Annotated in this window: 218 protein-coding genes, 1 tRNA gene and 1 pseudogene (2 of these 220 only partly in view); 106 read left to right on the top strand and 114 right to left on the bottom strand. The window is 65.6% G+C overall.

Features of this window, described 5'->3' with window-relative positions; all coding sequences use genetic code 11:
* On the top strand, positions 1-231 hold the end of the coding sequence (locus C7450_RS01150; protein ID WP_110372553.1) for an IclR family transcriptional regulator. 582 nt of this gene lie to the left of the window's left edge; only the last 231 of its 813 coding nucleotides appear in the window; the start codon falls outside the window, past its left edge; the stop codon is at positions 229-231.
* A 49-nt stretch (positions 232-280) separates the two neighbouring features.
* On the top strand, positions 281-1,489 hold the full coding sequence (gene pcaF / locus C7450_RS01145) for a 3-oxoadipyl-CoA thiolase (protein WP_110372552.1): 1,209 nt from the start codon (positions 281-283) through the stop codon (positions 1,487-1,489).
* A 262-nt stretch (positions 1,490-1,751) separates the two neighbouring features.
* On the opposite strand, the gene C7450_RS01140 is transcribed toward pcaF (C7450_RS01145), so the two are convergent.
* Positions 1,752-2,945 (bottom strand): GNAT family N-acetyltransferase, encoded by a 1,194-nt coding sequence (locus C7450_RS01140; protein WP_170146994.1) that lies wholly within the window; start codon positions 2,943-2,945, stop codon positions 1,752-1,754.
* A 121-nt stretch (positions 2,946-3,066) separates the two neighbouring features.
* Here C7450_RS01140 and C7450_RS01135 point away from each other — a divergent pair, with 121 nt between their 5' ends.
* The 8 genes from C7450_RS01135 to C7450_RS01100 all read left to right on the top strand — a co-directional run bounded on the left by C7450_RS01135 (position 3,067) and on the right by C7450_RS01100 (position 11,039).
* The gene (locus C7450_RS01135) at positions 3,067-4,386 is read left to right on the top strand and encodes an NAD(P)/FAD-dependent oxidoreductase (protein WP_170146993.1); all 1,320 of its coding nucleotides are present in this window, start codon (positions 3,067-3,069) and stop codon (positions 4,384-4,386) included.
* 23 nt (positions 4,387-4,409) lie between these two features.
* Positions 4,410-5,927 (top strand): aldehyde dehydrogenase, encoded by a 1,518-nt coding sequence (locus tag C7450_RS01130; RefSeq protein WP_110372549.1) that lies wholly within the window; start codon positions 4,410-4,412, stop codon positions 5,925-5,927.
* A complete protein-coding gene (locus tag C7450_RS01125) occupies positions 5,927-6,397 on the top strand; it encodes a GNAT family N-acetyltransferase (RefSeq protein ID WP_110372548.1) in 471 nt (156 codons plus the stop codon). The genes C7450_RS01130 and C7450_RS01125 overlap by 1 nt, the downstream gene beginning before the upstream one ends.
* 27 nt (positions 6,398-6,424) lie before the next feature.
* Entirely contained in the window at positions 6,425-7,912 is a 1,488-nt protein-coding gene (gene argH, locus C7450_RS01120; protein ID WP_110372547.1) for an argininosuccinate lyase, read from the top strand.
* A 60-nt stretch (positions 7,913-7,972) separates the two neighbouring features.
* The gene (locus C7450_RS01115) at positions 7,973-8,830 is read left to right on the top strand and encodes a transporter substrate-binding domain-containing protein (RefSeq protein ID WP_110372546.1); all 858 of its coding nucleotides are present in this window, start codon (positions 7,973-7,975) and stop codon (positions 8,828-8,830) included.
* A gap of 96 nt (positions 8,831-8,926) precedes the next feature.
* On the top strand, positions 8,927-9,595 hold the full coding sequence (locus tag C7450_RS01110) for an amino acid ABC transporter permease (RefSeq protein ID WP_110372545.1): 669 nt from the start codon (positions 8,927-8,929) through the stop codon (positions 9,593-9,595).
* Positions 9,592-10,275, top strand: coding sequence for an amino acid ABC transporter permease (locus tag C7450_RS01105; protein WP_110372544.1), 684 nt, complete (start codon positions 9,592-9,594; stop codon positions 10,273-10,275). The genes C7450_RS01110 and C7450_RS01105 overlap by 4 nt, the downstream gene beginning before the upstream one ends.
* Before the next feature lie 14 nt (positions 10,276-10,289).
* A complete protein-coding gene (locus C7450_RS01100; RefSeq protein ID WP_110372543.1) occupies positions 10,290-11,039 on the top strand; it encodes an amino acid ABC transporter ATP-binding protein in 750 nt (249 codons plus the stop codon).
* 70 nt (positions 11,040-11,109) lie between these two features.
* Here the strand turns inward: C7450_RS01100 and C7450_RS01095 are convergent, their stop codons facing one another.
* Positions 11,110-11,973 carry a LysR family transcriptional regulator gene (locus C7450_RS01095; protein WP_110373196.1) on the bottom strand — a complete coding sequence of 288 codons (864 nt, stop codon included), beginning with the start codon at positions 11,971-11,973 and terminating at the stop codon, positions 11,110-11,112.
* A 203-nt stretch (positions 11,974-12,176) separates the two neighbouring features.
* On the opposite strand from C7450_RS01095, the gene C7450_RS01090 reads away from it, so the two are divergent.
* A complete protein-coding gene (locus C7450_RS01090) occupies positions 12,177-12,749 on the top strand; it encodes a DUF4865 family protein (protein ID WP_110372542.1) in 573 nt (190 codons plus the stop codon).
* Positions 12,750-12,754: 5 nt separating this feature from the next.
* Positions 12,755-13,573, top strand: coding sequence for an acetoacetate decarboxylase family protein (locus tag C7450_RS01085; protein ID WP_110372541.1), 819 nt, complete (start codon positions 12,755-12,757; stop codon positions 13,571-13,573).
* A gap of 47 nt (positions 13,574-13,620) precedes the next feature.
* Here the strand turns inward: C7450_RS01085 and C7450_RS01080 are convergent, their stop codons facing one another.
* From C7450_RS01080 to C7450_RS01030, 11 genes are all read right to left on the bottom strand, one after another.
* Positions 13,621-14,112 carry a RidA family protein gene (locus tag C7450_RS01080; protein WP_110372540.1) on the bottom strand — a complete coding sequence of 164 codons (492 nt, stop codon included), beginning with the start codon at positions 14,110-14,112 and terminating at the stop codon, positions 13,621-13,623.
* Positions 14,113-14,141: 29 nt separating this feature from the next.
* A complete protein-coding gene (locus C7450_RS01075) occupies positions 14,142-15,137 on the bottom strand; it encodes a threonine ammonia-lyase (protein WP_110372539.1) in 996 nt (331 codons plus the stop codon).
* Entirely contained in the window at positions 15,127-16,098 is a 972-nt protein-coding gene (locus C7450_RS01070) for a 3-hydroxyacyl-CoA dehydrogenase NAD-binding domain-containing protein (protein WP_110372538.1), read from the bottom strand. The genes C7450_RS01075 and C7450_RS01070 overlap by 11 nt, the downstream gene beginning before the upstream one ends.
* Before the next feature lie 3 nt (positions 16,099-16,101).
* Positions 16,102-17,175, bottom strand: a complete 1,074-nt coding sequence (locus tag C7450_RS01065; RefSeq protein ID WP_110372537.1) for an ABC transporter substrate-binding protein — start codon at positions 17,173-17,175, stop codon at positions 16,102-16,104.
* Positions 17,176-17,199: 24 nt separating this feature from the next.
* Complete coding sequence (locus C7450_RS01060; RefSeq protein ID WP_210206336.1) at positions 17,200-17,967, bottom strand: ABC transporter permease; 768 nt, start codon at positions 17,965-17,967, stop codon at positions 17,200-17,202.
* Positions 17,964-18,797: an ABC transporter ATP-binding protein gene (locus tag C7450_RS01055; protein WP_110372536.1), complete on the bottom strand. Its 834-nt coding sequence runs from the start codon at positions 18,795-18,797 to the stop codon at positions 17,964-17,966. The genes C7450_RS01060 and C7450_RS01055 overlap by 4 nt, the downstream gene beginning before the upstream one ends.
* 111 nt (positions 18,798-18,908) lie before the next feature.
* Positions 18,909-19,718: an alpha/beta hydrolase gene (locus C7450_RS01050; protein WP_245449419.1), complete on the bottom strand. Its 810-nt coding sequence runs from the start codon at positions 19,716-19,718 to the stop codon at positions 18,909-18,911.
* 66 nt (positions 19,719-19,784) lie between these two features.
* On the bottom strand, positions 19,785-21,293 hold the full coding sequence (locus tag C7450_RS01045; protein WP_110372535.1) for an amidase family protein: 1,509 nt from the start codon (positions 21,291-21,293) through the stop codon (positions 19,785-19,787).
* Between the two features lie 307 nt (positions 21,294-21,600).
* Entirely contained in the window at positions 21,601-22,527 is a 927-nt protein-coding gene (locus C7450_RS01040; RefSeq protein ID WP_110372534.1) for an alpha/beta fold hydrolase, read from the bottom strand.
* Positions 22,528-22,580: 53 nt separating this feature from the next.
* On the bottom strand, positions 22,581-23,240 hold the full coding sequence (locus C7450_RS01035) for a DUF2239 family protein (RefSeq protein WP_110372533.1): 660 nt from the start codon (positions 23,238-23,240) through the stop codon (positions 22,581-22,583).
* Between the two features lie 168 nt (positions 23,241-23,408).
* Positions 23,409-23,972 carry a TetR/AcrR family transcriptional regulator gene (locus C7450_RS01030; protein ID WP_110372532.1) on the bottom strand — a complete coding sequence of 188 codons (564 nt, stop codon included), beginning with the start codon at positions 23,970-23,972 and terminating at the stop codon, positions 23,409-23,411.
* A gap of 153 nt (positions 23,973-24,125) precedes the next feature.
* On the opposite strand from C7450_RS01030, the gene C7450_RS01025 reads away from it, so the two are divergent.
* The 10 genes from C7450_RS01025 (at position 24,126) to leuA (ending at position 36,323) form a co-directional block, all read left to right on the top strand.
* On the top strand, positions 24,126-24,542 hold the full coding sequence (locus tag C7450_RS01025) for a 4-oxalocrotonate tautomerase (RefSeq protein ID WP_110372531.1): 417 nt from the start codon (positions 24,126-24,128) through the stop codon (positions 24,540-24,542).
* Positions 24,543-24,647: 105 nt separating this feature from the next.
* Positions 24,648-25,055: a lactoylglutathione lyase gene (gloA, locus tag C7450_RS01020; protein WP_210206335.1), complete on the top strand. Its 408-nt coding sequence runs from the start codon at positions 24,648-24,650 to the stop codon at positions 25,053-25,055.
* A gap of 334 nt (positions 25,056-25,389) precedes the next feature.
* A complete protein-coding gene (locus tag C7450_RS01015; RefSeq protein WP_110372530.1) occupies positions 25,390-26,097 on the top strand; it encodes a GntR family transcriptional regulator in 708 nt (235 codons plus the stop codon).
* A gap of 164 nt (positions 26,098-26,261) precedes the next feature.
* Complete coding sequence (gene ilvD, locus C7450_RS01010) at positions 26,262-27,941, top strand: dihydroxy-acid dehydratase (RefSeq protein WP_110372529.1); 1,680 nt, start codon at positions 26,262-26,264, stop codon at positions 27,939-27,941.
* A gap of 187 nt (positions 27,942-28,128) precedes the next feature.
* Positions 28,129-28,833: a haloacid dehalogenase type II gene (locus C7450_RS01005; RefSeq protein WP_110372528.1), complete on the top strand. Its 705-nt coding sequence runs from the start codon at positions 28,129-28,131 to the stop codon at positions 28,831-28,833.
* 369 nt (positions 28,834-29,202) lie between these two features.
* Positions 29,203-30,408: an ABC transporter substrate-binding protein gene (locus C7450_RS01000; protein ID WP_342588476.1), complete on the top strand. Its 1,206-nt coding sequence runs from the start codon at positions 29,203-29,205 to the stop codon at positions 30,406-30,408.
* A gap of 76 nt (positions 30,409-30,484) precedes the next feature.
* Positions 30,485-31,357, top strand: coding sequence for a branched-chain amino acid ABC transporter permease (locus C7450_RS00995; protein ID WP_110372527.1), 873 nt, complete (start codon positions 30,485-30,487; stop codon positions 31,355-31,357).
* A gap of 4 nt (positions 31,358-31,361) precedes the next feature.
* Complete coding sequence (locus tag C7450_RS00990) at positions 31,362-33,266, top strand: branched-chain amino acid ABC transporter ATP-binding protein/permease (RefSeq protein WP_110372526.1); 1,905 nt, start codon at positions 31,362-31,364, stop codon at positions 33,264-33,266.
* A 13-nt stretch (positions 33,267-33,279) separates the two neighbouring features.
* Complete coding sequence (locus tag C7450_RS00985) at positions 33,280-34,008, top strand: ABC transporter ATP-binding protein (protein ID WP_110372525.1); 729 nt, start codon at positions 33,280-33,282, stop codon at positions 34,006-34,008.
* A 647-nt stretch (positions 34,009-34,655) separates the two neighbouring features.
* Positions 34,656-36,323, top strand: a complete 1,668-nt coding sequence (gene leuA / locus C7450_RS00980) for a 2-isopropylmalate synthase (RefSeq protein ID WP_110372524.1) — start codon at positions 34,656-34,658, stop codon at positions 36,321-36,323.
* A 113-nt stretch (positions 36,324-36,436) separates the two neighbouring features.
* On the opposite strand, the gene C7450_RS00975 is transcribed toward leuA, so the two are convergent.
* The 3 genes from C7450_RS00975 to C7450_RS00965 all read right to left on the bottom strand — a co-directional run bounded on the left by C7450_RS00975 (position 36,437) and on the right by C7450_RS00965 (position 39,575).
* Positions 36,437-37,258 (bottom strand): hypothetical protein, encoded by an 822-nt coding sequence (locus C7450_RS00975; RefSeq protein ID WP_210206334.1) that lies wholly within the window; start codon positions 37,256-37,258, stop codon positions 36,437-36,439.
* Between the two features lie 125 nt (positions 37,259-37,383).
* The gene (locus C7450_RS00970; protein WP_110372523.1) at positions 37,384-38,406 is read right to left on the bottom strand and encodes an asparaginase; all 1,023 of its coding nucleotides are present in this window, start codon (positions 38,404-38,406) and stop codon (positions 37,384-37,386) included.
* 65 nt (positions 38,407-38,471) lie between these two features.
* Positions 38,472-39,575 carry a CapA family protein gene (locus C7450_RS00965; RefSeq protein ID WP_170146992.1) on the bottom strand — a complete coding sequence of 368 codons (1,104 nt, stop codon included), beginning with the start codon at positions 39,573-39,575 and terminating at the stop codon, positions 38,472-38,474.
* 200 nt (positions 39,576-39,775) lie between these two features.
* On the opposite strand from C7450_RS00965, the gene C7450_RS00960 reads away from it, so the two are divergent.
* A complete protein-coding gene (locus tag C7450_RS00960) occupies positions 39,776-41,101 on the top strand; it encodes an MFS transporter (protein WP_110372521.1) in 1,326 nt (441 codons plus the stop codon).
* 98 nt (positions 41,102-41,199) lie between these two features.
* Positions 41,200-41,892: a GntR family transcriptional regulator gene (locus C7450_RS00955; RefSeq protein WP_170146991.1), complete on the top strand. Its 693-nt coding sequence runs from the start codon at positions 41,200-41,202 to the stop codon at positions 41,890-41,892.
* Positions 41,893-42,315: 423 nt separating this feature from the next.
* Here C7450_RS00955 and C7450_RS00950 read toward each other — a convergent pair whose 3' ends face one another.
* Entirely contained in the window at positions 42,316-42,834 is a 519-nt protein-coding gene (locus C7450_RS00950) for a hypothetical protein (protein WP_170146990.1), read from the bottom strand.
* A gap of 56 nt (positions 42,835-42,890) precedes the next feature.
* Positions 42,891-43,463: a cytochrome b gene (locus C7450_RS00945; protein WP_110372518.1), complete on the bottom strand. Its 573-nt coding sequence runs from the start codon at positions 43,461-43,463 to the stop codon at positions 42,891-42,893.
* 368 nt (positions 43,464-43,831) lie between these two features.
* Here C7450_RS00945 and C7450_RS00940 point away from each other — a divergent pair, with 368 nt between their 5' ends.
* Entirely contained in the window at positions 43,832-44,281 is a 450-nt protein-coding gene (locus tag C7450_RS00940) for an ester cyclase (RefSeq protein ID WP_110372517.1), read from the top strand.
* A gap of 291 nt (positions 44,282-44,572) precedes the next feature.
* Here the strand turns inward: C7450_RS00940 and C7450_RS00935 are convergent, their stop codons facing one another.
* Together C7450_RS00935 and C7450_RS00930 are read right to left on the bottom strand one after the other, a co-directional pair.
* Positions 44,573-46,012 (bottom strand): NAD-dependent succinate-semialdehyde dehydrogenase, encoded by a 1,440-nt coding sequence (locus C7450_RS00935; protein ID WP_110372516.1) that lies wholly within the window; start codon positions 46,010-46,012, stop codon positions 44,573-44,575.
* 96 nt (positions 46,013-46,108) lie between these two features.
* Entirely contained in the window at positions 46,109-47,257 is a 1,149-nt protein-coding gene (locus C7450_RS00930) for a M24 family metallopeptidase (RefSeq protein ID WP_267211405.1), read from the bottom strand.
* Positions 47,258-47,436: 179 nt separating this feature from the next.
* On the opposite strand from C7450_RS00930, the gene pdxR reads away from it, so the two are divergent.
* A complete protein-coding gene (pdxR, locus tag C7450_RS00925; RefSeq protein ID WP_110372514.1) occupies positions 47,437-48,918 on the top strand; it encodes a MocR-like pyridoxine biosynthesis transcription factor PdxR in 1,482 nt (493 codons plus the stop codon).
* Between the two features lie 53 nt (positions 48,919-48,971).
* Here pdxR and C7450_RS00920 read toward each other — a convergent pair whose 3' ends face one another.
* From C7450_RS00920 to C7450_RS00900, 5 genes are all read right to left on the bottom strand, one after another.
* Complete coding sequence (locus tag C7450_RS00920; RefSeq protein WP_110372513.1) at positions 48,972-49,748, bottom strand: amino acid ABC transporter ATP-binding protein; 777 nt, start codon at positions 49,746-49,748, stop codon at positions 48,972-48,974.
* A 12-nt stretch (positions 49,749-49,760) separates the two neighbouring features.
* The gene (locus C7450_RS00915; protein WP_110372512.1) at positions 49,761-50,426 is read right to left on the bottom strand and encodes an amino acid ABC transporter permease; all 666 of its coding nucleotides are present in this window, start codon (positions 50,424-50,426) and stop codon (positions 49,761-49,763) included.
* A gap of 6 nt (positions 50,427-50,432) precedes the next feature.
* On the bottom strand, positions 50,433-51,215 hold the full coding sequence (locus tag C7450_RS00910) for an amino acid ABC transporter permease (protein ID WP_170146988.1): 783 nt from the start codon (positions 51,213-51,215) through the stop codon (positions 50,433-50,435).
* 156 nt (positions 51,216-51,371) lie between these two features.
* The gene (locus C7450_RS00905; RefSeq protein WP_110372510.1) at positions 51,372-52,163 is read right to left on the bottom strand and encodes an ABC transporter substrate-binding protein; all 792 of its coding nucleotides are present in this window, start codon (positions 52,161-52,163) and stop codon (positions 51,372-51,374) included.
* Positions 52,164-52,360: 197 nt separating this feature from the next.
* Positions 52,361-53,641: a DSD1 family PLP-dependent enzyme gene (locus tag C7450_RS00900; RefSeq protein WP_245449418.1), complete on the bottom strand. Its 1,281-nt coding sequence runs from the start codon at positions 53,639-53,641 to the stop codon at positions 52,361-52,363.
* Positions 53,642-53,916: 275 nt separating this feature from the next.
* Here C7450_RS00900 and C7450_RS00890 point away from each other — a divergent pair, with 275 nt between their 5' ends.
* Positions 53,917-55,455, top strand: a complete 1,539-nt coding sequence (locus tag C7450_RS00890) for an alpha/beta fold hydrolase (RefSeq protein ID WP_170146987.1) — start codon at positions 53,917-53,919, stop codon at positions 55,453-55,455.
* Between the two features lie 553 nt (positions 55,456-56,008).
* Here C7450_RS00890 and C7450_RS00880 read toward each other — a convergent pair.
* On the bottom strand, positions 56,009-59,431 hold the full coding sequence (locus C7450_RS00880) for an indolepyruvate ferredoxin oxidoreductase family protein (protein WP_110373190.1): 3,423 nt from the start codon (positions 59,429-59,431) through the stop codon (positions 56,009-56,011).
* 177 nt (positions 59,432-59,608) lie between these two features.
* Between C7450_RS00880 and C7450_RS00875 the strand changes: the two genes are divergently transcribed.
* Positions 59,609-60,136 (top strand): Lrp/AsnC family transcriptional regulator, encoded by a 528-nt coding sequence (locus C7450_RS00875; RefSeq protein WP_110372506.1) that lies wholly within the window; start codon positions 59,609-59,611, stop codon positions 60,134-60,136.
* 196 nt (positions 60,137-60,332) lie between these two features.
* On the opposite strand, the gene C7450_RS00870 is transcribed toward C7450_RS00875, so the two are convergent.
* From C7450_RS00870 to C7450_RS00850, 5 genes are all read right to left on the bottom strand, one after another.
* On the bottom strand, positions 60,333-61,034 hold the full coding sequence (locus C7450_RS00870; RefSeq protein ID WP_110372505.1) for an ABC transporter ATP-binding protein: 702 nt from the start codon (positions 61,032-61,034) through the stop codon (positions 60,333-60,335).
* Entirely contained in the window at positions 61,021-61,815 is a 795-nt protein-coding gene (locus tag C7450_RS00865) for an ABC transporter ATP-binding protein (protein ID WP_110372504.1), read from the bottom strand. Before C7450_RS00865 ends, C7450_RS00870 begins: the two co-directional genes overlap by 14 nt.
* The gene (locus C7450_RS00860; protein ID WP_110372503.1) at positions 61,812-62,756 is read right to left on the bottom strand and encodes a branched-chain amino acid ABC transporter permease; all 945 of its coding nucleotides are present in this window, start codon (positions 62,754-62,756) and stop codon (positions 61,812-61,814) included. The genes C7450_RS00865 and C7450_RS00860 overlap by 4 nt, the downstream gene beginning before the upstream one ends.
* Complete coding sequence (locus C7450_RS00855; RefSeq protein ID WP_110372502.1) at positions 62,756-63,628, bottom strand: branched-chain amino acid ABC transporter permease; 873 nt, start codon at positions 63,626-63,628, stop codon at positions 62,756-62,758. The genes C7450_RS00860 and C7450_RS00855 overlap by 1 nt, the downstream gene beginning before the upstream one ends.
* A gap of 72 nt (positions 63,629-63,700) precedes the next feature.
* Positions 63,701-64,879, bottom strand: a complete 1,179-nt coding sequence (locus C7450_RS00850; protein WP_110373189.1) for an ABC transporter substrate-binding protein — start codon at positions 64,877-64,879, stop codon at positions 63,701-63,703.
* A 259-nt stretch (positions 64,880-65,138) separates the two neighbouring features.
* Here C7450_RS00850 and C7450_RS00845 point away from each other — a divergent pair, with 259 nt between their 5' ends.
* The 8 genes from C7450_RS00845 to C7450_RS00810 all read left to right on the top strand — a co-directional run bounded on the left by C7450_RS00845 (position 65,139) and on the right by C7450_RS00810 (position 71,633).
* Positions 65,139-65,858, top strand: a complete 720-nt coding sequence (locus tag C7450_RS00845; RefSeq protein WP_110372501.1) for a TetR/AcrR family transcriptional regulator — start codon at positions 65,139-65,141, stop codon at positions 65,856-65,858.
* Between the two features lie 136 nt (positions 65,859-65,994).
* On the top strand, positions 65,995-66,861 hold the full coding sequence (gene paaX / locus C7450_RS00840; RefSeq protein WP_110372500.1) for a phenylacetic acid degradation operon negative regulatory protein PaaX: 867 nt from the start codon (positions 65,995-65,997) through the stop codon (positions 66,859-66,861).
* A gap of 214 nt (positions 66,862-67,075) precedes the next feature.
* Positions 67,076-68,074 (top strand): 1,2-phenylacetyl-CoA epoxidase subunit PaaA, encoded by a 999-nt coding sequence (gene paaA, locus C7450_RS00835; RefSeq protein WP_110372499.1) that lies wholly within the window; start codon positions 67,076-67,078, stop codon positions 68,072-68,074.
* A 94-nt stretch (positions 68,075-68,168) separates the two neighbouring features.
* Positions 68,169-68,453, top strand: coding sequence for a 1,2-phenylacetyl-CoA epoxidase subunit PaaB (gene paaB / locus C7450_RS00830; protein ID WP_110372498.1), 285 nt, complete (start codon positions 68,169-68,171; stop codon positions 68,451-68,453).
* Positions 68,453-69,229 carry a 1,2-phenylacetyl-CoA epoxidase subunit PaaC gene (paaC, locus tag C7450_RS00825; RefSeq protein WP_110372497.1) on the top strand — a complete coding sequence of 259 codons (777 nt, stop codon included), beginning with the start codon at positions 68,453-68,455 and terminating at the stop codon, positions 69,227-69,229. Before paaB ends, paaC begins: the two co-directional genes overlap by 1 nt.
* Positions 69,230-69,238: 9 nt before the next feature.
* On the top strand, positions 69,239-69,763 hold the full coding sequence (gene paaD, locus C7450_RS00820; protein ID WP_110372496.1) for a 1,2-phenylacetyl-CoA epoxidase subunit PaaD: 525 nt from the start codon (positions 69,239-69,241) through the stop codon (positions 69,761-69,763).
* Positions 69,764-69,790: 27 nt separating this feature from the next.
* A complete protein-coding gene (paaE, locus tag C7450_RS00815; RefSeq protein WP_110372495.1) occupies positions 69,791-70,867 on the top strand; it encodes a 1,2-phenylacetyl-CoA epoxidase subunit PaaE in 1,077 nt (358 codons plus the stop codon).
* A gap of 10 nt (positions 70,868-70,877) precedes the next feature.
* Entirely contained in the window at positions 70,878-71,633 is a 756-nt protein-coding gene (locus C7450_RS00810) for a Phenylacetic acid catabolic protein (RefSeq protein ID WP_110372494.1), read from the top strand.
* Positions 71,634-71,723: 90 nt separating this feature from the next.
* Here C7450_RS00810 and paaK read toward each other — a convergent pair whose 3' ends face one another.
* The 3 genes from paaK to paaG are packed head-to-tail and all read right to left on the bottom strand — an operon-like array spanning position 71,724 to position 74,379.
* Complete coding sequence (gene paaK, locus C7450_RS00805; RefSeq protein WP_110373188.1) at positions 71,724-73,055, bottom strand: phenylacetate--CoA ligase PaaK; 1,332 nt, start codon at positions 73,053-73,055, stop codon at positions 71,724-71,726.
* Between the two features lie 35 nt (positions 73,056-73,090).
* Entirely contained in the window at positions 73,091-73,582 is a 492-nt protein-coding gene (gene paaI, locus C7450_RS00800; RefSeq protein ID WP_110372493.1) for a hydroxyphenylacetyl-CoA thioesterase PaaI, read from the bottom strand.
* Positions 73,579-74,379, bottom strand: coding sequence for a 2-(1,2-epoxy-1,2-dihydrophenyl)acetyl-CoA isomerase PaaG (gene paaG / locus C7450_RS00795; RefSeq protein ID WP_110372492.1), 801 nt, complete (start codon positions 74,377-74,379; stop codon positions 73,579-73,581). The genes paaI and paaG overlap by 4 nt, the downstream gene beginning before the upstream one ends.
* 124 nt (positions 74,380-74,503) lie before the next feature.
* Between paaG and paaN the strand changes: the two genes are divergently transcribed.
* The 4 genes from paaN to paaZ are packed head-to-tail and all read left to right on the top strand — an operon-like array spanning position 74,504 to position 79,771.
* Complete coding sequence (paaN, locus tag C7450_RS00790; protein WP_110372491.1) at positions 74,504-76,153, top strand: phenylacetic acid degradation protein PaaN; 1,650 nt, start codon at positions 74,504-74,506, stop codon at positions 76,151-76,153.
* A gap of 22 nt (positions 76,154-76,175) precedes the next feature.
* Positions 76,176-77,381: a 3-oxoadipyl-CoA thiolase gene (gene pcaF / locus C7450_RS00785; protein ID WP_110372490.1), complete on the top strand. Its 1,206-nt coding sequence runs from the start codon at positions 76,176-76,178 to the stop codon at positions 77,379-77,381.
* A 3-nt stretch (positions 77,382-77,384) separates the two neighbouring features.
* Positions 77,385-77,741 carry a 3-hydroxyacyl-CoA dehydrogenase NAD-binding domain-containing protein gene (locus C7450_RS00780; RefSeq protein ID WP_110372489.1) on the top strand — a complete coding sequence of 119 codons (357 nt, stop codon included), beginning with the start codon at positions 77,385-77,387 and terminating at the stop codon, positions 77,739-77,741.
* Positions 77,738-79,771: a phenylacetic acid degradation bifunctional protein PaaZ gene (gene paaZ, locus C7450_RS00775; protein WP_110372488.1), complete on the top strand. Its 2,034-nt coding sequence runs from the start codon at positions 77,738-77,740 to the stop codon at positions 79,769-79,771. The genes C7450_RS00780 and paaZ overlap by 4 nt, the downstream gene beginning before the upstream one ends.
* A gap of 156 nt (positions 79,772-79,927) precedes the next feature.
* Here the strand turns inward: paaZ and C7450_RS00770 are convergent, their stop codons facing one another.
* The 3 genes from C7450_RS00770 to C7450_RS00760 form a co-directional block, all read right to left on the bottom strand.
* On the bottom strand, positions 79,928-80,269 hold the full coding sequence (locus C7450_RS00770) for a hypothetical protein (RefSeq protein WP_210206332.1): 342 nt from the start codon (positions 80,267-80,269) through the stop codon (positions 79,928-79,930).
* 195 nt (positions 80,270-80,464) lie between these two features.
* Entirely contained in the window at positions 80,465-80,848 is a 384-nt protein-coding gene (locus tag C7450_RS00765) for a nuclear transport factor 2 family protein (RefSeq protein WP_110372487.1), read from the bottom strand.
* A gap of 16 nt (positions 80,849-80,864) precedes the next feature.
* The gene (locus tag C7450_RS00760) at positions 80,865-81,668 is read right to left on the bottom strand and encodes a FadR/GntR family transcriptional regulator (RefSeq protein ID WP_170146985.1); all 804 of its coding nucleotides are present in this window, start codon (positions 81,666-81,668) and stop codon (positions 80,865-80,867) included.
* A 118-nt stretch (positions 81,669-81,786) separates the two neighbouring features.
* On the opposite strand from C7450_RS00760, the gene C7450_RS00755 reads away from it, so the two are divergent.
* The 6 genes from C7450_RS00755 to C7450_RS00735 all read left to right on the top strand — a co-directional run bounded on the left by C7450_RS00755 (position 81,787) and on the right by C7450_RS00735 (position 87,321).
* On the top strand, positions 81,787-82,227 hold the full coding sequence (locus C7450_RS00755; protein WP_110372485.1) for a GlcG/HbpS family heme-binding protein: 441 nt from the start codon (positions 81,787-81,789) through the stop codon (positions 82,225-82,227).
* A 589-nt stretch (positions 82,228-82,816) separates the two neighbouring features.
* Positions 82,817-82,987 (top strand): hypothetical protein, encoded by a 171-nt coding sequence (locus C7450_RS33825; protein ID WP_170146984.1) that lies wholly within the window; start codon positions 82,817-82,819, stop codon positions 82,985-82,987.
* A 131-nt stretch (positions 82,988-83,118) separates the two neighbouring features.
* Positions 83,119-84,012 (top strand): HpcH/HpaI aldolase family protein, encoded by an 894-nt coding sequence (locus C7450_RS00750; protein WP_170146983.1) that lies wholly within the window; start codon positions 83,119-83,121, stop codon positions 84,010-84,012.
* Between the two features lie 26 nt (positions 84,013-84,038).
* On the top strand, positions 84,039-84,587 hold the full coding sequence (locus C7450_RS00745) for a cupin domain-containing protein (RefSeq protein WP_110372483.1): 549 nt from the start codon (positions 84,039-84,041) through the stop codon (positions 84,585-84,587).
* A 123-nt stretch (positions 84,588-84,710) separates the two neighbouring features.
* On the top strand, positions 84,711-85,694 hold the full coding sequence (locus tag C7450_RS00740; protein WP_110372482.1) for a SphA family protein: 984 nt from the start codon (positions 84,711-84,713) through the stop codon (positions 85,692-85,694).
* A 241-nt stretch (positions 85,695-85,935) separates the two neighbouring features.
* A complete protein-coding gene (locus C7450_RS00735; RefSeq protein WP_110372481.1) occupies positions 85,936-87,321 on the top strand; it encodes an MFS transporter in 1,386 nt (461 codons plus the stop codon).
* A gap of 327 nt (positions 87,322-87,648) precedes the next feature.
* Here the strand turns inward: C7450_RS00735 and C7450_RS00730 are convergent, their stop codons facing one another.
* Genes C7450_RS00730 through C7450_RS00715 form a run of 4 tightly spaced genes read right to left on the bottom strand, consistent with a single transcriptional unit; the run spans position 87,649 to position 91,453 of the window.
* Positions 87,649-88,485 (bottom strand): hydroxypyruvate isomerase family protein, encoded by an 837-nt coding sequence (locus C7450_RS00730; protein WP_110372480.1) that lies wholly within the window; start codon positions 88,483-88,485, stop codon positions 87,649-87,651.
* A gap of 26 nt (positions 88,486-88,511) precedes the next feature.
* On the bottom strand, positions 88,512-89,819 hold the full coding sequence (locus C7450_RS00725; protein WP_110372479.1) for a TRAP transporter large permease: 1,308 nt from the start codon (positions 89,817-89,819) through the stop codon (positions 88,512-88,514).
* A complete protein-coding gene (locus C7450_RS00720; RefSeq protein ID WP_110372478.1) occupies positions 89,819-90,358 on the bottom strand; it encodes a TRAP transporter small permease subunit in 540 nt (179 codons plus the stop codon). Before C7450_RS00720 ends, C7450_RS00725 begins: the two co-directional genes overlap by 1 nt.
* A 21-nt stretch (positions 90,359-90,379) precedes the next feature.
* Positions 90,380-91,453, bottom strand: a complete 1,074-nt coding sequence (locus tag C7450_RS00715) for a C4-dicarboxylate TRAP transporter substrate-binding protein (RefSeq protein ID WP_170146982.1) — start codon at positions 91,451-91,453, stop codon at positions 90,380-90,382.
* Between the two features lie 506 nt (positions 91,454-91,959).
* On the opposite strand from C7450_RS00715, the gene C7450_RS00710 reads away from it, so the two are divergent.
* Together C7450_RS00710 and C7450_RS00705 are read left to right on the top strand one after the other, a co-directional pair.
* Positions 91,960-92,790 carry an alpha/beta fold hydrolase gene (locus C7450_RS00710; protein WP_110372476.1) on the top strand — a complete coding sequence of 277 codons (831 nt, stop codon included), beginning with the start codon at positions 91,960-91,962 and terminating at the stop codon, positions 92,788-92,790.
* Between the two features lie 48 nt (positions 92,791-92,838).
* Positions 92,839-93,579 carry an SDR family NAD(P)-dependent oxidoreductase gene (locus C7450_RS00705; protein WP_110372475.1) on the top strand — a complete coding sequence of 247 codons (741 nt, stop codon included), beginning with the start codon at positions 92,839-92,841 and terminating at the stop codon, positions 93,577-93,579.
* 206 nt (positions 93,580-93,785) lie between these two features.
* On the opposite strand, the gene C7450_RS00700 is transcribed toward C7450_RS00705, so the two are convergent.
* The gene (locus C7450_RS00700; protein ID WP_170146981.1) at positions 93,786-94,481 is read right to left on the bottom strand and encodes a GntR family transcriptional regulator; all 696 of its coding nucleotides are present in this window, start codon (positions 94,479-94,481) and stop codon (positions 93,786-93,788) included.
* Positions 94,482-94,616: 135 nt separating this feature from the next.
* Here C7450_RS00700 and C7450_RS00695 point away from each other — a divergent pair, with 135 nt between their 5' ends.
* Complete coding sequence (locus C7450_RS00695; protein ID WP_110372473.1) at positions 94,617-96,152, top strand: aldehyde dehydrogenase; 1,536 nt, start codon at positions 94,617-94,619, stop codon at positions 96,150-96,152.
* Between the two features lie 147 nt (positions 96,153-96,299).
* Here C7450_RS00695 and C7450_RS00690 read toward each other — a convergent pair whose 3' ends face one another.
* A complete protein-coding gene (locus C7450_RS00690; RefSeq protein WP_110372472.1) occupies positions 96,300-97,199 on the bottom strand; it encodes a LysR substrate-binding domain-containing protein in 900 nt (299 codons plus the stop codon).
* Between the two features lie 110 nt (positions 97,200-97,309).
* Here C7450_RS00690 and C7450_RS00685 point away from each other — a divergent pair, with 110 nt between their 5' ends.
* Together C7450_RS00685 and C7450_RS00680 are read left to right on the top strand one after the other, a co-directional pair.
* A complete protein-coding gene (locus tag C7450_RS00685; protein ID WP_110372471.1) occupies positions 97,310-98,323 on the top strand; it encodes a zinc-dependent alcohol dehydrogenase family protein in 1,014 nt (337 codons plus the stop codon).
* Positions 98,324-98,328: 5 nt separating this feature from the next.
* On the top strand, positions 98,329-98,619 hold the full coding sequence (locus C7450_RS00680; RefSeq protein ID WP_110372470.1) for a YciI family protein: 291 nt from the start codon (positions 98,329-98,331) through the stop codon (positions 98,617-98,619).
* Positions 98,620-98,688: 69 nt separating this feature from the next.
* Here the strand turns inward: C7450_RS00680 and C7450_RS00675 are convergent, their stop codons facing one another.
* Entirely contained in the window at positions 98,689-99,384 is a 696-nt protein-coding gene (locus C7450_RS00675) for a helix-turn-helix domain-containing protein (protein ID WP_170146980.1), read from the bottom strand.
* Between the two features lie 310 nt (positions 99,385-99,694).
* Between C7450_RS00675 and C7450_RS00670 the strand changes: the two genes are divergently transcribed.
* From C7450_RS00670 to C7450_RS00660, 3 genes are all read left to right on the top strand, one after another.
* Positions 99,695-100,906, top strand: coding sequence for a CaiB/BaiF CoA transferase family protein (locus C7450_RS00670; protein WP_210206331.1), 1,212 nt, complete (start codon positions 99,695-99,697; stop codon positions 100,904-100,906).
* Positions 100,903-101,769: a hydroxymethylglutaryl-CoA lyase gene (locus C7450_RS00665; protein ID WP_110372468.1), complete on the top strand. Its 867-nt coding sequence runs from the start codon at positions 100,903-100,905 to the stop codon at positions 101,767-101,769. The genes C7450_RS00670 and C7450_RS00665 overlap by 4 nt, the downstream gene beginning before the upstream one ends.
* Positions 101,770-101,912: 143 nt before the next feature.
* The gene (locus C7450_RS00660) at positions 101,913-103,376 is read left to right on the top strand and encodes an aldehyde dehydrogenase (RefSeq protein ID WP_110373185.1); all 1,464 of its coding nucleotides are present in this window, start codon (positions 101,913-101,915) and stop codon (positions 103,374-103,376) included.
* 194 nt (positions 103,377-103,570) lie between these two features.
* Here C7450_RS00660 and C7450_RS00655 read toward each other — a convergent pair whose 3' ends face one another.
* Positions 103,571-103,783, bottom strand: coding sequence for a hypothetical protein (locus tag C7450_RS00655; RefSeq protein WP_110372467.1), 213 nt, complete (start codon positions 103,781-103,783; stop codon positions 103,571-103,573).
* Between the two features lie 183 nt (positions 103,784-103,966).
* Between C7450_RS00655 and C7450_RS00650 the strand changes: the two genes are divergently transcribed.
* The 5 genes and pseudogenes from C7450_RS00650 (at position 103,967) to C7450_RS00630 (ending at position 111,076) form a co-directional block, all read left to right on the top strand.
* Positions 103,967-106,054, top strand: coding sequence for a hydantoinase/oxoprolinase family protein (locus tag C7450_RS00650; protein WP_110372466.1), 2,088 nt, complete (start codon positions 103,967-103,969; stop codon positions 106,052-106,054).
* 293 nt (positions 106,055-106,347) lie between these two features.
* Positions 106,348-108,516 carry a hydantoinase B/oxoprolinase family protein gene (locus C7450_RS00645; RefSeq protein WP_110372465.1) on the top strand — a complete coding sequence of 723 codons (2,169 nt, stop codon included), beginning with the start codon at positions 106,348-106,350 and terminating at the stop codon, positions 108,514-108,516.
* 542 nt (positions 108,517-109,058) lie between these two features.
* A complete protein-coding gene (locus tag C7450_RS00640; protein WP_110372464.1) occupies positions 109,059-110,282 on the top strand; it encodes an iron-containing alcohol dehydrogenase in 1,224 nt (407 codons plus the stop codon).
* A gap of 140 nt (positions 110,283-110,422) precedes the next feature.
* A pseudogene (locus C7450_RS34400) lies at positions 110,423-110,566 on the top strand (helix-turn-helix domain-containing protein); the annotation flags it as partial.
* Between the two features lie 240 nt (positions 110,567-110,806).
* Positions 110,807-111,076, top strand: a complete 270-nt coding sequence (locus C7450_RS00630; protein WP_110372463.1) for a hypothetical protein — start codon at positions 110,807-110,809, stop codon at positions 111,074-111,076.
* A gap of 271 nt (positions 111,077-111,347) precedes the next feature.
* On the opposite strand, the gene C7450_RS00625 is transcribed toward C7450_RS00630, so the two are convergent.
* The gene (locus C7450_RS00625; RefSeq protein ID WP_110372462.1) at positions 111,348-111,971 is read right to left on the bottom strand and encodes a TetR/AcrR family transcriptional regulator; all 624 of its coding nucleotides are present in this window, start codon (positions 111,969-111,971) and stop codon (positions 111,348-111,350) included.
* Positions 111,972-112,065: 94 nt separating this feature from the next.
* Between C7450_RS00625 and C7450_RS00620 the strand changes: the two genes are divergently transcribed.
* The 14 genes from C7450_RS00620 to C7450_RS00555 all read left to right on the top strand — a co-directional run bounded on the left by C7450_RS00620 (position 112,066) and on the right by C7450_RS00555 (position 126,233).
* Positions 112,066-113,121, top strand: coding sequence for a sugar phosphate isomerase/epimerase family protein (locus C7450_RS00620; protein ID WP_110372461.1), 1,056 nt, complete (start codon positions 112,066-112,068; stop codon positions 113,119-113,121).
* Between the two features lie 23 nt (positions 113,122-113,144).
* The gene (locus C7450_RS00615) at positions 113,145-114,032 is read left to right on the top strand and encodes an alpha/beta fold hydrolase (RefSeq protein ID WP_110373183.1); all 888 of its coding nucleotides are present in this window, start codon (positions 113,145-113,147) and stop codon (positions 114,030-114,032) included.
* Complete coding sequence (locus C7450_RS00610) at positions 114,029-115,006, top strand: alpha/beta hydrolase (protein WP_110372460.1); 978 nt, start codon at positions 114,029-114,031, stop codon at positions 115,004-115,006. The genes C7450_RS00615 and C7450_RS00610 overlap by 4 nt, the downstream gene beginning before the upstream one ends.
* Before the next feature lie 121 nt (positions 115,007-115,127).
* Positions 115,128-115,940, top strand: coding sequence for a helix-turn-helix transcriptional regulator (locus C7450_RS00605; RefSeq protein ID WP_110372459.1), 813 nt, complete (start codon positions 115,128-115,130; stop codon positions 115,938-115,940).
* Positions 115,941-116,147: 207 nt separating this feature from the next.
* The gene (locus C7450_RS00600; protein ID WP_110372458.1) at positions 116,148-116,591 is read left to right on the top strand and encodes an SRPBCC family protein; all 444 of its coding nucleotides are present in this window, start codon (positions 116,148-116,150) and stop codon (positions 116,589-116,591) included.
* Positions 116,592-116,601: 10 nt separating this feature from the next.
* Complete coding sequence (locus C7450_RS00595; RefSeq protein ID WP_110372457.1) at positions 116,602-117,417, top strand: FAD binding domain-containing protein; 816 nt, start codon at positions 116,602-116,604, stop codon at positions 117,415-117,417.
* 45 nt (positions 117,418-117,462) lie between these two features.
* Positions 117,463-117,945, top strand: a complete 483-nt coding sequence (locus tag C7450_RS00590) for a (2Fe-2S)-binding protein (RefSeq protein WP_110372456.1) — start codon at positions 117,463-117,465, stop codon at positions 117,943-117,945.
* 11 nt (positions 117,946-117,956) lie between these two features.
* Positions 117,957-119,324, top strand: a complete 1,368-nt coding sequence (locus C7450_RS34990; RefSeq protein ID WP_110372455.1) for a xanthine dehydrogenase family protein molybdopterin-binding subunit — start codon at positions 117,957-117,959, stop codon at positions 119,322-119,324.
* Positions 119,325-119,327: 3 nt separating this feature from the next.
* Positions 119,328-120,350, top strand: coding sequence for a xanthine dehydrogenase family protein molybdopterin-binding subunit (locus tag C7450_RS34985; RefSeq protein ID WP_110372454.1), 1,023 nt, complete (start codon positions 119,328-119,330; stop codon positions 120,348-120,350).
* On the top strand, positions 120,347-121,243 hold the full coding sequence (locus C7450_RS00575; RefSeq protein ID WP_110372453.1) for an AAA family ATPase: 897 nt from the start codon (positions 120,347-120,349) through the stop codon (positions 121,241-121,243). The genes C7450_RS34985 and C7450_RS00575 overlap by 4 nt, the downstream gene beginning before the upstream one ends.
* A 38-nt stretch (positions 121,244-121,281) precedes the next feature.
* A complete protein-coding gene (locus C7450_RS00570) occupies positions 121,282-122,394 on the top strand; it encodes a vWA domain-containing protein (RefSeq protein ID WP_245449416.1) in 1,113 nt (370 codons plus the stop codon).
* A complete protein-coding gene (locus tag C7450_RS00565) occupies positions 122,382-123,266 on the top strand; it encodes an amidohydrolase family protein (RefSeq protein WP_110372451.1) in 885 nt (294 codons plus the stop codon). The genes C7450_RS00570 and C7450_RS00565 overlap by 13 nt, the downstream gene beginning before the upstream one ends.
* Positions 123,267-123,704: 438 nt before the next feature.
* On the top strand, positions 123,705-125,060 hold the full coding sequence (locus tag C7450_RS00560) for a tyrosine-type recombinase/integrase (RefSeq protein ID WP_238121390.1): 1,356 nt from the start codon (positions 123,705-123,707) through the stop codon (positions 125,058-125,060).
* Positions 125,061-125,087: 27 nt separating this feature from the next.
* Complete coding sequence (locus tag C7450_RS00555) at positions 125,088-126,233, top strand: hypothetical protein (RefSeq protein WP_110372450.1); 1,146 nt, start codon at positions 125,088-125,090, stop codon at positions 126,231-126,233.
* 48 nt (positions 126,234-126,281) lie between these two features.
* On the opposite strand, the gene C7450_RS00550 is transcribed toward C7450_RS00555, so the two are convergent.
* The 4 genes from C7450_RS00550 to C7450_RS00535 form a co-directional block, all read right to left on the bottom strand.
* Positions 126,282-127,331: a helix-turn-helix domain-containing protein gene (locus C7450_RS00550; protein ID WP_281064254.1), complete on the bottom strand. Its 1,050-nt coding sequence runs from the start codon at positions 127,329-127,331 to the stop codon at positions 126,282-126,284.
* A 21-nt stretch (positions 127,332-127,352) separates the two neighbouring features.
* Complete coding sequence (locus tag C7450_RS00545) at positions 127,353-127,994, bottom strand: hypothetical protein (RefSeq protein ID WP_110372448.1); 642 nt, start codon at positions 127,992-127,994, stop codon at positions 127,353-127,355.
* 278 nt (positions 127,995-128,272) lie between these two features.
* Positions 128,273-130,567 carry a heavy metal translocating P-type ATPase gene (locus C7450_RS00540; RefSeq protein WP_110372447.1) on the bottom strand — a complete coding sequence of 765 codons (2,295 nt, stop codon included), beginning with the start codon at positions 130,565-130,567 and terminating at the stop codon, positions 128,273-128,275.
* 167 nt (positions 130,568-130,734) lie between these two features.
* Positions 130,735-131,727, bottom strand: a complete 993-nt coding sequence (locus tag C7450_RS00535) for a chromate resistance protein ChrB domain-containing protein (RefSeq protein ID WP_210206329.1) — start codon at positions 131,725-131,727, stop codon at positions 130,735-130,737.
* A gap of 120 nt (positions 131,728-131,847) precedes the next feature.
* Between C7450_RS00535 and C7450_RS00530 the strand changes: the two genes are divergently transcribed.
* The 11 genes from C7450_RS00530 to C7450_RS00480 all read left to right on the top strand — a co-directional run bounded on the left by C7450_RS00530 (position 131,848) and on the right by C7450_RS00480 (position 142,666).
* Positions 131,848-132,294, top strand: a complete 447-nt coding sequence (locus C7450_RS00530) for a chromate resistance protein ChrB domain-containing protein (protein ID WP_110372446.1) — start codon at positions 131,848-131,850, stop codon at positions 132,292-132,294.
* Between the two features lie 16 nt (positions 132,295-132,310).
* Positions 132,311-133,540 (top strand): MFS transporter, encoded by a 1,230-nt coding sequence (locus C7450_RS00525; RefSeq protein ID WP_238121391.1) that lies wholly within the window; start codon positions 132,311-132,313, stop codon positions 133,538-133,540.
* Between the two features lie 96 nt (positions 133,541-133,636).
* Positions 133,637-133,963, top strand: a complete 327-nt coding sequence (locus C7450_RS00520; protein ID WP_110372445.1) for a PadR family transcriptional regulator — start codon at positions 133,637-133,639, stop codon at positions 133,961-133,963.
* Positions 133,964-134,001: 38 nt separating this feature from the next.
* Positions 134,002-135,255 (top strand): chromate efflux transporter, encoded by a 1,254-nt coding sequence (gene chrA / locus C7450_RS00515; RefSeq protein WP_110373179.1) that lies wholly within the window; start codon positions 134,002-134,004, stop codon positions 135,253-135,255.
* Positions 135,256-135,275: 20 nt separating this feature from the next.
* Positions 135,276-136,085 (top strand): sulfurtransferase, encoded by an 810-nt coding sequence (locus C7450_RS00510; RefSeq protein WP_110372444.1) that lies wholly within the window; start codon positions 135,276-135,278, stop codon positions 136,083-136,085.
* Between the two features lie 187 nt (positions 136,086-136,272).
* A complete protein-coding gene (locus C7450_RS00505) occupies positions 136,273-136,599 on the top strand; it encodes a hypothetical protein (protein WP_245449414.1) in 327 nt (108 codons plus the stop codon).
* Positions 136,600-136,736: 137 nt separating this feature from the next.
* The gene (locus C7450_RS00500; protein WP_110372442.1) at positions 136,737-138,635 is read left to right on the top strand and encodes a DUF3141 domain-containing protein; all 1,899 of its coding nucleotides are present in this window, start codon (positions 136,737-136,739) and stop codon (positions 138,633-138,635) included.
* Between the two features lie 2 nt (positions 138,636-138,637).
* Positions 138,638-139,246, top strand: coding sequence for a Spy/CpxP family protein refolding chaperone (locus C7450_RS00495; protein ID WP_110372441.1), 609 nt, complete (start codon positions 138,638-138,640; stop codon positions 139,244-139,246).
* 78 nt (positions 139,247-139,324) lie between these two features.
* Positions 139,325-139,618 carry a DUF2933 domain-containing protein gene (locus tag C7450_RS00490; RefSeq protein WP_110372440.1) on the top strand — a complete coding sequence of 98 codons (294 nt, stop codon included), beginning with the start codon at positions 139,325-139,327 and terminating at the stop codon, positions 139,616-139,618.
* Positions 139,615-140,289: a methyltransferase family protein gene (locus tag C7450_RS00485; RefSeq protein WP_110372439.1), complete on the top strand. Its 675-nt coding sequence runs from the start codon at positions 139,615-139,617 to the stop codon at positions 140,287-140,289. The genes C7450_RS00490 and C7450_RS00485 overlap by 4 nt, the downstream gene beginning before the upstream one ends.
* Positions 140,282-142,666 (top strand): heavy metal translocating P-type ATPase, encoded by a 2,385-nt coding sequence (locus tag C7450_RS00480; protein ID WP_110373178.1) that lies wholly within the window; start codon positions 140,282-140,284, stop codon positions 142,664-142,666. Before C7450_RS00485 ends, C7450_RS00480 begins: the two co-directional genes overlap by 8 nt.
* A 236-nt stretch (positions 142,667-142,902) precedes the next feature.
* Here the strand turns inward: C7450_RS00480 and C7450_RS00475 are convergent, their stop codons facing one another.
* The 13 genes from C7450_RS00475 to C7450_RS00415 all read right to left on the bottom strand — a co-directional run bounded on the left by C7450_RS00475 (position 142,903) and on the right by C7450_RS00415 (position 157,322).
* A complete protein-coding gene (locus C7450_RS00475) occupies positions 142,903-144,129 on the bottom strand; it encodes an MFS transporter (RefSeq protein WP_110372438.1) in 1,227 nt (408 codons plus the stop codon).
* Positions 144,129-145,691, bottom strand: a complete 1,563-nt coding sequence (locus C7450_RS00470) for a multicopper oxidase family protein (protein WP_238121395.1) — start codon at positions 145,689-145,691, stop codon at positions 144,129-144,131. The genes C7450_RS00475 and C7450_RS00470 overlap by 1 nt, the downstream gene beginning before the upstream one ends.
* A 62-nt stretch (positions 145,692-145,753) precedes the next feature.
* Complete coding sequence (locus C7450_RS00465) at positions 145,754-146,128, bottom strand: hypothetical protein (protein WP_238121396.1); 375 nt, start codon at positions 146,126-146,128, stop codon at positions 145,754-145,756.
* Positions 146,129-146,140: 12 nt separating this feature from the next.
* Positions 146,141-149,272: an efflux RND transporter permease subunit gene (locus C7450_RS00460; protein WP_110372436.1), complete on the bottom strand. Its 3,132-nt coding sequence runs from the start codon at positions 149,270-149,272 to the stop codon at positions 146,141-146,143.
* A gap of 9 nt (positions 149,273-149,281) precedes the next feature.
* Positions 149,282-150,934 (bottom strand): efflux RND transporter periplasmic adaptor subunit, encoded by a 1,653-nt coding sequence (locus tag C7450_RS00455; RefSeq protein WP_110372435.1) that lies wholly within the window; start codon positions 150,932-150,934, stop codon positions 149,282-149,284.
* Positions 150,935-151,012: 78 nt separating this feature from the next.
* Positions 151,013-152,347: an ATP-binding protein gene (locus C7450_RS00450; RefSeq protein ID WP_110372434.1), complete on the bottom strand. Its 1,335-nt coding sequence runs from the start codon at positions 152,345-152,347 to the stop codon at positions 151,013-151,015.
* Positions 152,344-153,057 (bottom strand): response regulator, encoded by a 714-nt coding sequence (locus C7450_RS00445; RefSeq protein ID WP_110372433.1) that lies wholly within the window; start codon positions 153,055-153,057, stop codon positions 152,344-152,346. Before C7450_RS00445 ends, C7450_RS00450 begins: the two co-directional genes overlap by 4 nt.
* A 103-nt stretch (positions 153,058-153,160) precedes the next feature.
* Positions 153,161-154,291 carry a nickel/cobalt efflux transporter gene (locus C7450_RS00440; RefSeq protein WP_110372432.1) on the bottom strand — a complete coding sequence of 377 codons (1,131 nt, stop codon included), beginning with the start codon at positions 154,289-154,291 and terminating at the stop codon, positions 153,161-153,163.
* Positions 154,292-154,303: 12 nt separating this feature from the next.
* Positions 154,304-154,582 (bottom strand): metal/formaldehyde-sensitive transcriptional repressor, encoded by a 279-nt coding sequence (locus tag C7450_RS00435; protein ID WP_012115376.1) that lies wholly within the window; start codon positions 154,580-154,582, stop codon positions 154,304-154,306.
* 310 nt (positions 154,583-154,892) lie between these two features.
* Complete coding sequence (locus tag C7450_RS00430; RefSeq protein WP_110372431.1) at positions 154,893-155,372, bottom strand: SRPBCC family protein; 480 nt, start codon at positions 155,370-155,372, stop codon at positions 154,893-154,895.
* A gap of 331 nt (positions 155,373-155,703) precedes the next feature.
* Positions 155,704-156,399, bottom strand: coding sequence for a VIT1/CCC1 transporter family protein (locus C7450_RS00425; protein WP_110372430.1), 696 nt, complete (start codon positions 156,397-156,399; stop codon positions 155,704-155,706).
* A gap of 265 nt (positions 156,400-156,664) precedes the next feature.
* The gene (nrtS, locus tag C7450_RS00420) at positions 156,665-157,051 is read right to left on the bottom strand and encodes a nitrate/nitrite transporter NrtS (protein WP_238121397.1); all 387 of its coding nucleotides are present in this window, start codon (positions 157,049-157,051) and stop codon (positions 156,665-156,667) included.
* Positions 157,035-157,322: a PepSY domain-containing protein gene (locus tag C7450_RS00415; RefSeq protein ID WP_238121398.1), complete on the bottom strand. Its 288-nt coding sequence runs from the start codon at positions 157,320-157,322 to the stop codon at positions 157,035-157,037. Before C7450_RS00415 ends, nrtS begins: the two co-directional genes overlap by 17 nt.
* Before the next feature lie 138 nt (positions 157,323-157,460).
* Between C7450_RS00415 and C7450_RS00410 the strand changes: the two genes are divergently transcribed.
* From C7450_RS00410 to C7450_RS00380, 7 genes are all read left to right on the top strand, one after another.
* Positions 157,461-158,132, top strand: coding sequence for a response regulator transcription factor (locus tag C7450_RS00410; protein ID WP_110372428.1), 672 nt, complete (start codon positions 157,461-157,463; stop codon positions 158,130-158,132).
* Positions 158,129-159,496 (top strand): ATP-binding protein, encoded by a 1,368-nt coding sequence (locus C7450_RS00405; RefSeq protein WP_110372427.1) that lies wholly within the window; start codon positions 158,129-158,131, stop codon positions 159,494-159,496. Before C7450_RS00410 ends, C7450_RS00405 begins: the two co-directional genes overlap by 4 nt.
* Before the next feature lie 93 nt (positions 159,497-159,589).
* Positions 159,590-159,949: a hypothetical protein gene (locus tag C7450_RS00400; protein WP_110372426.1), complete on the top strand. Its 360-nt coding sequence runs from the start codon at positions 159,590-159,592 to the stop codon at positions 159,947-159,949.
* A gap of 44 nt (positions 159,950-159,993) precedes the next feature.
* Positions 159,994-160,464: a DUF2271 domain-containing protein gene (locus C7450_RS00395; RefSeq protein WP_110372425.1), complete on the top strand. Its 471-nt coding sequence runs from the start codon at positions 159,994-159,996 to the stop codon at positions 160,462-160,464.
* Positions 160,465-160,482: 18 nt separating this feature from the next.
* Positions 160,483-162,669, top strand: coding sequence for a PepSY domain-containing protein (locus tag C7450_RS00390; protein WP_110372424.1), 2,187 nt, complete (start codon positions 160,483-160,485; stop codon positions 162,667-162,669).
* On the top strand, positions 162,650-163,606 hold the full coding sequence (locus tag C7450_RS00385) for an FAD:protein FMN transferase (protein ID WP_110372423.1): 957 nt from the start codon (positions 162,650-162,652) through the stop codon (positions 163,604-163,606). Before C7450_RS00390 ends, C7450_RS00385 begins: the two co-directional genes overlap by 20 nt.
* A 160-nt stretch (positions 163,607-163,766) precedes the next feature.
* Entirely contained in the window at positions 163,767-165,119 is a 1,353-nt protein-coding gene (locus tag C7450_RS00380; protein WP_110372422.1) for a ferredoxin reductase family protein, read from the top strand.
* 41 nt (positions 165,120-165,160) lie between these two features.
* On the opposite strand, the gene C7450_RS00375 is transcribed toward C7450_RS00380, so the two are convergent.
* The 6 genes from C7450_RS00375 to C7450_RS00350 form a co-directional block, all read right to left on the bottom strand.
* Positions 165,161-165,415: an ATP-binding protein gene (locus C7450_RS00375; RefSeq protein WP_210206328.1), complete on the bottom strand. Its 255-nt coding sequence runs from the start codon at positions 165,413-165,415 to the stop codon at positions 165,161-165,163.
* Positions 165,416-165,541: 126 nt separating this feature from the next.
* Positions 165,542-166,201: a heme-binding beta-barrel domain-containing protein gene (locus C7450_RS00370; protein WP_273546164.1), complete on the bottom strand. Its 660-nt coding sequence runs from the start codon at positions 166,199-166,201 to the stop codon at positions 165,542-165,544.
* Between the two features lie 124 nt (positions 166,202-166,325).
* Positions 166,326-167,690: a sensor histidine kinase gene (locus C7450_RS00365; protein WP_110372421.1), complete on the bottom strand. Its 1,365-nt coding sequence runs from the start codon at positions 167,688-167,690 to the stop codon at positions 166,326-166,328.
* Complete coding sequence (locus tag C7450_RS00360) at positions 167,687-168,397, bottom strand: response regulator transcription factor (protein ID WP_110372420.1); 711 nt, start codon at positions 168,395-168,397, stop codon at positions 167,687-167,689. The genes C7450_RS00365 and C7450_RS00360 overlap by 4 nt, the downstream gene beginning before the upstream one ends.
* Positions 168,372-168,986: a cytochrome b/b6 domain-containing protein gene (locus C7450_RS00355; protein ID WP_110372419.1), complete on the bottom strand. Its 615-nt coding sequence runs from the start codon at positions 168,984-168,986 to the stop codon at positions 168,372-168,374. Before C7450_RS00355 ends, C7450_RS00360 begins: the two co-directional genes overlap by 26 nt.
* 3 nt (positions 168,987-168,989) lie before the next feature.
* The gene (locus C7450_RS00350; protein ID WP_110373174.1) at positions 168,990-169,265 is read right to left on the bottom strand and encodes a PepSY domain-containing protein; all 276 of its coding nucleotides are present in this window, start codon (positions 169,263-169,265) and stop codon (positions 168,990-168,992) included.
* Between the two features lie 230 nt (positions 169,266-169,495).
* Here C7450_RS00350 and C7450_RS00345 point away from each other — a divergent pair, with 230 nt between their 5' ends.
* Together C7450_RS00345 and C7450_RS00340 are read left to right on the top strand one after the other, a co-directional pair.
* Positions 169,496-169,969 (top strand): rubrerythrin family protein, encoded by a 474-nt coding sequence (locus C7450_RS00345; protein WP_110372418.1) that lies wholly within the window; start codon positions 169,496-169,498, stop codon positions 169,967-169,969.
* Between the two features lie 250 nt (positions 169,970-170,219).
* Positions 170,220-171,107: a LysR family transcriptional regulator gene (locus C7450_RS00340; RefSeq protein WP_110372417.1), complete on the top strand. Its 888-nt coding sequence runs from the start codon at positions 170,220-170,222 to the stop codon at positions 171,105-171,107.
* Here C7450_RS00340 and C7450_RS00335 read toward each other — a convergent pair.
* The 26 genes from C7450_RS00335 to C7450_RS00215 form a co-directional block, all read right to left on the bottom strand.
* Positions 171,069-171,332 carry a DUF2274 domain-containing protein gene (locus tag C7450_RS00335; protein WP_110372416.1) on the bottom strand — a complete coding sequence of 88 codons (264 nt, stop codon included), beginning with the start codon at positions 171,330-171,332 and terminating at the stop codon, positions 171,069-171,071. The two genes, C7450_RS00340 and C7450_RS00335, sit on opposite strands and share 39 nt — an antisense overlap.
* Entirely contained in the window at positions 171,329-172,603 is a 1,275-nt protein-coding gene (locus C7450_RS00330; protein WP_110372415.1) for a TraB/TrbI/VirB10 family type IV secretion system protein, read from the bottom strand. The genes C7450_RS00335 and C7450_RS00330 overlap by 4 nt, the downstream gene beginning before the upstream one ends.
* Entirely contained in the window at positions 172,600-173,592 is a 993-nt protein-coding gene (gene trbG / locus C7450_RS00325) for a P-type conjugative transfer protein TrbG (RefSeq protein WP_110372414.1), read from the bottom strand. The genes C7450_RS00330 and trbG overlap by 4 nt, the downstream gene beginning before the upstream one ends.
* A gap of 14 nt (positions 173,593-173,606) precedes the next feature.
* Complete coding sequence (gene trbF, locus C7450_RS00320; protein ID WP_110372413.1) at positions 173,607-174,302, bottom strand: conjugal transfer protein TrbF; 696 nt, start codon at positions 174,300-174,302, stop codon at positions 173,607-173,609.
* Between the two features lie 3 nt (positions 174,303-174,305).
* Positions 174,306-175,655: a P-type conjugative transfer protein TrbL gene (trbL, locus tag C7450_RS00315; RefSeq protein ID WP_110373173.1), complete on the bottom strand. Its 1,350-nt coding sequence runs from the start codon at positions 175,653-175,655 to the stop codon at positions 174,306-174,308.
* 6 nt (positions 175,656-175,661) lie between these two features.
* The gene (locus C7450_RS00310; RefSeq protein ID WP_210206326.1) at positions 175,662-175,985 is read right to left on the bottom strand and encodes an EexN family lipoprotein; all 324 of its coding nucleotides are present in this window, start codon (positions 175,983-175,985) and stop codon (positions 175,662-175,664) included.
* Between the two features lie 10 nt (positions 175,986-175,995).
* On the bottom strand, positions 175,996-176,724 hold the full coding sequence (trbJ, locus tag C7450_RS00305) for a P-type conjugative transfer protein TrbJ (protein WP_110372412.1): 729 nt from the start codon (positions 176,722-176,724) through the stop codon (positions 175,996-175,998).
* Positions 176,721-179,153 carry a conjugal transfer protein TrbE gene (gene trbE, locus C7450_RS00300; RefSeq protein ID WP_110372411.1) on the bottom strand — a complete coding sequence of 811 codons (2,433 nt, stop codon included), beginning with the start codon at positions 179,151-179,153 and terminating at the stop codon, positions 176,721-176,723. The genes trbJ and trbE overlap by 4 nt, the downstream gene beginning before the upstream one ends.
* A gap of 4 nt (positions 179,154-179,157) precedes the next feature.
* On the bottom strand, positions 179,158-179,421 hold the full coding sequence (locus C7450_RS00295) for a VirB3 family type IV secretion system protein (RefSeq protein WP_110372410.1): 264 nt from the start codon (positions 179,419-179,421) through the stop codon (positions 179,158-179,160).
* Positions 179,421-179,693, bottom strand: a complete 273-nt coding sequence (locus C7450_RS00290) for a TrbC/VirB2 family type IV secretion system protein (RefSeq protein ID WP_183856974.1) — start codon at positions 179,691-179,693, stop codon at positions 179,421-179,423. Before C7450_RS00290 ends, C7450_RS00295 begins: the two co-directional genes overlap by 1 nt.
* 182 nt (positions 179,694-179,875) lie before the next feature.
* On the bottom strand, positions 179,876-180,844 hold the full coding sequence (trbB, locus tag C7450_RS00285; RefSeq protein WP_110373171.1) for a P-type conjugative transfer ATPase TrbB: 969 nt from the start codon (positions 180,842-180,844) through the stop codon (positions 179,876-179,878).
* On the bottom strand, positions 180,834-181,337 hold the full coding sequence (locus C7450_RS00280) for a CopG family transcriptional regulator (protein WP_110372409.1): 504 nt from the start codon (positions 181,335-181,337) through the stop codon (positions 180,834-180,836). The genes trbB and C7450_RS00280 overlap by 11 nt, the downstream gene beginning before the upstream one ends.
* Complete coding sequence (locus C7450_RS00275; protein WP_110372408.1) at positions 181,334-183,340, bottom strand: conjugal transfer protein TraG; 2,007 nt, start codon at positions 183,338-183,340, stop codon at positions 181,334-181,336. Before C7450_RS00275 ends, C7450_RS00280 begins: the two co-directional genes overlap by 4 nt.
* Positions 183,341-183,855: 515 nt before the next feature.
* Positions 183,856-184,530, bottom strand: coding sequence for a hypothetical protein (locus C7450_RS00270; protein ID WP_170146979.1), 675 nt, complete (start codon positions 184,528-184,530; stop codon positions 183,856-183,858).
* Between the two features lie 176 nt (positions 184,531-184,706).
* The gene (locus tag C7450_RS00265) at positions 184,707-186,440 is read right to left on the bottom strand and encodes a DUF3363 domain-containing protein (protein ID WP_425351124.1); all 1,734 of its coding nucleotides are present in this window, start codon (positions 186,438-186,440) and stop codon (positions 184,707-184,709) included.
* A gap of 453 nt (positions 186,441-186,893) precedes the next feature.
* A complete protein-coding gene (locus C7450_RS00260) occupies positions 186,894-187,601 on the bottom strand; it encodes a lytic transglycosylase domain-containing protein (RefSeq protein WP_210206325.1) in 708 nt (235 codons plus the stop codon).
* A 241-nt stretch (positions 187,602-187,842) separates the two neighbouring features.
* Entirely contained in the window at positions 187,843-188,172 is a 330-nt protein-coding gene (locus C7450_RS00255; RefSeq protein WP_110372405.1) for a DUF736 domain-containing protein, read from the bottom strand.
* A 33-nt stretch (positions 188,173-188,205) separates the two neighbouring features.
* Entirely contained in the window at positions 188,206-188,757 is a 552-nt protein-coding gene (locus C7450_RS00250; protein WP_110372404.1) for a S26 family signal peptidase, read from the bottom strand.
* Positions 188,754-189,224: a DUF2840 domain-containing protein gene (locus C7450_RS00245; protein WP_110372403.1), complete on the bottom strand. Its 471-nt coding sequence runs from the start codon at positions 189,222-189,224 to the stop codon at positions 188,754-188,756. The genes C7450_RS00250 and C7450_RS00245 overlap by 4 nt, the downstream gene beginning before the upstream one ends.
* A complete protein-coding gene (locus C7450_RS00240) occupies positions 189,221-189,496 on the bottom strand; it encodes a ribbon-helix-helix protein (protein WP_110372402.1) in 276 nt (91 codons plus the stop codon). The genes C7450_RS00245 and C7450_RS00240 overlap by 4 nt, the downstream gene beginning before the upstream one ends.
* Positions 189,493-190,128, bottom strand: coding sequence for a ParA family partition ATPase (parA, locus tag C7450_RS00235; RefSeq protein ID WP_110372401.1), 636 nt, complete (start codon positions 190,126-190,128; stop codon positions 189,493-189,495). The genes C7450_RS00240 and parA overlap by 4 nt, the downstream gene beginning before the upstream one ends.
* A 337-nt stretch (positions 190,129-190,465) precedes the next feature.
* Entirely contained in the window at positions 190,466-191,329 is an 864-nt protein-coding gene (locus tag C7450_RS00230) for a replication initiator protein A (protein ID WP_110372400.1), read from the bottom strand.
* A gap of 9 nt (positions 191,330-191,338) precedes the next feature.
* On the bottom strand, positions 191,339-191,569 hold the full coding sequence (locus C7450_RS00225; RefSeq protein WP_110372399.1) for a helix-turn-helix transcriptional regulator: 231 nt from the start codon (positions 191,567-191,569) through the stop codon (positions 191,339-191,341).
* A 115-nt stretch (positions 191,570-191,684) separates the two neighbouring features.
* Positions 191,685-192,326 carry a DUF2285 domain-containing protein gene (locus C7450_RS00220; protein ID WP_238123943.1) on the bottom strand — a complete coding sequence of 214 codons (642 nt, stop codon included), beginning with the start codon at positions 192,324-192,326 and terminating at the stop codon, positions 191,685-191,687.
* Positions 192,247-192,462, bottom strand: coding sequence for a transcriptional regulator domain-containing protein (locus tag C7450_RS34385; RefSeq protein ID WP_238123944.1), 216 nt, complete (start codon positions 192,460-192,462; stop codon positions 192,247-192,249). Before C7450_RS34385 ends, C7450_RS00220 begins: the two co-directional genes overlap by 80 nt.
* A gap of 315 nt (positions 192,463-192,777) precedes the next feature.
* A complete protein-coding gene (locus C7450_RS00215) occupies positions 192,778-193,974 on the bottom strand; it encodes a DUF932 domain-containing protein (RefSeq protein WP_110372398.1) in 1,197 nt (398 codons plus the stop codon).
* 443 nt (positions 193,975-194,417) lie between these two features.
* Between C7450_RS00215 and C7450_RS00210 the strand changes: the two genes are divergently transcribed.
* Both C7450_RS00210 and C7450_RS00205 read left to right on the top strand, forming a co-directional pair.
* Complete coding sequence (locus C7450_RS00210; RefSeq protein WP_110373169.1) at positions 194,418-194,663, top strand: type II toxin-antitoxin system Phd/YefM family antitoxin; 246 nt, start codon at positions 194,418-194,420, stop codon at positions 194,661-194,663.
* Positions 194,653-194,937: a type II toxin-antitoxin system RelE family toxin gene (locus tag C7450_RS00205; RefSeq protein ID WP_110372397.1), complete on the top strand. Its 285-nt coding sequence runs from the start codon at positions 194,653-194,655 to the stop codon at positions 194,935-194,937. The genes C7450_RS00210 and C7450_RS00205 overlap by 11 nt, the downstream gene beginning before the upstream one ends.
* Positions 194,938-195,055: 118 nt before the next feature.
* Here the strand turns inward: C7450_RS00205 and C7450_RS00200 are convergent, their stop codons facing one another.
* Positions 195,056-195,367, bottom strand: coding sequence for a DUF736 domain-containing protein (locus C7450_RS00200; protein ID WP_110372396.1), 312 nt, complete (start codon positions 195,365-195,367; stop codon positions 195,056-195,058).
* A gap of 847 nt (positions 195,368-196,214) precedes the next feature.
* Complete coding sequence (locus C7450_RS00195) at positions 196,215-196,409, bottom strand: helix-turn-helix domain-containing protein (RefSeq protein WP_337927153.1); 195 nt, start codon at positions 196,407-196,409, stop codon at positions 196,215-196,217.
* Positions 196,410-196,663: 254 nt separating this feature from the next.
* Here C7450_RS00195 and C7450_RS00190 point away from each other — a divergent pair, with 254 nt between their 5' ends.
* A complete protein-coding gene (locus tag C7450_RS00190) occupies positions 196,664-197,017 on the top strand; it encodes a PDDEXK family nuclease (RefSeq protein WP_110372394.1) in 354 nt (117 codons plus the stop codon).
* Positions 197,018-197,283: 266 nt separating this feature from the next.
* On the opposite strand, the gene C7450_RS00185 is transcribed toward C7450_RS00190, so the two are convergent.
* On the bottom strand, positions 197,284-199,416 hold the full coding sequence (locus C7450_RS00185) for a ParB/RepB/Spo0J family partition protein (RefSeq protein ID WP_110372393.1): 2,133 nt from the start codon (positions 199,414-199,416) through the stop codon (positions 197,284-197,286).
* A 334-nt stretch (positions 199,417-199,750) separates the two neighbouring features.
* On the opposite strand from C7450_RS00185, the gene C7450_RS00180 reads away from it, so the two are divergent.
* Positions 199,751-200,062, top strand: a complete 312-nt coding sequence (locus C7450_RS00180; protein WP_110372392.1) for a type II toxin-antitoxin system TacA family antitoxin — start codon at positions 199,751-199,753, stop codon at positions 200,060-200,062.
* A complete protein-coding gene (locus C7450_RS00175) occupies positions 200,062-200,619 on the top strand; it encodes a GNAT family N-acetyltransferase (protein ID WP_110372391.1) in 558 nt (185 codons plus the stop codon). The genes C7450_RS00180 and C7450_RS00175 overlap by 1 nt, the downstream gene beginning before the upstream one ends.
* A 73-nt stretch (positions 200,620-200,692) precedes the next feature.
* On the opposite strand, the gene C7450_RS00170 is transcribed toward C7450_RS00175, so the two are convergent.
* Positions 200,693-200,947 carry a hypothetical protein gene (locus C7450_RS00170; protein WP_110372390.1) on the bottom strand — a complete coding sequence of 85 codons (255 nt, stop codon included), beginning with the start codon at positions 200,945-200,947 and terminating at the stop codon, positions 200,693-200,695.
* A 95-nt stretch (positions 200,948-201,042) separates the two neighbouring features.
* On the opposite strand from C7450_RS00170, the gene istA reads away from it, so the two are divergent.
* Both istA and istB read left to right on the top strand, forming a co-directional pair.
* Positions 201,043-202,542: an IS21 family transposase gene (gene istA, locus C7450_RS00165; RefSeq protein ID WP_110373168.1), complete on the top strand. Its 1,500-nt coding sequence runs from the start codon at positions 201,043-201,045 to the stop codon at positions 202,540-202,542.
* A complete protein-coding gene (gene istB, locus C7450_RS00160) occupies positions 202,542-203,270 on the top strand; it encodes an IS21-like element helper ATPase IstB (RefSeq protein WP_110373167.1) in 729 nt (242 codons plus the stop codon). Before istA ends, istB begins: the two co-directional genes overlap by 1 nt.
* Here istB and C7450_RS00155 read toward each other — a convergent pair.
* From C7450_RS00155 to C7450_RS00130, 6 genes are all read right to left on the bottom strand, one after another.
* Positions 203,254-204,183 carry a hypothetical protein gene (locus tag C7450_RS00155; protein WP_110372389.1) on the bottom strand — a complete coding sequence of 310 codons (930 nt, stop codon included), beginning with the start codon at positions 204,181-204,183 and terminating at the stop codon, positions 203,254-203,256. The genes istB and C7450_RS00155 overlap by 17 nt on opposite strands.
* Complete coding sequence (locus C7450_RS00150; RefSeq protein ID WP_110372388.1) at positions 204,180-205,124, bottom strand: abortive infection family protein; 945 nt, start codon at positions 205,122-205,124, stop codon at positions 204,180-204,182. The genes C7450_RS00155 and C7450_RS00150 overlap by 4 nt, the downstream gene beginning before the upstream one ends.
* Positions 205,125-205,391: 267 nt before the next feature.
* The gene (locus tag C7450_RS00145) at positions 205,392-206,588 is read right to left on the bottom strand and encodes a hypothetical protein (protein ID WP_110372387.1); all 1,197 of its coding nucleotides are present in this window, start codon (positions 206,586-206,588) and stop codon (positions 205,392-205,394) included.
* Positions 206,581-207,588, bottom strand: coding sequence for a nucleoid-associated protein (locus tag C7450_RS00140; RefSeq protein ID WP_170146978.1), 1,008 nt, complete (start codon positions 207,586-207,588; stop codon positions 206,581-206,583). Before C7450_RS00140 ends, C7450_RS00145 begins: the two co-directional genes overlap by 8 nt.
* 647 nt (positions 207,589-208,235) lie before the next feature.
* Positions 208,236-208,310, bottom strand: a tRNA-Gly gene (locus C7450_RS00135).
* 145 nt (positions 208,311-208,455) lie between these two features.
* On the bottom strand, positions 208,456-209,286 hold the full coding sequence (locus tag C7450_RS00130) for an inositol monophosphatase family protein (protein ID WP_110372385.1): 831 nt from the start codon (positions 209,284-209,286) through the stop codon (positions 208,456-208,458).
* Positions 209,287-209,661: 375 nt separating this feature from the next.
* On the opposite strand from C7450_RS00130, the gene C7450_RS00125 reads away from it, so the two are divergent.
* The 4 genes from C7450_RS00125 to C7450_RS00110 all read left to right on the top strand — a co-directional run bounded on the left by C7450_RS00125 (position 209,662) and on the right by C7450_RS00110 (position 213,897).
* Positions 209,662-210,051, top strand: a complete 390-nt coding sequence (locus C7450_RS00125) for a RidA family protein (protein ID WP_281064253.1) — start codon at positions 209,662-209,664, stop codon at positions 210,049-210,051.
* Positions 210,052-210,634: 583 nt separating this feature from the next.
* Positions 210,635-211,819, top strand: coding sequence for a DegT/DnrJ/EryC1/StrS family aminotransferase (locus C7450_RS00120; protein ID WP_110372383.1), 1,185 nt, complete (start codon positions 210,635-210,637; stop codon positions 211,817-211,819).
* Positions 211,820-211,836: 17 nt separating this feature from the next.
* Complete coding sequence (locus C7450_RS00115) at positions 211,837-212,877, top strand: Gfo/Idh/MocA family protein (protein ID WP_110372382.1); 1,041 nt, start codon at positions 211,837-211,839, stop codon at positions 212,875-212,877.
* A 3-nt stretch (positions 212,878-212,880) separates the two neighbouring features.
* The gene (locus C7450_RS00110) at positions 212,881-213,897 is read left to right on the top strand and encodes a Gfo/Idh/MocA family protein (protein ID WP_110372381.1); all 1,017 of its coding nucleotides are present in this window, start codon (positions 212,881-212,883) and stop codon (positions 213,895-213,897) included.
* A 195-nt stretch (positions 213,898-214,092) separates the two neighbouring features.
* Here C7450_RS00110 and C7450_RS00105 read toward each other — a convergent pair whose 3' ends face one another.
* From C7450_RS00105 to C7450_RS00085, 5 genes are all read right to left on the bottom strand, one after another.
* Positions 214,093-215,331 (bottom strand): hypothetical protein, encoded by a 1,239-nt coding sequence (locus tag C7450_RS00105; protein ID WP_110372380.1) that lies wholly within the window; start codon positions 215,329-215,331, stop codon positions 214,093-214,095.
* A 12-nt stretch (positions 215,332-215,343) separates the two neighbouring features.
* Positions 215,344-216,210, bottom strand: a complete 867-nt coding sequence (locus C7450_RS00100) for a carbohydrate ABC transporter permease (protein WP_110372379.1) — start codon at positions 216,208-216,210, stop codon at positions 215,344-215,346.
* On the bottom strand, positions 216,207-217,112 hold the full coding sequence (locus C7450_RS00095) for a carbohydrate ABC transporter permease (RefSeq protein ID WP_245449413.1): 906 nt from the start codon (positions 217,110-217,112) through the stop codon (positions 216,207-216,209). Before C7450_RS00095 ends, C7450_RS00100 begins: the two co-directional genes overlap by 4 nt.
* Positions 217,113-217,211: 99 nt before the next feature.
* A complete protein-coding gene (locus tag C7450_RS00090) occupies positions 217,212-218,516 on the bottom strand; it encodes an extracellular solute-binding protein (protein ID WP_110372377.1) in 1,305 nt (434 codons plus the stop codon).
* Between the two features lie 96 nt (positions 218,517-218,612).
* The gene (locus C7450_RS00085) at positions 218,613-219,629 is read right to left on the bottom strand and encodes a LacI family DNA-binding transcriptional regulator (RefSeq protein WP_110372376.1); all 1,017 of its coding nucleotides are present in this window, start codon (positions 219,627-219,629) and stop codon (positions 218,613-218,615) included.
* A 359-nt stretch (positions 219,630-219,988) separates the two neighbouring features.
* Between C7450_RS00085 and C7450_RS00080 the strand changes: the two genes are divergently transcribed.
* On the top strand, positions 219,989-220,753 hold the full coding sequence (locus tag C7450_RS00080; protein WP_245449412.1) for a 6-phosphogluconolactonase: 765 nt from the start codon (positions 219,989-219,991) through the stop codon (positions 220,751-220,753).
* Between the two features lie 63 nt (positions 220,754-220,816).
* Here C7450_RS00080 and C7450_RS00075 read toward each other — a convergent pair whose 3' ends face one another.
* From C7450_RS00075 to C7450_RS00060, 4 genes are all read right to left on the bottom strand, one after another.
* Positions 220,817-221,623, bottom strand: a complete 807-nt coding sequence (locus C7450_RS00075) for a L,D-transpeptidase (protein WP_110372375.1) — start codon at positions 221,621-221,623, stop codon at positions 220,817-220,819.
* A gap of 431 nt (positions 221,624-222,054) precedes the next feature.
* Positions 222,055-222,315, bottom strand: a complete 261-nt coding sequence (locus C7450_RS00070) for a hypothetical protein (RefSeq protein WP_146227230.1) — start codon at positions 222,313-222,315, stop codon at positions 222,055-222,057.
* Positions 222,316-222,886: 571 nt separating this feature from the next.
* Positions 222,887-224,047, bottom strand: coding sequence for an N-acetylglucosamine-6-phosphate deacetylase (locus tag C7450_RS00065; protein ID WP_110373165.1), 1,161 nt, complete (start codon positions 224,045-224,047; stop codon positions 222,887-222,889).
* A 37-nt stretch (positions 224,048-224,084) separates the two neighbouring features.
* Positions 224,085-225,482: a dipeptidase gene (locus tag C7450_RS00060; protein WP_110372373.1), complete on the bottom strand. Its 1,398-nt coding sequence runs from the start codon at positions 225,480-225,482 to the stop codon at positions 224,085-224,087.
* A 360-nt stretch (positions 225,483-225,842) separates the two neighbouring features.
* Between C7450_RS00060 and mog the strand changes: the two genes are divergently transcribed.
* A protein-coding gene (mog, locus tag C7450_RS00055; RefSeq protein ID WP_170146977.1) for a molybdopterin adenylyltransferase crosses the window boundary here: on the top strand, positions 225,843-225,880 show its start. The gene runs 496 nt beyond the window's last position; the window shows 38 of its 534 coding nt (coding positions 1-38); it begins with the start codon at positions 225,843-225,845; its stop codon lies beyond the right edge, outside the window.

Below are 225,880 nucleotides of genomic sequence, written 5' to 3'. Positions count from 1 at the left end.
ACGCTCGCCGGTTACACCGCGCGCGGCTTCGTGCTTCTGATCGGCGACTGGCGGCCGGAGATCAATGCGGTCGGCGTGCCGCTCGTCCTCGGTAGCGGCGGCTCGCTGACCTTCGCGCTCAACTGCTGCGGACCGGCGGCCCTGCTCTCGCGGGACGATCTGATCGACCGGGTGGGGCCGCGGCTCATGGCCTCGGCACACGCCATCCGCAAAGCGATGAATATGGAATGAGGCCCGTTCCGGGCAGTTTCTGAGACCACGATCTAGCAGGGGATGGACAATGTCCGACGCGTTTATCTGCGACTATGTACGCACGCCCATCGGCCGCTTCGGCGGCTCGCTCTCCAGCGTTCGCGCTGATGATCTCGCCGCCATCCCGCTGAAGGCGCTGGTGGCGCGCAATCCCAGCGTCGATTGGGAAGAGGTCGACGATGTCATCCTCGGCTGCGCCAACCAGGCCGGCGAGGACAACCGCAACGTCGCACGCATGGCGCTGCTGCTTGCCGGACTGCCCTTGGCTGTGCCGGGAAGCACCGTGAACCGCCTCTGCGGTTCGGGCATGAACGCGGTGATCAATGCGGCGCGCGCCATCAAGGCCGGCGAAGCCGATCTCATGATTGCCGGCGGCGTCGAATCGATGTCGCGCGCCCCCTTCGTGATGCCGAAGGCCGAGACGGCCTTTTCGCGGCACGCGGAGATCCACGACACCACGATCGGCTGGCGCTTCATCAACCCGATCATGAAGGCGCAGTACGGCGTCGATTCCATGCCGGAAACCGGCGAGAACGTGGCGGCCGATTTTCACATCAGCCGGGCCGATCAGGATGCCTTCGCGGTGCGATCGCAGCAGCGCGCCGTGGCCGCCCAGGAGAACGGCCGGCTGGCCAGGGAAATCGTCCCCGTCTCCATTCCGCAGCGCAAGGGCGAGCCGGTGGTCGTTGCCAAGGATGAGCACCCGCGCGGCGACACGACCCTGGAGAAGCTCGCCAAGCTGCCGACCCCCTTCCGCAGGGAAGGCGGCACCGTCACGGCCGGCAATGCCTCGGGCGTGAACGACGGTGCGGCGGCGCTGATCATCGCCTCGGAGGCCGCCGTCAAGCGTTACGGCCTGAAGCCGCTGGTCCGTGTGCTCGGAGGGGCGGCGGCGGGTGTCGCTCCGCGCATCATGGGTATCGGCCCGGTGCCGGCGACCAACCGGCTCTGCGCACGCCTCGGCCTCTCGCCCAGTGATTTCGATGTCGTCGAGCTCAACGAGGCCTTCGCCAGCCAGGGCATCGCCGTCTTGCGCGAACTCGGCCTGAAGGAAGACGCCGACCATATCAATCCGAACGGCGGCGCGATCGCGCTCGGCCATCCGCTCGGCATGTCGGGCGCGCGCATCACCGGCACCGCGGCGCTGGAGCTGAACCTGCGTGGCGCCCGGCGGGCGCTCGCCACCATGTGCATCGGCGTCGGCCAGGGCATTGCCATCGCGCTCGAGGCAGTCTGAGGACTTGCGACTGAAGGGGGCGGTGAATTTGCCCGTCAATTTTCGAGCGGCGCCAAGTCCGCAACAGACGGACTTGCTCTAGGCTCGGCCCCGCCTTGCCAGACGCTGCCGGTCGCTTCGCACCCCGGCTCTTTGGCCGACCGGCAGCCCGTTGCTGGTCGCCCGCTTTTTGATGGCGTTCCGGCGCCCCGCTCATGCGCGGCGCCGGAATGGCGGCGGGATGCCCCGCCGAGGAATTCATCTGTGTCCGTGCTGCCTGCAGCTATTTGACGAAATGCTCGAGGATCGCGCTGTAAGGCGTGAAGCCGACGCGCAGCCAGAAAACCCGGCCACCGGGATTGTTCTCGATCGCCTCAAGGATAATGCGGTCTCCCGGACGAAAGCGCGCGGCGATCAACGCGTCGAACGCGGCCTGCCCCAGCCCGTCGCGCCGGTAGTGCCGCACAATGTAGAACTGGCGCAGAAACACCCGCTCCCCCTCGGGATCTGAGGGTTCAGGCTCGCGCCGGTGGGTCGCATAGCCGACCACCTCGCTGCCAATGAGAAAGAGATCGACGCTCCAGCCCTCCTTATCCACGAAACGGCTGAAGCGCTCCTCCATCTGCGCGATCGTCATCGGGTTGCGGTGGCCTTCGTCGTCAGCCAGTTCCCGGTTCATCCGCGCCAGGAGAGGAAAGTCGGCGCGCACATGGGGCCGAACGGTCACCTTGCCTGTGAACTTCGAGGGGCTCGCCTCACTTTTTGCATCGAGCGCCGCCGTCTTGGGCAGGCTGTCGCCGTGAGGCCCGAGATACTGCAGGACGATGTCACGCTCGTCCAGGATATGGGCCTTCAGGGCGGCCAGCAGCCGTTCGGTGCTGCGCGCGCGAACCGCATCGACGATGGCGGCATGGCCGCGCGCGGCGGCGCGGAGTTGCTCCGGATCAGGGTGGATCATGAGATGGACCAGGCGCAACTCGGTCGCGAGCCGCGTGAACGTCTCCGTGATGCGCTCGTTGTGTCCGGACCGGCACAAGGCGGCGTGAAAGGCGACGTCCGCTTCGATCATCCGCCCCGGCGCATTGGCCAAGGCGGCGGTTTCGGTTTCACGGAGCGCAGATTCGATGGCGGCAAGGTCACCGGCCTCGATCACCCGAACCGCCTCCTCGGCCGCCGTGCATTCGAGCACTGCCCGCAACGTGTAGATGTCGGCAACTTCCCGCTGGCTCAGCTTGCGCACGAAAGAGCCGCGGAACGGGTGTCCCGTCAGCAGTCCGGCCTCCTGGAGCCGACGTGAAGCCTCGCGCACCGGTCCTCGGCTGACGCCGAGGCGCTCCGCGATCTCTGCCTCACGGAGCTTGTCGCCGGGACGCAGCTCGCCATTGAGGATGATGTGGGAAATTTCCTCGGCCACGGTCTCGACCAGTGTCCGGCGTTTCACGGGCGAAGCGCTCTCCGCATCGGTAATGCTGTCCATCATGCCTCCTTGGGGCCGCTGTGACCATAGAGGCCGAGGGTCGTTTTTCAAGAAAATTTATTGTTGACAATATTATCTTTGAGCTGTTTGCTAGCGGCATTCTCAGAGCGGAGCGTGCCTGGTGGTTGACACGAGCGGCGACATTTTTGCCGGTGATTTCAAAGCGTCTCCCTATTGGTGGGATGCGGCCGCACCGCTGATCTGCACGCCGGATCTGCCGGAGGAAGCCGATCTTGTGATTGTCGGCGCCGGATTTTGTGGACTGGGGGCGGCGCGTCGGGCGCTGGAGCTCGGTGTGACACCGGTGGTGCTCGACGCCGGGCCAATCTCCGGCGGCGCGAGTTCCCGCAGCGGAGCCATGCTTTCGGGCGGTCAGAAATTCCTCATCAATGGTACGGCGGACCAGCTGGGTGCGGAGCTGCTCGGCGCGCTCACGGCGGCTCATGCCGAAGCCTTTGACTACGTGCAGCGCCTTGCGGGTTCAGGCTCGCTGGGCGAGGTGCTGCAGCGGTCGGGCCGTCTGTTCCTTGCGGCGGTGCCGAAGGACCTCGCCCGCTTCGCCGGTCATGCCCGCATCATGTCGGAGTTGGCCGGCGTGAGCGCCCGCGTGCTCGGCCCCGACGACGTCCGTCAGGAGATCGACACGCGCCACTATCATGGCGGTCTCCTGGTCGAGGCGTTCGGCGGTCTGCATCCCTCGAAATTTGCCGTGGCGCTCGCCCAGGATCTTCAGCAGCGCGGTGCCATCCTGCGATCGCACACGAAGGTTCGCGCCGCCCGCCGGGACGGCGACAGGTTTTTGGTGCGTACGAGCGCAGGCGATGTCCGGGCCCGCCATGTGCTGTTCGCCACCAATGCCTATACCGACGATGCGATGGCTTCCGTACGGCGGCGCCTGGCACCCGTCGGCTCCTACATGATCGCGACGGAGGCGATCGGGCGCGAAGCGGTGGACGCGCTGATGCCGGCGCGCCGGATGTATTCCGACAGCAAGCGCAATCTCTGGTACTTCCGCCCTTCGCCGGACGGGGAGCGCATCCTGTTCGGGGCGCGTCCGGGCCTCGTCCCCGGCAGTCCCGAGCGGGCGGCCCCTCTCTTGCATCGGTTTCTCACACGCGTATTCCCGAGCCTTGCCGAGGTCAGGATCAGCCACGCCTGGACCGGGGCGGTCGCCATGACGCGCAGTCATCTCCAGCACATCGGCCAGCGTGGCGGATGCTGGTTCGCGGTCGGCTGCAACGGAAGCGGCGTGGGTATCATGCCCTGGCTCGGTCATCTGGCCGTGGAACGGATGCTCGGCACGCGCACCACCCCAACGGTGTTCGAACGCCTGCCGTTCGGCTGGCTCCCCAACTTGGCCGGACGGCCCTGGTATGTGCCGGTTGCGGCGGGCGCCTTCGGCTTCATGGATTGGCTCGATCGCAGGCAGGCCGGCCTATGAACGACAGATCGTACGGAGAGACCATGACTTGCCAGCCCTCACCCCGGCATCACCCCGATTGGGCGGATGCCGCCCGCGCGGTGCGGATCGAGACCCGCGCCTTCATCGACGGCAGTTACACGGAGGCTTCCGACGGGGCGACGTTCGACTGCATCAATCCGGCCACCGGTGCGGTGCTCGGCCGCGTCGCCTCCTGCAGCGCTGCGGACGTGGACCGTGCCGTGGCCGCCGCCCGCCGCAGCTTCGATGCCGGAGACTGGTCCCGCTGCGATCCGGCGGTTCGCCGGCGGGCGCTGATCCGGCTCGCCGATCTCATCGAGGAGCACCGCGACACGCTGGCGATCCTCGAAACCCTGGACACCGGCAAGCTGATCCGCGATTCTGCCACGCTCGACATTCCCGGCTCCGCCGACGTGTTCCGCTTCTTCGGCGAGGCTTGCGACAAGCTTCTGGACGAGGCCGTACCGGTGGGACCGGGCGCATTGGCAATGATCACGCGCGAGCCGGTCGGCGTTGTCGGCGCCGTCGTGCCGTGGAACTTCCCGCTCAAGATGGCGGCCTGGAAATGCGCGCCGGCGCTGGCGGCGGGCAACAGTGTCCTCCTGAAACCGGCGGAGCAATCACCACTCACCGCCCTGCATCTCGCGGGACTTGCCGCCGAAGCCGGCATCCCACCCGGCGTTTTCAATGTCCTGCCAGGCTTCGGCCCTGACGCGGGCGGACCGATCGGCTTGCATCCGGACGTCGATTGCGTAGGATTCACGGGGTCGACCGAGGTCGGCAAACTGTTTCTCGGTTATGCCGGCCGCTCCAACATGAAGCGGGTCTGGCTGGAATGCGGCGGCAAGAGCGCCTTCATCGTCTGTCCCGATGCCGGTGACCTCAAGGCTGCGGCTGAGGCTGCCGCGGCCGGCATCTTCTTCAATCAGGGCGAGGTCTGCTCGGCCACCTCGCGCCTGTTCGTCCATGAGGACATCCAGGCCGATTTCACCGCGCTGCTGCTTGACGCGGCGCAGGCCTACGCGCCGGGCAATCCGCTCGACCTCGCCTCCGGCATGGGCGCCATGGTCAGCGAGGAGCAGACGGGGCGTGTGCTCTCCTATATCGAAACGGGCAAGGCCGAGGCCGACCTGTTGTGCGGGGGCAGCCGGGTGCTGGCGGAGACCGGCGGCAGCTTCATCGCGCCGACCATTTTCACGCATGTCGATCCGCGCGCGGTGATCGCCACCGAGGAGATATTCGGCCCCGTCCTGTCCGTGATCTCATTCCGCAATGAGGCTGATGTGGTTGGGCTGGCGAACGCCTCCATCTACGGCCTCGGCGCCTCGATCTGGACGCGCGACCTCGACCGGGCGGTGCGCATGTCCCGTGCGCTCCACGTGGGCAGCGTGAGCGTGAACGCGGTGGACCACGTGGACCTGCGGACGCCGTTCGGCGGGGTGAAGCAATCCGGCAACGGGCGTGACCTCTCGCTGCACGCCTTCGAGAAATATCTCGATCTCAAGACCACCTGGATCTCGATCAGGGAGACGGCAGCGTGATGCCGGCCCCTCCGATCCCCGTGCTGCGTGCCGCCACGCCCGCCGACCTGCCCGCGATCGCCCGCATGAATCGCGCGCTGATCGAGGACGAGGGCCATCGCAACCCCATGACCCTCGATCAGCTCGAGGACCGGGCGCGCGGCTTTCTCGCCAGTCCCGACTGGCATGTCGAGATGATCGAGCAGGATGGACGCGTCGCGGGCTATGCCACCTGGCGCTGGGAGGACGACATCGCCGAGCCGTCCGGCCAACGCATCTATCTGCGCCAGTTCTTCATCGCGCGCGAGGCGCGGGGCGGGGGGCTGGGGCGCCGCGCCTTCGCCCTCCTGACGCGCGAGCGTTTCCCGCCGGACGCACGCATTCTCCTGGAAGTGCTCCACAGCAATCCGAACGGCCAGGCGTTTTGGGCGCGCATGGGCTTTAGCCCCTACGCGATCCATCTGGAGCGACGTGCCGACCCGACTGTTTGAACCCGTCCGCAACAGGGGAAGAACCCGATGAGTGCTCATGTCGCTGATGCGACCCGGATTGGCCGCGCGAGCGGTGCCAAGGCGCCGGAATTCCAGGAATTGTATGATTTCGACGCGGCTGCGCTGACGCTGACCAGCGCTGTCTTTCCCTATGACAGCAAGATCCACCGCGCCCATGTGGTCATGCTCGCCGAGCAGGCGATCCTGACCCGTGACGAGGCAAGCCGCATCCTGCACGGGCTGGCCGCCGCAGACGAGCGCGCCAGCATCGATGCTTCTCTGCGAACCTACCTGCCCTATGAAGCCGCCCTCAAGGGCGAGATCGGCCCGGTCGCCGGCAAGATGCATATCGGCCGAAGCCGCAACGACCTCGCCAATGCCGGCAAGCGCATGTTCCTGCGCGACCAGCTGTTGCGGACCATCGAGGCGGTCATCGGCCTGCGTCACGCTGTGGTCGACAAGGCTGCCGGCCATCTCGACACGGTGATGGTGGTCTATACCCAGCGGAAGGAGGCGCAGCCGATCACGCTCGGCCACTATCTGATGGCGATCAGCGAGAATCTCGGCAAGAATCTCGACCGGTTTCGCGAACTTTATCCGCGCGTGAACCAGTGCCCGCTCGGCGCGGCGGCGACCGCGGGAACCGGCTGGCCGCTCGATCGCGACCGCACGGCGGACCTGCTCGGCTTCGACGGGCTTGTGGTCAACAGCATCGAAGGCGTCGCAGGCTGGGACCATGTGGCGGAGTTCGCCTTCGACAACGCGATCTTCCTGAGCGGGCTGAGCCGTCTGGCGTCGGAAATCCAGCTGTGGAGCAGCGACGAGTACCAGATGGCGGAGCTTGATGCGTCATTCGCGGGCACCAGCAGCATCATGCCCCAGAAGAAGAATCCGGATTCGCTGGAGCGCAGCCGCAAGGCCGCCTTTGCGGCCATGGGGCCGCTGGTGGGCATCCTCACCTCGCTCAACGGCATCGAATATCAATACAGCGCCGCGCGTGTCGAACTGGAGCCCCGCTCCATCGACGCCATGATTGCCGCCACCCACGCCATGACCGGTGTCGTGCGCACGCTGCACCCGAACAAGGAGCAGATGCTCCGCTACGCGGCCGAGAACTACGCCACCATGACCGACCTGACGGACATGTTGGTTCGCCGCGTGGGCATCGACTACCGCGAGGCGCATGAGATCGTGGCGCGGGTCGTGATGGCCGCCATTGACCAGGGCATCAAGGCCAACCGGATCGGGCTCGACCTGGTTCAGCAGGCAGCCATCGCCCAGACCGGTCAGCCGATCGCAGTCAGCGCCGACGATATCGCCGATGCGCTCGATCCGGTTCAGAACGTTGCCCGGCGCAAGGGTAAGGGCATGCCGGCTCCCGAATCCGTCCAGACCGCCATCGACGACGCACGGTTGGAGCTCCGCACCGATCACGCCTGGCTCGACAGTGCACGCCAACGCCTCGCCGCGGCTGACGCCGCGCTGGCGACCGCTGTGGAGGCCATACGCGCCTGAAGCCACCACGAAGACAGCGACGACGCGACCGACAGACGGCTCAATAAAGAGGGGACAGCCATGACAAAGACCAGTTTATTCTGCCTGGTGATCTGCGCAGCCGGAACGATGACGGGCGCAGCCTGGGGTCAGCAGATCGCCGTGCCGGCCAGCCTGAAGGAGAAGGGAGAACTGCGCATCGGCGTCAAATGCGACAGCCCGCCCTCGGGCTTCCTCGACGAAAAGGGCAATCCGGCCGGCATTGATGTCGACATCGGACGCCATATCGCCAACCGCGCCTTCGGCGATCCGAACAAGGCGGTATTTACCTGCGTAACCGCGGCGACGCGCGTGCAGATGCTCGCCTCCGGGAAGGTGGACGTGCTGTTCGCGACCATGGGCGTCACCGAGGAGCGCAAGCAGACGGTGGATTTCGCCACCTCCACCAATTGGGGGGGCTCCGGCATCCTCGTCAGGGCCGGCGAGGAGATCCAGAGCCTCGACCAGCTGAAGGGCAAGACCCTGCTCACCAACAAGGGCGCGTGGCAGATCGGCTTCCTCGAAAAGAACTACCCCGAGATCAAGCTGATCAAATACGACAACATCACAGACGCGATCCAGTCACTGCGGCAGGGGCGCGGGGACGGCGTCACCCAGGACGGCCATCTCCTTGTGGTCGCTGCCAGCAAAGATCCCCGCCTGAAGGTCACCGATGTGGCTTTCCAGATCGGCTGGTCAGCGCCCGCGGTCCGGCGGGGAGACACGGCACTGCGCGAGTTCATCAGCGCCATGGTGAGTGAGAGCAAGAAGGACGGCACCTATCGCGCTGCTGTCGAGCGCTATGCGGGCGCAGTCGAGCTTGAGGAGCGCATCCAGAGTTACACGACCCTGCCGCCCGATGGCTCATCAGACCAGAACAGCGTGCTGCCGCTGCCCTGATCCGGGCCATCCCCGTGGACGGCGTGCCCGCCGTCCACCGCGCGCCGCAGGCCGACGCGTCGGCTTGCGGCCATTCACTCGGACAGGTTCGTAATCATGAGTTCGCCATTCGACTGGAGCTATTTCTGGTCTATCGCCTTCCTGTTCCTGAAGGGACTGGAGATGACCCTGTTCCTGGCGGTCATCTGCAATGCACTTGCGGTCATCCTGGCTTATGTCTTCGCCGCTGCAGTCCATTTCCGCATCCGTGTCGTGCGGGAGATGATCCTGTTCTATGTGTCTGTCATTCGCAACACGCCGCTTCTGGTACAGATCTTCTTCTTTTATTTCGGCATGCCGGAAATCGGCGTCCGTACTGATCCCACGACCTCTGGAATCATTGTGCTGACGCTGTGGGCAAGCGCCTACCAGACCGCCAACCTGCGTGGCGGCATCGACAACGTGCCGCGCGCGCTGACGGAAGCCATGCGCGCGCTCGGCCTTCGGCCCATCGACGCTTTCGTCTTCATCGTGGTGCCGGTCGCCACGCGGGCCGTGGTGCCGGCGATGATGAACACGATGGTCTCAACCATCAAGAACTCCGCCCTTCTCAGTGCCATCGGCGTGCCCGAACTGACCTTCGTCGCCATGGACAATATCGCCGAGACCTATCGCGCCATAGAGAATTTCGTCGCTCTTCTGATCGGTTACCTCGCGATCGTCCTCGGTTTCTCGGCGATGATGACGAGCCTGGAGCGCTATCTCGGGCGGGGGTACCGGCGATGAACCTGTCGCTGATCACCCAGAACGGGCAATTCTTCTTTCATGCTGGCCTCATGGCGCTTTTCATCTTCGGTGCCAGCGTTCTGTTCACGACGCTTATCGCGATTATCTGCGGAACGCTTGCGACGTTACGCCCGGCCGCGATCCGGGTGCCGATTCGCCTCGTGATCGAGTTCTTTCGCGACGTGCCGCAGGTCGTGAGCGTGTTCTTCATCTTCTTCGGCGCACCTGTGTTCGGGTTGCAACTCGGTCCGCTGGCTGCGACGATCCTGGCGCTTTCGTTGTGGGGAGGCGCGAACGGGGCCGAGATCGTGCGCGGCGGAATCACCGCCGTGCCCCATCATCAGTTCGAGAGCGCGCGCTCGCTCGGGCTCAGCCCCTATGCGATCTTCACCGCGATCATCCTGCCGCAGGCCCTTTTGCCCATCATCCCCGCCTATGCGGGGCTGTGCAACATCCTCATGCATTCGACATCGCTCGCCGCGCTGGTCGGGGTGGTCGAGCTTCTGAAGAGCGCGCAAATCGTGATCGATCGCGCGGCTTACTATGAGGGTGGCGCGCCGGGGCTGACGGTCTACGGCTTCATCCTGTTCGTCTATTACATCGCCGGCCTGCTGATGTCGGCCGCAATCTCCTGGCTGGAAAAGCGCTTCGGCCAGTCACGCGCCGAGCAGCGCTTCTGAGGAAAGGGCACGTCATGGGACAGGAGCGGGCAGTCCACGTCATCCGCACGGTCGATCTCGTGAAATTCTACGGCAATGTGCAGGTGTTGAACGACATCGACTTCGTCATCGGGAAAGGCGAGCGCGTCGTGATCATGGGGTCCTCCGGCTCGGGGAAGAGCACCTTCATCCGCTGCCTGAACGGGCTGGAACCCATCCAGAGCGGGAACATCGTCTTCGATGGACAGGACATCGGCGGAAACACCGAACGGCAATGGCGGCTGGTGCGGCGGCGCATCGGCATGGTGTTCCAGAACTACGCGCTGTTTCCCCATATGAACGCGCTGCGCAATCTCACCTTCGCTCCGGTGCGCGAGCGGCTGATGACGCCGGACGCGGCGGAAGCGCGGGCGCTGGCCTTGCTGGCGCGCGTCGGGCTTGCGGACAAGGCCAAGTCCTATCCGGCGCAGCTCTCGGGGGGCCAGCAGCAACGCGTTGCGATCGTCCGCGCCATGATGATGGCGCCGGAGGTCATGCTGTTCGACGAGCCGACATCGGCCCTCGATCCCGAGACGGTGGGCGAGGTGCTGGCGATCATCCAGGACCTGACGTCGGAGGGACTAACCTCGATCATCGTCACGCACGAAATGGGATTTGCCCGGCAGTGCGCCGACAGGATCGTCTATATGGACCGCGGCCGGATCGTTGAAGAGGGCCACCCGGAAGCCTTCTTCACCCAGCCGCAGACCGATCGCGCCAGACGCTTCATTTCGACCCATAGATAGGTCCTGGTCCGTTCCAGCCCGCATGCATGCGGATAGCCTGTCTCGATCCGGGCAGCGGCGAAGCCGCCGATCAAACGGTGCCTCCACCCGCCGTCGAGCGGATCGCGGCACTGAGTGCGCGTAGCGCCGTCCGCGCGGTTCGGTCGGTGAGGTTGGAATAGAGCATCACCTCCCGCGAGGGCAGGTTCGGCAGACCGAGCTTTGCTCCCACATCAACCGTCGCCGCCGGCGCGACGCGCCGACCGAGCGCCGCGACCGCAAGGCCGGCGGAAACCGCCGCGCCGATCGTACCGATACCGCCGCCGACAAAAACTTCCGTCCAGGCTATGCCCGCGGCATCGAGTGCCGCCGTTGCCATGCTGCGGACGCTGCACGGCTCGGCCTGCGTCGCAAGACGCAGCGGCTCGCCGGGGTAATGGTCGAAGTCCGGCACCGCCATCCAGCCAAACCCTTCATTGAGGATCACCTCGCCGCCGCGGCGGTGGTTGTCGTGACGCAGCACGATGGCCGCGTCGAGATCGCCGCGCTCGAAATGCTCCAGGCTCTCCCGCGATGAGGCGACCCGCACTTCCAGCACCAGCGAGGAATCGACACCGCCCATGCGCTTCAGCAGCACCGGCAGCTCGTTGCCGACGATGTGATGGCTGATGCCGACGACGAGGCGGCGCTTCTCCGCCCCGAAGCATCCGAGCGCCATCTGGTGGGCTCCGATCAATGTCCGCGCATGGTCGAGGAAGGCGGCGCCATCGGACGACAGGCGGACGAGCCGCGGCGTCCGCTCCAGCAGGCGCCGTCCGAGGACGTCCTCCAGCCGCTTCACCTTCAGGCTCACCGCCGACTGCGCCGTATCGAGCGCCTCGGCCGCCCGCGTGAAGCTCTTGAGGTCCGCCGTCAGGACAAATGCCTGCACGGCTTCGATGTCGAGTACCTTCATGATCATTCATTCGAGAATGGAATGGCTGAAATTAGGTATCATGCCATTTCTATATGATCAACTGGCGCCTATGGTCCTCCGGTCAAACGCCGGGCGCCCGCACGAACGCCCAAGGGAACGCCCAAGGGAACGCCCAAGGGAACGCCCAAGGGCCATCGGTCGATGCGGGCTCCGGTCCATGCAAGGGACAAGGGACTTCGAGAATGATCCTCGCGCATTACGCTCATCGCCTGCCCGCCGCCTATGACGTCGGGCTGATCCGCGCGCGCGCCGCAGAGCGGGGCGTCCTCTGGGCGGACGTACCGGAACTCTATTTCAAGGGTTTCCTGCTGCGCGAGCGCGGCCGCTACGGGGCCATCGCCAACAATTATTCCTCGCTCTACCTGTGGCGACAGGACGAGGCCTTCCGCGACTTTCTCCTCACCGGGCGCTACCGGGTCGTGACCGACAGCTTCGGCCGGGCGGACATCGCCACCCGGTTCGTTCTGGATGCCCGCAGGGGCGAGGCAACCGAGGCCCGCTTCGTGTTCAAGCATGAGCTCGATATTCCGCTTGATGCCGATCTCGAAGCCGCCTTCGCCGCCGAGGTGGAGACCACCCGGCAGGCAGCCCTGCGGGCGGGCACGGTGGTCGCGGCGGTGGGCATTGATGCGCAGACCTGGCGCTTCACCCGTATCGTCGTGTCGGCGAACGCGCCGGGCGGAGAGGAGGAGGGCACGGCCTACGAGATCCTCCATCTCGCGCGCCCCCTGCTCGACAGCCTGCCGCAGGCCTGAGCCCGATGGCCTACCGCTTCGAGGCCGGGCGCATCTACCGGATGCCGACCCATTTCGGGCCGGCATTCGGCCCCCGGCAGATGCCAGACGGCATCGCGGCTGATCCCAGGTCGGGCCCCCGCCGGCATTCTGTCGCCGCGCGCTTCCTCACCGAGGCCGCGCGGCTCGATGCGCATCTCCCGGAAGGATTCGCCCTCCGGGGCGAGCCGGTCGTCACGGTGGAGTTCCACTATCTCACCGGGATCGACTGGCTGGCAGGGCGCGGCTACACGATGGTGCAGGTCAGTTGGCCAGCCTCTTTCTCCGGACGGGAGGACAAGGCCTCGGGCCGGTTCCTCGCCGTCATCTGGGAGAACCTCGCCGATCCGATCATCACCGGGCGGGACGAGATCGGGCACCCCAAGCTCTACGCCGACATCCCGCCCTCTCGCGCATGGGACGGCACTCATATTTGCTCGGCCGGCTGGATGGGGTTCCGCTTCCTCGATCTCGAGGTGTCCGGGCTGCGCGAGGTTCCTCTCGCTGCGCCTGCGCCGCCTGACGACATTCTGATGCTGAAATACGTTCCGCGCACCGGCGCTTGGGGGGAGGGCGAGCTGTGCCAGGTGACGCTGACCCCCGGCGACGATCCGCACCGGACCGTCGAGCATCGTCAGGCGGGAACAGGCCAGGTGCGGTTCCATCTCGCCGCATGGGCGGATCTTCCGACTATGCACCATGTGGTGAACGCGCTCGCCGGCCTGCCCGTCCTTGAGCCGCGCGGCGGCTCGGTGGTGCGCTCGCGCGGCGGGAAATCCTATCGCGACCAACGCATCCTGCGCTGATACGTCGGCATCGTCGCGCTTTGGTATGCGAGCACCCGTCGGCGGCCTCACGGGCCGGCGACGGGCCTCACCGAGGCGATCAGCTCGATCTCGACGGCCGCATTGCGCGGCAGCTTGGCGACGCCAACGGCCGAGCGCGCATGCCGGCCCCGCTCCAGCCCCAGCAGTTCGAACAGCAGCGTCGAGGCGCCATCCGCGACCGCGCTTTGGTCGACGAAGTCCGGTCCGCTCTGGACGAACACCGTCATCTTGAGGATGCGGTCGAGCCGGTCGAGGCCGCCGAGGCCGTCGCGCAGCGCGGCGAGGCCACGGACCAGGGCGAGCCGCGCGCCCTCCTGCGCCGCAGCCAGCGTGGTCTCCACCCCGACCAGCCCGACCGTACGCACCCCGGTCTCGTCGCGTGGCAACTGCCCGCTGACGAAGGCGAGCCCTTGGTGGACCACCACGGGTGTATAAGCGGCAGCCGGCGGTGCCGCTGCGGGAAGGACGATGCCGGCGGCGTCGAGCGCCGCCTGCCAATGGAACGGAACCTTGTCCATGCACGCACTCAAGGGGAACCTCCTGGATTTCAGGCCGCAGCGGACTGCCGAAAGGCTGCCTGAAAGATCGCCGGATCGACGTTTCCGCCTGAGGCGATGAGCAGCGTGTTACGGCCCGCCGTCTCAACCGACCCGGTAAGCACCGCGGCGAGCGCCGCCGCGCCCCCCGGCTCCAGCACCAGCTTCAGCTCCTGAGCGGCGAAGCGGACCGCTTCCAGCACCGCGTCATCGGAAACCGCGACGCCGCGCGCGCCGTGGGCGGCGAGGATCGGCAGCGTCAGGCGTCCCGGCGTCGGGACGAGGAGCGCATCGCAGATCGAGCCGGCGAGGCGCGGATTGCGCTCCCACGCGCCGCTCGCGAGCGAACGCGCCATGTCGTCGAAACCCGCCGGCTCCACCGTGACCACCCGCGCGGCCGGGGCCGCCTCTGCAAGGGCGATCGCCCAGCCCGCTGCGAGCCCGCCGCCGCTGCAGCACACCAGCGCCTGGTCGACGGCGGCACCCGCCGCCTCGGCGACCTGGGCCACGGCCTCCAGCGCGCCGGTGCCCTGACCGGCGATGACGAACGGATCGTCGAACGGCGAGACAAGGGTCAGTCCCTCCTCGGTCACCAGGGCGCGACCGATCTGCTCCCGGTCCTCCCGCTCGCGGTCATAGAGGATCACGCGCGCACCGCGCTGGCGCGCGCCATCGATTTTGATGCCTGGCGCATCCGCCGGCATGATGACCGTGGCCGGGACGCCGGCGAGGCGGGAAGCCTCGGCGATGGCCAGGGCATGGTTGCCCGACGAGAAGGCCACGACGCCCCGGCTGCGCTGGCCGGCATCGAGCGCGCGGATGCGGTTGGCCGCACCGCGGAACTTGAACGAGCCCGTCCGCTGCAGATTCTCCGCCTTGATGAACACCCGCCCGCGCGCCAGCGCGTCGAGCCTCGGACTGGTCAGGACCGGCGTGCGGACGATGTCGGCGCCGATGCGCGCCGCCGCCGCGCGAACCGCGGCGATGCCGATGGGATCAGCGGTCATGGCCGGCGCTCCCGTCTGCCGAGGCGGTCGCTCCCGCGGCAGGCACCTCGGCATCGAGCAAATCCGCGGCCGCCATCAGCGTCGTCTCATAGGCCTGAACGGCGGCGCGGGCGCTGTCCGGCGTCCAATCCCAGAAGCCACGGCCCGACTTGATGCCGCACCGCCCCTCCGCGACCAGTTGCTCAAGGGTTCGGCTCGGCGTGGTGCCGTTGTTAAGGCTCGGATAGATGGTGCGGGCGGCGGCGAGTTGGGTATCGAGGCCGGCGAATTCCTTCTGCAGCATCGGCCCCGCCGCCACATAGCGGAAACCGAAGCCGTAGCGCACGGCAGTGTCCACGTCCTCGGCCGAGCCCAGCCCCTCGTCGATCACCGCGAAAGCCTCGCGCATGAGCGCGTGCTGGATGCGGTTGGCGAGGAAGCCGGGCACGTCGCGGGCCACCCGGATCGGCTTGCGGCCGACGCCCGCCATGATGGCGTAGAGTTGCTCTGCCACGTCGGCCGCGGTCTTCTCGCCGCGCACCACCTCCACCGCCGGCACGAGATGAGCCGGCAGGAAGAAGTGCAGGCCGGCCATACGGTGTGCGGTCTGACAGTCGCCGGCGATGAGGCTGATGCGGAAGCCGGAGGTGTTGGTGGCGAGCGGCACGTGCGGCGGTACCAGTGCGTCCAGCTCGGCGAAGACCTGGCGCTTCAGCTCGAACACCTCCGGCACGGATTCGAGTCCGAACGTCACGCGCGACCAGTCGATGTCCTGCGCCGTGCGATGCAGGCGGAACCGCGCGGGCGCGAAGGGCGCTCCGATCTGCGCCAGCGAAGCCTGCACCCGCTCGCGCCGCCGTTCCCAGTTGGATTCCTCGCGCGTCGTCGCTTCGACGCTCCATCCGTTTGCCAGAAAGATCGCGGCCACGTCGCACCCCATGGCGCCGCACCCGATGATGGCCACTCGCTTGTCTTCTGACATTGTCTACTCCTTGCGTCCTGCCTCCCGGGCAGGCTCCTGATGGCGCGTCGAGGGAGCGGCGGCGAGGTTCACGATGGCGTTGGTGAAGACCTCGGCGACCGGCACGTCGAGACGCGCGCTGCGGACTTCGGCGAGAAAGTCGATATTCTTGACGATGCCCCCTGCATCCATGTCCAGCGACGTCGGAAGCGACCCCATGGCCTGCGTCCAGGCGGCATCGAGCACGGCCGGCTCGACGCCCGGGTAGAAGGGCCCGATCGCAGCGCGCGCGGCCTCGGGACGCGTGCGCATGGTCTCGATGGCGCGCCCGAGCGCCCGCACCAGCCGCACCGCTACGCCACGGTTGGCCGCGAGCCATTCCGGCCGCGCCGACAGAGCGGTAAAGAGGAAATCCCGGAGCGGTGGATATTCCCCTTTTGCGAAGTCGAGCAGCAGCGTGCCGCCGAACTTGACGACGCCAATGGTCGAGGTCGGCGCTGAGAGGCAATAGCCATCGACCCGCCCCTGGCCGAAGGCCGCGATCATGTTGCCGCCGCCGCCGATGGGGATGATGGTGAGGTCGCGGTCCGGATCGAGCCCGCCGTGGATCGCCACATGGCGAACGACGAGATCGGTGATGGAGCCCGCTCCCGCCACCGCGATCTTGAGGCCGCGCAGCGCCTCCGCCTTCTCGGCTGGCGTTCTGCGCTCGCTGAGGCGTGTCCTGCGGGCGGCCTCGGCGGAGAGCACGATGTCGCTGCCGCATTGCTTCAGCAGGGCCGCGAACAGCTGGGTCTTCTGCCCCTTCGCCCAGGCCTGCAGCGGCACCGCCGGCAGGCCCACATAGATGTCGCTCTCGCCGCCGATCACCGACGTGAGCGCAGCGGCCGCGCCCTTGCCGAAGATCGTCACCTCCACGTCCAGCCCCTCGTCTTGGACGTAGCCGAGCCCACGGGCCGCATAGATTGGGAGATAGAGGAAGCCCTCGCTGGGCTGGGCGATGGTGAGCCTTGCGGGCGCCTCGGCGCGGGCGCCGGAGGCTTGCACGGCGAGCGGCACCAGAGCGGCGAGCTTCGTGAATGTGCGGCGGTCGAGCATGGCATTCTCCTCCTCGGAGCTTGTTCAGATGGATATTTCCCGGGTGTCCTCTCCGGCCTTCCAGGGCATGAGGGCGCGCTCCGCGAAGCGGACAATGCCGTTGAAGATCAGGCTGAGGACGACGATGCCGATCAGCGCGGCGAACACTGCCGCCGTGTCGAATTGCGCCGCGGCGTCGGAGAGAACGTAGCCGATGCCCCGGTTGGCGGCGATGATCTCGCCCACGATGGCGCCGATGAGGGCATAGGGCACCGACAGCCGCAGTCCGGTGAACACCCAGGTCAGGGCCGACGGCACGATGACCTTGGCGATCAGCGCCCGCTCGCCCGCGCCCATCAGGCGGAGAATGGCGATCTGTTCGGGGCTCACGCTGCGCACGCCGGTGTAAGTATTGAGGAAGACGAGGAAGAAGACGGTGACGGCTGCCAGGATCACCTTCATGTCGATCCCGATGCCGAACCACAGGATGAACAGCGGCGCCAGCGCGACCTTGGGCAGGCTGTAGAAGGTGATGAGGAAGGGGTCGAGAATATCGGCCAAGACTTTCAGCCGGCCGAGCAGCAGGCCGACGCCGACGCCGAAGATGGCGCCGAAAAGGAAGCCCAGCGCCGCCTCGGTCGCGGTGATGGAGAGATTGTAGAAGAAGCTGCCGTTGGCGATCATCGTGAGAAAACTCGCCGCCACGAGCGACGGGCGCGAGATGAAGAAGCCGGCGTCAAAGGCGTTCGAGGCCACTTCCCAGATCGCGAGAAACGCCGCGAGGAACAGGATGCGATAGAGCGCGATGATCATGCGAAGGCTCCCGTCATACGCACCGCGGACGGTGCGTCCAGCGCCTGCGGCGCGGTGGTGGAAGGCTCTGCCAGGAGGTCCCACAATTCGGCGTACAGCGCCTGGTAGCGCGGATTGGTGCGCAGCCGGACGGGATCGCGCGGACGCGGCAGGTCGATGGGCACGATGCGCCGGATCGTCGTCGGCCGCGCGCCGAGCACGACGCAGCGGTCGGCGAGCGTGATGGCCTCGTCGAGATCGTGGGTGACGAACAGCACCGTCTTGCGGAGGCGGGCGCACAGGCGCAGCAGCTCGCCCTGCATGGTGAGCCGCAACTGGGCGTCGAGCGCGCTGAACGGTTCGTCCATCAGCAGCGTTGCAGGATCGGCGGCGAGCAGCCGTGCGAGTGCCGCGCGCTTGCGCATGCCGCCGGACACCTGGCTGGGATAATGCGCGCCGAAGCGTTCCAGGCCCACCAGCGTGAGCAGCTGCTCGATCCGAACGGCGCGCTCCGCCTTCGCGAGGCCCTTGATCTCCAGCGGGACCGCGATGTTTCCGGCGATGGTGCGCCAGGGCAGCAGGTGGTCCGCCTGCGTCATATAGCCGACGTCGAGGTTGACCCCTCGCACGGGCGCGCCGTCGTAGCTGACCGATCCGGAGGTCGGCTGCATCAGCCCCGCGCTCATGTTGAGGAGGGTGGACTTGCCGCAGCCGGAGGGTCCGAGCAGGGTGATGAACTCGCCGCGGGCGACGTCGAAGGTGACGCCGCCGACGATGGGCAGCGCGTTGGCGCCGCTTCCGAAGCTCTTGCGCACCTCCGAGAAGGCAAGGATGGTCCGTGCGTCATCCATTTTCTGTTCGCTCCCTGGAACGCGATTCCGCCTTCCGGCGGGAAGTGCCCGTCGGGGAAGGCATCTCTGGTTCTTGATGTCTTGAGTTCTTGGTTCTGGTCCCGCCGCGGCTCAGTGCGCGGCGATGTCGAGAAGGCGCGCCGTGAGCGCATCCGGCGCGCTCACCATGGCGTCGTGGCAGGCGGCGAGTTCCTCATAGTCGAATCCCTTGCGGTTCCTGGCCCAGTCGCGCGAGCTGTTCAGCGCCGCATAGGCTGGCGCCACGCAGCCGATGTAGGTCGCGGCAAGACCGTTGCCGATCGGCCCGTTGACGTTGAGCGGGCTCAAATAGGTGCTGAGCGGCTGTGGGGTCAGATGGCGCTCCAGCCATGCCGCGTCCGCCGCATCGGTGACGCCGAACGCCGCTGCCGCAGGCGCCGGCAGGCTCAGTCCGCCGCTCGATTCCTCCGCCGCCTTGATGCGCGCCGCGACGCCCTCGGCCGGCAGTGCATCGAACGGCTTGCGCCCCGGCTCCACGATCATCGCGTCGAGATAGACGAGGCGGCGGATGCGCTCCGGCATCCGGTCGGCGACGCCGCTCAGCGCGCAGCCGCCGAACGAGTGGCCGACCAGCACCACGTCACCAAGGTCCTCCATCTCAATCAGGTTGGCGACGTCGAGGGTGAAGGTATCGAGCGTGATGGCCCTGGACATCAGGTGCCTGCGCTCGCCCAGGCCAGTTTGCGTGGGGGTGAAGACCCTGTGTCCCGCCTGCGTGAGACGGTCTGCCACCCGCTGCCAGCACCAGCCGCCGTGCCATGCCCCATGGACGAGCACAAATGTCCGGCCGCCGGGGGCCCCAGCCGCCGCGGCGCTGTTCGCTCCAGCGAGCGCCATGCCCCCTGCGGCGGCGATGGTCTTGAGCGCATCTCTCCGCGTCATGCACATGTTTCCTTTTTCATTGTGGGTTGAGGGGGCCGGCGGCCCGCCGCGATGGCCCCCGGCGGATCAAAGCTTCGGCGCCGGTATGCGGCCCAGGGCAGGAGCCAGAGCGAGGCCTAGCGCGAGCAGGGCACGATCGCTTCCTCCGAGGCCGAGGACCTCGAGGCCCACCGGCAATCCGCCCCTCGTCAGCCCCGCTGGCACGACCAGGCTGGGAAAGCCCGTGCAGCTTCCGAGCGCCATGTTCCGCGCCACCGCGGCCGCGAGCGGCACGCGCGCCCCGCCGATCGTCACCTCGTCCTCGGCGCCGATGGGCGGAGGTGGGACCATGGTGGCGGGGAACAGCAGCGCCGCCGCCCCGGTGCGTGCGAACCAATCCGTCATCTGCGCGGTCATGGCGGCGCGCAGGGCCAGCGCCGCCTCGTGCTGCTCCAGCGACGGCCGGTTCGGCGGCAAGGCAAGGGCTTTGAACAGGGTCTTCACATTGTCGCTGACCGACGCGAACATCCCGTCGAACGAAACGCCCGCTTGGGAGCGCGCGAGGAACCCGGCGATGCTGGCCTGCGCCTCGAAGGAGATGATGGTCGCGGCCACGTCCGGAGAGCGCTCGACGATCTCCGGCAGCGGCGCCTCGACCACCACAGCCCCGGCATCGGTGAGCTTGCGCAGCGCCTCGGTGGCGAGGCGCTCCACCTCCGCATCGAGCCCCTCCCAGAAGAAACGGCGCGGGACGCCGATCCGGACACCCTTCAGGGACAGCGGATCGATCGGGCCCGCCTCGCCCGTCACTGCGGCGTCGAACAGCGCGAGGTCAGCGACCGTGCGGGCGACCGGCCCGACCTGATCGAAGATGGTTGTCAGGGGCATGATGCCCTCGTCCGGATAGCGGCCGTAGGTCGGACGCAGCCCGGTGAGCCCGCAGCATGCCGCCGGCAGCCGGATCGAGGCCCAGGTGTCCTCGGCGACGGCGAGCGGGGCGATCCGGGCAGCCACCGCGGCAGCCGATCCGCCGCTGCTGCCGCCGGGAATGCGGCTGAGGTCATAGGGATTGCGCACGGGGCCGAAGGTCCCGTTGTTGCTGGTCCAGCCGAAGGACAATTCGTGCAGGTTGGTCTTGCCCATGAGAATGCCGCCCTGGGCGGACAGAGCCTTCACAACGGCGGCGTCGGCAGCGGGCCTGAAGTCGCGCAGCGCGGCAGTGCCGTAGGAGGTCGGCAGGGTGCGGGTGTTGACGCTGTCCTTGACGGGGATGGGCAGTCCATGAAGTTGGCCGAGCTTTGCGCCTGCGGCACGCTTGCGGTCGGCGTCCCGCGCCGCCTCGCGCACAAGGTCGCCGTCGAGGACGCGGAAGGCGTTGAGCTGCGGCAGGGCAGCGGCACGCTCGAGGAGCGCCTGCGCATAAGCTTCGGCGGTGATGTCGCCACGCGTCATGGCTGCGACCGCCTCGGTCGCGGTGAGATCGGTCAATCCGCTGTGCGCTGCCGCTGGCGCCGCCCCCTTTATCGCCAGAATCGTGGCAGCGCCAACGGTCTGCGCCGACTGCTTCAAGAACGCGCGGCGGTCCACTCCACTCATCGACTTCCCCTCCCGGTCCACCAGGACGTGCTCGTCGTCTTGCACGTTCGGACCAGGGGAAGGTTAGCCTCCATCCTGTGGCGCTAGTATCAGGCAGAGGATATTTCAGAGATACGCATCGCGAATGATATCGCAGGTCGGACCGGATGGCGGCTGCAAGTATCGTCTTTTCCTGCATCCGCGGCAATGCCGGTTGTGCGCGCCGGACGACGGACGGCTCATCGCCGCGATAACCGACCGCGAGGAATGCGGATAAGGGGCAGGACCTCTCCGCGCGGCAGCGACGTCAACGGATCCCCGTGGCCGATCAGCCCCTTGACCGATCCGTCACGGCACGCGACGGCGTTGCCCTTTTCGCCACACGGTCGATGGCATCGGCGACCGTGCGATGCAGCGTGGCCGGCAGGTGGTGTCCCATGCCGTCGATCGGCATGAACGCGGCGCCCGGGATCGAGGTCGCGGTATCCGCGCCGCAGGCCGGAGGGATCAGCGGATCGTCCGTTCCATGGATGACGAGCGTCGGCACGCCGATGGTGGCGAGGCGCGCGCGGCGATCGCCGGCCACGGCCATGGCGGCGATCTGCCGTCCGGTGCCGCCCGGATCATAGGCGCGCCTGGCCTCCTCCAGAACGAGGTCGCGATGCGCCGTCTCGTCGACCGGATGGCCCGGGCCGGCGATGCGGCGCGTGAAGGCGAGGCTGTGCGCCAGAAATCCGACCTCGTCCGAGACAGGATCGGGCGCGGGGCGCATCATCAGGGCCATGACGTCCGGCTCCGCTTGGGGAAGGGCCGGATTGCCGGTGCCCGACATGATCGAGGTGAGGGACAGAACCCGTTCGGGATGCTCGCTCGCCATGATCTGCGCGATCATGCCGCCCATCGACAGGCCGACCACATGCGCCCGATCGATGGCGAGGGCATCGAGCAGGCCGACCGCATCGGCCGCCATGTCGGGAAGCGCATAGGGAACGTCAGGCTGTCGCCCGGCCATGAGCGCGGCGGCCAGCGCGCCGAAGTCCGGCGGGGCGCATCGGCTGAGATGCGTCGAGCATCCGGCGTCGCGATTGTCGAAGCGGATCACATAATAGCCGCGTGCCGCCAGATCCTCACAGAACGGAACGGCCCAGCGGATCATCTGAACGCCCAATCCGGCGATCAGCAGGATCGCCGGATCGCCCTCGTGGCCGAAACTGTCCCAGGCCAGATCGATGCCATTGGCTTTCGCGATGGTCATGGTCGCGCTCCTTCGGGGTCACGCCGGACATACGAACGCGGCGGGGCGCTCAGTCAAAGGCTCCGGCCGTCCGGCGCGCCGAACGCCAGGCGCAGGGCATGCGCGCGGATGTCGTGCGGCCAGTCGGCGATGCAGTGCTCCAGTCCCGGGCGATCGTTGGCGAAGAGCGCGCGTGTCGCCTCTTCATAGCCGGGCAGGTCGCCCGCGATCGCCTGCATGAAATGATAGGCGGCCTCCTGCGCGGCCCGTCGTGCCTGCCGCTCCCCGCCGTTGCGCCGGGCATCGTCGACCAGCCGTCGCAAGACGGCGGAGGCGCCGCCCGGCTGGCTGGCCAGCCATTCCCACTGCTTCGGCAGCAAGGTCACCTCGCGGGCGACGACCCCCAACCTGGGCCGCCCCCGGCCTCGCGCTTCGGGGCTCTCGTCCTTCGCGGCCTTGGCCTTCGTAGCCTCGGCCGGCTCGCTTGCGGGAGGTCGATGGCGCCCGGCGACCGCCTGTGGTGGCCGGGACAGTCTCTCGATGATCTCGGCCGTGCTGCCCCGCAGGTCGAGATCGACGACGCGGCCGGTCGCGTCGTCGAAGACGAGGACCGCGTTCGGCGAGCCGCTTTCAGTAGCTTCCTTGACGGCGAGAGCAACCTCGACCAGCGGGCCGGCGAGCAGCAATCGGTGGCCTTCGAAGGCCGTGCAGGGTTTTGACAGCAGGTCGGACATTGCGCGCACCGGAACGACGATGGCGAGTTATTATCCGGGTAAAAATAGCAAGTCAATATCACCCGGCCGAAAGAGCGTTTCAATCCGCGCAGGGCGCTGGTGCGAGCCCGTCCTCTCGGCTGGCCGCGCGAGCTCTCTGCCACCTTCTCTGCAAGACGGGCCGGGCTCCTAAACCTCCGCCGCGCTCCGCAGTGCTGAAATGATTTCATCGGCAAGGGCAGGGTCATTGACCGCGCGCGCCATGGAAATGCCGCCAGACAGAGTCGCGAGCAGGGCAATGGCTTTGGCCCGATCGCCCTGCGTGGATCCCGTGACCATGCCGGACGCCAGCCCCTCGATGGTGCGCCGCAGCTCGGCCTCATAGGCCATGCGCGTTTGCGGTTCGGCGCGCGCGACCTCATTGGTCAGGCTCTGCAACGCGCAGCTTTCGCCGAGATCGCAGGTCCGCCGCTCGCTCAGGTAGAATTCGACAAAGCGCGCCACCCAACCACCACCTTCGCGTCGGAAGTGATCAACTCCGTCGGCAAGCTCGGCCATGCCTCTGCTCACGGCGGCGCGGAACGCCTCCGCCTTCGACTTGAAGTGCGCGTAAAAGGCCCCCGAGGTCACGCCCGCCTCCTTGGCGAGGGCATCGATACCGAGACCACCAAAGCCATGGCGGCGAAATCCCTGACCGGCGCTGGCCAGGATTTTCGCGCGGCTTTCCTCTTTTTTTCCAACTGGATGAGCCATGTCGCGCACTCTCGACATAACGATCGTTATTTTTGAGATTGACAAAATAACGATCGTTATTAATCTTCAACATCACGATCGTTATATGGCGATCGCGGTGCGGCGGCAAGGGCTGCGGCATCGGTCCTCATTCAGGAAAGCCGGAGATTCGATATGCCCCTCACGCTCACCCTCACCGAAGGTGTCATCCCCGCAGGGCAGGAAAAGCTCGCCTTTGCGCGGCTATCTGAGGCCATGCTCAAATGGCACGGGCTCACCGGCAACAAGGTGATGACGCCCAATGTCGTCGGCTCGCTTCATGTCATGCCCAAGGGCACGACTTTCACCGGCACCAACGAGACGCCGGTCGCTTTCATCGAATGGAAGGTGCCCTCCTTTGCCTTCGCCGACCGCGCGGTTCAGCAAGGCTATTTCGCCGAGGCGACTGACATCATTCATGAAATGTCGGGCGGCCGGCAGCCGCGTGACAAGATTTTCATCAATGTCGTCCACGCGGTCGACGGCGCTTGGAACTTTGACGGCAAGGCCATGACCAACACCGAAATCGGCGCCGCTGTCGCGGCCGGCTGACACCCCGGTTCCCTGCGCCGCGCTTTGCCTCCTGGGCGCGGCGCCACGCGCCTCGACGGCACGCCTCGCGCCGGTCTCGCAAATCGATTTGGAAGGCCAGAGCTCATGATTTCACATGTACGCCTGCTCCACACCATGCTCCGCGTCCGCGATCTCGACGCAAGCCTTGACTTCTATGTCGGCAAGCTCGGCATGCGACTGTTGCGCCGACAAGATTTTCCGGACGGCCAATTCACCCTCGTCTTTGTCGGCTACGGGGATGAGGCCGATACCGCCGTGATCGAGCTCACCCAGAATTGGGATGGACGGGACTATGCGCTCGGTACAGCTTTCGGCCACATCGCCATCGGCGTCGCTGACATTTTCGCGTCGGCCGAGGATCTCGCTCGCCAAGGTGTCAAAATCCTGCGCCCGGCTGGCCCGCTTGAGGGCGGTGGAGGCGAGACGATCGCCTTTGCCGAAGATCCCGATGGCTACCGGATCGAACTGATCGAGCGGGAGTTCCGAGGATGAACCTTGCGCCTGTCATCGGTGTCTGGTCCGCAGTGATCCCCCGGCAACCGGTGCCAGATCGCCTCGTCCGTCCGCATCCGCGCGTCTGGTGATCGGAGATGGCCCTCGGTGAAGAATGGCCACGACGCCTGCGAGTCGATCGTCGGAATATTTGCCCGTATCGGCGGCAAGTGAACAGGGGTGGGTTGCCTCCCCTGACGGCGCCGCAACGGCGCTGCCAGGGCACGGACGACCCCGGGGGAGACGGCGAATCCTCCCCCATCTGTTGAATACCCCTTGCAACATAGCGCGACATCATGTCTTGTCTGACAATCGACAAATAGGTGATTTGGCTATGGCGAATGCAGGGCCGGTGAGGTCGGTGAAGAAGGTCAGCGCTGAGGTTCAGGCTGCCGATGTGCTGCGGGAGAGCATCGTCTCCGGGCGGCTCCCTCCCGGGATGAAGCTCACGGAGATCAAGCTATCCGAGCAGTTGGAGGTGTCGCGTGCGACGGTGCGCACCGCGCTCCACCAGATGGCCCAGGAGGGCCTCATCGTCCAGGTTCCTTACACCGGCTGGACGGTGATGACGCTGACCTCCCGGGACGCGTGGGAACTGTACACGCTTCGGTCGAGCCTCGAAGCGCTGGCGGCGCGGTTGGTCGTGGAGCGCGCCAGCCGCTCCACGGCTGAGTCAAGCATGGTGAAGGAGCGTCTCACCAAGAGCCTGAAGGCGCTGTCCGCCGCATGCGTCGGAGGCCGCAAAGCCGAGATTGCGGAGGCGGATTTTGCGCTCCACAAAGCCATCATCGCGTTGTCAGGTCATCGCCGCTTGGCGGAACAATATCTCAAGGTGGAGCAGCAGATCCGCATCTACATCGCTTCCAGCGATTCCCTGGTGCCACACCCGGAGCAGATCGTCGCGCAGCACCAGCCGCTCGTCGATGCGATCGTGCGCGGGGACGCGCGGATGGCGGCCGAGTTGTCTGTGACTCACAACACCGAGCAGGGCGAAATCCTCGTCGGATATCTGCGCGAGCAGGAGGCCCGCGAGAGCGCCTGAAAGCTGCGCCGGCCGGCGGCGGCGCGTGCCGCCGCAGGAAAATCAGCGCTTGTGAAAATTGTCGGTTGTTAGACAATCGAGAATGTGATTAGCTGCCTTCGTGAATGAAGGCCCGTACGCAAAAAAGGTGCTCGGGCTGGCCGGTGACCCGGAAAGGACCAACCATGACCGACCATGAAAGCAACAGCCGCAGCAAGCACCAGTTCCAGGGCGTCGAGAGGTCCCTGCAGCGGGCCTGGGCAAAGGGCGCAGGCCTGATCGACGAGGAATTCGCCCGCCCCATGATCGCGGTGGTGAATACCTACCAAGACTTCTCGCCGGAGAACGTCCATCTGCGCCAGGTCGCGGATGCGGTGAAGAGCGGGATCCGCATGGCGGGCGGAACGCCTTGCGAATTCAATACCTTCCACGTCACGGACTCAGAGACCTTCGCGTCCGTCGGCATGCGCTATGTGCTGCCGAGCCGCGACGTGGTCGCCGATATGATCGAGCTCATGGTGGAAGGTCATCGGCTCGACGGCATGGTGTTGATCGGCTCCGGCGACAAGGTCATGCCCGGCATGGTGATGGCTGCCGCGCGCCTCGACCTGCCGGCCATCATGCTCTATGGCGGCCCGACGCCGGTGGGGCGCTATCGCGGCCGTAAAGTCTTCCTGGAAACCGTCTATGACGGGGTCGGCGAGCACATTCGCGGAGAGCTGTCCTCCGCGGACCTGAAGGGGCTCGAGGACAACCATTTCCCCTTCGCCGGGGCTTGCGATACCGCCACTTCCGGCAATACGGCCGGCATCTATACTGAAGCGCTCGGCCTTGCGCTGCCCCATTCCGGCACGTTGCCTGCCGGCTCGAACTATCAACTGCGTGCGGCCAAGTATTCCGGCATGCGCATCATGGATCTGCTGCGTGATGACGTGCGTCCCTCGAAGATCCTCACCAAGGAGGCGTTCGAGAACGCCATGCGCGTGGGCATGGCGGTGGGCGGTTCCACCAACATGGTTCTCCACTTCATGGCCATGGCGAAGGAGGCCGGCGTCGCACTGAGCTTCGACACATGGGACGCGCTGTCACGCACGACTCCCACGCTGGTGAAGCTCGCGCCCTCCGGGCCCTGGGGGGTCACCGAGCTGAACGAAGCGGGTGGCGTGCCGGCCGTGATGAAGGCTCTCGGCGCCGGCATCAACCGCGGGGCGCTGAGCGTGTCCGGGAAGACCGCAGGCGAGATCGTGGACGAGGCGAGGATCGAGGATCCCGAGGTCATCCACACCGCGGCTGATCCCGTGGAGCCCGAAGGCTCGCTGTTCATCCTCAAGGGATCTCTCGCGCCCGAAGGTGCGGTGGTGAAGGCCTCGGGCGTAACCAAGGCCATGTGGGCCTGTACCCTCACCGCGCGGGTGTTCGATGAGGAGGAGGGCGCCATCGCTGCTCTGCGCTCCGGCTCCATCAAGCCCGGCACCTGCGTCGTCATCCGCAACGAGGGTACGAAGGGAGGCCCTGGCATGCGCGAGATGCTGGGCGCCACCTCGGCCCTCATGGGGGCTGGCCTGGGCGACAGTTGCGCTCTGGTGACGGACGGGCGCTTCTCCGGCGCCACCCACGGCCCAGCTATCGGCTACGTCACGCCGGAGGCAGCCCGCGGCGGCGTCATCGCGGTGGTGCGGGATGGCGATCCCATCTCGATCGACCTCGCGGCGCGGAGGCTCGACCTCGATGTGCCGGAGAAGGAGATCGGTGCCCGCTGGGAGGCCTATGTGGCGCCCGAGCCGCGCGTGAAGCGGGGCTATCTGAAGTTCTATTCCGAACATGTTGCGCCGGCTTCGGAAGGGGCGGTGATGCCGCGCTTCTAGAGCATTGTCGAGCGAACCGGACACCGGTTCGCGGGAAGACAATGCGTGGAAACAAAGATTGAGAGCATCGCCGGCGCACCGGAGTTCACCGGCGATGCTCGAACGCAGCGATAGGACGGGACCTCGGAACCCGTCCTGTCCAGCATGCTGTTCGATATTCAGCGCGATCAAAAAGGGAGTGACGAACATGAGGCCCGGCCCAAAACCGGAATGGTGGCTCACCTTCGACTGCTACGGTACCTTGATCCAGTGGGATGAAGGGCTTCTTGCGGCGGTAAAGACGATCCTCGCCAAGCAGAGTGGCACGCAGGTCGACGCGGCCGCCCTCATCCACACCTATGACAAGTACGAGCACGGGCTCGAGGCGGAAAGGCCCCACAAGAGCTTCCGCACGGTGGCCGGCGAGGCGCTGCGCCGCGCCATGGAAGAGCTCGGCCTTTCCTATCAACCGTCCGACATCGAGATCCTGACATCCTCCATTGCCCGCATGCCGCCGTTTCCGGAGGTGGTGGGCGCGCTGGAGGCGCTGAAGTCGCAAGGCTTCAGGCTCTGCATCATCTCCAACACCGACGATGACATCATCGCCGGCAACGTGGCCCAGCTCGGCGGACATATCGACCGGGTGATCACGGCGCAGCAGGCTGAAGCCTACAAGCCGACGCGCCAGATCTTCGAGCACGCCCACAAGGCCCTTGGCGTGACGAAGGACGACATCGTGCATATCTGCGCGAGCCCGCACCTCGATCTCGCCGCAGCACGGGACATGGGCTTCCGCTGCATCTGGATCGACCGCGGAACAGGCCGTAAGCCCCTGCCGGACTATGCGCCCGATGCCGTCTTTCCCACTCTGGATCGCGTCCCGCCTTATTTTCGGTCCCTGGGCTGGACCTGAAACGGTCTCACGCTCCGCTGAACCCTTGTTGCGGGCGCACGGGCTCCAAGACCAAAAGACAGAATTCTGAGAACAAGCGCCAAGTCAGACGCCATCGGTGAGCCGACAGTCGTCTAGTGGAGCGAATTTGACATTTGAGTCCCGCCTGACATCATGCTCCAAATCAAATGTCAAATTCAAAAGCTCCACTAGAACCAATAACTTGCTAGTGGTTTTCTTGACTCCGACATTTGCTCCGAGGGTGCTATCGGGCGGATGCAAATGTCGGAGTCGAACCACTAGGTGCACATCAGGTCCGGCGTCCGCAGAAGGCGCCTCGACAACCGGCCGGATCACGACCCGGCTCCATTTCCAGTAGGAGATCAATTCATGAAAGCCATGCGCATCCTCGCGCTTGGCGTCGCTGTGGTGTGCGCCGCGACGCCTGCGCTTCCTCCCGCCGCACGTGCCCAGGAAACCGTCCGCATCGGCCTCACGGGCCCCTTCACCGGAGGCTCAGCACCGCTCGGCGTATCCATCCGCGACGGCGTGAGGCTGGCCGCCGACGCCATCAACGCCCGGGGCGGACTCGGCGGCCGCAAGTTGGAGCTGATCGAGCGCGACGACGAATCGAAGCCCGAGCGCGGTATCCAGATCGCCCAGGAACTCACCACCAAGGAAGGGGTGATCGGGGTGGTCGGCATCGCGAACACGCCGGTCGCACTCGCCGCCTCGCGCCTCTACCAGGAGGCGAAGACGCCCATCATCATCCCCGTCGCCACGGGAAGCCAAGTCAGCCAGCAGTTCACGCCGCCGGCCTATGCGGAGAACTACATCTTCCGCATCGGCGCCTTCGACACCATCCAGTCGGCTATGATGGCGGAGGAGATGGTGCAGCGCCGCAAGATCACCAAGCTGGCCATCCTCGCGGACTCCACGAATTACGGCCAGCTTGGCAAGGACGATCTCGTCGCGGCTTTGGCGAAGCTCGGCGTCACCCCGGTGTTGGTGGAGAAGTTCAATGTCCGCGACGTGGACATGACGCCGCAATTGCTGAAGGCGCGGGCCGCGGGCGCGCAGGGCGTATTCGGCTATGCGCTCGGGCCGGATCTCGCGCAGATCGCCAACTCCATGGCCAAGATCGGCTGGAAGGTTCCCTATATCACCAGCTGGAACGCCTCGATGTCGAACTACATCGACAATGCGGGGGTGAACGGCGAAGGGGTCTACATGCCCCAGACGTTCATCCAGGATGCGGGTGTAAGCCCGCGCTGGGCCGCGTTCATCACAGCCTATCAGAAGGCATTCGGCGTGGAGCGGCTGCCCAATCCCTCCTCGGCGGCGCAATCCTATGATGCGATGCTGCTGCTGGCCGCGGCGGTGGCGCAGGCGGGACCCAATCCGAACGGAGCGCAGGTGAAGGCGGCGCTGGAGGACTTGAAGGCTCCGGTCGAGGGCGTCATCGCCACCTATGAGCGCCCCTTCTCCGCCGAGGATCACGAGGCGACGGTGCCGGAGCATGTCGTTTTCGGAACGGTGAAGGCGGGCCGCGTCGTCTTTGCCGACGAAGTCGACAGGGCGAGAGTGGGCAAATAGGCGTCCGCCGGCTCCTGCCGCCGCATCCTCCCCCCACCATGGAGCCGCCGCGTGAGGCGGCTCCGAAGGAGCGCACATGCTCGACGTCCTGCCTCAGGTGCTGGTCAGCGGAATCACGCTCGGCACCATCTACGGCCTGATCGCATTCGGTTACCAGCTCACCTACGTGACCTCCCGCACCGTGAATTTCGGCCAGGGCGAGGCCCTCGCCGTCGGCGCCCTCGTCGGCCTGTCGCTCACGCCCATGCTGGGATACTGGGCCATGCTGCCGGTGGTCATCGTGTTCGGCGGCCTCTACGGCCTCGTGGTGGAGCGGATCGCGGTGCGGCCAACCCTCGACAGCCCGTCGGAAGGCTGGATCCTCGCAACGATCGCCTTTGGCATCGTCGCGAAGAACGTCTCCGAGAACATCTGGGGCAAGGAGGACCTGCCGTTTCCTTCGCCCCTGCCTCCGCTGCCGATTGAAATCGGTGGCGCCTTCGTCATGCCGACGGAGCTTCTCATCGTGGGCGGCGCGCTGCTGCTCATGGTGGCGATCGAGCTATTCAACCGTTTCACCCTGCTCGGACGCGCCTTCGCCGCGACCGCCGACGAGCGCGAGGCGGCCGGGCTCGTGGGCATCGACACCGAAAAGGTGATCTCCGGCTCCTTCGCCTTGTCCTGCGCCACCGCGGCCTGTGCCGGGGTGCTGGTCGCGCCCGTCACGCTCACCGGGCCGGGAATGGGGCTGGTGCTTGCGCTCAAGGGGTTCTCGGCCGCCATCCTCGGCGGCCTCACCTCCGGCCTCGGCGCCGTGGTGGGCGGCCTTCTGATCGGCATCGCCGAGGCGCTCACCGCCTTCTACATCTCCACCGGCTACAAGGAGGTACCAGGCCTCCTCATCCTGCTCGCGGCGCTGACGCTGAAGCCCGAAGGGCTCTTCGGCCGCGTCCTTGCCAAGAAGGTCTGAGACCATGCGCGCCCTTCATCTCACCCTCGCGGTCTTCGCGCTCATGGCCTCGGTGCCGCTCCTGGCGCCCAACGCCTACTATCTGCACCTGGCCACCGTGGTCCTCGTGTTCGCCGTCGCGCTGCTGGGGCTCGACATCATCATCGGTCATGTGGGGGAGATATCCCTCGGCCATTTCGGGCTGTTCGCCATCGGAGCCTACACCGCCGGCCTTCTTTCCGTGGACGCGGGCGCGCCGCTTGCCGTCGCACTTATCGCGGCAGGGGCTGTCTCGGCGGGATTCGGCGCCGTTCTCGCCTTTCCGGCGCTGCGGACCCACGGACCTTACTTCGCCATGGTCACGCTGGCCTTCGCCAGCATCGTGCAGGTCGTGCTGAACGAGTGGACGGGGCTCACGCGGGGCGCCCGCGGTCTTGCCGTGCCGAAGCCGCCGTTGCTCGGGGCGACGCTTGATGCCGCCGGCTTTTATCTCGTGGTGTTCGTGGTGTTCGCCCTGGTCTGGATCCTGGTGGGCAATCTCGCCGCCTCGCGGTATGGCCGGTCGTTCCAGGCGCTGCAGGGCAGCACCATCGCGCTCGAGAGCCTCGGGGTTTCCGCCACCGCCTCCAAGATCCTGGCCTTCTGCCTGAGCGCGGCGGTGACCGGCGTAGCAGGAGGCCTTTATGCCTTTTCCGAGGAATATATCACGCCGCAGGCCTTCAACTTCGACCTCACGGTGGTTTTCCTCCTGGCCCTGATCGTCGGTGGACGGGCGAACCGGTGGGGAGCGCTGGTGGGGGCGGTGGTGGCCGTGTGGTTGCCCAACCTCCTCGGCGACATCGCCGCTTTCCGCGTCATGGCGGTGGCCGCCGCGGTCCTCATTCTCGGCGCCACGGCCAGATCGGTGGCGCGCGGAAGGCACGGATGGTCCGCATGGATTCCGGCGGCGGTGGCGGTCGCTGTCGCGGTCACCGCCTTCCAGCTGGAGACCATGACGGAGCAGCGTCTTTCCGTCTTCGGTCTGCTGCTCCTCGGGGCCATTGCTTATCTCCCGGAAGGCCTGGTCGGAACCCTCGCGGCCGTCTGGCGGCCGGAGCCGGATTCCACCTCAGGACCCCTGCCTGAGCGAGGCGCGGCCGCGGTCGCGGAGCCCGTCGACGGGACGCCGGTCACCGTCCGCGGGGTGACGGTCCGCTTCGGCGGCCTCAGGGCCATGAGTGACGTCTCCACCCGGATCGAGACCGCGTCCGTACACGGGCTGATCGGTCCCAACGGCGCCGGCAAGAGCACTTTTGTCAACACGCTCACGGGCCTTTATACGCCGTCGGCCGGTGATATCCGCATCGGCGACACGTCGATCGTCGGGGCGAGCCCGGCGCAGATCGCCCGGCTCGGGGTTGCCCGCACATTCCAGAACATCCAGTTGTTCGGCCACATGAGCGTCATCGAGAACGTGCTGGTCGGTCTTCATCTTGCCTATCGGTCCAACCTTGTCGACGCTCTCGTGCGCTCAAGGCGCTACCGATGTGAGGAGCGGGAGAACAGGGAGCGTGCGCAAGCGTTGCTCGCATTCGTCGGGCTCGCCGGCGCCGCGAACCAAGACGCCCGCAGCCTGCCCTACGGCCAGCAGCGGCTGCTGGAGATCGCCCGAGCGCTGGCAACCGAACCGAAGGTGCTTCTGCTGGACGAGCCGGCCGCCGGCCTCCTGCCGTCAGACATCGACGCCCTCATGGCCATCCTGCGCCGCGTGCGGGCAGGCGGCCGCACCCTGCTGCTGATCGAGCATCACATGGATATGGTGATGGCGCTCTGCGACCGCATCACGGTGCTCGACTTCGGCGAGAAGATCGCCGAGGGGAGCCCCGACGAGGTCACCTCCGACCCGAAGGTTGTCGAGGCCTATCTGGGCGCCACGGAAGCCGCAGCCTGAGGAATGACACGCGATGCTCACCATAGAGAAACTGTCGGCCGGTTATGGCCGCGCCGATGTGATCCATAACCTCGACATGAAGGTCCACCAGGGACAGCTGGTCTGCCTGATCGGCGGGAACGGCGCTGGTAAGACGACGACACTGCGCACGATCTCGGGCATGCTCCGGCCGAGCGGGGGACGCGTGCTTCTCGACGGCCACGACCTGCGCGGGCTGCCGTCGCACAGGGTGTCCGCCCTGGGCCTTGCCCATGTGCCCGAAGGCCGCAAGCTCTTCGGCAGCCTGTCGGTCATGGACAACCTGCGCCTTGGCGCCTTCGCCCGCAAGGACCGGGTCCGCGGCGCGCTGTCGTTTGACCTCGACTTCGTGCTTGAGGTCTTTCCGCTGCTTCGGGAGCGGCGCAGCCAGCAGGCCGGGACCCTCTCCGGGGGTGAGCAGCAGATGCTGGCTATCGCCCGCGCGCTGATGGCGCGTCCGCAGGTCATGGTGTTGGACGAGCCTTCACTCGGACTCGCGCCGAAACTCATCGCCGAGGTCTACGCCATCATCGCGCGCCTGCGGGCGGAAGGGCGCACGATGGTGATCGTTGAGCAGTTCGCCAACCTCGCGCTGGCGGTTGCCGACCACGCCTATGTGATGGCCAACGGATGCATCGTGCGGGAGGGGCCGGCCCGGCAGTTACGCGACGATGAGAGTGTCCGCAACGCTTACCTCGGCGGCCATCCCTTGGAATTGGCCTGAGAACGGTCCACGCCATCGGGATCGGTGACCCTGTTCCGTCGCCGTCCGCTCGGCGGCCGGCATGCCGTCGCGGAGCGCTTCGACGATCCCGTCTTGGCGCCGTAGGTGCGGCATATGGCCCGACGCGACCACGTTACCGCGTCCACCGCCGGGGGGGGGGGGCGCTGCACGGTCGGCCGCCCGAGCAAGTCCATCTGTTGCGGACTTGCTCCGCTCTAAAAAATAGATGAGCGAATTCACCGTCTTGAATGTCATTGACCGATTCTATTCAAGGCGGGTCTGGCTCTGACGCGACCGTGTGCTTGACAGCTGTCATTGAACCTGCTTCCATCCCGGCATCATGAGCGATACCGCATCTGTGATCCTTCGGCGACTTCTTCGCCCGGCCTCCTGAGAGGACCGGGTTCGTCGCCATTTGTGTTCATAGATCAGCGGGAAATCATCGCATGTCGTTCAGTGACCGGCTGGAGCCATTGGCCCGGCGCGCCCGTTCTGGAAATCAGCCCAGCGCAAAGCTTTTCAGTGTCGATCTGATCGCGATCTCGCGACTTATCGGCAGCCGTCGGGCCTGACGGCTGCCCGGCGGCTGCCCCCCTGGCCGTATTCATCCCCTCTCTTTGAATGCACCCAGCGGAGACGCATCCACCATGTTGCGCGATCCTTCCAGCAAATACGCCCGTTTCAACCATACCGATCTGCCTGACCGCACCTGGCCGTCGCGGGCCATCACCAGGGCGCCGCGCTGGCTGTCCACCGACCTGCGGGATGGCAACCAGGCCTTGGTCGATCCCATGGACATGGAGAAGAAGCGGCGCTTCCTCGACATGCTCCTGAAGATCGGCCTGAAGGAGATCGAGGTGGGCTTTCCCTCCGCCTCGCAGACGGAATTCGACTTCGTCCGCCATCTGGTCGAGGGCGACCTCATTCCCGATGACGTGTCCATCCAAGTGCTGACCCAGGCGCGGCGCGAATTAATCGAGCGCACGTTCGAGAGCCTGCGCGGGGCGCCGCGCGCCATCGTGCACCTGTACAATGCGATCTCCCCGGCCTGGCGCCGCATGGTCTTCGGCATGGACCGGGCCGGCGTCAAAGATATCGCCGTCAAGGGCGTCACACTCTTGCGCGAGCAGGCGGACAAATACCCGGAGACGCGCTGGACCTTTGAATATTCGCCCGAAACCTTCAGTACGGCGGAACCCGACTTCGCGTTGGAGGTCTGCGAAGCGGTGCTGGACGTGCTGCAACCGACGCCCGACCACCCCGTCATCCTGAACCTGCCGGCGACGGTGGAGGCTGCGGGTCCGCATATCTACGCCGACCAGATCGAGCGCTTCTGCCGCCAGATCAGCCGCCGCGACAGCGTCGTCATCAGCGTCCACCCCCATAACGACCGGGGCACCGGCGTCGCCGCCGCCGAGCTGGCCGTGCAGGCCGGTGCCGACCGGGTGGAAGGCTGCCTGTTCGGCAATGGCGAGCGCACGGGCAACGTCGACCTGGTGACCCTGGCGCTCAATTTGTACACCCAGGGCGTCGATCCGGGCCTGGATTTTTCCGACATCCAGTCCGTCGTTCAAACCGTCCAATACTGCAATCAGATCCCCGTGCACCCCCGCCATCCCTATGCCGGGGAACTGGTGTTCACCGCCTTTTCCGGCTCCCACCAGGACGCCATCAAGAAGGGCTTCGAGGCGCAGTCGGCCCGCAACGACATGCTCTGGGACGTCCCCTATCTGCCCATCGACCCGGCGGACCTCGGCTGCAGCTACGAGGCGGTGATCCGCGTCAACAGCCAGTCGGGCAAGGGCGGCGTCGCCTGGGTGCTGGAACAGGACAAGGGCCTGAAGCTGCCGCGCGCCATGCAGGTCGACTTCAGCCGCGTCATCCAGGGCCATGCCGACGCGACAAGCCGCGAGCTGACCGCCGCCGATATCTGGTCCATCTTCCAGGACACCTACCGGCTGGTAGGCCACCAGCGCTTCGCGCTGATCGACTATCGTGAGACAGGGTCTGCCGGCAGTCGTGATCGCATGTTCGTGGGCCGCATGAGTGTCGGCGGCGAGGAACGCTCGATCAGTGGCCGCGGCAATGGCCTGCTATCCGGCGTGCTGGACGCACTGAAGGCCGGCTGCGGCATCGACATGGACATCCTCGACTATCAGGAGCACGCCATCGGCCACGGCGGCGACGCGCGCGCCGCGGCCTATGCGCAATGCCGTACCGCCGATGGCCGCGTTGTCTTCGGCGTGGGGATCGACACCGACGTGGCCACTGCGTCGGTACGCGCGGTGCTGAGCGCGGCCAACGGCTTGGGCTGACACGCAAGCCCGGCCGGATCAGCTCGGGATGCGGGCGATCCGGCCGGGAGCGAACGTTGTCGTCGGGGCACCGACGCCTCCGGCGGCGGCGCGGCCAAAACGTCAGGCGGACGTCACGGCTTGACGAGCTTCGGCCGATCGGCGGTGAAATCGATCCATGGATTGGTGCCCAGCACATCGGCGCCGGCTACGCTGGGGTCGTCGTAGCGCATGACGAAATGCTGCGGGCCATGGGCGTGGGCGACCGTCAGGCCGGAGGGGGCGCTGAGGAAGGCGGCGTGCGGCACGAGGCCGGAATAGCTCAGCCGCAGGGCGTTCCCGCTGCCGTCCACGGGACCGACCGAGAGCTTCACGATCTCGCCGCTGGTCAGCCGGAAGAACCAGGTCCACGGGCCGCCGGAAACGACTGTCATCACCTCGTCGATGCCGAAGCCGTCGTCGGATGTGTTGACATGGAGCTTGGCGTATTTGGCCTGGACCGCGGGCAGGATGTCCGGGGGGATCGCCTTCATGTCGAAGATTTTGGGGTAGGGCGCGTCGCCGATTTCCGAGGTCGAGAGATATCCGCCGCGGTGCGCCTCCGGCTGACGTCCCGCAGCGCTGACCACCTCCAGGAGTTGCCCGCGGTGCATCGCGAAGAGCGCGCCGATGAGCTTGGTTTCATCATCGGATATGGCGCGGGTTCTGGACGCTTCGAGAACCGGGCGGGCATCGGGCGGAATGGGAATTGCGCCGATGTGGACGCCGATCTGCCGCAGGACCCGATTGACATTCTCGATCCCTGTCTCAGCGGGGCGGCCGTCGAGATGGGACAGCGTCACTGCGTTGTTGCCCTCGCTCGCGGGAGCGGTGTCGGCCACGACCACTGTCGCGGCGGTCGCCACCAAAGTCGCCATTGCCAGTTTGATGAACATATGCGTCGTCTCCTCATCCATGGTTGGTCCTCGCTTCCCGCGGGGATCTCGACGATGCTGCGCCCGCTCGACAGCGCCCGATGGGCGATCTCCGTCGCCTTGGCGGTGCTGCGGCCGAGATGAAGGGCGCAGATATGTGCGTCAGGTCACGATTGCGCCTCCCGCTGGGGCAGTGGGCTGCACCAGGCTCGGGCGTGGAACTGAGCTGCGACGCCGGCTTCCTCGCGCTCCGACATCAACAGCAGGGACAGCAGCAGCCGGGCTTTGAGGCCGCACAGATCGCCGGCGTGCAGGACGCCGGCGGCAAGCAGGTCCATCTCGGAGCCGGGATAGGCATAGGTGGCTCGCAGCACCGGCCCTTCCGGGCAGCGGCTCGCGAGCACCACCGGCATCTTCGCGGCCAGCTCGCGAACCGCCGGCATCAGCGCGGCAGAGACATGTCCGCCGCCCGCCCCCTCGATGACGAGGCCGCCATAACCGAGATCCGGCAGGCATTTCAGAACCCGATCGTCGGCGCCCATGGCGAAGCGGAACAGCGCCACCGGGCGCTCGCGGGCCGGGTCGACGGAATCGATCGGCGGCACGCGGGCGATGCCGCGGTCCCAGAAGCGCACCTCGTCCTCCACCACCGAGCCGAGCGCGGCCCGCCCCACGGAGCGAAAGGCCGAGAGGCTAACCGTATGGGTCTTGCGGACGAATCGTGCGGCGTGAATGTCCCCGTCGAACACGACGAGCGCCCCCTTGCCGCGGCTTAGCGCGTCCGCGGCGACGCGCACGGCGTCGCCGAGGTTGGCGGGACCGTCGGCGCCGGGTGCGTCGTTTCCGCGCATGGCACCCGTCACCACCACAGGCTGTGCCTCGGGAATGAGGCAGTCGAGGAGGAAGGCCGTCTCCTCCAGCGTGTCCGTGCCCTGGACGACGACGGCGCCGTCGCAGCCTTCGGCGAACCGCTGGCGCAGCGCGCGTGCCAGCTCCACGATCCGGGCGATGCCGAGGGAGGCGCTGGGCAGGCTCGCCAGCGGCCAGGTCTCGATCTCGGCAAGGGACGCGAGCGCCGGGGCCCGGCGTAGGAGATCGTCCGCGGTGAGCGTCGGCAGGAGACCAGGCGCCGCGCCTTTCGTCATGGTGATGGTTCCGCCGAGCGAAACCACCAGGATGTGCTTTTTCATGGGCGTGGCATTCGTCGGTGCGGGGGATTGCCGCGCGGCGGCGTCAGGACTTGGCCACATCGGCGTCAGGACTTGGCCGCATCGGCGTCAGCGGCGGCAAAGCGCGCCACCGCGCGCGGGCCGTCGATCTCGATATCGGTCCCCATGGTCCCCGAAAGGCGCCGGAACCGGTCGAGGATCGGCCGCGCCGCCTCTTCGCTCGTGATGAGATTGGGCATGCCCTGCGCGTCGCATGCGGTGGCGCGAAACTCGATCGACTCGACGCCCGCGGCTCCGAACGCGATCCGGCTCACCAGCGACCAGGGGTCAATCTGGGTGAAGATCTCCCGCTGGACCGGGGTCGCGTTGACCCAATCCTGCTGGGCGATGTGATTGCCAAGGCTGTAGAGGATCGGCCGGCCGCGGTAGGTCTCAAGACCCGCAGGGCTGTGGGGGTGATTGCCGAGGACCATGTCGGCACCCGCGTCGATGATCGCGTGGCCGAGCGGGCGCTGATACTCCGCCTGCGGATCGCCCCGGCCGTAGCCCCAATGGACGCTGGCGATGAGATGGTCGACGTCCGGGCGCAGCGCGCGGATGGCCTCCACGAGGCGCTCGACATCCTCCGGCCGAACGCGGCTGCGCATGGCAAGCGGAGCGCCGGGCTCGGTCGCGAGCAGGATGGGATGGAACTCCGCCCACTGGTCGACCCGGAGCGGGGCGATGCCCGGACGCGTCTCGGTCGCCGCATAGTCCGGGGGTAAAAGGCACGAGACCGCCAGGAAGCCGATCCGGCGGCCGGCGATGACCGTCACGTGCGGCGCCATGGCCTCCGCGACCGTGCGTCCGCCGCCCACGGGTGTGATGCCGGCCGTCCGCAGGTGGTCGAGGGTCTCGAGGAACGCCGCGGGACCGAAGTCGCAGGTATGGTTCGTGGCGACCGTCATGATGCCGAAGCCGGCCCGGCCGAGATCGCCGGCGATCGCGGGATCGGCGAGATAGGCGATCGGCGCATCACTCCGGTAGCCCTGGCGTGCGAACTGGACCTCGCAGGACCCCCAGACGAGGTCTGACCGGCTGAGATAGTCCAGCGTGTCCCCGTATTGCGGGTGGAGCGCGCCCCGTTCGTCGAAAAGCCTGTGCCGGACGACGATGTCGCCTGCGGCCGCCAGCACCAAATGATCACGCATCTTCACTTCCAGGTTTTTTTGATGTTTTAATGATGCTCGCATAAAAAGCCGCGTCAAGTGGGAAGTTGCGACGGAACATGGTTGCCAAGGCCCGCTTCGACACGGGGATGCGACACAAAGTTGACATTACAAAATTTTTTTGATGTTTCTATCGGCGGCGCAGGGATGCGTCCACAATCCAGAGACAAGGGGATCGGAGAATGAACATCGTCGACAGCGCCGCGGCCATACCGACACGCGCGGCGGACAATCTGGGCTCGATTTATCGGAAGATCGGCTTTCGGCTCATCCCGATCCTGATGCTGCTCTGGGTGATGGCGTGGATAGACCGCGTCAACGTGAGCTTCGCCAAGCTCCAGATGATGGACGAGCTGCGCTTCAGCGACGCCGTCTACGGCCTGGGCGCAGGCATCTTCTTCATCGGCTACCTCATCTTCGAGGTGCCGAGCAACCTTCTGCTCCAGAAGATCGGCGCCCGGCGCACCATCGCGCGGATTGCCATCGGCTGGGGTGCCACCTGTGCGCTGATGGCGCTCGTGACGACGCCGACGGCCTTCTATGCGCTGCGCTTCCTCCTCGGCGCCTTCGAGGCCGGCTTTTTCCCCGGCGTCATTCTTTACCTGACGCTCTGGTTTCCGAGCAACCGGAGAGCCAGGGTCTTCGGCATCTTCATGTCCTCGGCGGCGCTGTCGGGCGTTCTCGGCGGACCGCTCGCCGGGCTCATCATGAGCGCGCTCCACGCGCATGTCGGGCTGTCGGGTTGGCAGTGGCTGTTTATCCTCGAAGGCATTCCGACGATGCTGATCGGCGTCTTCTGCCTCTTCTACCTGACCGACAAGCTCAAGGATGCGCGCTGGCTTTCGCTCGAGGAGCGGGCGGCCGTCGCCGCCGACCTCGAACGCGACCACGCCGTCCTTGGCGACCGGGAGCATCATTTCGGCTCGGTTATCCGTGATCGCCGCCTGTGGGCGTTCACCGCCATCTATTTCTGCGTCATCGTCGCCAACGCCACGGTCGCCTTCTGGGGGCCTACCATCATTCGCAGCGCGGGCGTCGCCGACATCCAGACCATTGGATGGATCGTGTCCGGGGCCTCGCTGCTCGGATCGGCAGTCATGATCCTCAACGGCTTCATCGCCGACCGCACCGGCAGGCCGCTCATCCTGTGCATCCTCTCGCTCCTGGTCGCAAGCGTCGCGCTGGGCACCATTGCGACCTTCCTCCATACGTCGGCGGTGATCACGATCGTCGCCTTCGCCTTTGCGCTGGCGGGCGCCTACGGGACGATCCCCGTCTTCTGGCAGATGCCCAACCGGCTCTTCGCGGGCACCGCGGCTGCCGGCGGAATCGCCGTCATCAATTCCTTCGGCAACCTCGGCGGCTTCCTCGCGCCATACGGGCTGGGGCTCGCGGCGAGCGAAACCGGCGATGTGGCCGGCGGCCTGATCGCAGTCAGCCTCATCGTCGTCATCGCGGTTTTCGGTATTGTCGCTGCCCGGCGATTTTTCACGCCGGGCACCGTATGATACGGCGGAAACCAAGCCCGGCCATTTCGGTCGGGATTCGCCGTGGACGCCGGAACTCTGGCATCCGCGCCTCACCAGGATCAAGGTCGGATCGATCGATGAACGAGAGCAGGATTGGCGCCAAACTGTCCTTGGGAGAGCGTGTCTACGAGGATCTGCGCGTCGCCATCACGCTCGGCGAGATCCCGCAGGGCCAGGTCTTCAACGAGGCCGATCTCATCGCGCGCTACAACGTCAGCACCTCGCCGCTGCGCGAGGCGCTGACCCGGCTTCGGCAGGACGGGCTGGTCAAGGTCATCCCGCGGCGAGGCTATGCGGTTACCGAATTGACGCTGCGCGACTTCCACGAACTGGTGCAGATGCGCATGATCAACGAGGGCGCGGCGGCCGAACTGGCCGCCCCGAGGATCACCGATCGGCATGTCGCGGAGATGCAGCACCTGTCGTCCGCGCCGCTCGTGATCGGAGATGCCAAGAGCTACCGGAACTTCATGCAGGCCAACCAGGCCTTTCATGAATTGATCGCGTCAGTTGCCGACAACGCCCGGCTCTTGAAGGCGACCACGCAGACATTCGACGAAATCCAGCGGATATTGTTCACGGGCCTCAGCGCGGCCGAAGACGGCGATCTCAAGCACGATCACGACGACATCATCGCGGCCCTCGCAAGAAGAGATGGACCGGCGGCGCGCAAAGCGGCGATCGAGCATATCAAGCAGTCACGCAACAGGGTCGTGCAGAGGATGCTGCGGCGGGACAAGCCGCTGGAAGATCTTTGCCTCATGCCATGAGGCAGACGTCCTCGTCCCGAGACGGTCTCGGCCGTTTTCCGAGCGGCCGAAGATCTGGCAGGCCGGGACATGGGCCGCCACGCCTGAACGGATGACCGGGACGCCCGACGCTTTGTCCGGGTCCGCGTCGTGCAACCTGCAGGGGCCGCAGGTGTTTGCCTCGCGAATCGCGACACGGCACCACTGACCGGGAGGTGCATGCGGGCGATGAAAATCTTGAACCTGCAGCATCTTGACGCCGCAAAATCTTGGCACCGCAAAGTCTTAGTGCCGCCAAATCTTAGCGCCGCAAAGTCTTGGACCTGCAGAATCTTGGACCTGCAGAATTTTGGACCTGTAGAATTGTGGCACGACGCGAGCAACGCCCCGGGGGGGCGCTGCTCCTGATGTCGGGCCGGTTGGCCCGCCGAAGATCCTGCGTGCTCAGGGGTTCTGAGGGAACGCAATGGCCTGCAGGTTCGGATAGTCGATCTTGAGCTGTTTGCTCTTGCCTGTGACCTGCTGTGCAATAAAGGTGAATTTGTGCTTGCCCGCCGGGACGGGGAAGACGAGCGAGCCGGTGATTTCCTGACGGTCGTGCTCGTATTTCGAGACCTCTGTGACCGCCGGGGCTCCCACATTGATCCGCTTCACGGGCAAAGGCTTCTCATCGTCGGCCTGCAGGAAGGCGCGGATGGAGCAGGGACAGCCGTCGTCCGTCTCGCCTGCCTCGGCCTCGGCAGAAAACTGAACCAATACGTTCGACGGCGCGGAGACGTCTATTTCGACGCTGGCAATCGGTGTCCTTTCACTCTGGTCTATCTTGAACGACCTGTTGGAGTCCGGCATGTTATTGAAGGCGATGCTCGACGCGCTGGCGGCCGAGGCCCCCTGAGCCGCCAGGCTCGCAAACAGCACGCCGACGCATGCGGCGCTCCAACCCGTCAGGATCGTCCGGGTCATCGAATGAGAAGCGAAGTTCATTGTTTCCCTCTTGCGTAAATGTCGTGAATAAAGTCCTACTCGGCGCTTGATTTCGGCAGCATCCGCGCCACGACGCTGTCGTTCTTGATGTAATTGTGCCAAGCAGCCGCGCTCACGTGCAGGATCAGGATGGCGATCAAAGACATAGACAAGTAATAGTGGAGATTTCCGGTCAGGACGGCGGTCGGCTTGTCGGGTGGAAATGGAGCCGAAAGCGTCAGACCGAAGAAGTCGAAGCCGAGACCGAAGGCTCCTCTGTAGAGTTTCGTCAGAGGAATGGCGATCAACAGCATGTAGGTGACGGTCTTCGTCAGGGCGGCCAGGAGCCTCTGCCAGCGGGGTACCTGGAGCGGTGGTGGCGGTCCCGTCATCCGGCGGTATAACATCAGCAGTGTCAGCGGAACGATCAGTGTTCCAAAGGATCGATGCCAGAAATGCAATGAGTCGTAGGATTCGCTTGGGAATGGCGCATACGACAAGATAAAGCCGGCGATTATCAAGCCAATCGAGATTGCGCCGATACTCCAGTGCAGCGCAATGAGGGGCATGGAATAACGGAGGCCAGAGCCGGATCGTGACCGGCGGGTCGCAGGAATATTTTCGGCCATGGGGTATCTCTGGAATTTGTTCTTCTGGGAGAAAGATCGCGCCGATCCGATTTATTGTCAACAAAATAATATAGAATGTTGACGGTTCGCGTCATGAAGGGCGCGTGGTCCCCGCGCGGCGATGGCCGCACGTACATTTGCCAGGCTGGCGGCGCCACCGGCGCGCGGGATCGGGCGGCCGTATCGCTGCCGCGCGGATCACAGGCGCGCCCGACCTGCCTCACGCGGGTGCGATCCACCGCCGCGTCGACCGGGCGCTTCGATGCGGGAGCAAGAACCGGAGTTTGCGCGCTATCCCCGCAGGCTATGACAGCGCCAGGCCATCGCATCCATCCGACGGCCCGAAGCAACGACCAAGAGGCGTATCCATGAGCTTGCAAGAAGACAACAAGGCCATCGTCGGCCGCTGGTTCACCGATTTCTGGGGCAAGGCCTGTAATCTGAACGTAGTGGATGACATAGCCGCGCCGGACATGCTGCTGAAATACTCTCTGCATGAGCCCCGCAGGGGACGCGATGACATCAAGGCGTTCATGACCGATTTCCGCGCCGCCTTCCCTGACCTCAATTTCTGGGGCACGGCTGATCTCATCGCCGAGGGCGACTATGTGGTCGGCCAGTGGGACGGCGGGGGCACCCATACCGGTCCCGCGTTCGCGGATTTTCTCGCGGGCGGCCTGCCGGCCAATACGGGCCGGACCATGCGCTTTACCGGGATCACGGTTCTCAAGCTCAAGGGCGGCAAGATCATCGAGGAGATCGGACTAGACGACGGGGTTACCGCGCTGACGCAGCTCGGGCTGCTACGCGCTGTTTGATCGCGCCACGCCGGCGGCCCTTGCCTGCCCATCCTCTGGATGCCCTGCGCAGGAGCCGCCGGATCGCCCCTCATGGCAAATCCGACTTGAATGGAATCGCCTGATGCCATCCAAGTCGATGAATTTGCATATCAATTCATGAGCAAAGCAAATCCGCGACAGACGGACCTGCTCGACACGAAAATGGCGCTCCCCAGGACTGCTTCGGCGGAGCTGGGCGGCTCAAGCCGGAAAGCGAAGCCGCGGGCCGCCGCCCAGCCGTCCCCGGCGTGTCAAAGCATCGCGGCTCGCTCAGTCACGCAGCTCGGACACGAACTTCACGCGCAGAAAGGTCTCGAGCCCCTCAATACCGCCTTCGGAGCCATATCCGCTGCCGTTGACGCCCCCGAAGGGCGATTCCGGCGTCGATATACCTGCGTGATTAATGCCGACGAGACCAGCCTCCAGGCGCCGCGCCATCATGCTCGCCCTGGCTCCATTCCGCGTGAAGACATAGGCCGCCAGGCCGGGGTTCACCCGGTTGGCGCGCGCTATGACGTCCTCGCCGTCGTCGAAGCGAACCACCGGAGCGATCGGACCAAACGGCTCCTCGCGCATCACCGCCGCTTCGTCCGGCACGTCGACAAGGACGGTCGGCGCGAAGAAGAACCCGCGCCTCCCAAGCCTTTCACCGCCGGTGCAAAATGCGCCGCCCCGCGAAACGGCATCCTGGACGAGACGCTCCATCGCGTCGATCCGACGCGCGGCGATCAGCGGTCCCATCTCGGTGGTCTCGTCGAGCCCGCACCCAACGGAGATCGCCTGCGCCCGCGCCGCGAAGGCATCCAGGAAGCGATCGAAGACGGCCCGTTGGACAAAAAAACGGCTCGGGCAGACACAGACTTGCCCGGCGTTGCGAAATTTGAGGAAGGCGGCGAGCCGCGCTGCCGCATCGATATCCGCGTCGTCGAAGACGATGAAGGGCGCGTGGCCGCCGAGTTCCAGCGTGCAACGCTTCAGCGTCTCGGCCGCCAGTTTCTGCAGATGGATTCCGATCGGCACGCTCCCCGTGAAGGACACCTTTTGCGGAATCGGCGATCCGAGGAGATGCCGTGAGACCGCATCCGGCACGCCGAAGACGACGTTGAGGGCTCCCGCCGGCAAGCCGGCTTCCTCGAAGCACCGCGCGATCGCGATGCAGGTTCCGGGCGTCTCCTCGCTCGCCTTGATGATGATCGAGCATCCGGCGGCGAGGGCGCCGGCCACCTTGCGGATGACGTTGAGGCCAGGAAAGTTCCAGGCGACGAAGGCAGCCACCGGGCCGACGGGCTCCTTCATCACCATCTGGGTCGCGCCCGGAAACCGTGAGGGAATGATCCGACCGTAGGCGCGCTTGCCTTCCTCCGCATACCAGCGGGTGACGCCGATGACGAAGTCGACCTCCTGTCGCGCCTCGACGAGGGGCTTGCCCGCCTCCAGCGTGCAGATCCGGGCTATGGTCTCGCGGCGCTCGTCCATCAGCCGGGCGGCGCGCTCCATGACGACCTGGCGGGCGAGCGCCGACATCCCGCTCCACGCGGCGAATCCTCGCCGGCTCGCTTCAAGGGCCCGGTCGAGATCCGCGGCGCCAGCGAGTGGCAGCTCGGCCAGGACCTCCTCAGTTGCCGGGTCGACGACCGCTTGTCGCTCGCCCGAGCTGCCGGCCGTCCATTCACCGTCGATAAACATCCCCAGGTCTTCGTAATCGGACATAGTCGCTCTCCGATGCCGGAGACGATGCCCGGCGCATGGCTGCGAACACGGCTCCGCTGCATCCGGCGGACATAACCAGCTGCCGGCGGCGCCCTTTCAGAGCTCGACGAGCGTCCGCGGCGTCCTGCTGAGCACTTCCGGCTCGCCGTCGCCAATGATGACGGTCTCGCTGAAACCCGCCCCGTATCGCCCTATGATCCGAAGCATCAGTGGAAGATGAAATACCATGCCGGACAGCAACGGCCTGTCGTTCTTCTCGTTGATCACGTAGTGTGAGGTGTCCCGCCAGGATGGAGAAAAGCCAAGACCGACTGAATATCCGTAGTGATGGTGAAAGATGATCCTGTCGAGGATGGGATCGATCGCCTTGCGGCCGACTTCCGCGACCTGGGACGCGGGCGTGCCGGCGCGCAGGACCGGCAATATGGCGTCGAGGACGGCGTTCGAGGCGTCCGCGAGGGCCCCAAGGTCCGGGCTGGCCTTGCCGGCGACGGCGCACCGCATCACCGGCGCGGTGTATCGTGCAAAGCACCCCCCGAACTCGAGCCAGACCGGATCGCCGTCTCCGATCACTTCGCCACCGCGGTTGCTGTGCGGTACGCCCGTGCGCCAACCGACGCACACATAGGGGTCTGCTGACAACGGATGGCTGCCGGCCCGCACGGTCGCCCCGATGAGACTGGCCGCCACCTCGAAATCGGTCGCGCCCCGCCGAGCGGCGGTGAAGGCGGCCGTGACGCCGGCGTCCGTGAAGGTGGCGGCGCGGCGCAGGCATTCCTGTTCGGCGGCCGACTTCACCAGTCTGACCTCCTCGACGAGATTGCGCCGGCCGGTCGCGCCGAGCCCACTGATGAGCCGGGAGACGACATCGTGAGGCGCATAGGTCAAGCCGCTGTCGACGACGACCTGACCCGTCGCCAAACCACGCCGATCGAATTCGCGGACGACGAAGGGGAGGGGGTCGTCGCCCGGGCGCCAGGCTGCCGCCACCTCGGCACCGACGGCGCTGGCCTCAAAGCGAGCCCGTTCGAACTCCGGGATGACGAGCACGGGCGTGCCGGACCGTGGCACCGCCAGGAACATCATGTCTAGCGTTGATTGTGTGAAATACCCAACGAGATAGCAGACGTTTGAGGGATTTGTTGTAACAAAAACGTCGATATTTTCGACGTTCATCGCCTCCCGGAGCTTGCGAATTCTCTGCTCATATTCCGAGTCGTTGAAATATATCTCGCGAATTGTCATCGTCTCACCGTGCGGTATAGCCGCCGTAACCCGCATCACTTTTAGAGATATTCGCTGGATGCTTGCTGTCGGCCTCATCCTTTGGTGGACGTGATAGCACGTACTGGTCTATAAAGAAGGGCCAGAATTGGGAAAAGTCGGTCGGCCAGTGCATCGTCGTCCGTGGTGGAGAGATCGGGATGGCCCGCATCAAGAGGCTCATCGACCTGCCGAAGGTTCAACTCGATCGGTCGGACGCGACACCCCTCAATCGCCAGATCGAGCGACAGCTGCGAGAGCTGATCCTGTCGGGGGACCTGCGGCCCCAGATGCGTCTGCCGAGCACGCGGCAACTGGCCGATGGTCTTGGATGTTCGCGCGGGACCGTGGTCGGTGCCATTGAACAGTTGATCGCGGAAGGCTTCCTGAACTCGTCGTCGCGATCGGGAACCTTCGTCGTCGGGCCGCTCCTCCGCGATGCGGCCGATCGTCGTGGCGACAAGCATGCAGCGCGTCCGGTCAAGCCGGCGCGGCTGTCGCTTCTCGGTGAATTCCTGGCCGACGCCCAGCGCCCGACCTACCGGCCTGGCACGGCGTTTTCCACCGGGACTCCCGACGTCCGGGACTTCCCCTTCGCGATATGGTCTCGTCTGTGCCGAAGCGTTTGGCGACAACCGCCGCGCGATGTCGTCTACAATCAGGATCCAGCGGGATACCTGCCCCTGCGGAAGGCGATCGCCGCCTATCTTCATGATACGCGCGGCATGCGGTTCGAGCCGTCCAACGTCTTCATCACCTCCGGCTCGCAGCAGGGGCTCGATCTCGTCGCTCGGCTCCTGTTGAACGAGGGCGATCGCGTGTGGATGGAGGAGCCCGGTTTCATTGAGGCGCGCTACGCTCTGAGATCGGTTGGCGCCGGCGCGGTCGCCGTGCCGGTTGACAGCGAAGGCCTGTCGGTCGCCGACGGCCGTCGCCGCGCTCCCGACGCCAGGCTCGCTATCGTCACCCCGTCGCACCAGTATCCCATGGGAATGATCATGAGCTATGCGCGCCGCATTGAGCTCTTGGACTGGGCCCGCCAGGCCGACGCGTGGATATTGGAAGACGACTACGACAGCGAATCCCGTCATTCCGGCGCCCCGCTGCCGGCCTTGCAGGCGCTTGATGCCGATGAGACGGTCATCTACATGGGGACGTTCTCCAAGGCTCTGTTTTCAGCATTGAGAATTGGCTATCTCGTCCTTCCGCCAAGATTGATGGAGCGCTTTTGCCGCGCCCGCTACAATCTTGATCCGTTCACCAGCCTGATGGCGCAGCCCGTCTTGACCCGCTTCATCGAAGACGGGCATTTCGCCAGCTATATTCAGAAGACTCGACGCAAGCTCGCTGCGCGGCGAGAGAGTGTCGTATCGGCCGCCAGGGACTATTTCGGTGACGCCTTCGCGTTCCAGGGCGACAAGGCCGGGCTCTATGTCACGGCCGTCTTCTCGGGGCCGTTGCGCGGCCGGTCGGATGACGAGGCGGCCCGGAAAGCGCTCGCGGCCGGCGTCGTCGTGGCGCCGCTGAGCTCCTATTATCAGGGACCTGCGACCGCGCAGGGGCTCATCCTCGGCTTCGGCTCGGTCGACGAAAAGACGATACGTGCCGGCATGGCGACGCTGTCCTCAGTCATCGACCGATAGGGCGGCTGAGCGCTGGACCCCTGGGCGGGGCAGGCGGCCTCGGGATGGTCCCGTCAGAGCAGCTTCGAGAGAAAGGCCCGGAGCCTCTCGTTGGTCGGACAACCGAAGAATGGCTCCGGGGTCGCGTCGACCTGCAGCAACCCATCGGCAAAGAAGAGGATTCGGTCGGCGATCTCGCGCGCGAAACTCATCTCGTGAGTGACGATGATCATCGTCATTCCGGTCCGCGCCAATTCCCGGATCGCGTCCAGGACTTCCTTGATCATTTCCGGATCGAGCGCGGATGTCGGCTCGTCGAAGAGCATGGCCAGCGGCTCCATCGCCAGCGCTCTGGCGATCGCCACCCGCTGCTGCTGGCCTCCGGACAATTGGCCCGGATACTTGTCGACCTGATCGCGGATTCCGACGCGCTCCAGCAATCGCTCCGCCCGTTCGTTGGCCTCCTCCCGCGACAGGCCGCGCGCGGTGATCGGCGCGAGCGTGATGTTGTCGCGTACCGACATGTGCCCGAACAGGTTGAAGCTCTGGAACACCATGCCGACCTCGCGGCGGATCTCCCGGAGCACCTTCCGGTTCCCGGGCAACCGCAGGCCGTTGACGGTGATCGAGCCGCTTTGGATGCCCTCGAGCCCATTCAGCGTGCGCAGGAAGGTCGACTTTCCGCCGCCGGACGGTCCGACGATGCAGACCACCTCGCCGGAGCGAACCGACGTGGAAATCCCACGCAGGACCTCGAAGGATCCATAGCTCTTGTGAATGCTGTCGCAGGAGATCAGGGGGCGGTCTGAGCCCACCATGCCGCCGCTGGGAACCTCGCTCTGGCCCGTCATGAATGCCTCTGGTCAGTGTCCGATCTCGGCGCGCAACCTGCGCTCCTTATATCGCGCTATCATGCTGAGGGGGAAAATCATGATGAAATAGATGACAGCAACAACGGAAATCATCTCAACATATCGAAATGTCTCCGCAGCGATGAGGCTGGCCTCGTAGAATAGGTCTCCAACCGCAATTGTTGAAAGCAAGGCCGATACTTTTATCAGTTCGGTCAGGAAGCCCATCAGGGCGGGCGCCATCCGCCGCAGGGCGGGCGGAATGATGATCGCCGTCCAGATGTGAAGGGTCGGAATGCCTAGGGCCAGTCCCGCCTCGGTCTGGCCGCGCGGCACGGCGAGAATGCCCGCTCGGAATATCTCCGCGAGATAGGCGCCTGCGTACAGGGACATGGCGACAAGGCCGCAGATCGGGGCCGAAAGCCGGACATTCAGGAAGAGAGGGAGACATGAATAGACCCAGAATATCACGACAAGTTCTGGTACTGTCCGGAACAGATTCACATAGGCGTTGGCAAGAAGGCGTTGCTGGCGGTTGCCGTACAGCTTGCTCAGGCAGGCGACGGACCCGAGCACGGTGCCGATCCCCAGCGAAGCGCCGCAGACCCAGATCGTCGTGATCAACCCCTTCATGAGGAGCGGGATGCCGTTCTCGATGACGTGGAGATCGAAGTCCATGGTGTCCTACCCGTCTGCCCGCGCGAACCGCCTTTCGAGCAGCGCTGCGCCGAAGTTCAGGATGTTTCCGAACAGGAGATAGGCTGCCGCGGCGAAGGTGATCAGCTCGATCTGCTTGAAGGAATGGTTGCTCAGGCGAGCCGTCACCGTCATGAGCTCGTTCACCTGGATGACCGACAGGATGGCTGTCGCCTTGAAGAAGCTGATGGCGAGATTGGTGAGCGCGGGGACCATCGTGCGGATCGCCGGCGGTAGGATAACGCGCGTCCACCGCGTCCACGATGACAGCCCCAACGCGTAGGCGGCGTCCCATTGTCCGCGTGGGATCCCCTCGATACCCGCTCGCACGATCTCCGTGAAATAGGCGCTGGCCTGTAGCGAGATCGCGAGAAGGCCGCTCTGCAGCGCCGTCGTGCTGTGTCCGGTTACCAGCGGCAGTGCGAAGTGGATCCAGATCACCTGGACGAGGAGAGGCGTATTCCGCCACACTTCGACATAGGCGACGATCGTCCATCGCACGGGCGCGATACGAGTCTGGCTGACGACGGCGAGCACGATACCCATGGAGAGGCCGACGATCGCCGATATGGAGGCGATCAGGAAGGTCATCCCAAGTCCTGAAAGGAGAGCATATCGATATCGCCAGAGAACGCTGAAGTCGAGCGATCTGACGATCGACCAGTCGACAACGCGCCACAAGACGAGGCCCAAGAGGACGACGACCGCGAGCGAGACGATCGTCCCGCCCATGCCACCTCCGCGCGGCTCCTCGGTCATGGGTGTTTCCATGCGGGCTTCCTGGGCGCCGCCCTGATCATCGAGGATACTGGCTCCGCGGCGCGCTATCCTCAGTAGCGGTGCCGATGCCGCGGCCGAACGGGGCCGACCCGGCGCGTCGCGTCCGGTGCGCGCCAAGCCCGTCGTGTCGACGTCGCCGACCATCGCTCAGTGCGTCTCTTTCTTGGCATACCACTTTGCATAGAGCTTGCCCTTCGCTCCGGTCGCTTCCGCAATTTCGAGAAATACATTCAGGAACTGCTGGAACTGGTATTCCCCGGGCGCGACCGCCCAAGACGAGCCTTTCGGCAGAACCGGCTTGTCGTCGAGTTCACGGAGGTTCAACTGGTTGCCCTCGGCGAGAAAATTGCGGACCGTGATCGTATCGGTCATCGCGGCGTCCGCGCGCCCGGTCGCCACTTCGAAGAAGATGTTCGACAGCTTGTCCGTAACCAGCGAATGGACCGATGCGGCCGTATTGGCCTTCAGATAGCTCTCCTCGTTCGATCCAGCCGTCACGGCGACGGTGACGTTCGGGTTGTCGATATCCGCATAGGTCTTGATCGGGGAACCGCTGCGGGTGACGGCGCTGAGCGTGTTGACGTGATAGGGATTGATGAACAGCACGGCGGCAGCGCGCTTAGCACCGCGCGACAGTCCGGCCATGACGACGTCGCATTTTCCGGTCTGCAGGCTGACGATCACCGTACTCCAGGTCGAGTCGACATACTCCGTCTTCACGCCCAGTTCCTGCGCGACGAGTTCGCTCATGTCGACGTTGAAACCGACCCACTTCCCGGTCTGGGGATCCTTGTAGCTGCTCGGAACGGAGTCCGCGAAGCAAATTCGCATCACGCCGCGGTCTTGAATTTCCTTGATCTTTCCGTCTGCAGCGGCGGACGGATTGGCCATGAAGCCGACGCCGATGAGCAAAGCCGACGCGAGGAGGCGCCTGTACATGTCGAATTTCCTTCTCTGGTCTGTTGTTTTTGAGATCTAAAGTAATCCAAACTTGAATAGTATTCGATGCGTTCATCGAAGCCGGCGAATGGGCTCGTCACCTTCAAAGGGGGCAAGTCCGCAAAAGACGGCCTTCCACTAAGACCAGGACCCATCAATCCGGTTCCCATCATATGAACGGGTCCTGACCCCGGAAATCACGTAAGCGCTCCCCGCGCCGCGACCTCCCACACTTGCTCGACGACACCATCCCGCACGGCGACGATCCAGTCGTGCAGATTGACCGTGGGATCGCAATGCCCGGGAACAAGCGCGAGGCGCTCGCCGAGCATCAGGCTGGCGCCCTGGGTAAGCGCGATGGTCCCGTGCTCGTCGGACCCGAGATTATAGGACAAGTCGGGCCGCCCCACGATGAGCGGGGCGCCTGAATCGCTGGCCACAGCCTTCAGCCCGGCATCCGCCGAGGCGCGACCGACGCAGGCGGTGCTCATGACCGTCGTGTGGACGAACAGACTATGCTCGAATCCGGTGCCCCGCACGCCGCCTTCAAGCTCGTTCCGGCCGTAGTCGGCATCCATGAAGGCGTACGATCCGCACTGCAGTTCCGTCCATTCGGGCCGATCAATATCCTGAAACAGGGTGCCGGTGCCGCCGCCGGTCACGACGGGGCAGGCGATCCCCAAACGTCCGAGTTCGGCGATCGTGCGACGGACCAGCGCCGCCGCCTCGTTGATCGTGGCGCGACGCTCCTCTACCGTGCGTTTGTGCTGTGCTGAGCCATGATAGGCCTGCAATCCGCCGAAGACGAGATGGGGCGACTGCTCGACGACGGCGGCAAGTCCTGCGGCCGCGGCGGGATCGGAGAGGCCGGCCCGATGGCCGCCAACGTCGATCTCGACCAACACCCTGACTTGAGCACCCGCGGCGGCGCATGCGCTGCTCAGCGCGCGCGCCACGCTCGCGTCGTCGACGCAGACGCCGAGTGCCGTGCCGAGCGCGAGTTCCGCGACGCGCTCGAGCTTTGCCGGGGTGACGACTTCGTTGGTGATCAGGATGTCAGTGATGCCGGCGGCGGCCATGACCTCGGCTTCCGACACCTTCTGGCAGCAGACGCCGACAGCGCCACGCCGAATCTGATCGAATGCGACCCGCGGCGTCTTGTGCATCTTCGCGTGGGGGCGCAATCGCTTTCCCGCGCGTGAGACGATTCCGGCCATCTTGTCGAGGTTCCGCTCATAGGCGGCCAGATCCAACACCAGAGCCGGGGTATCGACCTCGCCGACGCGCATTCCCGGTGCGGCGGGTGCGCGAGCCTTCCACGAGAAAGGCTCGCGAAAGCGCGATCCCATGTCGGCGCGACCCGCCCGCTCGTCCCCCCGCCGATCCCCCAACGCCAGATCCTCCAACGCCAGATCCTCCAACGCCCGGTCCCCCAATGCCTGATCCGCTATATTTCCGTCCCCGAACGCCACTGACATGGCTCCCAATCCCAGCGCTGGCGTCCCACGGCCGCCGCGTTCCATCATCGAAGTGGCATGTTATCGGGATCATGGCCCAGCTTGGAGGGCCACAATCGAAATAACCTCATGTACCAGTTGCCGTCGGCCCCCGCGTGCGGATGGCTGAAGGCCGGAGCATGGGCGGCGACATCCTGGGCTGCTGAAAATGCGCCTTTCTGGCTCTTTGACCTATGCCAGAAATGGAAACGCTGATGATGGTCCGGCCGACCTGGCCGTCTTTCTTGGAGGCTGTCATGCAATGTCGAAGGCGCGTCGCCCAGGCGGCGCTCACCCTGCTGATGCTGAGCTCCCCGATCGCTGTGCCGATGGCGCAGGAGCTTGTCAATGAACTGCCTGATGGTGCGCGGCTGTATCGGTCGGCGTGTCCGTCGGACGACATCGCCGCGCTCGGTGGGCTCTGCTACCGCCTTGAGGTCGCGGAGAACCGCTCGAAAGCGGGGGGGCGATCGGTCAAGGTTCCGATTGTCGTCTTTCCCGGATCATCGCGTCAGGAGAGGCCGGATCCCGTGTTCTGGTTTCAGGGCGGGCCGAGCTACGGAATCACGGCGAGCTACAAGGGTATCCTCGGCTTCAAGGACGCCTTCGACGGTCGCGATATCGTCCTGACCGAGTTTCGTGGGGGACCGAAGGCCGAACCGGCCTTGCAGTGCCCCGACGAGAACTACGTCTACAGCGAGGTCGTCGCCAAGGGGCCAGGGACGGGCGACAAGGTCAAACTCTGGAGCGATTTCCTGTCGAAATGCTACAAGACCTTGCTTCAAGAGAACATAGATCCAAACCAGTATAATGACTACACGCAGGCGTTCGACACCGATGATGTTCGTAAATTACTGAAATACGATAAAATCAACGTCGGTGGAGGTTCCGCGGGCGGTGGCACGGCGATGGCATATCTGAAGTATTTCCCGGACCATGTCCGCGCAGTCGTCCTGGACAGCGCATGGTTGAACAGCCTGAAATACAGACCAATGCTCACCGAGTTGCAGGGGTGGCGGCTGACTTATGAAGATCTTGCCGACCGCTGCAAGCTCGACGCGGCCTGTGCGCGCGCCTTTCCGACCTTCGCCTTCGACCTGAACCGCGCGCGCGCCGCCCTGGACGCGCATCCGTGGACGTTCGTCATCACCGACCGGACGACCGGCAAGCCTCGGGAGATCGTCTTCGAGGGGATGGATCTTGAGTGGCTCGTCTATCACTTTCTCTTCGATGACAAATACAATCAACTGCCCGCGCTGTTCGATGACATTATCAAGGGCAGACCGGAGAGCTTGGCGAAGGCCGTCGATTTCCAGAAGATGTTCTCAAGCCCATATTACTTCCGTTCTCCGCCTGAGGTGCGGGCATTCGGACATTATTGGGCGTCGACATGCGGCAACGCCGGCGCTGCCAAACTGACGACCGACGATGCCTTGGCGATGATTGCCGCCGAGCCGGCCCTGCTGCTGTGGGAGCGTCCGCTGACCATGTGCGCCTGGTGGCCGGGGCAGGGCGACGTTCCCGCCAGTCTCGCAGCTCCGGTGGTGTCCGACAAGCCGGTCCTGTTGCTGACCGGTCAGGTCGATGCCTGCTGCTCGACCCGATGGGCCGATCATGCGATGCGCTACCTGTCCGCCGCGCAGTCCGTGGAGGCTCCATGGACCGGCCACGGTCCGCTCTCCTACGCGTCCCCATGCCTGCTGGCCATCACCCGGCAATATCTGCGTCAGCCGAATGGGCCAGTGGACAAACGGTGCCTGGCGGACTTCAAGCAGAAGGGCTGGCAGGTCCAATAGGGCAGCCCGCTTTTGCCAGGGGGGCGTCGGGCGCATGCGACGAGCCGGCGTCCCCGATATTCGGGGACTGCGCGCCGGAGAACGCGGCCTTGGATGCCTGGCTTGCAGATCATCGAAGAGCCCGGACGCAATCACTCATTGACCGGTTGCGGCAGGCGAAGCAGGCGGGTTTGCTTCCGGCGAGCTTCGACGAAGTGGCCATCGGCGATTGCGGCGCCACGCTGTCCTAGTGGAGCGAATTTGACATTTGAGTCCCGCCTGACATCAAGCTCCAGATCAAATGTCAAATTCAAAAGCTCCACTAGAACCAGTAACTTGCTAGTGGTTTTCTTGACTCCGACATTGGCTCCGAGGGTGCTATCGGGCGGATGCAAATGTCGACGACGAACCAATAGAGCAAGTCCGTCTGTTGCGGACTTGGCAACGATCGAAAATTAACGCGCAAATTCAACGGCTGAGATGGTATCGGACGATTCCATCTCAGACGGATTTGCTCTAGCGGCAACCACGCGCACGCCTGAGCAACGGTCGGCTGAACCTTGGCGCCGGGCGATCATCGCAGGATTGCGAGCCGGTCCTCCACATCCGCCCTGACCTTTCGGGCGGCGGCTTCTTTCACCGGCCCGTAGCCGCGGATGTCCATGGGCGCCCTCGCGATCGCCACGAGGTTGTTGAATTGCCCCGTGTCCAGCTTGGCGAGAAGGGTCTCGATCAGCGCCTCGTACCAGCCGATCAGCTCCCGTTCCATGCGCCGTTCCGCGCTGTAGCCGAAGACATCGAGCGCCGTTCCGCGCAGGTGCCGCATTCGGGCAAGGACGGCGAGTGCCGGGCGCAGCCACGGGCCGAAAGCGCGCTTGCGCGGGCGGCCGCGCGCGTCCCTGGCCGCGGGGAGGAAGGGCGGGGCAAGATTGTAGCTGACCTTGAACCCGTCCTCGAACGCCCGCCCGAGCTCGTCGCGGAACGCGGGGTCCGTCTGGAGCCGCGCCACCTCATATTCGTCCTTGTAGGCCATCAGCTTGAACAGGGAGCGGGCGACCGCCTCCGTCAGGTCCTGCGCGCCGTGCGCCGCCTCCGCCCGCCGCACGCGCTCGACCCGGGCGGCATAGCGCGCCGCATAGGCCGCATCCTGATAGGCGGTGAGAAATGCGACCCGGCGCGCGATCACCGCGTCGAGCGTCTCAGGCGTCTCGCCCGCCGCGGAAGCGTGATCCGAGCCTAAGACCGGCTCGGCCGCACGCAGACGGCCGAGCGCAAATGCGGCAAGGTTCTCGGCGACCGCCACGCCGTTGAGCGCGATGGCGCGGACGAGCGCCGCGTGCGAGACCGGCACCAGGCCCTGCTGCCAGGCAAGGCCGAGCATCACGACATTGGCATAGACGCTGTCGCCGAGGATGGACGAGGCGAGGGCGTTGGCGTCTACGGCCGTGAGAGCGTCGGCGCCGATCACCCCGGCGATGGCGGCAAGGCGCGCTGGGGCCGCGAAGTCGGCGTCGGGATGGCGCACCATGTCGCCGGTGGGCATCTGCGCCGTGTTCACCACCGCTTGCATGCCCCGCCTGTAGGTCGCGGATGCCTTGGGCGCGGAGCTGACCACGAGGTCGCAGCCGATGAGCGCATCGGCCGAGCCCTCGTCGATGCGGAGCTGCCTGATCTCGTCGGGCCGCGCTGCGATGCGGACATAGCTCAGCACCGGGCCGAACTTCTGGGCGAAGCCCATGAAGTCGAGCACCGACGCCCCCAGGCCTTCGAGATGCGCGGCCATGGTGATGAGGGCGCCCACCGTCACCACGCCGGTGCCGCCGACACCCGTCACCAGGAGATTGAAGGGCTGATCGAGGGGCGGCCGCGCCGGTACCGGCAGGGCGGCCGCGCGCAGGACGAGGTCGTCGGTTCCCGAGCCGCGCGGGCGCCGCCGCGTGCCCTCGATCGTGACGAAGCTCGGGCAGAAGCCGTCGAGGCAGGAAAAGTCCTTGTTGCAGCTCGATGGGTTGATCTTGCGCTTGCGTCCGAACGGCGTCTCCCGCGGCTCGACGCTCAGGCAGTTGGAGGCGACGGAGCAGTCGCCGCACCCCTCGCAGACGAGGGCGTTGATATGGACGTGCCGCGGCGGATCGGCCATCTGCCGCCGCTTCCGCCGCCGCCGCTTCTCGGTGGCGCAGGTCTGCTCGTAGATGAGGACGCTGACGCCGGAAATCTCCCGCAGTTCGCGCTGGACCGCGTCGAGGTCGGCCCGCGGGTGCAGCGTCACACCCTTCGGGAAGTCGGCGCGGCGGAATTTCGACGGCGCGTCCGAGACGAGGGCGATGCGTGACACGCCCTCCGCCCGCACGCCGTGGGCCACGGCATGGACGCTGACCGGGCCATCCACCGGCTGGCCCCCGGTCATGGCGACTGCGTCGTTGTAGAGGATCTTGAAGGTGATGTTGGCCTTGGCGGCGACGGCCTGGCGGATGGCCATGGAGCCGGAATGATAGAAGGTCCCTTCGCCGAGGTTCTGGAAGACGTGGCCGTTGCCCGTGAACTTCGACGCCGCGACCCAATTGACCCCCTCGCCCCCCATCTGGATGAGCGAGGAGGTGTTGCGGTCCATCCAGCTTGCCATGAAGTGGCAGCCGATGCCGGCCAGCGCCTTCGAGCCATCCGGAACCCGTGTCGAGGTGTTGTGGGGGCACCCGGAGCAAAAATAGGGCGTGCGGGTGACGCCGGGGACGGAAATGATGCGATCCCGCGCCGGAGCCAGTGCCGCCGCTCGTTCGGCCAGCCGCAGGTCGGGGAAGACCGCATCGAGACGCCGGGCGAGAATGTCCGCCAGGGCACGCGGCGCGAGTTCGCCGGTCCAGGGAACGAGCCGTTGTCCCGCCTCGTCGAACTTGCCCACCATGCGCGCCGGCTTGCGGCCGGGATGGTCGTAGAAATACTCCTTGAGCTGGCTTTCGACGATGCCGCGCTTCTCCTCCACCACCAGCACTTCCTGCTTGCCGGTGACGAAGGCCAGGGCATTGCGCCGGGCGAGCGGCCACACCATGCCCACCTTGTAGATGTCGATGCCCCGGGCCCGGCAGGCGGCCTCGTCGAGCCCCAGGAGGCGCAGCGCCTCCATCAGGTCGGGATAGGCCTTCCCCACGCAGACGATGCCATAGCGGGCGTCCGCGATGTCGTAGATGCGGCGGTCGATGGGGTTGGCCTCGGCGAAGGCGTACACCGCCTCCTTCTTCGCCAGCAGGCGCTCCTCGATCTGGGGGCCCGGCAGGTCGGGCCAGCGATAGTGCAGGCCGCCGGGAGGCGCCGCAAAGTCGGGGAGATGAAATGCCCGCTCCGGCTGCAGCGCCACCGAGACGCCGGATTCCACCACCTCGGAGATGGCCTTGAACCCCACCCACATGCCGGAGAAGCGGCTGAGGGCGTAGCCATAGGCGCCGAACTCCAGATATTCCCCCACACCCGCCGGGTGAAGCACCGGCATGAGCCAGCTCATGAAGGCCACATCGGACTGGTGCGGCATGGACGAGGACACGCAGCCATGGTCGTCGCCGGCGACCACGAGCACGCCGCCATGGGGAGAGGAGCCGTAGGCATTGCCATGTTTCAGCGCGTCGCCGGAGCGGTCGACGCCCGGTCCCTTGCCGTACCAGAGGCCGAACACGCCCTCGACCTGCCGGTCGGGGCTGCTCTCCACCTGCTGGGTGCCGAGGACCGCCGTCGCGGCGAGTTCCTCGTTCACCGCCGGCAGGAAGGTGATGCGGCTGGCCTCCAGCTCCTTCGCCACGCGCCAGAGCTCAAGATCGACGCCCCCGAGTGGAGAGCCCCGATAGCCCGAGACGAACCCGGCGGTCTGCAGGCCGGCCTCGCGGTCGCGCCGTGCCTGATCGAGGAGGATGCGCACAATGGCCTGTGTGCCGGTGAGGAAAATCCGGCCGCTGCGGCGGGCGTAGCGGTCGGCGAGTTCATAGGGGTCAAGGCGGGTGGCGTGGTGCATGGGTTCGGTCTTCGAGGACATCGCCCGCGGATGCCGACCGGGCTGGCGGCGCGCGCTGCAGATCGAAGACGAGGATAGGCCGGGCTGGGCGGCAGGAGATTTCAATCTACCGCGGAACCGGGCAAGCTATGATAGATAAAACCGTATCACCCAATTCAAGTGGAATATTTTGCCGCTATGGCTATAACGATCGAAAAGCGAGACGAGCGTCTTCTGGCTGCCCTGCAGAAGGATGGCCGCGCCACGAACCAGCAATTGGCGGAGGAGGCCGGCATGTCCACCTCGGCCTGCTGGCGTCGGGTCCAGGCCCTTGAGGAGTCCGGCGTGATCGTCGGCTATTCGGCGCTCGTCAATCGCGAGAAGGCCGGCTTTGCCATGGCGGCGATCCTCCATGTCTCGCTGGAGCGCCACGACACCAAATATGTGGAAGAGTTCGTCGCCCGCGTCACCGCCCGCGCCGAAGTTCTGGAGTGCTTCGCCACCACGGGGGATGCCGACTACCACCTGCGCGTCGTGGTGCGCGACATGAAGGCCTACAACGCCTTCCTCGACGATTTTATCTTCCGCCTGCCGGGCATTCGTCACGTCCGCTCCAATGTGATCCTCAAGGAGATCAAGAGCGGCATGGCTTTGCCGTTTTCGCCCGGCACGACGTCGGCGGGGCATGGCCCCGGCCCGCGGCGGAAAGGGAGCGCAGCCTCTTGACGCCGTCAGGTGACAGCGCGTGCGACTATGCTTTGAAAATTTTGCCTTTGAGAGCCTTACCGCGTGAATTGTTTCAATTTGTGCGGATCGTGCTTCAGGTCATGAGGCTCGGCGCGCAGATGTGCAGGTCGCCATTTGCACCGCCTTCCATGAGACCTGCCTCCGCCCGGCCGGCTTCGGTGCGGGTGGGTGCGGCTCACAATCCGAGATAGGCGGCGCGCACCATGGGGTCTTCCAGCAGCGCCGCTCCGCTGCCCTCCATGGCGATATGGCCGGTCTCCAGCACATAGCCGCGATCGGCGATGGCCAGCGCCGCGGAGGCGTTCTGCTCCACGAGAAGGGTGGTGATGCCTTCGGTCCGCAGGGAGGTCACGGCGGCGAGGATCTGGTCCACCAGCAGCGGCGCGAGGCCGAGGGAGGGTTCGTCCAGCAGCAGCAGCTTCGGCCCTGCCATCAGGGCGCGGCCGATGGCGAGCATCTGCTGCTGGCCGCCGGACAGGCTCATGGCCGGCGTCTTCCGCCGCTCGGCGAGCACCGGGAACAGCCCGTAGACGTGATCGAGTCGGGCCTGCCGCCGGGCATCCTGCCGTCGGTAGGCACCGAGCTTCAGATTGTCCTCGACATTCAGCGGGCCGAACACCTGCCGGCCCTCCGGCGATTGCGAGATGCCGCGCATCACCCGCAGATGCGGCTCCAGCCGCTCGATGGCCTCGCCCTCGAACAGGATGCGCCCGCCGCACACCGGCTGCACGCCGGAGATGGCGCGCAGGAGTGTGGTCTTGCCGGCGCCGTTGGAGCCCACCAGCGCGACGATCTCGCCGGCCTTTACCTCCAGCGATACCTCGCGCAGGGCCATGATGCGGCCGTAGGCGGAGGACAGGGCTTCAACCGTGAGCACGATCGGCCTCCCGCGATCCGATGTCCCCGAGATAGGCGGCGATGACCTGCGGATTCTCGCGCACCGCGCGCGGCGGCCCCTCCGCCAGCGGGCGGCCCTGGGCGAGGACCAGCACGCGGTCGGAAATCTTCATCACCAGCTTCATGTCGTGCTCGATCAGCACCACCGCGACGCCGCTCTTCGCCACGGCGGCGATCAGATTGTCGATGGCTTCGGTCTCCACCGCGTTGCAGCCGGCGGCCGGCTCGTCCAGCAGCAGGACCTTCGGATCGGCGGCAAGCGCGCGGGCGATCTCCAGGCGCTTCAGCGCGCCATAGGGCAGGGCGCCGGCCGGCGCCTCGGCGAGGTCGGCGAGGCCCACGCGCTCCAGCAGGGCCAGCGCCTTCGCCCGGGTGACGCGGTTCTGCCGGAACACCGAGGGCAGGCCGAGCAGGTCGGCGAGGAAGGAGGTGCGCTCGGACAAAGCGCAGCCCACCATCACATTCTCCACCGCGGTCATGCGGAAGAAGATCTGCAAATTCTGGAAGGTCCGCGCCATGCCGCTTCTGACCCGAAGGTGGGGCGGGACCGCTGTGATGTCGGCGCCGTCGAGCCGCACGGTTCCGCGCGAGGGGCGGTAGATGCCGGTGACGAGGTTGAACAGGGTGGTCTTGCCCGCGCCGTTCGGCCCGATGATGGAGAAGACCTCGCCGGTGGCCACCTTGAAGCTCACCTCGTCCACCGCCCGGACGCCGCCGAAGGCGATGCCGATGCCGCTGACGTCGAGAAGGGGCGTGCTCACGGCAGGCGCTCCTCGATCAGCGCGCGCAGCGACGGCACGATGCCCTGGGGCAGGAAGATCATGAACACCATGATGAGGAGGCCGAGCACCGCCTGCTCGTATTCCTGGAAGGCTGTGAGGGCCTGCGGCAGTACCACCAGGAACGCGGCTCCCAGCACCGTGCCGAATACCGAGCCGAGGCCGCCGATGATGACCATGGCGACGAGTTCCACCGAGTGGGAGAAGCTCGCGGCCTCGGGTGTGATGAGGCCGTTCATGGCCGCGAGCAGCCCGCCGGCCACCGCCGCATAGACCGCCGCCAGCACGAAGGCGGCGAGCTTCTTGGCGGAAACATCGATGCCGGCGCCGGTCGCCGCCACCTCGCTGTCGTGCAGCGCGCGCAGCGCCCGGCCGGTGGGGCTCGCGGCGATGTTGAGGGCGAGGAGGGCGCCGACGAGCAGCGCGCCGGCCGAGACCCAGTACCAGTTCAGCGCGCCCGTCACCCGCCAGCCGAACAGGGTGACGCGCGCCACGGACATGCCGTCCGGACCGCCGGTCAGCTCGGTCTCGCTGTGCAGGATCAGGGCGACGATGACGCCGAAGCCCAGCGTCGCGATGGCGAGGTAATAGCCCTTGAGCCTCAGGATGGGCCGCCCCACCAGCCAGGCGACGAGGCCCGACAGCACCGCGCCGAGCAAAAGGCACAGGAGCGGGTCGAGCCCGAGCCGGGCCGGACCGATCGCCACCGCATAGGCGCCGATGCCGAGGAAGCCGGCATGGCCGAGGCTCACCTGCCCCGCATAGCCCATGAGGATGGTGAGGCCAAGGGCGGCGAGGGAGAAGATCCACACCAGCGCCGCGACGCGCAGGTGGAAGGAGGTGGGGGCGATCATCGGCACCAGCGCCATCACGAGGGCGAGGGCGAGGAGCGGGGTGAGGCGCGAGCGCAGGATGGCCTTCATCACACGCGCTCCACGGCGCGGCTGCCGAACAGGCCGCGCGGCATGAACAGCAGGACGACGAGGATCATCAGGAACGCCACTGCATCCTTGTAGGTGGAGGAGAGATAGCCGGCCGCGAAGGTCTCGATGAGGCCGATGAGCAGCCCGCCGACGACGGCGCCCACGGGATTGCCCATGCCGCCCAGCATGGCGGCGGCGAAGCCCTTGAGGGTGAAGAGGGTGCCGATGTCGTAGCGGGTCAGGGTGATCGGCGTCGCCACCACGCCGGCGAGCGCGCCCATGGCCGCCGAGAGGCCGAAGGCGAGGGCGAGCACGAGGGCGACGTTGATGCCGACCAGCTTCGCCGCCAGCCGGTTGGCGGCGGTGGCGAGCACCGCCTTGCCCACCAGCGTGTGCTCCAGGAACAGATAGAGCGCGACCACGAGGGCAAGCGCGGTCCCCATCACCCACAGGCTCTGCGGCAGGATGGTGGCGCCGCCCACCGGGATGGGGGTGTCGCCGGAGAAGGCGGGCAGGGAGTGGAACTGCTTGTCGAAGAGGATCTGCGACACGCCCTTGATGAAGATGGACGCGCCGATGGTGATCATGATGAGCGTCACCGGCGAGGCCCCGCGCGCGGGCTCGATGGCGAGGCGGTGCAGCAGCAGGCCGACCAGCACGGCGGCGATGACCGCGATCAGTGCCGCCACCGGCAGCGCAAGGCCCGCCGCCATGAGGAAGACGGTGCCCATGCCGCCGATCATGACGAAATCGCCCTGGGCGAAGTTGATGACGTCGGAGGCGTTGTAGATCAGCGTGAAGCCGAGAGCGATGAGCGCATAGATGGCGCCCACCGTCAGGCCCGAGAAGGCGAGCTGGAGAAATTCGGACATGTCCTCACGCCGTCTGGGTGGCGGCGCCTCAGGGACGCCGCCACGGTGGGGATCGGGTGTCTTGCGGGGCGGTCAGCGGGCCGGGGCTTCCAGCGCCCAGTCGCCGTTGCGGATCACCAGCATGCGGAAGGAGTCCGTGCCGAGGCCGAGGTGGTCGGTGGGCGTGAAGGTGTAGATGCCGGTTACGCCCACATAGCCCTTGGTGGCCTCCAGCGCATCGCGGATCTTCTTCGGGTCCGCCGATTTGGCGCTCTCGATGGCGCGGGCGACGAGCTGGATGCCGTCATAGGCGTAGCCGCCGAAGGTGGAGACCGGCTGGCCGCTGGCCTTCTCGTAGGAGGTCTTGTACTCAGCCACCACCGGCTTCTGCGGGTCGTTGTCCGCCAGCTTGTCGTCGATGAGGATGGCAGGGGCCGGCAGGCGCACGCCCTCGGCGGCGGGGCCGGCCAGCTCGATGAAGCTCTTCGAGGCCACGCCGTGGCTCTGGTAGAGCGGCAGCTTGATGCCGAGCTGGGCGTAGTTGCGCGTCACGATGGCCGGGCCCTGGCCGAAGCCGGGGTTCAGCACCGCCTCGACGCCCGCGGTGTTCTTGATCTTGTTGAGCTGGGGCGTCATGTCCGAATCGGTGGCGCCGTAGCTCTCGTCGGCGAGAACGGTGATGCCGTACTGGCCGATCACCTTCAGGCACTGGTTGCGCATGGACTTGCCGAAGCCGTCCGTGCCCGAGATCATGCCGGTCTTGGTGATGCCGCGCGCCTTCATGTCCTCGAAGATCTTCTGGCAGGCGGTCTTGTCGGTGTGCGGCGTCTTGAAGACGAAGGCGCGCACCGGCTCGATGATCTCGATGCCGCCGGCGAGGGAGACGACGGGAATGCCGGCTTCCTCGAACACCGGGATCATGGCCATGGTGGCGCCGGTGGAGGTGCCGCCGACCATGGCGACCACCTTGTCGTCCTCCACGAGGCGGGTGGCGAAGGTGCGCGCCTTGTTAGCGTCGCCGCCGTCGTCATAGAGCACCAGTTCCACCGGCCGGCCGAGGAGGCCGCCCTTTTTGTTCAGCTCGTCCACATAGAGCTTGAGCGTCTTGGCTTCCGGATCGCCGAGGAAGGCGGCCGGGCCGGTGGCCGAGACCACCGAGCCGATCTTGATGGGATCGGCGGCAACGGCAGGGCCGGTGAGAGCCGGGCCGGCGACCGCGGTCGCGAGCATGACAGCAGCCGCGCGCAGTACCGGCCGCAGGCGTGCGGGCATATCCATGAAGCGTTCCTCCTAAGGGTCCATTTCGGGCCGAGGAGCGGGTTATCCCGCCTCCGTCCGCAGGCCATCTGGCCAACGGAACCTGAATCATATAATTAACCGATCGGATGGTCAATTGATTGCGTGCGGGTTGCCTTCCGTGGGATCATTCATCGACCGGGCGGACAATATTTGGTATCTGAGCCGCTTTCCCATTGGTGGCGGACGGTCACGGCAGCCCTGCCGGGGTTGGCGATCGAGATGGACAGGCAAGATGGCTCGCACGCGTTCACAGGATTACGAGGCCAAACGGGAGGCCATTCTCCACAACTCGGCGGAGCTGTTTGCCCAGTATGGCTATTCGGGTACCTCGATCACCATGATCGCCGACGCCTGTGGGGCCTCCAAGGCATTGCTTTACCATTACTATCCGGACAAAGAGGCGGTGCTCTTCGACATCCTGTCCTCCCATCTGGAGCAATTGATCGCCGGCGCCGAGAAGGCGGTCGCCGCGGCGCCGCCCGGCGGGCGCATCCATGCCATCGCCGCCTCGCTGCTCGAAGCCTACAAGGATGCGGACGCCGAGCATCAGGTGCAGATCGCCAACCTGAAGCTCCTCGCCAGCGAACGCCAGGAGGCCCTGCGCGCGCTGGAGCGCAAGCTCGTGGCGCTCCTCGCTGACGCCATCGCCGAGGAGGTGCCCGCGGTCGGGCGCGGGCCCATGCTGAAGCCCGTCACGATGTCGGCCTTCGGCATGCTCAACTGGCATTACCTGTGGTTTCGCGACGGCAAGGGGCTGAGCCGGGCGGATTATGCCCGCCTCGTCACCGGCCTCATCACGGCGGGAGCCGAAGAGGCGGTGCGAGGCCTCTCTGCGCCGGAGGCCAAAGCGGCAGAGACCAAGCCGGCGCAGCCCCGCTCGCCGGCGCGCCGCCGCCCGGCGCCCGCAGCCGCGGCACTCCGCGCGGCCAAGGCGCGGCGACCGGCGGAATAGAATCCGGCGCCAAAACGCTCTGGAGCAAGTCCGTCTGTTGCGGACTTGGCAACGCTTGAAAATTGACGAGCAAATTCACCGTGTTAGATGGTATCAGACGATTCCATCTCAGACGGATTTGCTCTAAGGAAGGGCCATGCCGCGCCGCGCCCTCGATCTCATCCTCGACCACGTTCGCGCAGAACCCTCGCGCACCTGGTCCATCATCGTGACCATCTATGGCGATGCCATCGTGCCGCGCGGCGGCTCGGTGTGGCTCGGCACGCTGCTCGCCTTCTTCCGCGGGCTCGATGTCGCCGACGGGGTGGTGCGCACCGCCATGTCGCGCCTGGCCGCCGACGGCTGGCTGACGCGCCAGCGGGTGAGCCGCAACAGCTTCTACCGCCTTGCCGACAAGGGCCGCGAGACCTTCGCCCGCGCCACCGAGCACATCTATCGCCATTGCCCGCCGGACTGGCATGGGCATTTCGACATGCTGTTGATCGAGACCGGCGCCCGCGAGGGGGCGCGTGCGATACTGGAGGCGGCGGGCTTCGGCATGCCGCTGCCCGGCGTGTTCGTGGCCCCGGCCGGGACCGCCGTGCCGGAGGAGGCGGCCGCCGCGCTGCGCCTCCATGTCTCCGGCAGCGTGGAGGAACAGCGCGCGCTCGCCGCCCGCGCCTGGCCGCTGGAGCAGACGGCGGAGGCCTATCGCCGCTTCATCGCCACCTTCGAGCCGCTCAGGGCGGAGCTTGCGGCCGGCGCGGGGCTGAGCGACCTCGAAGCCATCGTGGCCCGCGTGCTGCTCATCCACGAGTACCGGCGCATCGTGCTGCGCGATCCCATCCTGCCCCCGGCCATCCTTCCCGCCAATTGGCCGGGCCTCGCCGCCCGCGCGGTGTGCGCCGACATCTATAGCTGTCTGGTCGAGGCGTCCGAGCGCTGGCTGGACGAGAATGCCGTGGGCGAGGACGGCGCGCCGCTGCCGGCCGATCCGAAAGTCTTCAAGCGCTTCAAGGTCTAGACCGGCAGGGCCCGCATCGGAGCGGCGCGGGCCTATAAATGTTACAAAAAAAACTTGAAATCATTTTTTTTGTAATATATAAAGGCTTCCAAGGTGCCGGACTGTGGGCAACATGCTGCGCGACAGAACCGGCGGCGGCGGCCGGAGCGCCATTTCACCGGCCGCCCGAAGCCGCGCAGACGCCACATGTCAGGTCATACGGGGAGGACAAAGCATGTACGCACAGCTCGTGAAGTCCGAGGGCATGAAGTCCGCCGCCGAGCTTTCGCCGCAGGAGCGCGCCTTCCAGGACCGCATCGACCGCGGCGAAAAGATCGAGCCGAAGGAGTGGATGCCCGAGGGCTACCGCAAGACCCTGATCCGCCAGATCGGCCAGCACGCCCATTCCGAGATCGTCGGCCAGCTGCCCGAGGGCAACTGGATCACCCGCGCGCCCACGCTGGAGCGCAAGGCTATCCTGCTCGCCAAGGTGCAGGACGAGGCCGGCCACGGCCTCTATCTCTATTGCGCCGCCGAGACGCTCGGCGTCAGCCGCGACCAGCTGCTCGCCAAGCTGCACGACGGCAGCATGAAGTATTCGTCCATCTTCAACTATCCCACCCTCAACTGGGCCGACATCGGTGCGGTGGGCTGGCTGGTGGATGGCGCCGCCATCATGAACCAGGTGCAACTGCAGAAGACCTCCTACGGCCCCTACAGCCGCGCGATGATCCGCATCTGCAAGGAGGAGAGCTTCCACCAGCGCCAGGGCTACGACATCATGATGAAGATGGCGCAGGGCACGGCGGAGCAGAAGGCCATGGCGCAGGACGCCCTCGACCGCTTCTGGTATCCCGCGCTGATGATGTTCGGCCCCTCCGACAAGGATTCGGTGCATTCCACCCAGTCCATGGCGTGGAAGATCAAGATCAACACCAATGACGAGCTGCGGCAGAAGTTCGTGGACCAGACGGTGCCGCAGGCGGAATATCTCGGCCTCAAGATCCCCGACCCGAACCTGAAGTGGAACGAGGAGAAGAAGGGCTACGACTTCTCCGAGCCGGACTGGTCGGAATTCTTCGAGGTGATCGCCGGCAACGGCCCCTGCAACAAGGAACGGCTCGGCGCCCGGGTGAAGGCCTGGGAAGACGGCGCCTGGTTCCGCGACGGCCTCCTCGCCCATGCCGAGAAGGCGCAGGCGCGCCGCGCCGCCGCCCGGGTCGCTGCCGAATAGCCGCACCGCGGTGAAAGCCCGCGCGGGCTTTCCAGGAGCAAAAGCATATCTTCCGGATGGCCCCGCCCTCCGGCCCGTAACGGGAGGAACGACCATGTCCAGCGAATGGCCCTTGTGGGAAGTCTTCATCCGCGGCCAGCACGGCCTCAACCACCGCCATGTGGGCAGCCTGCACGCGCCCGACGCGGAGCTCGCCATCAAGAACGCGCGGGATGTCTATACCCGCCGCAACGAGGGTGTCTCCATCTGGGTGGTGAAGTCGGTGGACATCGCCGCCTCCAGCCCTTCGGACAAGGGGCCGCTGTTCGAGCCGTCCAATTCCAAGGTCTACCGGCACCCCACTTTCTTTGAAATCCCGGAAGAAGTGGGGCATATGTGATGGCCAGCGCCGGGATCGCGGTGGATCGCGCCGCCCTGTTCGAGTTCCTCACCCGCATGGGGGACAACACCCTCATCCTCGGCCATCGCGTGTCCGAGTGGTGCGGCCATGCCCCGGTGCTGGAGGAGGACATCGCCCTCGCCAATACCGCGCTCGACCTCATCGGCCAGACCCAGCTCTGGCTCGGCCTCGCCGGCGAGGTGGAGGGCAAGGGCCGCAACGCCGATGCACTCGCCTTCCTGCGCGACGCCGCAGCCTTCCGCAACTGTTTGCTGGTGGAGCGCCCCAACGGCGACTTCGGCCAGACGCTGACGCGGCAGTTCCTGTTCGATGCCTGGCACCATGTGATGCTGACGGCGCTGACCAGATCGGCGGACCCGCGCATCGCCGAGATCGCCGCCAAGGCGGTGAAGGAGGCGGCCTACCACCTGGAGCGCTCCAGCGACCTCGTGATCCGCCTCGGCGACGGCACCGACGAAAGCCACAAGCGGATGCAGCGCGCCCTCGACGACATCTGGTCCTACGTGGGCGAGCTCTTCATTGCCGACGACACCGACCGCGCCATGGTGGAGGCCGGCATCGCGCCCGATCCCGCGAGCCTCAGGCTGGAGTGGGACGCGATCGTCTCCGAGGTGCTGCGCGAGGCGACGCTGAAGGCGCCGACCTCGGCTTACGTCCACAAGGGCGGCCGGCGCGGTGTCCATACCGAGCATCTCGGCTACATCCTCGCCGACATGCAGTTCCTGCAGCGCGCCTATCCCGGCGCGACCTGGTAGGGGGCGCATATGGCGACCGCCACCCTGCCGTCCATCGATGAGGTCTGGCACTGGCTGGCGCAGGTGCCGGACCCGGAAATCCCCGTGCTCTCGCTGGTCGATCTCGGCATCGTCCGCGAGGTGGCATGGGAGGATGACACCCTCGTCGTCACCGTCACGCCCACGTATTCCGGCTGCCCGGCGACGGGCATCATCAATCTCGATATCGAGCGCGAACTGAACGCGCGCGGCGTCGCCAGGGTGCGGCTGGAGCGCCGGCTCTCGCCGCCCTGGACCACCGACTGGATGAGCGCGGAAGGGCGCGAGAAGCTTCGGGCCTACGGCATCGCCCCGCCCGTGGACGACACCGCCGCCGACGGCCGTTCGCGGGCGCTGGCGCGCCGGCTCGCCTCCGGCTCCAACCTGACGGTCGCCTGCCCGCGCTGCGGCTCGGCGCAGACTGAGAAGGTAAGCCAGTTCGGCTCCACCGCCTGCAAGGCCAGCTATCGCTGCCTCTCGTGCCTGGAGCCGTTCGACTACTTCAAGTGCATCTGAATATTAAAAAATCCCGAGGAGCGCCGCATGGCACGGTTTCATTCCCTGGAGGTGGTCGATGTGCGGCGCGAGACGCGCGATGCCGTCGTCGTCACCCTCAAGCCCCGCGCCGAGGACGCCGCGGCGTTTGATTTCACGCAGGGCCAGTATCTCACCTTCCGCCGCGACTTCGATGGCGAGGAACTGCGCCGCAGCTATTCCATCTGCGCCGGCAAGGACGAGGGCTGCCTGAAGGTCGGCATCAAGAAGGTGGAGGGCGGCGCCTTCTCCACCTGGGCCAATGAGAACCTTTCCTCCGGCGACATCCTCGAGGCCATGCCCCCCATGGGCAAGTTCTTCCTGCCGCTGGCGCCGGAGCTGGACCGCCACTATCTCGGCTTTGCCGGCGGCTCGGGCATCACGCCACTTCTGTCCATCATCAAGACGGTGCTCGCCCGCGAGCCGAAGAGCCGCTTCACCCTCGTCTATGCCAACCGGCAGATCAGCTCCATCATGTTCCGCGAGGAGCTGGAGGATTTGAAGAACCTCTATCTCGGGCGCCTCTCGGTGCTGCACGTGCTGGAGAGCGAGGCGCAGGAGATCGATCTGTTCACCGGCCGTATCGATGCCGAGAAGATGGAAGGTCTCTTCAAACACTGGATCGACGCGACATCGGTGGACACCGCCTTCATCTGCGGCCCCGAGCCGATGATGCTGGCCATCGCCGCCGCTTTGCGCGAACACGGCCTGAGCGACGCGCAGATCAAGTTCGAATTGTTCGCCTCCGGCCAGCCGGGCCGCGCGAAGGCCAAGGCGGTGTCCGCGAACGTCGCCGCCAACGGCGCCGGCACCACGGCGACGGTGACGCTGGATGGCGCGACCCGCAGCTTCCACATACCGCGCGAGGGCCAGAGCCTTCTCGACGCCGCGCTCGCCGCCAGCCTCGATGCGCCCTACGCCTGCAAGGCGGGCGTGTGCTCCACCTGCCGCGCCAAGGTGCTGGAGGGGGAGGTGGAGATGGCGGTCAATCATGCGCTGGAGGATTACGAGGTGCGCGCTGGCTACGTGCTCACCTGCCAGTGCTTCCCGCTCACCGAAAAACTCGTCGTCACCTACGACGAATGAGGGGGAAACCATGTCCGACGCGATCGCCATCGACGATTATCTGGCCCAGGGCGGGGTGCTGACCTCGCCCGACAATGTGCCGCCGCGCTATCGCGGCGAATTGCTGCGGCTGATGTCCTCCTTCGTGGACAGCCAGCTTGCGGGCTCGGCGGGCTTCGCCGCCTCCATCAATTTTGCGCCTGGCATCAAGGCGCGGATCGCGGCGAGCCGCATCACCCTGGAGAAGGCCGACCATGCCGAGCGGGTGCTCGCCCTGATGGGGGCCTTCGGCACCGATACCGGCCGCTATCAGGCGCAGCACGACTGGGCGGCGCGGGTCGACCGCGATGCCGATCTCGGCGCCGTGCGGCACGGCAACGACATGCGCCTCTCCGTCTTCCATTATCCCATCACGGGATGGACCGATGCGGTGGCGATGAACGTGCTCATGGGTCTTGCCACCGGCGTGCAGCTTTCCGAATTGTCGCGGGTGTCCTATGCGCCGCTCGCCGAGGTGTTCCGCGAGATCGCCCCGCGCGAGGCGCGCCATGCCGAGCTGGGGCTTGAAGGGTTGGAGCGCATCGCCGCCGCCGAGGCGGGCCGGGGCGGGGCGCGGGCGAGCCTTGCCTACTGGCGGCCGCGGGTCGCCGCCACCTTCGGCGTCGCCGGCTCCGCCCGCTACGACACCCTGCGCCGCCTCGGCCTGCGCCACACCCCCAACGAGGCGCTGCTGGCGGAATGGGAGCGCACCGTCACCGACCGCCTGGCGCCGCTCGGCCTCGACTGAGGCTGGCGACTGGAACGAAAAAGGCCCGGCATCGCCGGGCCTTTTTATTGTGGCGGGGGGAGGGGTAGGGGGAGGGCAGGGTGCCCCGGCTCACTCCTTGGGGCGGCGGTCGACGATGCGCTTGGCCTTGCCGATGGCGGTGCGCTCGATGCCGCCCGGCTCGTGCAGGGTGATGCGCGTGGTGACGCCGATGGTGTCCTTGATGCGCTTGAGGATACGCTTGCCGGTGGCGTCCACGTCTACCTCGCCATAGACCTCCTCGCGGATCTCGGCATGCACGGTCATCTCGTCCATGCGCCCGTCGCGTGTCAGCTCGATCTGGTAGTGGCCGGAGCAGGCCTCCACCGCCAGCAGGATCTCCTCGATCTGGGTCGGGAAGACGTTGACGCCACGCAGGATGATCATGTCGTCCGAGCGGCCCGTCACCTTCTCCATGCGCCGCATCCCCGGCCGCGCCGTGCCGGGCAGCAGGCGGGTGAGGTCGCGGGTGCGGTAGCGGATGATCGGGAAGGCTTCCTTGGTCAGCGAGGTGAAGACGAGTTCGCCCTTCTCGCCATCCGGCAGCACCGCGCCGGTGTGCGGGTCGATCACCTCCGGATAGAAATGATCCTCCCAGATGTGCAGGCCATCCTTGGTCTCCACGCATTCCTGCGCAACGCCGGGGCCGATCACCTCGGAGAGGCCGTAGATGTCGGTGGCGTCAAGGTTGAAATCGCGCTCGATCTCGCGGCGCATGGCATTGGTCCAGGGCTCGGCGCCGAAGATGCCGTATTTGAGCGAGGTCGCGCGCGGGTCGAGCCCGGCCTTGGCGAAGCCGTCCATGAGGGCGAGCATGTAGCTCGGCGTGACCATGATGGCGTCGGGCCGGAAATCGTTGATGAGCTGAACCTGGCGCTCGGTCATGCCACCGGACATGGGCACCACCGTGCAGCCCAGCCGCTCCACACCGTAATGGGCGCCAAGGCCGCCGGTGAACAGCCCGTAGCCATAGGCCACATGCACCATCATGCCCGGCTTGACGCCCGCGGCGCGGATGGAGCGGGCCATCACGTCGGCCCACATGTCGATATCGGCCTTGGTATAGCCCACCACGATGGGCTTGCCGGTGGTGCCGGACGAGCCATGCACCCGCGCCAGCTGCTCCTTCGGCACGGCGAACAGGCCGAAGGGATAGTGGTCGCGCAGGTCCGTCTTCATGGTGAAGGGAAACTTGGCGAGGTCGGAGAGGTCGCGCAGGTCGCAGGGATGCACGCCCGCCGTGTCGAACGCCTGGCGGTAGAAGGGCACGTTCTCATAGGCATGGCGCAGCGACCAGGCGAGGCGCTCGCGCTGCAGGGACATGATCTCGTCGCGCGAGGCGCGTTCGGCGGGATCGAGGCCACCCTCGAAGGAACGGCCTGGGGACAGTGCCGGCAGAGCCATGTTCATCGTCTCCTCCAGATGGATCTTCTGCGAGATCAGGACTTCTTGTTTGCGGGGGCGTCCGTGCCCTCCGCGTCTGCTTGCGTGATACGTCCGCCGATGGTGCGGGAATGGCCGCGGAACTGGGCGACCACCACATCGTCCTGCGAAACTTCGACATCATAGATGCCGGAGCGGCCGGAGCGACTCACTTCGCGCGCCCGCGCCACGAGGCGCTTGCCGCGGGTGCCGGGCCGCAGATACGTCACCGAGCAGTGCTGGGCCACCGTGCGCTCGTCATAGGTATTGCAGGCGAAGGCGAAGGCGCTGTCGGCCAACGCGAAGATGAAGCCGCCATGGCCCATGCCGAAGCCGTTGCACATGCGCTCCGTGAGCGTCATGGCGAGGGTGGCGGCTCCGGGACCGATGCTGACGATCTCCATGCCGAGCCCTTGGCTCGCATGGTCGCTCGCCCACATGGCGTCGGCAGAGCGGCGGGCGATATCCTGCGGAGTGAGCGCAGCGATGGTTTCGGCCGGGGCGGTCATGCGCGGCGCCCCGTGAAGCTTGGCGCGCGCTTCTCCATGAAGGCCTTGACGCCCTCGCGGTAGTCCGGCGTGCGGCCGGCCTCGCGCTGCAGATCGCGCTCGAGGTCCAGCTGGTCGTCGAGGCTGTTGCCGCCGGAGGCGTTGAGGGCCGCCTTGGTGAGCGCCAGCCCCTGGGTCGGCTGGGTAGCGAGATGGGCGGCGAGGGCGCGGGCTTCGTCCATGAGCGCGTCGTCGTCGATCACCTTCCAGATCAGGCCCCATTCGGCCGCGGTTTCGGCGCCGAGCGGCTCGGCGAGCAGCATCAGCGCCCGCGCCCGCGCGTCGCCGATGAGGCGGGGTAGGAAATAGGTGCCGCCTGAATCGGGCACGAGGCCGATCTTCGAAAACGCCTGGATGAACTTCGCGGACCGCGCCGCCAGAACGATGTCGCAGGCAAAGGCGATATTGGCGCCGGCGCCGGCCGCAACGCCGTTCACGGCGCAGACAACGGGCTTCTTCAGGCCCCGGATGCGGCGGATGAGCGGATTGTAATAGGCCTCGATGGTCGCACCGAGGTCCAGCGGCCCTTCGGCGTTCGCACGGTCGGAGAGGTCCTGCCCGGCGCAGAAGCCGCGGCCGGCGCCGGTGAGGAGCACCGCGCGGCAGGCATCGTCAGCGGCTGCCTCCAACGCGTCCGCGAGCGCCTTGTGCAGCGCCTCGTTGAAGGCGTTGAGGCGGTCGGGACGGTTGAGTGTCAGCTCCACCCAGCCGGCATGATCCGTGACGCTGAGTACGGCTTGCTCGAGGTGCGCCTTCACTTGGGTCCTCCCAGACAGGGCTCTCTCGGAGCCTCTTGAATTAACCGGACGATCGGTTAATCATTAGCGCAAGGGATGGGCTTGTCAACATCATTGAACAGCGTCCCGGCACAGGGAGAGGACTATGGTTGACCTGTTCGCGGCCCACGCCAGGCTGCTCGAATCCGCCGTCGCCGCAGCGCGCGGGAGGGGCTTCTGGGCGGCCTTCCCGGAAAATCCCAAGGCCTATCCCGAAGGCGGCGCAGCCGAGGCCAAGGCGGCTTTCGCGGCGCTGCGGGGACATCCGTTGGAGCTGGCCACCGGCGATGACGCGCCCCTCGTCGGCGCGGAGGTCTCGCCTTTCGGCGCGGCGCTCGGCGTCACCTATCGCGCCCGCACCGTGGACGACCTCATCGCCCGCGCGGAAAAGGCCGGCGCCGGTTGGGCGGCGGCCTCCATCGCGCAGCGCACGGGCATCGCCCTGGAAATCCTCGGGCGCCTCAACGCGGCGAGCTTCCTCATCGCCGAGGCGGTGGAGCATACCACCGGGCAGGCCGGCCCCATGGCCTTCCAGGCCGGCGGTCCCCACGCGCAGGATCGCGGATTGGAGGCGGTCGCCTACGCCTATGAGGAGATGTCGCGCGTGCCCGGCGCGGTGCTGTGGGAAAAGCCCCAGGGCCGCTCCGCCATCCGCCTCGACAAGGATTTCCACGTGGTGCCGCGCGGCATCGGCCTCGTCATCGGCTGCGCCACCTTTCCCACGTGGAACAGCTATCCCGCGCTGTTCGCCGATCTCGTCACCGGCAATGCGGTGATCGTGAAGCCGCACCCGGCCGCCATCCTGCCGCTGGCCCTCACCCTGCGCATCGCCCGCGAGGTGCTCAGCGAAGAGGGCTTTGATCCGGACGTGGTCCAGCTTGCCCCGGACACCCCTGAGGCGCCCATCGCCAAGGAATTGGCGACCCATCCGGCCGTCGGCATCGTGGACTTCACCGGCTCCTCCGAGTTCGGCGGCTGGCTGCGGGAGAATGCGAAGGACAGGCTGGTGTTCACCGAGGAGGCGGGGGTCAACACCATCGTCGTCGCCTCCACTGCAGCCTTCGGCCCCATGTGCCAGAACATCGCCTTCTCGCTCTCCCTCTACAGCGGGCAGATGTGTACGGCACCGCAGGTCATCTTCGTGCCGGCGGGCGGCATCGAGACCGAGGCGGGGCACAAGAGTTTCGAGGAGGTGGCGACCGGCATCGCCGCCGCCATCGACGCGCTCCTCTCCGAGCCCGCCCGCGCCGCGGCGGTGCTGGGCGCCATCCAGAATCCGGCAACCCTCGCCCGCATCGATCAGGCCCGGTCCCTCGGCCGCATCGTGCGCGACAGCGCCGCCCTCAAGGTGGAAGGCGCGCGCACGGCGACACCGCTGCTGCTGGCGGTGGATGCCGCGGACGAGGCGGCCTATCTGGAGGAGCGCTTCGGCCCCATCGCCTTCGTCGTTGCGGTGGCCGATGCCGCGGACGGGGTGGCCCGCGCCACCCGCGCGGCGCGGGAGAAGGGCGCCATCACCGCCGCCCTCTATTCCACCGACGAGGCCGAGATCGCCCGCGCGGTGCCGGCCTATGCCCGCGCTGGCGTGCCGCTCTCCGTGAACCTCACCGGCGGCATCTATGTGAACCAGAGCGCGGCCTTCAGCGACTACCACGTCTCGGGCGCCAACCCCGCCGGCAATGCCTGCCTCACCGATGCGGCCTTCGTGGCCGGCCGCTTCCGTGTCGTCTGCGTGCGCCGCCCGGCCGCCGCCTGAGCCCATTCTTCGGAGACCCATCATGGCTGACGCCTTCATCTGCGATTTCGCGCGCACGCCCATCGGCCGCTATGCCGGCGCCCTCAAGGACGTGCGGGCGGACGACCTCGCCGCCCATCCCATCCGCGTGCTCAAGGCGCGCAATCCCGGCGTGGACTGGGAGGCTGTGGACGACGTGATCCTCGGCTGCGCCAACCAGGCGGGCGAGGACAATCGCGACGTCGCCCGCATGGCGGCGCTGCTTGCCGGCCTGCCGGTGAGCGCGCCGGGCACCACCGTCAACCGGCTCTGCGGCTCCGGGCTTGACGCGGTGGGCATCGGCGCCCGCGCGATCATGACCGGCGATGCCGACCTCATCGTCGCCGGCGGCGTCGAGAGCATGACCCGCGCGCCCTTCGTGCAGGGCAAGGCGACGGAAGCCTTCGCGCGGCAGGCGGAAATCTACGACACCACCATCGGCTGGCGCTTCATCAACCCTTTGATGAAGGCCCAATACGGCGTCGATTCCATGCCGGAGACCGGCGAGAACGTCGCCGCCGACTTCGCCATCTCGCGCGCCGATCAGGACCTGTTCGCCTACGGCTCCCAGCAACGGGCCAAGGCGGCACAGGAGGCGGGCTTTTTCGCCCGCGAGATCGTCCCCATCGAGGTGAAGACGAAGAAGGCCTCCGTACTGGTAGAGCGCGACGAGCACCCGCGCGGCGATACCACGCTGGAGCAGCTCGCGACGCTGAAGACCCCCTTCCGCAAGGAAGGTGGCTCGGTGACGGCGGGCAATGCCTCCGGCGTCAATGACGGCGCCGGCGCCCTCATCCTCGCCTCGGAGGCGGCGGCGAAGAAATACGGCCTCACGCCGCGTGCCCGCGTGGTCTCCGTGGTGCAGGCCGGCGTGCCGCCGCGCATCATGGGCATCGGCCCGGCGCCGGCCACGCAGAAGCTGCTGGCGAAGAACGGCCTTTCCCTGTCCGACATCGATCTCATCGAGCTGAACGAGGCGTTCGCCTCGCAGGCGCTGGCGGTGCTGCGCCAGCTCGGCCTCAAGGACGATGCGGAGCATGTGAATCCGCACGGCGGCGCCATCGCGCTGGGCCATCCCCTCGGCATGTCCGGCGCGCGGCTCGCCATGACGGCAGTGAGCGCTTTGGAGGTACGCGGCGGCAAGCGCGCGGTTGCCACCATGTGCATCGGGGTCGGGCAGGGCATCGCCGCCCTCATCGAGCGGGTCTGAGCGGTGGCCGCGCTGGCTTCCGCCGTCTGCGTCACCCGGCATGGCGCTGTCGCGGCGGTCATCATCGACCATGCGCCGGTGAATGCCTTGTCGAAGGGCGTGCGGCAGGGGCTGCTCGATGCGGTCCGCGCGCTTGATACGGATGCATCCCGATCCGCCATCGTGCTGGGCGGCGGCTGCGAGGCGGCATTCGAGGACATGGGCGTCAAAACCGACATCTTCCGCCGTCCCAATGACGTGGCGAAGGCGGGCGCGGTGCTGGCCACCAACACCTCCTATTTCGACCTCGAACGCGCCGCAGCGGGCGGGACATTTTCAGATTGCCGCAAGGCCGGCGCTCCCATGGGAGGGACACAATGACGAAAATCCTCGACAGCTACGCCCTCGACCGCTGGTTTACGCCGCAGGCCGGCCTCGTGGACATCCAAAGCGCCATCGACGGCCGGGTGGTGGCAAGGGCCTCCACCCGCGGGCTCGATTTCGCGTCCATGGTGCGCCATGCGCGCGACGTCGGCGGGCCGGCGCTCCGGCGCCTCACCTTCCATGAGCGCGCGGACATGCTGAAGGCGCTCGCGGCCCATCTCTCCGCCCACAAGGATGCGCTCCATGCGCTCGCCGCCGACACCGGGGCGACCAAGCGGGACAATTTCTTCGACATCGACGGCGGCATCGGCACGCTCTACGCCTATGCCTCCCGGGGGCGGCGCGAACTGCCGGGCGAGCGCTTCGTGGTGGAGGGCGCGCCGGAGAGCCTGTCCAAGAACGGCACCTTCGTCGGCCTTCATGTGCTGACCCCGCTCCACGGCGTCGCGGTGCATGTGAACGCCTTCAACTTTCCCTGCTGGGGCATGTTGGAGAAGCTGGCGCCGGCCGTCCTCGCGGGCATGCCCGTCATCACCAAGCCCGCCACCGCCACCGCCTATGTGGCCGAGGCGGTGGTGAATCTCATCGTCGCGGCGAACATCCTGCCTGCCGGCGCACTGCAGTTCGTCGCCGGCGCGGCGGGCGACCTGCTCGACCATCTCACCGGGCAGGATGTGCTCTCCTTCACCGGCTCAGCCGTGACCTCGCAGGCGCTGCGCGATCATCCGGCGGTCTCGCGCAATGCGGTGCGCTTCATCGCCGAGCGGGATTCGCTCAATGCCGCGGTGCTCGGCCCGGACGCCGTGGAAGGCACGCCCGAGTTCGACCTCTTCATCGCGGAGGTGGTGCGCGAGATGACGGTGAAGGCAGGCCAGAAATGCACCGCCATCCGCCGCATCATCGTGCCCAGGGCGCAGGAAAGCGTCGTGATCGCTGCGCTCTCCGCCCGCCTCGCCGCCGTCGCGGTGGGCGATCCGCGCCGCGACGACGTGCGCATGGGGCCGCTGGCGAGCCGCGCGCAATGCACCGCCACGCAGGCGGCCGTGCGAGAGATCGCGCGCGAGGCGGAGATCGTGTTCGGCGATCCGGATCGGGTGGCGCCGGTGGGTGCGGACGCCGCCATCGGCGCCTTCATGGCCCCGGTGCTGCTGCGCTGCCCAAACCCGCGGGAAGCCAAGGCACCCCACGCGGTGGAGGCGTTCGGCCCGGTCGCCACCGTGATGGCCTATGACACGCTGGAGGATGCGCTGACGCTGGTGGCGAAGGGCGAGGGCAGCCTCGTCGCCTCGGTCTACACCTACGATCCGGCGGTGGCGGAGGATCTGGTGTTCGGCATCGCCGCCCATCATGGCCGCCTCGTGCTGATCGACCGCGACTGCGCCAAGGAATCCACCGGCCACGGCTCTCCGCTCCCCGGCCTCGTCCATGGCGGCCCCGGCCGGGCCGGCGGCGGGGAGGAGATGGGGGGCCTGCGGGGCGTGTTCCACTATATGCAGCGTACCGCCATCGAGGGCTCGCCCGCCCGCCTTTCCGCCCTGACGCGGACCTGGCTTTCCGGGGCACCGGCGCCGGTGACGGCGGAGCACCCGTTCAAGCGCACCTTCGATGCCCTGAACGTGGGCGACACGGTGGAGACGGCCTCCCGCACCATCACGCTGGAGGACATCGAGCATTTCGCTTATTTCACCGGCGACACCTTCTATGCCCACATGGATGAGGCGGCGGCCAAGGCCAATCCCTTCTTCCCCGGCCGGGTGGCACACGGTTATCTCATCCTGTCCTTCGCGGCGGGCCTGTTTGTCGATCCCGCGCCGGGTCCGCTGCTCGCCAATTACGGGCTCGATTCGCTGCGCTTCCTGAAGCCCGTTTCGCCGGGCGACGCCATCCGCGTGCGCCTGACGGTCAAGACCAAGCAGCCAGCCCGCAAGCCCGAATATGGCGAGGTGCGCTGGGACGCGGAGGTGTTCAACCAGGACAACGACACCGTGGCCCGTTACGAACTGCTCACCATGAGCCGCCGGGGCTAAAGTCTCAAAGCCGTTGCGGTTCAGCGCGCAATTGACAACTTCGGGGGCTTATACCAAGGCATCGAAGATGCTGACGCATCCGCGCCTTGGCTCGGCCCGTTCCGCTCAGATGCCCAGAGGCTCGGTTGCGGCGGAGATACGGAGAAGCGGTCGAAATCAGGTGCTGGCCGTCGACATCATCCAGAGGAGGGCGGCCAGATTGAAGATTGCCGTTGCCGCGGGCCCGGCCGTTTTGAGGAGCGATCCGCTCCGCGCGCCGATGGCGGCGTCGCCAGCCTGGACCAGGACCATCGTGAGCGCGATGGCCGCGAGCCATGCGGGAGCCGCCGCGAGCGCCAGCAAGCCGGCGATGAGCAGGGCGGCGCTGCGGGACGTAGCGTACTGGGCCACGCCGCGCGCCTCGGCCGGCGCCGTTCGCACCGCGGCCACGGAAAAGCCGAGGCTGACCGCGGCGCTAATGATTGTGACGCCGGCACAGGCCAGGAAAGAAGACACCACGTCGATCGCTCCATCGGTGGGGAAGTATCTCGTGGGTCACACCGCCCAGCGGCGAGACCGGTGGCAGCGTCACGCCTCCGTCGGCCCCGATGCCGCGTCGGTCCGCCGCGCCGGTGGATCGGATCAAACGTCCTCTGCGGGGACTGCAGCGGACGACAGGCCGAGAATGACCTGGCCCTGGGGGCGGGCCACGCCCTATGAGACCCGTGTCGACTGCCAATGGACAAGCTGCGGCGCATTGCCGACGAGGGACCAGACGCACAGGTAGCTGTTGGTCGAGCGCCTGCGCTCGCCAAAAACGGCGACGTCCATGTTCACCGTCCCGCTCACCAGGGCGGTGCGGCCGTACAGGCGGATCGAGGGCTCGGTATAGTCGAGGTCGAAGCATCGCAAATCGCCGGCCCTGAACTTCGCGATGAATGAGGCCTTCCCGTCCACGGCCGACGACGCGTGCACCCAGAGCATGTCCTCGGCCAAAAGTCGGTCGAGATCGTCCGCCGCGCCGTTCAGCATCGCCAGGCGCCGCGATGCCTCCAGCTCCAGGACGATGTCCTCGGACAATGCAAGAGCTGCTCCCATCGACAACTCCCGTGGATCAGGAGCGCCCCATGCGCTCGATCAAGGACGACAGGAAGTCTCCGAGCCGCGGATCGGTGAGGCGCACTTCCTGCGCGCGGGGAAGCGAGCTGATCGTTTGCGTCGCCAAGGCGTGAAACGCGTCGGCGGCTTTCCGAGCGGCCGATGCATCCCCCGCGATGATACTTTTGACGAGCTTGACCCGGCTCGGATGCAGTTTAGCGAAGATCTTGCGCCAGGCCGTCGTGGAAGAGCCGGCGAGTTCGAGGGCGAGCTCCGTCTGGAGCTGAATGAGGAAGCCGCACAGCGATGTCAGCAGCGGGTTATGGGCCGCCGCCACCATGGCCGAATGGAAGGCGAGCACAGCCTGCGCGGATTCGGGCACGCTCTTGACGGAAGCGAAGGCCTCGAGCGCAGCCTCCAGGGCCTTACGATCCTCCGCCGTCGCGACCGTCGCGGCCTGGCTGGCGGCGAGCTCGTTGAGAACTCCGAGCACGCTCAGGATCTCGACGACGCCGAGTTTCCGGAGTTGGATCAGCGTGCTCAGCGACAGCGAGATCAGCGCATCGGAATTGGCGGTGACATAGGTTCCGCTGCCGTGCCGGACGTCCAGCAGGCCGATCAGCGAAAGCCCCCGTATGGCCTCGCGTACCGTCGGAGCGCTTACGTCGTAGTGACGCGCGAGATCGCGCTCGGTGGGCAGCTTGGACCCCGGCGCGAACCGACCCAACACGATGCCATCACGCAAATCGTGGAAGATGCGATCGGCGACGTTGCCCTTGTGTATCGAGGCCTTTTCGCCGGCAAATTGGTCACGCGCCATTCCCGCAAATCCGATTTCCATCCCGATCAAGACACCAAGTGACTAGCAAACTTTATGCGGATCGTCAATTCTGGGCTCGGCGGTGGACAAAGCCCGATCGAGACGGAGCGGAGAGACCATGATAAAGTTGAAAGAAGCACTGGTGATCGCCGAGGCGGCGCTCAAGATGGCGCGTATTCGGCAGCTCAATCCCATGAGCGTGGCCGTGCTCGATGCGCGCGGATGCCTCGTCGCGTTCCAGATGGAAGACGGTTCGAGCCTGCTTCGCGAAGACATCGCCAAGGCCAAGGGCCTTTCCGCGCTGGCCCTTGGCATGGGTACGCGGGCGCTCGTCGGCCGCGCCAAGCATCACCCGGCCTTTTTCGTCGGCTTGAGCGCATTGTCCAAGGGCAACATGATTCCCGTCCCTGGCGGCGTCCTTATCCGCTCGCCCCTTGATGCGGCGATCGTTGGAGCGGTGGGCGTCAGCGGCGACCTCCCTGATCACGACGAGGCCTGCGCGATCGCCGGCATCGAGGCGACGACCTACTCCTGGGATGCGGGTGCCGATCCGTCCTGATCGACGACCGGTGCGGCGCCCTGGAGAGGGCGTCCGGAACGCAGAAGCAAGACCGTCGACCCGACCGCCGTGCCGGACGGAGGAACGCGCGGCCAGCCTACCGGTTCAGGCTTGAGCGCGTTTCGATCTGATTGCATCAGATCGGCGCTCTAACTTCTTTTATTTCAAGCATAATCTTATCGATCCTCGTTTCACTCCGGTCAGATTATGCTCGAGTGGTTCGACTCCGACATTTGCATCCGCCCGATAGCACCCTCGGAGCAAATGTCGGAGTCAAGAAAACCACTAGCAAGTTATTGGTTCTAGTGGAGCTTTTGAATTTGACATTTGATTTGGAGCTTGATGTCAGGCGGGACTCAAATGTCAAATTCGCTCCACTAGTGGCCCGATCCCGACATTTGCATCCCATTGATCGAGGGCGATCGAGCAAATGTCGGCATCGGGGGGGGTGGTGGTTGTAACTTATTGATTATATTGGAGATTTTAATTTGACATTTGAATGAATCACGTGACGCAAACGGGGATTCAAATGTCAAATTCGCTCACTCGGCGGCGCGCCGGTCGTCGACAGCTTCAGTGCTGTTGCTGCTTGACGGACGCGACCGTCGGCGTCTCGGCCCCGGCCCGTGACAGAACCCAGCAACCGGCCGCCGCCGCGATCTTTGCCCGCCGCCCGCCGCCCGTCGACGTCGCGGCCATTCGCGCGATCGCCATGCTGTACGATTTCAGCGCTCCGATGACGACCGAGCTGCTTTTTTAGATCCGTTCCAACGCGTTGATTATACAGCAAAATGTGGCGCGCGGATCACATTTACCGTCGCGCGGCATGAAAATGGTGAGCCGGCGGCCTTCCCTTCATCAGCAATCATGTTAAGGTGACCAAGTCACTTGGTGTTTGGTCGTGAGCCCGAACGGCTCGTCGTCCTGGCGCAGCTGGAGGAAATGATGCTGGAGCCGAACCGCATCCTGCGAATGCTCGCCGATCGCGAGATTCCCCTGGGAATGCAATGCTTCACCGGACATGTCGCGCTGATCGAGATTCTCGGACTGACCGGCTTTGACTTCGTCATGCTCGACGCCGAGCATTCGGGCGCGGACGTTCGTGCGCTCGAAGCCGTCATCGCGGTGGCCGAGAATGCGGGCCTCGTTCCCTTCGTGCGGGTGGCGGATGCCCATGCCGAGACGGATATCCGCCGCGCCATCGAGGCCGGCGCGATGGGCATCTTCCTGCCTATGGTCAAGTCTCCGGCGGACGTCGCGGCGGCTGCCCGCGCGGCCTTTTTCCCGCCGAAGGGCATGCGCGGCATCTGCCCGGCAACGCGGGCGGCACGTTACGCCTTCAACGGCTTCGATCGCTACGCGCAGTGGAACAACAACGAGGTGGCGCTGGTGCCGATGATCGAGCACCCGGACGCCGTCGAGCGCATCGACGACATCTGCGCCATGGCCGATGTGCGCATGATCGTGTTCGGCGCCGGCGACCTCGCCTACGCCATGGGCGAGGGCACGGCCATGATGGCAAGCCCGAAAGTCCAGGAAGCCTACCGCAGGACCCTCGAAGCGGCGCGCCGGCACGACGTGGCGGTCATCGGCGGCCCGGTTCTCGACCCCACCCCGCAGACCTGCCGCAAGGCGCTGGAAGACGGCGTCTCCATCTTCTGCCTCGGCCTTGATGCCCTGGCCTTCCGCAAGACATGCGAGCAGACCGCGCGGGCGCTCAGGGAGGCGGTCGACGGCACCGCCTTCACCCGGCCGCCGCTGCCGCCGAGCGCATTCAAATCCTGAGCGATCAAAGCGTGGAGCTGGCACCCATGGCGAAGTTGAAGCGATACGTGGTCGGCCCGGACGCCGGTGGCAGGTCCGCCGTGCTCATGACCGAAGCGACAAATGTGCAGGAAAGCCCGGGATTTTTTTGGCGCGCGACCCTCTGGAGCACGCGGGAAGTCCCGGTCGATAACAGCCTCGCCGACGACCGCGGGCTTGACCTCAAGTCCCGCGAGCCGTTTCCCGGCGGAATGCTGTTCCGGGCGCTGGAAATTCCGCCCGATGCTGAAGACAAGAGTGCGCACAGGAAGCGGCTTCTCGAGTTCAATCTCGAGGTCGAGCAAAAGCACGCTCCGAGCGACGAGGATCTCCAGCGGCACCCGAGCATGCATCGCACCGACACGCTGGACTGCATCGTCTGCGTGAAGGGTGAGATCTACCTCGTCACCGATGTGGAGGAGGTGCTCATGACCGCCGGCGACACCGTCGTCATCCGCGGGACCAACCACGCCTGGAGCAACCGCTCGAGCGCCCCCGCGCTGCTGGTCGGCTGCATGATCGACGCGGCACCGGCTCACAAGGAGACGTCGAAGTAGCATCAGAGGGACGCCGGCGCGTATTCGCCAAGATGTCGCGCAATTCAACGGCGAAGTCGAGAAGAGAAAGCGCTCGAACAAGAGCTCGAACAAGAGCATCAGCATCACCGGGAGGAACAAATAATGACGTTCGCACAGTACTGGACCAGTCTGCGGCGCGCAGCCGGCTATTCCGCCCTGGCCGCCGCGGCGAGCCTTTCATGGGGGCACGAAGCCGCGGCCTTCGAGCGGGGCTATCCCGGCTGGCTGCTGCCGCCGGGCGTGTTCATGGCGACCACCGCCGCTGTGCCGCCCAATGGTCTCTACAGCTTCAACATCGCGTTCGGCGCCTATGGCGACCTCGTCGGACCCGGCGCGCCCCATCTTCCGAGCGGCCCCACTCACGCCCAAACGGCCACTTGGGCAACCGGACTCCTCTTCTCTCCGGGATGGACGTTTCTCGGCGCCAAATACGAGGCCATCGTCGTCCAGCCGTTCAACATGTCGAGCACCACCGCCCCGGTCAATTCGTCCCAGGCCGGCATGCACAACACAGTCGTCTTCCCGGCGCTGCTGAGCTGGAAGCTTGCTGACAGCGGATTCTACGTCCAGGCCGGGCTCGGCGTCGGCATTCCCGACGGAACCATCTCCGGGAAAACCGGGCTCTCCAGCGTCGGTAATCCCTGGTGGACCCTGATGCCCAAGTTCAGCATTTCCTACCTGAAAGACGGATGGAATCTCTCGACCCACATCTACGGCGAGTTCAATACCGAGAACACCTACACCGGCTATCAGAGCGGCAATCTGCTGCATGTTGACTTGGTTGCCACGAAGGCGGTGGGCAAGTGGACCTTCGGGCCGGTTGCCTCCTATGTGGGGCAGCTGACCGGCGACGTATCAAGTCCCTTCTATAACAATGCCATCTTCATGAAGCGATTCAACGTGTGGAGCGTAGGGGCCATGGTCGGCTACGACTTCGGACCGGTCAAACTGACGATGTGGGGACTGTCGGATCTGCAGTCGAGCGCCTCCGGAGGTTCGCCGACGCAAATTGCTGCGGATTCCGCGGCGATCGGCCAGGGCTTCCGCATCTATGCCAACCTCAACTTCCGCCTGATGGCATTCTAGAATGTGATCCGGGCAAATTGTTTCAGTTTGCTTGAGGAAGCGCCCCCGAGCTTGGGAATGAGAACACGTCCCCCGCTCAGCTCGAGATGCAGGCTGGGCAACCCGTGCTCGCGCCGCCTGCCCGAGTGGGCAGCCTATGGGCGACGGATTCAGTAACAATCAAAACGTCGGAGGGCGACCGGCGGATGAGCCCCCGTAGGGCTCGTCGGCTCTGTCTCAGGTGGCTCGGGAGGAACAGTCCGTGAAGACTATAGATCACACGTCCATCGGCCGGGCGAAGACGCTCGACGAGATGCTCGATATCACCCGACTGAGCCGAGCCCAGCTCGGTATCGTCGCCTTCTGCGGCCTGGTCGCCATGCTCGACGGCTTCGACACCCAGGCCATCGCCTTCGTCGCGCCACAGATCGCCCACCATTGGAATGTTTCGGCGGGCGACTTCGGTGCGGTGTTCGGCGCCGGCCTGTTTGGCGGTCTCGTCGGCGCCGTGGCTGTGGGCCGGATCGCAGACGTCGCCGGCCGCAAGCCGGCACTCTTGTGCGCGGTCGTGCTATTCGCGCTCGCAACGCTTGCGACGGTCCTCGTCGAAGACGTCCGGACGCTCATCCTGGTCCGCTTCATTACCGGGCTGGGCCTCGGCGGGGCGCTGCCGTGTTTTGTGGCCCTTACCGCTGAATATGCGCCCCGCCGGCTGCGTACGACTCTCGTCGCCGGCGTCTTCTGCGGCTTTCCCTTCGGCGCCGTCGTCGGCGGAGCGGCCTCGGCCGTACTGCTGCCGAAGATCGGGTGGCAGGGCGTCTTCGTGGTGGCGGGCGCAGCCCCTCTTCTAAGCCTACCCCTCCTTTGGCGCTTTATCCCTGAATCGGCACAATTCCTGATGTCCAGAGGTCGCGCCGATGAGGCGGCGAGGATCATGACGCGGGTCTTTCCCGCTGTTCGGTGGGACGGCGTCAGCCACGCCCGCGACGAGATCAAGGCCTCGGTCGCCGAGCTGTTCACCCCCACACGCGCCACAGGCACGCTTCTGCTTTGGTGCGCCTTTTTCCTCAGCCTGCTTTTGACCTACTTCCTCATAAACTGGCTGCCACTCCTCGTGGCGCGGGAAAGCGGGGATATGCAGAATGCGGTCCTCGCCGTGGTGGTCCTCAACCTGGGAGCCATTTGCGGCTGCCTGCTGATCGGGCGCACGGGAGATCGCTTCGGGCCCGCGCTGGTGGTCGGAGCCGCATTCGCCGTCGGCGCCGGCGTGATCGCGTCGATGGGGCTGATTGGACAATCCACGTGGCTGCTTTTTTCGGCGGCATTTGCCGCCGGTTTTATGAGCCTCGGCGCGCAGATGTGCACGGTCGCCCTCTGCGCCGCCTTCTATGAGACCAACCTGCGCTCCACCGGTATCGGTTGGGCGGTCGGCGTCGGCCGAATTGGCGCCATTGCCGGTCCGGTGATTGGCGGCGTCCTGGTCGGGGGCGCCGTGGACCAAGCCATTCTTTTCCCGCTGGTCGCATTGACTTCGCTCGGGGCTGCGGCCGCCGTTTTTGCCTTACGATGGCGTCTCTACGCCAGCGCGGAGGGCGCGGAGCGGCCGCTCCGGGAAAAGCGCAAAAAAATGAATCCGCGGCTCCGCTAGTGGAGCGAATTTGACATTTGAGTCCCGCCTGACATCAAGCCCCAGATCAAATGTCAAATTCAAAAGCTCCACTAGAACCAATAACTTGCTAGTGGTTTTCTTGAATCCGACATTTGCTCCGAGGTCGGTATCAGGCGGATGCAAATGTCGGAGTCGAACCACTAGAGCAAGTCCGTCTTTTGCGGACTTGGCGTTGCTCAGAAATTAACGAGCAAATTCATAGACTTAGATGGTGTCAGACGATTCCATCTAAGCTGGAATTCATGGCCAGTAACAGAAAGTATATATCAGCGTATAAAAGTGTTTAAATCTGCGCGGAGCATTCATTCAAACAGAAGAACGTCGTGCCGGCATTCCAGCTTTTATATTGGCGGGCGCCGTGCAGGCCGGATAACCGTATCGCTCCATCCAGCGCAGGCTGCTCCAGGTGTCGCTCGCGGGATCGAATTCGAGACCGATGGGCCGCGTCCAGCCTTTGGCTTCCAGGGCGTCGATGATGTGGAAGAGGTCGACCTCGCCGACGCCCGGCTCGTGGCGGCCGGGCGCGTTCCCGATCTGCACATGGCCGATCAGGGGCCAGTAGAGATCAAGGAGCGGGGTCAGCGGACCCTTTTCCTCCATGCGCAGGTGATAGGTGTCGTAGACCAGCTTGAGGTTGGGCCTGTTCACGGTGCGCACCACCTCCGCCGTCTCGCCGATGGTCTGCACCACCCAGCCGGGAAAGCGGGCGTTGCAAACGCCCTCGATGGCGATGTCGACGCCGGTGCCCCGCGCCTGGTCGCAGATCCAGTCGAGATTGCGCTGGAACACCTCCACGCAATGCTCCCGGCTCGCGCCCTCCGGGACGACACCGGCCCCGACCTGCATGGAGCCCGCGCCGACGCGCGAGAGAAAGGCGAGCCCCCGCTCGGCAGCGGCGCGGCACTCGTCCTCGCGGCCGGGCAGGCCGGCCAGCCCCTTGTCCCTGGTCCAGTCAACCGGCATGACGGCGTAGAGAAAGGCGAGGCCGTTGTCGTCCAAGAGGACCCCCAGTGCGTCGGCCGCAAGCTCGTAGGGAAAGTGCCACTCGATGGCGTCGAAGCCGCTGGCGCGGGCGGCGGCGAACCGTTCGCGCACGGGCAGCTCCAGGTAGTGGTGGTAGAAGTTCGGGGCGAAGCGCGCCATGGCCGTGTTCCTCTCGAAGGCCGCTCTCAGCGGAGCACGACGGTCACGAGTTGCGGGAAGATGACGAGCAGCGCCACGGTGAGGACCGTCATCAGGAAGAACGGGACGACCCCGAGGAAGATCTCGTGGATGCCGATGGTCTGGTTGCCGAGCGCGCTCTTCACCGCGAACACGGCGATGCCCAAAGGCGGCGTGATCATGCCGGCCTCGGTGGCGAGGATCGTGACGATGCCGAACCACACGACGTTGGCGTCGAACTGGAGGAACACCGGCAGCGCGATGGGGACGGTCAGCAGGATGGTCGAGATGGAATCGAGGAACATCCCGAGGAACAGCAGCAGCAGGACGTAGAACGTGACCGTCATGTAGAAGCCGTGGGCGCCGGAGAGCGAGTCCCCGATGACGGCGGCGACGCCGGACATGGCGAGCATGCGGCTGTACATGGACGCGGCGATGACGATGAGGCAGATGGCGGCCGTCACGTGCCCGGTGTCCACGGACGCCCGCCACATGGACAACCACGACAGTTTGCCCCGCGCGAGAGCGAACGCCAGCGCTCCGGCCGCGCCGACGGCCGCCGCCTCCGTGGGGGTGAACCAGCCGGCATAGATGCCGCCGATGGTGGCGCCGATCAGCGTCACGATCGGTCCGAGCGCCTTCGCCACGCTCCAGGTCGAAAGCAGTTCCTCGTCGACCGGCAAGCGCACCACGCCGGCCTTCTCGGGCATGAACTTCACCATGAAGACGATGGCAAAGGCGAAGAGGGTCGCCAGCACAAGGCCGGGAATGAAGCCGGCCATGAAGATCTGGCGGATCGGCGCCTCGGTAACGATGGCGAATACCACCATCAGCACGCTTGGGGGGATGAGCATGCCGAGCAGCCCGCTGCCGGCGACGATGCCGGTGGCGAAACGCGGCGTGTAGCCGAAGCGCAGCATTTCCGGCACCGCGACCTTGGTGAAGACCGCGCACGAGGCGATGGTGACGCCGGTCACGGCGGCGAACAGGGCGTTGGCCGCCACGGTGGCGATGCCGAGCCCGCCGGTGATGCGGCGGAAGATCTGGTTGGCGGCCTTGAAGGTGTCGGCGCCGATGTCCGAGATGGTCATCAGGTTGCCCATCAGCACGAACAGCGGGATGACCGCGAGGTCGTAGCTGGCGATGCTGTCGAGCGCCGCTTGCGCCAGGAGCCGGCTGGCGATGTCGAACTCCCCGCGTATGAGCCATGCGCCGACGAAGGAGGTGAGCGCCAACGCGACGGCCACGTACATGCCTGCGAAGATGAGCCCCGCCGCAACCGCAATGGAGATGAAGCCAATGACGATGGGATCCATCAGACCGCGTGCTCCTGTGGCTGGACGGCGACCGCCGCGGCGGGCCTGACGATGCCGCGCACATCGGCGATCACCTTGATCGCAAAGTGCAGGACGAGCAGAAAGCTGGAGAACACCACGATCGCGTCGAGGGGCCAGGTGGGGAAGGTCGCGATGCCCTCGACACCAATGAACTCGCCCTCCCGCCAGGCATCGGCCAGAAGCGGCCACACCGCGTTGGCGAGGATGGCGAACAGCACCGCGCCGCCGAGGTCGAACAGGGCTTCCAGGGCCTGTGCGGCGCGGGGCGCGCGCTTCTGTATCATCAGCAGCACCATGTCGGAGCGGGTGAGCCGGTTGGCCGCCGTGGCATCGGTGATCTGGAGGAAGACGATCGCCACGATCGCCATGGAGGCGAACTCGTTGACGCCGTTGAGGGGGTGCGAGAACACGCCGCGGCCGATGATGTCGGCGTTCATGAGCCCGCTGAGGATGAGGATCAGCACGGTTCCGGCAGCGTTCAGAACCAGTGCGATCCAGGAGAGCAGTCGAGTGACCATGGAATTGCCCCAGCCGCCGGATCAGAAGTTCGACCAGTCGCGCAGCGGGTCAGACCCCATTGCGCGCAGCTTGCCGAGGTAGGTCTGGATGACCTGCCTGGCCGGCAGATGCCGCGCATCGAGATCCTTCGCCCAGTCCGCCGCGATGTTGGGCATCGCATCGGCCCAAGCGCGCCGCTCGGCGGTGGTGAGGGCGATGTTGGTCATGCCCTTGGCAATCATCTCGGCGACGCCGTCGCGGGCACGCGCGCCGAGCAACTCCACGACCTTGTCCTGGTACTCCTGAAAGACCTCGCCGAACACTTGGCGCACGTCCGCGGGCAGGCGGTCCCAGCGCTGCTTGTTGATGGTGATGCCGGCGAAGACCATCGGGCCGTAGTCGATCTGGGTGCGATAGGGTGCAACTTCGCCCAGCCGCACGGCGGCGGCGACAGAATCCGCCAGCACGGCGGCGTCGAACACGCCGGATTGCATGTCATTGTAGATGTTGGCGAGGTTGAAGGTCACGCCGGCGGCGCCGGTGTCGCGGAACCAGTGGATATTCGGTCCGATGGCACCCACCTTCAGCCCCTTCAGGTCGGCGATCGAGCGCACCGGCTTCTTGGAATAGAGGTTGAACGCCTCCACGCTGATGGTGCCGAGATAGACCTGATTGTTGCGCGCCCAGACACCGCCGAAGTCCTTCATGCCCTGCTGCGTCTCGTTGAAGGCCCGGATCGCCTGCCGCGCGTCGGTGGTCGCGAAGGGGGCGAAATAGGTGACGGCGTGCAGCGGCAACTTCGACAGATGCGCCGTAAACAGCACCACCCCCACATCGGCGAGCCCGCTGCTGACAGCGTCGAGCTCGCCGCCGACCTTCACGAGCGTGCCGGCGTAGGCCTGGTTCCACTCGATCTTGTGCTTGCCTTCCGCAGCAAGGCGCCGGTCGATCTCCGGAATGGCGAAGTCCCGGATCAGGCCGATGTAAGGAAAGACCGGCGCCTGGCCGGTTGAGATAGTGAGCTTGATCGTGTCGGCGCGCGCTGCGCCGGACGGAAGAGCGCCGGCTGCCGCTAGAGCAAGTCCCGCGGTCAGTGCGAATACGAAGCGTTTCATACTCATCTCCCTGGATCTGTTCTTGTTGGTGCACTCAGGGTCTGGCCTCGGCGGATGCACAGGGTGCGCTGAGTTGCAAAGTTCATGACCTGCGTTCGGTCTTTTCAGGACCGGCGATCCCTCTCCTGCTTGCCGTGCGACGGGGCATGCGGGAGCGCGCCGCGCACCGGCCATCCCGGCTGCGAGTCCTTCGGGGGGCGGTCGCAGCAGCACCCCGCGGCTGCAATTTGCACCCTGGCTCCCGCCATCGCGTCTTCAGTCTCCAACTGGGGCCACCGCGACAATTGCGGCCCTCGGCAGACGGCATCACAGACGAGCCGAGTGGGCCTCCGTCGCGCCGCATTGACCGCGCCGCATTGACGCGACCGCTCCGCTTTGGCTGAACCCGCAAGCACAACCACGATGGAAATTTGCACAAAGCAATAAATTTGTAAATATGGATTGAAATATAAATTATGATCGTGTTTACAGATTGTGCCCGGCAACAAATTGGGAGAGACGCTCACATGAATGCGCCCAGGGGCTTTCACACCGCCACGGAAGCCGTGCGCGGCTACGATATTCACTTCGTGGACGAGGGCCGGGGATTCCCGGTCCTTCTGATCCATGGCCTCGCCGGTGATCACACGGCCTGGACGAAGCAGATCTCCGTCTGGGGGCAACGCCATCGCGTGATCGCGCCGGACACGCGCGGCGCCGGACGCAGCACCCAGCGGGACGAGCCGGTTACGCTCGAGGATCTGGCGGACGACTTCATCGCCCTGCTGGACCGCCTCGAAATCGCGCGATGCCATGTGGTCGGCCGCTCCATGGGCGGTTCCATCGGCCAGATCATCGCCCTGAAGGCGCCCGAGCGCGTGCAGTCGCTGGCGCTGCTCGCCTCTTGTGCGAAGTTCGAGCCCATCGGCCGGCGCTGCCTCGACAACATGCGCGAGGTGCTCGAATGGCGCGGGTCCTGGGCGGCACACGCGGCCCATTCCATCCCGAACTTCGTCTCCCGACGGTTCTACAACGCCAATCCCGAAATGGTGGCGGCGGTAGAGGCAGTGATCGCGTCATCGGACCGTATGCCGGCGACTTACTGCCGGCAGAACCACGCGGTGCAGGCGCACGACGTTCTCGATCGCCTCGGCGAGATCGCCTGCCCGGTGCTCATCATGTCGGGAGGCGAGGACCCGCTGTGCGGTCCCGAGGCGACGCGCTGGATGGTGGACCGCCTGCCCCAGGCCGAATGGGTGGAGTTCGCAGGCGCGAGCCACTTCTTCTTCATGGAGGAGCCGGAGCGCTTCATGCTGTGCATGAGTGATTTCCTCTTGCGGCACACCCCTTCGGCTTGATCGCCGGCCCTTCAGTCAAATCTGCCTGCATTCCAGCGGAGCCCATCCATGTCACCCTTCACTCTCGATCCCCCCCGCCACGCCCTCGTCACCGGCGCCGGCCGCGGCCTCGGCCGGGCGATGGCCCTGGCTCTCGCCGACCTCGGTTGTCCGGTGACGGTGAACTATCTGAGGAACAGGGAGGCCGCCGAGGCCGTGGTGGGCGAGATCGTCCGCCGCGGCGGCGCGGCGGTTGCTCTCGCGGCCGACGTCGCCGACCCCCAGCAGGCGGCCGCACTGGTTACAGCCGCGCGCGCGGCGCTCGGGCCGGTAGGCATCCTCGTCAACAATGCCGGCATCGGCAATGCGCGCCCGGTGTTCGAGAACACCGTCGAGGATTTCGACGCCACCTTCGCGGCCAATGTCCGCTCGGCCTTCATCGTGACCCAGGAGGTCCTTCCCGACATGCGGGAGATGGAGTTTGGGCGGCTGGTCTTCCTGTCTTCCATCGCCGCCGTGAACGGCGGGGTGATCTCGACCCCCTATGCCGCCTCGAAGGCTGCGCTCGTCGGCATGATGCACCACTATGCGGCAAGTCTGATGCGCTGGAAGATCACCGCCAACGCCCTCGCTCCTGCTTTTATCGAGACCGACATGCTGGCCGGCGTTCCGCTGCCCCCGCCCGAGAGCATGCCGCTCGGGCGCATGGGCCGGCCGGAGGAGGTGGGCACCCTGTGCCAGGCCATCGTCTCCTGCGGCTTCATGACCGGCCAGACGCTGCATGTGAGCGCCGGCCGCTACATGACGTGAGGCGTACCGAACGACGGGCGCCGTCCGCAAGCGCCGCGATTCTAGTGGTTCTGCTCCGACATTTGCATCCGCCTGATACGGGCCTTGGAGCCAATGTCGAAGTCAAGAGAACCACTAGCAAGTTATTGGTTCTCGTGGAGCTTTTGAATTTGACATGTGATCCGGAGCTTGATGTCGGGCGGGACTCACATGTCAAATTCGCTCCATTAGGCGGGCGCGGCCTGGACGCTCGCCGCCTTGCGCCGGCGCATGGCGGCGAGCACCACGTCGATGCCCGACTGGATGTGCGTCCTCAATGCGTCGGTTGCGCGGATTGTGTCGCGTGCCAGGGCCGCATCCATGATCTCCTTGTGCTCTTCCTGGGCTTTGGGAAGCAGGTCCGGATAGCGCACGAAATGACGCCGGTAGCGCTCGGAGCGTGCATAGGCGATCTGGAGGAAACGCAGCAGCAGCGGCGATCCGCACGCCGATTCGAGGGCGCGGTGGAAGGCTGCGTTGAGTTTCTCCCATTCCTCGAAATGCGCCTGAGGATCATCGATGACGCGCTTCATGAGGAACTGCATCTTGTGGAAGGCCGCGACGATAGACGCCTCCCAATCGCTGTCGCCTTTCTCGATGGCCATTTCGAGCGCCCATACGCTCAGGCGCGTCCGCACCATGGCGATGTCGAGCAGATCCTCCTCCGTGACTTGCGGCACGTAAAATCCGCGCTGGCCGTGCATGCCGACGAGACCCTCCGAGGCGAGCCGCAGCAACGCCTCGCGGATGGGACTGGTGCCGAGCTGCAGGTCCTCGCGCAGGTCGTCCGGCTTCAGCTTGAGGCCCGGCGGAAGGCGCCCGGAAACGATGCGGTGAGCGATGAGCTCATAGGCGCGCTCTCCCATGGTGAGCTTTTCGGACACAGGACGCGGCTCCCTCTGACGCAGAGATAGCTGAGATAGCAATTCGATAAATCTATTGCAAACTAGCAAAATCGACATTATTTGTAAATTATTAAATAGTTTGCAAAAATTGACTCACGCTGAGGGAGGACGCCCATGAGCGAGACCCATGCCCCGACAACCGCCGCCGACACGGTCAAGGTCTTCGGCCATCATATCAACGGGTGTTCGGTGCCCTCCGCTTCTGGGCGCCTCATCGACGTGCACGCGCCGGCGACCGGCGAAGTGATCGCCCGCGTCGCCGACGGCGGCCTGCAGGAGGTGCAGCAGGCGGTCGCGGCCGCGCGCACCGCCCTTACGAGCCCGGAGTGGGCCGTCATGAGCCCGCGCGAGCGCGGCAAGCTCGTCATCCATCTCGCCGAGCTCATGGAGCGGAACCTCGAGGAACTGTTCCATCTGGAGACGTTGAACAACGGCCGCCCGCTGCGCGAGACGCGCTCGCAGATCTCCCGCGCGCCGGACCTGTTCCGCTACAACGCCGCCCTCGCCATCGCGAGGCGGGACGATGTGATTCCGGTCGAGGGTCCCTACTTCACCTTCACCAAGCGGCTTCCCATCGGGGTGGTGGCGAACATCTCGCCCTTCAACCATCCACTCCTGATCGCCTGCCGCAACATCGCGCCGACGCTTGCATCCGGCTGCACCACGGTGGTCAAGCCGTCCGAATACACCCCGCTCACGGTGCTGCGGCTCGCTGAAATCTTCGAGGCCGGCGGGCTGCCGCCCGGCGTCCTCAACGTCGTCACGGGCTATGGCGCTACGGCCGGCAAGGCGCTGGTCGAGAACCCGGGCATCAACAAGCTCGTCCTCACCGGTGGCACCGAATCCGGCCGGCTTGCCGGGGCCGCGGCTGCGAGCAACTTCGCGCACCAGACCCTGGAGCTGGGCGGCAAGACGCCGGTGCTCGTGTTCGGCGACTACGACGTGGACCGGGCGGTGGATCTCGCCTTGTTCGGAGCCTTCGTCGGGGCGGGGCAGACCTGCGTATGCGCCGCCCGCCATATCGTCCACCGCTCCATCTATGCGCCCTTCGTGGAGAAGCTCGCGGCGCGGGCGGATGCGCTCAGGGTTGGCGATCCGTTCGACCCCGCCACCCAGGTCGGCCCCGTCATCTCGGAGAAGCAGCGCCAGCGGGTGCTCCGTTTCGTCGAGGCCGGCAAGGCGGAGGGCGCGCGCCTCGTCGCCGGCGGTGTCGTGCCCGACGATCCGGCGCTGGCCGGCGGATTCTTTGTGCGCCCGACGGTCTTCGCCGACGTCACCAACCAGATGCAGATCGCGCGGGAGGAGGTGTTCGGGCCCTTCACCGTCGTGATCCCCTTCGATACGGAGGATGAGGCCATCGAGATCGCCAACGACACGCCCTACGGCCTCGGCGCGGCGATCCGCACCAACGACATCACCCGTGCGCTGCGGTTCGTCGACCAGATCGACGCCGGCATCGTCTGGATCAACGACCACCATCGCATCGATCCCGCCTCGCCCTGGGGCGGGGTGAAGCTCTCGGGCACCGGCCGGGAATATGGCGAGGAGGCGTTCAACGCCTATTTCACCACCAAGGCTGTGATGGTCCGCACCAGCGACGAGCGGTTCGACTGGTTTGCCGACGCCGACGCCCCACAACGCCTGAACTGACGCGGGGGCGCGGGCGAACCTCGCCCTCCTCCTTCTGCACGGGCGGTTCCCGGCCCCTCGGCAGCGGGCCGCCCGTGCTGCGAAAACAGCACAGGGCAAGCCTAAAGCCAGGGGGAGGACATGGCTAGCCGAGCGGCCAGACGTCGGTCATCGAAGCGCGGCCGGCATCTCGGCGGCAAGCAGATCGATGGCGCGCCTCACGCGGAGCGCCATTTGCGGTCCCTTTGGCCAGAGCAGCATGATGTCATAGGTCGAGCGGTCGTCCTGCGGCAGGACTTCGACCAGTTCCCCGGCCTCGATCCGGCTCTTCACCAGCCACGATGGCAGCCGTGCCAGGCCGAAGCCAGCGGCCGCAGCGTCGGCCAGAGCGTCCAGATCGTCAAAACGCACGCGTCCGACGGAGCGAAGGATCTGGACTTGCTGCTGCCCGCCCGGAAGACCCCAGCCCCGTGCCGCGCCTGCACGACCGTAGAGAAGGAGTTCGTGCGCTTCGAGATCGCCATACGCTTCCGGCTTGCCGCGCCGGGCCAGGTAGGACGGCGCGCCGCAGATCTTCATAGACTGCCGGCCAATGCGGCGGCCGGCGATGCTGCTTGAATCGGTCGTCGGGCCGATCCGCACCGTCAGGTCGTAGCCCTCGTCGATGAGATCCACCGGCCGGTCGGCGAATGACATCGACACCTTGAGCTGAGGATAGGTGGCTGCGAGCCTGACGATGAGCGGCGCGATGACATGGCGGCCCAGGGTGAGGGGGGCCGAAACCCGCAGCGTTCCGCTCGGTTCGCGGCGGCCCGACGCCAGAGCATTGCGGGCAGCCTCGAGCTCGGACATGGCGCGGCGAGCATGATCGTAATAGAGCTGCCCGTCCTCCGTGAGGCTCTGGCTGCGGGTGGTCCGGTGGAAGAGCCGGACGGACATTTGCGTTTCCAACCGCGCCACGGCCTTGCCGACCGATGAGCGCGAGAGGTTGAGCCTTCGTCCGGCGCCGGAAAAGCTGCCGGCATCCACGCAGGCCAGAAAGATCGAGGTGAGGCCGAGAGAGTCCATAACCGCACTCGCATTGGTTCGATTATGGATACGATATGAGGCCGACTAAGAGCAACTGTAGCGCAAAATGCACGCTTACTGTCGGGTCGCCATCACGACAGGAGCACCAGATGAAGGCATGGATGATCGACGCTCTCGGCCGCCACCGGCTGCGTCTCGGCGACGTTGAGCAGCCCGAGCCGAGGCCGCGCGAAGTTCTCGTTCGCGTTGCGAACGTCTCTTTGAATTATCGCGACCTGCTCGTGCTCGAAGGGACAATGGGCAGCGGGCGCGCCTTTCCCTTCGTGCCGGGTTCCGACCTCGCCGGCACTGTCGTGGCGTGCGGAGAGGGCACGTCCCGCTTTCGCCCCGGCGACCGCGTCATGTCGACCTACGTCCCCGGCTGGATCGATGGTCGTCAATTGGGATCGGCGGCGAATCCAAACGGCATGACACTGGGCGGGCCGCTGCCGGGCGTGCTCGCGGAGTTTGTGTCCCTTCCCGAGGATTGGCTGGTCGGCGCGCCGGGGAGCCTGTCGGACGCCGAGGCGAGCACATTGCCGATCGCCGGTGTCACGGCCTGGTTCTCCCTCATCGAGGAAGGCGGCCTGCGCGCCGGCCAGACCGTACTGGTGCAGGGCACGGGCGGTGTCGCCCTGTTCGGCATCCAGATCGCGAAGGCGCACGGCGCCAGGGTGATCGTGACGTCGAGCGACGACGGCAAGCTGGCCCGGGCCAAGGCTCTCGGCGCCGATATCGGCATTCGCCGCGACGGAGATTGGGTGAAGGCTCTGATCGAGGCGACCGACGGCCACGGCGCCGACCATGTTCTCGAAATCGCCGGCGGCTCCAATCTCGGCAAGTCGGTGGAGGCCGCCGCTGTGGGCGGCCAGATCGCGGTGATCGGGATCATCGAGGGCCTCGATCTTGCCGCCCCCGCCTTTCCGCTCCTGCTCAAGCAGGTCGTGGTGCGCGGCATCTTCGTCGCGCCCCGTCGCGCCGCCGAAGATTTCGTGAGGGCGCTCGATGCCATCAACCTTAAGCCGGTGATCGACCGGCGCTACCCGCTGGCGGCGCTTCCGGAGGCGCTGGCCCATCTGGAGCGGGGGCCGTTCGGGAAAATCGTTATCGACGTCGCGGAGTGACCGTCATGTTTCTTATCCTGCTCAGCTACACGAAACCTCTCGACGAGGTGGACCTTTGGCTCGACGATCACAAGGCCTGGGTGAAGCAAGGCTTCGATGACGGCGTTTTCGTCCTGGCCGGAGGGCAGTCTCCGCGCGTCGGCGGCGTTGTCATTGCCATTGGAGAAACGCGCGAGCAGGTGGAAAGCCGCGCCGCACGGGATCCCTTCGTCCATAAAGGCGTCGCGGCGGCCCAGGTGATCGAGGTCCGGCCGTCGACGCTGGACGCGCGCCTCAAATTCCTGCACGCCGGCTGAATGCCGGCAACATGAAAGCCGGGCGCCCGCCTCGTCTTCGCTCGTCGCGGGCGCTCTCCTGTTACGGTATTACTTTGGCCTGCGCACCAGCATGACATAGTAAGTACAATCCATTTTCCCCGGATTGGAAAATGTGTACGGCGTCGTAATTTCGAAATGGATTGTATCTCCCGGGCCCAGAAGACGATCTTGGTCATTGAGATGGACGACCAGCTCACCTTCCTGGACGATGACGTACTTTTCCGTGGGGATGCTGTAGACGGGAAGCACGCCGGAGGACTGTCCGGCAGGTATCCGGTGCATCAGGATTTCGACGCCGTTGTCCGCATCGATCTGCGACAGCGCGTGCCGTTCGAACCCGCTCTCCGGATCGCGGAAGATCACGCGGTCTTTCATCCGGATGATCGAGACTTCCGACTTGTCCGGCTGAGAGCCGAGAAGGGACGAAAGGGTCAGGTTCAGGCCTGCGGCAAGGCGTACGAGAACCGAGAGCGTCGGTGATTTCTCCGACCGCTCCACCTTGGAGATCATCGCGCGGCTGACACCGGACCGCGCCGCGAATTCGTCGAGGGTCAGGCCAAGCTGCTTGCGTTGATTGCGGACTCTGACCCCGAGACTGGCAGCGACGGCATGCTTCTCGTGCTTGCCTTCGAGATCAGCGCTGCGCTGCTCCAGGGCCGCGCCGGCCGGTCCCGAGCCATCGGCAGATGTTGAGCCGGGGGTTGCGTCAAGTCTTGCGGGAAATTTCCTCGTCCGTTCGGCCATGGCGACTATCGGAGCCTCGCGCGATGGGCGTTCCGGGTCAGCTGCCACCGGGGGCGACACGGACCACTCACGATGGAGGGCAGTACCATGGACGCGTCGGCAATGGATAGCCTCGCCTGATTCCATACCGCTGGGCGCAAGCCTTCCACCGAGGCCCGGCATGAGGGCGCATCTCTATAAAATTCTTCTATCGAAGATTTTTCTTCCAAAGTAGATTCTCCTGTAGTAGAACCTTCATAAGCGATGCCGCCGTGACTGCCAACGGGCAGACGAGCATCCGACAACAATCGAAGCGGCGGGAGGCCGTTCCATGATGGCTGCGCAAGGCCGGGCACTGTCCCACCTGAAGGTGGTCGAAGCCGGCTCATTCATCGCAGGACCGTTCTGTGGCCAGATCCTCGGAGATCTCGGCGCTGACGTTATCAAGATCGAGCCGCCGCTCGCCGGCGATGCGATGCGCAAGTGGGGCGCCGTGAAGGCCTCGAATGGCCAGTCGCTCTGGTGGTCCGTCATTTCGCGGAACAAGCAGAGCCTGACGCTCGACCTGCGTCGGTCCGAAGGTCAGGCTGTCTTCCGCGACCTCGTGCGGACAGCCGACGTGCTCATCGAGAACTTCCGCCCGGGAGTGCTGGAGGACTGGGGCCTCGCACCCGAGATGCTCCGCCGGGACAATCCCGGATTGATCGTCGCCCGCGTGTCAGGCTTCGGTCAAACGGGGCCCCTGCGGAACAAGGCGGGCTTTGCCGCCGTAGCGGAGGCGGAGGCGGGCCTGAGAACCCTGACTGGCTTCCCCGACCGGCCGCCGGTCCGGGTGGGAATCTCGATCGGAGATTCTCTTGCCGGCCTCTATGCGGCCATCGGCATCCTGGCGGCGCTCGCCGTCCGGGATCGCATCGGCGGTTTCGGACAGGATGTGGACGTTGCCATCACCGAAAGCGTGCTGGGGGTGATGGAAAGCATCATCGCCGAGTACGCCGACAGCGGCGCCATCCGCCAGCGCGCGGGCATGGCACTTCCTGGCATTGCCCCGTCCAACCTCTACCCCACCGCTGACGGGACGTCGGTGATTATTGCCGCCAATGCGGATGGCCTTTTTCGATCCTTGTGCACGGCCATGGGGCGTCCCGACCTGGCGCAGGACCCGCGGTTCGCATCGCACATCGACCGAGGCCGTCATCAAGCCGAGATCGATGCGATCGTCGCACAATGGACCGCCGGTCACGTTCAATCGGACATCGTGGCTCTGATGGACCGCCATGGCATCCCTGCGGGCGTGGTGAACACCGCCGCTGAAGTTGCCCGGCATACGCATTTCCGCGACCGCAGCGCGATCATCGAGGTCGCCGATCCGGACATCGGCCCCGTGACCATGCAGGGCACCTTCCCCCGCCTCGGCCGCACACCCGGTGCCGTGCGGTGGACCGGGCCTCGGCTGGGAGAACATACGCGCGAAATCCTGGCCCGGCGCCTCGGCTACGGCGAAGAGGACATCGAAAACCTCCACGCAGGAGGCATCATATGAGCATCGCCCACACCATCCGCGTGGTCGAAGTGGGCCCCAGGGACGGGCTCCAGAATGAGGCGTCCATCGTTCCGGTGGCAGCCCGGATCGCGCTGATCCGGCTCCTGATCGACGCGGGCCTGAAGACGGTGGAGGCCGGAAGCTTCGTTTCGCCGCGATGGGTTCCCCAGATGGCGGGAACGGACCGTGTCCTCGCCGGTCTCGACCCGGATGGCGATGTGGCGCTCCCGGTTCTCGTGCCCAACCTCAAGGGGCTCGAGGCAGCGCGCGCCGCGGGGGCGGAAACGGTCGCGGTCTTTGCCGCCGCGACCGAAAGTTTCTCGAGGGCGAACCTGAACGCCGACCGGGCCACCGCCATGGGGCGATTCGCCGAGGTCATCGCCGCGGCGATGGCCGGTGGCGCGCGCGTCCGCGGCTACGTTTCATGCGCAGTGCATTGTCCCTACGAGGGATGGGTTGCTCCTGACGCCGCCGCAGATCTTGCCGCCCGGCTGGTCGAACTCGGCTGCTACGAGGTTTCGCTGTGCGACACAACCGGACAGGGCACACCCGAGCGCGCTGAGGCGATGATCTCTGCTGCGCTGGCGCGGGTTCCGGCCGCGCGCCTCGCTGTTCATTTCCACGACACCGGGGGCCGCGCGCTGGACAATACCGAACGGGCGATCGAGCAGGGGATCACCACGGTGGACAGCGCGATCGCCGGCCTTGGCGGGTGTCCCTATTCCCCCGGCGCGGCCGGAAACCTTGCCACGGAGAAACTCGTCGCCCGGCTGACGGCGCTGGGCTTCGACACCGGTATCGACCTCTCCGCCCTCGGTCGCGCCCGGGACTTCATACGTCGGGAACTGGGCCGCACGCACTGAACCCCACCCGCCGCCGCACCGCCGGTTGCACCACGATCGCATTGGATTTCACGATGGATATCAGGTCGAAACAGAAGGTCCTCCTCACCTCCGCCGGCTCCGCCGATGACGCGAACGAGGACGATGGCCTCCGGACCCTCGAAATGTTCATCAACGGCGCATGGTGCCGCTCCAGCGCCGGCCGCTGGTTTGAATCGAAGAACCCCTGCACGGGCGAAGCGTGGGCGCGCCTCCCGCGGGCGGATGCGAGCGACGTCGACCGCGCCGTTCAGGCTGCCGACAAGGCTTTCCGCACGGGTCCATGGTCCAAGATGATCGCCAGCGATCGCGGCCTGCTGTTGCATCGGCTCGGCGATCTGATCGCGGCCAATGCCACGCATCTCGCCGATCTCGAGGTCCGCGACAACGGCAAGCTGATGACCGAGATGTTGGGCCAGATGCGGTATCTGCCCCGCTGGTTCCAATACTATGGCGGCCTAGCCGACAAGATCGAGGGCCATGTCACCCCGATCGATAAGGCGGGGATGTTTCACTACGTCGCTTACGAGCCCGTCGGCGTGGTCGGCGCAATAACGCCGTGGAACTCCCCCCTCCTTCTCACGGCATGGAAGCTCGCGCCGGCGCTGGCAGCCGGCAACACTATCGTGGTGAAGCCCTCCGAGCACGCCACTGCCTCGATGCTCGGGCTTGCCCGCCTGTTTGACGAGGCCGGCTTCCCGCCAGGTGTGCTCAACGTCGTGACGGGCTTCGGAGACGAAGCCGGCCGGGCCGTGGTCGAGCATCCCCTGGTGCGCCGCATCGCCTTCACCGGCTCGGACCTGGGGGGGGCCAAGATATCGGAGGCTGCCGCCCGCCAGTTCAAGCGTGTGTCCCTCGAACTTGGGGGGAAATCCCCGCACATCGTCTTCGCCGATGCCGACATCGAGGCCGCCGTCAAGGGCGTGATCTCGGGAATTTTCGCCGCTGCGGGCCAGACATGCATGGCCGGATCGCGGGTGCTGCTGCACAGGTCGATCGCCGATGCCTTCATCGGCAAGCTGGTGGAGCGGATGAAGCAGGCCCGGATCGGCGACCCCAATCGCCCGGATACCGATGTCGGCCCCGTCGCAACCGAGCCCCAGCTTGAAAAGGTACTGAGCTATATCGAGATCGCCAAGGCAGAAGGTGCGACCTGCATTCTAGGCGGCAACCGCGTCACGACTGGCGACTGCGCGCGAGGCTGGTTCGTCGAGCCGACCATCTTCACCAACGTTCGGAACGATATGCGCATCGCGCGCGAGGAGGTCTTCGGACCTGTGCTTTGCGTGCTGACGTTCGAGACCGACGACGAAGCGGTTGCGATGGCCAACGACACCGACTACGGCCTCGCGGCGGGCTTCTGGACCACCAGCCTGGCGCGGGCACTCGAACTGCCCAAGCGCCTCCAGGCCGGGACGGTCTGGGTCAACGCCTACCGGGTCGTCAGCTATCTCGCCCCGTTCGGCGGCGTCAAGCACTCCGGAATCGGCCGGGAGAACGGCTCTGCGGCGATCATGGAATATCTGGAGCCAAAAAGCGTATTCCTGAACGGAATATCTTCAATCTCCAACCCATTTACCATGCAATAGGATTTAATAATCAAACTGAAAGAGGAAAAATACGTAAAGTTGCGGCCGACCAACAGAGCGCGACAGCGATTTACGCACTAATGTCTTTCCGGGGTAGCTGGGAGAGCGATCTGGTGCGGCGACGACAATAGCGCGGGCAGCGGATCGCAGGCGCTTTCGCAGGATACGACGTTACAGTCCCCGTTCTGCCTGTTCTACAGCTTTGCGGACTTGCAGGCCTCCATCGGCTTTTCGAAATACTTGAGTGGCACCGAGTATCTCGAAGAGCTCGCGACCGGCAACGCACTGAAAGGGACCAGGATCGGCTCGCGCTCTCGACATTCGTCGCTCCAACGGTCCAGGTGCTCGGCCTTATCCGGCGCGGCTTCAACACGTCCGGCGGCTTTCTTGATGACTTCACGGGCCACGTTCGCCTAACGCAGGAGTTCCAGGGCTTTTTCGAGCGAGGTGGACAGGTTCGCGTAAAGAAAAGCGTGGAATCAAAGATTGAGAGCATTACCGGCGAGCCGGAATTAAGCGGGAACGTGCCAAGACGCACGGGCGGATATCCAGCTCAATTTGCAGAAATACTTAAACCAGGGAGAAACGCGATGAGTATTCAGATTGGCGTCGATGTCGGGGGGACCTTCACCGATGCGGCCGTCGCCATCGACGGCGAGATCATCAGGGGCAAGGCCTATTCCACCAAGGACGTGACGAGCGGCATACTCAATGCCCTGCGCGTGGTGCAGGATCAAGTCGGCGCTACGGACGAAGCGGCCTTCTTCAAGGACGTGTCCAAGTTCGTACTTGGCAACACCATCGTCACCAATGCCGTCGACGAGCTGAAGTTCGCCCGCGTCGGCCTCCTGGTGACAGCCGGATTCCGCGACACGCTGCGCATCGCGCGATCGTCCCGCGGCCCGTCCCGCGACGCCCACCAGATCCGGCCGCGCTCCGACATCGTCGATCGCACCGATATCGTTGAGATCCGCGAGCGGATCGATGCCAAGGGCGAGGTCATCGTTCCGCTCGATCTGAACGATGTTCGTGCCAAGCTGGAACAGCTCGCTGCGAGCGGCGTGAAGGCGTTCGCGGTCTGCTTCCTCTGGGCATTCCGGAATATGGATCATGAAGCGCAGGTCGGAGAACTGATCCGCAAGGAATTCCCCCACATCCCCTTCACGCTTTCTTCGGAGATCGCGCCGGTCTACCGCGAGTACGAGAGAATGGTCACAACCGTTCTCGACGCGGCGGTAAAGCCCATCGTCGCCACCCACTTCAAGGAGCTGGTCGAGGCGCTCCGCAACCGGGGCCTGCGAACCAGCGTCAAGATCATGCAGGTCGACGGCGGGTTCGTCTCGGCGGAGGAGGCCAGCAAGGCGCCGATCAAGATGTTCAACTCCGGTCCGGCCGGAGGCGCGGAGGGCGCCCGCCGTCTCAGCCAGGCGCTGTCGGTCGACCGGCTCATCACCGCCGATATGGGGGGCACCAGTTTCGACGCCGCCGTGATCCTCGACGGTGAATATCGTGTTCTGCCACGGGCCGAGTTCGGCGAATTTCCCACCACGCTCACGGCGGTCGACATTGCATCGATCGGCGCCGGCGGCGGAAGCATCGCGTGGATCGACAGCCGCGGTCTGATGCGGGTCGGCCCGCACAGCGCCGGATCGGAGCCGGGGCCCGCATGCTACGGCCGGGGCGGCTCACGCCCGACCGTTACCGATGCTTCGGTCGTGCTTGGACTGCTCGACCCGGACTATTTCCTTGGCGGCGCGATCAAGCTCGACAAGGCGAGGGCGGTCGAAGCCATCAGGACCACGCTGTCCGGCCCTCTCGGTCTGAGCGATGAGCAGTCGGCCGCCGGCATTCATCGCCTGACCGTCCACCAGATGGCGAACGCGATCCGCACCATCACTATCAACCGGGGACACGATCCCCGCGATTTCACCATGGTCTCGTTCGGCGGCGCCTGCGGCCTGTTCGCGGCGGCGATCGCGCGGGAGTGTGATGTCTCCCGCGTCATTGTCCCGGTGACGGCCTCGGTGTTCTCCGCTTACGGGCTGCTGCACTCGAACTCGGTGTTCACGGTGGTGCAGACGACCCCGTTCTCGTTCTCCCAGAACCTCGAGAAGCTCGAGGAAGGCTTCGAGCGGCTGGAAGGGCTGGTGCAGGCCTGGTTCGACGAAGACGGCATTCCCACGGCGGACCGCGAGATCATCCGCGAAGCCGACATGAAGTTCGCCGGCCAGATCTTCGACGTGACCACTCGCATGCCCGCGGTCCGCCTCTCCGATGACAGGAAGGAGGACGTGCGCAAGCGGTTCGTCCAGGACTACGAAGCGGAGTTCGGCGTCGGCACGGCCTGGACCGAGTCGGATCTTCTCGTGACAAACTCCCGTCTCAAGGGCATCGGGCGCTTCGAGATTCCGAATGCGACCGTGCGCACCGGAGTCGACGGACTGGCGAAGACAGAGCCGTGGAGCACCCGACGCGTCACCGACCCGATGACCGGCGGCTCCTTCGAGGTGCAGGTCTTCCGCGGCCTCGCGATCGACCAGATGGAAAACGGGCCGCTCATCATCGAGGAGCCCGATACGACGATCTACGTGCCGGAGCGCGCCACCGTGCACAGGGACAACTCCGCGAACTACGTCATCGATCTTGCTTCGTCGTCCGGCAGCGCGGCGCAACACTAGTGGTTCGTTTCCAACATTTGCATCCCACTTGTATCGGCCCCGAGGGCAAATGTTGGAAACAGGAGAACCACTAGGATGTTTATGATTCTAGTGGAATTTCCGAGTTTGACATTCGGTCTCGAGGTCGACGTCGAGCGGGTACCGAATGTCAAATTCATTCCACTAGAGCATTTTCGAGCGAAGTGGGAACCGGTTCGCGTGAAGAAAATGCGTAAAAACAAAGACCTTGAGCATATCCGGGGAACCGGAGTTCACCGGATATGCTCTAATTCCAGAACCCAGGGAGATCTCAGATGCACAATCTGGCCACCAAACAGGAAGCCGAATACTTCGACCCGATCACCGTTGAAGTTGTGAGGATGCGTCTCGAAACCATCGTTTCGGAAATGGGCATCGCGATGATGCGCACGGCGGGCTCGCCGGTCATTACCGAAGCGGGCGATTTCAACACCGCGCTTTTCGACGTCACCGGGCGCCTGTGCGCGTATTCCGACTATATCCAGCTTCATATCGGATCCGCCAGCGTGGCAGTGAAGAAGCTGCTCGAAGCCGTTCCTCTTTCGCAGATGTACCCGGGCGATGCCTACATCAGCAACGATCCGCATACGTCGGGCGCGACGCATCCGCCAGATGTGACGGTGGTGTCGCCGATCTTCTATGAGGGCAAGCCGGTCGCCTTCGCCCAGTCGCAGGCCCACCTGATGGATGTCGGCGGGATGGGTCCTGGCGGGTTCGCGCCCGCGGCTTACGACTGCTTCTCCGAGGCGCTGCGCATGCCGCCGGGCGTGAAGGTGTTCGAGCGGGGCATCCCGGTCGATTCCGTGCGACTGATGATTACAAACAACGTGCGTCTTCCAGTCCTACTGTGGAACGACATTCGCAGTTTGGTCGCGGCCAACAACGTGGGCGCCGCGCGGCTCTGCGCGACGCTGGACGAATTTGGCCTGAATGAATTCGACCGCTACATGCAGCGTGGCTTCGACATGGCCGAAGATGTGGTCCGCAGCCGCATCCGCAGCCTGCCGGATGGGGTCTACGAGGCGGACGAATGGCAGGAGCACAACGGCCACGTGGACGATCTCTATCGCATTCACTGCGCGATGACGATCGCCGGCGACCGGCTGACGCTGGACTTCGCGGGAACGAGCCCGCAGACGGATGGCTTCGTCAACTCGTCCTGGGGCAGCACGGTCGGCGCCGTGGCGACGGCGCTGAGCCCGATCCTTGCGTGGGACACCCCCCTCAATCACGGCGTCTTCAGCCCCATCACCATCAAGGCGCCGTTGAACACGATCGTGAATCCGACCTCGCCATCGCCCATCAGCAACGGCCACATTGAAACCGGCATGCGGGTCGTCCGCCTTGTGGTCAAGCTGATGAATATGGTCCTGTCGCGCAGCGACGATCCGGTGCTGCGTGAACGCACGCAGGGCATCTGGCCGGACTCCTGGACTGGCGGCATCACTGCCGGCGAACGCGAGAAGGGACCGTTCTTCGTGCTGTTCAACATGGACGGAGGCGCCCACGGCGCGGGCGCCCAGCCCCGTCTCGACGGGCTCGATTGTTCCGGCATGACCTGCCAGGTGAGCCATACGCTGCCGGACGTCGAGATGAACGAACTGATGTACCCGGTGCTCTATCTGTGGCGCCGGCTCGACTACCAGACCGGCGGTCCGGGCGCCCAGCGCGGCGGCCTCGGGCTCGATTTCGCCTGGACCCTTCACGATTGCCGGGATGCGCACCAGACGGTTTTCGCGCCGACCGCCCAGGTACCCGCGGAAGGATACGGCGGCGGCTATCCCGGCGGCGGAAGCGAGCATCAGATTCTGCGCAACACCAACATCATGCAGGCCCTGCGCGCCGGGGGCATCAGCCACCTCGAAGACATCGCGTTCGAAAAGAAGGAGCTGCTCGAACTGAGCGCCCAGGGCATCCCGATCCGTGCCGGCGACATCTTCTGGCAGCGCATTGCCGGCGGCGGCGGTTATGGCGATCCCCTGCTGCGCGATCCGGCCCTCGTGGTACGCGACCTGCGGTCCGGCTACATTGCCGAACCGGCCGCCTATGACGTGTACGGCGTGGCGCTCGCGGAAGGTGGCCAGGTCGCCGACCTGGAGGCGACCGCCGGGCGGAGAGCGGAGCTGCGTCGGCAGCGCATCGGCAGGCCGGTCCGGGATGCCGCAAGCGAGGTCGAGCTGCCGGCCGGCGCGGAACCGGTCTCGAAGGGTGTGGCCCTTCGAGACGGCGCCTACGTCTGCCTCCATTGCGGAACCGAGCTGGGGGTCGGAGGTGATTGGCACGATCACTGTCACACCCGTGAGGCTCCGGCTTCAGAGCGCCTCGCGGAGCTGCACGTCCGTGTCCGCCCGAGGCATATCGAGCCCTTGGTGATGCTGCGGGAGGACTTCTGCCCCGGCTGCGGCACTGCGCTCGATGCGCAGGTCGTCGTGAAAACCCACTGAGTGAACGATCCGGTGCATCGGCGAGGCCAGTGGTTCGTCGTCGACATTTGCATCCGTCTGATACGGGCCTTGGAGCCAATGTCGAAGTCAAGAGAACCACTAGCAAGTTGATGGTTTAGTGGAGCTTTTGAATTTGACATTTGATCTGGAGCCTCATGTCAGGCGGGACTCACATGTCAAATTCGCTCCACTAGGGTCAGGACCCATTAATCTGATGGAAATGGCGCCTGAAACGGCAAAGAGATGCCGAAAAGAGATTCCTGGAGAGACGCGAAGGTCGATGGGGTTCCATCGGCCGAGTGGCTCGACGCCGCAGGTCGCAGCCGTTTCGGCGTCCTTCGGATGTGGTCCATTTGGCCGGCAACTGCGTCGCGGAGGGCTCGAAAGCCGAAAGGCTTCCTTCACCTCCGCTTCTTGTATCCGGCCAAATGGCCTCACACCATTTCAACCAGATGAATGGGTCCTGACCCTAGGCCCCCGCTGATGCGCCGGACCTCTGCCACCGTGCCTGCCGCGGTGCCCCCAATTCGAGGAACTCGTCCATGACCTCCGTCTTCTTCATGCCCACGAAAGTGGTTTCCGGCGCCGGCGCGCTGCAAGTCCTCGGCCGTGCGGCCGGCGAGCTCGGCATGACGCGCGTCCTCGTGGTGTCGGACCCGATCATCTCCCGGCAAGTCTATTATGCCGATGCCCTGTCGCTGCTCGAAGCCAGCGGACTGAACCTCCTGCGCTTTGAGGACTGCGAGGTGGATGCGCGTGTCCGTCAGATCGACGCGCAAGGCGAGCGGGTGCGCCGCGAGAACATCGACGGCGTCATCAGCATCGGCGGCGGGTCCGTCATGTGTGCGGGCAAGGGCATCGCTATCGTGGCCACCAATGGAACGTCGCTGCGCGCGTGCAGCGGCGTCGCCAACTTCAAGAACAGGCCGCTGCCGATGATCATGGTTCCGACGACGGCGGGATCGGGCTCGGAGGTGTCCCAATGGACGGTGGTGAAGGACGATGACCACCACGACAAGCTCGTTTGCGGCGGGCCGCTCAGTTTTCCCAACGTCGCGATCCTCGATCCCGCCGTGCTCGCGTCGCTTCCGCCGTCGGTGGCAGCGGCGACGGGCGTCGATGCTCTGACGCATGCGCTCGAAGCCTTCACGAGCGGCGCCTCGTCTCCGATCACCGACGGCCTGGCGCTGGAGGCCATCCGCCAGCTCGCCGGCGGCCTTCGCTCCTCCGTCTGCGCCGTTTCCGAAGAAGCCGCCCGAACGGCAGCAATCGTCGCGGCATCGATGGCCAACATGGCCTGCGGCAATGCTCGCCTCGGGCATGCCCATACCCTGTCACTGCCCCTGGAAAGCCTCCTGGATCTTCCCCACACGCTCGGCGTCGGCGTCCTCATGCCTCATGTGCTGGCATTCAACCTGACAGTGCTTCCCGACAAGGCGATACGGGTCGCGGAGGCGCTTGGCGTCCGGTTGCCGGGCGATGCCTCTCTGGCTGCAGCAATTCAGGCAAGTGTTCGTGCGCTCAGAGAACTTTACATCGATATTGGCTTTCCCCTGTCCTGGACCGAAGCTCAAGTTCCCCACGACCGCCTCCGCGAGATGGCCGAACGGGCGGTCCCTGGCCTCTACGCCGGTTCCGAAGGGCTCGCCCGCCTACGCGAGGCGGAGATTGGGGACGGCACCGTGATCGAGAGCTTTGCGCCCAGACGTATGACGGTTCGCCAAGCCGAGAGCATCTTCCGCGTCTGCCTCGCCGATCCGATATGAAAAACCAAGATGCTTCGATTTCGGATCGTGCCGCCTGGAAACGCGCTGCATTGGCGTTCGAAGCGACCAATATGTGCACATCGAACGGTGCCTGTTGATCGCGAGCGCAGCTACCAATATTTGGGCAGCGGATTGGAGTTGTGACACGGCGAGCAAACATTCGTTTCGAATTGCGGCATCTCAGGTATTTCGTCGCTGCCGCTGAGTGCGGGAGCTTTCGGAAGGCTGCGGATGCTCTGGGTGTCCAGGAATCGGCCGTCAGCCGGCGCGTCAGAGGCATAGAGGGTGGTGGTGTCCTTGGTGATGTCGACACGGGGATTGTAGACGCCCATCGACCAATCGAGCACGCCCGGCAGCGCGAGCAGATTGGCCGAATGACCAAGACATTCTTGCATACTTCACAGGTCCAACGCGCTCGGTGAACCATCGCGCCATCGCTGAAATCAGGAAGAACGAGAAACACCGGAGTCCGTGAGGTATTTTTCGATCAGCGGCCGGGCGGACATCTACGGCCCCAAGGGTCCGTGGAATGGGCTGCCGGCTATGTCACCGGATCCAAGGGGTATCAGGTCGAAGTCAATGCGGAGCCGGTCCGAATGATCTTCCACGCGGGCAAGGCCATGTTCGGAGAGGTGCGCTCTCATGCGCTGGATGTGTGGGTCGCCTACCGCTACTGGCAGAACCAATACGGCAATCCGGCGGATTCGGCGCCCTATGTCTGCACGCTGCACGGCGTGAGCACGAACAGCCGTAAGATGAACGCCGCGGCGACCGGCATGACGGCGAAGTTCTGACGCGCCCCGAGTGGCGGCGGCTAATATGCAAGCAGCGTCGTCCGCTCGTCGCCGCCACCCGGAAAGCCGGGCGCCGTCGCAGCCGTCGGCGCCCGATGACAAAGCTCTCTTCCGGCCTGACCGCTCGCATCCTGGGTGATCCGGCCGGCCGTGAGTGTTGCTGCCCGCCAGCAGCCGGGCTACGGCGCAATCTCCGCATCCTTGGAGGTCGACGCCAATCATCAGGGCAATGCAGCACGACTTTAGTCCGTATTGAGCGTATCCCGCGAAGTCACCGCCTACCTGGAGATGGCGGCTCCGCGTTCCCTTCCGCCATGGCGTCGAACGCGTGAAGGAAGACACTCACCATCGCGTCGAGCCGCCGTCGGCTGACCCCGTCGCGCGCCTGCACCGAAAGGCCATGAAGCAGCGTGGCGCAGCAATCGCCGATGGCCACTTCGTCGAAGCTCGCCGGAAGCTCACCCGCCTGCTTCGCCTGCCGCAACCGGTCAATGAGTGATTGCGTCCGGGCTCTTCGATGATCTGCAAGCCAGGCACCCAACGCCGCGTTCTCCGGCGCGCAGTTGGTCGCCGCCGAAACGACCATGCACCCTCTCTGCTTCACGGTGTAGAGCTTGATGGCCTTCCGAAACATGTCCTCGATGGCAGTGCGCACGTCCTTCGTACCGCCGAGAGCCTGGTCGGCGAAGCCTCCCTCCTCGGCCTCGTAATGGGCAATGGCTTCGCGGAATAGCGCCTCCTTGGAGCCGAAAGCCGCATAGATCCGTGCGGACGCAATCCCGAGCGCGGCGACGAGATCGGACATGGAGGTTCCCTCATAGCCCCGCACCCAAAAAAGGTCGCGAGCGCGCTCGAGGGCAACCCCCCTGTCGAATTCTCTCGGCCGTCCCGCCATGCCCGTCTCCATTCCAGAACGATTGACAAATAATACGCTTGACATGGGCGGGCAAGCTCGCATTGTTGATTGATCGACAAAGAATGGTGAGCCGATGAAAACCGTCAAAGGTCCGAGTATCCACTTAGCGCAGTTCAGCGGCGCCCAGCCGCCCTTCGACCAGCTTGAGACCATCGCGGCGTGGGCCAGCCGCCTGGGCTTCAGGGCGGTCCAGATTCCGGCATGGGACGAGCGCCTCTTCGACGTTCGCACCGCAGCCGAAAGCCAGACCTATTGCGATGAAATTTCCGGCGTGCTCGCCGGGCACGGGCTCGTCGTCAGTGAGCTGACGACGCATATCTTCGGCCAGCTCGTCGCCGTGCACCCGGCCTATGATGTCATGTGCGACGCCTTCACACCGGAGGCGCTGAGGGGCAATGCCGCGGCGCGCAGCGAATGGGCGCTGGAGCGGATCAAGCTGGCCGCCAGGGCCTCGCGCCGGCTCGGACTGACCAGCATGGGCACCTTCTCGGGCTCGTTTCTGTGGCCCTATGTCTTTCCCTTTCCCCAGCGCCCGGAGGGGCTGGTGGAGGCGGCCTTCGACGAATTGGCGCGGCGCTGGCGACCCGTTCTCGACGCCTGCGACGAGGCCGGCGTCGATCTGTGCTTCGAGCTCCACCCGAGCGAGGATCTGCACGACGGCACCAGCTTCGAGGTGCTGCTCGACCGGGTCGGCGGGCACCCGCGCTGCCGTCTCCTCTACGATCCCAGCCACTTCGTCCTGCAGCAGCTCAAATATCTCGACTTCATAGACATTTATCACGACCGGATCGGCATGTTCCACGTCAAGGACGCGGAGTTCAACCCGACCGGCCGCCAGGGCATGTACGGCGGCTACCGGTCCTGGATCGACCGTGCCGGTCGCTTCCGCTCCCTCGGCGACGGGCAGGTCGATTTCCGCTCCATCTTCTCGAAATTCGCCCAGTACGGGTTCGAGGGATGGGCGACGCTCGAATGGGAATGCTGCCTCAAGGACCAGGAGGACGGCGCCCGCGAGGGGGCGGCCTTCATCACCGATCACATTATCCGCGTGACGGACAAGGTGTTCGACGATTTTGCAGGAACCCCGCTGAGCCCGGCGGAGACAAGAACGATCCTCGGCATCGCTTGATGCCCCTTCTCAGGGAAGAAACCATGACACGCTTCAACGCCAACGACGCCCTGGCCGATGGCCTCGTCCACCGCTACCTGCGCGTGGACGGGCAGAAGATCCACTGCGCTATCCTCGGCAGCGGCCGGCCCATCCTGCTTATTCCCGGCTGGCCGCAGACCTGGTACGCCTGGCGCCATACCATGGCGGCGCTGGCGCAGAACGGGTTCGAGGCGATCGCCGTCGATCCGGTCGGCACCGGGTATTCAGCCCGGCCCGATGCCGGATATGACACCGGCTCGGCCGCCCGAATCCTGCACCAGGCGATGCTGCAGCTTGGTCACGCGCACTACGCCGTCGCCGGCCATGATGTGGGCATGTGGGTCGGCTATGCGCTGGCGATCGACTTTCCGGAGGCTGTTGAGCGGATCGCGCTGACCGAGGCCGTCATTCCCGGACTCGCTCCCGCGCCGCAGATTTTCGTGCCACCCGCCGACAACATCTTTCTCTGGCACTTCATGTTCAACCAGGTGCTGGACCTGCCGGAATTCCTGACGGCGGGCCGGGAGAAGGAATATCTCAGCTTCATGTTCGACAAATGGTCCCACCGGCGCGACCGGGTGGCGGCCGATGTCTATGCCGAGGCCTACGGGACGCCCGGGGGCATCCGTGCCGGCTTCGCCTACTACCGCGCCATTCCCGAGACCATCCGGCAGAACCTGAAGCGGGCGGAACGGCCCCTCGCCCTGCCGGTGCTGGCCATCGGCACCGAGTTCGCCACCGTCGACGCGCCGCTCGCCACGCTGCGTCCCCACGCTGCCGACCTCAGGGGCGAGATCATCCCCGACTGCGGCCATTTCGTGATGGAAGAGACGCCCGAGGAATTCAACGCGCAGGTCGTCCCCTTCTTCCTGGAGGGGGCCGCCCGATGACGCTCGACGCCGATATCGCCGCCTTCCTGGCGCGCCTGCCCGCTCCCGAGCCCGCGTCGCTCGAGGCGATCCGGGCCGAGACTGACCGGGTGCTCCTCACGTTGCAGGGGGCGCCCGAAGCCGTCGACCGGATCGAGGATCTTGCGGCCGACGATCCTGCGAGCAATGCTGCAGTGCCAATCCGGGCCTATTGGCCGGCCGGATCGGCGCGCGGGCAGGCTCTGCCGGCCCTGGTCTTCGCCCATGCGGGCGGCTGGTGTCTGGTCTCGCTCGAGACTTACGATACCCCTTGCCGCGCGCTCGCGAACGCCACCGGCTGCGTCGTCTTCTCGGTCGACTACCGGCTGGCGCCGGAGCATCCCTACCCGGCCCCGCTGGAGGATTTCTATCGCGCCCTCGTCTGGGTTGCCGATCACGCCGAAGCGCTGGGGATCGACGCCGGCCGCATCGCGGTCGCCGGCGACAGCGCCGGCGCCAACCTCGCCGCCGGGGCCGCCTTGCTGGCGCGGGACCGCCGTGGGCCGTCCATCGCCCATCAGCTTCTCATCTATCCGCCGGTGGACACGGATCTCGGAACGGCCTCCTACGAGGCCTTCGGCGACGGATACTACCTCACGCGCGAGACGATGCGCTTTTGCTGGGAGGCCTATCTGGGAGAAGGGCTCGCCTCGCCTCCCGTCTATGCCGCGCCGCTCCGGGCGGACCTGTCGAACCTGCCGCCGTCGACCGTCATGGTCAACGAATACGATCCGCTGCGCAGCGAGGGCGAGGCCTATGCACGCAAGCTCGCAGAGAGCGGCGTCCCGACGCGCCTCATCCTCCTTGAAGGCATGGTGCATGGCTGCATCCACATGGCCGGCGTGGCGCCGGCCGCGGGCGGTCTTTTTGTCCGCGCGGGCGAGGCCATCCGCACCGGCCTCCAGCCGCCGCCCGTTATCGTGGCGTCGGAAAATCACGCGGCTGCGGGTATTTGAGGGCTCGGGCCGGCGCGGCCCCGCTTGACGGCACCGGCCGGCGCGGCGTCAGTGAGAGTGACGCTGGGGTCGCGGCCAAAAAAAGAAGGATCCGACACAAAGGTTAGCCGGGAGGAGAGGCATGAGAGAGCCCATCAAGGTGCTCCGCGGTACGTTCGGACGGATGTCGCTGATCCGTGTGAGACGCGATTTCGTGACCCACGCCCACAGTGAGGCGCATGTCATCATCTGGCTCGGCGGAGAGCCCGGGCTGATGACGGTCGGCGGTCGCAGCGCCTGCGTCGGTCCGGAAATGGCGATTGCGATCAACCCCTTGGAGCCCCACAGCCATGCCTTTCCGCCCGCGGGCGAGCCGGGGCTGTTCCTGGTTTTCTACCTGGACCTCGACTGGCTGCGCGCGCACAGGCCGGAAGGAGCATTCGCATTCGACGACCCGCATCTCCCGTTGAGCGGTGAGCAACGGGCGACCGCCGCGCGCATGCGTCTGCTCCTCGAAGGCGGCGAGGACCCGGGGGACTTGTCCGCCTATGAGATAGAGCGATTTGCGGACAGCCTGTGCCGGCCCGGCCAAGCCGTGTCGGCGGCCAGGGCCTTCGACGGACGGGTGTGTGATTTCCGCATTCGCAAGGCGATCGCGATGATGAAGCATGCCGTGGGTGCGCGGCCGTCCTTCGACGACGTGGCGCGGTCCGTGGGCATGTCCCGCCCGCATTTCTTCGCGGTTTTCAAATCCCAGACGAAGCTGACGCCGAATATCTATCTCAACACCTTGCGTGTCGAGGAAAGCGTTCGCCTGCTGCAATCGGGAGAGCCACTCACCTCCATCGCGTATCAGGTGGGCTTCACCCAGCAGAGCAATTTTTCCCGCTTCTTCCGGGACCATGTTGGCGTGACCCCCACGGCCTATCGTTCGGCCAGCCAGCACCAGCAATAGAGGTCGCTTCTGATCGCATCCGTAGGCGGATTGCCCATAGCCTCGAGGCGCTGTCGTTTCCGCGGCGGCGCCTCGCGCATGTGCTGCCGGCACCGCCCCGTCTCCTGCTTATTCGGACCGTCCGATACGATTTCGAGACTGGCGGATAAGCAATCCCCCCGATCCTATGTCTTTCTATGCAGGCAAAAAGGAAAAAGGCGACGGGACATGGCGAGCGTGACGGTTTCAAGCATCATAGAGGCGCCGATCGACGCGGTGTGGGAGGTCATCCGCGACTTCGACGGGTTGCCGGGCTGGCATCCGCGTATGGTCGAAAGTGTGATCGAGGCGGGCCCCGTCGCCGATCGGGTGGGATGCGTGCGCCGGCTCACGCTGGTGAACGGCGCGGTGCTGCGCGAGCGGCTGCTAGCGCTGTCCGACCACGACCATTCCATCCGCTACGCTATCGAGGAGACGCCGCAGCCGATCTCCAACCATGTGGCCACACTGAGGCTCGCGCGAGTGACCGACGGCGAGCGCACCTTCGTGGAATGGTCGGCGACGTTCGACGCACCGTCCGGCGAGGCGGAGAAGATCGCCGCCGCCATGGGCGAGAACGTGTTCCAGGGCGGGTTCAACGCCCTGAAGCAGCGTTTCTCGCGCGGCGCGTGAGGGGGCCGGCATGAGCGTGACACTCGAGACCTTCACAGACATCGCCGCCGCCGCTGCGGCCCTGGCTGCCCCTGGCGCGGCCTATCTCGGCGGCGGCTCCTTGCTCGTGCGCCGGGCCAACGAAGGCGACGTCGCGCTCACTCACTACGTCCGTCTCGCCGATCCCGCTTTGAGAGCCATCGAGGTCTGTCCCGGCAGGGTAAGGATCGGTGCCGGCGTCACCATGGGCGAGATCCTCCGGCACCCCGGGCTCGATTTCCTCGGCACCGCGGCACGGCTGATCGGCGGCCCGGCCATCCGCAATGCGGCGACCGTCGGGGGAAATCTCTACGCCCGCGCGCCCTATGGTGACTTCGCCGTCGCACTGCTGGCGCTCGATGCCGTGGTTCACCTGGGCGGCCGTTCGGGCGAACGCGACGTGCCGGTCGAGGACTTCCTGGCGAAGCGCGGCACGGCCTTCGCCAAGGCCATTGTCACTGCCGTCAGCTTCGCGGTGCCGGCCAACGGCACGTTCCGCTTCATAAAGGCGAGCCGTGTCCGGCCCAAGGGGCTGTCGGTGGTGACCATCGCCGCCGTCCTGGATACGCGGGGTGGGCTCATCTCGTTCGCCCGCATCGCCCTGGGGTGTCTGGCAGATCGCCCGATGCGGGCGAGAGCGGCGGAGACGGCCCTCATCGGCCGCGCCCAGACGCCCGAAGGCATCGCGCCCGCCCTCGCGTTGGCCCTTGAAGGCACCACGCCGATCACCGATGCGGTGGCGAGCGGCTGGTATCGCGGCGCAGTCCTGCCGGTACATCTCGGACGGCTGTTGCTGGCGGACGCCTGATTGCCGGATATGCCGGCACCAAAAACAGTGAGAGGGAGAACCAAGGTGGCAAAAGTCGCCATTCGTTTTTTATTGAACGGCAGCGAGAAGGCGGAGTTCGTCGAGAGCGGAACCACGCTCCTGGATGTTCTGCGCGAGAAGCTCGCCGACTTCTCCCCGAAAGGGGGTTGCCTCCAGGGGACGTGCGGCGCCTGCTCGGTGCTGGTCGACGGCGAGATCCGGCTCGCCTGCCTGACGCTCGCGGAGACTTGCGAGGGTTGCACCATCGAGACGGCGGGCGGCCTTGCGAAGGACGGCGTGCTGCACCCGCTGCAGATCGCATTTGCCGACGGCTTCGCCACCCAGTGCGGCTTCTGCACCGGCGGAATGATCGTGGCGTCCAAGGCGCTGCTCGACCGAAACCCCGCACCCAGCCGCGAGGACGTCATCGAGGCGATCTCCGGCAACGTCTGCCGCTGCACGGGCTACGAGCCGATCATCGGCGCGGTGCTTGCCGCCGCGCGGGCCAATTCCACCAACAAGGCCTGAGGAGGCGCGCCATGGAACTGCGAAAAACCTATTTCGCCGACGAGCGGCGTGACGACCTCAAGGAGATCGGTCAATCCAGGCCGCGCTCGGACGCCTTCGGCCATGTGACGGCGCGCACGGCCTTCTTCGCCGACCGCACCTTCCCCGGGACGCTCCACCTCAAGATGGTGCGCAGCCCCCATCATCACGCCCGCATCCGCGCGATCGACACGTCCGAGGCTGAGCGCCACCCCGGTGTGGTCAGGGTGCTGACCGCGAAGGACGTGCCGCATAACCTCTACACCGTCCTGTCGCTCATCCAGGTGGGGCCGGAAGACGAGCATGTGCTCGCGGAGGAAAAGGTCCGCTGGAAGGGGGAAGCGGTGGTGGCCGTTCTCGCCGAGACGCCGCGGGCCGCCTTCGAGGGCGTCGCCAAGGTGCGCATCGACTACGAGCCGCTGCCAGCGGTGCTGGACATGGAAGCGGCGCTCGCGCCCGGTGCGCCCCTTGTGAACGAACGCCACGGCGGCAACTATTATCACTATGACAGCGGCAGCAGCCGGAAGGTCCGGCTGGGCGACGTCGAGGACGGCTTCCGCCAGGCCGACCACATCCTGGAGCAGACCTACGCGTCGGCGCCCATCGAGCACGCGCCGACCGAGACCACGGGATGCATCGTCGTCCCTGAGGGCAACGAGCGATTCACTTGCTACACCAATACGCAGGCCATGTTCTTCACCCTCGACAACGCCTCCATCATCCTGCAGATGCCCGGCCACAAGCTGCACATGGTGGGCGGAACGGTGGGCGGCGGGTTCGGTGGCAAGGTCGACGTCATCGTCGAGCCGATCGCCATCCTCGGCTCCAAGCTCACGGGCCGTCCGGTGTCGTTCATCTACGGGCGGGAGGAGGAGATGCAGATCTCCTCGCCGCGAGCTGCCGAGCGGATCGTGCTGAAGGACGGCGTGACGCGGGACGGGCGCATCGTCGCGCGGCAGGTTCACTGCTATGTGGACGCGGGCGCCTATTCGCGGCACTCGCCCTACGGCACGCAGAAGGGCGCCGCCCACTTCCCCGGCCCCTACACCATTCCCAACGTCTCCATCGATTCCTTCTGCGTCTACACCAACCGCACGCCGTCGTCGGCCATGCGGGGGTTCGGCGTCACCATCGGCGACTTCGCGCTGGAGGTGCAGATGGACAAGCTGGCGCGCCTCATCGGCATGGATCCCATCGAGTTCAGGCTCATCAACGCCTATCGCGACGGCGACCTCAAGGCCCACCGCCAGCCTACCGAGGGCGCGGCGCTCATCGAGTGCATGCAGGAGGCGTCGCGGGTCACGAACTGGCCTATTGCCGACCGCTTCTTCGAGCTGTCGTCGCGCACGAGGAGGGACTGAACCATGGCGCTCCGGCACGGCCGCGGCGTGGCTGCGATCAACTATCCCACGGGCATGAATCTGGGCGGCGACCCGACCCAGGCGCTGGTGCATTCGACCCCTACCGGCAATTTCATGGTGAGCCTCTCCAGCGTCGACCTCGGGCAGGGGCTGAAGCACATCATGGCCCAGCTGTGCGCCGAGACCATCGGCGTGCCGACGGAACGGGTGATCGTCGATACGGCGGACACCGACACGGGTCCCCATTGCATGGGCACCTTCGCCTCGCGCGGCACCCACCGCGCCGGCAATGCGGTGATTGCCGCTTCCCGGGAGGCGCGGCAGGTGATGCTGGAGGTTGCGGCGACGGCGCTGGAGGTCAATGCCGATGACCTCGACACCGACGGCCAGGGCAACATCCACGTCAAGGGCGCGCCGTCCCGCGCCATCTCGATCATGGACACGGCGCTCGTCGCCCATTTCAAGCAGGGGCGCTCCATCTCCGGGCGCGGCATCTTCCTGGTGCCGCGTTCCTATCCCGACGCCGCCACCGGCGCCATGAAGCCCGCCACCTGCTATGCCCATGCCTGCACCGTCGCCGATGTGGAGGTGGACGACGAGACCGGCGAGGTGCGTGTGCTCGCGGTGAAGAACGTGTTCGAGGTCGGCCGCGCGCTCAATCCGAAGATCGTGGAGCAGCAACTGGTCGGCGGCTCATGGATGGGCATCAGCCACGCCCTCTACGAGACCACCGAGCCCTACTATCCCTCCCGCGAGCACGGCCCCACCGACTTCAACGAATATCTCATGCCCGGTCCCGGCGATCTGGCGCAGACGGAGACATATGTCCTGGAACGGCCCGCGGCCGACGGCCCCTATGGCGCGAAGGGGCCGGGCGAGATGTGCGCGAACCCGCAGATTCCAGCCATCGCCAATGCCATCTTCGATGCGGTCGGCGTACGCATCGACGTCATGCCGATCACCCCCGAGCGGATCCTCAAGGCTCTGCTGGAAAAGGCGGCCGCGTCGCCGGGCGCCGCGTCATGAGGCTGGAGGCTGCGCCGGACGAGGGTGTTGCCGCGCGGGCCGTCTCGCCCGAGAGAATCGCCGCGGAACTCGCCAGCGTCTCCTATATCGCCGACCAGAGCCTCGCCACGGTGATCTTCCTGGCCCTGCGGCTCGGTAAGCCGGTGCTGCTGGAAGGCGCGCCGGGCGTCGGCAAGACCGAAGCGGCGAAGGCGATCGCTCAGATCCTCGGCCGCGACCTCGTTCGGCTGCAATGCTACGAGGGCATCGATGCGGCGCAGGCGCTCTACGAGTGGAACTACCAGCGCCAGCTCCTCGCCATCCGTCAGGCCGGCGAGAAGGACGTGGACATCTATGACGACCGCTTCCTGATCGCCCGCCCTCTGCTCAAGGTCCTGAAGGCGCCGCAGGACAGCGTGCTGGTGGTGGACGAGATCGATCGCGCAGACCATGAATTCGAGGCGTTGCTGCTCGAATTCCTTTCCGATTTCCAGATCTCGATTCCGGAACGCGGGACGCTCTGCGCCACGTCGCGCCCGGTCGTGGTCCTGACATCGAACCGGACGCGAGACCTCGCCGAGGCGCTGCGCCGGCGGTGCGTCTATCACTACATCGAATATCCCGACGCAGCCCGCGAGGCGGCAATCATCATGCTGCAGGCCGGGGACGTCGCCGAAGCGACGGCGCGGGCCGTCGCAAGGGCGGTACGGGACATCCGCGCGCGGCCGCTCGCCAAGCCGCCCGGCATCGCCGAGGCGATCGAGTGGGCCAACGCGGCGACCGTCCTCGAGAAGGGCGGCAGCCCCTGGCCGGAGGCGTTCCGCCGCGCGATCGGCATGCTGGTCAAGGACGAGGAGGACCTTGCAACCCTCGGCCCGGAGCTTGGGGACATCGTCGAAGCGGCCCTTTCATGATGGCGGCTCCCTGTCTTCCGCGTGCAGCGGCGCCTCTGGTGGCGTTCGCCGAGCTCCTGCGGCAAAGCGAATTTCCCATCTCGTCCGAGCAGGTCACCGACTTCCTGAAGGCGGTGGCACTGCTCGGCCCCCGATCCATGGATCATCTGTTCGACGCCGCCCGCGCCACCTTCGGTCCGTCTCCCGACCGCCGCCAGGAGTTCGCGTTGCTGTTCCGGCGCCATTTCTACGGCGAGGTCGATGGTCCCGACGACGGCGTTAAGGGCGGGATGGCGCGGCGGGGAGACGCGGACGACGCCGTGGCGCGGCGCGCCCGCGACGTTCGTCGGGAGAAGGGCGGGACGCTCTCGTCGGCGGACGAGGTTCTCGCCGCACGGGACTGGGACGACGACGATGAAGGCCGCGGCGCGCTCTCCCGCTTCCGCAGGCTGCTCGGGCGTTCGCTGCCGGTCCGCGCCTCCTTCCGGACAGTGCCGGCCCGCGCGCGGGGTCAGCTCGACCTGCGCCGCTCCTTGCGCACGCTGGTCCGGACCGACGGGGACATACCGCGCCCGCGGCTGAAGCGACGCAAGCGGGTTCAGCGCAACTTGCTGCTGCTCATCGACATCTCCGGCTCGATGAAGCTTTATACAGCCGACTATCTGAAAGTCGCCCATGCCATCGTCCAAGGTGCCGACCGGGCCGAGGTGTTCACGCTCGGCACCCGCCTGACGCGGATCACCGCCGCGCTGCGCCCGGCGAGCCCCATTCAGGCCCTCGAGCGCGTCTCCCACTGCGTCGCGGACTGGGATGGCGGAACGCGCATCGGCTCAAGCCTCGGCGCGCTTGTCGCCACCCCGCGCTTTGCTGCATTCGCCCGCGGCGCGGCCATCCTTATTCTGTCCGATGGGCTGGAGCGCGGCTCCCACGAGGAGATGGAACGCGCGATCCGCCAGCTTGCCCGGCGAGCCTTCCGGCTGACTCTCGCGACCCCGCTTGCAGCCGATCCCCAATTCCAGCCCGAGACGGCCGCGTTGCGCGGCATCCTCCCCGTCCTCGACGATCTCATCGACGGATCGTCCATATCCAGCTTGACGCGCTTCATTCTCGCCCTCGGCGCGCCGGGGGCGGTGGCTCGGAACAAAGGAAAGCGAGAGCAATGCGACCGGTAATCGATTCTCATTTCCACATCTGGCGTCAGGATGATCTGCCCTGGCTCCGTGGGCCCATGGTGCCGCGCATCTTCGGGCCCTACGAGGACATCCGGCGCGATTACCTCATCGGTGAATTTCAAGCCGACCTCGCCGGCGCCGGCGTCGGGCAGGCGGTGTACGTCCAGGCCAACTGGCCGAAGGAGCTATTCGAGGACGAAGTCGCATGGGTCCAGCAGACCGCGAACGAAAGCGGTTGGCCCCACGCCATCGTCGCCTATGCGGATATGACCGCCGACGATGTGCGGCCCCAGCTCGACCGGCTGATGCGCTATCCCCTCGTCCGCGGCGTCCGCATGCAGTTGCACTGGCACGAGCGTTCCGAATTCCGCTTTGCGGAAGCTCCCGATCTCATCCTGGACGCGAGGGTCCGCAGGAACCTCGCCCGGCTCAAGGACTACGGGCTCAGCTTCGACCTCCAGCTCTTTCCCGCTCAGATGGAAGCGGCAGCCGGCGTGGTCGGGGACAATCCGGAAACGATGTTCGTTCTGGTCCATGCCGGGATGCTGGCCGGCCGATCCGATCGCGATGCGGCGGCGTGGACCGCCGGTCTGACGAAGCTTGCCGCCTTGCCAAACGTCTACGCGAAACTGTCCGGACTTGGCACGTTCATTCATCGGAACGACGGCGATCTCATCGCCTATATCGTGGCAACTCTGGTCGAGCTGTTCGGCAGCAGGCGCCTGATGTTCGGCTCCAATTTTCCGATCGAGAAGATTTGGACCAGCTATGCGGACCTGATCGGCGCCCATAAACGCGCCGTCGCGCAATTCGGCGGGGCAGCCGAAGACGACGTATTTCATGGCGTGGCGGCGAGGGTCTATCGTCTATAGGCGAGGACGGGCGCTGACATTTGATGTTGCGCGCACTGACATCTGATTTTGCACGCTACACCAAGCCGGGGGCTGATCTTGAATGCGGAGGAGGTCAGGTTCTCACTTGCCCGCGCTGAATGAGAGCCGCTGACCGCCCGCCATGATAGCCGGCGACTTTCGTCGCGCTACACCATTCCGCTTCCACGCGGCACAGCCGAAGGCTAAGGAAGCACAAAACGCCCCGAAGGGCGATTGCTAAGTATCGGATTTTCTAGAGAAAAACTGGAGCGGGCGAAGGGATTCGAACCCTCGACCCCAACCTTGGCAAAATTGGAGACAGGGTTATCCGGAGTTTTCCTCAGTTGGACTGACCTGTAAAAATCAATACTATTCAGTGGCTTATTGATATTGGCCTTTCTGGCATGGTATGAGATTTTCCGTCACGGTGGTCACCAGGTGGTCACCAACTTCGATGGCATCGACCTATCGAAAGGCACGGGAATGGCAAGAGAAAACGCCGTCAGGCTCACTAAAAAGGTGGTCGACAGCATCGTCTCGAACGGTGAGCGTTGCTTCGCTTGGGACAGCGAGTTATCCGGGTTTGGGGTCCGTACTGACCCGAGCGGATCGAAGACCTTCATCATTCGATACCGCGCCAACGGCGGCGGGCGGAACGCGCCGAAGCGTTTCCAGACAGTCGGCCGCTATGGAAACTTGACCGTCGACGAGGCACGCAAGAAGGCGAAGATTCTGCTCGGCGCAGCCGCGAAAGGTGAGGACCCTGCTGGCGAGCTTCAGACAAAGCGGCGCGAAATGCTGATGGCCGAGCTGATCGACCTTTATGAAGAAGAAGGCTGCTTCGTTCAGCGCGGCATTCGGCAGGGCGAGCCCATGAAGCCCCGCACCAAGGCTTACACGATCGCGCGTTTACGGCACCATGTCGTGCCGCTGCTCGGACGAAAGCGCGTGTCGGAGGTTGGTGCGGGTGAGATCGAACGCTTCGTGCGGGATGTGACCAACGGCAAGACCGCCAAGGATGAGAAAATCGGGTTTCGCAAACGCATCATCGTTCGCGGCGGCGAGGGAGCCGCGCGGAAGGTCGTAAAGGATCTCTCCGCCGTTTTTAGCTTTGCTGTGCGGCGCAAGATCGTGTCCTCCAATCCTTGCGACATCGCTGCTGTGAAAAAATCCGACAACAGGCGCGATAGGTATTTGACGCTCGAGGAGATCAGCCGTCTCGGCAAGGCGTTCGACGCGCTGGAACTGGAGGGTGTCAACGCCAAAGCATTGAACATTGCACGCCTGTGGGCTTTGACCGGCTGTCGTCGCGACGAGATCGCCGCGCTGCGATGGAATGAGGTGAGTTTCGAGCACGGCCTTCTCGTTTTGGACGACAGCAAGACTGGAAAGTCCATTCGGCCGCTTGGCGCGGCTGCAATCGTGCTGCTGCGTGGCATTACAAGGAAGCCGGGTTCCGACTTCGTATTCCCGGCGGAACGGGGAGATGGCCATTTTCAGGGAACAAAGGGCGTTTGGACCAGGGTCGTCGCGAAAGCGGAACTACCTGGCGTTACCCCCCATACGCTGAGGCATACGATGGGATCCACCGCCGTCTCCTATGGCGAAGGGTTGCCCCTGACAGGAGCCATTCTTGGCCATGCGAATGCACGCTCAACAGCGATCTACGCGCATGTGCAACATGATCCTTCGCGTCGCGCGGCCAATCGGATTTCGGGAAAGATTGCTGAAGCACTGGCAGGCAGGAGTGAGGTGTCAGCTCAGAGCGAACAATCGGATGCACGTGAACACTAGGCTGCCAAAACTGAAGTTGAACTAATTATGGAAGCGCAGATTTATCTCAGGAAATTGTCCCGGCATCTTTCATATCTGTTGGCGTTCGCTCGGAGAATCAACGAACTCGACTTTGCCGCTTCGCTCGGTGGAGAATTCCGCGGCATGCAGGACGCCGGCTGGGCTACTACGATCACAGCGCACGAAGTGTTCGAGGAAATCTCCGCTCACCCCGCACACAGCCGCCCACGGTCGAAGGCCGAAATTCGTATCCTGCTGTTTCTCTATTGTCAGCTCGCTGAGGCAGGCGGCATCTATGAGACCCTCAAGAATATGATGGGGATTGTCACGCTAAAACCTTATTTGCTTTGGCCATTTCAAGACCTTGTTCGAGTAAGACAGCAACCCGCTAGGGTCATTGGGCCGAATGCAAATGCGACGTTCAGAGATCTAGCTAGAACCGCGCATGCGATTGGCATGCCGGGTCTTGCATTGGTGCTGGAAGAGGCCTTTAGAGACGATATTCGTAATGGCATTTATCATGCCGATTACGTTATCTGGGAGGATGGCTTGCGTCTCAGGCGTCGGAACGGCGGTCATGCGACTCGGTTGACTTTCGACGAGGTCAATGTGGCTCTTACAAAAGGCGTTGGCTTTTTTGACATCCATAGATCCTATATGTCCGAAGCCATCCACTCTTTTCATCCGGCACGTACAATCATCGGCCGCTTTAGCGCAAATTTTCCAGCACCCTGGACTATCCATGCCGATCCCGAGCGGCACACATTCTCAATATCCGGTTCAGCGCCAGCCCCGGTAACAACGCCCGAATTTCAACGGCAGGAAGCGATCAATGGTCAGCTTGGCGGAAAGGTATTGGCGGTGTTCACGGATCAAGCCGCCGGACAGCCTGCGGAATTTCTTGTTTACATGTGGGATGCCGGGTTCGCCCCTAACGAGATTGCTTTGCCCGAGGATCGAATGCTCAAACTCTTGGAACATGTCGAGCGTGACGGACTGTGGGATCCTCGTTTCGAGCAACCGGCTCGGAGGAGCCTGCTCCTTCTAAGCCCGTGGGGTTTCCGATATCTCACCGAACCGGCCGATTTTGATAGTTTGCTCGACATTCCATTTATGGAGATCAATGTCGGGACAGGTGATGCATCCGAAAGTTCGGTGAGCGAGCAACCATGATCGTTTTTCCAATCGTGATATCTCGGAGGCTTAACCCCCTAGGCACAATCACGGAACTAGCCGGAGAGACGAACCACCGACGGATGGCGGATTCACATCCCCGGTAAGCCCGAACAGAAGATTGTCGAGTTCTGCCTCAGGAATATCCAGGCGGGCCGCCACGTGCCGGCGCGTCACGCCTTCCCGCCAAAGTTCTGTGAGAACACGCTGCCATATTGCAGATCGTTCTGGCGGGAGACCGTCAGGCTCGTTGATGCCGAACCGCTTGTTTATCTGGATGCAGAAAGTCCGGTAGTTCCAGTCGGAGATCCGGCCGATCCGGTGGAGGCGATGCGCAAGCGCAGCGACGGACACGCCCCACCGCCTCTTTGCGAGCACCAATTGATCGAGGCTTCGGACGAATGGGATCGTCGCCACGACGTCGTCGTGAGGCATCAGGAACGACGATGCAAACGCATGTGCCTCCAGTTCGGCAGCGCGCCCTTGATTGGGACCGCCATGCTTGTGCAGGACAAGGTGCGCCAGCTCATGAGCAGCGTCGAACCGACTGCGCTCCGTGGTCTTGAAGGTGTTGAGGAAGACATACGGTTCACCATCATGCCAGCAGGAAAAGGCATCCACATTCTTCGTGTTCTCGGCCAGCGAGAAGACGCGGACGCCCTTCGTCTCAAGCAGCTTGATCATATGGGAGATCGGCCGCTCGCCGATCGCCCAATGCTGGCGTAGCGCACGTGCGGCTCCGGCGGGATCGCGTTCATGGCTGAGGTCGAGCAGGTCTGGCTGCGGCAGAACGAACCTTTCCCGCACCCAGGCTGACATCTCGAAGGCCAATGAGCCGGCGGCGAGCGCCGCATCGCGCTCTCGCGCCGACATCGCCGTCAGGCTCCGGAAGCTGGCGGCATCAGCGCCGATCGGGGCCGCGTCGTCCCGGAAGAAGAACTCCCGCGGAAATCCCAGCGCACGCACCAAGCCGTCGACAGTGTCTTCATCCGGAACCTGCTGCCCGTTGACGACACGCGACAGGGTGACCGGCGATATGCCGGCTTGCTCGGCGAGAGCCTTGGCGGTCAACCGCTGCCGCTTCCGCGCGAGCTCCATTCTGCCAATGTTGAACATGGCCTAGCGACGCAAAACAGCAGGCTCGAACTCAATGCCGTCCGGACGATCGCTATCAAGGATGGCATCCGCCGGCCATTCACCACCGCCGAGGATGAAGATGCGCTCGATGAAGCCCTCGAAATTGCCGCCGGAAATGCCCGAAGGCAGAGAGAGCTCGGCGCGGATCTCATCACCTTGAACCGACACGCAGAAGAACCATACGCCGGTCCGGAGCTCCGCCAGCCCCTGATCTCGCGCCGCGGACATTTCTTCCTCGGGGAACAGCCCGGTCTGTCCCACCGCAATGATACGGTCGGCGCCGGAGCCTTTCCCGGAAACCGCTTGCGGCCTGTGCAACTTGTCGGCGGCATGGTCGACACTTTGATAGACCACCTTGAGCGGGCTATCCGGATGCTTGACGGATTCGACGTTGTTCTCGCGATAATTGACCCAGCCGATCGCCCGGAAAAGTTGCCGCACATACCGGGTGCCGTAGATGTAGGCGAGCAGCCCCTCAGCAGAAGCGGGATCATCGGCGATCGCGTCGGCACGCGCAGCGACCACGCCGCGCACGACCTCGAGCAGCGCCTGGCGCGTGACACCGAACTCGGCGAGGCGAGCATCAACTTCAGGATGATCGGCAAGCACGCGAACCGCAGCCATCGAATCGCTCCACGATAATTTTCTTGACCTCATTTGTGGAGGAAAAAATTATCGCGTGCAACTGTCTTGGTTGGGTGGTTGGGGGCGGCGGATGATCGAAGAAGAGTTCTGTATGAAGGTATGCTCCGCCATGGCCTGCCACTGAGCGCAATAGCGGGCCTGATCTTCGCGGGCAGCTTCATATTCGTAACCGCCGTGCTTACAAAGATCTGAAGCAAGAAACTCGCGCGCTGAGCTGCCAAGGTCTGGCATGAAGTGCCGGGGCTTCGCTGCGAGGCTCAGGCCGCTACGTTCTCGTAGATGTCCTCCTCCTGCGCGTTATGCATGCGCACCAGTGCCTCGATGGATTCCACCATGCGCTGCGCGTCGCGGATAAGATAGCGGTCTGCATCGTCCGCGCCGAGGCCGTCCGCCAGGCGCCTCAGAAGCCGCGCGAGATGGAGGATCTCGCGGTGGGCGCGGCTCATGGCGGCGAGACCATCCCCGTCATGCAGGACTTCGCGCAACTGCGGGTAGATGCTCTCCTCGTCCAGCCGCTCGTGGGCTGCGATCTGTGTCGTCACCAGCGTGCTCGCCTCCTGGATCAAGGCGACGGCGGCCGCGCCGGTGGTATCGTCGAGACTGTCGGCGATCTCCCGCATCCGGTCGAGGGTTGCCTCCAGCTCCCGGTGATCCTGCTGAAGGGCGAGGGTGAACCCCGGCTTCAGCGCACGATGGCCGAAGCCGTGACCCGCCGTCAAAGCGCGCAGGGCATTGAGGATGACGGCGACATCGATGGCCTCCTGGGTCAGCGCACCGGCGACCGGCGACAGCCAGCCGAAGGCGGCCGCGATCATGGCGAGGCAAGACAGCCCCATGCCGACGCCGATGCTCTCGAGCGCGATGCGCCGCGTGCGCTTGGCGATCGTCACGGCGTCCGACACCCGGTCCAGCTGATCCACGAGGATGACCACATCGGCCGCTTCGGACGAAGCGCTGGCGCCGTGCGCACCCATGGCGATGCCCACGTCGGCGGCGGCGAGGGCGGGCGCGTCGTTGATGCCGTCGCCCACCATCAGCGTGGGGTTGAGCCGCTGCTCCACCGCGACCGCTTCCAGCTTGTCGCCCGGGGTTCGGTTGGCGAGGACGCAATCGAGGTCCAAAGCGGCGCCGATGGTCTCCGCCGCCTCCGCATTGTCGCCGGTCAGCATGACGATGCGCGCCACGCCCGCGGCCCGCAGCGACTGGACCGCGCGCGGCGTCTCCCGCCGCAGCTCGTCGGCCAGCAGGATGGCGCCCTTCAGCTGCCCATCCACGGAGACGAAGACGCTGAGGGCGGATCGCCAGGCGGCGCGCCGCAGGGCCCGCAGCGCCCACGACTCGCGATGACAGGCGCCGCAGACGAGCTCATACGATCCCGCCTTCACCAGGCGCCCGTCGACCCGGCCCTCCAGGCCTGATCCCATGGCTTCGCGTACCGCGTCGGGCGGATCAAGCGCGACGCCGCGCCCGCGAGCCGCACGGACGATGGCCTCCGCCACCACATGGTGCGAGGCCTGCTCCAGCGAGGCCGCGAGCCGCAGGATCTCATCCGGACTTTCGCCGGGCGCCGTCTCCACGGCGACGAGACGGGCGCCGCCCACGGTCAGCGTGCCGGTCTTGTCGAACAGGACGGTGTGGGTGCGCGCCAGCGCCTCCAGCGCGCTTCCGCCTTTGACAAGAATGCCAAGCCGCGCCGCCCGGGAGATGCCGGCGATGAAGGCCACCGGCGCCGCCAGGATCAGCGGACAGGGCGTCGAGGCGACCAGCACGGCGAGGGCGCGGATCTTGTCGCCCGACAGCGCCCAGGCCAGGCCTGCGACGACGAGCGTTGCCGGCAGCAGCAGCAGCGCATAGCGGTCGGCGAGCCGGATGAACGGGGCCTTGGCCGTCTGTGCCGCCGTCACCATGCGCACGATGCCGGCATAGGTGCTGTCGCCGGCTGCTGCGGTGGCGCGGATCTCGAAGGTTTCGCCGGCATTGACGGTGCCGCTGAACACCGGTGCGCCGCGCACTTTCGCGACCGGCATGGGCTCTCCGGTCAGGGCCGCCTCGTCCAAAGCGGCTGCATTGGCAATTAGGAGGCCGTCCACCGGCACCACCTCGCCGGCCCGCACCACCAGCACGTCGCCCACCGCGACGGTCTCGATGGCAATGTCCGCAATCGTCTCTCCGGTGCGGCGATGGGCGATGTGGGGCGCCCGATCGACCAGCGATCGCAGATCCCGCTCTGCCCGCGCGATGGCGATGTCCTCAAGGAGGTTTCCGCCGGCATACATCACCGCGATGACCGAACCTGCGAGGCTCTCGCCGAGCGCTATGGCGCCGCTCATGGAGAGGAGCGCCACCGCATCGACGCCCATGCGTCCGGCGACAAGGTCCCGCACGATGGAGACGGTGAGCCAGGCGACGACGGGAATGGTGCCGGCCGTCCAGATCAGGCCGGCGACGGCCCCATGGCCGAGCGCCCACGCGGCAAGGCCACCGAGAAGCCCAACCAGGGCCGCCGCCGCGAGGGCCCTGCGCAAAAAGCGCTCGTCGAGCAAACGTCCCATCCTGGTCCCCCCTGGCGATGCTCGCCTGACCGGGCTGGACGTTAGTCCGATGGTCCGTCACATGCCACCGCGCCGGGGCTGCGCAACTCGCTTCCTGAAGACATGCCCTGAGCACTCACCAGCAGCGTGATGGCGCCATCCAGATTGCCCTGATGACCTCGTTTCGGTCATGCGCGGCTGGCGCGGAAATACTGGTAGAGCGTGTCGAATACTCCAGCGCCCTTGGTGAGGCGCTGGGCATCGTCGGGTTCGCTCAAGACGATGCCGGTGATGAGGCTGGCGATGCCGCCGGCTTCCTCACGGCCGAACTTGCCGTCCTTGAGGTCGATGTCGTGGACGATCTCGCCCACCGCCTGCAAAGCGGGATCGGAAAGGCCGGTGCGGCCGAGCAGCACCTCGAAGCTGCAGCGATCGCCCTCATGGGTGATCTCGCCCTCGTACATGTCGAAGCGCAGCTCTTCGGGTTTGGGCACATAGCCCTTGCCAGGAACGAAACGGATCTGAGCATCTGGATCGATGAAGCGCCGGATCAGCCAGCCGCAGGCGATGCGGTCCACATGCACGTCGCGCCGTGTCACCCACACATGCCCCTTGAGCGCGGCAAGGGGATCGAGATTGACGGGTGACGTTGCGGGCGGGAATGCCATGGCTGTGTCCTCCGCGGTTCGGGCCTCAAGGGCAGCGATGAGGCCTTCGGCAACTAGCCGCCCCGTGGCGCCGAAGAAATCGAGCGCGGCGATGTCGGCGAGGCGTCGCCGCAGCCGACCGGTCTGTGATCGCGCCTCGGCACGCTTCTCGGCCCCGGCGTCCGCATCGAGTGCGGCGGCGATGCCGCGCGCCTCCTCTGAGATCGCGCCGTAATCGGTGTCTCGCGCGGTATCGAACAAGGTACGGACCTGGGCATCCGTCAGTCCGTCCACGAGTCTGGCCTCGCAGACCATGGCCTCACCGCTGCCGGCGGCGATCTCCTTTACGAGCCACTGGAAATCCTCCTGCGTCTCGGCCGAGGCCGGCAGGGCATAGACCGAGCTCTTCACCGCCACGGCGCCGATGCCCTGCAGCCGCCGCCAGATCTTCACGCGGAAGTAGGCCGGCTTGGTCGGAAGCTGGTGGATCAGCAGCAGCCAAAGCTGCCCGGAAGAGGTCTCATCGTCGCTCATGAGTAAACCGTATCACTCCAAAATAAAAATGCAACACTTGTATCATAATTGATGTAGGCGTAGCGTCTCCACGTGGCCGGTGGTGATCAGAAGCCGCCGCGCCAGGCAAGGAGACGGCTCATGAAATGGATCACCCGCGCCCGCCCGGTCATCGACCGTATCGCCTGCCCCTGGCTCATCGCGCGCTTCATCGACGCGGCGCCCGAATTCCTGTTCACGCCGCCTGAGGATGTGATCCGCCAGGCCGAGGAGACCGGCGCTACGCTGTTCGACGTGCCCGGCGTCGCGTTCGGCCATGCGGGCGACAAGTGCAGCTTCGACGCCTTCGTGACGCACTACGGCCTTCAGAGCGATCCGGCCATCGTCGCCCTCGCCGACATCGTGCGCGGCGCCGACACCAGCCGGCTGGACCTCACGCCCCAGTCGGCGGGCCTGCTCGCCATCTCCAAGGGGCTGCGTGAGGTGACGCCGGACGACCATGACCTCCTGAAGCGCGGCTTCGTCATTTACGACGCGCTCTACGCCTGGGCCGGCGGAAAGAGCGCGACATATCCGGCTGCGGCCTAAAGAGGGAGCGGTTGCCGTGTCCCAAGTCCTGAACAGCCCGGCGGTCGAGGGCCACGGCCTCTTCTCCCCCGTCTCCTCGCTTTATGCGGCGCGGGCCCTTCGGGATTTCGGCGACGGCTTCGTCGCCGTGCTGCTTCCCGTCTATCTCTCGGCCCTCGGACTCGGCGCATTCGAGATCGGCGTGGTGGCAACCACCGCGTTGTTTGGCTCGGCGCTGATGACCCTCGCCATCGGGCTGCTTGGCCATCGCATCGACCGGCGCACGCTGCTGATCGCCGCGTCGGGCCTCATGGTGGCGACGGGGTTCGCCTTCACCCAGTCGGCAAGCTACGGGGCCGTGTTGTTGGTGGCCTTCTGCGGCACCATCAACCCGTCGTCCGGCTCGGTAAGCATCTTCGTACCCATCGAGCACGCGACGCTGTCCCATCTGGTGGCGGACAAGGCGCGGACTTCGGCCTTCGCGCGCTACAGCCTCGTGGGGGCCCTCGCCGCCGCGGTGGGCGCGCTGGCGGCTATGAGCCCGGACCTGATGGCCGAGTTCGGCATCTCACGCCTCGGCGCGCTGGAAGCCATGTTCACGCTCTATGCGCTGCTAGGCGTGGCCGGCGGTCTCTTCTATGCCCGCATCCCGCGTGTCTCTGCCACCGAAGATAAGCCTGCCGCGGCCCTCGGTCCGTCGCGCGGCATCGTCTACCGGCTTGCGGCGCTGTTCTCCATCGATGCGTTTGCCGGCGGGCTCGCGGTGCAGTCGCTTCTCGCGCTCTGGCTGTTCACGCGCTTCGGCCTGTCGCTCGCCGAAGCCGGCACGTTCTTCTTTATCTCCGGCGTGCTGTCCGCCTTCTCCTTCCCGGTCGCGGCGTGGCTCGCGCGACGCATCGGGCTCGTGAACACCATGGTGTTCACCCACATCCCCTCCAGCCTGTGCCTGATCCTCGCCGCGGTGGTGCCGAGCCTTGAGGTGGCCCTCGTCCTGCTGCTGGTGCGCTCCGCTCTGTCGCAGATGGATGTTCCGACCCGCTCCTCCTATGTGATGGCAGTGGTGACGCCGCCCGAGCGCGCGGCGGCGGCGAGCATCACCTCGGTGCCGCGCAGCCTTGCCGCGGCCTTGAGCCCGGCCATGGCCGGCGCCCTGTTCGCCGCCGGCCATGAGGCCTGGCCATTCATTCTCTGCGGGGTGCTGAAGATCCTCTATGATTTCGGTCTGCTCTGGGCCTTCCGGCACATCAGGCCGCCGGAAGAGCGGTGACCTCTTGGCCAACCCTTCGGCGCGGGAGTTGACCGCTCCGCCCAGATAATCGAATATCGATATCGAAATTCGATTTCGTATGAGATGGAAGGGTGGATGGAGCATCAGGAGCTTCTGTCCGGCCTCGTTCGCCTGCACATCCTCCATCATGCGGTGGAAGGCGAGGTCTATGGCCAGTGGATGATCGAGGAACTCGCCCGCCACGGCTACCGGCTGAGCCCGGGGACCCTTTACCCGATGCTCCATGCCATGGAGCGCAAAGGCTATCTCGCCGTGCGGGAAGAGCGCCACGGACGTGCCCTCCGCCGGCTCTATTGCGCGACGCCGCTCGGCCGCGAGGCCCTGGAGACGGCGCGGCAGAAGGTGAGCGAGCTCTTCAAGGAAATGCGGCCCAGCCCACCAGCGGGGACCACGAAGCCATGAGCCAGGAAACCTGGGCCGGGAAGCATGAGCGGGGAAACATGAGCCGGGACGACGTCGCCGATGCCGCCATTCCTGCAACTCCGACGCGGGGCACGCCGCTCGAGGTCCTCGTCGCCTTCCTGAAGCTTGGATTCACCTGCTTCGGAGGGCCGATCGCCCATCTCGGCTATTTCCGGGAGGAGCTGGTGCTGCGCCGCCGCTGGCTCGATGACGAGGCCTATGCCGATCTCGTGGCCCTGTGCCAGTTCTTGCCGGGCCCCGCCTCCAGCCAGCTGGGCTTCGCGCTGGGACTGATCCGCGGCGGCGGGTTCCTTGGCGGCATCGCCGCATGGGCCGGCTTCACCCTTCCCTCTGCAGTGGCGCTCGTAGCGGTCGCGCTGGGCGCCGCCGCCCTCGGAGGACCTGCGGCCGAAGGCGTTCTGCACGGGTTGAAGCTCGTCGCCGTCGCGGTGGTGGCCCAGGCGGTCTGGGGCATGGCGCGCACGCTCACCCCCGATCAGCCAAGGGCCGGCATCGCCCTCGCGTCGATCGCCCTGGTGGTGTTTGCCGGCGGCGCCTTCGGACAGATCGCGGCCATTGCCGTGGGGGCGCTGGCGGGCCTAGTGCTGTGCCGCGACCAGACCGCTTTGGGACGTGGCGCGCAGGACCCGTCCCACGCCCCGCCGGTGCCCCTGTCCCGCCGGACGGGGGTGCTGTTGCTCGTTGCCTTCGCGGCGCTGCTGGTGGTGCCGCCGATCCTGGCGCCGGCGACCGGATCCCAGGGTCTGGCGCTCTTCGACGCCTTCTACCGTTCGGGCGCCCTGGTGTTCGGCGGCGGCCACGTGGTTCTGCCGCTCCTGCAAGCCGAGCTAGTGGCACCGGGCTGGGTCACGCCCGACGACTTCCTCGCCGGCTACGGCCTCGTCCAGGCGGTGCCGGGTCCGCTCTTCACCTTCGCGGCATGGCTCGGCGCCGTGATGCGGCCGGAACCGAACGGCATCGTCGGCGCCGCCATCGCCCTCGTGGCGGTGTTCCTGCCGGGCATCCTTCTCGTGACAGGCATGCTGCCGTTCTGGGACACGCTGCGGCGCAAGAGCCTAGCCCAAGCCGCCATGCGCGGCGCGAACGCGGCCGTCGTGGGAATCCTCGGGGCCGCGCTCTACAGCCCCGTCTTCACCGGCACGGTGTTCGATGCCCCGGATTTCGTGGTGGCGCTGGCGGGCTTCCTGCTGCTCACCGTGTGGCGCGTCCCACCGCTCGTCGTGGTGCTTCTGCTCGCCGCGGCTGGAGGCATGCGGCACACCTTGACCTGACACCCATCCGGGAGATGTCCATGTTACAGGATCCGGTCATCGAGCCGTCGGCCTTGGCCTTTCTCGGCGCCTTCCATCTCCTCGACGTCCGTTCCCCGGACGCGTTCGAAAAGGGCCATGCGCCGGGCGCCATCCGCGTGCCCATCGCGGCGTGGGAGGCGGCGGCCCGTGTCGCCGAGACCTCCCTCGATACGTCCACCTATTGGGAGGACGCCATCCGTGGGCTCGGTCTCGATCCGGCGGTTCCGGTGGTGGTGAGCGATGACGGCCGGATGACGGACTCGGCCCGCGTCTGGTTTATCCTGCAATATTTCGGGGTGAAGGCCCTGGTCCTGAACGGCGGCGGGCCAACCCTCTCCGGGTATCCGGATCGCCTCGCCGGCATTCGCCCGGCGGTCCCCACCGCGGCGTTCCGGGCCCATCCCGGCACTGGACCGGTCGGACTCGTCAACCGCACCGAATTGAAGGGCAACCTGAGCAAGGTCCACATCCTCGACGCCCGGACCTCGGCGGAATTCAGCGGCGAGGACCTGCGCCAGAACACAAGAGGCGGGCATCTGCCCGGTACCCGGCTTCTGCCGCATGCCGACCTCCTCGGTTCGGGCCGCCTGAAGCCGGCTGCCGACCTGCACGCGCTGCTGTCCGCTGCCGGGTTCGGCCCCGGCGACCACATCGTCACCCATTGCGATGGCGGCGGGCGCGCGGCCCTTGCGGCTCTCGCCGCCTTGCGGGCGGGCTATGACGACGTCCAAGTCTACTATTTGAGCTTTGCCGACTGGGCGAAGGACGAGAGTTGCCCGATCGTGCGGGACGAACAAGGACCCGCCTGATGGTGGTTCAGGGAAAACCAATGCGCGCACAGGTGACCTCGTCGGCGCGCACATTGATCCTGCTCAAGGCGGTCCTTTCATGCGGACCTACGATGAGGCATAGTTCGCCGGTGAGGCGATGGGGTATATGATTAGGCTTAGATCCGCAGCGGGGTGGGTGAAAGTGCTGCCAGCGATCCTGGTGGCAATGGCCATGCTGTTCGGACCCATCGCCAGCGCCTATTCCGCGCCATGCCACGACGACGGGGACCCGGCATACGCCGCTGCGGCGGATCATCCGCATCAGGTCGCCTCGCCCGATCCCGCGGATCATCATCCGGACGAGCCGACCCAAACCGCTGACCACGGAAAATGCTGCAGCGTCTCCTGCAGCGTCTATGTGCCCGTGGCAAACGGCGTGGACCTCCACGTTCTGGATCTGGTCTTTGTGCGACAGCCCTTTGATCTCGACAACCAGGCCGGGGACGGCTTGGCGGTCTTGCCCGGCCTCGATCCCCCTCGTTTCCAGAGCTGATAGCGGTCTCAACGCATTCCAGGCGTGAGGCGGACGTGCGAAGCGGCACCCGTTGAGGGTTCCGACGCGTCGACGCGCCGGAAGATGCCCCGACATCAGCGTCGGCCTTGTGCCGATGGGGAAACGAGGACCTTTCCATGTACGGTCGCGACACGCTTGCCGAGCCTATGGCCGGCACGGCTGCGCCTGGGCAATCCGGACTGACTGGCACCGGAGCCCGGCAGCAAACCCGCAATGCCCAGGGGGGCGCCTTCTCCAGCGATCCCGGAACGTTCGCTCGCAATTTCCTGTCCTATGGCAGAGACGCGGCCGAGCGCTGGATCCTGTTCTGGGACACGCTGCGCCAGCGGGCTGACAACATGCTGGCGCACGAGCGCGCAGGAAAGCCGCCGCTGCTCGACTTCGACTACGAGGTCGTGCTCGATGCCCGCCGGTTCGAGCATCCGACAAACTATGCGCTCCTGCGCGTGACCCGCGTCGGGGACGAATGTTTGGAAGACTGCCTGGACGCGGCCAAGCCACCCGTGGTGATCCTCGATCCGCGCGCCGGCCACGGCCCCGGGATCGGGGGCTTCAGGCAGGACTCCGAGATCGGCGTCGCCCTGCACCAGGGGCACCCGGTCTATTTCGTCACCTTCTATCCCGAGCCTGCCGCGGGGCAGACGCTCGCCGACGTGCTCCATGCGCTGCGGCAGTTCGTAAAGGAGGTGTCCCATCGGCATTCCGGCGCCGCGCCTGTGCTCTATGGGAATTGCCAGGCCGGCTGGGCGGTGACGCTGCTCGCCGCGGACTGCGCGGGGCTGGCCGGACCCACCGTGCTGAACGGAACCCCTCTGTCCTACTGGGCCGGCGAGACCGGCATCAACCCCATGCGCATCGCCGCCGGTTTCGAGGGCGGGGCATGGCTGACGCATCTCCTCTCCGACCTCGGGGACGGACGCTTCGACGGCGCCTTCCTGGTGCAGAACTTCGAGGGACTGAAGCCAGAGGCCGTGTGGGAGAAGTATGCGAACCTCTATGCCCATATGGATACCGAGCGCGAGCGGTTCCTTGCCTTCGAGCGCTGGTGGGGCGGCTATTACTTCCTGAGCCGCGAAGAGATCCTCGCCATCGTGGAGAATTTCTTCGTCGGTAACAAGTTGGAGCAGGGTCGTGTCCAGATCTGCGAAGGGTGCCATGCGGACCTCAGGCGCATCCGCAATCCACTCGTGATCTTCGCCTCCTATGGCGACAACATCACGCCGCCCCATCAGGCGCTTGGCTGGATACCGGCCGTGTACAAGGATACGGACGACCTGAAGGCGGCGGGCCAGCGCATCGTCTATCTCATCAACCGCCACGTGGGTCACCTCGGCATCTTCGTTTCCGCCAAGGTTGCGCGGCTGGAACATCGGGCCATCCTCGAGAGCCTGCCGCGGATCGAGACGCTCCCGCCCGGCCTCTACGAGATGAAGATCGACAATCCGTCCGGCGATCCCGATTGCCGTGAGGGCGGCTATCAGGTCCGCTTCGAGGCGCGCGAGGTGTCGGACATCCGCTTCCCCCGGCAGGACCCTGCCTTCGAGCGCGTGCGCGACCTGTCGGAACGCAACGAAGCCTTCTACCGCACGTTCGTCAGCCCCTGGGTCCGGGCGCTGACGACGCCCTGGTCCGCGGCGGCGCTTGAGACGCTGCACCCCATGCGCACCAGCCGCCTCCTCCTGTCCGAAGGCTTTATGCCCTGGATGCGCGGCGTCCGATGGCTGGCGGAGCACGTCGACGCGGACCGGCATCCGGTTGCTCCGGACAATCCCTTCAAGGTCGAGGAGGAGCGGGTCGTCTTGCGTGTCGCCGAGGGGATCGAGCAGGGACGGCGCCTGCGGGACGCCCTGTGGGAGCGCGCCTTCGACAGCATCTATGGCGGCGTGGGTAGTACCCGCCCCGTCGCGCCGGAACACCAGGGCACGATCGATGAAGCACAGCCGCAAGACACACGGACCAGTTTGGATTTCCAGGCGGCCGGCCTCAGCCGCGCCGCAGTGACAGGAGGGAACTGACCATGACGACGTTTCGCAATCTGATGCTCGCCGGCGCGCTGTTGCTCGCCACGCCAGGCTTCGCCGAGGACGCGCACCACCCGCCGGAGGCCCAGCCTGCCGCGCCCCAGGCACCCGCGCCGGCGCCGCAGCCGTCTCAGGCCACGCCGACGCCCGGCGGCCCCCAAGGCATGATGGGGCCGGGCATGATGGGGATGATGGGCGGTGGAAACGCAGGGGCCGGCATGGGGATGATGGGCGGAGCCGCCGCGGGCGCCATGGGGATGGGCCAGATGATGGATCCAGGCCGCGTCGCAGGGCGCATCGCCTTCCTGAAGGCCGAACTGAAGATCACCGACGCCCAGCAGCCCCTGTGGAACGCATTCACGGAGGCGCTCAAGACCAACCGCGCCATGATGGGGGACATGCAGGAGATGATGATGGCTGCGCAGGGCGCCGCCGCCCCAACCCTCATCCAGCGGATTGAGGGCCACGAGCGCATGCTCGCCGCTCGCCTCGAAGCGGTGCGCCGCCTCAAGGCCGCGCTCGGGCCGCTCTACGCGTCGTTCGACGAAGCGCAGAAGCGCACAGCGGACCAGCTCATGATGCCGGGCGGAATGGGGCCCATGTAAGCGCGATGTGAGCGTCGCGCCGCGTAGGCGGGTCGGCGATCGCGGCCGGCCCGCCCGGATCAAGTGGAGGAGGACCAAATGTCCTGGCATGACGACACCGGCCATATGCCGCGGCCCGGCAACGACACCGGCACGCGCGCCCCGCACCGAAGCTTCTGGCGCTCGCCCGGCGGCATCGTCGCCATCGGCTTCCTTCTCGCGGCGGCCTTTCTTTTGTTCTCGGAGCACCGCGCCCATGTGCTGGGATATCTACCCTTCCTCCTGCTGCTCGCCTGCCCGCTGATGCACATGTTCATGCATCACGGTCACGGCCATCATGCGGGACACCAGCCAGGCGAACGGCAGCCGGGCCCCGATGGGGGCAACCGATGACCGAGACCCCCGCTTATGGCCTGTGGGGCCTCGTGATCATCAACTCGGTGGTCTTTATCCTGTTTGCGGCAAGCTTCACCCGGCTGCAGACACCGCGGGACTGGCGCACGCTCGGGGCGTTCTCGGCCTTCATCCTTGCCCTGTTCACCGAGATGTACGGCTTTCCGCTGACCATCTATCTCCTGTCGGGATGGCTTGGCCGGCAGTTTCCCGGTGTCGATTTCTGGTCCCATGACGCCGGCCATCTGCTGGAGACCTTGTTCGGATGGCGCGTGAACCCCCATTTCGGGCCGTTCCACATCCTCAGCAATATTCTGATCTTCGGCGGCTTCTGGCTGCTCGTGGCGAGCTGGAACGTGCTTTATGCGGCCCAGCGCGATCATCGCCTCGCGACCGAAGGTCCCTATTCCCGCGTGCGGCATCCCCAGTACGCCGCCTTCGTCGTCATCATGTTCGGCTTCCTGCTGCAGTGGCCGACATTGGTCACGCTCGCCATGTTCCCCATTCTCGTCTGGGTCTATGCGCGGCTCGCACGGCAGGAAGAAGCCGCCGCCCGCGCCGAGTTCGGGCCGGCGTGGGATGATTATGCCAGCCGCGTCCCCGCCTTTTTCCCCCGTATCGGAATTTCATCCGCGACAGCGCCTCGCTCCGGAGATGGCCTTCATGATTGAGCACGACACGCACGCCGGCCACCATCACCATGACCATGCAGCTCACCCGCCCGAAGGAGCCGGGACCGCACCCGCGGAGACGGTCAAGGACCCCGTCTGCGGGATGACGGTGAACCCGGCCACCGCCGGCTTCCGGTCGGAGCACCGGGGCAAGAGCTATTTCTTCTGCTCGGCGAAGTGCCACGACACGTTCGACGCGAACCCTTCAGCCTATGCGGCCGGTACGGCGGAGACGCCGACCGCAGCGAAGGGCCAGCCGACAGGCGTGATCTACACCTGCCCCATGCACCCGCAGATCCGCCAGGTGGGGCCGGGCAACTGCCCCATCTGCGGCATGACGCTGGAGCCCGAGGTGGCGACAGCCGAGAGCGGCCCGAGCGCCGAGCTCGTGGACATGACCCGGCGCTTCTGGGTCGGCCTTGCGCTGGCGCTGCCGGTGCTCGCGCTGGAGATGGGCGGGCACCTCACCAACCTGCACATGCTGCTCGGCGCACAGGCTGCCAACTGGATCCAGCTCACGCTGGCGACGCCGGTGGTGCTGTGGGCCGGCTGGCCGTTCTTCGTCCGGGCGTGGCAGTCGCTGGTGACGCGGCATCTCAACATGTTCACCCTGATCGCCATGGGCACGGGCGTCGCGTGGCTCTACAGCGTCATCGCGACCGCCGCGCCGCAGATCTTCCCCTCGACCTTCCGTGCGGCCGACGGCTCGGTGGCCATCTATTTCGAGGCGGCCGCCGTCATCACGGTGCTGGTGCTGCTGGGACAGGTGCTGGAGCTACGCGCCCGGGAGCAGACCGGCGGGGCCATCCGCGCCCTGCTCGACCTCGCCCCCAAGACCGCGCGACGCATACGCGACGACGGCACGGACGAGGACGTGGCGCTGGAACAGGTCGTGGTGGGGGACCGCCTGAGGGTCCGCCCCGGCGAGAAGGTGCCGGTGGACGGCGAATTGGTCGAGGGGCGCTCCTCGATCGACGAGTCCATGATCACCGGCGAGTCCATGCCGGTCACCAAGGACGTCGGCGCGAGGGTCATCGGCGGCACGCTCAACCAGAGCGGCGGCTTCGTCATGCGCGCCGGCAAGGTGGGACGGGACACCATGCTGGCGCAGATCGTCCACATGGTGGCGGAGGCGCAACGCTCGCGGGCGCCGATCCAGCGCCTCGCCGACGAGGTCTCCGGCTGGTTCGTGCCGGTGGTGATCGCCATCGCGCTCCTCGCCTTCGCGGCGTGGGGCATCGTCGGACCGGAGCCGCGCCTCGCGCACGGCCTCATTGCCGCGGTGGCGGTGCTCATCATCGCCTGTCCGTGCGCGCTCGGGCTGGCGACGCCCATGTCCATCATGGTGGGGGTGGGCCGGGGCGCCTCCATGGGCGTGCTGATCAAGAACGCCGAGGCGCTGGAGCGGTTCGAGAAGGTGGACACGCTGGTGGTCGACAAGACCGGCACCCTCACCGAAGGCAAGCCGAAGGTGGTCGCGCTGAAGACGGCCGGCGCCCTGGAGGAGGACACGCTCCTGCGGCTCGCGGCGACGCTCGAGCGGGCGAGCGAGCACCCGCTCGCGGCGGCCATCGTGGCCGCGGCGGAGGAGCGCGGCCTGCCTCTCGGCGAGGCCCAGGATTTCGACAGTCCCGTGGGCAAGGGCGTGACCGGGAGCGTGGACGGCCGCAAACTCGTCATCGGCAGCCATCGCATCATGGGCGAGGCGGGCGTGGACCTTTCGGCGCTTTCAGCCGAGGCCGAGGCGCTGCGCGGGGAGGGCGCCACCGTCATCTTCGTCGCCGTCGACGGGCGCGTCGGCGGCCTCATCGCCATCGCCGACCCGGTCAAGGCGACGACGCCCGCCGCCTTGGCGGCGCTCAGGGCAGCGGGGGTCCGCGTCGTCATGCTCACCGGCGACAATCGGACGACGGCCGAGGCGGTGGCCCGGCGCCTGGGCATCGACGAGGTGGAAGCGGAGGTGCTGCCGGAGAACAAGGCGCAGGTGGTGACGCGGCTGCGCCAGGAAGGTCGCATCGTCGCCATGGCCGGCGACGGCGTGAACGATGCGCCCGCCCTCGCTGCCGCGGACGTGGGCGTCGCCATGGGGACCGGCACGGACGTCGCCATCGAGAGCGCCGGCGTGACACTGCTGAAGGGTGATCTCCAGGGCATCGCCCGCGCCCGGCAGCTGAGCCACGCCACCATGAGCAACATCCGCCAGAACCTGTTCTTCGCCTTCATCTACAATGCGGCGGGCGTGCCCATCGCCGCCGGCGTGCTCTACCCGTGGCTCGGGCTCCTGCTCTCACCCATCATCGCGGCTGCGGCCATGGCGCTGTCCTCCGTCAGCGTCATCGTTAATGCCCTGCGCCTGCGGCGCACGCCGCTGGGCTGACGCGTCCTCATTCGTGGATTGCAGAGACGGCTCCGGCTCCAGGGAGGGAACCATGATGAATCTCGACGGCATGATGGGCTCCGGCATGTGGGGGATGTGGCTGTTCGGCCTCCTGATCCTGGTGCTGGTCGTCCTCGGGATCGCGGCGCTCATCAAGTATCTCGGTCGATGAGACCGCGTCCCTCCGGTCGGACGCCGTGGGCATGCGTTTCGCGACGATGATCGGCGGGACCGCTTCAGGACTTCCGGCTGAGATCGAAGGTGATCACGAGCGCGGATGCGAGGAGGGCGAAGACGGCTCCGGCGATGAACGTCGTCCGGGCGCCGCTGACGTCCCACAGGAGACCGGCGGCGAGGCTCGCTGCCAGCGTCGCGAGGCCGGTGGCGAGATTGAACAGGCCGAAGGCTGATCCGCGCAGCGTCGCCGGGGCGTTCTGGGCCACGAGCTTGGCGAGGAGGCCCTGGGTGAGCGCCATGTGCACGCCCCACAGGCCGATGCCGAGGAATGCTCCCCACAGGCCCGGGACGAAGGCGAGGGTGAGGTCGGCCGCCACCAGCACGGCAAGGCCGCTGAGCAAAAGCCGCTCCGGCGGAGCCTGATCCGACCAGGCGCCGGCAGGATAGGCGCCGAGGGAATAGACGACATTCATCGCGACGAGCACGAACGGAGCGAACGCCAGCGGCAGTCCCTCGTCGTGGGCCTTCAGGACGAGGAAGGCCTCGCTGAAGCGCGCGAGCGTGAAGACGACACCGATGGCCACAACGACAAGGAAGGGACGTTCGAGGCGCCTGAGATCCGCGATCCGCACCGGTGGAGGTCGGCCTGTTCCAACCGTGCCCACGGACCGATCCTCGACGCCGAGGACGACGCAGAGCACGGCAAGAGAGCCGGGAACGAGAGCGACCCAGAAGACCGCCCGCATGTCGTCGGCGAACAGCGCCATCAGCGCGACGGCAAGCAGCGGCCCGACGAAGGCGCCCACCGTGTCGAGGGCCTGGCGCAAGCCGTAGGCGCGTCCGCGGATCCCAAGCGGGGTGACGTCGGCCACGAGCGCATCGCGGGGCGCACCCCGGATGCCCTTGCCGATGCGGTCGGCGAAGCGCGCGGCGAACACCATCGCCGGAGCGCCGGCCAGGGCAAAGAACGGCTTGGATGCGGCGCCGAGCCCGTAACCGAGCAGGATCAGCGGCTTGCGCCGACCGAAGCGGTCCGACAAATAGCCCGAGAAGACCTTCGCGATCTGCGCCGTGGATTCCCCGACGCCCTCGATCAGGCCCACCATGGCGACGCTCGCACCGAGCGTGCCGGTGAGAAAGAGCGGCAGCAGCGCGTGAATCATCTCGGACGAGATGTCCATGAACATGCTGACCAAGCCGAGGGCCCAGACGGTCCTCGGGATGGGGGGGCGCGGACCTGCAGCCTCCGGGCGGCTTTCCGGCAGGGCCCCGTCCGCGTCGTGCATCACGCCACCTTCACCACGGCCATCATTCCCCCGGCCATATGATAGAGGTGGTGGCAGTGCAGGAACCAGTCCCCTTTCGGCCCGGCGTCGAAGGCGATGGTCACCGGCGCGTGCGGCGGCACCATCACCGTGTCGCGCAGCGCGCCGGAGAAGCGGCGTCCACCGAGGCCCACCACCTGGAAATGGTGGCCGTGCAGGTGCATGGGATGCCCCATGCTGGTGGGGTTCATGAAGGTCATCTCCACCCGCTCGCCTTGCGTCACGGTGAAGGGTTCGGCCTCGCCGGAGACGCGGCCGTTGATAGTCCAGCGATAGCCCGGCTCCTCGCCCAGCATGACCGGAAAGACCCTGTCGGCCTTGCGCACAGCGAGCGGCTTCGTCGCCGCGAGGCGCCCCTCGAAGGTCAGGTCGAGGAGGCCCGCTGGCGCTTCCGCCGCCTCGGCGATACGGACAACAGAGGCGCCAGGCGTCGCCAGCACGAGGCCGGTGCGGCGGGTCGAGGCCTCCACCTGCGCCAGCACCGGGAAGGCGCCCCCGCTCGCCGGAACCTCCACCAAAAGGTCGATGCGCTGGCCCTGGGCGAGGGGAAAGGCCTCCGCCTCCACCGGGGCGCAAGGCGTGCCGTCGACGGCGATGCAGCGGGGCTTCAGGCCGGGCACGGTGATGAAGAAGGCCGTGGCCGTGCCGCCATTGATGATGCGCAGCCGCACCCGGCCGCCTTTCTCCACTTGCACCACTTCCGGGTCGGCCAGCGTGCGGCGGTTGGCGAGGAAGGCGTCGTAGGCGACGTCATTGGCGTGCGCCATGGGCATGCCGCCGCCCGGAGCGCCGGTTCCGGCCGCGCCCATGCTGTAGCCGGCGCTGCCCATCGCGCTGCCCGGCATGGCTCCGCCCACCGGAGCCATGCCGTTCATGGCGTGGCCCGCATGGTTCATGCCCGGCATCGCCATTCCCTGCATCGGCGCGCCCTGCGTTTCCATACCCTGCATCTGCTGGCCCATGGCGTGGCCACCTTGAGCACCCGCGCCGCCGAGCCCGGCGAGGATCTCCTCCGGGCTGCGGAAGGAGAAGTCGTGCAACATCACCACCACGTCCTGCACGTCCCCGGCATCCGCCTCGCGGGTGACGAGAGGTGCCGCGAGCAATTGCTGCTCGCTCAAGGTGTGGGAGTGCATCCAGTGGGTGCCGGGGGTGAGGCGAAAATCCACCTGGTCCATTCCGCCGACGGCCAGCTCACCCCCGTTCGGGCGGGCGCGATCCTGGTCCGGCGGGATAAAGATCTGGCCGTGCCAGTGCAGCACCGCCGGGCTCTGCGAGGCGTTGAGCACCGCGCCGGTGAGCCGGTCGCCTTCTTTCGCGAACACGCCTTCGCCGGAAGGGCCCTTCACGGCGAAGACCTTCGCCGCCTTGCCGTTCACGTCGAGGCTGAGGCTTTCTACCGTGAGCAGCGGGGCGGCAAGGGCCTGCTGCCAGCCGCCGGAGAAGGCGAGCGCGCCGAGTGCCGCGCCACCGGCCAGAACGGTGCGGCGGGAGGGAGCAGGTTCAAACATGGGTCGGGTCATGATCGGCCTCTTTGGCTCGTCGCCGGACAGACGAGGCGAAGCGAAGGGGTTTCGGGTGGTGTTCAATATTTGGCCTGCGCGGAGGCGCCGTCGGGCGCGGAGATCTGGACCACGCCCTTCACGCCCCTGGGGATGGCAACCGCCGCCGTCCCGGCGAGCCGGTTGCCGCCGGCGGGCGAGAGGGGAAAGCGCTGGGCCTTGCCATCTACTATCATTATGGCACTGGCCTTGAAGCCCTCGGCCGCCACCGGCTTGTCGGCGCCATCGCTCAGATAGAGCGAGATGGCGGGCGTGCCGTCGGCCACCAGCTCCGCGTGGTAATGGCCGGCATCCACCCGCACTCCGCCGTTCGCCCCCACGCCGGGCTCGTGGGCGAAGGCAGGCAAGGCGACCAGCGGGAGACTGAGGACAGCCATCAGAAAGTGGCGAGAGATCATGACAGGCTCCGATCAGAAGGCGTCCGCGCGAGCAGCGGCAATGGAGGGGGGCGTCTCCCGCGCCGCCGTCACCAGCCGCTCCAGAGGGCGGCGGCCGTAGGCGAGGACGAGGACGGGGGTGAGGACGGCATCGAGCAGCGTGGCGCTGACGAGGCCGCCGAAAATGGTGATGGCGACGGGGTGGAGGATCTCCTTGCCCGGCACCTCGGCCCCGCTCATGAGCGGCAGCAAAGCGATGCCGGCGGACGCGGCGGTCATCAGCACCGGCGTCAGCCGCTCCAGGCTGCCGCGCGTCACCAGCGCGGGGCCGAACGGCATGCCCTCCGAGATGGCGAGGTTGATGATGTGGCTGATCTTGAGGATGCCGTTGCGCGCGGCGATGCCGGTGAGCGTCACGAAGCCGATCATGCTGGCCACCGACAGGGGCTGCCCGGCGATCCGGAGCGCCACCACCGCGCCGATGAGCGCCAGCGGCACGCTGCCCATGATGACGAGCGCGAACAAAGCCGAGCGGTAGCGGCTGTAGAGGATGGCGAAGACGAGCAGCAGCGACACCGCGGAGAGCGCGCCGATGGTGCGCATGGACTCCTCCTGCGCCGCGAAGGTGCCCTCGAGGCTTGCCGAGACCCCCGCCGGCAGCGCCACCGCCGTGATCGCCCGGCGCATGTCGGCCACCACCGCTGCCACGTCGCGCCCGCCGGAGGTGTTGGCGAGAACGACGATGCGCCGGCGCCCGCCTTCGCGCAGGATCTGGTTCGGCCCGTCCGTCTCCTTCACCTCGGCGACCTGCGAGAGCGGCACCCAGCCGGAGGGCGTCTCGATCAGCAGGGCCGAAAGCCCCTCCGTGTTGCGGGCCGCATCCGACAGGCGGACCAGCACGTCGAAGCGCCGCGTGCCGTCCACGAGGCGGGAGACCACGCGGCCGTTGGAGAGCCGCTCCAGGGCGTCCGTTACCTGCGCGGGCTGGAGGCCGTTGAGGGAGGCGCGGCCATAGTCCACGCGCACGGTGACCTCCGGCACGCGCACCTGCCGCTCCACCTGCAGGTCGACGAGGCCGGGAATGTCGGCGAGGCGGCGGCGCAGGTCCTCCGCCGTGGTGCGCAGGGTGTCGAGGTCATCGCCGAACAGCTTCAGGGCGATCTCGGCGCGTACGCCCGAGAGCATGTGATCGAGCCGATGGGAGATGGGCTGGCCCACATTGAACGCGGCCGGCAGGACGGACAGGCGGTCGCGGATGTCGGCGGTGATCTCGGCCCGGCTGCGGGGGGAGGGGGCAAGGTCCACCTCGATCTCGGAGGCGTGGACGCCCTCGGCATGCTCGTCGAGCTCGGCCCGGCCGGTGCGGCGGCCCACGGCCTTCACCTCCGGCACCTCCAGGATGAGCTGTTCGGCCACAAGGCCCATGCGGTGACTCTCGGCGAGGGAGAGCCCCGGCCTGAACGACATGGAGATGGTGAGCGAGCCCTCGTTGAAGGGCGGCAGGAAGGCGCGTGGCAGGCTGGCGGCGGAGGCAAGGGCGGCAAGAAAGAGCACGGCGACCGCTGCCAATACCAGACGTTGATGGCGGAAGGCGGAGGCGAGCAGCGCCGCGTATCCGCCCTTGAGGCCGCGCACCAGGGCGCCGTCGCGCTCCACATGCCGGCTGAGGGCCGGCAGCAGGTAATAAGCCAGCACCGGCGTCAGCGTGATGGAGGTAGCAAGGCTCGCCAGGATGGAAACGATATAGGCCTGCCCCAGCGGCGCGAACAGCCGCCCCTCAATGCCCGGCAGCGCGAACAAAGGCACGAACACCAGCACGATGATGAGGGTGGCGTAGACGATGCCGGAGCGCACCTCCCGGCTCGCCGCCACCACCACGTCGAACACCGGCCTCGGCACTGCCGCGGCGGCGTTCTCGCGCAGGCGGCGGAAGATGTTCTCGACGTCCACCACCGCATCGTCCACCAGCTCGCCGATGGCGATGGCGATGCCGCCCAGAGTCATGGTGTTGATGGAGAGGCCGAAGGCGTGGAACACGATGGCCGTGGTGAGGATCGACACCGGGATGGCGGTAAGCGAGATGAGCGTGGTGCGCCAGTTCAGCAGGAAGAGGAACAGCACCACGGCCACTACCGCCATGGCCTCCATCAGCACCTTCTCCACGTTGCCGATGGAGGCGGCGATGAAGTCCGCCTGCCGGAAAACCGGGGGTGAGATGTGGATGCCGTCGGGCAGCGTGCGGTTGAGGTCTGCCACCGCCTCTTCCACCGCGCGGGTGAGGGCGAGGGTGTCCACCTCCGGCTGCTTCTCCACCGAGACGATCACGGCGGGCCGACCCATGTAGCCGGCGTCGCCCCGCTTGAGGCGGGCCGCGTAGTCCACCTGAGCAATCTGGTGCAGGAAGATGGTGCCCCCGGTGGCGCGCGGCAGCACGAGCCCCTTCAGGTCGTCGAGGCTGAGGGTGCGGCCGATGTTGCGGATGAGGAACTCGCGCCCGCCATGGTCGGTGAAGCCGCCACCGGAATTGGTGCCGAACTGGGCGAGCGCCTTTTCCAGCGCATCGAGCGTGATGCCGTAGGCGCGCATGGCGGCAAGGTCTGGGGAGACGCGGAACTGCCGCACCTCCCCGCCCATGGGGATGACCTGCGCGATGCCGGGGATGGCGAGCAGCCGCGGGCGGATGACGAAGTCCGCCGCCTCCCGCACCGCCATGGGGGAGGCCGTGTCGCTCGTCACGCCGAACATCAGGATCTGCCCCATGATGGAGCTGATGGGGCCCATCTGCGGGGAGACGTTCGCCGGCAGCCGGTCCCGCACGAGGGCGAGGCGCTCGGCGATCTGCTGGCGATCACGGAAGATGTCGGTGCCGAAGTCGAACTCCACGTAGATCACGGAGAGGCCGACGCCCGACACCGAGCGCAGGCGGATGAGACCGGGCAGGCCGTTCATCGCCGTCTCCAGCGGGAAGGTGACGAGTTGCTCCACCTCGGCAGGGGCGAGGCCCTCCGCCTCGGTCATGATGGTGACGGTGGGCCGGTTGAGGTCCGGCAGCACGTCCACCGGCAGGCGGGTGACCGCGTAGGCGCCGTAGAGCACCAGCACGAGGGCGAGCGCCAGCACCAGCAGGCGGTTGCGCAGGGACTGGGTGACGAGGAAGGTGAACATCGGCCGGCCTCAGCGGATCTGCTCGATGAGCTCGGCGCCCTCGGTGACCACGCGGCGACCGGGCGGCAAGCCGGCCACCACCAGCACGCGGCCGGCATCGAGCGGCTCCGTCTTCACTTCGCGCGCCATGAAGCGCTCGGCGGTGACATGTTCATAGACGATGGTCTGGCCGTTCGCCCCGCGCACCACCGCCGTGCGTGGGATGGCAATGCCCGTGCGCGGGGCGCCGGCCTCCGCGAGCACCGTGAGAAACTGGCCGGCGCGTAGCTGCTCGGCACCCGCGGTTACGGAAAACTGGAGCGGAAGGGCCTGACTGCGGTCGGACATTCCGGCGCCGAGGAAGGTGAGCGTGACGGAACGGCCGTCGGGCAGCCGCCCGGAAGCCCCCGACCGGCCGACATCCGGCGAGAAACCCAGCGCCTCCACCCACAGCCGGTCGGGATCGATGATGCGGAACACCACCGTGTTCGGGTCCGCCATCTGCCCGGCCATCGCATCGGAGGTGGCGATGACGCCGGCAACGGGCGCCCGCAGCGCCTCGGGTTCGCGCTGCACCCGCTCCAGATTGGCGCGGCGGGTCTGGAGACCCTTCAGTTCGATCTCCGTCTCCTCCACCTCGCGGCGGGTGACGGCGTTCTGGATAGCGGAGAGGCGCTCGTAGCGGCGCTTCACGATGGCGATCTGCTGGTCGAGCTCGTAGCCCTGCTGTTCCAGGTCCTTCAGGTCCGAGGCGCCGATGGGCGGGTGCACGAAAGCCAGGATCTCGCCGGCCGCGACCTTCGTGCCGAGCGGCTTGAAGCCGCCCTGTGGCGGCGCCAGCCGCCCGCCCACCGCCGTCTGCACAAGCCCGCTGGCATTGGCATCCGGCACCACGCGTCCGGGCAATTCCACGACGCCGACGTGGCTGGCTGACGCGGTGACGATGGTGCGCACGCCGAGGATGCGCTGGCTCGGCTTCGGCAGGATCACCGAGCCGTCGGGCAGGCGCTGGGCGGCATCGCGGACGGGAGGCTTCGGCGTGTCCGCGGCTCGTGCGCCCTGCGGTGCTCCGGCGAGCGCGACGCCGAGTGTTCCGAGGACGAGGAGGGCGGCCGCCCGCCGCCGGGACATGACGAGCGCCCCGGCCAGAAAGCCGATGAGAAGACCCGCCAGAGCGCCCACCGGCAGGCCGCCGAACTGCGCCAGCGCCGCCGGCGCTGGCGTCTGCGTGTCGGATGATGCTGCTGCGGCGGGAACGGTCAAAGTACCGGCGAGCACGTCTACCGTATCGCCTGCCGTGATGGTGAAGGCGAGGTCGTGCGCGCCCGGCCTCGCGGCGAACGGCGCCGGCACCACATAGGTGCCGGGCGCCACGGGTTTCGCGGCCTGCGAGCCTTCGGGCGTGTCCATTTCGATGGTCGCGCCGTCCACCGGCGCATTGTCTGCGAAGCGGTCGAGGTGGAGGGTGAGCGTGCCGTCGCGCAGCACCGCCACCAGCTCGAAATCGGCGGAAGCCGCCTCGGCGCGGGGGGCGAGGGTCGTTACCTGGGGCGTGGCGGGCGCACCGTGGTCATGGCCCTCGTGCGCCCACGCGCCCGTCGCCAGCACGAGGCCGGCGAGCCCGAGGCCGACGAGAAGGCCGCACGGACCAAGGCTCCCCCTCCGCACCAAATGGCATGCCATGCTTCAACCCGTCCGTTGGTAAATCCGGTACGGGAGCCAGATAGCGCACGGGGTGTCACGCCGCGTATCGCTTCTGTATCAGTTTGTTTCAGCCTGGAGCTTAGGCAGGCGCACCGTGGCGACGAGCCCTCCACCGACGCCGTTGACGAGGCTCAAGGCGCCGCCATGGGCCTCAGCCACCGCGCGGGCGATGGGAAGGCCAAGCCCCACCCCGCCGGTGGAGCGGCTGCGGGAGGATTCGAGCCGGACGAAGGGTTCGAGCACGGCGGTCAGCTGCGCCTCCGGAATGCCGGGGCCCTCGTCCCGCACCGTCAGCACGGCCTCGCCCCCCTCCTCCGCGAGCACGACATGCGCGGCGCCACCATAAAGAAGCGCGTTCTCCAGCAGGTTTGACACCATCCGCTTCAGGCTGACCAGGCGTCCCGCCACCACGAGGCGCGGCGGGGCGGAAAGATCGGCGGCGAGGCCCCGGTCGCGGGCATTGTCCACCAGCGTCTCCACCAGCGCCACGAGGTCGAGCGGGCGCACGGCCTCTTCGCTGGCCTCGCCGCGCAGGTAGGACAGGGTGGCGTCCACCATCTGCTCCATCTCCGCCACATCCGCCGTCATGGCCTCGCGCAGGATGGGGTCGCCCACGTCCTCCATGCGGAAGCGCAGGCGCGTCATGGGCGTGCGCAGATCGTGGGAGACGGCGGCGAGGGCCCGGGTGCGCCGCTCCATCAGATCGGCGATGCGGGCCTGCATGCCGTTGAAGGCGTGGGCCAGCTCCCGCACCTCCTTGGGGCCACTCTCCGGAAGCCGCACGAGAGGGGCCGCCGGAGGCAAGGTCGCCACCGTCCGCGCCATGGCCCGGAGCGGCCGCGTCAGCCAGGCGGCGATGGCGAGGGACAACAGCAGCACGCCCGACGCCATGAGGGTCGTGGACAGCACCGATCCGTGCGCCCCGGCCGCCTGCGGGACGGAGGCGAACAGGCGGGCGTTCAGCCAGCTGCCGTCCGGCAGGCGAACGGCGACAAGGCTGAGGTGCGGGTCGGTGCCCGCGCCCACCAGCACATCCTGCGGCCGCAGGTCGGGCGCCAGCGTGCGCACGTCGTCTGCGAGGCGCTGCCATCGCTCCGCGGCACGGGCGCCGGGAGCGGCCATGGCCTCCCGGCTCCAGTGGGCGTCGATGGCGCCGCCGGACAAGTCATGGGCCACGTCCTCCCGCTTCTCCGCCGCCGCCGCCATGAGCGAACGGCGCAGCGCGACGATCTGGTCGGCGAGGCGGATGGCGTGGGCCGCGTGGCGCTCACGCTCCATGGCGTGCTCGTAGGTCCACAGGCTCAGCACGTGAACCACGACGATGCCCAGCACGGCCACCACGGCGGTGCGCACGGCGAGGCTGTCCGAGGCTCGGATCAGGGCGCGGATCACGAGCGCTCCACCTCCGGTGCGAAGAAATAGCCGGCGCCGCGCACGGTCTTCACCATCTCCGGTCCGCCGTGGGACTCCAGCTTCTTGCGCAGCCGGCTGACCTGGATGTCGATGGCGCGGTCGAAGCCCGTGGCGGTGCGGTTCTTGGCGGCGTCCATCAGCTGGTCGCGCGTCAGCACCCTTTGTGGATGTTCGAGGAAGGTCAGGAGCAGGTCATATTCCCCGGTGGAGAGGTCCACCACCACGGTTTCGGGATTGGTCAGCTCGCGCCGGCGGGTGTCGAGCATCCAGCCGGAAAAGGCGAGCAGGGTGCCCCCGGAAGCCGTGGCGCCGCCCGGAGGCCGCATGCGTCGCAGCACCGCGTGGATGCGGGCGAGCAGCTCGCGCGGATTGAACGGCTTCGCCAGATAGTCGTCCGCGCCGAGTTCCAGGCCCACGATCCGGTCCACGTCGCTGCCGCGCGCGGTGAGCATGATGATGGGCACGTCCGAGGTGCGGCGGATGTCCCGGCACAGGTCCAGCCCGCTCACGCCCGGCAGCATGATGTCGAGGATGACGAGATCCACCGGCCCGGCCTTCATCGCCTCCCGCATCTCGCGGGCATCCTGGGCCGCGGTGACCTTGTGCCCGTGCTCGCGCAGGAACTTGCCGGCGAGGCGCCGGATCTCGGCATCGTCGTCGACGATCAGGATATGGCCTTCGGGGGACACGGGGTGACGGACTCCTGAGAGGCACTCCGCGGGGCGGAACCGCGGCTCCACGGACAGGCCCTTTTATCCCAGCCCGCGTGCTTCGCGATACGCCGATGCCCGGTCAAGCCCGGCGGCTCGGAGCCTGCTCGCCGATGGCCGCCGATGGGGCGTGGTCCCGCGAAAGACCATGCCAGCCGAGCCAGCCGGTATAAAGACCGACCATCAGGATCAGCGCGGCGGAGGCATAGGGCGCGCGCCGGGCGAGCGCGCTGAAGCCCGACCAGCGTTGCGAGACGTGCCGGACGCTGAGCGCGGCGAGCACGCCGGCGGACACCAGCGTGAGCGCCAGGCCGATGCTGAAGCACAGCACCAGCACGAAGCCGAGGCTGAACGCCTTCAGCTGCATGCAGATCAACAGAACGGTGATCGCCGCCGGGCACGGGATCAGCCCGCCCGTCAGTCCGAAGACCACGATCTGCCAGGTCGTCACCGGGCGGCCGGCAAAGCGACTGCGGATATCGGCGGCGTGGGCGCGTGCGTGGGCGTCGTCCTCGTCGCCGAGAGTCATGTGGGCGTGGTCATGCTCCTCGAAGGCAAGGGCATGGACCTCCTCCCCTCCATCGGCGAGGCGCAGTCGCAGCTCCGCTGAAAAGGCATGGGGCTCGGGAATGTCTTGCGCGCTTTCGAGGAATGCGCCCCGGTTCACGAACGGGAAGACCTGACGGCCGCCCCCGGGCCTCAGCGTTTCGAGAACGACGCGTCCTGCGTCGGGAAGCGCACGCCCGGCAAGGCTGGAGATGCGCCAGCGCGGCGGCACGCCGTCCTCGAAGATGCCGAGCGCCAGTTCCCCCTCCGCGGTCGGGACGAGACGGGTCTCGTCCTCATGGTGGTGGTGATGCGCGTCGCTTTGCTCGTGCCACGTCCGCCAGGCCATCCAGGTGGCGATGGCGATGATGGCCACGGCCGAAGCCAGCTGAAAATAAGTTTCGCTCGCCTCAGCACCCCATTGCTGCCCGAAATACAGGCCGCCGAGAGCAATGAGCCAGACCACCGCCGTGTGCGACGCCGTTGCGGCGAGGCCCAGCAGGACGGCCTGGGTGAGCGTGCCGCGGATGGCGATGATGAAGGCGGCCATCATCGTCTTGGAATGACCCGGCTCGAGCCCGTGCAGCGCACCGAGCAGCACGGCCGAGGGGATGAACAGCCAGGCGTGCGCGGCCCCCTGCTGGAGCAGGTCTGTAAACGCGGTCATGTTGCTCTCGGGTCACTTGAGATAGGTGCGGACAACCTCGATCAGGTCGGCGGCGCCTTTGGCACGCTCGGGGTCCGGCTCGGCGTCCGGGTTCACCACGTGATGGCGGATGTGATCCTCCATCAGCTCCGCCGTCAGTCCGTTGATGGCGCCGCGCATGGAGGCGACCAGCATGAGCACGTCGGTGCAGCCGAGCTCGGCCTCCAGCGCGCGCTCCACGGCTTCGGCCTGCCCCTTGATCCGGCGAATGCGGGCGAGAAGCTTGGTCTTGTGCTTGATCGTATGGGCCATCACGGATTTATAATATAGGGGGGTACCGTATGTAAACCACTCCCCTTCGTCTGCCGGACCATTCTGGGCCTATGTCGAGGCCGGGAGCCCGGTGACCCTCGATCGATGTGGGGACTTGAACGGGGCTAACAGCTTGGCGCCGTGGGCCCGACCTGTCATCCGCTGACGCAACATCGGATGACGATGCCGGTCCCTCGGACGGTGTCGTCAAGTGTTTCTGCCAAGGGAATGTCCCGTTTCCCGAATTTGCGACCCGAGAGCGGGCCTAACATTCCAGACATTGCCCACATTTGGCCACAGCCGAGAATGTTCATTCGACCAAGATCGAGAGATTCTTGAGCGTAGATTGCAGCCCGGCGTTGTGGTCTTCCTGCTGTACCCCTTCCGGAACATTTTCGCAGGTGATAGTCACCCTGGCTCCTCCGGGAACGGGCGAAAGGCTCCACTTCATCTTCATCTCGCCCGCGAAGGCCGGATCGTTTGATTGGAGCCTGACAAGATGGACGATCTGCTCGTCCGGAGCCAACTCCAGGAAACACCCTTCGACGACATCAGTGTCTTCCGAGGTCTTACCGTGGGTAGATCGATCTCCTTTGGCATAGGTCAGCGCCATCCCGTAGGCTCCGCCCTGGCGCGGTTCGAATTTGTAGATGTGTCCCGTCATTCCCTCGGGCGGGAGCCACTTCACCCATGCCTCCGGGTCTAGGAATGCTCGGTAGAGGGACTGCGGCGACGCGGCAATCACCCGCGTCGCCGAGTCAGTCCTTTGTCCTCCCGATACGCCTTTCATGAATCGGAATCCTTCGGCACCCCGTCCCCCACCGTGGACGGCTACAGCGATTTGGCCTGAATTCAACTGCGCTGCCGACGTCGGCTCACACCCATACCAGAAATCAAAACGCGACATCCGAAAGGCGCGTCTTTTCAGAGCGCGGTGGCGACCATGGGCATGACGAAGCCCCACTCGGGAGTGGGGGACCTCGTGAAGTGTCCGGCCCAGACCCAATCCATTCGAGGACGCAGGTGGGTGGCCAGCACGGAAATCAACAGGCGCACGACAGGCGAGACCCAGCTCCGAGTTGACAAGCGCGGCGCGTTTTCCCGCCAACATTTCTTCCCTATCAGCCGAGAAGATGCGCCAGCCAATAGGCTGCACCTGCCGCGAGACCGCCAACCAACAAAGTCTGCACGGCGGACCTGAAGGGGTTTACCCCCGTGAAGCGGCCTTTGATTGCACCGAAAATCGCCAGCGCGATCCCCGTAGTGAGCACGGACATCTTCAAGGCATCAGGGATGTTCGATACGGCGATATAAGGCGCAAGCGGGATGAACCCGCCAACGAGATAAGCGATCGCGATGGTCGCAGCGCTCAGCGGAGCGCGTTTCGGATCCGGCTGTTCAAGGCCGAGCTCGAAGCGCATCATGAAATCCGTCCAGCGCCGGGGATTGGCGCTGATCGCGTCAACCACGTTCGTCAGAGCGGCGCCCTCAAGGCCGTAGGTTTCAAATATCTGCCTCACCTCGTTTACCTCGAAATCGCGCTTATGCTCGATTTCCCAAGTTTCACGCGCTTCCTCCGACTTGAAATGCTCAATGTCCGTATGCGCGGCGAGATAACCGCCAAGCCCCATCGCGATGGCGCCGGCGGCGATCTCGGCAAGGCCCGCAGTCACGATCACTCCGGTGTCACTGACGGCGGCAGACAAACCAGCGGCCAGGGCAAAAGGAACCGTCAGGCCGTCCGACATGCCGATGACGACGTCGCGGACGATCTCCGAGCCGCTAAAATGTTTTTCGATATGCGGAGTGGTCGGCATTGATAAGGGTCCTTTTTGACGGTTATCGAGAAAGCCCATCCGATGGATGAGGCTTGACGTATTGGAACCTTCGACGGAGGTCGTGCCACTCGGCCAATCGCGGCTGCAATCTGGCAAACGAAGCTGACGGAAGACTGACGCAGCCCGTTTAGAATCGGCCATCAAGCGGCTTTTCGGCGATGAGGTGTCGCAGGATTGTGCGCACAGTCCGTCGGCCCCGCCGGCACACTGCATCTTCATGCATGCGGAGGCTTGGAGCGGCGGCTCAAGGCTGTTCGGAAGAAACTGACGGCGACGGCCTGGTCTCGCGCTCTTGGCGCAGCCGATACGAGACGGCGCCGTAGGTGGCGACGCAATAGGGGACCAGGAACGTCAAGCCTATCTTGGTCCAGTTGACCGAGCCGCCGCCCACGGCGGCATCGCCCTGGTTGATGAGATTGAGGATGGTGCCGACGACCACCGCCACCAGGAAGGAGCGGCGCGGAATGCCGGACTGCGTTGCATAGGAAAGGAAACGCCGGATCATGCTGGTGCCGGATTTCTCGCCGCGCGAGCTGATGGGACACGTCACCCCGATAGCATTTGCATCAGGATTGCCGGCGCAATCCGGACCCTCGCACATCGTCGCCGTCGCATCAGTCGTCGTCTTCATCGCCGTGCTTCCGCCGGATCTGTTCCAGGCTGGCGGGGTCGTACTTCGCCTTCAGGCTGTCGCCGCGCACGTTGGTCGCCCTGACCTTGTAGCAGCCGTCGTCGGAGCGGATCGAGAGCACGGTCCACCCCTCGCCCTCCAGCTTCTTCTGGAGCGCGTCGCGTGGCTGCCAGTCGGCCAGCGGCACGTTGCAAGCCCTATCGGCCGCCGCCGGTCCCGCGCCGAGGCACGCGGCGAAGACCAAAATCGCGGCAACCCGCGTGCGTCTCACCAAAGATCCTCCGACGTGTGCAGCCCGCGAAATAGAAAGCACGCCCAACTGACGCCCACCTGAACGCTCATGCAAATTATCGGGCCCCATCGGCTCGTCTCGCGCGCTAAATTGGCACGGAACACGCCGAGGCGACACATGCGGATCCTTCTGGTGGAAGACGACCCTGTCCTTGGGATGGCCGTGCGCGACCAGATCGTCGCCGACGGGCATACACCCGACTGGGTGACCCGTCTCGACGACGCCACCGAGGCGATCCATGCCGCAGCCTTCGATCTGGTCCTGCTCGACCTGATGTTGCCGGACGGGCGCGGGCTCGATTTCCTGAAGCGTCTGAGGGTGGCGGGCGACGTCACGCCCATCATCGTACTGACGGCGCGGGACCAGATCTCGGACCGCATCGCGGCGCTCGATGCCGGCGCCGACGATTACCTGGTCAAGCCGTTCGACCTGTTCGAGCTCAGCGCGCGGATCCGGGCGGTGGGGCGGCGCTATGCCGGCAATCCCAATCCTCTGGTGTCCCTCGGCGACATTGAGGTGGATCTTGCGGCCCGCTCGGTGCGGCGAGCGGGACGGCCTGTGGCGCTGACCGGCCGCGAATGGTCGCTGTTCGAGGCGTTCGTGCAACGGCCCCACCAGCTCATGTCGAAGCCGCAGCTCGAGGAGCGGCTCTATTCCTTCGACGCCGAGGTGGAGAGCAACACCATCGAGGTCTACATCGCCCGCCTGCGCAAGAAGCTCGGGGCGGAGGTGATCGAGACGGTGCGCGGCATGGGCTATCGCCTCGGCCCGCCTGAGGCGGGCGCATGAACGAGGCGGTGGGCGACGGCCGCCGCGGTAGCGGGTGGAGCCTGCGCCTGCGCTTGGGATTGTGGCTGGCGCTGGCGGTCACCGCCCTGTGGCTCGCCGCCGCCACCGTGGCCGGGCTGGTGCTGCGCCGCGAGATCGGCGAGGTATTCGACAGTGCCCTGCAGGAGGTGGCGCAGCGGGTGCTGCCGCTGGCCTATGCCGAACTGCTCTCGCGGGACGGAGGCAGCGCGACCCAGCACATGGCACCTATCGGCCCCCACCGGGAATACATCACCTACGTGGTCCGCGACGCGGACGGCCGCGAGCTGCTCCAGTCGAGCGACGCCGACCTGATGCAGATCCCCCGCGGCCTCCCGCCGGGCTTCCACAGCACGGAGCGGCTGCGCACCTACACCGAGGCGGCCGTCAGGGGCACAATCCTGGTGACCACCGCCGAGGACCTCGGCCATCGCCGCGCGGCGGTCCGACGCGCGGTGGTCGCCCTGATCTGGCCCCTTGTCGCCCTGGTGCCCATCGCGCTCGTCGGGGTGTGGCTTTCCGTCCGCCTGTCCTTGAGGCCCGTCATCACCTTTCGCTCGGCGATCGAGGAACGGGGCCGCGGCAATCTCGCGCCGGTCGCAGCGGTGGGGCTGCCGGAGGAGATCGCACCCGTCGCGACATCGGTCAACGCCCTGCTGGAACGCCTGCGCGGTGCGCTCGAAGCCGAGCGCGGCTTCACCGCCAACAGCGCCCATGAGCTCCGGACGCCCATCGCCGCCGCACTGGCGCAGACCCAGCGCCTCGTCGCTGAACTGCCGGGCGGCGCGCCCCGGGAACGGGCCCGTTCAGTGGCGGTCGCCCTGAAGCGTCTCTCGCGCTTGTCCGAGAAGCTGCTGCAGCTGGCCAAGGCCGAGGGCGGCGGCCTCCTCGCCGAAACCCCGACGCCCCTCGCGCCGGTGCTGCGCCACGTGATCGCGGACATCGACCGGCTGACTGACCGGGGCGAGGACCTGATGGTCGAAATCCCGCCGGACAGCGGCCTTGTCTGCGACCTCGATCCGGACGCCTTCGCCATCCTCGCCCGCAATCTCATCGAGAATGCGTTGAAGCACGGCACGCCCGGCACGCCCGTGCGGCTGCGGCTGGCCGACGGCCTGTTCGAGGTCTCCAATGGCGGCCCCGTGGTGCCGGCCGACCGGCTGGCGCGCCTGATCCGCCCGTTCGAGCGCGGCCCGACGGGGGCGGAGGGCTCCGGCCTCGGCCTTGCCATCGTCGCCGCCATCTGCCGCGGCGCTGGCCTGACCCTCGACCTCGCCTCGCCGATCCCGGGCGAAGCCGACGGCTTCCGTGCCAGGGTGCGCTTCGCGGCCGTGCCTCAAGCCTGACGGGAAGCTGAACGGAGATCCGCATCGGCTTCAGGTGGCCGTCAGGTGCGAAAGCGAGGGTGCTTCCGGTCAACACCAACCGGGAGATGGCCAATGAAGACGCGCACCCTGATCGGAGCGGCGCTCCTGCTTTCCACCACGGGTATCGGCGTCGCACTGGCGGCGGCAGAGGCTGATCACCTGACCTCAAGCCATCACGAACGGCTCGATGGCGTGACGTCATCCGCCATCGAGGGGCGCCCGATCCGCTTCGCCGAAGAGTCCTATGAGCGGCGTCGTGACGGCGAGCATCGCGGACGCCGCCACCACGATGACGATGAGGACGAAGGCGAAGACGACGAGGGTGGCCGCCGCGGCGCAATCCCGCAGGCCGGCCCGGCCGATCCCAATGCGCCGGCGCCCGACAACGGCCTCTTCAACGGCAAAGCCCGTCCCAAGGTCGAGGTGCAATGAGCACCTCGCGGCGCCCGACCTTCTCTCCATTGAGGAACAGACCGATGAAATTCGTCCTCTCCGCCGTGGCCGCCACCACCGCCTTGATCGCCCCGGTGGTCGCCGAGGCCCGCCAAGTCACCTTCGAGACCACCCTCAAGGCCTATGGCGGCAACGGCGCCTATGTGGTGCTCTACGTCACCGATGCCGCCGGCGTCTACAAGGGCACCTTGTGGATGGCCGGCGGCAAGGCGAAGTACTATCGCCACCTCAGCGACTGGCAGCGCGTCTCCGGCGGGCGACCGACCGAGATCGACGGCATCACCGGCGCCAGCATCGGCTCGGGCAGGACGCTGAAGATCAGCCTCGACCTCGCCGATGCCATGATCGACGCCGGATACAAGGTCCATGTCGACACCGCCGTGGAGGACGGCATGGACAATCCCTCCGAGGTGGTCGTGCCCCTCGATACCGCGGCCTCCGGCAAGCCGGCGCCGGGCAAGGGCTACGTCAAATCCTTCACGGTCACCTTCTGAAGCGATCGGACCTGATCCATGCTTCGTCGCATTCATGCGCTGCCGGGCGTCGTGCTCGCGCTCGGCCTTACCGTCATGGCCCTCACCGGCGTGGCGCTTTCCGTGCAGCCGGCGCTCGACCGTCTCGCATCACCGGCGATTCCGGTCGGCACCAGCGTCGCCGCCCTCGCCGAGGCGGTGGCGGCGCGTCACCAGGGCATCGATTCGATCCGCGTGCGGCCGGACGGCGCCGTCACGGTCGCCTTCACCGACGGCGAAACGCGCGGCGTGGAGCGGGTCGATCCGGCGACCGGGGCCGGGCTTGGTCCCTACCATGTCTCAGAAACGACACGCGTCATCACGAATCTGCATCGCGCGTTTCTGACCGGAGATGCGGGGCGGGCCGCCACCGGCGCCGGCGCGCTCGCCATGCTCGTGCTCACCGTCTCCGGCACCCTCCTCCTCGCCCGCCGCCTCGGCGGAGCGGGCGCGCTGCTGCAGTCCATCCGAGGCACACCGGCCCAGCGCTGGCACGGCGAGCTCGGCCGTTTCGCTGCCGCCGGCCTCGTCCTCTCATCCCTCACGGGCGCGTGGATGTCGGCGAGCAGCTTCGGCCTCATCCCCGAACACGAAGCCGCCGCGCCCATGGTGTCGGCGAGCGGCGGCGCGCCTGCTCCGGCCGGCACGCTGGCGGCGCTCAGGGCGACCGATGTGGCGAGCCTGCTCGAGCTGACCTTCCCGGCACCCGACGATCCGACCGACACCTACGGCCTGCGGACAAGCCGGGGCGAGGCGCAGATCGATGCGGCGACGGGCGCGGAGCTGTCCTTCACCCCGGCGACGACGCTCGACCGCCTGAACGGCATGATCCGTACCCTCCACACCGGCCAGGGCGCCTGGGTGCTCGGGCTCGTGCTCGGCCTTTCGGCGGCGGCGGTTCCGGTGCTCGGCGCGACCGGCATCGCAATGTGGTGGCGCCGCCGCGCCGCCCGGCCGCGCATCGCGATGAACGCGCCCGCCCGTGCTGCCGACACCGTCCTCCTGGTGGGCAGCGAAGGCAATTCCACCTGGGGCTTCGCCGCGACGCTGCACGACGCGCTGACCCGCGCCGGCCACCATGTCCACACCGCGGCCATGAACGATCTTCAGCCGTTTTCCGCCGTCACCGAACGCCTGCTGCTCTTGGCCGCGACCCATGGCGACGGAGCGGCGCCCGCCTCGGCGACGGCGTTCCTGTCCCGGCTCGCGCGGCAGGAACGCCGCGTGCCGGTGGCGGTGCTCGGCTTCGGCGACCGCTGCTTTCCGCATTTCTGCGGCTACGCCGAGGAGATGTTGGCTGCGCTCACGGCGAACGGCTGGCCGCAGCTCCTGCCGATGAAGCGCATCGATCGGCGTTCTGCGCAGGAGTTCGCCCAATGGGGCCGCGACCTCGGTACCGTGCTTGGTCACGACCTCAAGCTAGAGCACGTCGCCGAGCCGCCGAAGACGGTCGCGCTCGAACTCGTCGAACGCGAGGACTATGGCGTGGCCGTCGGCGCGCCGGTGGCGATCCTGCGCTTCCGGAGGCCAGGAACGGACGGCAAGGCCGGACGCCTGCCGTCGTTCGAGCCCGGCGACCTCGTCGGCATCCTGCCGCCGGGCCATCCGATGCCGCGCTTCTATTCGCTGGCGTCGTCGTCGTGCGACGGGATGCTGGAGATCTGCGTCCGCCTGCGCGCAGGCGGGCTCTGCTCGACCTTCCTGCACGCTCTCGCTCCCGGCGATCGCGTGGAGGCTTTCATCCGCGCCAACCCGACCTTCCGGCCGGCCGCGGGACGGGCGCCGCTCATCCTGATCGGCGCCGGCGCCGGCATCGGTCCACTCGCCGGCCTGGTGCGCGCCAATGCGGCCGGTCGCCCGGTCCACCTCTACTGGGGCGGCCGCAGCCCGTCGTCGGATTTTCTCTACGAGCACGAACTGGCCCAGCATCTCGCCGAGAAACGCCTGACCTCGCTCCAGACCGCCTTCTCACGCGGTCCGGATGGCGGCGCCTATGTGCAGGATCGCATCGCCGCCGACGCGCCTCGCCTGCGCGAGCTGATCCGGCAGGGCGCGCAAATCCTGGTGTGCGGCGGCCGTGACATGGCCCAGGCCGTGACCTGGGCACTCGATCCGATCGTGCGGCCACTCGGCCTCGACCTTCCCACCCTCAAGTCGTCTGGACGCTATGTCGAAGATGTCTACTGATTCAGCTCAAGGCGCGCTGGAGCCCCGCCGCCACGCCCTCAGCGGCCCCGCCATGGGCGCGCGCTGGTCGGCGGTGTTTTTCGCCGTAGGCGGCGTGGACGAGGGGGCGCTCACCCGCCGCCTTCAGGGCACCCTCGACCGTGTCGAGCGCCAGATGTCCACCTGGCGGCCGGATTCCGACCTGGAGCAGCTCAACGCCGCCCCCCTCGGCACCTGGGTGGCCATTCCCTGCGAACTGATGGGCGTGCTCGCTGCGGCCCTCGAGATCGGCCGCCTGTCGGGGGGCGCGTTCGACATCGGCGTGGGCGATCTGGTCCAGGCCTGGGGCTTCGGGTGCGGCACGCGCGTGCCCGACGGCGGACGCATCGCTGCGCTTGCGGGGCGTCCCTCCTTCGAGCCGCCAAAGACCCTGCAGCTCGATCCGGCAGGCTGCCGCGCGCGCCGCCTGGCGCCGCTGCGGCTCGATCTGTCCGGCATCGCCAAGGGCTTCGGCGTGGACGACCTGGCGCGGGAGATGACGGAGGCGGGCTTTTCCGCCTGGCTCGTGGGCATCGACGGGGAGATGCGCGCGGCGGGCACGAAGCCGGATGGCCGCCCCTGGGTCGTCGCCCACGAGGCGCCAGTCCCCGGCGTGCGGGAAGTCCTCGGGGTGCTGGAGTTGTCCGGTGCCGCCGTCGCAACCTCTGGCAGCTATCGCCATCAGGTGGAGGTGGCGGGCAGGAGGCTCTCCCACACCATGGACCCCTCTCGCGGCGCGCCATTGGAGAACGACCTCGCCGCCGTCACCGTGCTCAGCGACACCTGCATGGCCGCCGATGCCTGGGCGACGGCGCTGTTGGTGCGCGGTGCGCAGGACGGCCCGGCCCTCGCCCGCCGGCTCGGCCTCGCCGCGCTGTTCGTCGGGAGCGACGGAGAGGTGGTGGCGACATGGCCGTGACCAACCATGCCGCATGGACTGGCGGCGCAATCCTGGCCCCCGGGTCCATTCCCTTGCGTCCTCTCAATGCGGCCGCTGCCGTTTCCGGGTGTTCTTCCCGGTGGAGGTGCCCGCTCGGGATCAATGCAGAACCGTCGGGGTGTGAAAGGGAACGGGAGACATGAGACACATCAAGCAGGTCCTTGTTGGCATCCTCGCCCTCGTATCGCTGCTGTGGGTCGCGGCTGAGCCCGGGGTGTTCCAGTCAGCCGGGTTCTTCGCGATACGGGCGGCCGCCGTGCAGTACACGGGCGTGCTCGCCATCGCGCTCATGAGTGTGGCGATGATGCTGGCGCTGCGTCCGCGTTGGCCCGAGCGTTGGATGGGCGGCCTCGACAAGATGTACCGGCTCCACAAATGGCTCGGCATCACCGCGCTCATCGTCGCCATCATCCACTGGCTGTGGACGCAGGGGCCGAAGTGGGCCGTGGGCTGGGGCTTTCTGGAGCGGCCCGCCCGTGGGGACCGCCCGCCCATCGAAAACCAGGTGGAGGCCGCTTTCTCAAGCCTGCGCGGCACCGCCGAGGGAGTGGGCGAATGGGCTTTCTATGCAGTTGTGGCGCTGATCGCGCTGGCGCTGGTCCGGGCCTTTCCCTACCGCTGGTTCTATAAGACCCATCGCCTGCTGGCGCTCGCTTATCTGGTGCTGATGTTCCACTCGGTGGTGCTCCTGACCTTCGCCGACTGGATGACGCCGCTCGGCGCCGCGATGGCGGTGCTGCTGGCCGGCGGCACCTTCTCGGCCGGGGTGGTGCTGCTGCGCCGCGTCGGCGCAGCGCGGCAGGTGAAGGGACGCATCGCCGAACTCACCTATTATCCGGGCGTGAAGGCGCTCGAGACCGTCATCGACGTGCCCGCCGGCTGGCCGGGCCACCGTCCCGGACAATTCGCCTTCGCCAAGTCGGATGCCTCCGAAGGCGCGCATCCCTACACCATCGCCTCGGGCTGGCACCCGGACCATCCGCGGATCACCTTCGTGACCAAGGAACTGGGCGACCACACCAGGGGGCTGAAGGAGCGGCTCAAGGTGGGCCAGGAGGTGCGGGTGGAGGGGCCATATGGCTGCTTCACCTTCGACGACGATTGCCGCAGCCAGATCTGGATCGGTGGCGGCATCGGTATCACGCCGTTCATCGCCCGCATGAAGCACATGGCCTTGCGCGGCGAGGCGCCCGACTGGCCGCAGGGCCAGGTCGCCGATCTGTTCCACACCACCAGCGATGTGGACGAGGTGGCGCTTGCAAAGCTCGCCGAGGATGCCAGAGCTGCCCAGGTACAATTGCATCTGCTGATCGACGCGCGCGATGGCCGGCTGACCGGCGCCCGCATCCGCGAGGCGGTGCCGGACTGGCGGGAGGCCAGCATCTGGTTCTGCGGCCCGGCCGGCTTCGGGGCGGCGCTGCGGGCCGATTTCGCCACCGAGGGCTTCCCGGTGGATAAGCGCTTCCACCAGGAACTCTTCGACATGCGGTGAGGGGCCTCGGCACACTCGCAATGGATGCGTTCAGGCTCGTGTCACCGATCCGTCTTCGGAAAAACGAGGCGGATGCGCATACCGCGGCCGGGGGCGTCCTCGACGCGCACGGCTCCGCCGTGCAGCGTCATGATGGTGGAAACGATGGCGAGCCTCGGCCCGGCACCGTCGGGCCGGCTTCGGTCCAGGCGGTGGAAGCGATTGAGAAGACCTGCTCCGCGATCTTCCGGTGTCCGATCCGCGCGAGCGCCCTGCGGCAACGACATCGAGTCGCAGGGCGCCGCGATCGGCTGCACGAATTTCGCGGCTGCGCTCGACTAAGCGACTCCGCAATCTCTCAAGTCCTTCGGCAGACAGTGCCGGTACGCCAAATTCGGGCGGCAGGCTGATATCAGGAAAGGTCGTATGAGACCGTCCGTCTCTTACTCTTTGACCCGCGTGAGCGTGCTGATATCGGTATGGGTGAATGGCTTACCATACACATGCAGAATCGTTTCCTGCGTGTATTGCATGGTATTTCCAGACACCTCATAAGTGACAGTGAATTTTTCCGTCTTGTCGTTTGCTGCCATATAGTCCGATTGGCCGATGCCCACGTTCTGGGCCGTCAGGGTAAGCGTGGCATCCGGTTTTCCCGTTGCCACAACGCACACAGCCCTGGGGATGCAAAACGAATTATATATTGTCTGATTCGCCTTGTCGTAAATGAGATATCCGACTTGGTCGTGAAACTGTTTCTTGTCGCTCTTGCGGAAAACCATCTGGTGATAAAAAATTGCCGTCAGATGCTGGCTGCTCGCGTTTGTGGCATCACCGGCTGGCGTGAATCTTATGGTCTCGTAATAAGGCGAAGCAGCACCGCCTCCTTTACCCACTTCGGAACCTTCCCGGCCGGGAGCCACGTCCAATCCTTCGTCGTCCTGAGTCTTCCAGGTCCCGACGAACTTGGCGAGTGGGCCGTAATCCAGCCCGTTGATAACAGTTTCTGTCTCAGATGTAGCGGCAACGGCGGATATAGCGGGGAGTGTGAGGCCGGCAATCGTGCTGGCAACGAGGAGGCTTCGGGAGAATTTCACGATCAATCTCCTGACTGGATATCAGCTTTCATCAGAACAACGGCTCATCGACAGCTCGATAGCATGAGCGCTCTGACAAAAGCCTGACGATGGGCCGAACTCGGGGAGCTCTTCGCCAATGCGTTGAGGCTCACCCGCGCGGGAAGATAAGACGCATGAGCGCCCCGCCGCCGGGTGCGTCCTCAATCCGGACATCGCCGTTGTGCAGCTCCATGGTGGTGGAGACGATCGCGAGGCCCAGCCCCGCCCCGTCCGAAGCCCTTTTGTCCAGGCGCCGAAAGCGTTCCAGCACGTCGCCGCGCCGCTCCGGGGGGATGCCGGGGCCATGGTCGCGCACTGCGCACTGGCCCCCAGGGCCCGTAGTCACCTCGACGGCGGTGCCCGCCGGCGTGTGGGCCAAAGCATTTTCCACAAGGTTCCGCAACGCCCGGCCGATGGCGTCGCCGTGGCCGTGCACGCGCGCCGCTCCCGCGTCCCGAAAGGCGATGGTTCGACCGCGCATGACCGCGAGCGGCGTCAGCTCGGCCACCACCTCGCGGGCGATGGCGCCGAGATCGGCCTGGGCATCCGGCGCGAGTTCCAATGCGGTCGCGTGCGACATGTCGAGCATCTGGTCTACAAGGCGTTTCATGCGCTGCGCGTCGGCCACGAGCTTTGCCTTCTCGACGCTGTCCGGCAGCTTGCCGATGCTCAGCATCATGATGGCGAGCGGGGTGCGCAGCTCATGGGCCGCATCCCCCGCGAAATCCCTCAGGGCGCACACGGAGCGCTCGATGCGCGCCAGCATGGCGTTGACCGCCGTCACCAGCGCCTGCACCTCCCGCAGGGAGGGCTCCGCCGCGATCCGCGTGGACACCTGAGCCGGATCAATCCGGTCGATGGCGGCGATGGTGGTCTCGAGCGGCTTCAGCGTGGTGCGCACCACGCTGAAATTGAACAGGAGGAACATGAGCGAGAGCAGGATGAGCGGCAAGATCACGTGGAAGCGGATCTCGTTGAAGATGACCGGCACGAACGGTCGGAAGCCCTCGCCGGCGATGGCCACCGTGATCCAATAGGGATGCCGCCCGACCTCGACGCGGCGGGTGCCGGTAAGCAGGAAGCGGCTGTCCCAGCTCTCGCGCTGAGTCCGGATGACCAGGAACGACAGGGGCGGCTCGTCGGCGATCTTCAGGCTGGCGTCGTCGAACCGCGCCACCACCGCGCCGCCGCGCTCGTGGATCAGGAAAGCCCGCCGTGTGCCGGAGGCGAGCGGATATTGCAGGTCTTCCGAAACCGGGTTGCCGGCGGCCCCCCTCATCTGCGGGATCTCCTGGGCGATCCGGTCCGCCTCCGCGGTCACGAGGAGGTGGTCGAGCTCGTTGGGATTGTTGACATACATCCGCACGACGACGAGCAGCTCGACCACCAGGAAGACGAGCCCCACCAGAGCGAGGCGCACCGAGAGGCGAAAGAAGAGGCTGCGCGGCACGACGGGCGGGCGGCTCGCAGTCATGGGGCTTCCCGTTCCGCGCCGGCATCGGTCGGATGCGGGGCCGGCACCAGCATGTAGCCGACGCCGTGGGCGGTGTGCAGGATCACGTCCGCTCCGGCGGCGCCAAGGCGCCGGCGCAGACGCGAGGCCGCCGCCTCCAGAGCATTGGGCGTAACCTCGGACGACAGGGCGTACATGGCCTCTTCGAGGCTGGTCTTGCTCACCACATGCCCGGCCCGCCGCATCAGGCGTTCCAGCAGGTCCCGCTCCCGCGGCGGCACATGGATCACGCGGCCGCCGACGCGCACCTCCCGCGCCACGGTATCGAAATCGAGGTTTCCCAGGCTCAGGACGATGCCGAGGCACCCCCCGGGGCGGCGCAGCAAAGCACGGCAGCGGGCCGCCAGCTCCGCCATGTCGAACGGCTTCACCAGATAGTCGTCGGCTCCCGAATCAAGGCCGCCCACCCGGTCGCCGAGACCGTTGCGGGCAGTGATCACCAGGATGGGAGCGCCGCTCCCCGTCCGCCGGACGGCGCGGATGAAATCCACACCGTCGCCGTCGGGCATGCCGAGGTCGATGAGCAGGAGGTCGTAAGGCGTCACGGCCATGCTTTCCCAGGCGACGCTCAAGGAGGCGAAGCGGTCGAGCACGAAGCCCTCGGCCTCCAGGCCTTCTGCGATCAGGATCGCGAGCCGGGGGTTATCCTCCGCGAGCAGAACCCGCATGGTCGACATCCGTTCCGCGGGCGCGGCGCTTGCGCCCCGTGATCATGGCGAGCACCAGATTTTCCCGGTGTGCCAAGCTTTCTGCAATGGCGGCGAGCACGTGCACCGCCGCCATGGCGAGAATGAGGTTGGCGGCGATCTCATGGGCCTCCTCCACCCACTCCTTGCCCCAGAAGGCATCGAGGGTCTGCATCCAGCCGGTTAGGCAGGTGGCGGCGAGCAGACCCATGAGGAGGAGCATCATCACCGCCCCGGCGGGATTGTGGCCGACATAGCGTCGGTCACGCCGGTCGAGCACCGCGCGCAGATGGTCCGCGAAGGTCCGCGGGGACGGCACGAAATCGCGGAACCGTGCGTGAACGGTGCCGACGAAGCCCCACACCACGCGAACGGCGAGCAGGGCGGCGACGGTGTAGCCTACGTAGCGGTGGAGCGCTTTGCCGTCCTCCAGCACGAAGCTGTTGAGCACGACGCCGAGCACCACCGTCCAGTGGAAGATCCGCACCAGCGGATCCCACACCGGAACGGTATAGCGGACGTGCGCGGCGGCGCGCGCTGATGCTTCGGATCGAGGGGGCAGCATGGCCATGGTTCAGTCCACGTTGTTCTCGACGATCTCGCCGGTCACGGGATTGAAGTAGACTTCTGCCTTGCGTCCATCGGCATTGGATCCATAGATTTCGTAGCACCAAGAACTGGTCTTCTTGAACACCTTGATGTCCTTGAAACCCATCTGGCCGATCTTTTGCTTCATGACCTCTTCGCTGAGCCACTTGTCCTGCGGCTCCTTGGTGCAGGTCGGGCTGGCGAGAGCCATGGAGGAGGCAAGGCTCAGGGCGACGGCAGCGACGAAAAGTCTGCGGATCATCGGGTTTTCCTCATGCTGCGGGAAGCGATGGACCAAGGCCATCCCGCCGGCACGTCTCTTAACGATCCCGGCTGACCAAAGCCTGACGGGCAAAGATGCGCGCGCATGCCGAAAAGGGGGCGCCCCCGATGCGCGCGAAGGATAGACCACGTCAGGACGTCGTCAGCCCGTCCGCGTATCGAAGGGCCGTCGCTCCTTAGGGCGACTGCATCCTTTCGAGAGACCGATCCATGATCATCGTTCGCAGCCTTCTTGTCGCTGGCGTTCTCGCTTGCGCCTCGCTCGCCGCCCCGGGCTTTGCCGCCGACGCCCTCAATCCGCAGACGAAGAAGAACCTGGAAGCGGCCATGCACGGCGAAGCCTTCGCCAACCTGAAATATCAGGCCTATGCCGAGCATGCCCGCAAGAGCGGCCACCCCGCGATAGCCAAGCTGTTCGACGAAAACGCGAATGTCGAGGCCAACGAGCATTTCGCCCGCGAGGCAGACGCTCTTGCCCTCGTGAGCAGCGACGAGGCCAACTTGCTCGACGGCATGGCCGGCGAACACTACGAAAACACCAAGATGTACGTCGAGTTCGCCAACCAGGCCGATGCGGTCGGTGACAAGAAGGTGGCTGATCTTTTCCGTCAGATCGCCGCCGATGAAGGCGATCACTACGCCGCCTACAAGGCGGCCGTTGAGAAGCTGCGCGCCGAAAAATGAGATTTCTGAGTGGCGCGAAACTCTTTCTTCGCGCCGCTCGTAACGCACTTCGATGCATCAGAATGTGTTGCAGGCAGTTTTATCGAAAATTCGGAGCATGATGAGATGATATTCGATAGTTTATATTAGTGATACCAGGTAAATACTTGCCACATCTCAGTATTTAAGCTTTCGATTGCTGCGAATACGCCGAACATATATCAGTCCAGAGGGAGCATTCCTAACTCTTTTGATATCAACGGGAGCGGGAATGGAGCTTCGTCATCTTCGGCATTTCGTGGCGGTTGCAGAAGAGCTCCATTTTACACGTGGCGCGCAACGCGCCGGCATCGAACAATCGCCATTGTCTCGATCGATCAGGACTCTCGAACGGCGCCTTGGCGTAGTATTATTCGAGCGCACACGGCGATCCACGAAGCTAACGCCGGCCGGTGAACGCCTTCTCGTCCATGCGCGTGCGCTCCTCGCATCCGCCGACGAAGCACGCATAGACGTTCGCACTCCAGCAGCGACAGGAGACACTATCAGCCATTTGCACATCGGCATTTGCGACGGCGTACCCTTTGCGCGTCTCGCGCGACTGATTTCAGAAGTAAAGCGGGATAGTCCGCAAGTTGTCATTCATGTCCATGAAGCGTCAATGGCGCAGAACGTAGAGGGCTTGCGAAGCGGCTTTCTTGATGCGGCGCTCACGCCGGAGAGCGGATACGGCAAGGGGATTTTGTCCGAGGCAGTTTGGCGAGATCCGCCGATCGCTTTGATGCCGAGCGGCCATCCTTTGGCTGTAAAGAAGCGGATCAAACTGTCTGGTATTGTTAAGGAGCCTCTCGTTCTAAGCCGACCCGATACGGGTCTTAGCCAGCAATCCCAGATCGAACAGCTTGTTCGAACTGCAAATTCGACCCCTAATATTATTAGTCGCACCATGACACTTTCGGTGTTGGTTACGCTGGTACTTGCGGGTTATGGCATCGGAATAGCGACCGCTGCTCAACTCGAGGCGGTCGAGGTGGATGGCCTTGCCCTCCGGCCCCTGAGCGATGCGCCCGCTGATCTGAAGACTTGGTTGATGGTGCATGAGGGGACACTCAGCGTGCCACTATCTCGTTTCATCGAGCGAGCCCGGACGATTATTTAGAGAGCCTCCAAGGCTAGGCCGCGCGGCACGGAATCCCTTGTCACGAGCAATAAAGGTTTCGAGCATGAGCGGGGCCAACGTCAAAGCATCGACAACCGTGCCATGAAGCTCGGAATGAAGAGCGGCATATCGATCGAGGTCGGCTCGAAGTTGCACCGATATGGTGATGGTGAGTTTGATGGTTTCAGCTTTCGGCACCGGTCCGAGGCTAAGTTTTTTGGTCAATCATCCCTCCTGATGTCAGCCGTCATCGGTGTGGCGCGATAGGGTCGCAAGACGAGATCTTTATTGACGATGACGCGGACCGGAAAGCCCGGCCGCACCTTTAAGGTCGGCTGGATATTGAGATTGCGCCGCGTGATCTGCTGGCCGACATCGTTGATGGTGTCCTGGGCGCCGTCGCGCGTCGCGATGATGACCTGATCGCCGTTCGTCCCCTGATTTTGAGGCGCTGCCAACTCGGCGCCGATGCCGAGCAGCGAGGAGAGGACCGCGCCTCCGATCAGGCGGAACCAGTGATTGTCGACCTCATCTTCAAGGCCCGAATAGCCGGCCGTATCGACGCCGGAGAGACGATCCAGCACGATGGAGGAGCCGTCCGGCATGATGAGGCGATTCCAGACCAGGAGCACACGGCTCTGGCCGAAGGCGACGCCGGAATCGTACTGGCCCATCAGGCGGGTGCCCTGGGGGATCAAGAGATGCCTGCCCGTAGCCGTGTCGTAGACATTCTCGGTGACGGTACCGATGATCTGGCCCGGCAGATCGGAATTGATCCCCGTCACCAAGGCGGCCGGAATGATGGTGCCGGCCATTACTTGATAGGGCGAGCGTGGCGTTTGGAGAGTTCCAGATCCGTAAATCTTCTGGTCGGCTTCGCGGCTTGCGAACGCCTGCTTGCGATCCTGCATATTCTGCGTGGTCATTTCATCGACGGGCGGAGCAACGGTAGTTTCCGCACCGGTAGCGCGTATTGCGGTGAGATCGAGCCGGTTTGGCTCCGGCGAGGCGACCGCGGTTGCCGATACCTCCTGCTTCGGGCGTGTCGTCTGAAAGAACACGGCTGCTTTCGCTGCGGCTTCCGCTTCCTGCTGGGCACGAAGGCGCGCCGCGCGTTTGGCATCCTCTTCCGGATCAGCCCTGAAACTCGGCCGCTCGGGCATGGGCGGAATGCCCGCCTCCCGTTCGGTGCGCACGACTGGCCCACCGAGCTCACCGGGCAAGGGGGCACCGAGCTTCGGTGGTTGAACCTGCGTATAGTCGCGCGGTAACGTTTGCAGCCCCTCCGCCGGGTTGACGCGATCGGTGTTGTAGAGCTCCTCACCGGTCCGGGCTGATCTGTTCCGGCTTTGCAACGCCCAAATCATCGCGCCAAGCACTGCGGTAGAGACGGCGCCGGCGAGCACCATCAAGGTCCAGCGATTGAGACGGGTCACGGGACGCGGCTTGGCGCGAATGGCGAGATCGGGCGGCGGGGATTTGGGCGGCACGGTCATAGCCCGAAAATCCCCCGCCGGTTGCCGTCGGTGCGCGAGATACGCACGATCTGCTGCTTCTCGCCTCCGAGACGAAGCTCGGCCGCACCGAACAAGCGATCGACGATGTAATATGGTGGCTTTGCGCGGTAGTTGACGAGCTGGTTTTCCCCGGTGGGGCCAACAACGAACAGCGGCGGCAACTCGCCCTGGGCGATACCAGCGGGAAACTGGATATAGACCTTCTCACCGTCATCGAAGACGCGGGTCGGCCGCCACGATGGATTGTCGCCCGTGATCTCATAGCGGAACTGGACACGCTCGAGTGCGACGGCATTTGCGACCGGCGTGGCAGTCCCCGCACGATCGTTCTGACGCTGCAGCGCGAGGAGGCGGTCGTGTGGATAGTCCCATGAGACCGACGCCATCCAGGTCTGGGGCGTCGATGTGAGTTCGAGAAGGTAGGTCCGGCGGTTGGTGTTGACCACCAGATTGGTCTTCAGATCCGGCCGCGTCGGTTTCACCAAGATGTGGGTCTGCTGGCTTCCGCCCCCACCGCTGGTCGTATCGCCGATCACCCATCGCACGGTGTCGCCGGCCGAGACGGAAATCAGCTCTTCGCCGCTCTGCAGGGCGATGTCCGTTACTTTTTCAGGCGCCGCATAAACCTGATAGAGCGCGCCGGCCATGTAGGGCCAGACCTGCGTTGCATTGACATAGCCGGTGCGGGTCGGCTGCACGCGGGCGGCATCATTAGCCGTCGTCACGCGCAGCTTTGGATCGGCAGGTTCAACTGTTCCGCTTTTGACCGGCATCGGCTTTAACTGGCCGGGCAGCGGCAACGGCTTCGGCAGCTCGACTATTTCGACGGGACCAGCCGGCTCGACGATCCGGCTCGCCTCGTAGGGTTCATCCAGGGAGATTTCCGGCGGCGGTGTTTTCCCGGCGCAACCCGCCAGCAACGTGACGGACGAGAGGAGGAGAATGCGGATTGGCAGCATGCGGGTCATGATCCTTTTCTCCTTCACGACCCGCTGGCGCCGAGTTCACGGCTCCAGTTGATGCCGTTGACGAAAATGCCGAGAGGATTCTTACGCAGCCGGTCCTCGGTGCGCGGTGGTTGCATGATGATGGTGAGGATGCCGGTCCAGCGATCCGTGCCGGCAAGCTGATTGTTCTCATAACGCCGCTCGATCCAGCGGATCTGGAAGGAGCTGTCCGATGCGCGCACGACGCTGGTGACCTCGACGGCGACCGACATTTTGCCGACCTTGCCGAACGGATCGTTGGCACGCGCATAGTCATTCAACCCGGCGCTGCCGCGATCGGTGGTGAAGTCGTAAGCCTCGAGCCAGTTCTGCCGCACCACGATGGGATCGGTGGGCAGTGCGCGCACGTTCTGTATGAAACGCGCGAGCGCGTAGGCAATCTGGGCGTCGGTCGGCCGATAGGCCTCCACGGCCGGGCCAACGGCCTTTACTTGGCCGAGCTGATCGACTTCGACCACATAGGGTGTGACGGTGGAGCGGCCCGCCTGCCACAGCAGACCGCCGGCCATGCCTACGGCAAGCGTCAGACAGCCGAAGGACATGAGCCGCCAATTTCGGGCCTGAATGCGGGCGGACCCGAGGCGTTCGTCCCAGAGTTGGCCGGCGGCCTGATAGGGCGTTGAGGGTTCCGACGTTTGCGAATAGCGCACATCGGCGCGTTTGAAGCGCATCGTTCAATCCTCTTGTCGCAGAGATGGATTGGCGCCGGAGCCACCATGATCGCCGGAGCGCAAAGCATGGGCTGCGGTGGTGGCACCGTGGGAGACGTGCGAGCCGCTCGGTCCGTTTCTCACGCGATTGGCCCATGCGGGAGCACCGCCGGCACCGGTGAACGACGCATCGCTTCCGGCCCCACCCATCGCTCCCACGGGCTTGCCGCCGGTAGCCGTCCAGGCGCCACGGGCGCCAGCGGAAGCACGTGAGTCGACCGTGCCCGCGACGCGTGACACGACACTGCGACCCGCCTGTATGACGGCGCCACCGCCCGCTTGCGCCACGCCAGAAAGACCAGCTCCAACGGCTCCCATGCCCGATGCGCTGGACGTCGCTGCACCGAGTTCGAAGGCGACACGCGCGCCGCCCGACATGGTGGATGCTGCCTTGACGCCGGAACCGATAGCGGCCCCTCCGAGCTGTGCCGCGCCGACAGCTCCGGCGCTTGCCGCGACCGCCATGCCGCCGGCGGCGAGCGCGGTGCCGGCGACTGCACCTGCGCCGAGCTGCGGGGCTCCGGAGACGAGACCCGTCGCGATCGACGGGCCGAAGATGCCCAGCCCAAGCATGGCGAGCGACGCCAGCATGATCGCCAGCGCATGATCGATGGACGGCTCTGTTCCCGCCGAGGCGCGAAATTCCGCAAAGAGGCCGTTGCCGATGCCAACGATAACGGCAAGGACCAGGATCTTGATCCCGGACGACACGACATTGCCGAGCACGCGTTCGGCCAGGAAGGCGGTCTTGTTCCAAAATGCGAAGGGCACCAGCACGAAGCCGGCCAACGTCGTCAACTTGAACTCCAGCAACGTCACAAAGAGCTGCACCGCGAGCACGAAGAAACTGACGATGACCACGAGCCAGGCGAGGAACAGGACGGCGATGGTGTCGATGTTGGAGAAGACGGAGGTGAAGCCGGACAAGTCGCCTATCTGCGCGAGGATCGGTCGGCCGGCGTCCATACCGACGGAGGCGAGCTTACCGGGACGCAGGAAATCGTCCTGGGACAGGTCGGAGCCAGAGGCGGTCAGGCCGAGCCCGGCGAAGGATCTGAAGATGATGCTGGCCAGCGAATTGAAGTTTGTAATGATGTAGGCGAAGGCACCGACATAGAGGACCTTCTTGATGAGCTTCGCCAGAATCTCGTCATTGCCGGCTCCGAAGGCCCAGAACAGGCCGGCGAGCGTTATATCGATGGCGATGAGCGTTGCCGAAAGGTAAGCGATCTCACCGTGAAGCAGGCCAAACCCGCTGTCGATATACTGCGAGAAGGTGTCGGTGAAACGGTCGATGACGGAGAGATCGTCCATGGACAATCACTCCGCGTCCGGAGCGACGGGGTCGGTTTTCTCCGGAGTTCTGCTCTTCTTCAGTGACGGGAACAGATCGACCGGATGTGGCGTGTACGGCGTTTTGCCAGAACCCATGAAGCGGCGGCGCTGCGCTTTGCTGGCCATGGTGCACAGTTCGTCGCCTGTCCCAGCCCAGTCGTCTTTGCAAAGCTTTTGCACCTCACGGAGCCGTTGCGGATCGGCGGCGAGGCTGTCCACCGTGTCGGCCGCCCCCGCGGATTGGACGAGAAGCCCGGCGCCGATGGCAATCGCGGCCACGACAGAGAGACGGATGATTTGTCTGAGCATGGCGGGTCCCTCAATCGCGGAACAACCGGACGGGTGCCGGCGTATAGCCGCTGCCATCACCCATGAATCGGCGGCGAACCTCACGCGCCCGCTCCTCCTCCGCGACGGCACGGGCCTGCTCCGCGGCGACGGCGCGGTCCTGAGAGAGCTTGAGCCGGGAGGCGTCGATAGCTTGCTTAGCCTGAAGGGCAAGGAGCTGGTTGGTCGCCTGCGTCGCGTCGAGATTCCCCGTTGCCGACTGGCTGCGAGTGACAAGATCGCCGAGAGTAGCCTCATCGGAGGCGAGGTTTTCGGAGACCTGCGCCTGCATCTTCATGGCCGTTTCCAGAGCGGATCGAGATTGCTCCCAGCGCTTTCGCACATCGGCGAGGATCTGATCGCTCGATGCGGATGCCGCGTATTCCTTCGGGTAGAGCTGCTGGAATTGCCGTTCCATCGCCGATATGTCGTAGCTCAAGCCCTCGGCCTCGCTGATAAGGCGCTCCGTCTTGGCGACGGACTGCTTCAGCTCGTTTAGTGCGGAGAAGTCGAGGCTCGTCAGATTCTTTGTTTGATTGAGGAGCGACTGAGCTTCGTTTTGCAGGCTCTTGATCTGGTTGTTGACCTGGTCCAGGGCTCGGACCGCCGACAGCACATTCTGGCTGTAGTTGTTCGGATCGAAGACGATCTGCGCCGCGACCGGCGGCGCGAGAGCGATGCCGAGCGCGCAGGCACCGGCAAGGCAAAGTGGTGTCCTCATGATGCGGTCTCCTGATTTTGCGGAAGCGGGAATTGGCGGATGAGGTCGGCTGCCCAATCGAGCCCGCGCACGTCGAGCCATGCTGCGGCAAAGGCATCGTGCCCATGGGACACGAGGACATCGTCCATCTGGCGATGATCCTCGGGGCGGCTGGCACCGGCGAAGGCGAGCGCCACAGGCCCGAGATCGAGGTCGAACAGCCGATTGCCGAGACGGGATTGGTAGTAATAATCCCGCTTCGGCTGAGCCCGCGTGATGATATCGATCTGGCGGCTGTTGAGGCCAAATCCTTCATAGATCGTGCGGAGCTGCGGTTCGCTCGCCTGCGGCGACGGCAGGAAGATCCGGCTCGGGCAGCTCTCGACGATGGCTGGCGCGATGGCAGAACGCTGGATGTCGGCAAGCGATTGGGTGGCGAAGACGACGGCGACGTTCTTTTTGCGCAGCACCTTCAACCATTCACGGATGCGCGCAGCGAAGATGGGATCGTCGATAAATACCCAAGCCTCATCGAGCACGAGCAGCGTGGGCGATCCGTCGAAACGCTCATCGAGACGATGAAAAAGATAGGTGAGAACCGGCGTCACGGCGCTCGCCGTGTGCATCAGTTCCTCCATTTCGAAGCCCTGCACGTCGCCGAAGCCAAGCCGATCGGCATCGGCGTCCAGCAGCCGGCCATGTGGCCCCGACAGCGTGTAGGGTTGCAGCGCCTGGCGGAGCCGGTTCGATTGCAACAGCGTGGAAAAGCCGGTGAGCGTTCGCTCCTCACGTGGGGCGGACGCAAGGCTGGTCAGTGCCGACCAGACGGCGTCCTTCACATCGGGCGTGATCTCGACGTGTTCATGCCCGAGCAGGCCGGCGATCCAGTCGGCCGCCCACGAGCGGCTGTCGTCATCCTCAATGCGGGCGAGTGGCTGAAAGGCAATGGCGTCGGAGGATCCGAGATCGTAATACTCGCCGCCGAGGCCCAAGACGGTGGCGCGGGCCGAGCCACCCTTGTCGAAGATGAAGATGCGAGAGCTGGCATAGCGGCGGAATTGGAGCGCCAGCATTGCCAGCAGCACGGATTTGCCGGCACCGGTGGGGCCGACGATCAGAGTGTGGCCGACATCGTCGACATGAGTGACGAGCCGGAACGGCGTGCCGCCGGCCGTGCGGGTGACGATCAGCGGCGGAGCATCGAGATGACCGTTCTTCTCGGGGCCTGCCCAAATCGCCGAGACCGGCATCATGTGCGAGAGGTTCAGAGTCGAGATCAGCGGCTGGCGAACATTGGCGTAGGCATGTCCAGGGATCGAGGATAGCCATGCCTCTGTCGCGTTCAGCGTCTCCGGAATGGTGACGAAGCCACGCCCCTGGATGATCCGCTCGACGGCCTTCAACTTCTCGTCAGCGAGGTCCGGACTTTTGTCCATGACCGTAACGGTGGCCGTGACATAGCCATAGGCCACGGCGTCTGAGCCCAGCTCCTGCAATGCTTCGTCCGCATCGGCGGATTTGTTGGCGGCGTCTGAATCGACCAGCGAAACTTCCTGCTGGAAGATCGTTTCGCGCAGCAGCGTCACGATACCCTTGCGTTTCGCGAACCATTGCCGCCGCACCTTGGTCAGCTCGCGTTCGGCTTCCGCCTTGTCGAGCGACAGGAAACGGGTGGACCAACGATAGGCGAAGCCGAGACGGTTGAGGTCGTCAAGGACGCCGGGCCAAGTCGAGGGTGGAAAGCCGCGAATGGTCAGCACACGCACATGCTGGTCGCCCAGCATCGGCGCTAGTCCACCGGTGAAATCGCAATCGGGCAACAGCGCGTCGAGATGGAACGGCACCTGGGAAACGGCGACAGGGTGCCGCTGCGTGGAGATGCAGGCGTGAAGGTAAGTCAGCGTCTCCTCATCGGAGAACCAGCGGATCTCCGGCATGACGCCGTCGAGCAAGGAGAGAAAGCGGTCGGTCTCGGAAATGAAGGCTGCGAGATGGTCGCGCCAATTCACGGTGCGCCGCTCGGTGCTCTCGTAGAGGAGCTGGCCGGCGCGGGCCTTGCTTTCGGACGGCGGCAGGAAGGCGAGCGTGATGCAGTAGGCGCTCTCGAAATGTGTGCCTGCTTCCTCGAACGCCGCGCGCCGCTCTTCCTCTACGAGCCACGACAACGCGTCGGGAAATTCCGAGATGGGATATCCGGCGGCGATGCGCCGTTCAGCGTCGACGAACAGCGCCCAGCCGGAGCCGAGGCGCTTCAGCGCGTTGTTGAGCCGGGCGGTGGTCGCCACCAGCTCGCTTTCCGTTGCGCTGTCGAGGTCGGGACCACGAAACTGCGCAGTGCGTTGGAACGCACCGTCCTTGTTGAGCACGACGCCTGATGCGACCAGCCCGGCCCAAGGCAGATAATCCGCGAGGCTCGCGGGGCGCGTGCGATATTCGGCAAGGTTCATCATGAACTCACGCCTCCAGAAACGCGCGGTGCTTCAGGTGGCGGGCGAAGACCTCCATGAACTGGGGATCGGCCTTCGCCCCCCAGACGGCGAGCGCATGGCCCGCCATCCAGAGCACGATGCCGCCAATCCACAGATGCAGGCCGATGCCGATGGCGGCGGCGAGTGTCCCGTTGAGGATCGCCACCGATCGCGGGGCGCCGCCCAGCAGGACGGGCTCCGTCAGTGAGCGGTGCAGCGGCACTTCGAAGCCGTCGGCATGGACCGCCATTAGACCAGCGCTCCGCCGCCAAAGCTGAAGAAGCTGAGGAAGAAGGAACTGGCGGCGAAGGCGATGGAGAGGCCGAAGACGATCTGGACCAGCTTGCGGAAACCGCCGCCGGCATCACCGAACGCCAAGGTGAGCCCGGTCACGATGATGATGATCACGGCGATGATCTTGGCAACCGGCCCCTCGATCGATTCAAGGATGGATTGCAGGGGCGCTTCCCATGGCATGGACGAACCCGCGGCGTAAGCTGGGGAAACCAGAAAGGCGGACATCAGCAAAGCCGCCGTTCCGGAGATCCGGTTTCGAAACTTTCCTGCAACGCTCGAAAGCGGATTTTCGGAAATGCGCATCTCCGGATTTACGGAAACGCACGAATCCGCACTTGCGGATTTACGTTTCTGGTTTGTTCCGGAATTCAAGAAAAGCGTGAATGCGGACGTGATGGGCGGCATCCCTAATCTCCTGTGAAGTGCTCTATTGCGTAGGCATCGCCGTCGAGGCCTGTGACGCGGATGATGTCCTCGACGCGGCGTTTGCTACCGCGCCCAGCGATGAAGACGATGATGTCTACGGCCTCCGCGATCAGCGCGCGCGGCACGGTGACGACGACTTCTTGTATGAGCTGCTCCAGCCGGGTGAGCGCTCCCCGGGCGGAACCTGCATGCAATGTCGCGATGCCGCCGGGGTGTCCGGTTCCCCACGCCTTGAGGAGGTCCAGCGCTTCAGCGCCGCGCACCTCGCCAACAACGATGCGATCCGGGCGAAGCCGCAAGGTGGAACGCACCAGATCGGCGGTGGAGACGGTATTGGCCTTTGTCCGGAGAGCCACATGATCGTCGGCTACACATTGCAGCTCGATCGTGTCTTCGAGCACCAGGACGCGATCGCCAGTGGCCGCGATCTCTTGGAGCAGGGCGTTGGCGAGGGTGGTCTTTCCCGTCGACGTTCCACCGGCAATGATGATGTTCCGTCGGTCGAGAACCGAGCTCCTCAGAAACTCTGCCTGCACCTCGGTCAAGATGCCGTTGGCGACATATCGGGCCAGCGGTATGACGCCGGCGGCCCGCTTGCGGATGGCGAAGATCGGTGCGACGGCGATGGGCGGCAAGACGCCTTCGAACCTTTCACCCGTTTCCGGCAACTCGGCGGAGAGAATCGGATGCTCGCGGTTGACCTCGAGGCCGACATGGTTCGCCACGACCTTGATGATGCGGGCGGCATCCTCCGGGGAGAGGATGGCGCCCGTGGGCTCGCGGCCCGAGCCGAGCCTGTCGATCCAAAGCTTTCCGTCAGGATTGAGCATGACTTCCACGACGTCCGGATCGTCGAGCGCGGCGATGATCGCCGGCCCCATGGCGCTGCGCAGCATGCGGACCTGACGATCGCTGACGATCCGGGACGGGGAGCGCGGCCTATCCGTCATGCGGCGCCGCCTCGGCATCGTGGTCTTCCGATCCGGCGGACCCCTGATCCTCGTTGTCGTCGGCCAGGCCGAAGAAGCGACCTTCATCAGGGAAGATTTCTTCATGGACCTGCCGAACGAGGCTGCCGCCACGCTGCAAGTGGCGGCCGAGTTGGTCGACGAATTGGTTGAAGCGTAGGCGCCCCTGCGCGCGAGCCGCCTTCTGATGCGTCTCTGGAAGCGGAGCTGAAACCGACAACGTGTAGCGGATGTATAGCGCCAGGGTCTCGATCAGGATGGTCTGGTCGCGTTCCAGCCGGCCGAACTGGTTCGACAGTCGGTCGAGGCGTGAGGCCAGCGCCGCCTCTCGCCGGTCGGCACCATCGGGAGAAAGATAGGAAGAGAGCGCGGCCGCGACGATCGCTGATTTCGTTTCACCTTTGAGGGCTGCAAGCTGACGCAGTCGCTTGGCATGGTCGGGCTCGATGAAGATGTTGAGACGGGTTTTGCTCATAGCGCGATCCCGTCATCGGGATCGAGCGAGGCCAGACGCGCCACGCGCCGGAACTGCCGGTCCGGTTTGGGAAGCTTACCGTCGCGTGTGACGGGGTTATCTGTCTCATCGTCGAGGACGGACAGATCGTCATCGCGACCATCATGCAGACGTATGACTTCGGCTTTGTCGAGCTCCGGGACGAGTTGATGTCCGCCTTCTACGGGCACGGCCGATGCCTGTGCGCCCGTAGAAGCGGGGAGAGAAGATTTCGACCGCGGAAGGCCGGTCCAATCGTCCGTTCGCGCTACCGGCCGATCAGCATATCCATCGTCTGAGAGAACCGGCGCCGGCAGCACGCGCGAAGTGAAATTGCTGTCGGTGAAATATCGGATCTTGGTGGCCTTGGCAGGTGGATGGCCGGAAACCATGATGACTTCTTGAGTGTCGGGAAGCTGCATGACCTCGCCGGGCGTCAGGAGCGGGCGGGCCGTCTCTTGCCGAGATACCATGAGGTGTCCCAGCCAGGGTGACAGGCGATGGCCGGCATAGTTGCGCTGGGCGCGAAGTTCCGTCGCCGTGCCGAGCGCGTCCGAAATGCGTTTGGCTGTGCGTTCGTCATTGGTCGCGAAGGCGATTCGAACGTGGCAGTTGTCGAGGATGCTGTTGTTCGGCCCGTAAGCCTTTTCGATTTGGTTGAGGCTCTGCGCGATGAGGAAGGAGCGCAGGCCGTAGCCGGCCATGAAGGCCAAGGCGCTCTCGAAGAAGTCCAGCCGGCCGAGCGCCGGAAACTCGTCGAGCATGAGAAGCAGCTTGTGCTTGCGGGCGATACCGTCCGAGCCGTCGAGGCTTTCTGTCAGCCGGCGGCCGATCTGGTTGAGGATCAAGCGAATAAGCGGCTTGGTGCGCGAAATGTCCGAAGGCGGCACGACCAGATAAAGCGAGACCGGATGATCGGCGGCGATCAAGTCGGCGATGCGCCAATCGCAGCGCGATGTGACGGTCGCGACCGTCGGGTCGCGATAGAGGCCGAGGAACGACATGGCGGTCGAGAGCACGCCGGAGCGCTCGTTCTCGCTCTTGTTCAACACCTCGCGCGCGGCGCTGGCAACGACGGGGTGCGGGCCAGGCTCCCCGAGATGCGCCGTGGTCATCATGGACCACAAGGCCCTCTCGAACGGGTGAGCCGGATCGGAGAGGAAGTTGGCCACACCGCGGAGCGTTTTGTCCTCTTCGGCGTAGAGGACATGCAAGATGGCGCCGACTAAAAGCGAATGGCTGGTCTTTTCCCAGTGATTGCGCCGCTCCAACGCACCTTCGGGATCCACCAATATGTCCGCAATGTTCTGGACATCGCGGACCTCGTGCACACCTCTGCGGACTTCCAAGAGAGGATTATAGGCAGCGCTCCTCGGGTCCGTCGGGTTGAACAGGAGGCAATGGGAGAACTGCGCGCGCCAGCCGGCGGTCAGCGTCCAATTTTCCCCCTTGATGTCATGGATGACGGCAGAATGCGGCCATGACAGCAGCGTCGGCACAACGAGCCCGACGCCCTTGCCGCTTCTCGTCGGCGCAAACGCCATGATGTGTTCGGGGCCGGCATGGCGCAGATAGGTGCTGGCCATGAGCCCGAGAAAGACGCCGGCTGGCTTTGTCAGGCCCGCCGCTGTGATGTCCGTCTTATCGGCCCAGCGGGCGGAGCCATAGGTGGTGACGAGCTTCGACTGCCGAGCTCGCCAGACGGAACCGATGATGGCGGACAGAGCGGCAATGACGCCGCTGCCGCCAGCGATCGTACCCCCCGTTTGGAAAACGTCTGGAGCATAGGCATCGTAAACATACCACCACTCGAACAACCGCCAAGGGTAGTAGATTGCCAAGTTGTCGATCAGGAACCAGGGCTCTCCAAGCCGTCGCTGGAAGCCGAGCTCAAAGGCGACCCATTGCGTGGCGGCCCAGGTGCCGGCAAGCGCGATGCCGAACACCACCAGCATCTGACCGATCAACACCTTCGTCGGTGTCATTCCCGCTCCTGCAAAAGCCGCAGTTTTCGGCCGTGCGAACGGCCGACAAGGCATAAGGCTTGTTGCTTGAAGGGGTTAAGTCAAAGACCATTCTTGCGCGCGACAGCAGCAACTATGATCTAAGTACGATCCGGCCCCACTCCTTACCATTTCTTACTACTGGCGGAAATTTAGTATTGCGGCAATGAGTCACGTAAACAATCAGAAATATCTTATGCACCAAGGTGCGTCAGAGCCAAACAGCATACAGCCATGCAATACAGTACCTGCATTCTACTTCTAGTATGTGCGGAAGGATTCTGCTCCGATAGCGATTGGTGCGGCGCACCAAAATAGGTGGCGCAAGCGGGGATGTACACCGCTTAGCTTAGAGGCCGTGTCGACATTCCCGACGTCGCATTGACTCATCCGATCGATCACGGCCCCGCGCTTCTGATCGACGTCATTGGCGCTTTCAATAAAAATTGAAAGCGCCAATGACGATAAAATTGAGCTGTGCTCAATCGCACGCTTGGCTAGGCAGCCAACGCCAGCTTTGCTCCGTCGTTCGTCATCTTGGAGCTGATATTGAACCATGCATTTGGAGAATCGGGATCGATCTGCTGGACTTTGAAGCCAAGGGCTAAGGCGGCTGCGATCAGCATTCCATTCGCGACATAACCACGCGAATGCCGTGAATCCCCGAAACGCTCAGCCTGATGTTTCAGACCATAGCTAGAAGATTTGCGGTTGATCGTCTTACGTTTGCTGAACTGCGATAGAAAGCGGCATGCTTGGATGAATTCATCGGCGGCGTGATCGCCCAGCATTGACGCTCGGTCTGCCAGGAACTCGGCCCGGCGCTCCTCAGGGGTCTTTGAGCGGCCGCGATAAACATTGTAGCCGAATTGAGTGAGGAACGGTTCCTGCGCCATCGCACGGCGAATGCCGACCTTGGCCAAAGTGCGTGCGAGCCGTCCAGGTTCGGAATCGAAACCGTGCTCCTGGAGATAGCCCAAGAAGGCTCCTTCGTTGGTGGAAACCTCGGCTGAGCCATTCGCGAGGCTCGCCCTCATGGCGGCATTGGTGTTCCACCCGAGGCCCCGAGCAAGAGCCTCGATCCTATGCGACGATTTCACCTCCGGCAGAGTCGCACGCAGCTCTGCCTTCATGTCCTCGACATCGTTTGCGGTGATTTCCAATCTCATCATCAAGTCCTCGGTTGCGGGCTCGAGCAGTTCGCCGATTACGCAGCCAGCCCAATCCGCAAGGATCGATGAGAGGTGGCATGAGGATCAATATTTAGGCCGTCTGACCCGGCGAAAGGTCGAAGGTGGCAAGCCCACGTCGAAGATGGTCATCGCGTGGCTCGGCGTCAAGGTTGACGTCAAATTCCCAGACCCTTGTGCCGCCCGAATTCCCACGAGACGCTATTGCCACGAACAACCCCAGCGACCGTCTGGCCAAGGCGCTTTTCCAGCACCGGACGCCACGGCACGAGGCTGAATCCCACGCCGTCGTCCAGCATCGCAAAGCGACCACTGGCGAGCATGACGGAGCGGCGATAGATGCCACCGACGTGTTCTCCGTCGCGCACGGCACGATGATGCAGGCCGGTCTCCTCTACGATCTTTCTGGCAGCGGTTTCGACTTCCCGATCGCGCAGCGTGGCGAGCAGATTCCGGACGAGCAACACACGCTGCCCACGCCGCTCGGCCAGGCCCTGATCGACGAGGAAGTTCTCCCGCTCGCGCATGGCCTCTCGAACGCTGGCGCCGAATCCGGTCTGCGCGAGTGCGGAGGTGTCGCCAAAGCGCTGCCGATCGAGCCAAGTCGCACCAATCGCGCGCGTCTGTCGATCAAGCGGCAGATGTGATCGAAGCTCGACATCGACACCACCAAGGCCGCGGGCATCATGAGCTTTACCGCGCTCGGCGAGGTCGGCCGGCACGCGCCAGACGCCTTCGTCCATACGGTCGACGATCCCGACCCGGCGAAGGGCTTCGAGTCGACGGACGTGTGCGGCGACGAAGCTCTCCGGATCGTATCCTGGCTTGGCTTCGGCGCGCTCCACCGCAAGATGCTGTTCGGCGCGGTAGACGCCGTCAACAGCGAGGCTGGCGATGGTCCTGTCCGCCCCGCGTTCCACTACCGCGCGCGTCTCGACGATACCGCCGATCGGAAGGGCCTCGAGATCGGCGCTCACCGAAAGCGGAACATAGTGTGCCCGGCCATCGATCCCGTCGACAACGAGATAGGCGCGATCATAGAGTTCGTCAGCCAGTCCCTTGTCGACGATGCGACCGATGACGGGCGTCTGCGATGACATCGCGTCGAGCACGACCAGCTCACGCTTCTCGCCGGACATGACGCGCTGCATGGTACGGATGATGTCGCCGCGCTCGCCCATGGCACGCAAGGCGGTTTCGGCGTCGTCGTGAAGCGCCCAGACGCAACCGCCAGTGCGGTCGGCAAGGCCCATCTCGGTGAGCCGCTGGAGCCGACCGATCATCACCGTGCGTCGGAAGCGAGCCTGGGCGTCGGGCGGCTCGCTAACCAGGTCGACAATACCCGCGTCCGCCTCATGCTGGATCATCCGGTCGACGCGGGTCCAGCGCTCCTGCTCAACCTCGCGCAACATGGAGTTGCGGATTTCCATCTCAGTGCGGGGACCGAGCCATTCGGTTGCCAGTTCACGGGCGCGGTTGCGCATGCCGTCGGCGATGTAGTCGCGGGCGATGACCAGATCCGATCCGTCATCCTGGCGACCGCGCAGTACGATATGAGTGTGAGGATTGTCGGTGTTCCAGTGATCGACCGCCACCCAATCGAGCTTGGTTCCCAGATCGGCTTCCATGCGGCCCATAAGATCGCAAGTGAAGGCTTTCAGATCGCCAAGATCGACTGCATCTTCCGGCGAGACAATGAAGCGGAACTGATGTCGGTCCTCGCGGCCGCGCTGTTCGAAAGCGGTGGTATCGGCCTTGTCCGTGCCGGGACCATAGGCGTGGGCCTTGCTGCCGTCCTTGGTCACGCCGTCGCGCTCGATATAGCGTAGATGGGTGATGGTCGAGCGCGCACCGGCCTTCTCCAGCTTGACCAAGCGGGTCTTGATGACCACGCGGCGAGAACTGTCTTGCAGGGACTGACCAGCGAACTTCGCGGCGACGTGGCCGCGGCCGAGACGGGCGCCGGAACGCGCCTGCCCGGAACGGAACGACCGGTCGCTTATCGACCCAGAATGGGAAACCGCCTTAAGAACGCGTGCGGTGAACTTCGGCGTCCTTGCTCGGCCACGCGATTTTGGTGGCGAGACCCTTGGCCGGAAGCGGTTGTCGTCACGATCTGGCATGGCGGCGCTCCCACCAATCCTGTACAAGCCCATGCGATGAAGCACGCGAAAGCTCACGCATAAACAATGGCTTGATGATTCTATAGGCACGCGGGCTCATCCGCCGCGTGCCGCCCCAACCGACGTGCAGACAAGAACTTCGGGACAGGCGCGTGCCGTCCCCTTTTATCTTGCCCTGCGCCCCCTAGCGCTCCGCATCCGTGCTTCATCGTGGCTATGGGATCACCTCTGCTGCACGTCGGAGCTGTCGCTGTCGTTTGGTTCGACGTATTCGACGCGTGGCTTGACGGTCACAAAGAGCGCGCCAGCAGATGGTCGAGAGGGGAGTGAACCGACGGTGGATTTCGTCCGCGCGTCGACCGCGAACAGTGGTGCATCCGGACCGCGGTTTGTGCGCGTCTCCGAACCCGCGAAGAGGCTCGGAACCGGGCTGCCGATGATCGATGCGAGCTTGTCGAGATAAGCACGCGTCTCATCAGGAAGCGGCACACCGAGGAGTTTGTGTTCCTCATAGCGCGCCGGCCCTGCATTGTAAGCGGCGAGGAATCCCGGCGCCCCGTAGCGATCGTACATCTCGCGCAGATAGGCAGCACCAGCGGTGATATTGTCATACGGATCGAAGGGATCGTCGCCGAGCCCGTATCGGCTGCGCATCGCCTCCCAGGTGGCGGGCATGATCTGCATCAGGCCGATCGCACCTTTCGCTGACACTACGCGCGTTTCGCCGTCACTTTCGACACCCATGACGGAGCGTATCCACTGCTCCGGAATGTCGAAACGTTGTGCCGCTTCGGCGATCTGTGCAGCCCACGGATCGGCCGATAGTTGATGGTTCGCGGGCGCTTTCTCAGGCGGCGATGAGGACGCAGGTTCCGCTCGGGCCACGGCGCCGGAAATCATCATCAGCGTACAGGTGATGATCGCTTGCATGACGCGCCGTAGAGGTGAGCGCGACGACGTTTTGCACCATGCTCCTTGTCCGAGCGCCGACAGCCTGCCACCGTCCTCGCTCCGGTCAAGGGCGAGGCGTTGCCGGCCGCAAAGCGACCGCCCCTGGCCTTCACTGCGCGCGGTGGCTGTCTGGCCAGCGATCGGGTCGGAGGGATGATCCCGTTTCCCATGGATCAGAGGGATAAGGGTCAATCCCAGTTCGCGCGACCCACACATGACATCAGGTCCGCTCATCACGCTTCGATGGGCGTGTCCAGAGCAGGTTCCAAGTCGCGTTGTCGATTTCCGACTGGAACAGGTGAGCGCGGAGCGGCTGGGTGAAGGACGGATCGTCTATGGCGAGCGACAGGTAGTCTCCGGCTCTCTCGCCGGTGCGCTTCCAACCAGCACCGGTTTCGATATCGTCGGTGGTGAAGATGCGATAGTGCGGCGCATTTTCGGCGTCCGCATTTTCAGCCGACCTGATGACCAGCTCGGCGTCGAGCGTCAGCGTCCGGATACGGCCGGTGAAGCCGTCCTTCGTCTTCTTGAAAGTCCCGATCTGCGGCATGGCACACTCCTTCTGGGGTCGGACACGAGCCGCCTATGGCTCGTCGGGAACCGGCTCTGAAGCCGGATCAATGTCGTCGTCGGTGGTCCAGATCGGAACCGCGCGACCGACGATGGAAGAGAGGGGAAGCGGGCCAAAATACCGACTGTCGAATGAGTCCGGCGCATCCCAGTTCATGAGGAAAGCGGCGTCGCTCGGGACGATGCGGCAGCCCTGCCAGACAGGCAGTGGTCGGCCACGACTGTCACGCTCACGAGCCGCCCCGTAGCGCCAGCCGTAAGCGATAATGTCGAAGCCCTCACGGCAGACGGTTTGGCCTGCGAGCGCGAGCACGCGCTTCAAGAGCGGCACGCCGCGCGGAAGATAGCCGCGGGCATCGAGGAAACCGGCGAGCGGTTCCGGCGGCATGACAATGGCAAGGTCCGTGACCGCGATCCGGTCTGCCGGCTCGACGCGATAGAGGCCGACCGGCACACTTGCCGACGCATTCCAGATGAAGCGCGGCGCGTGCCCCGACCAGACGGGTGCTGCGATCAGCAGCACACCGCTGGCTGTCATCATCAAGAAGAGGCCACGTGCCGTCATGACAACAGCTCCCGGCGACGGAGCCAGGCGTCATGCTGTTCTTGCGAATAGGCGCGCGGTGTCTCATGCACCCACAGCCTGTTGTGGACCTGCTGCCAATATTCCGGCGCGGCGTCAGTGGGGGCGACGCCGAGGGCTTCGACGGTGTCGACCGCCTTCAAGGCGCGCTCGACCTGACCCCATCCGGCGACGAAGAGCAGTATTTTCGCGCCGGGACGCACATATGGCCACATGCAGCACGTTTCACCCGGTGCAACCGCGCGCATGATGGCGAGATGGGAGAGGGTCGTGCCATAAGCGTTCGCCTCCCAGCGCAATAGCGCGAACGTGCTACCCGGAGTGAACATCGCGAGGCGTCTGCGACGATCGATCTGGCGCTCGCACACCGGTTTGCCGAAGCGCAGCCGGACATTGATGCGGTCGCGCTCGAAGACGACCAGGACGCTCGTGTAGCGGCGCGTGGTCATGCGTCTGCTCCGCCTTCGGGAAAGCGCGTTTCGAGCAGCGCGCGGATCATTTCGGCGACGGTGACGCCTTGCTTGAAGGCGGCGACCTTGACGCGGCCGCGCAGTTCCGGCGTCACGTCGATGGTAAGGCGCGCGGTGAAGATCTCGGCTTTCGCTGCCGAAGCCGGCGGCGTTGCCCGAACGGCCATTTCGACGTCGTTGCCCTGCTGTACCCAGGCATCGACTGTGGGTGCGGCGGGTTTCGCGCCGAAGGTGACGCGCTTGCCGCTCATGAGCTGCCTCCCATGATCTCGGCAGCGAGCGCGGTGATCTCCTGTGCGGCCGCGCCGCCGGGCTCCAACTCGCGGGCCAGACGGCCAGTGGCGACGCTCTCGGCGAAGATGACGCGCTGGCCAATATCGGCGGTGAGCGCGGGCAAGCCCTCCGGCAACGCGGCGCGCACGTCGCGGCCGATGATGGTGCCGACGATGCGGCGGTTGACGACGAAGGCGGCGCGGAGCTGCGGCTTGAACAGCCGCGCCTCGCCGATGAGCGCTACGATCTCGGCACTCGCCCAGACGTCATAGGGCGACGGCTGGACCGGGATCAGCACCAGGTCGGCGGCGAGGATCGAGGAACGCGCCAGCGCGGTTACGCGTGGCGGGCCGTCGATGACAACGTGATCAGCGCCGCGGGCGATGTCAGGAACTTCCGCATGCAGCGTCTCGCGGGGCAGCCCGAGAACGCCGAACAGGCGCGGCAGGCCGCTTTCCGCGCGCCGCTGCGACCAGTCAAGCGCCGAGCCTTGCGGATCGGCGTCGACGACGGCGACACGCGCGCCAGCGGCCGCCAGCTCACCGGCGAGATGGGTGGCAAGCGTCGTCTTGCCGACGCCACCCTTCTGGTTGAGGAGCGCCACGATCATGACGCGCCCTCCAAGCAGGTAGGGGCGTCATATCCGGGTATTAGTCGCCCTTGGGGGCGCGCTGGCGCGATAGGCTGAGCGACGATCGTATGGGATTTCTCATAAGCGTACTTATTCGTATAACTTGATATATAATCGTACGTTGTCAGTTTAAATTTGTCGTAATTATCAACATCGTCGCTAGATAAATAAAGAAAGTTAGATTCCATATTAGATAAGTTAGGGGGTGGCTTTTGCAAAGCGCCACAATTGCTTAACGCGCATTTGCGCCTTTGATGGCACGAGTGCCGTGCCCCCGATAGCACGAGTCCGAACGCCTTCGATAGCACGAGACTATTCACAGCCTTTCCACAGCCTCCCTTGAACGAGCGGACAGAAGCGGTGTGGCCGGCGCGAAGACGAGCAGTTCGCGGCCGTTGTCGAGCCGGTCGATGCGCAGCCGATAGCCAGGCAAGGGCTGGCGGCGCACGATGTCGCGCAAATCGCAGGCGAAGTTCGAGAAGCGCGAGAGGCTGCCCGACTTGGCATGGAGATGATGAAAATCGAAGCTCCAGCCGCCGGGCTGGCGGCCGCCATGCTTGCGCACCAGCCGGTACAGCCAGCGTTCGATGCCACCGAACAGATCGAAATAGTTGCGGTCGATGGTCAGGATCAGGGCGTTGTTGAGAATGCCTTCGTAGAACCAGTCCGGCACGATCAGCTCGATGCCGAGCGGTCGGCCTTTGGGATCGAGCCTTTCCTTCCATTCGTTGATCCAGGAAAAGCGATGCCGGCGCCGCTCGGATGGCTGGCGGATCGATGTGGCGACGGTGGTGGCTTGCAAACGGTCGAGCGCGGCCTTGAGGCGCTGATAGTCGCGGACGGATGTACCGCGGCCGATGAAGGTCAGGATTTCATAGGGGGTCGTCGCCATCAGCCGCGAGGTGCGCAGGCCGAGATCGCGGGCGTCGATGATCTGCGAGGCGGCCCAGATCAGGATGTCGGCGTCCCAGATGGTGGCCAAGCCGAACTCGGTCGGAGCCTCGACGTGGATGCGGACGTCGCCGGCCTCGAATTTGATCGGCTGGACGCGCTTCGACTTGGCGAGGGAGAAGAAGGGATAGGCCATGAGATCCTGCGAGTCGCGGGTCGCCATGTCGCCGGGGCGCGATCGGAACAGTTCGAGCTGGTCGCGCTCGGATATGCGTCTGCGCGCCGGCATGCGTTGCCGTCAGCGGGCTTGGGCGTAGCGGGGATCGGAGGTGGTGCTGCAGGCGCGCGCCTCGATCCAGGTTTCGAGGTCGTCGATCGCGTAGACGACGCGGGAGCCGAGCTTGCGGAACTTCGGTCCGCCGCCGATGACGCGCTTCTTGTTCAGTGTGTGTGGCGAGAGCTTGAGATAGGCGGCCGCTTCCTCATTGGTGAGGTAGCGGCTGGCCGGTTTGGATTCGGGACGATCCATGAAGCTGCCTCCGTCTCAGGCTGGCCGAGCGAAGCCCGGTCCAGCGGTTGGGAGGCAGCTTGGGGAAAGCCTGTCCTGCTGCGTATGGAGAATCCTGGCCGGTCGGCTTTCTCCCTCACGGGGCGGCGGCGGGCATGGGATATTCGCCGGCTCGACGCGCGGTCGCACCCCAGAGGAAACGGCGATAGCCGCCGTTCATGAGGGCGCGACCACGGTGGACGAGATAGCGGACCCTGGCGCGCAGCTCGCTGTCACCATGCCATTTCTCCTTCACGATGCGCGCGCCGAAGATCGCGATGGCGATCTCGCGCTCGCTGGCTCCGGCGAGATGACCATCGAGGGCCTGCAAGGATTGCATGGTGATGATCGGTTCGGCCGAGCCGCGCCGGCTGGCAAGCCCAGCTGGGCGGCCGGCGATCACGGCCAGCAGCTCCTTGGCCTCGCGCAAGCGGGCATCGGCCCGGTCGTCCGGTGCGATCGCGAAGGTGAAGGGCATGGTGGCGTCGAGCGCGCCGGCGATATGGACATGCCAGGAGCGGCCGCGCCGGGTGAGTTTCAGCGCGAGGCGTCCGCCGTCATGGCCGATCGCCTTGCGGCCGGGAAAGGTCCAGAAGTCGAAGACCGGTGCAGCAGCCTCCGGGTCTTCGTCCGGCACGATCGGCAGCGCAATGTCTGGATCAGGCCGCCAGAACGGCAGCGCGTCGCGCGCATCGTGTTTTGGGTTCTCGAAGAAATCGTAACCCCCAATTCTGCGCATGTGCGCTCAACGATGGACGCCGCTTCGTGCCAAAGCGGCGCCAGTCGTTCCGATAGCCGGGATTGCGCCGCAGGTGCTCCCAGGCGACAGCCGGACGGTCGAGAAAGAGGATGTAGAGATAGGCGGCGTTGGCCATCCAGTCTTGCGTGTGGGGCATGTTTCCTCCGTGTGTTTCGGAAAGCTTCTGTTCTCAAGAGCACGCACCGTGTCCCCAAAATGAGGCGGCTAAAGTTAAGGTGTCGTGCATCGTCGGGAGAGGACGATTGCAGATGGCAATTGTTCGGATAGTTGAGGCCGTTCCAATTATGACTTGCGAGCCGGGCGGAGCCCGGCGAGCCGCGGCCGTGCTGTCGAGGCGCGGCCGCGCCGCCGACCCGGATTTACGGATCGGAGGAAAATTCCGGATACGGAAAGCCGCACGGTCGATGGACCGACCGCGCGGCATCTGTGGTTATGCGGCTTTCTCCAGCAGGGTCTTTGCTTTCGCTTCCAGTTCAAGGCGACCGTCCTGATGCGCCTTCGCGCGGGCATGCGCCGTCATGCCCTGCACGAAATCGAAGATGCTTTCGGGCGGGCGACCTTCCTCCTGCAAAACCGTCTCGATGATCTTGCCGGTCTCGGCCTTGCTGAAACCGCGCTTGCGCAGGAAGCTCTCGCGGTCTTCGTCCGTACGGGCGACGATCTTCTCCCGGGCCGCCTTGATCCCGGCGACGAATGGCGCGGGCGAGGAATTAGCGAAGCTCGTCAGCGCCGGGGCCGCTTCATGGGCGAAGCGCTGCGCCGCGAACTTGCTGTGCCGAATGCTGATTTCCTCGAAACCTTCCACGCCCCAAAGGTTGCGGTTCATGCACACGGCGCGGAGATAGAAGCTCGCAATGCCGAGGGTCTTCGATCCGACTTCGCTGTTCCAGCAGTAAAAGCCCCGGAAATACAAATCCGGCTCGCCGTTCGGCAGGCGCCCGGCCTCGATGGGGTGGGTGTCGTCCACGAGGAATAAGAACACGTCGCGGTCGCTGGCATAGAGGGTGGTCGTGTCCTTCGTGATGTCCACGAAGGGATTGTGCATCATGGTCGCCCAGTCCAGCATGCCCGGCACCTTCCACATGGTGTCGCCGGTGCCGTTGCCGGCGATCTTCATGACGGCGGCGACAAGCTCATGGTCCCAGATACGGCCATAGTCCGGGCCGGTCACGGCGCGAAGCTCAACCCGTCCGTCTTCGGTTTCCAGCGTCTTCACAAGCTCGGCGCGGTGCGACAGCAAGCCGTGCTGCAGGTTGATGCCGGCGAGCGGTGCAGGAAGCTGGCGCATATAGGTGGCTGGCGCGCCGACAAGGCTGCACAACTGACCGAAGCTCCAATGGGTCGGGGCAATGGGGGCCTCCTGCCCGGGGACGATCAGCGAAAGCCGCTCCGCATCCTCCCGGCTCGCCTCCACGCGCACGGCGCGGCTCTCCACGGTGCGGGCGGTGGCGCGATCCGCGCGGACCTTCACGGCATCGTAAAGCTCGGTGAGCGACAGGAAGCGCTCATCGTCGGGGCGCGAGAACCATTCCGACGATACGCGGCCGATCCGCTCGCCGTGCGAGATGTCGACGCGAAAACCGCTGTTCACAGCTTGGCCGTGCTGGCTGCTGGCGATGATGTTCATTGTCCTGTCCTTTCCCGTAAATGCCGAAGGCATGTCCCCCGGCATGCCTTCCGGGGGCGCGTGAGCGCGCAGGGATGGGAGGGGACAAGTGCCGGCGAGCATGGCCGGGCTGCCAGGGCGAGCGGGACGGTGGCGACGATCGGCGGGATGACGGATATCGTCCGTCCTGCGAGCCGGCGGCCCTGCCATCGCGCAGGCGGCACTTGAGGGGAGAAAGGGGAAAGTCCCCCTTGGCTCCCCCGAGGATCGGCAAGGCTCCGGCCGCGGCCGATCAGGACAAAGGGAGCGCAGCTCGCCATACTCGATGCAGGCTGTGGGAACCTTCGTCAGCCCCGGCCGATGGCCGTGCGCCTCTCGCAATCGTCGCGGAGACGGGTTATATAGATCGAAATTCAATATCGAAATCAGACCTGATTTCGATGCCGTTATTCGAGGACGAGGCCATGCAGCGCGTGGAAGCCGAAATTGCCGTCAGCGTCTCCGACCTGAAGAAGAACCCGACCGCCATCGTCGACGGTGCGCGGGGCAGCGCGGTCGCGATCCTGAACCACAACCGGGTCATGGCCTATATGGTGCCAGCCGATACCTATGAGGCGATGATGGACGCGCTCGACGATCAGGCGCTCGTCGAAATCGCCAAGGCCCGCGCGAACGAGAAGGGCGTGCCGGTCAGCCTCGATGACCTATAGGCTGGAGTTCCTGCCCTCCGCGCGCAAGGAATGGGACAAGCTCGGCGCGACGCTGCGCGAGCAGTTCAAGAAGAAGCTGGCGGAGCGCGTGAGCCAACCGCATGTGCAGGCCGACGCGCTGCGCGGCATGCCGGATCATTACAAGATCAAGCTGCGCTCGGCCGGTTATCGGCTGGTCTATCGCGTCGAGGATGAAAGGGTCACGGTGGTCGTCGTCGCCGTGGGGAAGCGCGAGCATTCCGAGGTGTATGAGGCGGCGAAAAAGCGCCGTTAGGACGCTTCACAGCCGATCAGGGCAAAGGGAGCACGGCTCGCCGTATTTCCTTCGGGCGGCGGCGGACATGAACATGGCGAAGCCCCGCTTCGCGGGGCTCCCCCTGTGGCGGCCGGTGTCACTCGGCGGCGCGGCGGGACCAGATGAGTGCGAACTCACCCTCAGTCTCCGTCTCGACCAGGCTCGCATAGATCGGAGCCGGGAATGATGGATCGTCCAGCTTGACGGAGTGGTAGTCGCGGCCCTCGCGCGAGGTCTTCTTCCACGCCGCTCCGAACTCGGTGGCACCGGAGAAGATGCGGAAGTCCGGCCCCTTCTCGTTGTCGCCTTCGGCGGGGACGAATTCGACTGCCTTGACGTTGAGGCTCAGGGTCTTGACCGCGCCCTTGAAGCCCTTGGCGGTGGTGGTGAAAGTGCCGATGGTGGCCATTGCGGTGGTTCCTTCTGCTGACTGGGCCGCGCCCATCGCGGCCTCGATGGGGGTCGGCAGACCGGGGACGATCGGCCCGCAACATCCGGCGAGGACTTTTTCGCTTCGCGGTGCAAAGCCGGCCCTGGCCGGCGGCGGGAAAAAGCCGCAGGCGGCGTGTTGCGGGTTCAAGATCGAGGTGACGCCCGCGTCGCCGGTCTTCGGTCAGACCCCTGCCTATCGAGGACGTGATGGACGTGGCTTCAGACAGCTGGACCGGAGGAATCGCCCGATAGCTGGAGTCGGAACGACGCTTTCACCGCCAAGGGCTTCTCCGAAAGGGCCGGACAGGCCCTCAGCCTCACCGGCGGGGCGAAGTGATCGGTTCTCCCTGACGATCGGCCGGCGACAATGAGAGCGGGCTGAACCCTCTCGACTCCTTGCCTGCCAACGAGTTCGGGGCGGCGTGCAAGAAACGACATTGCTCCCGTGCAGGGCCGTGGCTGCCTCGCCTCCTCAAGTGCCCGGACGATACGGGCTTTCCCGGCTCCGTTCGATGCAATGCGGGCACGGTCGAGACCGACATCGGAGGGCAAGATCGTCCTCATCCCCTCCCGCCATCCCGATTTGCCGAGTGACGCCGGCCGTCACAGGGGGAGCACCGCGAAAGCGGGAGCTTCATCGTGGGAAATGCCCGCCGTCGCTGCCCCTTGCGTCAGGGATCGTTACCGAAGGCGAAGACCCGCAAGGGGCTTCGGAAGCCACCGCAGGAGGCGCGTAGAGCCCGGCCCGAAGGGCGACGCCTAGCATCTCAGAAATATAGGTGGTGAGAATGTGTTAGCGTTGTGAAAATTGCACTGATGTTCGATCATAACGTCTTTCGCTTCGCTTTACGCTTCGGCGCAATTGCAGATACTTCGCGGATGACGTCATGGGGATCGAAGCCGATCGTTTCGGCCAGCTCAAGGAACTCGACGACATCGATGCGACGGCCGCCGGATTCGATAGCGGCAACGACGGACTGGTATCGGCCGAGCGCTTCGGCCAGATCGGACTGGCTCATGCCGGCTTCCCGGCGCTTGTCGACGATGAGCTGAACCAGACGCAAATGCCTTGGCGAGCGAAGCGTTTTTTGCATATGCCCTGCCGGTCATTGACGAAACCGGCAGATCAATTAAACCGAAATACAGATAACCAGAAAATCTGGTTAGCCTTGGCACGACGGATTCCAGCATGGATTCTCGATTGTTGGCGGACCGACATCCAGCGCTAGGTCAGCTTTATCGCGTCTGGCTTGCGCGCCGTGAAGGCGCGGCCATGCCGCTGGCTGGGAATATCACCGAGCGTCTGGCCGATCTGGATGATGTGATCGTCGTGATCCGGCGCCCGTCCGAATCGGACGAGACGCTGAGGATCGAGCGCAGCGGCAAGGATGTCGATCGGCTCTATGGAGTTGCTTTGGCCGGCGAGCCCGTCGGCGGGCTCACGCCGTCGAGCGCGGATGCGGACAATGAGGCGGCCATCGTTCTCGCGTCCGGGCGCACGCTGATGATGGAAGACCAGGTGCAGGTTCCGGGTGGGTCCGCGCGCATCGTCCGGCTCTATCTGCCGTTTGCCGACGAGGCCGGTGCTGTAGCGGGCGTTGTGGTCGGCATCGTCAAGGCCGTCTGAAATCCGTTTTTGCGGATTTCAGGAAACGGAGCGATCATCATTGCATCCGTCCGGCATCCGGTGCGTCTGTAATCACGCCGCGCCGGCCTTGGTTTCAGGTGACGATTATGCCGGCATCGCCCGCTGCTCGATATAGGTTTTCATGATGGGGATCCCTGCTGTCATGCAGTCGAGGTCTCCGGCCGCGCCGAACCGGCGCGGCCGGAAAATTCTCGATGCTGTCGAGAGACTGGCCGGAACCGCCGAAGCGGCTCCGGCCGTGGGGCTCACTCGGCGGCGTGGTTGAAGGCTGCGCCGTCCTCGACCGTGCCGGTATCGTCACGATCGGTTGCGGTCGGCGCATTCAGGACCGCTCCGGCGTTAGCCTCCGGGGCATCCAGCCAAGCCGGCCGCTCGGTGCGCAGGAGCGCGGGAAGCCATCCGGTGGCAGCGACAAGCTGCTCGGCGGCTTCCGCCATGGGCTGCTTCTTCAGGCCGGTGATCCGGTCGGCGGCCTCGTCGCTGAAGGCCTCCCGCACGGCGGCGACAATGTGCGCCTTGGTTACGCGGCTGAAATAGCTCCGCGCGGTGGGGGTCCAATGTGCCGTCATGTCGAGGGCGAGCCCCGTTGCCAGCCTGTCGGCGGTCTCATGGGCGCGGGGCTTGCGCTCCCAAGGCTGCTTCACCGCATTGACGGTGAGCGAAGCACAATGCGCGAACAGCGCCAGCACGCTCGCCTGATCCAGCGCGGCGATGAAGCCCCACAGGTCCGCCACGTCGCGCGGCATATCCGCCTGCCAGCCGGCATGGCGATCCGCCAGCGCCTTCGCCGGGGCGGTGTCCTCGATGCCGTCCGCATGCCCGCCGAGATGCGGGCTGCTCGGGCGGATTTCGAGGCAGGCGGCTTCCGAGCCACGATAGAAGGTCTGCGCGGCGAGAGCATGGGTGACAGCGATCAACGCCATGTCCGGCTGCTCGCCAAGGGCGAGGCGCAGGCCGAGCGTGCGGTGGGCCGTTAGGTCGCGCACGAGAAGGTCGGACAGCGGCTTGCCCGCATCCCCGGCGTCCTCGTCCTCCACGTCGAGGGCGGAAACGCGGTTCTCGTCCTCGTCCTGCTCGCCGTCCTCGGTGGCGGCGCTTGCGTGGTCCTCGGCTTCTTCCGCTTCCGGCTTCTCATCCTCCGGGCGGATGAAGCCGCGCTCGATGCGGCCGCTGCCGTCATGGGCGAGCACAACTAAGACGCCGCCGCGCGCGATGTCGTCGGGGTCATAGGCGCGCCGCAGCGCGTCGATGCGCTCGATTTCCGCTTCAAGCTCCCCGAACCGCTCGTCCGTCTCCGGGGGAAGCTCGTCCGCGCCGTCCCATTCCTCCGACAGCCGGTTGTATTCCTCCTGCACAGAGGCATAGGCGGCGGCATCTTCCTCGGAAAGCTCCACCGGCTGCGGATAGGCGCGGCGCAGGCCGTGGGCATGGGGATAGTCGATGTGGACCGAGACCCACTTCCAGCCTTCCGCCTGAACCTCGGCGCCGATCCGCTCCAGCTTCCCGGTGACGAGCCGGTCCAGAAGCGCGGCATCATCGTAGAAGCCGCCGCGATCCTCCGTGAACAGGTCGCGCAGGATCGTGCCGCCCGCCTCGGTGTACTCCTCCGGGCCGACGAAGATCGCCCGGCGATCCGTTGCCGGAATGTGTGCCTTGGTGAGGTCGCGGCGGATGATCCACGGCTCGCGGTTGTGGGAGAGGTTCGCAAAAACCTGCTCCTGCCGCCTGTGGTCCTCGGTGATGGCGAAGGCCATCAACTGATCGAGGTTCAAGCCGCCGTCGCGGTACACCTGCAACAGCTTGGGGCTGACAGCGCCGAGCCTGAGGCGCTGGCGCACCACATGTGCCGTCACGCCGAAGCGGGCGGCGATCTCCTCCGCTCCCCACCCGCGATTTTCCGCGAGCTCGCGGAACGCCTCGAACTGGTCGGCCGGATGCATCGCCTCGCGGGTGACGTTCTCGTCAAGGCTGATCTCGTGCGGGTCATTCGCCGTGTCGATGACGCAGCGCACCGGCTCAGTCTTCTTGATCTCCTTGCGCTTGACGCGGAGAAGCTGAGCCAGCCTGCGGCCTTCGCCCACCGTCACGAAATAGCTGCCCGTGAGCTCGCCCGCCGCGTCAAGCTCGGGCTCCACGACGAGGTTTTGCAGCAGGCCCTTGACCGCGATGCTGGCGGCCAGCGCCTCGATGATCGCTTCGCTGTGCGGGGTCTTCCGCGCATTGCGCGGCGACTTCTTCAACTTGTTGAGCGGAACGAATATCTCCATGCCGCTCGCAGCGACCACGGTCGGTTCCGCATTAGTGCTCGCGCCGACTGCATCCATCTGATCCGCCGCCGCCTCGATGACGGTTTGTGCTTTCTTCGCAATCCTTGCCATTGTTCCGATCCTTTCTCCGTCAATGCCGAAGGCATGTCCCTCGACATGCCTTCCGGGGGCGCGTGAGCGCGCGGGAGTGAGGGGGGCCAATGCCGGCGAGCGGAGCTGGGCTGCGCGGCGAGCGAGACGGGATCGGATCGGTTCAGGCGGTAATTGCTGCACACCGTCTTGCGAGCGGGCGGCCCCGCTCTGTCCGCAGGCGGCGTTGGCGGGGGAGCGAGGGGAAAGTCCCCTCGCTCCCCGAGTCAGGCTGTAGGAATTAAATCGAAGCAAAATGTATTGACATTGTCATGGCAAATCTTCAATGTCCGGCTCCTGAAATAGGAGCGTTCCGATGGTGCAATCAGCCCGCTCGGAGAATGGCCGCAAACGTGATGCTGCTCGGAAAGACGATCTCATCCAGATCCGCGCCTCGGCGGGGACGAAGGCGATCCTAAGTCGGGCTGCGAACTTGCGCGGACAGAAGCTGTCAGAATTCATGCTGGACAGCGCCCGTCGGGAAGCGGAGGAAGCCATTCTCGACCAGCGTAGCTTCTTTCTTGATGATGCGGCGCATGTGGCCTTCCTCGCGCTGCTTGATGCTCCGGCCAAGCCGGCCGAGGAACTTCGTACACGGATGAAGCGCAAGCCCGTCTGGGCGCGTTGATGCCGGCCGGCAAGGGAGAGGAAAGCCAAAAGCGGCCCCAAGGACTACGCGTTGACCCTCCGGAGCGGTTGGCCGGCGATCACGATGTCGGGGCGTTCCGAAACGGCAGGCATCCGTCTCTCGATGACTGGTTGCGGGATCGAGCCCTTGCCAGTGAAGGGATGTCGGCGCGCACCTATGTGGTTTGCGACAGGGACACCCCGAAGCGCGTCGCTGGCTATTATGCCATCTCGACCGCCATGGAAGAGCGGATCGCGCTCCCGAGCGCCAAGCTGCGCCGGGGTATGCCGGAGCAAATTCCCTTGCTGCTGATCGGTCGTCTGGCAGTCGATCAAGCGTATCAGGGAATGGGGCTTGGCACCGATCTGCTCGCCGATGCGCTACGGCGCTGCTTGGCCGCGTCCGAGATCGCCGGCGTTCGAGCTGTCGTAGCTCACGCAATCGACGATGCGGCCGTGAGCTTTTACCAGCGGCACGGATTTATTCTCTCCCCGCTCGGCGAACGGACCATGATGATGCCGATCGAGACGCTACAGGGACTATTTTCGGAAGCGTGACCCTTTGCTTCACGCATCAGCTATCGTGCCGATGCGTATCCGCACCGAGGAGGCTGGGCGATCATCGCATGCGTCATGGACCGCCCAACTCGTTGTCCTGAATGTATGACGGATTGAAATCCTTCAGGGCATCGAGCGGGTCTATGGCAGGCCCCCAGATCCTCCGTCGCTCATCCTCGGCTGACGCCCAGAATTGGTCCAACGCTGCCGTGTTGGCGAAATAAGGCCATAACCTGGGATCGCCCATGATGCGGGCGAGAGCCTTGCGCGCCACAAATTCGATGACGGCTTCCTTCTTGACGAGCTCGAGTCGAGTGTGTTTCGGCATGGAAGATTGACCCCGTTGTGAGGGGGATCGGCGTGTAATTTTGACCCCCCTCCTGGGTCATGGTCCGTCGTTTTGTTGCGACGGGCGGGCTGGGGATGAAGGGCGTGGATACGATTGCACGGATCCGGCGCGAGCATTTCGTGCGCGGCAAGTCCATCAAGGAGATCGTGCGGGAGCTGCACGTTTCGCGGAACACGGTGCGCAAGGTGCTGCGGACCGGAGCGACGGCATTCAGCTACGAGCGGGAGGTGCAGCCGCTGCCCCGGATCGGGCCCTGGCGGGAGGCCCTGGATGGGCTGCTCGCCGGCAACGAAGGGAAGCCGGCGCGGGAGCGGCTGACGCTGATCCGCATCTTCGAGGAGCTGCGCAGCCGGGGGTATGAGGGCAGCTACGATGCGCTACGCCGCTATGCCAAGGGCTGGCGGCGGGCGCAGGCGACGATGACGGCTGCGGCCTACGTGCCCCTGAGCTTCGCGCCCGGCGAGGCCTACCAGTTCGACTGGAGCCACGAGATCGTCCTGATCAACGGCACCACGGTGTCGGTGCGCGTCGCCCATGTGCGGCTGTGCCATTCGCGGATGCTGTTCGTGCGGGCCTATCCGCGCGAGACCCAGGAGATGGTGTTCGACGCCCACGATCGGGCCTTCGCCTTCTTCAAGGGCTGCTGCACGCGCGGCATCTACGACAACATGAAGACCGCGGTCGATGCGATCTTCGTGGGCAAGGAGCGGGCCTATAATCGCCGCTTCCTGCAGATGTGCAGCCACTACCTCGTCGATCCAGTCGCCTGCACCCCGGCGTCCGGCTGGGAGAAGGGCCAGGTGGAGAACCAGGTCGGGCTGGTGCGGGAACGCTTCTTCACTCCCCGGCTCCGGGTGAAGAGCTACGACGAGTTGAACGCGTGGCTGCTGGACCAGTGCATCACCTACGCCAAGGGCCACCCGCACCCCGAGCGGCGGGAGGAGACCATCTGGCATGCGTTCGAGGCCGAGCGCCCGGCCCTGGTGCCCTATGCCGGGCGGTTCGACGGCTTCCACGCCGTCCCGGCTTCCGTATCGAAGACCTGCCTGGTCCGCTTCGATAACAACCGCTACTCGGTCTGCGCCAGCGCCGTGGGCCGCCCGGTCGAGGTCCGGGCCTATGCGGAGCGGATCGAGCTGCGCCAGGACGGCCGGCCGGTCGGCTCCCACCCGCGCTGCTTCGGCCGGGACCAGACCATCTTCGACCCCTGGCACTATGTGCCGGTCCTGGCGCGCAAGCCCGGCGCCCTCAGGAACGGCGCTCCCTTCAAGGACTGGGTTCTGCCCACGAGCCTCGATCGCGTCCGGAGCAAGCTCGCCGGGGTCACCGATGGGGACCGGCAGATGGTCGATATCCTCACCAGCGTGCTGAGCGACGGCTTGCCCGCGGTCGATGCGGCCTGCGCCGAAGCCCTGCACCAGGGCGTCCACTCCGCCGACGTGATCCTCAACATCCTCGCCCGGCGCCGGGAGCCTGCAGCCCCCGTCACCATCATCACGCCTGACGCCTTGCGCCTTCGCCATGCCCCGAGCGCCGACTGCTCACGATACGACCTGCTCAGGAGATCCCCATGATGGAGCGTTCCCAGATCCTCGAGGCCATGGGCGAGCTCAAGCTCTATGGCATGAAGGCCGCTTACGACGAGATCATCGCCACCGCCGTCAAGCGCCAGCACGAGCCGCAACGCATCGTCGGCGACCTGTTGTCGGCGGAGATCTCCGAGAAGCAGGCCCGCTCCATCAAGTACCAGATCACCATCGCCAAACTGCCCCTGGCCAAGGACGTCGACGACTTCGTGTTCGACGACACCCCCATCAACGAGACCCTGGTGCGCGACCTCGCCGGCGGCAACTTCCTCGCCCACCAGCGCAACGTGGTGCTGATCGGGGGCACCGGAACCGGCAAGACCCATCTGGCCATCGCCATTGCTCGGGCCTGCATCCGCTCGGGTGCCCGCGGCCGCTTCTTCAACGTGGTCGACCTCGTCAACAAGCTGGAAGCCGAGGCTCGATCCGGCCGCCAGGGCCGCATGGCCGATTATCTCTCCCGCAAGGACTTCATCGTCCTCGACGAGCTCGGCTACCTGCCCTTCGCCCAGTCCGGCGGCCAGCTCCTGTTCCACCTCGTCAGCCGGCTCTACGAGCAGACCTCGGTCATCGTCACCACGAACCTCGCCTTCGGCGAGTGGCCGAGCGTCTTCAACGACCCCAAGATGACCACGGCGCTCCTCGATCGCCTCACCCACCACTGCGACATCGTCGAGACCGGAAACGAGAGCTGGCGCTTCAAGAACCGCGCCTGACCGCATCGACCGTTGACCCCACTGCCGCTGCGCCACACCAACGCTCCGCGGCAGTGGGGTCAATGCTCCAGACAGGGGTCAACATTCGGCGCCGATAGGGGGGCAGGTTTCCACGCCGATTGACAAGTCGAGCTTCGCGATCAAACTCCTCAAGGTAAAGGTGCTCTCGGAGGTGCTCCACCTTGCTCCGTACATCGTAGATCTCGCCCATCAGCACATGATGGCGTGACCCGACAAACAACTCAGTACGGCTCTTGAACTGTTTCGATCCATAACCCGGCTGCGTTACGATCAGGCCATCGATACAGCGGGTGAACTGGTGGATCCGGTCGAGCAGCTCTCGTTGCGCCTTCGTTTCCACGAAGAGATGTCGAATCCGGTTCAGGCGCCAGCGTCCCCCGGGCACGTCGGTCGCATTGAAGGCGACCAAGTGCTCCCCAAGCTGCGCGGCGGCCTTAAGACTGGCCCCGGAAATGGAGGGATAGGGGACGATCATGCCAGGAGGTGGGAAATCCAATTCGCTGTGCTCGAAAATGCCAATCTCCCCACCCTCGCGGGCACCCGTGAGCAAATTGGGCTTGTGTGCCGGAGAAAAGAGGCAGGTCATGAGGAGGCCGACATAGAAGGACCAGACCCGACTTTGGAGTATTTGGTTCTCAGCATCGAGAACCGCTGCCTTCTTGGATTTCATGGTGCTCAATAAGAACAAGTTGCAACCGCTGATCTCCTCACAACGGACGCTCCCAAGCCATTCCTGCCATAGTGGTGGCACCTGAAAATTCGCGTCGGTCAGAAACGACAGGTTCGGCATCATAGCCCCCCGCGGGACGCCATCTTCCAAATTCACGCTCAAGCCGATAAGCGCATATTTTTCGTCGTGGCCGAGCCAATCCTCCTGCGATCGCTCATTCATTGGCGATTCCACGGTCTCGGTTTCTCTGCAGATGTGCTCGACACTGGGGTTTGCATGGGTGCGCTATATATCTCATAGAGAAACACGCCGAGCGCGACCGCTGTATTGACGGCGAGGCGCGCAACCGAGGTAGGGGGTCGGGGAGCGTCAGGCACATGTCCGTGGCCCGATCCTAATTGACCGCGAAGTTCCGCGACGCCTTGGGTAATGCTGGAGAGCCCACTCAGCGTTTGTCTGAGGGTATCGCCCGTTTGAGAGGACACTGATAGGTTTAACGCCTCACGGGTCGCCTTCACCAACTGTGGCAGTGTTTCGGAACCGCGCGGCGGCGTTCCGCGCGCCGTGAGAATGCCCTTACAAATGGACTCGACGAATTCCTTGGCGGAACCAATCGCCAAAGATGGATCGGCCTCGACCGCTGTCTCCATGCGGGTGATGAGCACCGAAATGTGCTCCGAGGACAATTCATCGGCAACTTTCCGGGCGGCGGCCACTTGCGCCACACCACCTAGGCGCCGTCGCGCCGCATAAATCGGCTTTCCGGAAACGTAGGTGTTCGGCACGAGTTCGAACCCGTCCACATGAAGATGCCGATTGAAGATTCCCAGCAGCTCGCCGACCACCTGAGCATCGGACTGGACAATTGGGTGCAACATCTCGCACAGAAAGGTGAGGAGAATTTCATCCTGGCACCGTAGAAGGTCAAGCCGCACATCGTCGTAGACCCAGTCATTGGTCCAGTCCTGAAAGCGTTCCCGATGCATCCAGATATCACCGGCCATATGTGGCTGGCGGTGGTCATCCGAGGGAAGCGTCTTCAGATCGAAAATGCGGCCGAGAAAGTCAGATTCGGCCAGCCTGCCCGACCAGGGCGCGTTGCGCAGGCGCAATTCGTCAAACAGGTTGCGCCGGGTAACTTCGGAAATGGTCCGACTGGTCATAGTTGGTCATAAACCGAGTTGGCAGTTGCACGGCATCGCGCCTGAATGCGCGAAGAATCAGACTAGGTCAGCCACCGCAACCGGTGAAAGCCCCGATAGCATGGGCCGCCTTGGTGCGGCTGATCGGCAGCGCGCGCCACGGCACATCGCTGATGGACGAGTCGGCGGACGTCGAGGGTTCGCGCCCAAAGCGGCGACAGACTATTCACCTTCCTGAATAAGAAAGGCGAGCCTAGGTGCCGGGACATTTCGGCATCTGCGTCACCCTTACAGCCATGCAGCGGCGATGCAGGTGCTGATCTCAACCGGCGTAATCCGGAGGAAGACGTAGGTGGCGAAAGCCGCGCCGGCGATCGCCACGACGCCGATCCCGATCAGGGCCGCGCGATGCCAGCAAATCCGACCACCGAGCTTTGAGAACAGATCCATGAATTGCGCTGCGATTGCCGCATAATCCTGCTCGAGGCGTTTCCTCTGACCGTCAATCTCCTGGCTGATCGACCCAAGAGTGACCCACTGGTTAACGATCGCGATCGCAAGCAGCCCCACGAATATCCAGGCACCGCCTAGAATGGCGATGTTCGTCCAAAACTCGAGGCCGCATGACTTCGCGGTCTTCAGCTGAGACGCGACAATGACGGTCGCCACGGGAATTCCCAGCAGCTGCCCCTGGATGTCGATCAGCGTCTTATGGATCTTGCTGACATAGTCGACGCGAGCGGCCTCAATTTCGCCGCGGATCTTTGCGTATGAGAAGCTTGAGGCGAACAGCTTGTAGCCGTTGCGCACCTCCTTCTCCATCTCGTCCAGATTGTCCAGAAGGTAGGTGAACCGGCTCGCGGCGGAGCGCGGCGCGCTCAGCCGACAGATCGACTCGCTCAGGATCGCAAGCTTCTGGTCGATGTGGACGTCGTCCGCGAAATGGCCGAGGAGACGGTCCGCATCGCTCATGGAAAGGCGCTTCAGCAGAGCGACGTCGTAGACGACTGGCGTCACGAACTTCCCCTCATGGATGAAGACGAGCTCTTCCCTGATCTCGTCAAGATAGGCTGCAGCCTTAACGAAGAGCGCGACAATCTCGAGTGCCGTGCGGTAGCGCGTGATCTCGTCCGGCACTGGCGTGGTCGAATGATCCAAAGCGCCTTCTATGATGAAATATGTGTCAGGCTCCTTGAGCCGCGCCCGACGACTCTCTAGCAACTCGTCGAGCGATCGGACGATTCGTCCGATCGACAGGCGCGGCGGACCGACACGGATCCGCACTTCGTCGCCAATGCGCAGTTTCGCAGGATCCGAAAGCGGCTCAATGCCGGCGGCCTTGCCAATCTCGGGCTGTGTATAAATCTCTCGAAGGTCCGTCAGGACCTCGCCGGTGGCGATCGCAAGCGAGCCATCTTCGCCGCGAGGGTCAAACCGCGTTGCGCGGTAGATCGCCAGCAGGCGATCAAACCCGAGCTCAGACATCCAGAATCTCGTGCCGTAGCTCGGCCGCGAAATCCTCGGGCAGATCCTTTAGTATCAGGACGTTCTGTTTCGGGTCGTAATCGACCTTGCCCTGGTGGATGGCGCTCCGCTCGAAGGCGACGCTCCAGTATGGAGTTTCGCGTTTGAGCTTTACCAAAGACCCAAGCGCCGATCTGTGCGGCACGAAGCCATCGTTGAGGCCACGGTCCGGGTCGACGAGGAACGACAGCAGTGGTTCGGGATCGTCGGGCACAACCGCATTTGATAGCGTTTCGAATGCAAGCGGCTGCTTCTCGCGCGCGATCTGGTCGCAGAAATCTTTGGCCTTGGACAGGAATCCCTCGCGCTCTGGCGGCTTCATGTTCTGAGCGTCAGCGAAAGCCTTGAGAGCCTCGACGAGGTCGTTCGTATCCTGGCGATCTTGGACTGTGGTGTCGCATCCGAGGAAGGTTTTGAAGTAGTCTGAGACCTCTCCTTTTCCCTTCAGGAAGCTGATGTAGCGGTCTTCCTTGGCCGCCCACCCGGTCAGGCTGATGCGTCCGGCGAAGCGGAATCCTTCGATGTCGAGGTGTTCGGCGTCTTTGACGTCGTAGGTCTTGGTCAGGGTCGCACCGAGCTTGTTGGACACGACCGCAACGAGGAGGAACTGCCGCTCGTCCCGCTCGAGATGCGCAAAGAAGACAAACCCGCCCGAAGCGGCATTCTGGCTGGACGCATGAACCCTGAGCGTTTCCATCAGGCGCGAGATGAAATCGGGGAAGCCCGCCCCCTTCGTCGCGACATAATCTTCCAGATGTTTCTGCGTGGGAGCCACATCCGCCGCGGTCGAGAACTTGCCGTGAGATTTCGAGGCGCGGCGTTTGTAGAGATCGAATAGCTGGGCGGTCACCCGATCGATCGTGGGAGTGATCGCGAGCTGCTCCTGGCCGAACTTCACGCGAAAGCCGGTGTCGGCGCGCTCGAGCTCATGTACCGCGACGTGGAAGATCCCGTCAGCCACCAAACTCTCCACAGCTTCTCCCTGGGGTCACCGGCCACCGCCGTCCCTAGGGCTATCGTATTGGGTATTCAAGGATCTGGAGTCGACCAGGCCTTGGCCAATCGCATTTCTACACTTGCATCCACGGATTGAAAGACGTGCGCACAAAGCAATTTTAAAGAGGGTTCACTTTCCGCTTGAGCGGCCCTTAGAAGGAGGAGACTTAAGCCGTAAATGAGAACAAAATAAGAACATTTGCAGTCCGATTGCAACATTTGAAGGTCGATCCGAACGTCGTGCGGCGTCCCGCATCTGCGGGAGAATCGCCTTCGCTGGAACGAGCAATCCGATCCAACCCAACGGAGGCGCCGTCGCGTTCGTACTGCGCCGTCTGACTTGAACGCAGCCCGTAGGCCCTCCGCCGCGGTCTTGGCGCGCTCAGTGATCATCGCTTCGGTATGAGCCACCGCCGTCCAACCCCGTCTCGAGGTCAGAGTGTCCGCCAGATCAGCTGCATCCTCCAAAGCGAGATTCACCTGCGGTTTTCCACAGGGGGAGAGCTGGTGACCACTCCCGACATCGGTGGTCACCAAGTGGTCACCAAGCCAAAAACGACAAAGCCGCCTCTCAGCGGCTTCGCTATAAGCTATTGATTATTTTGAAAGTTTTGGAGCGGGCGAAGGGATTCGAACCCTCGACCCCAACCTTGGCAAGGTTGTGCTCTACCCCTGAGCTACACCCGCATCCATGTGGCGGCCACGTCCGTGGCGCCGACGGGTGCTTCATGCCGTAAAGCCGGACGGAATGCAAGAGGCTATCGCAGAGATTTCTGAAGACGACGATTTGTCCCCAGGTCTGGCGATGATGCGCCCTGCAGGTCCGGGCCTGTCACCTGCCATCGTGGAAGAGCGCGTCCCTGATCGCGTGCCAGCTCGCCTCGTCCGGCGCGCAGATCAATCCGCCGCTGTGGTGTGTCGGGAGGTAATCCGAGCCGTCGAATCGCGCGGAATATCCGCCCGCCTCGCGATGCAGGAGCCAGCCGGGCGCATGATCCCAGGGCATGAGCTTCGCATAGACGGCGAAGTCGCAATGGCCGGCGGCGATGAGGCGATATTCGTGCGCCGCGCAGCGATAGCTGCTCGTCATGGCGAACCGCGGCAGGTTGGCGGTGGCTCGCGACCGCTCCGGCTCCGGCAGAAAGGCCCACGATACAAGGCCGTTCATATCGTTGATCGGGACAGGGGCGGCGACGCGCAGATCGACGCGGCGACCGTCACGATGTTCGACCCAGGCACCCTCTCCGCGCAGCGCGCAGGCGAAGTCATTCATCACGGGATCATGAATGATCGCGCCTACGACCTCTCCCCGTTCGATCGCCGCCACCATGACACCGAAGAGCGGAAGACCCGAGGCGAAGTTCTTGGTGCCGTCGATGGGGTCGAGCACGAAGGCAAGCTCCGCGCCGCCAATGCGATCGAGCAGGCTTGGATCCGCCGCCGTGCTTTCCTCACCGACGACGACAGCTTGGGGGAAAAGCTTGTTGAGGGCTGGCGTGATAGCCCGCTCCGCCGCCTCATCGACATCCGTGACGAGATCGTGGATGGAGGATTTCGCGCGGACGGCGCCGTCATCCAGATTCTGGAAGCGCGGCAGGATGAGGGACTGGGAGACGTCCTGCAGAATTTCGGCAACCGAATTGAGATGCTGAAGTGAAAACATGGGGCGGGACCTCAGTTGTCCAGTTGCGGAAACGCACAAAGCCACCGGCCGGCAAGATGCGGCAGGTGCAGGGGGCGCCTCTCCCGCAGATGCGGCTTGCCCGGCCCGCAACCTTTGGCGAAAGCGTCTTGCGCCGCCCGATCATGCCTGTCAACGCATCTCCCGGATGGTGCAGCTTCGTCTGTTGCATAGCAAATATTTCAAGTTTAAACTATCAGGACACGGCTACAGGCCGGTGTTCGGCTGCGGACGGGACCACGTCGGCGGCTGCGGTGGTGCACAGCGGCATAGCGGGAGCGGGGTGCGAGGGTAATGGCGGACGCGATCAACGGACATTCCGATGGGGTTACGGCGGCTCCTGTCGCGAACGGCCCCGTGCACACTGTTCTCCAGCCCGCAGGCTGGCCGCGCCCGAAGGGCTACGCCAACGGCATGATGGCCGAGGGGCGGGTCGTCGTGACGGGCGGTATCGTCGGTTGGGACGCGGAGGGTCGTTTTCCCAAGGGTTTCGTTGCGCAGGCCCGCCAGACTTTCGCGAATATCGCGGCGATCCTTGCGGAAGCGGGGGCCGGCCCCGAGCATCTGGTGCGTCTCACCTGGTATGTAACCGACATCGATGCCTATCTCGCCGACGGCCGCGCCCTCGGGGCCGCCTATCGCGAGTTCTTCGGGCGCAATTTTCCGGCCATGGCGACGGTCCAGGTCGTGCGGCTGGTCGAGCCGGAAGCGCTTGTCGAGATCGAGGCGACCGCCGTCCTTCCCTGATCGGGCATTGCGACAGTTTCGGGCTGCGGACTTGGCGCGACCTGTCATCGCGCCAGCTTTGCGGGCGGACGGCGCCCCGCGGGTGGATTGCCCGCCTTCGGTAAGATCGCGGCTTGACGGGGGCGGGCCGTTGTTGCGTCGTGCCCGCGCAGCACTTCAACAGCTCTTTTGAATATCATCTTGAAAGTGGCTTTCCCTCCGCAGGTGGGAGCCGGCTTGGGCATCCGTGCGCCAACATGGCCTCGCCCTGCGAGCAGCCAACCGGTACGCGCCGCGTGCGCGATGCGATCGGTTGCATAACGATTTGTACGCTTCTTTCCAGCGAGAGGGCCTTTCCGCCAGGGAAGCCATAGACAATCGCATAACGCGCCGATAATGCGGTGATTCCATAGCGTCGGGGAGAACCGCCAGTGAAATCAGAGCGCCATGTCGGTCGCATTTTATGCAATCGGTTTCATTGACCTTTGCCGCGGAATAGAGCGAAATAGCGATTGCCGGTCAGCTTGCGCCGGGTTCGTCTGAGAGGGGCGACGGGCGACTGCGGGCGGCGTTCGAGGCGCGCAGAGGGTGGAGGTCAGTGACGATGGCAGAGGTCTTGAAAGCCGGTGCAGCACAGCCGGAACTTGCGCGCCTGATACCTCCGTGGCCGCCGAGGCCCTCGGCCGAGGTCGAAAATCGCATGCTGGATGTCGTGCGCTCGGGCCTCTGGGGCAGCACCCAGGGCCATGTCGTGGAGGCGCTCGGCCAACGGCTTGCGGCCCTGCACGGCGTGCGCGCCGCGACCTGCTGCACCAACGGCACCATCGCCATTGCGCTGGCGCTCAAGGCCGCGAATGTCCGCGCGGGCGACGAGGTCATCGTTCCAGCCTATACCTTCCTCGCGACCGCAAGCGCGCCCTTGCTTCTCGGCGCCATCCCCGTCTTTGCCGAGATCGATCCCGCCACGCTGATGATCGATCCGGCCGATGTGCAGCGAAAGGTCAGCGGCAAGACGCGGGCTGTCATTCCGGTCCATCTCGCCGGGGCCGTTGCCGAGGCCCGCGCCATCAGGCAGCAGCTCGCGGGATCGCGCATCGTGGTGATCGAAGACGCCGCGCAGGCCATCGACGCCACCCATGTCGATGGTCGCGTCGGCACGCTGGGCGACATGGCGACACTCAGTTTCCAGACCAGCAAGAATGTCGCGGCGGGCGAGGGCGGGGCGGTACTCACCGACAATGCGGAACTGGGCGATATCCTTTGGTCGCTGCATAATGCCGGCCGCAGCCGTGGCGGCGGCTGGTATCAGCACGACCGCGTCGGCTGGAACCTGCGCATGACCGAGATGCAGGGCGTCTTGGCCGATGCGATGCTGGATACGCTCGACGCGATGGATGCGGCGCGTGCCGCGGGCTGGAAAAGCCTGGCAGTCATGGCCGAAGCCGAGGGCCTGCCGGTCCAGGTGGTCGATCCCGCGCGCACCATCCGGCACGCGCGGCATCTGATGCCGTGGCAGCTTGCGACGGCACGGCGTGACAGGTCACTACGCGATGCCGTCGTGGCCGCGCTGCAGGAGGCGGGCATCCCGGCAAGCGCCGGCTATCCGCCGATCAATCGCATGCCGGCCATCCGGGAGGAGGTCGCCGCGCTCGGCGGCCGGCCGGTGGACGATCTGCCGGTTACGGAAGAGACGGCGGCGCAAAGCTGGTGGCTGCCGCAGAACGTCCTGCTCGCCGGTGAGGAGGTCCACGCGGCTGTCATCGCCGCCATGGCCAAGGCGCTGGGTTGAAGCGGAGGGCAAAAGCGATGCCGGATCTCAAGGTTGGATTGATCGGCCCGGGAGCCATCGGCCAGACGCACGCCCGTGCGATCGCCGCAATACCGGACCTGCGGCTTGCGGCGGTGGCGGGTGGAACGGGTGATGATGCGGCCGCGCTCGCCGGCGGCGAAGCGGCGCAATGGTTCGCGACGGCGGAAGAGATGATCGCGGACGCCGATCTCGATATCGTCGTCATCGCGACGCCGAGTGGCGCCCACTATGCCCCGGCGGCGCAGGCCATCGCGACGGGGCGCCATGTCCTCGTCGAGAAGCCGCTGTGCGTCGACTGGGAGGAGGCGGCCCGGCTCGTCGTGCAAGGCGAGCGGGCGGGGCTCACTTGCGGCGTCGTCTCGCAGCGGCGGCTCGAGCCGCAACATATCTATATCCACGAGGCCCTGCGCGCCGGGCGTCTCGGCCGGCCGCGGCTGATCGAGGCGGATGTGCATTGGTGGCGCTCGCCGGAGTATTATCGTGAAAAGCCATGGCGTGCCGAGATCAGCCATGGCGGCGGCTCGCTGTTCAACCAGGGCGTCCACAGCCTCGATCTGATGCTCTGGCTGTTCGGCCCGGCGATTCGCGTGCAAGGGCTCGCGACCACGCTCGGCCACCGCCTGCCCGTCGAGGACACGACGGCGGCGATCCTGACCTTCGCCAGCGGCGCCATCGGCACGCTCGTCACCACGACGGCGACGCCGCCGGGCCATCCCGCGGGTCTGCGGATGTTCACCGATCGCGGGGCCTTCACGGTGGAGCACGCAACCGTCGTGCGCTGGGATTTCACGGATGTGCCGGCGCCGGGTGCAAGCTCCGGCATTGCGAGTGGTGCGGCCAATCCGGGTGATATCGGCATCGCCGGCCATGTCGAGCAGTGGCAGGACTTCATCGCCGCCATCCACGCGCGGCGCCCGCCGGCCGTGAGCTTCCGCGAGGGCTTCGAGGCCGTGCGGGTGGCGAGCGCCATCTACCGTTCGTCCGAGGAAGGACGCGCGGTGGCGATCAGCGAATTTCCCGTGGGCGGGGAGGGGTAAGCCATGGCAGGGCGTATCGAGATCGCGGTGATCGGCGCGGCCCATCAACATGTGGACTATGTGCTCGATGAGGTCGCCCGGCGTGACGATGTCGCCATCGCCGCCGTCGTGGAGCATGATCCGGCGCGCCGCGCGGCCCTTGAACAACGCACCGGGGCGCCTGGCTATGCCGAGGTTGAGGCGATGCTCGCGCGGCACCGCATCGATGCGGCGTCCGTGGTGACGGAATTCGGCGCGCGCGCCGGCATCGTCGCGACGCTCGCCAGGCGCGGGATTTTCGCCATCGTCGACAAGCCGTTGGCGGTCACGCGCGCAGGGCTCGATGCGCTGGAGGACGCTCTCGTGGGTCGGCCGCTTGTCGCCTTGATGCTGGAGAAGCGATTCTACCCCGTCACGCTGGCGCTGCGCGGCGTCATCGCCGACGGCGTCATCGGCGAAATCGTGACGATTCATGCCACCGGCCCACACAAGTTCTACGCCGCGCGGCGTCCGGACTGGATGTTCGACGCCGGCCAGTACGGCGGCATCCTCGCCGACCTCACCGTGCATGACGTCGACCTTGGTTTGTGGCTCGTCGACGGCACACGCGGCACGGTCTCGGGCTGGGTCTCGGCCGTCGACGCGCCGGGCGTCGGCACGCTGCCGGGCAACCGGCGTTTCCCCAGCGCCGGGCGCGCAGTCCTCACCGTCGCGGGCGGCCCCCAGGTCGCCATCGAGGTCGACTGGCTGCAGCCGGAGGCCTCGCCGCGCCATGGCGATTACGCCATGCGCATCACCGGCACCCGGGGCCGGGCGGATGTCCTGTTCGCCGAGGATAAGCTCCTGGTCGAAACCCATGATACGCCGCTGCGTGACTGGCCCTTGCCGCCTGGCGAGCCACCGGCGCGTTTCGCCCTCGACCATCTGGCCAAGGGCGTGCCGCTCGCCGTGCCGACGGCTGATGCCTTGCGCGCGACGCGCATCGCCATCCTCGCGCAGGAGAGCGCGGCCGCCGGCGGCAAGGCGCTGGAATGGGCGTGAATGCGGGCGATTGGCGCAGCCTCGCTGAGTGAGCCGTGAGGCCTGCCTTCACCGGGGGGTCATCAAGTCAGTCACGCCGCCCCGATCCCTCCCCTCAGGGGAGGGATCGGCGCGGGTGGGCCCCGCGTGGCATCCCCGGGACAGGGATCCAGAGCTGCTGTCACATCAATCATGAGTGGGTGAAAAGCGCATCTGTCAGAGCAGCGCCAGCGCGGCCTCTGCCAGGGCTTCCGCGGTGCCGGGTGCGAAAGGGCCGGGCGTGCCATAGGGCCGCCAGGCGATATCGACCTCGTAGCCGCCGTCGGGGATAGCGGTGAGGGGCGGGATATAGCCCGGATTGGTATAGGCATAACCGACCACCAAGGCGCCCGGGACCCTGGCCTGCAAGGCCAGCGCCTGATCGACAAAGATCTCGCCGGGCAGAAAGAAGGCCGTGAAATCGCCGAGCCGCAGCGCGCCCACCGTCAGCGTGGCGCCGGCATGCTCGCGCGCCAACCAGTCGCGGTCGATCTCAGCCATGGCCTTCTCGCCGAAGCTCGCGGCGGGGTTCGCGAGCACCTGTGACGCATCATGGGCGATCCGGACACGCAGGGAGGTCTCGACAGGGGCGAAGGCCGCGGCCTGCGACGTCTCGCCGTAGGTGAGCGCCTCTGTGGGCCGCCCTTTCAGTCCACGCACGGCCGGTGCGACGGTATCCGCGAGCAGCGTGCCGATGCGCTGAGCCTCAGCGGGTGTGCGTTTGGACATCCCGCTCTGGCGGATCGAATCCATCGTCTTGTGGCCAGTGTTGATCTGGCCGCAGCAACCTGTCGTGTACAACACCGGAACGGACAGGAGGTCTTCCAGCCTTGCACGCGCGGCGCCGGGGAAATCCGCGCTGTAGCGCAGATTGTCGGGTCCGAGCACCACGGGATGGCAGGCGAAGTTCACCCAGAGCGCGCCGAGCGCGCCATCATCGGTGAAAAAGCCCACCGCGTCGGCGTTGTGATCGACAGGGCCGTCGTCAAGGCGGCGGTTGTGGGCGATGCCCGGCACCGGCACCTTGACGGCGGCAAGCCGTCCCGGTTGCAGCGCGGCGGTGGCCTCCCGCAGGAGGTCCAAGGTCGTCTCGACCAGCCGCTCGACATAGGCGGGATCGGCATCGCCGAGCATGGAACGGGCGAGCACGGGCGGACCGGCATGGGTGTGCGTCGCGCAGGGCACGACATCGATATCGCCGGGCAGCCGAGAGGCGAGCCGGGCGCGGAAATCCTCCGGCACGCCGATGAGGTCGAAGGCGAGGATGGCGACGCGTCTCCCAGCCACCTCGACGAGAAGGAGCCGGGCCGTCAAGGGGTCGAGCGTGCCCGTGGCGAGCCCCGCGCGACTGGCGAAGCCCGACAGTGCGGTCGGCGCGACGGGCGTGATCTCACGCTTGGCAAAGGCAAAGCGCATGGCTTGCTCCCGTTATTCCTTCAACCCGCTCGACGCCACGCCCTGCACGAAATTGCGCCGCATGAAGGCGAAGAACAGGATGCTCGGCAGGAGGGCGAGCGCCGCCGCCGCGCTGAGGCGCCCGAGATCCACGGTGAAGCCGGTCTGGAACAGCGCAAGGCCGACTTCCAGCGTGTAGCTGTCCTTGGTCGCCGTGATGATCATCGGCCAGGTAAAGGCCGTCCAGGCCTGGAAGAAGGCGAGCACGGCGAGGGTCCCGAGCGGGCCGCGCAGCAGGGGCAGCACGATCCTGACGAAGATCCAGCTTTCGCTCGCCCCGTCGATGCGGGCGGCCTCGATCAGTTCATCCGGGATCGAGGAGATGACATACTGGCGGATGAGGAAGATGCCGAAGCTCATGACGAGATAGCCAATGAGCAGACCCCACAGCGAGTTCAGAAGTCCAAGTTGCTGCACCCCGAGGTATAGCGGGATCATATAGACCTCGAAGGGGATGATGGCCGTCGCGAGGATCATCCCGAAGACGATGTGCACGCCCGGAAACTTGAACTTGCCGAGCACATAGCCCGAGACCGCCGACGTCGAGACGATGGCGATCGTCGACAGGACGGCGAAGAAAAACGTGTTGGTGATCCAGCGCAGGAGCGGCGTATCGGCGAGAACCGAGGTGATGTTATCAAGCGTCGCATCACGCGGGATGATCGTCGGCGGCCACTGCAGCAGCTCCTGGGGCGACTTGAAGGCGTTCGAGATCAGGAACACCAGGGGAAGCAGCATCAGGATGCAGAAGACGATTAGGACGACGTCAATGACGCCGTTCAGGATACGCTGGCCCGGCGTCGGCGGGATGCCGGTATCGGCGGAGGCTTTGTCGCTCATGCCCGGCCCTTTTCACGGAAGACCCTGAACTGGATGGCCGTGAGGGCCAGCACGATGGCGAGCAGGATGACGGCTTCCGCGGCGGCATAGCCCACACGATAGTTGCGGAAGCTGTTCTCCAGCATGTCGAGCACCAGAACGCGCACGAGCCGCCCCGGCGCGCCTTGCGAATCGGAGGCCAGCACGAAGACCTGCGCATAGATGTTGAAGGCCGCGATCAGCGTGATCACCGACACATAGAGGAGGACGGGCTTGAGCTGCGGAATCGAGATGTGGCGAAAGCACTGCAGCGCCGAGGCACCGTCGAGCCGCGCGGCTTCATAAAGCGATTGCGGAATATTCTTGAACCCGACGAGAAAGATCAGGACCGCATAGCCGAGCGCCTGCCATGAACACAGGATGATGACGCAGATGATGGCGAGCACCGGATCGAACAGCCAGGCCTGCGGCGGAAGGCCGAACAGGCCGAGCACGGCGTTCAGCGGGCCGAGACGCGCGTCGAAGATCCATTTCCAGGCCATGGCCGCCGGGACGAGCGAAACGACGTGCGGAATGAAGATCGACGTTTCGTAGAAGCCGGCGAAGCGGGAGCGCGTGCGGTGGTGGATGAGCGCCGCCAGCACGAGCCCGAGCGGCACCGTGATGGCCAGCACGCCGAAGGCGATGATCGTCGTGTTGCGGAGCGCCTCGAGGAACAACGCGTCGGTGAACAGCTCGCGGAAGTTGTCGAGCCCGATGAAGGGCTTGCGACGCGAGATCAGGTTCCACTGAAACAGGCTGAGACGCAATGTCTCGACAATGGGGATGAAGCGAACGAGCGTATAGATGATCAGCGCGGGCAAAAGCGCCAGAACGGCGAATGTAAAGCCCTTGCGATGCCAGGTACCAGCCAGTTCCCGCACGCCTTCTCTCCGCATTCGGGATCAAAAATGCACCGCCGGTGTGCTCTTGGGGGAAGGGCACACCGGCGATGTGCCGAAGGCAGACGTTGCGACGCCGGATTACGGCGTCGCAAGCAGACCTTCGCGCTTCAGAATGGTGTCGACTTCGGCCGCCGCTTCCTTGAGGAAGGCATCGATGGCCGCGTCATCCTGGAGTTTCGGGTTGGTATAGCCGTCGACGAGCCGCGCCGCGACGCGGGTCAGGATCTCGCTGGCAGGCGCAATGGCGGGAAGCGAGAAGAACTTGTAGTCGGCGGGGAAATTGACGAAGGCGCCGAAGGCCGGCGTCTTCGCGATGATGGCGGAATAGTCCACGTCCTTCCGGTTCGGCAGCCAGCCGATGTTGTCGAGGAGCCACTGCAGGTTCTCCGGCGCATTCGCCTGGAGGACGTATTCCCACGCGAGGTCGGCTTTCTTGCCGGGCTTTGTCGGCACGTAGAGATTGACCGGGATGACGATCGAGCCGCGCGGCAGCGGTGCGGTCGCATATTTCAGATTGGGCGACTTCTTGGCGATATCGCCGATCACCCAGGACTCGCGGATGAACATGGCGGTCTGCCCAAGCTCGAAGGCCTCCGCATCCGCCTTCATCTCCGGCGAAACGGTCTTCAGCACCTGGACATTCTCGACATACTGCTTGAAAGCCTTGCGACCGGCCTCGTTGGCGAAGGCGGCTTTCCACTTGCCGTTCTTTTCCTCGATGAGGTTTCCGCCGAACTGGAACAGGTTGATCCAGAATTTTTCGGCCACACCCTGGCCGCCGCCCGACAGGCGCAGGCTCCAGCCGCTGACCACAGGCTTGCCCTGCGCGTCGCGCTGCGTCAGCTTTTCGGCGTAGGGGGTGTAATCCGCCATGGTCTTCGGCGCGCCGGAGAGGCCCGCCTTCGCGAACATGTCGGTGTTGTAGTAGAGCGCGGTCTGGCCACGGAACAGCGGCACGCCGTAGATCTTGTCTTCGAAGGTGACGCTGTCCTGGAAGAACGTGTCGAAATGCTTGCCGTCCTTGACGAACTTCACGACGTTGTCAGGCGCCGGCGGAACGAGACCACCTTCCAGATAGCGCGTCGCCTCGACCTCCATCTCGATGACATCGGCGGCCGCGCCCGAGGGTAGCGCAAGCGCATTGCGCTTTTCGTGCTCACGCAGGGCAATCAGCTCGACGCTGATCTCGAGGTCCGGGTATTTTTGCTTCAGCTGTTCGCCGACGCGCTTGTAAAAGGGCTCCATCTCGGGCCAGCCGCCCCAGATCGTGAGCTTTTCGGCCTGGGCGGGCAGCATGGACGCGAACAGCGCCGCGGCGGCCATGGCGAAGACCGGGCGCCTCACGGCGAGCTTCCTGGAAGTCAACTCTGCGAATTTCATCATCAGATCCCCTCTGACACCGGCGCCTTCGGTCGCCTCTCCTGAAAAAGTGTCGTGCAACCGGTTGCGTGTCAAGCGGCCATCGCGACGACTCGTGCCTCACGGGCGGTCAGGGGGGGCGACGGGCCCCGTCGTTCCCCGCACGACAAGATGGGATTCGAGGACATAGCGAACATCGCGCATGGCCTTGACCTTCAACAGGTCCATGAGCAAATCGGCGGCCACCTGGCCGGCTTCCTTGCAGCGCGCCGAGACGGTTGTCAGCGGTGGATAGGTGGTCGTGCCGAGCACGTCGTCGCAGCCGACCACACTGAATCGTCCGGGCACGTCGATGCCACGCTCGGCGAGGCCGGCCAGCAGTCCCTGGGCGACGAGATCGTCGAAGGCGAGCGCGGCCGTCGCTTTCGAGGCGAGAATCTGCGCTGTTGCCGCGTAGCCGGCCTCGTAGGTCGGGGGTCGCGCGGGAACGGCGACGATCTCGACGCCGCGCTTGGCCGCCTCACGGCGCAACGCAAGGCGTCGCTGTTGGTTGGACCATGATGCCGAGGGTCCGCTGACATAGACGATGCGGCGGTGGCCGTGGTCGATGAGATGCGCGAGCGCGGCGATGATCCCTGTCGCGCTGTCGATGAGGACGCGCGGAATGCCGGCGACATCGCGGTTGACCAGCACGATCGGCCGGCGTTCAGCGTAGAGCCGGATCCGCTCTTCGTCGAGGCGCGAGGAGACCAGGATCATGCCCTCGACCTGGCTCGTGAAACGGCCGACGAGCATGTCTTCCCGCCCCGCCTGTTCGTCGGAATTGCCGAGGAAAACGCAAAAGCCCGCCTCATCGGCCCGCAATTGCGCGCCCCGAATCAAGGGGGGGAAGAACGGATTGGCGACATCCGGCACGATGAGGGCGAGATTGCCATGACGGCCGGTGCTCAGGGCCCGCGCCACCTGATTGGGCACGTAGCCTACGTCCCGGGCGATCGCCTTGACCCGTTGAACCGTGGCCTCGCTCAGCATTTCCGGGCGGGTGAAAGCACGCGAAACGGTTGCACGCGAGACACCGGCCAGGGCAGCCACTTGGTCGATGGTGGGGACGCGCCGCCGGGATGTTTCGTCGTCCATCACGTCTCTATTTCCCGCGCGAAGCCGTTCGCGACATTCTGGTGCCACGGGGAGACTAGAGCAAATCGGGCCGGGATGGAAACAGATGCTTTCATCCAAGTTTGTGAATTTGCTTGTCTATTTCCACGCGGCCCATGCCGGGACCAAATCGGGGCGCTGGCGGAAAGCTGCTGCGCGGATGAGGCCGGAAAAACGGATGCGCGGGCAATTGAGGTGGCTTGACATGCAATCGGTTGCATAGGAGTTTCATGGCTGGCATGCACCCCGCAGCCCCTTCTGCGGTGGTGTGTCCCGGCCGGCGCCTCCGCCTGGGGCGCCGGCGAATGTGAGGTCCAAAAGGGGTCCAAGAGGGAAGGCCTATGGTATCAGTTGCAGGACAGCAGCTCGCGCGACCCGTCGTTCTATCCTTCGCCACACGGGCGGAGATGGGGCAGGCCGCTGCGGCCGACGTCGCCGCTGAGCTCAGGGCCCGATTGGCGCGCCAGGCAGGCGTGCGGATGATCTTTGCAGCTGCCGTCAGCCAGAGCGAGATGTTGCAGGCGCTGGTTGCGGCGCCCGGCATAGACTGGGGTCGCGTGACGGCGTTCCACATGGATGAGTATCTTGACCTGCCGGCGGAGGCGCCCCAGCGCTTCGGCAACTGGTTGCGCCGCGCGATCTTCGACCGGCTGCCTTTCGCCGCCGTCAAGCTGATCGATCCAGGCCCCGATGCCGCGGCGGCCGTCAAGGCCTATGCCGCCAGCCTTGCCGAAGCACCGATCGACATTGTCTGCCTCGGCATCGGCGTCAACGGGCACCTTGCCTTCAATGACCCACCGGTGGCCGATTTCGTTGACCCGCAATCCGTCAAGATCGTCACGCTTGACGATGTCTGCCGCCAGCAGCAGGTCGATGACGGGGCTTTCGCGACTGTCGCGGACGTACCGCGCCGCGCCGTCACCCTGACGATCCCGCGCCTCCTCGACGCCGACCGCCTGTTTTGCGTGGTGCCCGGCGCGTCCAAGCGCGAGGCCGTTGCACGGGCCCTTGACGGCCCGCTTGAGACCGACTGCCCGGCGAGCGCATTGAGGCTGCATCCGGACTGCCGCCTCTATCTTGACGCGGAATCGGATCCGCGCAGCTAAGATGGCCATCCTCGGGAATCGCCCAAAGAGCGCTGATGCGCTCTGGACCGATGCTTCAGGGCCTCAGGCCTGCGAGCGTCCGGCGGACAAAACCACGACCTTGGTGCCGACAGGCACGCGCTCGTAGAGATCGATCGCGTCCTGGTTGATCATGCGGATGCAGCCCGATGATACGTTCTTGCCGATCGTCCATGGCTCCACGGTGCCGTGGATCCGGTAGAGGGTATCCTTGTTGCCCTGCCATAGATACATGGCGCGGGCACCGAGCGGGTTACGCGGGCCCCCAGCGACACCGAGGCCGCTCTGGAGTTGGCTCGCGACTTTCTTGAGCTCGGGTTGGCGCTGGATCATCTCCTTGGGAGGATACCAATCCGGCCATTCCTGCTTGGAATTGATGGTCGCCGCACCCGACCAGCCAAACCCCTCGCGCCCCACGCCGACGCCATAGCGCATGGCGCGGCCATTCTCCTGGACGAGATAAAGGTAGCGTTGGCGGGGGTCGACGATGATCGTGCCCGGCTGTTCGACGGTGGTGTAAGCCACCTGGCGGCGCAGATAGGCGGGATTGATCGCGGACAGGTTGACGGCAGGTATGGGGAAGCGCTCCCCTTCGACGGGGCCGTAGAAGGAGGCGACCTGCGCATCAGATGCCGGCAGGTCGGCGGTTTGCGGCAAGTCTGCGGGAGGTGACAAGTCTGCGGGAGGTGGCATGTCAGCGGGAGGCGGGAGATCGCGGCTGACGATGCGTCGCCCCGCACCCGGGCCGGGACCGGCCTGTCGCGGATTCGGGCTGACGCAACCACTGAGGCCGATGCCCGTTATGCCGGCGGCCAGGCCGGAGAGGAAGCTGCGGCGTTTCAACTCGATCATGGACGTAATCGCACTCCCAACGCACTGTCCGCACTCAGTCTCGTACGCGATAGATGCACTGTCCGTCCGGCCGCTCGACCATCGCGCCGGGTTCCAGAACCGCGCTTCGGGTCGCAAGTCCGCACGGACCGGGGACCGAGCGAAGTCAGTCAGGCTTTATAGTCTAGCTCAAACTTGCCCATCCCGATACCAACCGACATAGGTCCGTGCCATTTCGATAGAAGTAACGTTAGCGGATACCGGAGTTTTGCGCGCAACGCCGCCAGATCACGTGCGCCATGGGGGGCTATCGGTGGAATGGCCGGAAATTCGGTCAACATATTGATTTTCAAAATATTATCGGGTTGCGACTGCCCTTCGGTTCGGCCAGGTGGCAGATTGGAGAGGCTATGCACCGACTTCGCCGTCGGCCGCCAATATTGCGGCTTGCTTCAACGTTTCGTGAAGAAGGTCATGAGCACTTTCTCCTTTTCGCCGAGCAGGCATAGGAAGGTGTGTGGCTCGTCGGAGTGTTCACGCTGGATGGCCGCCTGTCCGATGATGACCGTGGCGACCTTTGCTCCGCCGATCTCTGCATTCGCCTTGGCGATGGTGAGGCTGTCGAGATCGATCTTGACGTCTTTTAAGGGAGAGTTGCCCTCGGATTGTTTCAAGGTTTCGATGGCGGCCTTGCGGCAGGCCGCTGCTTCCACGGGCTCCTGAGCCATCGCGGCCTGGGGATGGATCAAAGGGCCGAACATCGCGCCGATTGCGAGCATCGCCGAAAGGCTGATTGGCTTGCAACGCTCGGTCAAAGCGCGCCTGCGCGGCAGTTCGGTTCGCTGCAGGGTGCCGCTCGCGGCCGCTCGGAAGGTAGGCCAGCCGGGTACTGAGATCTTGGCAATGGCTAGGGTCAGGACCCATTAATCTGGTTGAAATGGTGTGAGGCCATTTGGCCGGATACAAGAAGCGGAGGTGAAGGAAGCCTTTCGGCTTTCGAGCCCTCCGCGACGCAGTTGCCGGCCAAATGGACCACATCCGAAGGACGCCGAAACGGCTGCGACCTGCGGCGTCGAGCCACTCGGCCGATGGAACCCCATCGACCTTCGCGTCTCTCCTGGCATCTCTTTGCCGTTTCAGGCGCCATTTCCATCATATTAATGGGTCCTGACCCTAGGACAGCCATGGGCAGCATTGTTGGTTCTCCGCGTTGCGACACGGAGCTTCAACGTTGCTGGAGATGAAAGGTTGCATCGCTGCTGCGGCGAGCAGGACTGACGAGCGTTACACGTGCCGTTCTCCGCGGGTGAAGACGGCATCGAGCGACAGGGATGAATCGCCCGGCGCCCATTGGAAACGGATGAGATCGGCCGGAGCCCCCACGCGGATGACACCGCGATTGCCCGCGAAGCGGCCGGGATTGACGGTGGCGAGGCGCAAGGCGTCTGCCAGCGTGATCCCGCCCATCGTTGTCGCCTGCGCCACGCAATCGGCCAGGGGCCGCACGGCGCCGGCCAAAAACGGCGTGCCGGCCACGCCAAGCCGACCGTCCGGGGTGAGTTCGACGCGGCCACCGATCGGCTGGTCGTAGACGCCCGGTGGCAGGCCGCCCAGGGCGACCGCATCCGACACCAGCACCGCGCGTTCAAGGCCCTTGGCGCGCAGCATGGCTCGGAACGCATCCGCGGGAAGATGATGGCCGTCCGTGATAAAGGTCGCCGTGAGCCGATCCTCGGACAGTTGCGTCCAGATGAAATTGGGATGGCGGGGGAGGGTGGCTGCCGCCCCGTTGCCGAGATGGGTGGACAGGCACGCCCCCGCGTCGACCGCGGCGGTGATCGCGGCGGAGGAAGCATGGGTATGGCCGATCGCCACATGCACGCCTTGCCGGGTGAGCGCACTTATATAGGCCGGTGCCTCCGGATAATGCGGAGAGAGCGTCACGAGCCCGACCAGATTGCCGCTCACTGCCTGCCAGCGCTGGAATTCGTCGATATCCGGCGGCCGGATATGCTCCCGCGGATGGGCGCCGCGCGGGCCGTCTTCCGGCGACAGGTGAGGGCCTTCCACATGGACGCTGGGGATCGCGTGGAAAATGCGCGCATCGGCGGCGCGCGCCGCCGCGATCACGCCGAGCGCTGCGACGATCGCCTCCTCCGAGGCCGTGATGATCGTCGGCAGATAGGTCGTGACCCCAACGCGCAGCATGGCATCCGTCAGGGCCGTGACCGTCGCGACGGTGATATCGCCTCGATTGATATCATGGCCGTTGAAGCCGTTGACCTGCAGGTCGACAAGGCCGGGGGCGAGCCAGATGCTCTCATCCCCCGCGCGCTCGTCCTGCGGTCCGGTCCCGATCGAGGTGATCAGCCCGTCTGCGATTGCTATGGTGAGCGAGCGGCCGGTCGCGGGATCGCGGCCCGTGACGGTCCGAGACTTACTCATGAAGGGCTTACTCATGAAAGGCTCACGCATGGCGGCTTTATCCGCGTGACGTCGCGAAGGCGCCGATGATGCGCGCCCAGGAACGGATGCCATGGTGGAAGCTGGCGAGATCGTATTTCTCGTTGGGCGAGTGGATGCGGTCGTCGCTCAGGCCGAAGCCGATCATCAGGGAATCCATCGCGAGCATGCGCTTGAAGTCGCCGGCGATCGGGATCGAGCCGCCGCAGCCGATCAGCGCGGCGTCACGCCCGAATTCCGCGCCGAGCGCCTGGCGCGCCCGGCCGAGCCATTCGCCATCAACGGGAAGGCTGATGGCGGGGCTGCCGCCATGCTCCTTGAAGGTGACGTGGCAGTCGGCCGGCACCTTGCTGCGGACATAGGCGCGGAAGGCCGCGCGGATCTTGTCCGGATCCTGCTGGCCAACTAGGCGGAACGAGATCTTCGAGGATGCCTTGGAGGCAATGACGGTCTTGAAGCCTTCACCCGTATAGCCGCCGGTGATTCCGTTCGCCTCGCAGGTCGGGCGCGACCAGACCTGCTCGAGGACGCTGCGCCCGCGTTCACCGGCTGGATCGGCGAGGCCCACCTCACCCAGAAAGGCGCTTTCCTCGAAGGGCAGGTTGCGCCATTGCTCTTGAACTTCCGCCGGCAATTCCGGCACGCCATCATAGAAGCCCGGTAGCGTCACGCGTCCATCCGCATCGTGCAGGCCGGCGACGATCGCCGACAGCACATGGATCGGATTGCGCGCTGCACCGCCATAGAAGCCGGAATGGAGGTCTCGCGAGGCGCAGGTGATCTCCACTTCCTCGCCGACGAGGCCGCGCAACATTGTAGTGATGGCGGGCGTGTCGCGATCCCACATGCCGGTGTCGCAGATCAGCGCCACATCGGCGGTCAACTCGTCCCGATTGGCATCGAGGAACGGCTTGAGGCTCGGGCTTCCCGATTCCTCCTCGCCCTCGAGCAGGATGCTGACCTTGATGGGCAGGGCGCCCGTCACGGCCTTCCACGCCCGGCAGGCCTCGATGAAGGTCATCAACTGACCCTTGTCATCAGAAGAGCCGCGCCCGGTGATAATTCGGGAGCCGGTCTCGTCTTCGCGCAGGGCCGGTTCGAAGGGCGGCGCGGACCATAGCTCCAGCGGGTCGACCGGCTGGACGTCGTAATGGCCATAGAAGAGGACATGCGGGCCTTCGCTCGCCGCCTTCTGATGGGCGACCACCATGGGGTGTCCCGGTGTCGGACGAACCGTTGCCTCGAAACCGAGCGCCGCGAGATCCGCCTTCAGCCAGGCTGCAGCGCTGGCGCATTCGGCTTTAAAGGCGGGGTCGGTCGAAATGCTTGGAATGCGCAGGAGAGCGAACAGCCGCTCGAGGCTCTGGTTGAGGTCGGCATCGATGCGCGCGAGAACCGAAGGGGTCTGAGCATTCACGGGGGCTTGTCCTTCTTGCTGTTCCGCGCTGCGGAGCGACGGCTATGCCGGGACGCGGATTTCAGCACAAGGAATAGAACATCGGACCGGAAAGTGCGTGTGGTTTTTGGAGGATCGCGGGCCTCCTCCGCATCAGGCAGGGTTCGGCGCCGCCGTGGCCTTCGCGGCCGTGGCGTCCGCGGCAGAGAGGGAGCCTTTCGCTAGGGCAGAGAAACCGTCCCGCTCCGCGGCTTTCGGCGCGATTGGCTCGGTTGCCATTCCCCGCCGGCCGGATGTGCTCTAGCCTTGCGACGAACAGTTTTGATCAAGGCCGCTCGCGGGCGAACGCGAGCGCCGGCTAGTCATGCAACAGGTGACGGAATGATGGATGAGGCGGTGATCGGCGTGGTGACGGTGTC

The organism is Chelatococcus asaccharovorans, assembly GCF_003201475.1.
GTDB classification, from domain to species: domain Bacteria; phylum Pseudomonadota; class Alphaproteobacteria; order Rhizobiales; family Beijerinckiaceae; genus Chelatococcus; species Chelatococcus asaccharovorans.
Note: the sequence above shows the minus strand (reverse complement) of the source record. Positions and strands in the feature narration are given on the sequence as shown.

Bases quoted from the DNA above. Each gene is read 5' to 3' on its own strand.
- C7450_RS00620 (WP_110372461.1), top strand. From the start codon at position 112,066: ATGAAAACCGTCAAAGGTCCGAGTATCCACTTAGCGCAGTTCAGCGGC.
- ilvD (WP_110372529.1), top strand. From the start codon at position 26,262: ATGACCGACCATGAAAGCAACAGCCGCAGCAAGCACCAGTTCCAGGGC.
- C7450_RS00930 (WP_267211405.1), bottom strand. From the start codon at position 47,257: ATGACAATTCGCGAGATATATTTCAACGACTCGGAATATGAGCAGAGA.
- C7450_RS00195 (WP_337927153.1), bottom strand. From the start codon at position 196,409: ATGAGCCAGTCCGATCTGGCCGAAGCGCTCGGCCGATACCAGTCCGTC.
- C7450_RS01015 (WP_110372530.1), top strand. From the start codon at position 25,390: ATGGCGAATGCAGGGCCGGTGAGGTCGGTGAAGAAGGTCAGCGCTGAG.
- C7450_RS01070 (WP_110372538.1), bottom strand. From the start codon at position 16,098: ATGTCAGAAGACAAGCGAGTGGCCATCATCGGGTGCGGCGCCATGGGG.
- C7450_RS01055 (WP_110372536.1), bottom strand. From the start codon at position 18,797: ATGGATGACGCACGGACCATCCTTGCCTTCTCGGAGGTGCGCAAGAGC.
- istB (WP_110373167.1), top strand. From the start codon at position 202,542: ATGGAGCGTTCCCAGATCCTCGAGGCCATGGGCGAGCTCAAGCTCTAT.
- C7450_RS01035 (WP_110372533.1), bottom strand. From the start codon at position 23,240: ATGTCCGACCTGCTGTCAAAACCCTGCACGGCCTTCGAAGGCCACCGA.
- C7450_RS00250 (WP_110372404.1), bottom strand. From the start codon at position 188,757: ATGACGGCACGTGGCCTCTTCTTGATGATGACAGCCAGCGGTGTGCTG.
- C7450_RS00990 (WP_110372526.1), top strand. From the start codon at position 31,362: ATGCGCGCCCTTCATCTCACCCTCGCGGTCTTCGCGCTCATGGCCTCG.
- C7450_RS00390 (WP_110372424.1), top strand. From the start codon at position 160,483: ATGCTTCGTCGCATTCATGCGCTGCCGGGCGTCGTGCTCGCGCTCGGC.
- C7450_RS00680 (WP_110372470.1), top strand. From the start codon at position 98,329: ATGTTTCTTATCCTGCTCAGCTACACGAAACCTCTCGACGAGGTGGAC.
- C7450_RS01025 (WP_110372531.1), top strand. From the start codon at position 24,126: ATGCCCCTCACGCTCACCCTCACCGAAGGTGTCATCCCCGCAGGGCAG.
- C7450_RS00730 (WP_110372480.1), bottom strand. From the start codon at position 88,485: ATGGCGCGCTTCGCCCCGAACTTCTACCACCACTACCTGGAGCTGCCC.
- C7450_RS00225 (WP_110372399.1), bottom strand. From the start codon at position 191,569: ATGGATCGTCCCGAATCCAAACCGGCCAGCCGCTACCTCACCAATGAG.
- paaK (WP_110373188.1), bottom strand. From the start codon at position 73,055: ATGGCTCTGCCGGCACTGTCCCCAGGCCGTTCCTTCGAGGGTGGCCTC.
- C7450_RS00645 (WP_110372465.1), top strand. From the start codon at position 106,348: ATGCACAATCTGGCCACCAAACAGGAAGCCGAATACTTCGACCCGATC.
- C7450_RS01125 (WP_110372548.1), top strand. From the start codon at position 5,927: ATGCCGGCCCCTCCGATCCCCGTGCTGCGTGCCGCCACGCCCGCCGAC.
- C7450_RS00240 (WP_110372402.1), bottom strand. From the start codon at position 189,496: ATGAGCGGCAAGCGCGTCACCTTCGGCGCGAAACCCGCCGCACCCACA.
- C7450_RS01105 (WP_110372544.1), top strand. From the start codon at position 9,592: ATGAACCTGTCGCTGATCACCCAGAACGGGCAATTCTTCTTTCATGCT.
- C7450_RS00955 (WP_170146991.1), top strand. From the start codon at position 41,200: ATGAACGAGAGCAGGATTGGCGCCAAACTGTCCTTGGGAGAGCGTGTC.
- C7450_RS00175 (WP_110372391.1), top strand. From the start codon at position 200,062: ATGCCGGCCGGCAAGGGAGAGGAAAGCCAAAAGCGGCCCCAAGGACTA.
- C7450_RS00180 (WP_110372392.1), top strand. From the start codon at position 199,751: ATGGTGCAATCAGCCCGCTCGGAGAATGGCCGCAAACGTGATGCTGCT.
- pcaF (WP_110372490.1), top strand. From the start codon at position 76,176: ATGGCTGACGCCTTCATCTGCGATTTCGCGCGCACGCCCATCGGCCGC.
- C7450_RS00995 (WP_110372527.1), top strand. From the start codon at position 30,485: ATGCTCGACGTCCTGCCTCAGGTGCTGGTCAGCGGAATCACGCTCGGC.
- C7450_RS00310 (WP_210206326.1), bottom strand. From the start codon at position 175,985: ATGCTCAGACAAATCATCCGTCTCTCTGTCGTGGCCGCGATTGCCATC.
- C7450_RS00330 (WP_110372415.1), bottom strand. From the start codon at position 172,603: ATGACCGTGCCGCCCAAATCCCCGCCGCCCGATCTCGCCATTCGCGCC.
- C7450_RS00105 (WP_110372380.1), bottom strand. From the start codon at position 215,331: ATGCGCTTTGCCTTTGCCAAGCGTGAGATCACGCCCGTCGCGCCGACC.
- pcaF (WP_110372552.1), top strand. From the start codon at position 281: ATGTCCGACGCGTTTATCTGCGACTATGTACGCACGCCCATCGGCCGC.
- paaZ (WP_110372488.1), top strand. From the start codon at position 77,738: ATGACGAAAATCCTCGACAGCTACGCCCTCGACCGCTGGTTTACGCCG.
- C7450_RS00210 (WP_110373169.1), top strand. From the start codon at position 194,418: ATGCAGCGCGTGGAAGCCGAAATTGCCGTCAGCGTCTCCGACCTGAAG.
- C7450_RS00500 (WP_110372442.1), top strand. From the start codon at position 136,737: ATGTACGGTCGCGACACGCTTGCCGAGCCTATGGCCGGCACGGCTGCG.
- parA (WP_110372401.1), bottom strand. From the start codon at position 190,128: ATGATCGTGGCGCTCCTCAACCAGAAGGGTGGCGTCGGCAAGACGACG.
- C7450_RS01040 (WP_110372534.1), bottom strand. From the start codon at position 22,527: ATGACCATCGCGAAAGCCAATGGCATCGATCTGGCCTGGGACAGTTTC.
- C7450_RS01085 (WP_110372541.1), top strand. From the start codon at position 12,755: ATGGCCTACCGCTTCGAGGCCGGGCGCATCTACCGGATGCCGACCCAT.
- C7450_RS00665 (WP_110372468.1), top strand. From the start codon at position 100,903: ATGAGCATCGCCCACACCATCCGCGTGGTCGAAGTGGGCCCCAGGGAC.
- trbB (WP_110373171.1), bottom strand. From the start codon at position 180,844: ATGACGGATAGGCCGCGCTCCCCGTCCCGGATCGTCAGCGATCGTCAG.
- C7450_RS01065 (WP_110372537.1), bottom strand. From the start codon at position 17,175: ATGCTCGACCGCCGCACATTCACGAAGCTCGCCGCTCTGGTGCCGCTC.
- C7450_RS00950 (WP_170146990.1), bottom strand. From the start codon at position 42,834: ATGACCCGGACGATCCTGACGGGTTGGAGCGCCGCATGCGTCGGCGTG.
- C7450_RS00985 (WP_110372525.1), top strand. From the start codon at position 33,280: ATGCTCACCATAGAGAAACTGTCGGCCGGTTATGGCCGCGCCGATGTG.
- paaD (WP_110372496.1), top strand. From the start codon at position 69,239: ATGGCGACCGCCACCCTGCCGTCCATCGATGAGGTCTGGCACTGGCTG.
- C7450_RS00725 (WP_110372479.1), bottom strand. From the start codon at position 89,819: ATGGATCCCATCGTCATTGGCTTCATCTCCATTGCGGTTGCGGCGGGG.
- C7450_RS00230 (WP_110372400.1), bottom strand. From the start codon at position 191,329: ATGCCGGCGCGCAGACGCATATCCGAGCGCGACCAGCTCGAACTGTTC.
- C7450_RS00610 (WP_110372460.1), top strand. From the start codon at position 114,029: ATGACGCTCGACGCCGATATCGCCGCCTTCCTGGCGCGCCTGCCCGCT.
- C7450_RS00520 (WP_110372445.1), top strand. From the start codon at position 133,637: ATGGAGCATCAGGAGCTTCTGTCCGGCCTCGTTCGCCTGCACATCCTC.
- C7450_RS00480 (WP_110373178.1), top strand. From the start codon at position 140,282: ATGATTGAGCACGACACGCACGCCGGCCACCATCACCATGACCATGCA.
- C7450_RS01110 (WP_110372545.1), top strand. From the start codon at position 8,927: ATGAGTTCGCCATTCGACTGGAGCTATTTCTGGTCTATCGCCTTCCTG.
- C7450_RS34985 (WP_110372454.1), top strand. From the start codon at position 119,328: ATGGCGCTCCGGCACGGCCGCGGCGTGGCTGCGATCAACTATCCCACG.
- C7450_RS01100 (WP_110372543.1), top strand. From the start codon at position 10,290: ATGGGACAGGAGCGGGCAGTCCACGTCATCCGCACGGTCGATCTCGTG.
- C7450_RS01130 (WP_110372549.1), top strand. From the start codon at position 4,410: ATGACTTGCCAGCCCTCACCCCGGCATCACCCCGATTGGGCGGATGCC.
- C7450_RS00425 (WP_110372430.1), bottom strand. From the start codon at position 156,399: ATGCCGACCACTCCGCATATCGAAAAACATTTTAGCGGCTCGGAGATC.
- C7450_RS01075 (WP_110372539.1), bottom strand. From the start codon at position 15,137: ATGACCGCTGATCCCATCGGCATCGCCGCGGTTCGCGCGGCGGCGGCG.
- C7450_RS00650 (WP_110372466.1), top strand. From the start codon at position 103,967: ATGAGTATTCAGATTGGCGTCGATGTCGGGGGGACCTTCACCGATGCG.
- C7450_RS00360 (WP_110372420.1), bottom strand. From the start codon at position 168,397: ATGCGGGTTCTGCTCGCGGAGGATAACCCCCGGCTCGCGATCCTGATC.
- C7450_RS00090 (WP_110372377.1), bottom strand. From the start codon at position 218,516: ATGATGAAATTCGCAGAGTTGACTTCCAGGAAGCTCGCCGTGAGGCGC.
- C7450_RS00430 (WP_110372431.1), bottom strand. From the start codon at position 155,372: ATGAAAGGCGTATCGGGAGGACAAAGGACTGACTCGGCGACGCGGGTG.
- C7450_RS00185 (WP_110372393.1), bottom strand. From the start codon at position 199,416: ATGGCAAGGATTGCGAAGAAAGCACAAACCGTCATCGAGGCGGCGGCG.
- paaN (WP_110372491.1), top strand. From the start codon at position 74,504: ATGGTTGACCTGTTCGCGGCCCACGCCAGGCTGCTCGAATCCGCCGTC.
- C7450_RS00905 (WP_110372510.1), bottom strand. From the start codon at position 52,163: ATGTACAGGCGCCTCCTCGCGTCGGCTTTGCTCATCGGCGTCGGCTTC.
- C7450_RS00940 (WP_110372517.1), top strand. From the start codon at position 43,832: ATGAGCTTGCAAGAAGACAACAAGGCCATCGTCGGCCGCTGGTTCACC.
- C7450_RS00155 (WP_110372389.1), bottom strand. From the start codon at position 204,183: ATGAATGAGCGATCGCAGGAGGATTGGCTCGGCCACGACGAAAAATAT.
- C7450_RS00490 (WP_110372440.1), top strand. From the start codon at position 139,325: ATGTCCTGGCATGACGACACCGGCCATATGCCGCGGCCCGGCAACGAC.
- C7450_RS00640 (WP_110372464.1), top strand. From the start codon at position 109,059: ATGACCTCCGTCTTCTTCATGCCCACGAAAGTGGTTTCCGGCGCCGGC.
- C7450_RS00740 (WP_110372482.1), top strand. From the start codon at position 84,711: ATGACGTTCGCACAGTACTGGACCAGTCTGCGGCGCGCAGCCGGCTAT.
- C7450_RS00245 (WP_110372403.1), bottom strand. From the start codon at position 189,224: ATGACCACGCGCCGCTACACGAGCGTCCTGGTCGTCTTCGAGCGCGAC.
- C7450_RS00765 (WP_110372487.1), bottom strand. From the start codon at position 80,848: ATGGGAGCAGCTCTTGCATTGTCCGAGGACATCGTCCTGGAGCTGGAG.
- C7450_RS00110 (WP_110372381.1), top strand. From the start codon at position 212,881: ATGGCAGGGCGTATCGAGATCGCGGTGATCGGCGCGGCCCATCAACAT.
- C7450_RS00975 (WP_210206334.1), bottom strand. From the start codon at position 37,258: ATGGATGAGGAGACGACGCATATGTTCATCAAACTGGCAATGGCGACT.
- C7450_RS00190 (WP_110372394.1), top strand. From the start codon at position 196,664: ATGCCGCTGGCTGGGAATATCACCGAGCGTCTGGCCGATCTGGATGAT.
- leuA (WP_110372524.1), top strand. From the start codon at position 34,656: ATGTTGCGCGATCCTTCCAGCAAATACGCCCGTTTCAACCATACCGAT.
- C7450_RS00945 (WP_110372518.1), bottom strand. From the start codon at position 43,463: ATGGCCGAAAATATTCCTGCGACCCGCCGGTCACGATCCGGCTCTGGC.
- C7450_RS00130 (WP_110372385.1), bottom strand. From the start codon at position 209,286: ATGTTTTCACTTCAGCATCTCAATTCGGTTGCCGAAATTCTGCAGGAC.
- C7450_RS00455 (WP_110372435.1), bottom strand. From the start codon at position 150,934: ATGGCATGCCATTTGGTGCGGAGGGGGAGCCTTGGTCCGTGCGGCCTT.
- C7450_RS00965 (WP_170146992.1), bottom strand. From the start codon at position 39,575: ATGCGTGATCATTTGGTGCTGGCGGCCGCAGGCGACATCGTCGTCCGG.
- C7450_RS00510 (WP_110372444.1), top strand. From the start codon at position 135,276: ATGTTACAGGATCCGGTCATCGAGCCGTCGGCCTTGGCCTTTCTCGGC.
- C7450_RS01000 (WP_342588476.1), top strand. From the start codon at position 29,203: ATGAAAGCCATGCGCATCCTCGCGCTTGGCGTCGCTGTGGTGTGCGCC.
- paaI (WP_110372493.1), bottom strand. From the start codon at position 73,582: ATGACCGCCCCGGCCGAAACCATCGCTGCGCTCACTCCGCAGGATATC.
- C7450_RS00120 (WP_110372383.1), top strand. From the start codon at position 210,635: ATGGCAGAGGTCTTGAAAGCCGGTGCAGCACAGCCGGAACTTGCGCGC.
- C7450_RS00545 (WP_110372448.1), bottom strand. From the start codon at position 127,994: ATGGCTGCGGTTCGCGTGCTTGCCGATCATCCTGAAGTTGATGCTCGC.
- trbL (WP_110373173.1), bottom strand. From the start codon at position 175,655: ATGGACGATCTCTCCGTCATCGACCGTTTCACCGACACCTTCTCGCAG.
- C7450_RS00410 (WP_110372428.1), top strand. From the start codon at position 157,461: ATGCGGATCCTTCTGGTGGAAGACGACCCTGTCCTTGGGATGGCCGTG.
- C7450_RS00715 (WP_170146982.1), bottom strand. From the start codon at position 91,453: ATGAAACGCTTCGTATTCGCACTGACCGCGGGACTTGCTCTAGCGGCA.
- C7450_RS01115 (WP_110372546.1), top strand. From the start codon at position 7,973: ATGACAAAGACCAGTTTATTCTGCCTGGTGATCTGCGCAGCCGGAACG.
- C7450_RS00615 (WP_110373183.1), top strand. From the start codon at position 113,145: ATGACACGCTTCAACGCCAACGACGCCCTGGCCGATGGCCTCGTCCAC.
- C7450_RS01080 (WP_110372540.1), bottom strand. From the start codon at position 14,112: ATGGACAAGGTTCCGTTCCATTGGCAGGCGGCGCTCGACGCCGCCGGC.
- C7450_RS00405 (WP_110372427.1), top strand. From the start codon at position 158,129: ATGAACGAGGCGGTGGGCGACGGCCGCCGCGGTAGCGGGTGGAGCCTG.
- C7450_RS00875 (WP_110372506.1), top strand. From the start codon at position 59,609: ATGGCTATAACGATCGAAAAGCGAGACGAGCGTCTTCTGGCTGCCCTG.
- C7450_RS00860 (WP_110372503.1), bottom strand. From the start codon at position 62,756: ATGAAGGCCATCCTGCGCTCGCGCCTCACCCCGCTCCTCGCCCTCGCC.
- C7450_RS00275 (WP_110372408.1), bottom strand. From the start codon at position 183,340: ATGACACCGACGAAGGTGTTGATCGGTCAGATGCTGGTGGTGTTCGGC.
- C7450_RS00395 (WP_110372425.1), top strand. From the start codon at position 159,994: ATGAAATTCGTCCTCTCCGCCGTGGCCGCCACCACCGCCTTGATCGCC.
- C7450_RS00675 (WP_170146980.1), bottom strand. From the start codon at position 99,384: ATGGCCGAACGGACGAGGAAATTTCCCGCAAGACTTGACGCAACCCCC.
- paaX (WP_110372500.1), top strand. From the start codon at position 65,995: ATGCCGCGCCGCGCCCTCGATCTCATCCTCGACCACGTTCGCGCAGAA.
- C7450_RS00255 (WP_110372405.1), bottom strand. From the start codon at position 188,172: ATGCCGCAGATCGGGACTTTCAAGAAGACGAAGGACGGCTTCACCGGC.
- C7450_RS00440 (WP_110372432.1), bottom strand. From the start codon at position 154,291: ATGACCGCGTTTACAGACCTGCTCCAGCAGGGGGCCGCGCACGCCTGG.
- pdxR (WP_110372514.1), top strand. From the start codon at position 47,437: ATGGCCCGCATCAAGAGGCTCATCGACCTGCCGAAGGTTCAACTCGAT.
- C7450_RS00150 (WP_110372388.1), bottom strand. From the start codon at position 205,124: ATGACCAGTCGGACCATTTCCGAAGTTACCCGGCGCAACCTGTTTGAC.
- C7450_RS00170 (WP_110372390.1), bottom strand. From the start codon at position 200,947: ATGCCGAAACACACTCGACTCGAGCTCGTCAAGAAGGAAGCCGTCATC.
- C7450_RS00485 (WP_110372439.1), top strand. From the start codon at position 139,615: ATGACCGAGACCCCCGCTTATGGCCTGTGGGGCCTCGTGATCATCAAC.
- C7450_RS00065 (WP_110373165.1), bottom strand. From the start codon at position 224,047: ATGAGTAAGTCTCGGACCGTCACGGGCCGCGATCCCGCGACCGGCCGC.
- C7450_RS00465 (WP_238121396.1), bottom strand. From the start codon at position 146,128: ATGATCTCTCGCCACTTTCTGATGGCTGTCCTCAGTCTCCCGCTGGTC.
- C7450_RS00550 (WP_281064254.1), bottom strand. From the start codon at position 127,331: ATGGAGCTCGCGCGGAAGCGGCAGCGGTTGACCGCCAAGGCTCTCGCC.
- C7450_RS00565 (WP_110372451.1), top strand. From the start codon at position 122,382: ATGCGACCGGTAATCGATTCTCATTTCCACATCTGGCGTCAGGATGAT.
- C7450_RS01050 (WP_245449419.1), bottom strand. From the start codon at position 19,718: ATGACGCGGAGAGATGCGCTCAAGACCATCGCCGCCGCAGGGGGCATG.
- C7450_RS01005 (WP_110372528.1), top strand. From the start codon at position 28,129: ATGAGGCCCGGCCCAAAACCGGAATGGTGGCTCACCTTCGACTGCTAC.
- C7450_RS00890 (WP_170146987.1), top strand. From the start codon at position 53,917: ATGCAATGTCGAAGGCGCGTCGCCCAGGCGGCGCTCACCCTGCTGATG.
- C7450_RS00205 (WP_110372397.1), top strand. From the start codon at position 194,653: ATGACCTATAGGCTGGAGTTCCTGCCCTCCGCGCGCAAGGAATGGGAC.
- C7450_RS00495 (WP_110372441.1), top strand. From the start codon at position 138,638: ATGACGACGTTTCGCAATCTGATGCTCGCCGGCGCGCTGTTGCTCGCC.
- trbG (WP_110372414.1), bottom strand. From the start codon at position 173,592: ATGACCCGCATGCTGCCAATCCGCATTCTCCTCCTCTCGTCCGTCACG.
- istA (WP_110373168.1), top strand. From the start codon at position 201,043: ATGAAGGGCGTGGATACGATTGCACGGATCCGGCGCGAGCATTTCGTG.
- C7450_RS00670 (WP_210206331.1), top strand. From the start codon at position 99,695: ATGATGGCTGCGCAAGGCCGGGCACTGTCCCACCTGAAGGTGGTCGAA.
- C7450_RS00350 (WP_110373174.1), bottom strand. From the start codon at position 169,265: ATGATCCGCAGACTTTTCGTCGCTGCCGTCGCCCTGAGCCTTGCCTCC.
- C7450_RS34385 (WP_238123944.1), bottom strand. From the start codon at position 192,462: ATGGCCAACGCCGCCTATCTCTACATCCTCTTTCTCGACCGTCCGGCT.
- C7450_RS00100 (WP_110372379.1), bottom strand. From the start codon at position 216,210: ATGAGCGACAAAGCCTCCGCCGATACCGGCATCCCGCCGACGCCGGGC.
- C7450_RS00935 (WP_110372516.1), bottom strand. From the start codon at position 46,012: ATGTCCGATTACGAAGACCTGGGGATGTTTATCGACGGTGAATGGACG.
- C7450_RS34990 (WP_110372455.1), top strand. From the start codon at position 117,957: ATGGAACTGCGAAAAACCTATTTCGCCGACGAGCGGCGTGACGACCTC.
- C7450_RS00435 (WP_012115376.1), bottom strand. From the start codon at position 154,582: ATGGCCCATACGATCAAGCACAAGACCAAGCTTCTCGCCCGCATTCGC.
- C7450_RS01140 (WP_170146994.1), bottom strand. From the start codon at position 2,945: ATGGACAGCATTACCGATGCGGAGAGCGCTTCGCCCGTGAAACGCCGG.
- C7450_RS00460 (WP_110372436.1), bottom strand. From the start codon at position 149,272: ATGTTCACCTTCCTCGTCACCCAGTCCCTGCGCAACCGCCTGCTGGTG.
- paaB (WP_110372498.1), top strand. From the start codon at position 68,169: ATGTCCAGCGAATGGCCCTTGTGGGAAGTCTTCATCCGCGGCCAGCAC.
- C7450_RS01060 (WP_210206336.1), bottom strand. From the start codon at position 17,967: ATGATCATCGCGCTCTATCGCATCCTGTTCCTCGCGGCGTTTCTCGCG.
- C7450_RS00625 (WP_110372462.1), bottom strand. From the start codon at position 111,971: ATGGCGGGACGGCCGAGAGAATTCGACAGGGGGGTTGCCCTCGAGCGC.
- C7450_RS00505 (WP_245449414.1), top strand. From the start codon at position 136,273: ATGGCCATGCTGTTCGGACCCATCGCCAGCGCCTATTCCGCGCCATGC.
- C7450_RS00400 (WP_110372426.1), top strand. From the start codon at position 159,590: ATGAAGACGCGCACCCTGATCGGAGCGGCGCTCCTGCTTTCCACCACG.
- C7450_RS00910 (WP_170146988.1), bottom strand. From the start codon at position 51,215: ATGGAAACACCCATGACCGAGGAGCCGCGCGGAGGTGGCATGGGCGGG.
- C7450_RS00270 (WP_170146979.1), bottom strand. From the start codon at position 184,530: ATGATGAGATTGGAAATCACCGCAAACGATGTCGAGGACATGAAGGCA.
- C7450_RS00900 (WP_245449418.1), bottom strand. From the start codon at position 53,641: ATGTCAGTGGCGTTCGGGGACGGAAATATAGCGGATCAGGCATTGGGG.
- C7450_RS00385 (WP_110372423.1), top strand. From the start codon at position 162,650: ATGTCGAAGATGTCTACTGATTCAGCTCAAGGCGCGCTGGAGCCCCGC.
- C7450_RS00540 (WP_110372447.1), bottom strand. From the start codon at position 130,567: ATGGGACGTTTGCTCGACGAGCGCTTTTTGCGCAGGGCCCTCGCGGCG.
- C7450_RS00600 (WP_110372458.1), top strand. From the start codon at position 116,148: ATGGCGAGCGTGACGGTTTCAAGCATCATAGAGGCGCCGATCGACGCG.
- C7450_RS00555 (WP_110372450.1), top strand. From the start codon at position 125,088: ATGGAAGCGCAGATTTATCTCAGGAAATTGTCCCGGCATCTTTCATAT.
- C7450_RS00075 (WP_110372375.1), bottom strand. From the start codon at position 221,623: ATGATCGAGTTGAAACGCCGCAGCTTCCTCTCCGGCCTGGCCGCCGGC.
- C7450_RS00685 (WP_110372471.1), top strand. From the start codon at position 97,310: ATGAAGGCATGGATGATCGACGCTCTCGGCCGCCACCGGCTGCGTCTC.
- C7450_RS00215 (WP_110372398.1), bottom strand. From the start codon at position 193,974: ATGAACATCATCGCCAGCAGCCAGCACGGCCAAGCTGTGAACAGCGGT.
- C7450_RS00220 (WP_238123943.1), bottom strand. From the start codon at position 192,326: ATGCGCAGAATTGGGGGTTACGATTTCTTCGAGAACCCAAAACACGAT.
- C7450_RS00810 (WP_110372494.1), top strand. From the start codon at position 70,878: ATGTCCGACGCGATCGCCATCGACGATTATCTGGCCCAGGGCGGGGTG.
- C7450_RS00720 (WP_110372478.1), bottom strand. From the start codon at position 90,358: ATGGTCACTCGACTGCTCTCCTGGATCGCACTGGTTCTGAACGCTGCC.
- C7450_RS00295 (WP_110372410.1), bottom strand. From the start codon at position 179,421: ATGGCGGTCCATGCCGACGGCTTCGAAGTGCCGCTGCACCGCTCACTG.
- C7450_RS00340 (WP_110372417.1), top strand. From the start codon at position 170,220: ATGGAGCTTCGTCATCTTCGGCATTTCGTGGCGGTTGCAGAAGAGCTC.
- C7450_RS00755 (WP_110372485.1), top strand. From the start codon at position 81,787: ATGATAAAGTTGAAAGAAGCACTGGTGATCGCCGAGGCGGCGCTCAAG.
- C7450_RS00365 (WP_110372421.1), bottom strand. From the start codon at position 167,690: ATGACTGCGAGCCGCCCGCCCGTCGTGCCGCGCAGCCTCTTCTTTCGC.
- C7450_RS00345 (WP_110372418.1), top strand. From the start codon at position 169,496: ATGATCATCGTTCGCAGCCTTCTTGTCGCTGGCGTTCTCGCTTGCGCC.
- C7450_RS00290 (WP_183856974.1), bottom strand. From the start codon at position 179,693: ATGTCCGCCTTTCTGGTTTCCCCAGCTTACGCCGCGGGTTCGTCCATG.
- C7450_RS00880 (WP_110373190.1), bottom strand. From the start codon at position 59,431: ATGCACCACGCCACCCGCCTTGACCCCTATGAACTCGCCGACCGCTAC.
- C7450_RS00475 (WP_110372438.1), bottom strand. From the start codon at position 144,129: ATGCACGACGCGGACGGGGCCCTGCCGGAAAGCCGCCCGGAGGCTGCA.
- C7450_RS00085 (WP_110372376.1), bottom strand. From the start codon at position 219,629: ATGGACGACGAAACATCCCGGCGGCGCGTCCCCACCATCGACCAAGTG.
- paaA (WP_110372499.1), top strand. From the start codon at position 67,076: ATGTACGCACAGCTCGTGAAGTCCGAGGGCATGAAGTCCGCCGCCGAG.
- C7450_RS00745 (WP_110372483.1), top strand. From the start codon at position 84,039: ATGGCGAAGTTGAAGCGATACGTGGTCGGCCCGGACGCCGGTGGCAGG.
- trbE (WP_110372411.1), bottom strand. From the start codon at position 179,153: ATGATGAACCTTGCCGAATATCGCACGCGCCCCGCGAGCCTCGCGGAT.
- C7450_RS00970 (WP_110372523.1), bottom strand. From the start codon at position 38,406: ATGAAAAAGCACATCCTGGTGGTTTCGCTCGGCGGAACCATCACCATG.
- C7450_RS00690 (WP_110372472.1), bottom strand. From the start codon at position 97,199: ATGGACTCTCTCGGCCTCACCTCGATCTTTCTGGCCTGCGTGGATGCC.
- C7450_RS01095 (WP_110373196.1), bottom strand. From the start codon at position 11,973: ATGAAGGTACTCGACATCGAAGCCGTGCAGGCATTTGTCCTGACGGCG.
- C7450_RS00280 (WP_110372409.1), bottom strand. From the start codon at position 181,337: ATGAGCAAAACCCGTCTCAACATCTTCATCGAGCCCGACCATGCCAAG.
- C7450_RS00710 (WP_110372476.1), top strand. From the start codon at position 91,960: ATGAATGCGCCCAGGGGCTTTCACACCGCCACGGAAGCCGTGCGCGGC.
- C7450_RS00115 (WP_110372382.1), top strand. From the start codon at position 211,837: ATGCCGGATCTCAAGGTTGGATTGATCGGCCCGGGAGCCATCGGCCAG.
- C7450_RS00530 (WP_110372446.1), top strand. From the start codon at position 131,848: ATGAAATGGATCACCCGCGCCCGCCCGGTCATCGACCGTATCGCCTGC.
- C7450_RS00845 (WP_110372501.1), top strand. From the start codon at position 65,139: ATGGCTCGCACGCGTTCACAGGATTACGAGGCCAAACGGGAGGCCATT.
- C7450_RS00850 (WP_110373189.1), bottom strand. From the start codon at position 64,879: ATGCCCGCACGCCTGCGGCCGGTACTGCGCGCGGCTGCTGTCATGCTC.
- gloA (WP_210206335.1), top strand. From the start codon at position 24,648: ATGATTTCACATGTACGCCTGCTCCACACCATGCTCCGCGTCCGCGAT.
- trbJ (WP_110372412.1), bottom strand. From the start codon at position 176,724: ATGAGGACACCACTTTGCCTTGCCGGTGCCTGCGCGCTCGGCATCGCT.
- C7450_RS00145 (WP_110372387.1), bottom strand. From the start codon at position 206,588: ATGTCTGAGCTCGGGTTTGATCGCCTGCTGGCGATCTACCGCGCAACG.
- C7450_RS00960 (WP_110372521.1), top strand. From the start codon at position 39,776: ATGAACATCGTCGACAGCGCCGCGGCCATACCGACACGCGCGGCGGAC.
- chrA (WP_110373179.1), top strand. From the start codon at position 134,002: ATGAGCCGGGACGACGTCGCCGATGCCGCCATTCCTGCAACTCCGACG.
- C7450_RS00380 (WP_110372422.1), top strand. From the start codon at position 163,767: ATGAGACACATCAAGCAGGTCCTTGTTGGCATCCTCGCCCTCGTATCG.
- C7450_RS00535 (WP_210206329.1), bottom strand. From the start codon at position 131,727: ATGAGCGACGATGAGACCTCTTCCGGGCAGCTTTGGCTGCTGCTGATC.
- trbF (WP_110372413.1), bottom strand. From the start codon at position 174,302: ATGCGCTTCAAACGCGCCGATGTGCGCTATTCGCAAACGTCGGAACCC.
- C7450_RS00760 (WP_170146985.1), bottom strand. From the start codon at position 81,668: ATGGCGCGTGACCAATTTGCCGGCGAAAAGGCCTCGATACACAAGGGC.
- C7450_RS00355 (WP_110372419.1), bottom strand. From the start codon at position 168,986: ATGGCCATGCTGCCCCCTCGATCCGAAGCATCAGCGCGCGCCGCCGCG.
- C7450_RS00855 (WP_110372502.1), bottom strand. From the start codon at position 63,628: ATGTCCGAATTTCTCCAGCTCGCCTTCTCGGGCCTGACGGTGGGCGCC.
- C7450_RS00660 (WP_110373185.1), top strand. From the start codon at position 101,913: ATGTTCATCAACGGCGCATGGTGCCGCTCCAGCGCCGGCCGCTGGTTT.
- C7450_RS00605 (WP_110372459.1), top strand. From the start codon at position 115,128: ATGAGAGAGCCCATCAAGGTGCTCCGCGGTACGTTCGGACGGATGTCG.
- nrtS (WP_238121397.1), bottom strand. From the start codon at position 157,051: ATGAAGACGACGACTGATGCGACGGCGACGATGTGCGAGGGTCCGGAT.
- C7450_RS00575 (WP_110372453.1), top strand. From the start codon at position 120,347: ATGAGGCTGGAGGCTGCGCCGGACGAGGGTGTTGCCGCGCGGGCCGTC.
- C7450_RS01030 (WP_110372532.1), bottom strand. From the start codon at position 23,972: ATGGCTCATCCAGTTGGAAAAAAAGAGGAAAGCCGCGCGAAAATCCTG.
- C7450_RS00470 (WP_238121395.1), bottom strand. From the start codon at position 145,691: ATGACCCGACCCATGTTTGAACCTGCTCCCTCCCGCCGCACCGTTCTG.
- C7450_RS00080 (WP_245449412.1), top strand. From the start codon at position 219,989: ATGGTATCAGTTGCAGGACAGCAGCTCGCGCGACCCGTCGTTCTATCC.
- C7450_RS00695 (WP_110372473.1), top strand. From the start codon at position 94,617: ATGAGCGAGACCCATGCCCCGACAACCGCCGCCGACACGGTCAAGGTC.
- paaC (WP_110372497.1), top strand. From the start codon at position 68,453: ATGGCCAGCGCCGGGATCGCGGTGGATCGCGCCGCCCTGTTCGAGTTC.
- C7450_RS00920 (WP_110372513.1), bottom strand. From the start codon at position 49,748: ATGACGGGCCAGAGCGAGGTTCCCAGCGGCGGCATGGTGGGCTCAGAC.
- C7450_RS00595 (WP_110372457.1), top strand. From the start codon at position 116,602: ATGAGCGTGACACTCGAGACCTTCACAGACATCGCCGCCGCCGCTGCG.
- C7450_RS00915 (WP_110372512.1), bottom strand. From the start codon at position 50,426: ATGGACTTCGATCTCCACGTCATCGAGAACGGCATCCCGCTCCTCATG.
- C7450_RS00260 (WP_210206325.1), bottom strand. From the start codon at position 187,601: ATGCAAGCGATCATCACCTGTACGCTGATGATGATTTCCGGCGCCGTG.
- C7450_RS00705 (WP_110372475.1), top strand. From the start codon at position 92,839: ATGTCACCCTTCACTCTCGATCCCCCCCGCCACGCCCTCGTCACCGGC.
- paaE (WP_110372495.1), top strand. From the start codon at position 69,791: ATGGCACGGTTTCATTCCCTGGAGGTGGTCGATGTGCGGCGCGAGACG.
- argH (WP_110372547.1), top strand. From the start codon at position 6,425: ATGAGTGCTCATGTCGCTGATGCGACCCGGATTGGCCGCGCGAGCGGT.
- C7450_RS00200 (WP_110372396.1), bottom strand. From the start codon at position 195,367: ATGGCCACCATCGGCACTTTCACCACCACCGCCAAGGGCTTCAAGGGC.
- C7450_RS01090 (WP_110372542.1), top strand. From the start codon at position 12,177: ATGATCCTCGCGCATTACGCTCATCGCCTGCCCGCCGCCTATGACGTC.
- C7450_RS01045 (WP_110372535.1), bottom strand. From the start codon at position 21,293: ATGAGTGGAGTGGACCGCCGCGCGTTCTTGAAGCAGTCGGCGCAGACC.